Genomic DNA, 230,686 nt, shown 5'->3' on the forward strand with positions numbered 1-230,686 from the left:
AGACCAATTTCTAACAAGTATATCGTTTATATTTTTTAATGACACAATCACTTGTTCTAGTTTGTATTGCACTTTGGAATTTAATTTTTGATTTGTTTTTTTGATTTGCGGCTCAGTGTGTATTACCTTTGGAGTTGGTTTATCAAAATTTTCCAATCTTGCTTGTATTTTATTTAAACGATTGACAACACTCACAAAGTCAGGATGGCGTTCATCAAATTTGCCACTATAATTTTTCTCGATGTAGTCAAGTTTTTGTTTTGCCGAATCTACAGACTGTTGTGCACTCTTTTTGGCACCAGACCAATTTCGATCGAGTGTTTGCTCCGCACCATTTAACGTTTGTGTAACGCCTTTTAATTTATACACCACTCGAGAGTCAAGCTTCCCATAATTCTTTTTATCAGTTTGCGGTTGCGGCTTGGGCTTTACTTCATTTTGAGCTTCTTTACCAAAGGCATCTAATCTAGTCTGCATTTTTTTGATATTGTTTACAACAGCGACAAAATCAGGATGTTTTTCATCAAATTTACCGTGATAATCTTTATTAATATAGTCCAGGTTTCTTTTAGCTGAGTCTAAAAAACGTTGTGCTTCTTTTTTCGCATTAGGCCAGTTTCTAATAAGTGTCTCGTTGGCTCTTTTTAATGAATCTATAACTTGGTTTAATTTATACTGTACTCTAGAATCAAGTTTTCCATATTTTTTTTTGCCAGTGCTTTTAAAATAATAAAAAAACTTTTTAACAGAATCAAATTCTGTAGTTTGTTTATCGAGATTGCCATCGAAAGAAAACTCATAACTCCCTATAAAATCTGGTGTTATCGCATCTTTATCGACAATTTTTATTTTGAGATCTTTGACTTCGGAATCTAATTTCAAATCCACATTCTTGACAATGAAAACATTTTTGTACACTTGACTTTTAAATATCGATTTCCACATGTTAGATTTTTTGTAAAAAATTTCTATTTGTACATCTGGCGCTTTACCAAAAACATCCCATTTTTTACCACTTTCTTTCAGGTTTTTTACCACAATCTCTTCGATAACAAGCTTGGTTTCTGCACTCAAAAATATTGATATTTGCAAGATAAAAAATAAATACAAAAATTTCATACGTTCATTCCTTTTACAATTTTTTTTCAGATAATTTTAGTGTAACAGGCTCTAAAGATCCATTCATCTTCAATAGATATTTTTTTATTAAATTTGGTATCCTTCCAAACTTTGTAATTCAATCATATCATTATTTTACCTTTAAGGCAATTTTGCGACAGAACCTATTACCGTAAATATCTTTATAAAACAATACGAACTAGTAGAATTTCAGCTGTTTACCATAACTCTATAGCTCTAAGCCCTGTTGGATTTGCAAATTGACACAAAAAAAGCTCGTAAGATATATGTTTGTTAACATGTATCTTACGAGCTTATATTTTGATTTGCTATAGTAAGTTTATCCCGCTATCGATTCATGAGTAATTTGTTCACACATAGAGTTATATTCTTTTTCGTTTAACGAATCAACTAATATGTGATGTTCATCAAGAAATTTTATTTTGTCGGGTATCAACTCAAAAATCATTTTTCTTGGAATGGTATTTGGAGCTCCATTTTCGCTGATAATACCAAAAAGATCACAATTTGGAAACAGATAGCTTATTCCTGGTCCCCACACACAAAACGATTTATTGTAATGTTTCATTATCATTTTATCAGCGACAAAAACATTTTGATCTTTAAAGTAGATTACTTTTTTAATCATGTTTAATAGATCTAACCTGGTGTTTTGCACTTCTATAATCTTACTTGCTGTGTTTGGACCAAGATAAAAATCTCGAAAAAGACACGGGATTTTTACTGTTGTTTTATGACGATCTACTTGGTGTAGTAAGTTTCGAATGTACTTTTCTTCTAGTTTATCTATCCAGTATTGATTGTGTTTTTCGATAAATTCTTGCGATTCGTAACACTCACTCCCAGCGCAAATTACTGTTTCCATGGTCTTTGCTGCTTGTACTATAAGTGCAAAGGCAAGTTGATAGTCTTCGTTTGTGGAACAAACAAATGTAACAATTTGTAGTGTGTTGTTTTTGGCATTCCATACAATCTCCACTCCTCTTGTTGATTTTTGTTCTATGTAACAATACAATTGATCAACAGTACTGTTCTTTACACAAATTTTGTTTAAACTTTTGCATTTTACATTCTCTACCAAATCAAACATACATGGTTTTTTACCGTGTACCGCGAAGGTGTAACTCATAAATACCCCCTTAAAAGTGATATTTTAAATAGGTTCCTCAACTAAAACGAGTTTCCTACAGACTCTAATTATAGCACTTAGAGTACGTTTCACACCCAAAACAACAACTCTTTATTTTATAGGAGATAGAGAATGTTTAAGCTCTGTGTTTCTTATTATTCCTGACTTAAAAGAATGGTGTGGTTAGCGAATATCCACATGTATACGAGCTACAACATATTCAGAATTTCCGTAGCGCGCACGCAAGTAAAAGTCACCTTGTTCTTTTCCAGCAGTAAAAGTCATTGTTTTTTGATCCCACTTACCACCTAAAAATTCCCAAATTATTTTATCTACCCCTAAATCATAACCTTGATCGTTCGTTATACGACACTTTGCTTGAAAACTTTGCCCAGGGGATAGTGTTACTGCTCGCGGTGAAAGTTCTATCCATACTGGTGGTAGATATTCATCATTTCGCGGAACAATTGCAACAATTGCAGTTGACTCAATACCATCGTCTCCAGTCAAGGTAACATAGTGTTGCCCATGTCCGTGTCCGGCAGTATATAAACCTTTAGCAGTTAAACGTCCTCCTTGAAATGACCAACTTAGTCCTGTTGAGGTTTTGTTACCGTTTTTATCCAGTGCTGCAAATGTAAATTGAATTTGATCCATTGGATAAATACGTTTGCGTTTTGGAGATAGAACAATTTCAGCCAAAGGCCCAGGTTTATTTTGTTTAACTATGTTTTTTTTACCTATAATTTCAATTTTAGCTTCTGCTTTTATACCTTCAGGAGATGTAAGTACAATTTTGTATGTTCCTGAACGTTCGCCAGCAGTATATGCTCCATCAGGAGTAAACTTCCCTCCTGAAAATTGGATACCTGCTTGCGCAACAACTTCCTGGCCACTTTTGTTATAGGCTTTAATACTAAATTGTTGTTTTTCTCCCGATTTGAGAGATACAAATCGTGGAAAAATGGTTAGTGTATGAATCTTGGGGTCTTTAGGTGTTGTCTGATTGCTTGAATTATCTGCAGTATTGTTTGCATTTTGTTTTTTCATTACGTGGATTTTAGCAACGCCTTCGATTTTATTATCTGATATAACTTTGAATTCATAACGACCAGGAACATTACCAGCAACAAATTCTCCTGCACTATTTATCTTGCCTCCAGAATATGATATTGCTAGACTACAGTCAACTTGTTCGCCTAGTTTATCATAGGCTATAAATTGGAATTTTGTTTTTTCTCCAGGCAACAAAGAAATACGCGCTGGTGTAACTTTAATATATACAGGATCGTGTTCACTTGTTGCAACATCTCCAACAAAAACTTTGGCCTCCGCTGTTAGTCCACTTTCTGTACTAACAACAAACTTATAGCGACCATGCTTATCTCCAGCAATAAAATTACCTTTAGTATCGAGTTGTCCTCCACCAAAACTAATTTGTAAAGGTGCAGCAACTTTTTCGCCGTGACGATTATAAGCACCAAATTTAAATTGGCATTTTTGCCCTGGCTGTAAATGAATTTTTTCTGGTAAAATTTTTAAATACTTAGGTGTATGATCCTGTTTATATATTTCTTTAATAATAATTGTTGCTGTACCTTTTATACCGTTAGGGGCTTCTGCCTCCATTGTGTATTTTCCTGGACGTTCTCCAGCAATAAAACGCCCGTCATGATGTAGTTTACCTCCAGAAAATCGCCAAGTAAAGGCTGCGGGAACTTCTTTTCCTTTCTTTGTGAAAGCTTGAAACTTGAAGTAAATAGTTTCTCCTGGAAAAACTTCTGGTTGAGCAGGTGTAATAGTTACTTTGTCAATAGCGAGGTCTAATATTGGTATCGCACCATCATTTTGGGCGAATAATAGGCAAATCATAGACAACAAAATAAATATTCTTTGTAACATAACAGATCTCCGAAATAATCAACTTTACGAATACAGTTTTTTATATTATTACTTTACGCAAAGGAATTTTCTATGCAAAAAAATTTCCAACCATTAAAAATATCTATTCTTAAAATTTCAGATACACGTACAGAGGAAACTGACACTGCCGGGCAAATGTTAAAGGAAATGATTGTAAATGACGGTCATATTTTTGTAGAAAAGCGTATTGTTGCCGACTGCAAATACAAAATCCGCGCCGCTATCTCTACATGGGCTGCAGAAGAAAACGTTCAGGTGGCTTTAACTACAGGAGGAACAGGACTTACTGGACGAGACTGTACTCCTGAAGCAATAACTCTTCTTTTCGATAAAGAAATTATTGGCTTTGGTGAAATTTTTCGCGTAAAGTCGTTCGAGCATATTGGAATGTCAACTATACAATCGCGCGCAGTGGCAGGTATTATTAACGGCATGTATGTTTTTTGCTTGCCTGGTTCAAAAGGAGCTTGTAAAGATGGATGGAATTTAATTCGCCAACAGTTAGACCCTCGTCTTACCCATTGCAATTTAGTTGATTTGATTCCTAGATTAAAGGAAAAATAGAGCAAATGTGAACAAGAATAAAAAAAACTTGCACAGATCTATTTTGTCTATTATAATAGTAGAGTTACAAACATTTATTGACTGGCTACCTAGTCTTCGGACGATCTCTGCGTGGTTTCGGCCACATAGCCATTGGTATCCAATGGGGAAGGGAAAGGTTTCTCTAAGATATATACTCACTATACCCTATACTTTTTCTCTGCGCGCGCGCGGTAACCTCTGGGTGCCACACTGCGGTACTCCACCAAAACAGGTGGTGGAAAGCATATGTTGAGATGTAAGAATAACAAGGGTTCCAGGGGGACATTAGACACCTTTAGTACTTTAGGAGGTATTTTAGTGTAGTGGGGAAGTCTCAGAACTTTATTGCGCAGTCATAAATAAAGCTTCCAAATATTTAAATATTTGGAAGCTTTTGTTTTAGGGGTACAGAAAAATAAAATTTGTACTCTTATCAGGATTCCCTGTTTGAGCATGTTTATATTCACTTTATGATAAACCTAGCAATTCTCTAAAATTTGAATATAAATATGATTACTACACCTAAAAAATTTTAGGGAGCATTATATAGGGACATACCCTAACATTTCCCCCTATTCAACACTTATTAGAAGTAAAATAATTATCTTGCATGAGTATATTTTATGTTCTATAATTTAAAATTCTTTAGGAAATTAGGGAAATTACTTAAAATAGCCTTGTAAAACCTAAGCTACAAAGGCACATTTTAGTACTTTAGGAAAGTAGATTCTATGGCGGTTGAAATTCGTTGTCCAGAATGTAGTTCTGTTTTTTCTGTTGAAGATGCTTTTCCTGGTAGTAGAGCATCTTGTCCTAGTTGTCAAACAATACTAATTCTCGATGTAGAAAAGCAAAGACTTTCTCGAAAAAGTATTGTTCCTCCAGTTCCGGGACCAAAAATATCGAAACCTGAGAATGAAAATAGCCTAAAACAATTGGCGATTGGTCATTTATCTAACTGGCTAGATATTCCGGTAAGCAAAATTAGTGAAGCTTTGAGTAGCTTAGCTAAAGGGGAAGGATATAACGATTGGAAGATTCCGAAAGGAAACGAATATTGTTTCCGCGAAATATCCGCACCTATTCAAATATTAAAAGATATCCAAAGAAGAGTTCTCGATAGACTTTTATATCGCATACCTGTTTCAAATGCGGCTCATGGCTTTATCAATGGTCGATCCATTGTAACAAATGCCTCGCATCATTTGCAAACTGCAGAAAGTATCCTTAATGTAGATTTAAAAGATGCTTTTCCTTCGGTAAAAAAAGAACGAGTAAAACACTTGTTCGTGAGGTATATCAAGATACCACTTAAACATTTAGGGGAACAAGTCGATCACAGTGTTTTAAACAAAGTGGTTGAAATCCTAGTGGAGTTAACAACTCATAATGGTGGACTACCTCAAGGTGGACCTTGTTCAGGATATTTGCTAAACGTTGCATGTATAACTCTTGACAAGTCTATATATCGTTTATTGCAAACGAATAGCACGCAACATATACAATATCGTTACACAAGATACGCTGATGATATTACTATATCTGCAAATGCTCCTATTAGCGATGCATTAAAAAGTGAAATTCAAAAAGCAATATTAAACAGCGGTTATCAGATAAATCCGAAAAAAATCCATTATGCCGAGAGAAAAAGAGGACAAAAGCTGGAAGTTACTGGTCTAATCATAGAAAAAAACAAAGTACGCATACCAGCGAATCGTTTGGATAACTTCAGAGCGAATATTCACCAAGCAAGTCTTATGAATACTGCAGATCTAACACCTGAGAAGAAACTAGAAATACAAAGTATTATAGCATTTGCCAAGATGGTTTATGGTAAAGTACCTCATCGTTTATGGGGGCCTTACAATACTTATCTTGAAAAGCATAGTTTAACGCATCCTTTCGGAAGAAAAGGTTTACAGTGGGATCAATATCCCAACTAATAATATATTATTTTTATAGAGGTACTAATACTATGGCAATGACGCCAAAAGATAAAAATAATGTTGTCGAAAAATATCGCAAACATGAAACAGATAGCGGTTCAGCGGAAGTTCAAATAGCAATATTTACTAAACGCATAGAAGAATTGACACAACATCTAAAAAAACATCGCAAAGATTACGCTACACGAAGAGGACTACTCATGTTGGTAGGTCAAAGAACTTCTCTTCTACGTTATTTAAAAAAGAAAGACGTAGGTCGTTATCAAGCTATTATAAAAGATTTAGGTATACGTAAATAATTTAGGATACCTTATTCTATTTAAGAATCAGTTACAAACTTTAGTAGCCAATATAATTTTATAACTGATTCTAAAAGCAAAGCTCTTATGTTTTTTTTATAGTAAGAGTTTTGCTTTTCCTTTTTTACTATTTTATTATTTTTAGGAAGCGAACCTCAAGTGAGTTTTATCGTAGAAAAAGAAATTGCAGGAAAAACGTTAAAAATTGAGACCGGTAAGATGGCGCGCCTAGCTGCAGGAGCAGTAACCATTCAATATGGTGATACTATTGTCCTTGCAACAGTTGCGACAAAAGAATTAAGCGCAAGCCGAGGTTTTTTGCCGTTATTGGTTGAATATAAAGAAAAAAGCGCGTCTGTAGGAAAAATTCCTGGTGGTTTTTATAAAAGAGAAGGAAGACCTACCACAAAAGAAATTCTTACCATGAGGTTAGTGGATCGCTCAATACGTCCTTTGTTTCACAAGAGCTTCTGTTCTGAAATTCAAGTGATTATACTTGTTCTTTCTGCCGACCAAGAAAATGATCCGGATGTTCTAGCAATGATCGGAGCTTCTTCCGCAATTGCTGTTGCTGGATTGCCTTTTTGTGGTCCTGTTGGTTCTGTACGTGTCGGGCGAATAAATGGTGAGTTTGTTTTAAATCCTACTCTCGAACAATTAGAAACAAGTGATATTAATCTTGTTGTCTCAGGAACATATGACGCAATCAACATGGTCGAAGCTGGTGCAAATGAAGTTGACGAAAGTGTTATGACCCAAGCAATACTGTGGGCCCACGAGCAAATTCGAACTATCATTGAAATGCAAAAAGAGCTTATGCGTAAATGCAACGTTTCTTTTCCGGAAGAAATAGCAGAAGAAGTTTGCGTAGAGCAAGAAAATTTTTACAAAACTTTGCAAAACAAATACTCTTCTCAAATTGAAAAAAACGTACAAATTCATAAAAAACACGATCGTTCCTTGGCCCAAAAAGAGCACTTTTCACAAATAAAGCTAGATTTGATTGGCGAAGAGGTTAGTGAAGAAAACGAAGAAAAAGAAACTTTTTTGAAAAATGCTTTTCAAAAATTGACAAAAGAGATTGTACGTAAATTAATAACACGAGGAAAAAGAGTCGATGGACGCGGCCTCAAAGATATTCGTAACATTACAAGCGAAGTAGGGTTAATACCTCGGACACATGGCTCATCGCTTTTTACCAGAGGAGAAACGCAATCTTTGGTAAATGTGACACTGGGAACTTCGAGTGATAAGCAAGTAATTGATGGTCTTCATCCCGAGTATCACAAGCGCTTTATCCTCCATTACAACTTTCCACCGTTTTGTGTTGGCGAGGTTGGTTTTATGCGCGGCCCTGGACGACGAGAGATTGGGCACGGAGCATTAGCCGAAAGAGCACTTGAAGCAGTAATGCCAGACAATGAACGCTTTCCTTACACTGTTCGTCTAGTTTCCGATATACTTGAATCTAACGGATCTAGTTCAATGGCAAGTGTTTGTGGTGGTACCCTATCAATGATGGACGCAGGTGTTCCAATTAAAAAACCTGTTGGTGGAATTGCGATGGGACTTGTAAAAGAAGGTAACAATTTTTACATTCTCTCAGACATCCTTGGTCTCGAAGATCACTTAGGAGATATGGATTTTAAAGTCGCAGGTACACAACGTGGAATCACTGCTTTACAAATGGATATCAAAATCACAGGTATCAATCGTCAAATATTAGAGCAAGCTCTTAGTCAGGCACGCGAAGGTCGTATGCATATTTTACGCGAAATGATGAAAGCTATTAGTCGTCCGCGTAAGGAAATTTCTAAATACGCTCCTCGAGTTGTACGATTAAAAATAGACCCAGAAAAAATTGCTCTAGTTATAGGTCCTGGTGGTAAGAACATTCGTAGCATTCAAGACACAACAGGTGCAAAAGTAGATGTTGAAAACGATGGAGTTATTACCGTTTATTGTCCTAAAAAAGATGGGGCTTTAAAAGCAAAAGAAATGATTGAGACATTGACGGAAGATCTTAAAGTTGGTAAAATCTACGAAGGTAAGGTTACCTCTATAAAAGATTTTGGAGCATTTGTAGAAATAGCTCCTGGCCTCGAAGGGCTTGTCCATGTTTCTGAACTAGAAAATTCGTTTGTTCAAAATGTCAACGATAGCGTAAAAGTTGGTGATAAAATATCAGTAAAAGTTTTAGCTATTGATGATCAAAATCGCGTAAAGTTAAGTAAACGCGCTGTTGAAGGCCCAACATCTTCTGAAGAAAACAAAAGCGAAGAAGACAAAGGTGCGGAAACGATTGTTGTAGAGAATTCTAGTAATGAAGACAATAGTGAACCACCAAGAAGACAAAACAACCATCGAAATCATAAGAAACATTACAATAGACATAAAAGAAATCGTCATCACAAAAAATAATTTTGTATGATTTGATGTTTGGTACTTTTAGGATGTTGCTATGCCAACTGTAAAAGAATTAAGTTTAGAAAACTTGCAGTGGAGTTTACAGCTAGCGAAAAAAGTATTGTATTCGTATATTAAATACAAAAAAATCCTAAAAGTACCTTTCGAAGAAATTCCTCCTCGGTTTTTAGAACATCAAGCTTGTTTTGTTACTTACAAAAAACAACAACGGTTAAGAGGTTGTATTGGTAGCATTTTTCCAACATGCCCTTTACACGAAGAAATTACAAAACAAGCTATTCACGCCGCAGCAGAAGACCCCCGTTTTCCTCCTATTCAAGATTCTGAATTAACACAAATATCTACAGAATTAACTATTTTATCTATTCCTTTTTCTATCAAAACTCCAAAAGAATTTATTATTGGAGAACATGGTATTATCCTGAGAAAAAACGGTTACAGTGCCGTATTTCTTCCTCAGGTCGCTTTAGAACAGGATTGGGATACCGAAGAAACACTCATTAACCTTTCTTTAAAAGCAGGTTTATCTAAAAACGCCTGGAAAGAATCAGATACTCGTTTCGAAGTTTTCATAGCTCAAAAAATCTCAGAAGAAAAATAACTTTATGGACAGAGATCATCAAATTGAAAAATTTTTCTGGTACCTAAATAAACTAAAGTACTACAATCTTATTGATGTGGTATTAAAAAAAGCGATTATTGTGAGTATTTTGTCGTTGTTTATTATATTTTTTTATCCATATCTTTGCTTTGTGCTTTTCGTTATATTTTTTTTACCTAAGTATTGCGATTCTACTCAACATTTAGCAAAAAATTATGATTATCGTTACTATTGTAATGAAAGTATTTGTAGCGCGTATCATATAATCATCGAATCAAACACAAATCCCTTCTCTAATCAAATTATCTCACACGCACAATTAGAATTGGATAAAAATTTTCCTCAAGAAAAACTGAGATTTCGCAAGCTATTTTTGCAAAAGATATTAAGTCTTTGTTTTGTCGTACTTATTATTTCTATATTACTTACGCCACACACAAGGAGTAATACAACTCGAGAACAAAAGAAACTTCTTGCCATTTCAGCAAAGAACATGATGAAAATAGCAAAAAACATAGAACAAGCAAGTGATAAAGAGGCTTCTTTTTTAAAATCTTTGGCAAAATCGTGGCTAAATTCTAATACCAAAAAGCAGGACATTGCAAAAAGCACTAAAAACTTGAAAAAGAGAAAACAAAAGATAGACCAAACAATACGTTCTATGAAAAAGACAGTAATATCCATCGAAAAAGATTTATCAAATTGGCAACAGAAAGATAAACTGTTGTCTAAAACTTCTGATGAAACTTCGCCAGAGGTTTATGAAAAAATAAAGAATTTCTTGCAGGAAGGCAGTCCTCTAAAAGCACTACAAGCATACAAAAACTGGTTACGCATATTAGAAAAACAAAGTAGTGCTATTCAAAAAGCTACTCATTTAGCTGGCAAATTGAATGATAAGCTTCAAGGAAAAAGCGTAACAAGATCGTTTCTAAACGGCGATCCTTTTGAAATTGATGAACCACAAAAAAAATTGGTCCTCACAAAATCATCTAAAAATGCGTTTTCCACCATGCAGGGGTGGGAAAAAATTGAATACCCAAGTAAATATAATGCTGTAGTACATTCCTATTTGAACGAAAGACTTAAAAATGAAGAAAAATGAAGCTATCATTGTTCGTAATCGTGGAGGAAAGATTTTAGAAGTAAAAATTATTTGCCATGAGAATACTTCCAAAAATACAAAATTCTCTACAGACAATGTTGTGGACGGTGCTATGGAAACGAAACTAATTCCAAACAAATTAAGTGATTTTGTCTCTTGGGTAAATAAAAACGGACGGAAAAAAGAACTAGAAAAATTGATTCATTATATCGCAAAATAAGAAACGTAGTTTTACTTGGATAAAACAATTGCCAACAAATTACGACCAAATTGTACTTTCGCTTACAGTAATTTTTTAGGAAAAACAAAATGAAAAAAGCTATGTCTTTTATTATCTTATGTTCATTAAGCCTTTGTTTTAGCGATGATTGGCCTAAGTGGCGAGGAGAAGCTAGCACGGGAGTTTCTCAAGAGAAAAATATACTTACTTCGTGGCCTAAAGCAGGTTTAAAAACTTTGTGGAAAGCTTCACTTGGATCTGGGTATTCAGGTATATCAGTTGCAAATGGACGTGTATTCACTTTATACGGAGATAGCGACTATGAAAATGCTGTTGCTTTGGATGCTAAAACCGGAAAAGTACTATGGAAAAAACGCTTAGGTTATCTATTCAAAAATTATTTTGGGGACGGTCCGCGCTCCACACCAACAGTTGACGGTAATAAAGTATATGTGATTAGTTCTAATGGCGATTTACAATGTTTGTCGACAAAAAATGGTCGTAAATATTGGGGAATGAATGTATTAAAGAAATTTATTGCTAAAAATATCGATTGGGGAATGTCTGGTTCACCTTTTATTGTAAATGATCTTTTACTTTATAATCCAGGTGGTAAAAAGGGATCAATAATTGCCTTGGACAAGAATACGGGAAAGCTTAAGTGGACATCTGGCAATTTTCCTGCTGGTTATTCCACTCCCATCACAGCTACGATAGGAGGTATATTTCAAGTAATTATGTTCACAGGAGATCATATCGTAGGATTTCTTCCGCAAAACGGAAAAATAATATGGAAAAGTAAATGGGTAACAGATTACAATGTCAACGCTGCTACTCCTATTTTTCATAATAACCACGTTTTTATTTCATCAGGCTACCGTTCGGGCTCCGCTTTGATTAAACTAACTGTAAATGATGGTAAGATTAGTGCTCGAAAATTGTGGACAACAAAGAAAATGAAAAACCATTTTTCTTCATCTATTTTACATAATAACCACATATATGGTTTCCACCAAACTCGCCTAAAGTGTATGGATTTTCAAACAGGTTCAAATAAATGGACGCAAAGTGGTTTTCAAAAAGGCTCTCTTGTCGGCGTAAATAATCACATGATTATTCTTGGTGAAAAAGGTGGCTTAGCTATTGCTGAACTTATTCCTGGTAGTTATAAACAAAAAGGGTTTATGCCGCTATTTAAAGGAACAAAATGTTGGACAGTTCCTACAATTGCAAATGGGCAACTTTATGTTCGTAATGAGTCGCAAATGGTTTGCTTGGACGTGAGTAAGTAATGCGTATATTTTTATGTTTTCTTCTATTTTTAATTTGTATTCATTCAGAGGACTGGCCATGTTGGCGTGGAGCTAATGGCGATGGTATTGCTAAAGTTAGTGATCATCCCATTACTTGGCCAGTACAAGGTCCTAAAGAGAAGTGGCGTATTCCTTTGGGAACAGGCTATTCATGTTTATCTGTATATAAAAATGTCATCTATACATTATTTGGTGATGACGAATTTGAATATTGTATTGCACTTAATGCCAAAGATGGTAGTGAGATATGGCGAAAAAAGATTGGCTATCTTTTTCGCCAAGGAAGTGAAGGTGGTCCGCAGTCTACACCAACTGTTCACGAAGATAAAGTTTATGTTTTGAGTGGATATGGAGATTTGTGGTGCTTAAACATCAAGAACGGACGAAGTGTATGGAATTATAATATTATAAACAAATTTGGTAGTGAGGTACAACTTTGGGGAACTTGTTCATCACTTCTTATTTACAAAGATAAACTTTATTTTCACGTAGCAAATCATGCAATTGTTGCTATATCAAAAAATGATGGCAAAATTGTTTGGGAAAGCGGCCAAGAATCAAGCTCTTACTCAACACCAATTATTGTAAAAGACAAACAACCGCAAGTGATTTTCCTAACAGGCAGTTCTTGTATTGGTATATCACCAGATAATGGTCATACTTTATGGCGTTATCCCTTAGAACGCGAGATAGAAAGCAATGCTTCTGCTCCTATATATCATAAAAATTTTGTTTTTTTCTGCGCTGACTCTCACCGAGGAAGTACTCTACTTAAATTAGAACCACAACAAGGTTATCAAGTACAAAAAGTATGGAAGAGTAAAGTAAGAAATCGCTTTAGTAGTTCTATTTTATGGAAAGGACATCTTTATGGCTGTGGTGGTCAATTTTTAGTTTGTGTTGATTTTACTACGGGAAAAATCAAATGGAAAAAACGTGGTTTTCATAACGGAATGATCACTGGTTTATCAAATGGTGATGCTATTGTCCTAGGTGAAAAGGGCAATTTATCTTTAATTGAGCTAAATAGTAAAAAGTATATTAACAAAGGTACGTGCTTTCCTTTTCCAGGTAGTCGATGCCGCGCAACGCCCACTGTAGTCGACGATTCTATTTTTTTACGCAATCGTGAAGAAATTATTTGTTTAAATTTGCGAGACGATTCATGAAAAAAACACCGACACGTACATATGTTTTATTTGCGGTATTGCTATGTGTTATATCTTCCTATATCTATTTTTTTGTGTATGGAGAGTTTGCTAAAAACGATCTGTTTTATTCGCACATAAGAAGTCGCCCACATAAGTATATTTTAAGCGAAATAAGTTTTCAAGTACAGGATACTAAAGCCTTCTATAACAATGAGGAATTAAAAGCTTGTAATATCTCAATGCGCCAAGTGATAGCTAAAAATGACAAAACATCTCCCGAAACACTTGCGATGTTAGCCAAAGATGAAGATATTTTTGTTAAACGTAATGTTGCATCAAACCCTTCGTCAACAAGTAATATCTTGAGTATTTTAGCTGATGATAAAGATGTTTTCGTGCGCAGACTGGTTGTCAGACATCCTTCTGTTTTGTTAAATGATTTGTATAAGATAGCAAAATCTCGTCGCGATTCACGTATTTACTGGGAAATTGCTCGTAGTACTAAATTTGATGAAAACATATGGAAACTATGGCAACATGAGTTATCTGAACCGACAATGCATAGTATTGCCAACAATAAATCATGTCCACCTACTATATTGGATCAATTATCAGAAAAAGATAGTATTGTCGTGCGTTTGAGTGTTGTGCAAAATAGTAATACATCAAGAAAAACATTACAAAAAATGACTTCAGATACACATATGCAAATAGCAGATATTGCTAAAAGGCGATTAAAGGAGCAACAATGAACCACCACTTCCACACTACCAAAAGAGTTGAATTTTCCGACACAGATATGGTAGGAATTGTGCATTTTAGTAATTATTTTAGGTATATGGAGGTTGCAGAGCACGAATTTTTTCGCTCGCTGGATTTATCGGTAATGATGCCTGATGGAGAAAACATCATTTCTTGGCCAAGAGTTTCTTGTTCATTTGAATACAAAAAGCCGATCAAATTTGAAGATACTATCGATATATATATTGATATTCAACATATTGGAACTAAATCTTTAAAATATAAGGCTTCAATAGAGAAAAATGGACAGCAAATGGCTATAGGTTATTCAACTATTGTATGCTGTTCTTATAGCCAACAAACTGGACTCCAAAGTATTGAAATTCCACAACGTTTTCGAGAATGTTTTCCAAAGTGAGGTGAGACCTATGCTGGTTTATTTAGAAGATACCCAGAAGAAAAAGCATTTAATTGAAGAAGAGAATTTTAACATTGGTCGCGATGGTAGTCGTTGTCAGCTTAAACTTCCTGACAACCGTTTATATTCTGCTCTGCAAGCAACAATTGTTGTGCAAGAAGACATACCAATGCTCGAAAAATATATTTTAGTAGATCGTAGTAGTAATAAAAATACGTATGTCAATGGTAAACGAATAGATAAAAAGATACTTAAACACGGAGATCGTATTTCTTTTTCTGAACAACAAAAGTTTTTTGTCACTTTTAAACTAAATACTAGTGCACCGACCTTAGTGCCTAAGGATGAAGGATACGTCAAACCTAAATTAGAAGAAAAGCAACAAGATCTACTCGCAACAATTAAAGAGCAAAAAACAAGTCCAGTTGGAGATGTTGCAGAGATAGGGGACAAAGAAATAGAAGATCTTCGCAATTTTATGCAAAAAAGTATGTTAGAAAGAAACGATAAAGCACAGAGTTTAATAGAAACCAATGATGAAATTTCCATATCAAATATGGAAGCAAATGTTGTTTCAACTGAAATAAACAGTGAAATTGCTGCTCAAAAAGCGAATAAAGTTTCAAATCCTGGCGAAGAAACAGAAGTTGATTTGAAATCAGATAAGATAAGTAATCTTCGCGAAGCTTACGAACAAATGGTTGTAAAAAAACCTAATACAACTACAAATCCCAACGCTAACAGATGTAAAAAGTTAGATACAAAGACAAGCGCGAATACAAACGCTGAAAAAATAACGCATAAAATGGAACTAGTTTCTGTTTTGGATGGTTCGCGATTTCCTATAGAAGGCGGAATGATTATCTGCGGTAGCTCTCCAAAAGCCAACATTTGTTTTCCTAATGATCCATCTATAGTGGAAAAGAATTTTAAGCTTATTAAAGGCGAAGGTAGTTTGATTATTAACCCTCTTGATAATGAAAATGTTATTGTTAATGGATGTATCTTACGTGAATCACAGAAATTAAAATCGAAAGATATTATTCGAGTTGGGCGCCAAATATTATATTTTCTATGTGGAAATAAAAAGCATCGCCATACACTCTCACAATCAATTCTACAAACGAAGAACAAAGTTAAAAACTTCTATACTTTACAAAATGCAGCTAACGACATTCATTTTGGAAACTTAGATGTAAAAATAAGTACAAAGTTTTGCGATAAAGAAAACATCCTATATTGCGTAACTAAAAACAAAGAACATGTATTTGTCTTTATTGGTGACCTCATTTCCACAAATATTGGCTTTGCTCTTGTTGTGCAAGAATTAAGAGGAGCTTTTTCGGCATTAACAGAACTTACAGATGATTTGATGGTTATTGCACGTGGTTTTGACAGAATACTTAATAAGTACAAAGATTATAGTTGCGAAGGCAATGTACCACTTGTTTGTAAGGGACTTTTATTAAAATTAAGCGATGAAAAACTTTCTTGGTTAAACTGTGGAAGCTATTTATCTCCTATATATATAGATAATGGAGAAAATATAGCCAAAGAACTATCTTGCGATGATAGTCGAGTAAGTTTACTAGGACATCTATTTGACGAAGAAATAGTTTCCGAGTCCTGTTGTAATTTTGATAGAGAGTCCGCTCTTATTATACAACCCGATTGTATTCCAACAAAAGGTGCTCCTAAAATTATGATAAAGTTAAAAGATGTTAGTGATTTACTATCTAAAATGAAAAATCCTTCTGCCGAGAATGCCGCGAAACGTTTACTATCATCAAACGTAACAAGTTTAATTGTTATTCAACGTAAAATAAGTGAATTAAAATGTTTACAATGCAAAAATGTTTTTCCTTCTAACTATGTTTTTTGTCCTTATGATTCAACAAAGTTAGTGTAAATTATGATAGGAAAAGTAGATAAATACGAAATATTAGAAGAGTTATTTATTGGAAGTGATACTTTTGTACTGAAATGTCGCCGCCAAAAAGAATACGCAATGAAATTACTTATTTTGAACCAAACAAGTAAACAGATGGTTGACCGTTTCAAACGCGAAATGAAAATAACGGCAACAATAAATCATGCTAATATTATTCGTGGCGGTGACGATTGTGGTTTAGGGCAGTGGCGTCAAAAGCAATGTTTTTATTATCTTATGGAATATGTAAATGGCCCTTCATTAAGAGCTCTAATGGAAGAAGGATTTCAATTTAGCCAAATAGATGTTTTATTTATTGCTCTTGAAACACTAAAAGGACTTACATTTTTAAAAAACAAAAATATTGTTCATCGCGATATAAAACCTTCTAATATTCTTATTGATCACCGCTGCGAAGTAAAAATAGCTGATTTAGGTCTTGCAAAAATAGTAGAACATCTCGATAGTCATACGCAAATAACTATGGGACCAACAATATTAGGAACACCTTACTACTTAGCGCCCGAAAGAACTTTTCATAGCGATATCGACTACTCAGGAGATATATATAGTCTTGGGGCTACATTGTATGAAATGTTAACTGGGTTTCCTCCTTTTCGCGATTACTTAGATGATTCCCCTTCTCTGAGTGATTATATTGATATTCTAGATAAACATAGTTCACCAACACCAGTCAAGAAAATCAATTCCCAAATACCATCAAACATATCAAAAATAGTAGATAGTATGCTGCACAGAGATAAAAAACGTCGGCCGTCCCACGAAAAACTTACAAGCTCTATATCAAAAATAATACAATTACATCCGCGGTATCCAACTGATGAACTTCTCGAAACGGTACATCGTATTGTTGCAAAAAATAACAGCAAGCAAATAAATCAAGCAGTCAAAGCAAACTCTGAAAACGCAAACCCCAACAACACTGTACCTAATAAAGTAAACCTTGGAGATGCAAACTCTCCTAGCGCAGCAAATGTCAGCTCGGTCAATCGAGTTGCTCGCGAAAATGTATCGCAGTTATTACATTTTGAGTTCTTAAAAGATACATTTATTACTTTGCAAAGGTACCGTAATATACTTTATTCTTTGCGAGTGAAGGAAAAACTCCCGCGAGAAAAGATAATCTCTATACTTAAAGTATTTCGCGACTATACTGCTTCCCAAAGAGATATGGATATTTTTCGTTTTGTTGCAGCATTTAGTTCTCTTTTTGGGCAAGACAAAATTATCACAAGTGTATTAGGGCAAAAAATATCTATTGATTTAGATTTTATTGAAAAAATGACCAATGGCTTTATTCGTAATGTCAATTTAGGGGCAAATGAAGCCTCTATAAAAAAGTTAGTATATTCACATCAGAATAAACAATACACTTACATTCATGCTTTAAACGATATGCTCAAGCAAAATATAATAACCAAAGCAAATGTTCGAGGAGCGCTTATGCGTTTTGTAGTTGAAAATGAGTTATATAGATAGGAATTTGGTATGCCACATTTGAAAATACAATTGGATCAAAATGTTTTTCAATCTCGAGAGATTATAGAAGCAATGTCTATTGGTCGTGGAGAACACAACACCAATGATCTTGCTATAAATGATGCTCGTTGTTCTAGATCACACGCTCGTATTTATATGGAAGATGGAAATATAATATTAGAGGATGAAAATTCTTCTTACGGTACCTTTGTAAATGACGAGCGCATAGAAAAAAAAGTATTGAAACACAACGATATTATTACAATTGCATCACAAAAAATTTGGTATATCCAAAATGATTTTTCTCCTTGTTCTTTTGTTATTGACTATCGAAATTCACAATTTTTAAATACTAATTGGATGCAGGTGCTTAAAGCTGTGGATGTAGAATTTATCGTGCCAACAACAACAGAGAAAATAACGCAGGTATTCACTGTTTTATCAGAGAAGATTAATTTACTTATTAAAATGGGTCTTGTACCAAGTAATTTTGTTCTTTCTGTGCGCTCAGCAGTATCAAACGCTGTTAAACATGGAAATAAGAATCATTCAGAATTATGTGTTTTTATTCGCATAACTATCGTTAAGAATAATATTTTAGTAGAGATTCGCGACCAAGGTAATGGATTTGATTACATGAAGACACTAAAAACAGCGAAGAAATCTTTACAAGAGAATAGCTATAAAGGTATCGGGATTAATGTTATCCTAAAGGGTTCTGATATGGTAGAGTGGAATCTAGTTGGAAATCAAATGAAATTATGGAAAAACTTTTCTCCACAAACTGTTCAGCTTACACATCGCGATTTTGAAGAAAGTGTTGCCGTTATTAGAACTAAACAAAATATACATCTAATTTAGAGAGAAATAAATTGTTAGCGAATACGAACCACAAACAGCTAGCGCAAAAAATTTTCGAAGCAACTTCTTGCGCAATAATGGTAACAAATAGTAGTGGGAATATTGTTGCAATTAATCAAGCTTTTACAAATGTAACTGGTTATTCTCGCGATGAAATTATCGGTAAAAACCCACGTATATTTCAGTCAGGTAAACAAAGTCGAGAATTTTACAAAAATTTGTGGATAAATTTATTAGAAAAAGGTAGTTGGCAAGGGGAATTTTGGAACAGACGTAAAAACGGTGAAATTTATTTGCAATGGGCAAACATAAGTGCGATAGAAGACGAGAAAAACATACACTATGTTGCAATATTTTCTGATATAACCACTGTTAAAAGTGAAGAAAATAAACTTCGCAAAATGGCATATTATGATCCGTTAACAAAACTACCAAATCGTTTACTGCTTGAAGAACGTCTTAATCATGCTCTTGCAATTTCTGCACGGCATGAAAATTTAGTGGCTGTTTTATTTTTAGATCTAGATAATTTTAAACCAATTAATGATTGTCTTGGACATGATGTTGGCGACAAATTTTTGCAAGAAGTGGCAAAAAAAATCAAGCATTGTGTTCGAAAAAACGATACTGTTGCCCGTCTAGGAGGAGATGAGTTTGTCGTTATCCTAGAGGATGTAAAGGAAGTACACAATTGTGAAACAGTTGCCAATAAAATCATAATGGCTGTTTCTAACATTGCAATCGCAGATACTTCTCTGAGGGGAGGGGTAAGTATTGGCATTTCTATTGCACCTATTGATGGGTGTGATTGTGAAAACCTATTAACAAAAGCCGATTCTGCAATGTATAAAGCTAAACGCTCGGGGAAAAATAATTATATGATTTATCAAAGAGATAAAACTAAACGAATTCGCCATTTAGGCTTTCAAAAACCTGAAAGAAGAAATAATCTCTTGTAATCTTCTGATTTCAGCTTGCTTTTATCTCGTAAGAGAAGATCTTTTTATAAAGATTTTTCATCTTATTGAGAATGTTCCAAAAATTTAAACATATACCAAGCTATTGCACCTAATAGACACGATAAAACGACTACGCATCCAGCGGCATATTAAATGATGACTCCAATTGAATTTAAAATTTGAGGCTGCTCTTTAGCAGCCTCAATTGGTTCAAAAATGATGTAGAAACTCAATCTTGATAGCAAAATTTTCTTGAAACAATTGAGTTTCATTTTTTAAATAATACAATTCACTGATAATAGCAGCATAAAAGGAAGTTTATGCTTTTAAAATCAAATTAGAAGAGCTTTAATCTTTCAAGGAACGATCTTGTTGATGTTGGGTTTTGATCAACAAGTAAGGTAAATAAAAATTTAATTCGAGGCTACTTTTTTTAGTAGCCTCAGTTGTTTTAAAAATGATGTGCAGCTCAACTTTAATTTCAACATCAAAACTGAGTCTCATTCTCAATTAAATAATACAAGTTACAAAATAATACAATTCACTGATAATAGCAGCATAAAAGGAAGTTTATGCTTTTAAAAATCAAAGTAGAGGAGTAACCTTGATTTTTTAAGGAGCTATAAAATCTATGGTTGAAATTGAGTCTCAATATCAACCTAGAGAGGTGAAAAATCAAATATTGAAACGTAGTAATTTTGAGAATAGATTATAATGATTACTTTAAAATGTCAACCATAAAATAAAAAAAATGAAAAATATAATAACATCGTCTTATTTTGTGCGAGTTAATGTTTTAATTTAACTTTGATTTGCTCTAACATAATGGCTCTTTACAATTTCTCCATTATAAACTTCTGTTGCTCGGTGTTTAAATTTTAAACTTTGCGAAGTACTTTCAAATAAGCGAATGCCACTACCAAGTACTATAGGAATTTTAGAAATGATCATTTCATCAACAGCATCATCCCGAAGAAAATGTTGTATTACTTTTCCTCCATCAATGTATATATTTTGATATCCTTGTTCAGCAAGTTTTCTTATAATCGTTGTTGGTGAACCACTCATAATTTTAACCTTGTTGTTGTATTTTTTAGGAACTTGTATTAAACTATTGCTTAATACAAAAACAGGTTTTTCATACCCCCAACTATCAAAAGTGAGCACTTTTTCAAAAGTTTTGCGTCCCATAACATGGCAGTCAATATTGCTAACAAAATCAGCATATCCATAGTCGCTTTGATCTGGGTTTGGTATATCATAAAGCCACTTAATTCCGCCATCTTCGGTTGCGATAAATCCATCAATACTTGTAGCAATATAAACATAAGTTGTCATTAATTTTCCTTATGAAAAGAGAAAAGATGCGTTTGAAACTAAAACTAGTGCTCGCTCTATTCTGTTGCACCTTTGTTTTGCTTTCGCCATGGTTAGATATCTTTGTTTCTAATTTTTTTTTTACTAAAGGATCTTTTAGTCGAAGTGATTTTTATCTTTTTATTCGCAGCTCAGCAAATTTTGGATCAAATGTATTGCTGTACAGCTCTATTTTTTCTATTATTGCAAGTTTTTGGTATAAAAATTTAAGGAAGTACCACCTAGGGTTTTTTCTTATATTGCTCGTACCAATAATCAGCTATCAATTACTGCATAAGCCAATAAAAAATAACTGGGGGCGACCACGACCTATAAATATAAAAGAATTTGGAGGAGAGGTAAAATTCCAACCGTTTTATAAGCCTATGTTTATTACATCGAAAGATAAAACTTCGTACAATAGTTTTCCATCTAGCCACTGTGCTAAAAGTTTTGAAGTAGCAATTTTAATAGTAATTGGTTGTATATATAGAAATTACTATGTTTTGTATTGTGGCATTTTTTTTACTGTATTTTATGGCGGATTACAGGCTATTGCTTCTATTGCTACAGGAAGACATTTTTTATCCGATACAATATTTCCACTGGTACTCACACTTATTGTTGCTAGTTTTGTATATTATTTAGCTGTTTTTGCGATAAAAACCTTGGAACCCAATGTAAAAAATACTACCAAAACCGACTTTCCACTGACCTAGATCGCTCCTATAAAAAATCACAGTCATTTTACACGACGTGCTTAATACACAAAGAAGTTCGGAATTGGGATGCTACTAGCATCAAGATTACAGTAACTGATGTAGTTGTAAAAGTTGAGGCATTCCGACCTACACAAAATCAAAATCACCAAAAGTAAAACTAAACTTTATTTTATTTAGCATTTCTGTCTCTGCTAGTGTTTTTCCTTTTACTAAGAAATTTAAGCGGTCGTTAAATCGAATTTGGTAAAAACGATCTAATGCTGAAGAAAAAAGTTGATGATAGCAAACCATCAATCCCAACGATAACCTGGAGCTTGCATATGAATATGCTATTGTTATAAGCTCTGTTATGTTTTTGCTATCGTCGGTGATTATATCGAGAAGAGCAAAAAATGCTATTTTTTTCTTGTACATTTTTTTTAATACTACATAACCGTTATTTTGTGCTGGTGAGCGCAACTTAATATACATATTACTTTTATAATCTTGGTAACGCCATTTGTAATAGGATGCATTTTTTACCATGGCATTAGGTATTTGTAATAAATCTCGTTGCCAGTAATTTTCGCAAAATTTATCCACTATGATATATGGTTTTCTCAACCGTAAACAGTGTAAAGGATTTGCTACCAGTAAGCATATTTGCGGTGATTGTCCTTTTGTGTAGTTAAATTTTTGTAAAAATATGGGTGTGCTCATTGCATTGGTAAAGGTAAAGAAACAATCTATGCCCTTTGCTAAATTGTCGGCTTCTGTCATACGATATAACTTACCAAATATTCCTTGCCCTCTGATCTTGGGAGAAGTCAAAACTTTTTGTGGCATAGCTACTTGTTTGGCGTGATTTTGGATATTAAAAACAAAATTATTGGTAGAAGCTACCCCTTCAGTTTCTTCACCAACCTTACAAATAGCTATAGAGTAACTACTATTTGGATTTTTTTCATACCAATATTGCAAGTAGTCAATGTTCGCATTTTTATCATTATCTCTAGCTCGAAGAGATGAAATACTCATGAAATCATTACTATTGGCCAATTGTAATTGGAGGTTTTCAGATATTTCCATAGTGAATTACCTTGTAGATCGTAAAGATTTTCTCTTGTGTTAAAATTTGGTGTTCCAATTCACATTTTTTCAAAAATGCCATTTTTGTTGGTTGTTCTTTGTATAGTTCTAATAAGTCATCCCCTAAAATATAAGGATGTACCATTAGCTCGACCACTCCTTGGCATGAGGATAGCAAGTCACGGTATGTAGATGTTGTGATTACCCCTCCTTTTAAATCGTGGATAGAAATTAACTTGTCGTTGACTTTTCCGCTAAAAATACGCTTAAATTTTTTAGCAAATCGCTGATTTAAATATTGCTTTATCCATTTTAGTGGCCTTTTTGTCAATAACGATAAATCGTAAACTGGATCAACTACTCTTACTGTGATTTTCTTTTGCATTAATGTCGGTACAATACTTTTACACACAAAAGGTAGCATATGTATATGTTGATGGCTATCTACATGTGAAAGCGGTAAATCAAAACTACGAAACTTATTAATTTGAGCCTGTAGTTCTTGTTCTATATCTTGTTTATGGACCTTCCCTTGCAATATTAATTTTGTCAGTACACTTCTACTATAAAACTTCCCGTGAGAGTCGACTATACTGCTAGCACTTGATAGTGGTCTTCCTTCTGTAATATTAAAATGTAAACCCACTGCTAGTAGTGGATTTTGTTTGGCTAATTCTATAGCATGTGTAGCACCAGGCATATTTACCATCAAAGTTGTTGAAGTTAAATTACCAGCCTGAAACACATCAATAATAGCCTGATTGACGGATTCAGTTAGGCCAAAATCATCGGCATTTATAATAAGTTTCATATTTTTTATTAGGTATGTCATCAACTAAATTTTGTTTAATTGATGATAAGCCCTAGCGAACATCCTAATAGTTTTGATGCACGCTTATAACTCCAAACTTTTTTAGGAAAAAACTTTACGACATGTTCCATGTTGAATTAGTATACAAATCCTTTGATACAGAGTAAAGGTTGATCCAACAAATATCAGCTTCTTTTACCAGTTGTAACAATACTTACTCGTTTGATCAAAGTTCAAGTCGAAATTTAATACTGCTCAGATTTGTAAGCGGGATTGAGCTCGAAAAAATAAGCAATACCTTGATTGACGACACAATCACTCAAACGCACCAATCGAATAATCTCAAACCGACCTATTTATTGAAAAACTAGGGTGTGTCCAACTGGGACACAACAAATACAATACTGGCTTCTTAGAATAATTATTTTTTGTAAAATGAAAATCCACATGATAAAATATTCAAATTTTCAAGGAGAAGTTTTTGCCAAAAATAAAAGGAAAGTCGCTACAAAAAATAGAGAGTGGTATTACTTACGAAGGATGCTCTTTTTATCTTGAGAAAGCCAGTAAGTACAACATTAAAAACTCAGTCTTTGACAACTGCTCTTTTAGGAGTGATGTAATATTCATAGATATTGAAGGCTGCGAGTTTACGAATTGTGGATTTTCTGGTAAACTTGAACTTGATTTATCAGAAAAAAGGTTAATGGAAATGCCTAGTTACGTTTTCCAGCTAAAAAATCTCTCTACATTAAGTATATCTCATAACCAAATCAGTAAATTGCCTCCTGAACTCGCACAGCTACAAAACCTCTCTGATCTAAATATAGGCAGTAACCAAATCAGTAAATTACCTCCTGAATTCGCACAGCTACAAAATCTCTCTACATTAGGTATATCTCATAACTTCATAAGTCAATTACCTCCTGAATTCGCACAGCTACAAAATCTCTCTACATTAGATATATCTTGTAACTTCATAAGTGAGTTACCTTCAGAGTTAATACAGTTACAAAATTTTTCTACATTATATCTACATGACAACCAAATAAACGAATTGCCCCCTGAATTCGCACAATTACAAAACCTCTCCATATTCAATCTATCTGATAACTACATAAGTCAATTACCCCCTGAATTTGCACAACTACAAAATCTCTCTATACTACATCTATCTGATAACGAAATAGACACATTGCCTCCTGAGTTAGCGCAGCTACAAAATCTCTCTACACTATCTCTACACAATAACCAAATAAGCAAATTGCCTTCTGAATTAATACCACAAAATCTCTCTTATCTAAATTTATCTAATAACAAAATAAGCGAATTGCCTCCTGAATTCGCACAGCTAAAAGATCTCTCTACACTAAATCTATCTCATAACCAAATAAGTGAAAAGCAACAAAGTTTAATCAAGAAGTGGTTGCCTAACTGTAATTTATATTTTTAGAATGACTCAAGCACGCCAATCAAACAAATAATTTCAAACCAACCAATTTATCTACATAAAACTAAGGCATATCCAAATGAGGCACAACGAATACTAGCTTCTTAGAAGAATTATTTTTTGTAAAATGGATAACATAATAAATATTCAAATTTTTAGGGAGAAAATTCTGCCAAAAATAAAAGGAAAGTCACTACAAAAAATAGAGAGTGGTACTACTTATAAAGGATGCTCTTTTTATCTTGAGAAAGGTAGGTACAATATCAAAAACTCAGTCTTTGACAACTGCTCTTTTAGGAGTGATGTAATATTCACAGATCTTGAAGGCTGTGAATTTATCAATTGTGGATTTTCTGGTAAACTTGAACTTGATTTATCAAAAAAAAAGCTAGTGGAAATACCTAGTTACGTTTTCCAACTAAAAAATCTCTCTACATTAAACCTTTCTTATAACAAGATAAGTGAATTGCGCCCTGAATTCGTACAGTTACAAAACCTCTCTTATTTAGATCTATCTTATAACCAAATAAGCGGATTGCCTCCTGAATTCGCACAGCTACAAAATCTCTCTCATCTATATCTACATAGCAACCAAATAAGCGAATTGCCCTCGAAATTCACACAACTACAAAATCTCTCTCATCTAAGTCTATCTTATAACCAAATAAGTAAATTGCCTCCTCAATTCGCACAGTTACAAAATCTCTCTTATCTAGATCTATCTGATAACGAAATAACTAAATTACCTCCTCAATTCGCACAGTTACAAAATCTCTCTCATCTAAATCTATCTTACAACCAAATAAGCGAATTGCCCCCTAAATTCGCACAGTTACAAAACCTCTCCCATCTATATCTAAATAACAATCAAATAAGTAAATTGCCTCCTAAATTAATACCGCATAATCTCTCCGAATTATATCTAAATAACAACCAAATAAGCGAATTACCCCCTGAATTCACACAGCTACAAAATCTCTCTTATCTAGATCTATCTTATAACCAAATAAGCAAGTTGCCCTCTGAATTAACACAGTTACAAAATCTCTCTACACTAAATCTACATAGCAACCAAATAAGCGAATTCCCTCCTGAATTCACACAGCTACAAAATCTCTCTACGCTAAATCTATCTTATAACCAAATAAGCAAGTTGCCTCCTGAATTAGAGCAGCTACAAAATCTCTCTACACTACATCTATCTGATAATCAAATCAGCGAATTGCCTTCTCAATTGGCACAGTTACAAAATCTCTCTTATTTAAATCTATCTAATAACCAAATAAATGAATTGCCTCCGGAATTCGCACAGTTACAAAATCTCTCTACATTAAGTCTATCCGATAACCAAATAGGTGAAAAGCAACAAAATCTAGCCAAAGAGTGGCTACCTAACTGTAGTTTCTATTTTTACAATAATTCAAATACGCCAATCAATTAAATAATTTTCAAACCGGCTAATTTATCTACAAAAACTAGGCGTGTTCACTAGCACACAACGAATACTAGTTTCTTAGGAGAATGTTTTTTATAAAATGGAATTTTTAAGGAGAAGATTTTGCCAAAAATAAAAGGAAAGTCGCTACAAAAAATAGAGAGTGCTACTACTTACGAAGGATGCTCTTTTTATCTTAAAAAAGACAGCAAGTACAATATCAAAAACTCAATCTTTGACAACTGCTCTTTTAGGAGTGATGTAATATTCGCAGATCTTGAAGGCTGCGAATTTACCAATTGTGGATTTTCTGGTAAACTTGAACTTGATTTATCAAAACAAGAATTAGTGGAAACACCTAGTTACATTTTCCAGCTACAAAATCTCTCTAAACTAAACCTTTCTTATAACAAAATAAGCGAATTATTTCCTGAATTCACACAACTACAAAATCTCTCGGAACTAAATCTATCTTGTAACCAAATAAACGAATTCCCCTCTGCATTAACACAGCTACAAAATCTTTCTTCTCTAGATCTATCTTATAACCAAATAAGTGAATTACCCTCTAAATTCGCACAACTACAAAATCTCTCGGAACTAAATCTATCTTGTAACCAAATAAACGAATTTCCTCCTGAATTCTCACAGCTACAAAATCTCTCTACATTAAATCTATCTGATAACCAAATAAGCAAATTACCTCCTGAATGCGCACAGCTACAAAATCTCTCTCATATAAATCTATCTGATAACCAAATAAGCGAATTACCTCCTCAATTCTCACAGTCACAAAATCTCTCTCATATAAATCTATCTTATAATCAAATAAGTAAATTGCCTCCTCAATTCGCACAGCTACAAAATCTTTCTCATCTAAATCTACATAACAATCAAATAAACGAATTATCCTCGGAATTCGCACAGCTACAAAATCTTTCTCATATAAATCTATCTGATAACCAAATAGGCGAACTACCCCCTGAATTCACACAACTACAAAATCTCTCTACACTAAATCTACATGGTAACCAAATAAGTAAATTACTTCCTGAATTCGCACAGTTACAAAATCTCTCTACACTAAATCTCTCTTATAACCAAATAACTGAATTTCCTCCGGAATTCGCACAGCTACAAAATCTCTCTACACTATATCTAAATAACAACCAAATAACTGAATTGCCTCCGGAATTCGCACAGCTACAAAATCTCTCTACATTAAATCTCTCTCATAATCAAATAAATGAATTGCCTTCGGAATTCACACAGCTACAAAACCTCTCTACATTAAATCTCTCTTATAATCAAATAACTGAATTGCCTCCGAAATTCGCACAGCTACAAAACATCTCTACATTAAATCTCTCTTGTAATCAAATAAGCGAATTGCCTCCGGAATTCACACAGCTACAAAACCTCTCTACATTAAATCTCTCTTGTAATCAAATAAGCGAATTGCTTCCTGGATTAGCGCGGCTACAAAATCTCTCTTATCTAAATCTATCTAGTAACCAAATAAGCAAATTGCCTCCTGAACTCGCGCAGCTACATCTCTTTACACTAAACCTATCTGATAACAACATAGGTGAAAAGCAACAAAACTTAATCAGAAAGTGGCTGCCTAACTGTAATTTATATTTTGGACATAACCCATACTATTTATAAATTTAGAAAAAACTCACACGCAGATTCGAAGCTTTCACTTCCTTACTTTGAGAGACTTTCCGAAGACGCATGATATCAGTTACATTTTTAGAATGACTCAAACGCCAATCAATTAAATAATTTTCAAATCGACCTATTTATCTACAAAACGAGGGCGTGCCTAACTGGAAATACAACGAATACTGGTTTGAATGTATTTTTGTAAAATGGACATATACATGATAAAATACAAATTTTTAGGGAGAAAATTTTGCAAAAAATAAAAGGAAAGTCACTACAAAAAATAGAAGGTGCTACTACTTACGAAAGATGCTCTTTTTATCTTGAGAAAGGCAGCAAGTGCGGTGTCGGGGGCTCGGTCTTTGGCGGCTGCTCGTTTAGGAGTGATGTAATATTCGCTGATCTTGAAGGCTGCGAATTTATCAATTGTGGATTTTATGGTAAACTTGAACTTGATTTATCAGGAAAAAAGTTAGTAGAAACACCTAGTCACGTTTTCCAGCTACAAAATCTCTCTAAACTAAACCTTTCTTATAACAAAATAAGCGAATTATTCCCTGAATTCGCACAACTACAAAATCTCTCCGAACTATATCTATCTTTTAACAAAATAAACAAATTGCTTCCTGAGTTTGGACAGTTACAAAATCTCTCTCATCTAAATATAAGTAGTAACGACTTGTTTCAGTTGAAATAATAATCTTGCGATTGGTATAAAACCCTGATTTAGAACATGTTAAAAGTGACCTATGACAAAAGTTGTCGAACTTCCGTGGTAAAATGCTACAAAAGTATTTCCCCAAAGGGGAAAAATATGTCAGCTCAGGGCAACGCCCGACTACTGTTGACTTAAGGAATTTATAATAGCGCTGAAAGTATTGTATATACTAACTCAAGAGAAATCGCATAGTTGCAAAATCACTGTTGTATTTAGAATTAGGAGGGCGAAGCTCCTGCTGAGCCAAATTTTTATTTATAAAAATTTTTAGGAAACGAACAATCAACAGTAGATTCTCGCAATCAAATATTCGCTGTCGTAAGCTTTTTTCCTATAAAGCCTTTATTAGAATAAAGGCTTTGGCTCAGCAGGAGCTTCGCCCTCCTAGTCTTGTTTCTATCGATAGAATACCTTACTTCGTATTTATCACAAACGATAAAATTCTCTATTTTTAATTTGGCTTAGTCATTTGAAAAATAAGTATCTCAGCCCGGAAATGTTCTTTTTAAGTCAACAGTAGTCACGCGTTACCCTGAGCTAGTATATTATGCTCCTTCGGAGCAGAGAAATAACAAATTTATGACGTCATAAGTTGCAAAGAAGTATCCTATTTATTTCGTTAAATTTAGGAGGAGATTTCTATGCCTGTGGTAAATTTGCTAAACAACCTTTTAACAACAATAAATATAAATGATATAAAAGATTTACTGAACATATTTCCTCTCTCAGAACTAGATCTATCTTATAACGACATAAGCGAACTACCTCCTGAACTCGCACAACTACAAAATCTCTCAAAACTATATCTATCTCATAACGACATAGGCGAAAAGCAACAAAGTTTAGTCAGAGAGTGGCTGCCTAACTGTAATTTATTTTTAGAATGACTTAAACACGCTAATCAACAAAATAATTTCAAATTATGAAATTATTTTATTTGAATCTTTGTTGCGCTGCTTTTATATATTTTTTTGCTTTAAGAGCATCTTTGTAGCCTAAATGGATGCATTTTTTCCAGTCTTTGATTGCAGGTGAATATTTTTTCAATTTGTAATAGCAAACACCGCGATTGAAATAAAACTGTGGATTTTCAGGAGAAAGCGATAGAGCGATGTTGTAATCATCGATTCCTTTTTGATAACGTTCAATCGTTTCGTATAGTAAACCGCGATTAAGATAAAAAGTTGCATTTGTAGGATTTAGTTTAATTGCGCGTGTATAGTCTGCTTCTGCTTGTAAATTTAATTTCATTTCAGCATATAAATTACCTCTATTACCATAAAAAACATGTGAAGAAGGGTTTAGAGATATAGCTTTGTTAAAAAACTGTAAAGCTTTGTTGTAATTTTTTTGTTTTTTGTAGATAACAGCAATGTTACTGTGTGCATTGCTATTATTGGGCTTTATCTCAAGAACTTTATTATAAAAATAAAGGGCTTTTTTTTCGTTTTGTATATTCATGCACATATTTCCCAAACGCATATATATATCATCCTGAGGATTTAATTTGGCGATCATAGATAAATCCTCAAGCGCTAGTTGATATTTTTTCAAAAGTGCATAAACTCTTGCACGTGCCTCATAAGCAACTTCCCATTTACTGTTGTATTTAATTGCCGTGCTGTAGTCTTGTAGCGCTTTGTTGTATTGTTGTTGCTTTTCAAAAATAGTACCGCGAAGATAATAGCTATGTTCTTGTTGAGGCTCAATATCTAAAGCACTCTTTATATCACGCAGTGCATACTCTAATTTTTTAAGATCTATATACAAACGTGCGCGATTTCGATAAGCTGAATCAGATTTGTTATTTACTCGTATTGCTTTACTATAATAGTATAACGCTTGTTTGTATTTCTTCAAATCACGATACAGAGTACCAAGGTTTGTATACAATCCAGCGTCTTTTGGATTAAGTTCAAGAGCCTGCTTCATGTCTTTTTCTGCTGCGCGATATTTTTTTTGAGCATAGAGCATTGTTCCCCTAAACTTGTAAGCTTGGTTGTTATCAGGGTTAATTTTTAATGCCTTTGTAAAATCATTATTTGCAAGTTCGTAACGATTTGATTTTTTATATGCTAAACCTCGCTGAGAGTATAAATAATCTGTTCCTGGCTGTAGCTGTATGCATTTTGTGAAATCGTTTAGTGCTTTTTCTAAAAAATTACGTTTTGCATAAAGAGTGCCTCGTATAAAGCGCAATTCCATATTTTCAGGTCTCATTTTGATAAGTTCATCAAAAATTTGAATTCCTTTAGTAAATTTTCGATCGTTTTTGCTTTGTCCACATACAAGTCCATACATCCACTGTACATGAAAATCATCGTCACTAATTTTGTTTAAAATTTTTAATCGTTGTAGTTCTTGGAAGGTATTTTCTATACCTGCTAATAGAGTCTCATCTTTTCGTAAATCTTGCTGCGTCAAGTAGACTTGCTGTAGAGGCTTAAATATAGCTTTGGCAGCATTGATAGAATTATTTTTTTCTTCAACAAGCTGTGCTGTGAATGTTTTTGTTATATATACATAACCAATAATTGTTGCTAGAAATCCACAAAATAGTGCCAGTGCAAAAGAGCACTTTAATTTATTACGCGCGACATATTTTTTAAGATCAGTCCAATTATTTGGAGGAGATGCATTAATAGGACGTTGTTCGATAAAATTTCTCAAATCATTTGCAAAATCTTTTGCACTTTTGTAGCGACGGAAAGCGAGTTTTTCTATGCTTTTTAAGCATACAGATTCTAAATCTTTAGGAATGTCAGGGTTCAAAATACAAGGTCGTATAGGATCATCCAAAGAAATTTGCTCTATCACTTTGAAATAAGACTCACCTTGAAAAGGAGGACGCTTCGTAATCGCTTCATATAATGTTGCCCCTAGCGAATAAATATCCATTCTTTTACTAGGTTTTTTTCCTTCAACTTGCTCAGGAGACATATAGAATAAAGTCCCCATAACTTCTCCCGTTTGCGATAATCGATAATCTTTTTCAACAATTTTTGCTAGTCCGAAATCCATAATTTTTGGTTCATAATTAGCAGTAATCATGATATTCCCAGGCTTAATATCGCGATGAATAATCCCATTCTCATGAATATAATCGAGCGCTAATGCACATTTATATAAAATCATAGCTATCTGTATATAAGTTAAATTTTGTTGATAAATTACCTCCGAAAAATTTTCTCCGTCGATATATTCCATTGTAAAATAGCTAACAGGACGAATTTCAGCATCAAATAAATGAACGACATTAGGGTGTTCTAAACACGCAGTTGCTTCCGTTTCTTGTAAAAAACGATCATTTTCCATCGAATCAGAATCAACAGACAAAATAAGTTTTAATGCTACAATACGATTCAGTTTAGTATCGAGAGCTTTATAAACAACTCCCATACCTCCATATCCTAGCTTTGCTTGAATATTGTAATGGTGGAATAAAGAGCCAATTTCAAGATTATACCCAGAAACCAATGGTTGTATTTTTCGCGGAACAGTTGTCATGTTCTCAACAAATGCAATTTGAGAAGGAGTAAGATATTTTTTTTTCAATAAACACATTCGCAAACTGAGAGATTCTCCCTGCTCTTTCCAGTATTTTTGAAATCTTACACACTCTTCTAGACCATTATCATCAATAAATTCTAAAGCTAAAATTCTTTTCTTCAACTCATTTTCGTCCATGGTTTATCCTGTATTTACGAGAACAGTTAACTTATTTTATTCCATTCTAGTGTATTCAAAGAGTAACTACCTTCCGCGAATCACTGCTTGTCATTTATCTTATATACATAGACTTCGTGAATTTCGCGATTATATCCTTTATAAAACCCTTTTGGCATACCAAGAACAATACGTTTACCGCGATTAAAATGAATTAAAAATTCTTTTGTGATAAAATCAACTGCAATCCCTTCTGCTTCGCCAGGAAATTTGATATCGTCAAAGGTCTTCTCTAAAGTAACTAAAGCATTTGTCTTTTCACTAACATTTACACGATAAAGATGATCCCATTCACCATTATCAGCATCGCCATCATCCGCCGAAAGATAAAGATGTCCCTTATAATAAAAAATACCTTGTTGCCACTGAGGAACAGGAAAAATGTGTACTTTTCGCAAATAACTTCCAGATGTCAAATCATATTCATATAAATAGTTACCACTGTTTTCTCCGACCCAAGAGCACATCCATACAGTCTTGTGTGCACGATCAACGCAAATTCCACTTACTTCTTTTTGTCCAGAATTTAACTCAAAATTAAAAGCTCTCTTAAAAAGAAGCGTTTTGGCATCGTGAATTGCAATTTGAATATCTTTACCTACACCATCCATAAAATATTCAGCACTTACAAATATTTCATCGTTATAAACATCAATATCGCCAATGTGATTTGCAGCAACAGTGTAATTTTTAAACGGATCGATATTTTTCGATACTAATTTACCATTTCGACTGTACTTATAAATACTTTTGCTACCACTAACATAGTAATGATCTTTATCAACTGCTACTCCTTGGCGACCAGCAACTTCAAATGACCGTTTCAAAATATAAGTATATGATTGATTTTTTGATTCTTCGCTGCGAAGGTGAATAAATGTTGATAACAGAACAAGCAATATGATTATATATTTCATTTTGTTTCCTACTATAAACATAGAATAGTTTTTTTGAAGTTGATCTAGAGAGTGTCAAAAATACTTGGTTGTAATAAAGCGGAAGGACTAGGAATGCTTAGAATCTCCAATACTATCTCGCGTTGAACTAGCACTGGAGATTTCGTAACGTTTAGTGAAATGTCTAAAAGTAGCTATTTTATTGGTAGAATAGCTACAAAATTAAAATTTGAGGCAGATAATTTCGGTTTCATTACGCAAATAAATATAGCCATTGGCAATTGTTGGTACACTCCAACATCTTGCATCCTTAAATGGTGACATACGTGCTTTTTCGCTATAATTATCAGAATTTATTTCGGCTAGAGCTAGCACACTACCATCTTCACTTAAAACAAGAAGATGACTATCAACAGCGACTACAGAACCTTTTTTGAAGCCACGTTGACGCCATTTAACTTTTCCTGTGGTAAAATCTAAACATGTGAGTATAGCATTATGGAAACCATAAATGTGCCCTTTCCATAAGATGGAAGAGGAGAAGTGATTTTTCATCTTTTTGGTTTTCCATATTGTTTGAGTGGTAAATTTATTACCTTCTCTTTCAACAGAAAAAAGTGCTGATCCGCTATTATAACCGGAGGAGATAAATACTTTATTACTCTGAACAATCGGACTTGCTGCATGCACGTCGTAAGACGTTTTCCAAGCATAACGCCAAAGAACATCGCCATTGTCAGGATTAACACCAACAGCGCCGTTTGCTGTAAAAAAAATGGCTTGCACTGTATCATGAATTTGCACTAAATACGGTGTACTGTATGCCGCTTTGTCGCTCGCATTTTTCCATTGCATTTCTCCAGTATCTTTATCAAATGCAACAAATGAATTATTTGTACCACCAACATTATACAAAACAGTGTTTTTATATATTACAGGAGAAGCTGCAAATCCATGGTGTGGTATTGATGTTGTGAACTTTTTAAGTAGATTGACATGCCACAATATTTTTCCATCTTTAGCAGCGAAACACTTCATTTCTCCTCGACTTCCAATAGCATAGACTTTGTCTTCGTGCACTGTGGGAGTTGAACGCGGACCATTTCCCCAACCACTAGTAAACATGGTACCGACACGTTTTTTCCAAACTATTTTACCTGTGTCGCAATCGTAAGCGATACAATGAACATCGCTACCTATACCACAAAGTATATATGCACGGGATTTGGCAATAGATATACCTGAGTAGCCTGCACCACTTTTAGCACGCCAAACCACTGGTAAACCATCTTCTGTCCATTTAGTTGGTATATTTTCTTGCAATACAATACCATCGCCAAGAATACCTCGCCACTGTGGCCAATCATCAGCGATCAAAAAAGAAACGACAAAAACCACAAGTAATAACTTTTGCATATCAGTCTCCTAAATCAAGATTTCTCAGCAGGAATGCCTTGTGAACGATCTATTTTCCTTTGTATTTTGTTTTCAAACTTCTGCAATACATCTAAGTATTTGGCCATAACACTATCGCGGTTTTCTAGATGTTGTTTTATCTCACTTACCACTTCATTTTCTTTGCTTTTCTGTTCTTTAACAAGAACTTGTTTTTTCAAGTCGCCTTCTAATGTAAATTTTCGCGTATTTTTAAGGCTCGTATTTATAATGGAATTAGGCGCTGGCAAACTAGTTAATCTTTGTAAAAGAGTACTGATTTCTTTTAGTGTTTCACTGCGTACCTTTAGGTTTTCTTCATAAAGTTTTTCTAACTGCGAGATAAGATCTTCTTGTTCTTGTTTCATAGTATTTTCGCTGTTTAGTTTTTCCTTTAACTGCGCATTTTTTTCTTCGCGTTCTTGGATTTGTTCCATTAGCTGCTGTTGTTCTTCATTACGCTTTTGTAGTAGGGCTCTTATTTCTTGGTCTTTTTTTGTTACAAGCTCATCTTTTTCATCAAGTTGCTGTTGCCATGTACTTTGCGTTTTTTTACTTTGTTCTATGCAAGTATTTTGTGATTCTATTTTATTCTCTAGTCTTTCAATATCCAATTTTAAATCTTTTTGGATTTGTGTAACTTCTTTTACCTGTTGTTCATAATTTTTGTTACTTTCTTCTAGTTGTCCTATCTGACTTTCTAGAATATTCTTTGTTTGTTGCGTCGAAGAAGTTTTACTTTCAAGTTTTTTTTGAACACTGTCTAATTGCTGTTGAAGTTCATTTACAGATTCTTCCTGCTCCTTCATACTACCCATTAGGAGATCATACTGTTCTTCTTTCTCTACAATTTCTTGCTCTAGTTGTTTTCTTTTTTTTGCATTTTCGGATAGTTGTTGCTCTTTACCTGCTAAATTTTGATCAAATTCAGTTTGTAAAGAAGATTTTTCATTTTGCAGTGTATCAAATTGCTTCTCTAGTTTTATCAATCGTTCTTTGTATTCATTTTGCTTTTTTTGTGCAATAAAATAGTACAGTACTAAGCATAACACCGCTACACAGAATAAAGCGATCCACATTTCTCACTCCTAGTTTATTTAGGGATGTGGTGGAAAACAAGTTACTACATTTTACATAAAAACTGCATTCATCAGCTAGACGTTTTCAATACGTTCTCTAAAAGAAAAGAACACTAATAAATAAAATCCCATGCAAAATAGTAAATTATTTTTCACCATCTCTTAATCAGACAAAAGTATGTTCTCTAAAACTACATTGCAAAATGAAACATAGATATTGAACGTAAGTTATAAATATTGAGTAAATTACACGCCTTAGTTACCTTTGAATTTTTTCAATATAGTCTCAAAACTCTTTTTTCCATTATCAATACGTTCCATTTTAACAAGACCTACATTTGGTGCGTAATATTCATACATCACTATTTTTTTACTAAGGTCCACGCTCTGAATTTTAACTTTTAAGCATTGTATATTTTTGTATTCTTTTACTGGAACTTTATATCCAACAACTTGTACTTTAAAATTAGAAAATTTATTAATTTTTCTTTGCCAAACCGAATCTACTTTCACTTTTTGCGGAATGATTTCAAAATTAGCATTTTTAGTAGCTACCTTTTGCTTGATCACATTTTTTTCAATAAAAATAGTGATCCTTGCCGCAGACTTATCACTACTTTCTTGCTCTAAACGCGTATAAGTATTTTTACTTTTTTTCTCGATGGTTTGTATTGGCTGCTTAATGTTTTGATCACGAAGATTTCTATTTTCATATTTCCAAGCATAACCAACTTTCAAAGGAAAAAAGTTTTGCAACGACAACCACTGATTGATCACATATTTATCAGTACCACTAAGCTTAGAACTTACTGCGCCTCCTGATTTTTTATCTATCGCTTCTAGATACTTAGCAAAATATTTACTCGCTTGCGATTTGTTAGTCCTCAGCTTCATTTTTCCTAAATCATTATAATAGCTATAATTTTTTGGAAATAACCGAATAAACTTAAGTATAACTTTTTCTTTGTTTTTCGATGTTTTTATAAATAACTTGAAAGCTTCTTCGTATGCTTTCTTTTGCACTTCATCGAGATTTTCGGTCTTTAAGTTTCGTAGGTGACTTTTTAACGAAGACAAAAGTTTCGCAGACAATACTTTGTCTTTTTTGCTATAAGCAATTGCCATGTATATTTTTGCTTCCAAGGTACTCTTTACTTGAGAAAGAGCCAGCGTTTTCTTCAGGGTTTTTTCCCAACGTTTTTCTAATAAAAATATTTCTCTATCTCTGTTGAGATAGTATATTCTCGTTAAAATTGTAAGTATATTTGTTTGAGTATCTCGAGGTATTTTTTTAAATATAGAACTCTTTACAATATTCTTTAATATTTCAGAAGTCGCTTCGTATTTTTTAGCAACATATTTTTTCTGCGCTTGTTGAAATTTCCCTTGAAGATCCTGTCTTAAAATAGACTCAATTTCATAGCGATGGTTTGTTTTTGGATTTGCTGCTAAAAAAAGTTCATATGCTTTTATACTGTCCGATTTTGTTTTTTTCTTTATAGATAAAAATCTTTTTTCTTGAGATAAAAGCTCGCTGTATTTTTGTTTAGTTTCATAATCAACTTGGCTGTACTTATCTAACTCTTTTAATAAACTTTCAACTTTACGAATATTACTTTGCTGTAGAGCTTGCTCGATATTGGCAATAATAATATTACCTTTAGTGTCAATTTCTTTCTTACTCTCTGTTTCATTGTAAGCGCTTAAATTTTGAGAAATTTGCTGTATTTTGCCACTAAAATTTTGCAAAGAGAATTTACTATCAAGTATTGCTAAACAAGGAGAAATATCGATTTCAATGATACGCTTGGCATTTTCATATTGTTTGTTCTTTAAGTGTTCTTGCATATTTAAATAATATGTAATAAGTTCACCTAGCTTTTTGCCGCTATTTGTTTCTTGTGAATTTAGTAATGTCTTTGCTACTTTTGGTTGTAACTTGTTTAATGCACGAGCTACTTGGTAAAGATTAAATCTTTTACTATGAAGAGTATCTAGATTTTGCTGTAAATCAATAAGGAGTTCTGGCGTACTTGAAGGCATTTTTTGAATTTGCATGTACAAATCTTGAGATTTAACCAAATCTTCACTTTCAAGAGCACGTTGAAATTCTATTTGTAGAGAAAGACGCGTTATTTTATTGGGGAATATAAAAGTGTTTGCCCCAAAAAAAGTATTCTTAATTTCCTCCAAGTAAATTTTAGCTTGCCGTTCATTTGAATTCGCCACCGCTGCTTGGAATTGTTGTTCTATTTTACGGTTCTCTTTGTCAATGTGTAAAAATAGAAATGCGGTTCCCGCTATACACATTAGAAAAATTACAGTCGTCATAAATCGTACAATTTTACGAATTTTATTGCGTTTAAGTAATTTTTTCTCACGTATTTCTATATTATCAATAGCATCAATAAATTCTTGTGCATTAGCAAAACGCGCACGTGGATCTTTTTCTAAAGATTTGAGAACTAACTCTTCAACAGCAAGAGGCAGACGAGGAACAGATAACGATGGCTGTGGCGGCTTTTTTAATACATGTGCGACTAATACTTCTTTTGTACTACCATCAAAAGGAACTTTACCTGTTAGCATTTCAAATAAAACAACACCTACAGAATAAAAATCGGTGCGAAAATCAATTTTTTCTCCTCCAGCTTGTTCTGTAGACATATAATGCGGTGTTCCAATAATACTTTCTTGGGTAATTTTTTGTTGACTATTATCATCTAAGATTTTAGCGATTCCAAAATCGAGAACTAAAGCGTGATCTTTACCCCCACGATTTTCAATAATTATATTATCTGGCTTCAAATCGCGGTGCGCAATATTCTTTTGGTGGGGCCCTTTTAAAGCTGAAAGAACTTGTCTAACAATATTAAGCGATCGTTTTAAATCCAACTTACCATTTTTCGTTATTGTATTGGTAAGTGTTTTTCCACTTGAATGATCCATCGTATAGTAATAGTGACCTTCTTTGGTATGTCCAAAATCACGTATTTGAATCACATTTTCATGAGTAAACTCCATCGCCATTTCAATTTCGCGTACAAAACGATCTTTAAAGCTATTGTCATTTGAAAGTTTTGGATCGAGTAGCTTTAAAGCGAAAAAACGTTTACTTGACGATAATTCTAGATGCTCTACTTTGTAAACTATTCCCATCCCTCCAGAACCCAAAACATCAACGATTCTATAGCGATTATTTACAACGTCCCCTGGTGTAAATGCCTGACGAGCTTGCAAAGTACTTATACTTTTATCATCAACACTTTTGATATCTTCTGATTCCAAAATAGCATTTATTGCATCAACAAATTCATCCGCGGAAGCATAACGTTCATCTACTTTTTTAGCAAGGGCTTTTAGAATGAGTCCATCTAATTCTGTAGGGATTCCTTTACGAACATAACTCGGGGGTAGAGGGCTTTCTTGGACTATTTTGATAAGCACCTCTTGTTGTGTTCCAATAAAAGGTGCTCGTCCAGTCAACATATGATATAAAGAAGCTCCTAGTGAATATATATCTGTTGCAATAGTCAAATCTTGTGCTGTCGCTTGTTCAGGAGACATGTACAATAAGGTTCCAATAACTCCTTGCGTTAGCTTTTCGGTATATTCAGTGGTTAAGCTTTTCGCTATACCAAAATCCAAAACATAAGTAAAGGGTTCTTCTCCGCGCATTTCAAACATAATATTTTCAGGTTTTAAATCACGGTGAATAATATTTTTTTTGTGCGCCTCTCGCAAAGCTTCTAGAGTCTGTAATGCTATTTTAAGGGTCACCTCAATATCCAGTGCTCCCTGGGTTTCTATTGTTTCTTTGACAACATTTCCACTACAATAATCCATAGTAAAATATGGTTGATTGTCTGGCGTTACTCCAAAATCTCGAATAGGAATTACATGCGGATGAGAAAATTCCATCATCACGGCAACTTCACGTTTAAAACGCTTAGAAAATTCACCAACTTTGTTTCCATGTCCTGCGAGCACTTTAAGTGCAAAGTGTTTACCACCCGTAAGAAGTTGGTGCTCGACTTTGTAAACAAAAGCCATGCCACCGCGTCCGAGAAAATCGATAATCTTATAACGGTTATCAATGATATCACCGACATTAAATGGACTAGTTGCTGGAATACTAACACTACTTTCCATTGTTGCTGTAAGTGATATATCTCTAGTTGGTAAATTTTGTGAAGAACTCATTTCGATTGGAAAATCTAAATCTTTGGTTTGTTCAGTCTCATAGTCAACTTTAGGAACAAATTTTGATGCGATATCTCTTGTAGCTGCCATATGCGAAAAATTGTCTTCTTCACTGCTTGAACTAGATTTTGTCGCAGCCAAAAAAGTATCTTCACCTATTGATTCAACTTCGAATGTACCATCTGCATACATCGCTTCTTCGACATCAACGTCCATTTCTTCCACAGCTTCGGCAGCAAGAATAGCGCTATCTTCCATCACTGATTGTTCTTTAAATAGAGCTACTACATCAGGATCAGCGATTTTACTTTGTAGCGCTGAATCAAGTATACCATCTTCGGAGTTATCACTTTCGCTAGTTGTTTCTGTATTAAGAAGACCTTGTTCATTTACAGTTGGAATGTCAGGAACAGAATCTTCTTCTTCTATATCGGTAGAGCAGATAATTGTATCTGCAATTGGATCATCTTCTTCACCCTCATCGTATATTTCTTCGCGTTTTGTTTCGAACTCTTTTTTTTCCGCGTATTTATTTTTATTAGTCGGTTCTTCAATAATAGGAGGTCCTGCAAATATTTGGGGTGTTGCTTGAATATCGCTTGGCAATGCTAAATATTGTGAATTCATTAAATCCGAGTCTTCTATATCAGACTGTTCAACATCTTCAGCAGTTGTAATTAGTTCACTATCAACAGGTACAGCATCCATATCCAAATTACTAATAATAGAGTCGTCCTCTATACCAAATTCATTTGATGGAATAGCATCTATAGATTCTGCGTATAAAGGAGTTTCTTGGTTCTCATTTTTTTTATTTTGTTTTTTATTATTTTTTGAGGAAGGATTGCGCTCCATTGATTCCTCCTAACAATATCAAGTAAATTAGTGATCACAAATAACCGATAAATTGTTTCTACAATATCTCTTATTCTTCGGTTAAATCAATAAGAGGTGTTCCATCATAGTCACAAGTTTGTTGCTTACCATCTTTATAAATACGTCCACATACAGGACAATTGAGTATTTTTGTTGCTTGAGTTGTGTCTTTTAACAAAGGATCATTTAAGTACTTAGCGCTTTCAGCTTCTATTTTCGCTTTTTCCACTTCAGCCTTGGCTTTTTGCGCTTCCGAATCAGCGATTGCTTTGCGAGCTTCGGCGTCAGCAAAAGCTTTTTGTGCTTCTAATTCTGCTTGAGCTTTTGCTTTTTCTACTTCAGCTTTGATTCTTTCTAATTCGATTCTAGCTTGTTCTGTCTGATTACTTTGTTGCTGCTGCGCCATTTGTTTTTTGCGAATTTGAATTTGTTTATCGAGATATTGCTTTACCTGAGGAGATTTCCCTCCTGCTTCAAGATATACTTTGTAATATTTTATTGCTTTTGAAGCTACCTCTAATTGTTGCCAAGTATCTCCCATGCTTTTAAGAACATCAACATCTGTTGGATTTTTCGCAAGAACTTGTTTATATTCTTTTATAGTAAGAGAGTTGGGGCCCATTTTCTTTTCACGTAGTAAAGCATTCAAATAAATAATGCGCTCATTATCAGGAGAAACACTTTTTGCTTTATCTATGTTGTTTTGTGCATCTTCATGAAGCCCTAAGTTAATCTTAGCAATTGCTTTACCAAGAAAAATTTCAAATTTCTGTTCTTGTGAAGGTTCTAGTTGAAGAGCTTTGTTGTACTGACCTTGAGCTTTTAAGTTTTCATCTTGCTGTACAAAAGCTTTTCCCTTTAGTATATACCCTTGAGGCTTACTATTATCTAACGCAAGAGCTTTTTCAACACTTTCCATCGCTCCTTGCGTTTGGTTTGTGTAGATTTTGTATTCTGCTAATTTTAAATGAGCGTCTAAAAATTTAGGACTGTCGGCAACCGCTTCTTCTAATAAAAAGATAGGTTGTGCATAGTTACCATTATCCCACTGACTTATCGCTTCGTTGTAGTCTGCTTGTGCTTTTTTTGATACACTTGAACATCCTATACACAAAACGAATATTATCAAAATTGACAACTTGTACATTTTATTTCCTCTAATCTGTAGATAGTGATAATATGCCCTCTAATGTTTCCGCCATTTCGCTTTGTTTTGCCTTTTTCACCACATTTATCTTTATAATTGCATCGTTTAATGAAGCGTTGCTTTTTTCTGACGGCAATTTAAAAAACACGAAACCAAAAACTTTTTCGTCTTTTAATATATTAAAATCACGCAGTGATTTTGCATTGTAATCTTTCTCTAAATCGTAGTTGGCACTTGAAACAGATGAACCAATAATAAAAGCCGGAAAAATAAGTAGTGGTATACCCAACAAAGCACGTCCATAAGAATTTTGAGTATTCTCAATGACTGTTTTCGTTTCCACTAACTGAGCTTGTGAGCCATCTTCAAAAGATAGAGAAATGTTACCTTGGCGTACAGTGTATTCATAATCGGAATCATTGGCAAAACTAAGATATATTGGTAAATAACCATAATCTCGTAAATTGCGATTAAAATATTTTTCTGATTTTTTAGCCGAAGAATAATCTTCTGCTGCAATCGCCAACCCTTTTAAATCTTTCTTTTTTACGTGTTGATGAGCTGGTCGCGAAGTATCTTTTTCGTATGCGCGGTAAGACACACAACCTATTAAAACAAAACTTAGAGTTAAAACACACAAAGTTCTCAACATTTTATTATCCTTGAAAAATATATTGAAAAATCTATCTATAATCAATAAAAAATTAGTAGGTCTTTTCTTTCGCACTGGTATTATATCATTAGAATTATAACATATTTACAGCTAAATTTAAAATTTTGTTTATCAAAGGAGAAAGCATGACTTTAGGTACAGGTGATTGGATTGTCATCGCTGTATATGTAGGAATTGTTGCAGCGATCACAATTTGGCATACGGCCAAAACAACCACAACTAGTGAATTTTTATTGGCAGGAAGACGTTTAACTCTACCTATTTTTGTGGCAACACTTGTTTCTACCTGGTACGGTGGAATTTTTGGTATTAGTGAGTTCACTGAATATTATGGCTTAGGCGCTTGGCTAGTTCAAGGTATTTTTTGGTATATTATATATGCGGTATTTGCACTTTTTATTGCTGAAAAAATTCGCAGCATGCCATTTTATACCATTCCCGATATTTTAGAAAACAATTATGGAAAAAAAGCGGCTTTTGTTGGCGGCATTTTTACGTATATAATGGTAAATCCAGCACCTTATTTACTATCTTTAGGTATTCTCATCGCTTATTTTTCTCCTTTAACTCTTGTCGAATCTATTATTATATCGACTTGTTTATGCATAATCTATACCTATCTTGCCGGATTTCGCGGCGTAGTCTACACTGACTTATTTCAATTTATGTGGATGTTTCTTGCATTCATTGTGCTTTTTTACCTTGCCTACAATGAATGGGGAGGAATTGAATTCTTACAAAAGAACTTACCTGAAACACACTTGCAAATTACAGGAGGTATGAGCACAGGAGTTATTTTAGTTTGGGCTGGTCTTGCTTGTTGGGTGTTCGTCGATCCCAATTTTTATCAAAGATGTGCGGCCGCCAAAAATCCCAAAACAGCGAAGCATGGTATACTAACATGCATTGCATTTTGGTTAGTTTTTGATATTGTCGCGATTGGTTCTGCCATGTACGGTTTTGCAGCACTTAGCGCTGGCGAATTGTCTATTCCCCCTGGAAATAACAAATATATGTACCTTGCACTTGCTGACCATCTCATGTCTTCACCTCTAAAGGGACTTTTTGTTGCAGGTATAGTCTCAACAATTATGTCCACAGCAGATTCATTCCTGTTTGTCGCAGCGGTAAATATTTCTCGCGATTACTATTGGCGCTACTTGAATCGCGAAGCTAGTGATGAAAAAGTTGTTGTGGCGACACGTATTGCAATTTTAATTACCGCTGTGTTCTCTGCTGCACTCGCAATCGCACTTCCCAAAGTAACGCAACTATGGTATGCTTTAGGAAACATTGGACTAAGTGCTTTACTTATTTCTATGTTGCGCACGTTTTATGGAAAAAAACACGGAGGACACGCTGCTTTGGCTTCAATGTTTGCAGGAGCTGCAGTTGCTTGTTTATGGCTATTATTTGGGCTTATTCATATGAAAAATGGTTTTCCAGTGTACCCTCTTGGAGTAGAACCTTTATATCCAGGACTATTACTAAGTTATCTTGCATACGAAATATCAGGGAGATTAAGTCATGAGAGTAATAGCAAAAAGTAAGAAATCCTCTTTTAACAAACTAAGAAGAAAAAAGAAAAAGCCACAAAAGAAACAAAAATTAACGATATTAAAATTTAAAAGAATATGTAAAAAAACAATTAAAAGACTTCAGGCTAGAAAAAATCGTAGTAAAATGGCTCTAGTGGTTGTCGTATTAATATTTTTGGGGATATGGTGGTTTATACAAATAATCCCGAATACACACTCTAATCATAGAACCACCAACTCTAAAAATACTTCTCAAAGTACATATGGTACACCAGAGAAAAAGAGTGTGTCAAAAAAACACAACTCAATATTTTATAATAACTCCGCTCCCAAAGCCAAAAATTCTCGTACCCAAAATTATTCTTCTGCTTACGAAAATTAGAGCATGTCAATTATTTAAACATTAAATGGAGTGTGCAATGAGTAGCGAAAATTTACTGGAAACATTTTTTACTGATGAACAACAAGATTCTCTACATGGAAAAACATTTGCTCATTATCAAATAGAAGAAAAACTTGGTGAAGGAGGAATGGGAATTGTTTACCGCGCTTATGATACGCGCTTAAGAAATATCGTGGCTTTAAAAATAGTGCAAGGTAATAGTAGTTTACAAAGCACACAACGATTTCTTCGTGAAGCTTCGGCAACAGCTCAGTTAAATCATCCAGGTATTGTGCGTTTTTACGAGGTTGGCGACAAACCGCAACCGTATTTTACTATGGAGTACATAGAAGGTGTAACACTTGCGCAAGTCATTAAAGAAAAACGAATTACTGATGAACTTATTATTGATATTATGATACAAGCGTGTGATGCACTAAGCGCTGCTCATCAAAAGAAAATATTGCACCGCGATATAAAACCTTCCAACATTATGATTGACCGCCAAGGCATTGTCAAAATTATGGATTTTGGTTTGGCAAAGCAGCTTGCTGACGACAGAACTCAGTTATCATGTGAAGGTTCTCCACTAGGAACTTTACAGTATATGTCCCCAGAGCAAGCACGTGGCGAAACTAGTATTCGCAGCGATGTTTATTCTTTAGGTTCAACACTCTACGAAGCAATTACATATCGCCCTTTATTCCAAGGGGATCAAATCAGTTTAATGTATCAAATATTTCACGACGAACCGTTGCTTCCTCGAAAATTGGACCCTGGTATTTCTCCTTATTTAGAAGCAATATGTTTAAAATGCGTACATCGTAAACCTGAAAAAAGATACAAGAGTTTTAAACAATTGTCTAGCGATTTAAAAAACTTCCAAGCACATCGCCCTATTAGCGCAAAAAAATACAATCAGTGGAATACCATTACTAATTTTGTTCAGCGTCAAAAAGCTTTGTGTGTATTTCTTCTTATAGCCTTGCTAGCTACAGTTGGTGCATTTTTTTACATTTCAAAATCAAACAAAGAGATACAACAAAAAAGTGCAGAGAAAGATATTCATAGAACTCTAGAAAACTTATCTTTATTTAAGCAATATCTCACTTTGCGCGACTACAACAGTGCAATAAAACACTTTGACAATGCTAATAATACTTTAAAAAATAGTGAAGTGGAAAAAATACTAAAAAATGCAAGCTCTAACGCAATAGACAAGGATTTACAAATAGTTTTTCCTTTTCTACCTATAGTTTTACAAACCATAGAAAATTACGTTTTGCCACATCTACCAACTCCTAAAAAGCAAAAATTAATCCACCACAAAATACTAAAAACATTGCAATCATCACCATATTTTGTCGCTTATATCCTCAAAAACAAAACAGTAATTGAAAATAAAATATCCAAAGAAAAAATTACGGTGGATGAAATTTTTGACTATGTAAGTTTTTCGGATGATGGTAGTACCACTGCTCTATACAAACAGCGTAAATTACGCATCTTAGAAGTTAAAACAAAACAGTTTCTTGATATTTCGATTGAACATCTCCAAGAGATTGCTCGTATGAAAATATCTTTTAACAACCGTTTTATATATATTTCAGGAAAAACAGGCGTTTTATTTGATCGGCATAAACAAAAACTTCACTCTGTAAAAAACGGTGTTCCTTGTTTTCGCCGCGATAATAAAATGTTAGTGATAGGAGAGTCTACAAAGATTTTGAATAGAAAATCAGAGTTTTTGCGACTTCCTTCTTTGCAAAAGTTAAAGCTTGTAGATAATTCAGAAAAGATTTATGCAAAATCATTACACTTTGATTTTAAAGGCAAAGCATTAATAGCGATGCGCATAAATGATATTGAGATATACACTCTAGATTTCAAAAAAAACAACGAAGTAAATGTTCAAAAAAGATCCATTATTGCAAATGCTCATAGTGGAAAATGCTTAAAAACAGAAATAAGCCCCGATCGAAAAATACTTGCGACCTTAGGTTTAGATGATAAATTGAAAATATGGAATATTCCTCAACTTCGCAAAATAAGAGAATTATCAATACAGGATTTGCAAGAAAACCTAATTGCAAAAGATGTAAACCACATGTGTTTTTCGCCAGATGGCAATCGGATTGATCTTGTCACTAAACACAAAGAGGAGAGCTTTATTTATTCCTTGGACATTGTCAAATGCGACAAGATTCTAGATTTTCAGAAAAACGAAAGCCTTACAAAGAACAAGATTAAACTTTTGCAACAAACATTAGGCATTAGAAGTGAAAAGCAATTCCAAATAGCTATTTCTTCTGAAGGAAAACGAGTAGCATACTATTTACTTCCTGGTTTATTTATTTGGAATACCAAAAGTGAAAAACTAACTACCTTGAAAGAAAGTATTTTTTTGGGAGATTGTCAATTTCTTAAATTTAGTGATGACCAAAGATATTTATTTTATTCAGGGAAACTTGTTGGGAAGCTCAATTTTTACTGTTGGGACTTACAAACCCAAAAACAGCTTTTTGTAAAAAACTTCGAACAAGTTATGTTTTTTCCAAATAGTGATTTCTTTTTTATTAGAGATAACAAAAAAAGTAACGTGAGAAAACTTTATCGCTTCGAAAAAGGCAAACTCAATCTTGCCTCAATACCACACCAAACTACACATAGTGTTCATGTTTGTGCATTCAATAGTAAAACGAAACAGATTGTTTACGCAAACCACAACGAACAATTTCTTTGGTTTTTTTCCGTAATCGATGGAAAAACCCGCAATATAAAACTCCGCAAACACACCAATAAAATAACAGCTCTACATTTTATAAATGATAGAGAAATAATGGTTGGTAGCGAGAACGGTTATATTTCTATAGTAAATACTAGTGATGGAACTGTAAGACTAGGACCAAAAATCTATAAAACAATACAAAGTTTTTCCTTCGACGGTAGAGCATACTTTGCAAAAACGAAGCATCATCTATACCTTTTGCCGCCGTTTTCTGATTTTGAGGGAAAGTTACTTCATGTACTACCTTTATCTGTTATAGGAGATAACTACTATCACTCCTTACAGGTCAATCCAAAGCTTAAAAATGCTGCTTTGTTAAAGCGTACAGGAGAAGTACTTTTTTGGTCTTTGGGTAAATAACGAGTAGTTGCTGAGGATGTAAGTAAGCTACAATAAATATTGTAGCTCACTTAGAAATTTTTTGCATCACTTCAATGATTGAAACTTCAAAGTCACTTATTTATAGCGGAAATCAAGCTTACCGTCTTTTAAACCAACAGTAATTTTTTGATCTTTTTTCATCTCTTCAAATAGAATTTTTTCTGACAATACCTGAGCGATTTCTTTTTGAATAAGTTTTTCAATCGGACGTGCTCCATATGCCGGATCATACCCTTTTTTCGCCAAGTAGGTTCTTGCAGCATTTGTAATAGAAACGGAGAGTTCTTTTTCTGATAAACGTTCGTTTAATGCTGTAATAGACTTGTCGACAATCTTTTCTACTAATTCAATTGTCAAAGACTTAAAGCCGATTATATTTGTCAAACGATTGCGAAGTTCTGGAGAAAACAGTTTTTCAATTGCCCCTGTGCTTAAATCGGCTTTTTCAAATTCTTGATTGAAACCAATCATTCCTGCACTCATCTCCTTAGCGCCTGCGTTAGTAGTCATAATTAAGATAACATTGCGAAAATCTGATTTACGGCCATTATTATCTGTCAAAGTCGCGTGGTCCATTACCTGTAATAATATATTAAACAAATCAATATGAGCTTTTTCAATTTCATCTAACAAAAGAACACAATGAGGATGGCGATGTATTCCGTCAGTCAGTAATCCTCCCTGATCAAATCCAACGTAACCAGGAGGAGCACCGATAAGACGTGAAATAGTATGCTTTTCCATATATTCGCTCATATCAAAGCGAATCAGCTCTATGCCCATAATCTTCGCTAATTGTTTTGCGATTTCGGTTTTACCAACTCCAGTAGGTCCGGTAAATAAAAAACTCCCTATTGGCTTATTTGGTTCTGTTAGACCAGATCTTGATAATTTTATCGCTGTTGTTAATTCTTCTATAGCAGCGTTTTGACCAAAAACTACCTTCTTGAGTTCACCATCAAGATCTTTGAGTTTTTGTTGATCGTCTGCCTGTACAGTATTAGCTGGAATTTTGGCCATTTTAGCGACCATATTTTCGACATCTAACCTTGTAATGACATTGTCTTCAATATCCTGTAATTTCTTTTTAGCACCTACTTCGTCGATCACATCAATAGCTTTATCGGGAAGAAATCGGTCATTGATGTATTTCGCAGAAAGTTCTGCTGCAGTTCTCAATGCTTCGTCAGTGTATTGTACTTCATGATATTCTTCATAACTCGTTTTCAAACCTTGTAGTATAAGGTAACATTCCTCAATACTCGGTTCACCAACCTCGACTTTTTGAAAACGTCTTGTTAAAGCGCGATCTTTTTCAAAATAAGACTTATACTCTTGGTACGTTGTTGATCCTATGCAAGTTAGCTCAGCGTTAGCTAAGGACGGCTTTAGTATATTAGATGCGTCCATACTTCCGCCAGAGGTAGCACCAGCTCCTATGATCGTATGAATTTCATCTATGAATAATACTGCATGCTCTTGTTTTTTTATCACAGCGAGAATCGCTTTTAGTCTCTCTTCAAATTGTCCGCGAAACTTAGTTCCTGCTATAATTCCTCCCATATCAAGAGAATATATCTTTTTTTCGAGCAAGCTTTTAGGAACCTCTTTTTTTACAATTTTTACAGCAAGGCCTTCGACAATCGCAGTTTTTCCAACACCTGTATCACCTACAAGTATGGGATTGTTCTTACGGCGACGTGCAAGTATATGAACAATTCGTTCTACTTCGTGTTTACGGCCAATAAGAGGATCTATCCCGCCATCAACAGCCTTTTGGTTTAAATCCAAACAGTAACGATCAAAAACTTTTTTTTCGTCTATATCTTCTTCGCCTTGTCCTTCGTGCAAAGCCGGCTGCAAATCATCTTCTATTTCTACTTTAGAAATTCCGTGAGAAATATACTTTACAATGTCAATGCGTTTTATATTTTGCTTCCCTAGATAGTAAACAGCATGGGACTTTTTTTCTTGAAAGAATGCCACTAAAAGGTTGCCACTGTTGATCTCTACTTTACGTGAAGATTCAACGTGATATGCCGCTATTTGTAGTATTTTTTGTACTGCCGTTGTATAGTCTGGATCAGGCTCTTGTTTCTTAGAAATTTTTGGTATGGATGTTTCTAGAAAACCTTGAATATCTTTGCGTAATTTTTTAATATCGGCACCGCAGCTCTTGAGAAGCTTAGAACCATATGGCTCAAAAGTAATTGCATATAGTAAGTGCTCCAAAGTAATTACTTGATGGCGACGATCAAAGGCTTCTTTATATGCTCTTTGTAGTGTTTCTTCTAGTTCTTTGCTTATCATCATTTATCCTATTACCAGATACCTAGCTCCATTTTTATTTCATCGCTTGCCATTGTTTTTGGGTCCCACGCAGGCTCCCATACAATTTCAACTTTTGATTCGCTAATTCCTTCAGCCGCAGAAACAACATCTTCTACTTCTTTGACAATAACAGGACCAAATGGACACATTGGACTAGTTAACGTCATACAAACTTTCGCCTCGCTGTTATCTTCATTGCAATGAACACCGTAAACCAAACCTAGATCAACGATGCTTTTAAATATTTCTGGATCTTGAACTACGCGAATTGCATCAAAAATTTCTTGCTCTTTTTCGCTTCTTGTTTCCGACTTTTGAAAGTTTTTATGTTCAACCATCTTGTACCTTTCTATAGTTGTTAGTACACTCCAGCATCTATTTTGCGTATTACATGCTACAGAGCACTAATAATATCTGTCACCAATTTTTGGTCTTGCTGGAGGTATTGCTGAAATTCACTCCATTTGATTTTCCACTCATATTGATTCATTTGTGGAGGAAATAAATCAAAACTAGTGACCCATTTGTGTAGCGTTTTTGATTGAGTATTTACATAATCACTTAATACAAACAAATGCTTTTCCGTTTTTTCAAATACCGGAATAAAAAATCTATCTTGTAATTCTTTATTAATTTTGTCCTGCGTTTTTTGCCATTTGTTTTTCCACCGTTGGTAATTTTGACGAATATATTGCGGTTTTTTCTTAAGAAATTTTTCAAGACTTTTATTTTGTTTGTAAAGTGCTTTAGCTAATTTGTTTATGCGGTTTTTTTCTTCATTTGTTGCGCGTAAAATATTTTCTTTACGAGAGGTGGAATTTGAATTTGAATGTAAATATGAAATCCACCATTCCTGGGTCTTTTTAATTTGATAGAATCTACGAATACTTGGTGTTTGTTCTTTTGGAATAATAGATAGTTTTATATAGTATAAATGTTCACAAAGTTTTTTATTAATAGGACCTAGTATGACATTCATTTTTCCACTGTTTAATTGAACTTTATCTTCTTTGTAAACTTTGCTCTTGAACATATCATACAGTTGTACTTTGACTTTTGTTTTAAAAGCACCGGGAGAGCGATCCATTTTGAACAATGCTGCAATAATTAAACCATAAGAAGAATGACGGTTTAAAAAAACAACTTTACTTTTTTCCAAAGTAATTGGAAATGCTGCACGTTTGTTTTTGTTTGGATCTTCTATTTTAGCTATTTGGTGTGGTCTTAAAGTAATCCCTTTGATCTCGACATTCTTTTTCGGATTTTCTGTCGTTTTTTTTATCGCGTTAGGATTAGCATTCTGAGTGTTTTTAACAACCCTTTGCTCATTCGAACTATTTGCATTTGTACTAGTCTTAGATTTGGTGATTTTAGAGTCACTTTGCTCTTTTTCTACGTCATAGTAAAAGCTAGAAAAATTATAAAATGATATTGATAGTAAAACAACGGTAAAAATAATAAGTGCCATAGAGTATACTGGATTTCTTTGTCCTTGTGATTTCATTGGCTCGTTTGACAGTTTTATTTCCTGATTTGATACAGATTTGCGTAGTGATTGTTTTATCTTTAACACAACTGGCTCAACGATATCTGTAGGGGCAACCTTCATAAGAATAATTAAGCCATCAACAGATCTAACAATAAAATTGTGTTGCAAACTACGTTGTACGCGAAAAACTTTTTGGATTTGTTCTCTCGTTACCATATTATGTTCAATAAGCTCATTGCTAATTTTCAAATCCATGTTTTTCGACAACACAGGTATTTTTGCTTCTGCATCATCGGGTATTCCATCTAGTACTTCATTATGCTGTTCTGTTGTTAATTGTTTTTGTTCGCGCAATATATCAAGTATCTTGGCTCCATAAAGAGAAAACCCTGGATCTCCCTGAAGAATCGTAGCATCAACAACCATATCTTCAGTAATATACTCTTTCTTTAATGCTGCACGTACAGTTAAGGAATGTTTAGATATCTTTGCTTGGATGGTTTGAACTGCATCTTCTTCTAAGTGTCCTTCAGCTGCTATTGCTGTCAGATCTTCTTTTTTTTGTTGTGCTTTTAGTACTCTTTGCCGAATTCTTTCTGCCGTGGATGACCTTGTAACTGTCTTATCTAGTGATTGTAAATCAGGATTTTCTTTTACTAAAGAGCCTGAACGGCTAATTGTTTTATCTAATGATTGTAAATCAGGATTCTTTTTGACCAAAGAACCAGAACGAGTAATTGTTTTGTTTAAATCATTAGAATTTGTTGGTTGAGAACGAGTAGGATTATTTGTATTTGTTGGACGTGGACGCTTTTTTCCTAAATCGTTCAAGGACATTGTTTTTTCTAGATAGCTCATGTCCGACGCGGGAGAAGGAGCGTCTAAATTTATATTCATTAAAGGTGGTGCTTCTTCAACATTGTCTTTGTATATTTTTCTTGCAAATTCCTGTGCCTGCTGCGGAGAAACCTTGTAAATATTTTTTAAAACTTCAGTGAATACTCTGGATTCAGACACAAATTTGTTGTAGACAATAATTTTTAGTAGAGAGAAAGGAAATTGCTTTTTAGCTAATTGTTTTCTTATATCAATTGCCTTAGCCCAATCTTGAGAAGATGCATATCTTTGTAAGTTTTCAACAACTAAAACTTCTTTTTCTAGTCGAAAACCAAGCCAATTCATTGAAAAAGATGTTTCTAAAAAATCAGTAAGAATATCTTGGGCACAAATAAATTCTGTTTTTAAACTCTCATTCACTGTATGGCTAGTAATAAAGGTACCTCCTAACCACAGCTCAATTTTGTCATTTTCAATACGCGCTTGAGAAATAATAATAGCGTGTAGTAAATATGGTTCTATTTTATATTTTTTTATCAATATATGAATAAGAGGAAGTGAAATTTTTCCCTTGATTTTTTGCTGTAAATTCCGAGCTTTCTCTAATGTTGAAAAAGGCAGTGTTTTTCCTACTAATTTTGGAAGAGGAGTATTTAGAGGCATTAACTCATTGTTTTTTGCTGTTTGCAGTAACGATGTAAGGTTTATTTCCCATTTTGCTAAATCATTACGGCGAATTTTTATGTTTTGTAAATTACGTAAAGGAGTATTTTTAAGTACATTTGTATAGCTTTTAGGAAACACTACTCCATTAGCAAGTAAACTCTTATGCAATTCAGAATCTTGAGCTTCTTGATCAGTAAATATCTTTGCGCAGCCATCTCCTAGTTCAAGAGTGCAATAATCAATGATTTTAGAAATTTCAGGAGTTTCTAGAATATGTATGAGTATTTCAAGGTAGTTTTGTCGATTAAAAAACTGCCTTGGAAATTTGTGAATAATAATTTCATTGAGAGAAATATTAATACCTAAATCGCTCGAGACTTTTTTGATAGCAATACACTCTTGAAGTTCTGAGCTATCTATAAATCCCTCGCTAACTAACTTTTGTCTTATTTTTTGTTCTATCCCAACCATTCTTGCACCTCTAATCACACTTATGTTATAATTTTACTTAATCTTCCACAACAAACCTTCCTTAGGGTTGTTTTTTGTAGGTTACAATAGAAATTTAATGCACCCTAGTTAAGTGAGTCACAAAAAGTTTTTTGAAGTTCGTGGAAATGCCTTGTATTATTGTAGATTGTATTCTTTCCCATCCTAAATAATACTACATTTATAGACCCATCACAAAGGAAAAATTATGCGGTATAATGTTTTAATTTCAATCGTGATATTTGCGTTTTCTACGCAGTTTTTTTGTGAACCGCGTGTTGTTGTTCTTGGTTTTGATGGAGCTGATCCTCAGCTAATAGAGCAGTGGATTGATTACTTGCCAAATATTAAAAATTTACAAAAACGCGGAACAGTTATACCTATCGCAACTACCAACCCATCTCATTCTCCAGTTGCTTGGGCAACTTTTGCCACAGGAAATAATCCAGGAAAGCATCGTATATTCGGCTTTTTAAAAAGAAATATAGGACAATACAAACCTGAATATGCGGTCGCGAAAGCTAAAAATTTCGTTTTTCTGAAATCATGGCAAAAAATTATCATACTGATTCTTGTCGCTGTTATTTTTTTTGGCATTTGTTACATTTTTGTTCGTCGTTACAAATGGGGTTTACAACTGGCTTTAGTAGCAGGATTCGTGCCTAGTTTATTAGTTTTTTATGCACTAAATTCTCTTATTCCTCAACAAATTCCTTATGCTATTCCACTGAAAAAAGGAACATCTTTTTGGACGACGGCTGGCGAAAATAACATAAAGACTGATGTTATTATGGCGCCAATAGCCTTTCCAGCAGAAAAAGTTAGTTGTGGTCATTTATTATGCGGTTTCGGAGTTCCTGATCTTTTAGGAACAAACGGTACTTGGGGAGTTTATAGTAGTTTTAATCGCAAAACATATAGTACTGAAACAGGAGGTTGGCAATACCCACTTATTTTTGATGGCACTTCGTATACCGGAAATGTTGTTGGGCCCAAAAATCTTATTGCGCGTGAAGAGTATTTTAAACTGTTAAAAGAGCAAAGTAGAACAACAGATATTAACAGTATATCTCAAATTCGCAATCGTATTGCAAAGTTACAACAAAAACTACAATTAACTTTGCCTCTTTTTGCAAAAAAGCGCGGAAAAGAAATAGAAATATCTATCCAGAAAAACAAACAGCTGTTAAAACAAGGGCAGTGGAGTGATTGGTTTTTTCTACGATTCGATATGAGCCCTCTTCTCTCACTTCACGGTGCGGTAAGAGTCTATATCTCCTCAATAGAACCAGAGATTAACTTCTATATGACCCCTGTGCAGTTTTCACCTCAAGATTTACCAGCGAACGTACAACTGTCTTTTCCAAAAGACTTTGCTAGCAAAATAGTAAACAATGTAGGAATGTATTCTACATTAGGTTGGGCATCTGCTACAAACGCACTGAAAGACGAAGCTATTTCTGAAGAAGCTTTTGCAACGGACTTACAAAATATTTTACAAAGTCGTAAAAATATTTTTTTACATATGTTAGAACAAAAGCAAGATTTACTAGTCTCGGTGTTTTACTTTACTGATCGTGCGAGCCATATGTACTGGCGCTTTATTGACAAAAAACATCCACTTTACAAAGCAAATTCACAACACAAACTACTTGATATTTATAAAGAAATGGACAATATCATAGGTTTAGCGCACGCAAAATTAGAAAAGGACGATATATTACTTGTTGTTTCTGACCACGGATTTAAATCTTTTCGCTGGCAAGTAAATTTAAATACTTGGTTGCTAAAAAACGGTTATCTATATCTAAAAGATACCGATCAGAAGCGAAGTGATATGCAAGTTCGCGATTTATTCGAACGCTCACGGTTACTACAAGATATTGATTGGAAGCGTACAAAGGCTTACGCAATAGGTTTGGGGAAAATATTTATCAATTTACAAGACCGTGAACCTACCGGAATCGTAAAAAAGGAAGATTACCAATCACTACGACTTGAAATTGCAAAGAAGTTAAAGCAATTCACTTTTCAACAAGAAAAAGTGGTTAACAACGTTTTTATGCAAGAAAAAGTATTTGTAGGTCCATACTCGCATGAAGCAGCTGATATTGTAGTTGGGTTCTCTGACGGCTATAGAGTTTCCTGGCAAACATCTCTTGGAGGTGTACCTAAAAATATCATCGAAGCAAATAACTCAAAATGGAGTGGTGATCACTGTAGCGTTGATCCGCAACTTGTGCCTGGTGTTTTTATGTGCAATCATAAAATATCGCACCAAGATATTCATCTACAAGATCTAGCGCCATCTATTTTGAATATATTTTCTGTTAAACCGGAAAATGTGGACGGAAAAGTAATAAAAATATTAAATAAGTAGGAAGTGTCTATCTAAAATATTCGCAATACTATTTTTTATATTGTAGTCTTTGAAGGGCTGCTTTCGCACGAGAGTCGCCCTTTCGCAAGGCTTTTTGGTACCATAAAATGGCAAGAGTTCTATTGTCAGTGTTTGCGGCTTGAATCAAACCTTTTTCTGCCAACATTCCCAATACATACATTGAATCAAAGTAACCTAAATTGGCAGCCTTCATAAAAAGTCTTACACTTTTATTCATGTCTTTTTCTACGCCATTTGCGTTTGAATACATAATACCTAAACCATGTATTGCAGGTAAATAATTCTCTTCTGCACTTTTCGTATAATACTCTAATGCAAGCGAAAAATTTTGTTGTACACCATATCCATAATAATACAAGTCACCTAATCTTCCAATAGCTTGCATATTCTCTTTATAAGCTGCTTGCAGAAACCAGTTAAATGCTTCAATATAATCTTTAGGGAGTACTTTTCCTTCAAAATAAGCTTGTCCTAAAACATAGGCTGCGCGTTCATCTCCATTTTCTGCTGCATATGTTAAATATGCAAGTCCTTTTTTCGTATCCTGAGAAACATATGAACCATTTAAATAAAATTGCCCTAAATTATAGTTTGCAACTAAACTACCATGTTTTACAGCTTTTTCTAACCATGATATTGCCTGAGGTACATCTTTGACTCCACCAAGTCCTTGGAAATAAAAAAATCCAAGACCATTCATTGATTGCCCACTACCTAAAGAAGCGCCTTTTTTTAACCATATCTCTACTTGATACATACTAGGTTTCGCTATTTTTTTTTGGATGTGTAAAAGAGATAAACGCTGAAAAGCATCAGCATTTTTAAATGTTATGGCTTTTTTGTAAAAATTTACTGCTTGCAAATAATTTTTCATCTCCTCAAGCACATCTCCAGCTTCGAGAATACTTGGAACATGGTTAAGCTTCATTGCTTTTTTATAGTAATCTAGAGATTTGTCTAAATCTTTCTCAACACCAATACCATACCTGTATATGTGCCCTAAAGCATACCACGAGAAAACCGTTTTCTTTTTTCTTAATTGCGGTAAAACTTTTTGAACAAGTTCGTTTGCTAAAGATGCTTCTTCATTATTTGTACGACATTGATATACGATAAAAGCTTTCTGAATCAAAAATTCTGGTTTTTGTACAAGAGACAGGGCTTTATTATTATATTCATTAGCACTAACATATTTTTGTTGTTGATAAAGAATAAAAGAGTTTTGAAAATGTGTAATAGCCTTAGCTTCTTTTTGTTTATTGAGATTATTTGAATGTCTTTGTACTAAAAATATCGAAATCAAAATAACGATTATCAGAGCGCCGATCCACTTTTTTTTGTTTTTGTTACGAGTAGTTTTATTTGGCTTTATGTCGTCATCACTGTAGTCGGGCTTAGGCACAATAGGAGCATTTAATCTTTTCTTGATCGTTTTACTAATTTTGGCTTTGTTTGATGATGCCTCTTTGTATATTTCTTTCAGATATTTTTTGAAAAGAGAGACATTTTGTAAGCGGTTTTGGGGATTTTTTTCTAGGGCATTTTGTAGTAAACTACAAATTTTTTGGACGTTTTCAGGGCTATAAGCCTGAGCTAAATGTGGAAAATCTTTAGTTGCGTTTACCTCGGATAAAAAATTTCTATGAGGATAGATTGCATGACCAAAAAAAATGTAAAGTACTGCACCTAAAGAATAGACATCACTATTTGCAGCCATTTTTCCTTGTAAAGATTCGGGGCTTCGATAATCACTACGCGAAATGACCCCAGCATCTATCAACTTAATTCTTCGGTCACTCAATCTTACCACAAAACTGTTTGGAGATATTCCTTGGTGGACAATGCCAAATTCACTAACTGCTGCAATAGAAGAAACAATTTGCATGGCCATTTCAATTTGCTCACAAAAACTATAGCAACTAAGACCTCGTAGAAATTCTGTGAATGGAATACCTTCAACATACTCCATTACTATTACAGCATAATTATTTTTTACAAAAAAATCATAACTTTTAATAACATTAGGATGTTGCATGTGGGCCAGAATTTGGCACTCTTTTTTGTATTGCTCCAACCAATAAGCTGTATTTTTTTTAGGAAGTAACATTGTTTTCAACGCAACTTTTTGATTATTTACTTTGTCTACAGCAAGAAAAAACTTCCCACAAGAATCTTCTTTTATTATTTGGAGTACTTGGTATTTTTCCATTGGCTACTTTGTCGTTTGTAATTGTTGTTGTGTATATCTCTTTCCTACATTTTCCTCTGCGATTTTTTGCCCTAATTTTTGGCACGTATTCGCCCAGTTATTGTCAGGTTGAACAAATTGAATTTTATACTTTTTCTTTAATAACTCTTTTGCAACAGCGTTTTCTTTGTGTATTGTTTTAGACAACAATTTCATATGCTTTTTTATAATTTTCCCTACTTTTTTTCGCATTTTCGAAGGTATGCTTGCATATGCTTTTTCATGCAAAACAAAACCGCCAACAACATTATTAATCGGAAGATCAATGCAATAATTAACATGTTTGTGCCACTCTAAAGCAACAAGCAAATACGGTGAAGCATATACACTATTAATATCTTTCTTTTGCAAAGATTGCAAGACTTCTTTTACCTTTATTTCTTTTCCTTTTAACCCTAATCTCTCGAAACAAGTTTGAATCAAAGGATCTTCAGTGTACAACCAATTTTTCAACTGTTGGAAATTTTTCAATGATTGCACTTGTTTATTTGTAAATGCATAAGTGAAACCAGAACCTACCCACCCCAATACTTTGATTTGCTTTTTAGAAAAGGAGAACTCTAAATCTTTTTTCAACGTTGCTTGAACTTTTTGCCAGTGCTCGTTACCTTTATAGTAGTATGGCAGTTGTAAAATGCTAGTTTGTGGTACAATGTTTTCCATTCCTGATTGTAAAAAAAGAGCTCCGTCAAGTTTGAAATCGTTAATTTTCCTTACAACTTTTGCTTCGCTGCCTTTACGTGAATCGGCATAAATCTTTAGCCTCACACGTCCTTTTGTTTTCTTTTTGATCTCTTTATCCATATCTCGCAGTTTTTTTGTCCACAAAGATCCTTCTGGCGTTACTGTTGCTATTTTCAAAATAACCTCTTCGGCAAACAAACAGCTTGATATCAAAGTTATTATTGCAATTAAATGGAGTTTCATTTTGAGTCCTTTCGATGCGAGTATTTATTTTTGGTAAGGTAATGTCTTCCAAGGTGAATATGCCTATTTATTTTGGCATAAATTAGCTGCTATACCAAAAATAATTCTAATTATCTGCAACAAAAAGCTAATTTTTTTCTTATGTATGAAAACTTAAGATACTATAATAGGCTTTCAGTACAAACACTCCTTAACCTTCAAAATCTTTGTTTTCGTTAGGGTGCGTCGATATTTTCTTCCTTGTAATTTGGCTCTTTCGAAGATTAGCTTCGTTACTTTTCTTCAACTTTGCACTTTCAAAGTGCCGCGCTACTCCCTAAAATAATGCGCATTACATAAAAAAATGTCGACACGCCCTAAACAGAATTGTTGGATAAAATGCTAGAGAAAAAATTTGATGTTATCTTTTATGGAATGGTCATTGTTGATTATTTGTTTATTTTTGATAAATTCCCTCAGCGATTTGCTATTACCTCCGCCAAAAAAAAGTTTCAAAAATTAGGGGGATCAGCAACTAATTCTGCAACGTGTATTAGTCGGTGGAAAATAAACACTGGACTTGTAGGTTGTCACCATTTGGGAAATGATAACCCGGGAGATTTTTTTGTAAAAACTATAAGCCAATACAAGCTTAATATCAAAAAAATTGACAAATCCCGCCGCGGAGAAACCCACTGTGCATATATATTAGTAGATGAAAGTGGTGAACGAACAATTATTGCAGACCCGGCTCCGCAAGATTACATAAGTATACCTAAAGATTACTTGCAGCAAACTAAATTACTTTGTTTAGATGGTTATTTTGCAAAAAGTGCTAAAGTTATGCAGGAAGCAGCATTCAAAGCACATGATTTGCAAATACCAATTATTTTGTCTGACACAGAGCCAAATGAACCACACTTTTCACTGGCTTCGTTAGTACTAGTGTCAAGACAAACGACAAAAGAACAAATACCTAAATTGAAAAAGAAACTCCTCGCGGTATACAAAGAACACAGCGAAATTAGGATTATTGTAACTCTTGGAGCTTTAGGCTGTATATTTATACACCGCAACACTTGTTCTTACTTCCCTCTTCTTTATAAAGGAAACATTATTGATACAACTGGGGCAGGTGATAATTTTCGCGCAGCGATAGTATATGGATATCTACAAAAATGGGATGTAGAAAAAATGTTATCATTTGCTATGTTTGTAGGAACTCATGCATGCGAATTCTACGGTGGATGTGTTCCAGACTCTAGTAACAGCCATGATTGGCCAAAAATATTTATGGAAAGTTATAAAGAGACACCTAAAAAATAATTTCGTAATTGCTTAGAGGAAATGACTTGCAGTTTTTTAGCGAAATTATTATTATAATCTTAATGAGTTATGGAGTGTCGTGATTTAATTTTCAAAATTTAGGGCGTGTTGATATTTAGTTTTTTATGTAATACAAGATATTTTAGTTAGTTGCGAAGTATTTTAAAGCATATTGTTTTGCTTTGTAATTGAGTAACAAAGCTAGTGTCGAAAAGAAAATCAAAGCCACATGCCTAATGTTTAGACTGCCTTGTTTTTGCCCAGAACACTGGATTTGAGAAAAAAATGAGTGATGACACCCCTTAATCACAAGCGCAACGCAAAAACTCGATTCCAAACAAGTTAGGAAAAACATGTACCATTTTGCTTGCTCTTATTCGTCAGCGTTATTGTTTTTGTTTACAAAATAATGTTATGCGCATTTAAAATGCAGCCGATGAATAAAATTTCTACACAAAATTTGGTACATCATTTTTTTCAAACCCCTTAGTTACTTTGTATTAGAAATGGCGTGTATTATGAGATGTTTGTTATATTTGATAATGATATTCAGTTTAATTTCCTGTACTTGCAAAAAATATCAAAAGCCAAAAAACGTTCAAAAAACCGAAAAAAATTCTCAAGAAATAAAGACAAGTGCATCTAAAAAAATCAAAAATGAAACAAAAATTCCTCGCTCTAAAGTATTAAAAGACCATGTTCAAGTTACACCTTTAATAACGAGATGGCATCATCAAATTACTGGTGAAGAAATAGAAAGTCTTTACTTAATAGATGAAATTTTAGTTGCCTCAACTAAGTCAACCTATTTATACGCTTTCGACCGCAAAACGGGTGAACCACTTTGGGTATACAAAGTCGGACATAAATTAGATTATGCACCAACCAAGTACAAAGATAAACTTTTTGTACTTAGTATGGGAAACTTACATGTTATATCAACCATAACAGGTGGACAACTTTTAAAGAGAGAACTTTCTTTTGTTCCATGTTCATCAGTATGTGCAACAGATCGCTATGCTTTTATTGCTGGATGGGATCGTTTTGTATACGCTGTGAATCCAGAGACTGCAAGGCACGATTGGCGTTTTCGTCTAGACGACCATGTGTGGTCACTACCAGTAGAAGTAGACGGTTCTCTATATTTCGGAACAATGGATAACCGAGTACACTCTATTAGCAGTCAGACCGGAGATAGAATAAAAGAGTGGGGCGAAAATAGTATTTTTCATACCTTTGGTGGTAATAAGGCAAACTTAACAGCGACCAATGATCCTCCTGTATTATTTGTTGGCTCTAGAGATTACAATCTATATGCGATTAACCGCATTACAGGTAATGTAAATTGGAAATTTGAAAGCGGTGGTGAAATCAACGAACAACCACTAACAATAGGCAATACTGTTTATTGTATGTCTCAACGCGAAGCAGGCAAAACCTCCATTATGCATGCTTTAGATGTTGGATCAGGAAAACTCAAGTGGGAAGTTGCTGATGGAAAAAGTATTTATTTCCAGGGAAAATACCATATTTGGATTATGAAGTATGGCAAAAGCCTTCTTGGTGTAAATCCAAAAACGGGTATAACAACAGAAGAATTCAATTTAGACATGTTTAATCATTTTACCCAAAATACCAATGATGATCTAGGCTTTGTAGGTTACATGGCAACAGATGATGGCTATATTTTCTCTGTAGAAGAAAAATAAGATCGTACACCTGCTGTTACAAAGTTACTCCTTTTTAGACTGGGCAGTTTACAGTATCGAAAACTAGCGCAGTGTTGCGAAAATTATCTAGACAAAACGAACACTACACTGTGCTTGGGCAGTTTACGCCTTAAGCCTAAAGCTCCTAGATACGTTTTATAAGTGACTTGATTTAGTCACTTGATAGCGTTGTTATCGTAAATTTTATGATAACAACGCTATATTTTTGTGTGGATTTTATGAAAAATAATTTAGTTGTTATAAAAGGGGCGGGAGAAATGGCTTCAGCCATAGCTCATCGTCTTATGATGTGCCATTTTCCTGTTGTTATGACAGAAAGAGAAAAACCTTCTGTTATTCGCAGAACAGTTTCCTTTGCTCAAGCTATTTTTACTGATAGATATTGCTTACAAAATATTTGCGCGCAAAGAGCGATAAAAGAGGATATTGAAGGAATAAAAGATCTAGTTGCTAAAAACATAATACCTGTTGTTGTCGATGAAGCAGCGGATATAATTAAAGCAATAAAACCTGCTGTAGTTATAGATGCAATTATTGCCAAACGCAATGTTGGAACAAGTGTTAATGATGCCCCGCTAGTTATTGGCATTGGCCCAGGTTTCACCGCCCCAAAAGATGTTCATTTTGTTATTGAAAGCAATAGAGGACATAATCTTGCAAAAATAATTTCAAGAGGGCAAGCCCAAACAAATACAAGTACTCCTGGAAATATTGCAGGTGTAACAAGCGAAAGGTTGTTACGCGCTCCTGTTGATGGTATTTTTAAAGGATACTCATTTATAGGAGCACCGATAGAGAAAGGTAATCCCTTTGGGCAAATCGAAGATCAAATCATAACAGCAAAAATATCAGGTATTGTTCGCGGAATTATCGCCGACGGTCATTTTTGCAAAAAAAGAACCAAAGTAGGCGATATTGATCCACGCAACAAAATTGAATACTGTTTTTGTATGTCAGAAAAGGCGAGAAATATATCAGGCGCTGTTTTAGAAGTGATCGTTCGAAATGTAAAGGCTTACTAGCGAAAGCTAACATTATTTCTTGAAGTATCTTTGCATTTGTTGTTCGTTTATATTCAAGACAAAATAGTTAGAGATTAACGAGAACAACATCTTATACTGCAACAACATACAAGTATTGCAGTATAAGATACTTCCAAATAAAATTACTAGATCAACACGCTATAAACCCGAAACCAAAGAAGTCCATAATTTTTCTACATTATCAAGCTCTCCTTCGAATATTTCTAAGAAGATAGTTGCTTCGCGGCCGCGAACTCCACCGCTATGGACTTGCTTCAAAAACTTTTGAAACCCAGTGCGATACTTTTCTACTTTTGTGTGCGTTAAAAAATAGAAAAGAGCCCAGTTTTGAGAGTAAAAAGTCATTGCTTTTTGTGGGTCAGAGTTAATAAACTCGATTGCACGCCCTTGAATTAAATCAGGTATAGAAAAATAATCTTTTTTCAACACATTGCGTTTTATCCACGAAAGGCGTTGTTTTGAAACAAAGTCAAAACTTAGTTTTTTTGTTTGTCTATTCCAAGAGTATCCTTCGAATTGCGTCGCTGTCGCTTCTGACAGCCAAGATGGAGACGAAGAGCGCGGATAAGCGTTAAATTGAAAGAGATGCCCACCTTCGTGAATCATTGTATTTAAAAGCTGCTCGTTTTTATTGCGCTTCCATCCTACACCAACGTTCATACCTGAATGAGCAAATCCACCTGCGCGTAATGAACCTTGCTGCCCTGTATCAATGCAAAATTTGCGGTAATCTTCATAGCCTTTGAAGGCAAAGAGAGTCATGCGCCTGCGCGCGTCAATGTTATTAAAAAATTTCTTATATACCAAATATGCTTGTTCCATAATGGTTGCAAACTCATTGAGAAAGTCTTCAGAAATATTAGTGCGTATTTCGTAATGCTCTGTAGAAATTGTCCAAGCATCTTCCCAGTTACTACGAATTTTATTTATTTCTTCGCGTGAATGCCACTTATCTTTATATTTTACATAACCTTTGGATATTAATTTTTGTTCGTCAACAGTAATCCATTTACCTTTATACTTTACATAGCCTTGCTCTAAACGCTCTTTATCTGCCGGAGTTACCCATTCTTTACCATGACGAACAAGTCCTTTTGATAAATTTCCGCGTTCTTCAGGCGAAATTAGTTTCCCGCGATAAGCGACAAAGCCTCCTTTAGGTATAGGAACTTCAAATTTGCGAGAAATATACTTGTCAACGCGTTTTTGTCCTCTAGGATCTTGCGCTAAATAATTAATAAAAGAAGTGTTTCCTTCATCAATCAGTTCATTTTCAAAACAAAAAACCCCTATGTAATATAAGTCATCTCGTGCATAACGCAGTCGTGCAAAAAAGTCATATATTTTTTCAGGAGATAAGTAATACCAACGTTGACGAATTTCTCCATTGGGAATTGTTATTTGAAAGTGACGTTCTGTAGCAGTGGTAATAACACCTTGTACATCACCTATCTTTACGCGATTATTTCTTAATTTTTGTTCTTTGATTGCATAAATTAATTTCGCAAATAACTTTGCTAAAGGCTCTATTTCTTTCATGCGCCGTTCTATTTTTTGGCGGAATTCGCGAATAGTTGTACTCTTTAGCAACTTTTTGAATTGCTCTTGGGCTTTTTTGTAGCTATATGTACGCGCAAATTCATCTATAATAGAGTAACGTACTGGGAATTCTTCTTTTTCTTTCTGTTTCGCTAGCTCAATAGCTTTTAGGCGATCTATTTTTATTTGTTTTTGTTGTAAAAGATCTTGCTCTTTTTTGTTTTGTAAAATCTCTTGCTGCCGCAATATTCTAATTTTTTTCGTTGGAAGAAGTCTACCTTTGTACACAGAAAAACCTTCATCCGGCACAGGAATACCAATCATTTTGGCGTAAATCTCATTTATATGTTTTTGCTGATTAGGAAAACTTTTAAGCGCGGCAATACCATATTTTTCACACTCTTCAGGAAAAAGAAACTCTTGGGCCATTTCCATCAAAGTAACAGCATACTTTTCATCAAGTGTTAGTTGTTCAGCGATGTACAAAAACATTTTTGGAGATATTTTTTTCCAAGGATACGAAAATATTTTGTGATCGCGATTTTCTAAAATGAGTTGAGATGTTTTTTTATTTGCTTTGTTAACACTACAAATTCCACGACCAGGAATATAGAGTCTTACTGGATTATCATGCCCTGATATTGTTAATAATTGATTCATTTCATCAAAGAGACGGGCACGTATTTTAAAATAATCTATATGTGTTTTTAATGTTTGTAAGTTAGCCAAAACTTGTATTTTTTTTCGCGAATTCTTCAAAATAGAAATTGCTTGATTAAAGTGATATATTTTCGATTGCTCGCGTGCATCTTTCAGAGCATCTGCAATAACCGTTTTATCATCTACTTTTACTATTTTTTCTTGAGAATCCTTCGTTTCAGAAATTTTTATTTCTGGCTGATCACTTGTTTTTTTTGAAGACAACAACGAATGTGCAAAAAAGCTTAAAAAAACTACAGCAACCGCCATTGCTGCCCATTTAGGAAATATCTTTTCTTTATTTTCTGTAGGTTTTGTTACTTCTAAGGATTGACTTGCATCTTTAAAAAAGAAAGTAGTTGAACCAATGGTAATGCAATCTTGATGCTGCAAGTGATGGTTTGTAATCGCTTGGTTATTAACAGTAACTCCTAAAGCGGAATCACAATTTTTTATAAAGTAATCATCGCCTTCTTTGTAAATGTGAGCATCTTTGTTCGATACACTACTTACAACAAAATGGTTACTTTTATCTTTTCCTATAGACAAAAATCTATTTAGGTAGATTGGAGGTTTGTAGATATCATTTTCAAATGGAACAATCGCATAACCACTTTCTTCAATACCTTCCACAGCACAAAGGGTTTTATTTTGGAAAGTTAAACACTTACTACAAATTCTAATGCGATCATTGTGATTTAAACTACTTTTTTTTACACGTTGCCCATTTACATAAAGTCCATTACGACTTTCTTTATCAAAAATAGTAACCCCGTTATCATCAACAACTATTTCAGCATGAATACTTGAAATTTCTGAATCTTCCAAACAAATCTGACAACTCTGCTTTCGTCCAATAAGAACTTTTTGCCCTGAAATATTAAATTTTTCGCCTTCGTCACTTTCCAATTGAAATTCACTATTGCCAAGAGATTTATTTATTATGTTTAATTTTTCGTTTCCAACTAAAACATGATCACCATGAGTCAAAGGCCATTTAGAAATTTTTTTGCCATTTACTTTAGTACCATTACTGCTACCTAGATCTTCTATCCATAGACAACTATACTCATAAAAGATGCGACAATGTTTACGAGAGACTGTTCCATGATCAATGATGATATCATTATCTTCGCCTTTACCTATAAACAAAGTATCTTCAATTTTTTGTTCGGGTAATTGCGAGAATTTTACACTGTAGTTATTAGTGTTTTCACAAAGAAAAAACCCTTCCCACCCACCTACTTTTATATGATCAAAATGTTCTATAGGATTTTGCTTTATACGTTGCTTGTTCACAACGGTTCCATTGGTGCTGTTAAGGTCAACAATAAAATGCTTGTCTTGTTTTTTGATAAATTGTGCGTGCTGACTAGAAGAATTTTTATCAGAAAAAACAAAATGGTTACTACTTGCGCGCCCAATAGTAAAAGGAAATTCGCAGATTGCTACCAAAGCATCATCATTTACAGAAAACAAAAACGGCAATGGATTTTTTGGGTCCCAAACTAAAAACTTGTAACTACCAATAGAAATTTTCTCACCATGTGCTAGTATATGAGGGCTATCGATTTTCTTATTGTTTACATATGTGCCATTTGTGCTTCCTAAATCATTCAACACAAATGTTTTCTCATTTTGGGTAATTTTGGCGTGGCTTCCCGAAACCCCTTTCACATTTATTTGAATTTCGCAAGTTTCGCTTCTACCTACAGTTGTCACTTCTCCCATTCGAAATGTTGTATATTTTTTTTCACTCGACAGATGAATGAGAAGCAAATTTAAACTCATGATAATTCTCCAAAGTGTTAGGGCGCAGTGCCCTAATTAATCTTGAAATATGCTAAAAATTCTTTTTCTATTTCCACGTTTGGTTTTTGCAGAATATTTGATAAAGCGTACGGAGAACACGGACCAGATTTACCTTCTTCCTTAAAGTACCTTAAAAATATGTCATTTCCCTTGACGTGCTTTAAAAAATAAATAAATAAGTAGCTTTCGTAATAGTAGATTGAGTTTTGGCTACTTCTGAAGTCTGCTGATTGTGATTGGCAAAGAGCTGTAAGTGGAACAAAAAGGCGATTTTTATATGCTTGCCTCACAAAAAGAACAGCGTCTTTATCTAAATCTCCTACAATTAAAGCACCATTTTGCACTGTATATTTTTCAAAGTACATAGCCAATCCTTCGTTGAACCATACACTGAACTGAGGTTCGTGAAAATTGACTGCTATGTCTAAAATCATATGTGTTAATTCATGATACAGTGTTTCGCGAGTGTTATTATTCCAATACAAAACAATACGCTGCTGTAGAGGTGAATAAAAGGCTGCATTATGTGGAATGCTACGCATATATTGTTTTTTGTAGTATTCATCAAATTCTTTGCGATTTCCAAAAAAGAAAACTTCGATTTTGTTTTCCAGCTCTTTAAAAGCAATTTGCGACTTGTGTTCCTCGACAAAAGCACTATAAAAATTTTCGCAAGAGATAGCCACATCTTTAGGTGACTCTGGTATTTTTTTTGTTAATGTGTAAAAGTGAGTCGTTTCACATATCGATTTGTCATTGCCAAATTGAGAAGTTCTTACTTGTTTTGAGATCATCGGAAGAAAAATTTTCAATACAAATACCACTGTAAACAGCGGTAACAAGACAACTCCCCATTTTATTATTTTAGGCTTCCACCTTTTCATATTAATCATCTTTATATTTCTTACTCGCTTTTTTCAAAAAGTCTTTTTCTTTTTCACTTAGTGAGTGAATACCACCATCACTAATTTTGTCTAATAGTTCATCAACTTTACTACGCACATTCTTATATTTTTTCTGTTGCTGCTTCTTGTCTTGTCGCTCCATTTGCATTTCCAGGTTATCCATCCAACTCATTACCCGTTGTCCATAACGAAAAAATAGATATCCCGCTCCAATTCCTCCTAAATGTGCTGCGGCACTTACAGAAGAATTTGGATGCATTATTGCATTGTACAATTCAAAGCTAACAAGAAGCCAAATTAAAGTACGTAAACGTAGTGGAATAGCAAACATAAGATACACAATCGTATCAGGTAATAAACATGCTGAAATAGCGAGAATCCCCATAACGGCCCCAGAAGCACCTAGAGCTGGAATACCTGAACTTTTATAGATATATGCATCTATAGAGTGAACAATTGCGGCAATAACCATACAAGTAATATAACAAATATAAAACTTACGTGTTCCGTAATGTCTTTCTACAATATGTCCAAAAAAATACAAAGACAACATATTAAAAAAGATATGCCAATAACTACCAACGCTGTGCATAAAGCCATGAGTAAAAAATTGCCATATCCAAAAGTTTTCAATCGCATTTCGCGGTTTTAAAGCAAAATAATCTTCAACTTGCGATATATTCATTTTTGTCGCAAAGACCTGGATAATGAAAACAATAATTGTACATTTCATTATCAATTTTACTCCAGGAGTAACGTTACCTCCAAAGTATGGCCGAGATACTCTCATATTTTTGTCCAGAAAGAAGTCTTATGAAAAAACAAAATACACTATTTTATGTATTTATACTGTGCCACATTTTGTGCTTTTACACACATTATATACAATCTTATTGTATTTTTCTTGAAAATAACAAAATTAACATTAACCATTGTTTACGAGAAAACCTATGTCTTATACCTGGTATAGGAAAAAAAACGGCGCAAAAAATTTATAAATATCGTTTTGCAAATGGACCTTTTCATACGCGAAGTGATTTACAAAAAGTAATGTCAAAAAAGTCTTTGCGTGAAGCATTTTCTTATATTTGCTTTGATTAAGGCGTGTTTAGTCGATGTTCATAGGAAGATAAATCTACCTTTGGAAAGTATAACACTGAAGATGTTGAATGTGGTGTTGTAAATTTTCGTAGTATAAAAGTTCCCGACCACAAAATACAATACAATCGGAAACTTCTAAATATAGCTAAAAATCTTAAAATAAAGACAATTTTTAACTGGGAAGTTTAAACCAAAATTTCGATATTACTTTATTTAAGTTTATCGAGATGTACGTAGTATTCACATAAAACTATCACATGGATTTTGGCATATTTGCCCTGAGTTTTATGCTGAGCGTTCGGCATTCAACAGTCGTAAAAAAATAGCTTTTTCTTTTTCATACACTTCTAATATTTTATCTTGAAGTAAATTGCGGCACTCAGAATTGATCGGATGAGCTATATCAGCATGGAGCTTAGCCCCTTTTGACTTATCTTCATCATCTAATTCTTTACCACATTCATTACAAAAGCGTGATTTTATATGGTTTTTTGCACTGCAGTGAGTACATTTCCCCATTATTTTTCGACTGGGCATTGCTACAAAAGCGCCCTTTGCGCCTTCTATAATTTTTAAGTCGCGAATTACAAAACAATTGTCGATTGTAATACTACAAAAAGCTTGTAAACGATCGTTTTTTGATTCGACTACTTTTACTTTAACTTCTGTAATCTCCAACTTGTTTCTCCTATATCAATCAATGTTTGCTAAATATCACTAAGTATAGTGAAACAAAACAAGTAGACCTTAAACGTTTTACCAAAGATGTGTGTTTGTTCTTTTTAAGTTAATACATATTTTTGGATATTCTTTAATATTATAATATTTATTAAAAATTTTACAAGTATATCTCCGCCAAAATGACATTATTCTCCTGCACTAAAGAGCACCATATTGGCACTATTGAGAATGATTGTTTAGAGGTGCCCTCGCTAATTCCTTTAAAATATGGACTTCAATATGTTTTTGTGTTTTACGGCATACTATTTGCGGGAAAGAGAAATAAAATAAAAAATTTACACGATACTCCACAAATTTAAAAATAAAGGGATAAAATCATGGGTAAAATAATAGGTATTGATTTAGGAACTACTAACTCAGTTGTTGCAGTAATGGAAGGTGAACAGCCTGTAGTTATTGCCAATACCGATGGTAGTCGTATTACTCCTTCAGTTGTTGCGTTTACAAAAGACGGAGAACGATTAGTTGGTGTAACAGCAAAACGCCAAGCAGTTACGAACCCTAAAAATACTATTTTTTCTATCAAAAGATTTATGGGGAGAAGACACGGGGAAGTATCCTCTCAAGAAAAAATGGTCCCATATTCTATAGAAGGCGATGCAGACGACTTAGTAAAAGTGGGTATTGATGGGAAAACATATACGCCACCAGAAATTAGCGCTTTTGTCTTGCGAAATTTGAAAAAAGCCGCAGAAGACTATCTTGGAGAAGAAATAAAAGAAGCGGTAGTAACAGTACCAGCTTACTTCAATGATAGCCAGCGCCAAGCAACTAAAGATGCAGGACGCATTGCAGGCCTCGAAGTAAAAAGAATTATTAATGAACCAACAGCAGCATCTTTGGCATATGGTTTAGAAAAATCAAAAAATCAAAAAATAGTCGTTTTCGATTTAGGTGGTGGAACTTTCGACGTTTCTATCTTGGAAGTTGGAGAAGATGTTTTTGAAGTGAAATCAACTAATGGTGACACTCGTCTTGGGGGAGATGACTTCGATGAAGCTCTAATCCACTTTTTAGCCGAAGGCTTCAAAAAAGAACAAGGCATAGATTTGCGCAAAGATGAAATGGCTTTACAGCGTTTAAAAGAAGCAGCAGAAAAAGCAAAATGCGAACTATCTACTGTTATGCAAACAGATGTAAACTTGCCATTTATTACTGCTGACCAAAGTGGACCAAAACACTTAACCCAAAAAATAACTCGCGCTCAGTTTGAGCAATTGGTCAAAGACTTGGTTGAAAGAACCAAAAATCCTTGTGTCCAAGCATTGAGTGATGCGAAATTAAAAGCAAGCGACATCGATGAAGTCGTACTCGTCGGGGGATCTACACGTATTCCTTGCGTTCAAGAAATGGTAAAAGAAATATTCGGTAAAGAGCCACATAAAGGTGTAAACCCTGACGAAGTTGTAGCTCTAGGAGCCGCTATTCAAGGTGGTATTCTTGCTGGAGATAGTAGATTAAAAGACGTTCTTCTTCTTGACGTAACTCCTCTTTCTCTTGGAATTGAAACTTTAGGTGGAGTGATGACTCACCTAATTCAAAAAAATACAACCATTCCAACAGAGAAGAAAGAAGTCTTTTCAACAGCTGCAGATAACCAAACCGCTGTCGATATACAAGTATTACAAGGCGAGCGCAGCATGGCTAAAGACAACAGAACTCTTGGTAACTTCCGTTTAGATGGTATTGCTCCGGCATCTCGCGGCATTCCACAGATAGAAGTATCTTTTAATATAGATGCAAACGGTATTTTAAATGTATCCGCGAAAGATAAAAACACAGGTACAGAACAATCTATCCAAATTCAAAATTCTTCTGGTTTATCGGAAGATGAAATAGAAAAAATGCGCCAAGATGCAGAGAAACATGCAGAAGAAGACAAGAAAATCAAAGAGCGCATAGATGTAAAAAACCAAGCGGAAAATTTACTTTACACAATGGAAAAACCTATTTCTGAACACGGTGAAAAAGTATCTGAAGAGCAAAGAAAAAATATCGATGATGCTAAAGAAAAACTCAAGAAAGCCATCGAAGGTGGTGACATTGAAGAAATGAAAAAAGAAATGGAGAACTTCAGCGTCGCATGCCAAGAAATAGGCAAAATGATGTATGAAGGTCAAGGACAACCTGGTGCTGACGCAGCTGCAGGTGCAGGCGCAGGCGCAGGTGAGCAACCTGCTGCTGAAGAAGAAAAGTCATCAGATAAAAAAGATGATGTTATAGATGCTGAATTTGAAGTTAAAGAATAGTTAGCAGCTTTAAAGCCCGACATTAAAAAAATGTCGGGCTTTTTTTATGATATTTGCGATACTAAAACTCTGTTGTAGAAAAGAAAAACAATTATTTCTTCCTCTTCTGTCCTATTCAAAAAAATTGTATCAGCTTCGAATAAAAACATCAATAATGAAACTATCATCATTCAATCGTTTTTTACTATGAAGGTTTGGTTTATGAAAATTTTAGTTACAGGCAGTGCAGGTCATCTTGGTGAAGCCCTTATACGAGTTCTACAACCAACTGACCATGAGATTGTTGGTATAGATGTAAAAGCTTCTCCTTTCACAGATGAAGTCATTTCAATCACTAATCGCAAACAAGTCAAACGTTGTATGCAAGGAGTTGATGCAGTGTTACACACTGCAACACTTCACAAGCCTCATGTCGCAACACATACACGTCAAGCTTTTGTCGACACTAATATTAGTGGCACACTTAACCTTCTTGAAGAAGCTGCTCACAATAAAGTAAAAGCATTTATTTACACTAGCACAACAAGTGTTTTTGGTCGCGCTTTGCGTCCTTCCTCTGAAAAATCGGCAGTTTGGGTAACAGAAGACTTGGTTCCTATTCCACGAAATATTTATGGAGTAACGAAATTTTCTTCTGAGCAACTATGTCGTTTATTTCATTTTAAATTTGATTTACCATGTATTGTATTGCGAACTTCGCGATTTTTTCCAGAGGAAGATGATCGCAAGAATATCCGCGATTCATATGATGATAGCAATTCTAAAGTAAACGAATTTTTATATCGCCGCGCAGAAATCAGTGATATTGTTGATGCTCATTTATTGGCGTTAGATAAAGCAAATAATATAGGCTTTGGACTCTACATTATAAGTGCGACAACTCCATTTACAAAACAAGATGTAGTTGATTTGAGAAAAAACCCAGCAAAAGTTGTCAGTTTACGAGCACCAGGCTACGAAGATCAATATGCATTGCGTAATTGGCATATTTTTTCTGATATTGAGCGAATCTATGTGAATGAGAAAGCAAGGGAAGATTTAGGTTGGCGGCCGCGTTACGACTTTCATTATATCATTGATTTGCTAAAACAAGGGAAAGATTTTCGAAGTCCACTAGCAGTTTCAATAGGCCAAAAAGGTTACCATAAGCAGAAATTTAGAGAAGGTCCATTTCCCGTCGACGAGTAAAACAACAAAACTACTTAAGTTGCTCATTACCGTTTCAATTCAACAATAGTGCTGAATGCTTCAGCATCTGCTGTTGAATTAATAATATGCAATAGCGCTAAAAATATTGTATATGTTAACCGAAGAAGACATTGTAGAGGCAAGTTTAGTCCCAAAATGTTCTTTTTAAGTCAACGCAGAAGGTAAAGCCCTAAGTAAAAATGCACAAGAGATATATTTTAGTATAAGATTCTAAAAACTAGAAAAAGTATCAAGAATTTTTTCATCAAATTTAAAACGCATACTAATAAATACTCCTTCATTTAAAAAATTGCTATCTCCAAAAGAATTGTCGGTAACTCCTTTAATATTATACCCTAAAGATAGCCACAAATCATTTGCAACCCGGTAACCCATTTCTACTCCGTAGCCATAGTCGAGTTCTTCGCTTTCATACTCATTTACAGTTCCCATATGAAAACCAACATCCCACTTATTATTGATTTCGTACAACCATCGCAAAGCTAACAAATCAGTCATAGCCTCTACAGGGTCTTGTGAGAGATCTTCAACCTCTTCATATTTATACGCATAATGCAACATTAGATCCATAGATTTAGGTAATCTTATATGAAGATCTAGCGTCGAAACAAACGTAATTGCCTGAGATTCTACATCGTTATTACGCGCCCAATTTAACTGAGTTTTCCCTACTAAATTTACATTTTGTAAAAAGTGCGGGCGGTAAGAAACTCCAAATAAATTAGTATTTTCAAAAACAGAAAACTGTTCTTTAGGAGTAAATTGCGAGCTCCAAAATGTTACGATGCTTTCATCCCAATACGATGTTAAGGATGGAGTAAATAAAAGCTGGTAGTCACCTCCTTGGTAACGCATTTCGCTGCGAAAATCTCCTGTATGTTTCAGAGTCATTAATTTGAAATGAAAACCATTTGTTATGAAGTCTTCCGGATTTTCTTCGGTAAAAGTGTGTAAACGTTCAGCAAAAAAATGTCCAGAAAGCCATTCGTTAATAGCTAAGTCAGTTTTCAGTCCTAAAAGTGCCTGGTTTTGAACGTCATCTACCCAATGCTGAAAACCATATTTTGCATATACTTGTGTCGTTTCGTGAATTTGTAAATTAATTCCTGCAAATGTTCGCGAGGACTCCAAACGCCCTTCGTCTTCAAATTCTTGGTTGACCCATAAATTTAACCAGTCATTAGGAACAACTTCAGCTCCAAGAATCGTTTTTGAGGACAAGCGTTCATTAATATTCGTAGTCTTGTAACGAAAGTCCTGCTTTATATTTTTATCCATTTCCGAGATATTGCCAACAGTTTTTGGTTTGTCAGAAAATTTTTCATTCGTAAACACCTGATGTCTTTCTGCACTAATAACTAAACCATCGTCTACCTTAACTCTACTTCCAACACTTGCAACATGTGCGTACTGTTTTTTATTACCTTTTCGTTGCTCTACGAGTTGGTAGCCTATCATATTTTGAGTGTACTCATTTTGAATGAGTGTGTGTAAACCAAACTGGCGAAATTGCTCTTTATTCATCTTTTCTTGAGAGGCGTTCATCTGCACAGTGACATTTTCAGAAGCTTTTAATTGCGACTCAATAAATATCTTTTCGCTCCCCGTTGCAATATTTGGTAAAACCGCAGAATAGTAATCATCAGAAATACTATGATACCCTATTGTAGTGTCGCTAATCCCCCATTGGAATTTTGTGGCAAAAGAATACGCAAGGCCGCGAGTAGTTAAATCTTTTTGCGAATCGTACACTGTTGTATGAGCAATGTTTCCATCAATAGAAATACCTTCCATTGGTTTAATTTGTATAGAGGATCCGTAAATACGGTTACTGTGCTTACTCTTTGTTTCTTGAATATATGAGCTACCAAATAATACTTTTTCGGCCAATAATTTCACATTTGCTTGTGCACCCCATATTATTTCCTCAGAAGACGCTTCTTGCGATGTATACGTCGCAACAATGAACACAGGATTTCCCAACAAGTCGTTAGGAGAAATAGGAAAATCAAATAAAACTCGTCCACGCTCAAAGTTAACATCGTAATCCCGATATATTTGTTTTTCTTCTACGCTAATAACTTCTTTGGGATTAAACTGACTGCGCGTTTCAACCACAACACGAATACTATTGGTAACTACGTTTTTGCGAGAAAGTTGGTAAAAACCCGAGATTCCCTGGCCGCGAATTTCATCATGTACAAGAACTTGCGTAGCTTTACTTCCAAATGCTTTTACATCCAGATATTGGGTTTTAAATTGCGCAGCCACTCCTCTAAAAGCATGTTGGTACTGCACTAAGTGATTATTAAAATTTACATTATAGTCACCATACATGATATAGTTTTCGTCTTTTTCAAGTTTAACATATACCTTGCTGTTAGTATTAACTTCATAACCTGACAAATTAGGGTCGTAGTATACCGAGTAAAATTGATTTTCTTGTACATTTTTGAATAACTTTTGCTCTTGCTTTTTTCCACTGTCGTACAAAGCCGTGAGTAAATATTTTCCTAATATCTTTCCTTTTGCGAAAAAAGCAACGCGACCATCTACATAAAGTTTTTCCTGTTTACTAGCTGTTTCAATCCCCGCTGTTCCTTCGGCAATACCAATGATAACCCAATCGCGAAAATAAGGCACATAGTCAATATTTATTTTTTTTGTTATATTTTTATACTCTACTGTTAACGTTGCAGTTTTTACTTCTTGCTGTGCTTCGAGAATACACATCCCAACACCACCAACCATTGGTATTTGCGTTCCTTCTTTCTCTTCATCGTGATCTTGATTGATAATTTTACTTTCCGTAGTTGTTATTGTCAGAAAGCCACTTTCATTTACCAATTCACCATTTTGATCTAAAGCATGGATAAAAATAGTTGGTTCTGTCTTACCATCAGCAGAAACTTGATGAGGGTTTGCAGTAACAAACAATTCCTTAATATGAGGTTTTTGAATAGGCTGTTCATTGGTTTTTAGGTTATAAGGTATACCCATCATAGAAGTAATCATGAGGTTTTCACCAAATCCAAAGCGCTGTTCCAAAAACAACTTAAGCAATGACAATTCTTGTAACTGTTCTTTGTCTATATCGGCAATAATAGTAAGTTCTATTTCTTTGGCAGGAAATTCCTCCATAAATAGTTGCTTAAGATTCCATTTATCTAATATAGAAACAGCTCGCGTTTTTCTTTCAAACAAAAACGTGTAAGAAATAGTTTCTTGCCATAATTTACTTTTGTTTTCATACTGGATTTGTAATGTGCTCTGCAAAGGGCGGTATAAATGGCGATTGAAATCAAAGTTAAAATCTGTGCGCCATGGTGTAGCCCCTTTAATGTGAGCAAAACGCGTGCGACCATTTCGCCCCTTTTTGGTAAGCGCAAATTGTGGAGGAAGAGTATGCAAATCAAGTGCAAGCACATGTGTTCCATCATCTACATTATCAAAGGAATAACGGCCATGATTGTCAGTAATTGCGTAGCGACCATCTTCCATGTAAACCTTAACTCCTGGTATGGTCGGCTCTTGCCCTTCATCGTATGTATTATTATGGTTTATATCAACATAGGCATAACCAAAAACCCAAGCTTTACTGCCAAAGATACTTTGTTGTAAAATATTAACCGAGCTTTTTGTAATAAAAGAATCTACACGATGAATGCCTACTATATTTCCATTGGCGTAGCTTATATTCTCTTGTACACCAAAAGCGCGTGCTCTAACTTTGGCGTTAAAAGAAAATTCTGTTGTTTCTCCCGAAGCAAGAGAACCAACACTCACAACAATTTTCTGTTTTTCCCTACTGAGTTTAAAAGAACTACGTTTTAGCGAAGATGAGATATAACGCATTCGTGCAGGAAGTACATTCACCAGATCAATATCATCAATTACTGCATTAGAATGTATATTACTTACAGTTATTCTGTAAGTAATAATTTGCCCAACAACAGCTTCCACGCGACTCACATTTTGCGATATCCGCAAAAATTTATCAATATTAGAAGCTTCTTGGGAAAAAACCACCAGTATAAAAAAAAGTATAAGTACTATAAAACGCATTTTAAACCGCTTTACTTAATAAATTTAGAGTTTGTAATTTTAGGCTTACACATATTACATTATACTAAGACGTTCATCATGACAAATTATTCACATTTTTTATAAATTAAGGGAGGTGGTTAAAAATAATATACCAGATTTTACATAGACATTTTATTCATCAACTAGGCATTTTGAGCGCGCATAGCCGTAGTTCTGTAAGTGACGAATAACGATGTTGATGGATAAAAGAACATGTGAAATGGTAAACTATCTTCCGCCACTTCCCTAAGACTTTCGTACTTTGAATATTTAAAAATTAAAAGTATTAAGCTCTGTAAAACAATGCTTATCTACATTTATTAGGTCATTTTTTCCACATAGCAAGCATTTTTTCTGCCTTACGCAGATTTGCTAACTTCTGTCGTTTCTCATACACTTTCAAACATTTCTCAAGTAACTTTATTGCTTCATCTTTGTTACCTGACTTTCGTACAATAAAGCTTAAATTAAATTGGGCGTTGGCGATCTCTAACTCGTCACCTAATTCTTTTGCTATCTTCAAGCTTTGGCGATAATTTTCCAGAGCTGCAGTAAATTTTTTACATTTTACCATTAGGTTTCCAATGTGAGCAAAGCAGTCCATGGCCTTGCGTTTGTTCTCATTTTTTACATACATTTCCTTGGCAATGTTAAAAGATTTTTCACTTTCTTCTACTAAACCTTGCTCTCGATATAAATGCCCAATTTGCACATGTGTATGCGCCAAAGAAAAAATATCATTTATTTGTTCTTGGATTTTTGATGCTTCGATATAAAACTCTTTGGCAATACCCCAATCTTCTTTGCGACGATGAATATTTCCTATTAACCGAAAGCTCTGAGCAATTTGCCCCAGATTATTTGCTTCTTGATAGATTTGCAAACTAGCATTGAATTGACTTAATGCCTCGGAAAGTTTATTCTGTTCACTGTATACAACACCCAATAAGCGATAGTTTTCAGCCTCTTCCATCTGTAAATTCTTACTTTGAGATATATTCAAAGCTTTTTGTAAAAAGTCTTCTGCTTGTCGCCATTCTTTTTTTTGTTGTTGCAACGTCGCCATTTTACGATACGAAGATGAAAGCATTGGAGAATTATTAAGCTCTTTAAAAATGCCTAAACTTTTTTGAAGAAAATCTTCTGCTATTTGTAATTCTTGACGCTTTTGTTTTAAAACAGCTAGGTTCAAGTATACATTCGCTTCATTGACAATATTAATTCCTTTGCAATATTCTAGGCTTTTGTACAAGAGTTCTTCTGCTTTTTCCCAATCACCTTTTACCTGCAACATAATAGCAATATTAATTAGACATGAAGAAAGTGCTATTTTATCTCCAATTTCTTCATTAATATCTTGGGATTTTTGGTATAGTTCTAAAGCAAGATCTATTTTCCGCTCTTTCGCAGAAAGCACTGCGAGATTGTTATAAAGAGTTGCGAGTGCTGGACGATTGTTCATTTTTTGAAAAATGCCAATACATTCATCGTACAGTTTACGTGCTTCATCAAAAAAAGATGTCTTTTCTAAAACAATAGCTTTTTGACTAAGAACACTTGCTATAGAAGGTAGGCGATTAAATTTTCGTTCTATTTCTTCACTTAAAGCAAGCTTTTCTAAAGCTTTGTCATATTCTCCGCGTTTTTGCATAACGCTTGCTAAAAAGCGATAGCATAGAGATACACCAACAGTAATTTCGTGTTTTTCCGCAATTTCTAAAGCGGTAGAAAAATATTCTTCTGCCTTTTTCCATTCTCCACATTGATCGCAAAGTTGTCCAAGACTTGTGTTACTACTAACTATTCCTGTAGGGGAAGCTAATTCCTTGCGTATTTCTAATGAATTTTTAAGCCAACTACGTGCAACATCAAGTTGCCCTTCTTTGCGTTTAAGTATACCTAAACTATTGTATAAATCAGCACACCCTGCCTTGTATCCAGTAGCTTCAGCAATTGCAATTCCTTTAAGATAATACTCTTCGCTATGTTTCCATTTTCCTTGATGAAGTTCTAGATCGCCTAAACTTACATAGACGTTTGTAAGTTGTTTGTAACTCCAAATTTCTTTTGCCAAAAGTAAATTACGATTGTAATATTGGCGTGCCACATCCCACTCTCCTTGGGTTTTGTAAAAATTCCCCATACGCATACATAACTGCGCTACCCCTTCGAAATGAGCTGCTTTTTCTAAAAGATCAAGACCTTGCAAATAATAATCTTTACTCTCTTTTAAACTACCGTTATCTAAAGCTAGGTTACCCAAACCTTCAAAAATAAAAGCTTTTTCAATTGTGCATTCGTTTACTGTTTCTTCTAATACATCTTTGTAAATATTTTCTGCTTGCTCATGTTCTCCTTGGTAATGAAGTAAACCACCCAATTCGCAAGCAGCTTGGCATAATTTGTCGGTATCGTTTTGCTCTCGGTAACATTCGATTGCTTTTTGATAAAAATGCTGCGCTTTTGAATTTTGAGCTATGTGATGTAAGAGAGCAGCTAAACCATGATACACGCCGCTTGTTATATCCATGGAGCTACACCACTCTTGCAATTTGCTTTTAAGACCAATATCCGCACTTTTTTCTTCGATAATTGAAAGTGCTCCACCATCAACATGTTCCCACAATTTTTGCAAAAGATCAACGCCTGAAAACTGTAATACTGCGCTGCGCTCGTCATACAACTTAATTAAGCGCTCAACTTCTTTATGCGTTTTTTCATTTGGCAAAAAATTCCAATAAAAACCTTTGGCCTCAGCCGCTAAATCTTCAAGCATTATGTAGTTAGGGTTTGTATTTAGATCGTTACCACTATAGCCTATAAACAAAAAATGTCGTATTAATAGTAAACATCGCAAAAGACGAACTTTATTTTTTGATAGCCCCTGGCCTTCTTTGCTAAATGTTGTAATGATGCTTTGTGGGTTTTCCAAAGAACCATGAATTTTAAAAATTCGTACACCTGAGTACTCAGGAAAATCCATGAATCTTTCAAAGTCAGCCTCTGTCGCATATACAAAATAATCTTTATCCCTATCCATACCTTCTGCAAGCATCGCATCTTCCAAGCAAGTATCCAAATTAGCTGTAACATAAAAAGAAACATGACCTGATTTTGCCAATTTTGCGAGATATATATGATGATGATTAGGTTTACGATTTTTTAAAACATCAAAAGCTGACAAATATTTTTCACCTATCGATTCATAAAGAATTTGCGAAATAACTTCTGGTGCTATTTGAGCATCAATGATCTCTTTATCTATGTTTTTTAGCTCAGAACTATACGTGGCAAGAGCACGAACTATTTCGTCAATAAGCCGCCGCCAGTCCGGAATAGAAGAAGGAGCATCTATAGAAACCCCTGCACCAATAAAAAGAGCAAGTTTATGTTGTTCTAATAATCGACAGACATTTTTTAACATTATAGGGACCTTAAAAATAATTGAGCTAGTACTCTGTAAAGTTATTTTGATTTGCCTACTTTGTTTTTAAAGAGATCACAAAGGCGTATAGTTGTAGTTCATTAACTGAGGAGCAACAACATTCAAAACGAAAGACCAGGTTAAAGATTTATAATTAATTTTACGTAGTATTAAGGTCTTAGTTACAACTTTATTTTATTATAACTTCCGTTAGTATCTGTTGGCATTGAAAAAGCAAAATAAATTTGGATTTTCTCAGCAAAATACGCATAATAATGCTATTCTGTATATTACTAAATATTTTTCACAATTACTTAGGACACGACGACATTTATCTTCCTTACAACTTGGCTCTTTTAGAGATTAGATTACTTTTCAATTGCAGAGCAACGCTTTGTGCTTTCAAAGTGCTTACTACTCCTAAAACAATCCATATTAAAATATAAATGTCGATATACCCTATCAAAAAGTGTTGTTTGCAATCAAAATTTAAGGAGATAACAATGGCGAAGATCAATAACAATATGGAGCTAGCAGATTTTTTGGAAAAGCAATCTGTTATCTATGAAAGTTACTCTGCTCCTTTTGGCAAGGAATTGCTCGATTTGGCAACAGCATTCCGCGAAATTGATCCGCTAGAAATAAAAGAATTGAGAGATATCTCCAAAAATAAAGAAAGACTAGAGCAAGAAAAAATCAAATTAAAAGACAAACTTACACTTGAAAAAACAAAACTCGAAGAAAAATTACTCGTAGAAAAAGAAAAATTTTCACAAGAAAAAACAAAACTACAAGACAAACTTGTGCTCGAAAAAACAAAACTCGAAGAAAAATTGACCTCTGAACGCGAAAAAATGGCCAACAAAATTGAACTTGAAAAAACAAAAGTTCAAGAGAAATTGGACAGTGAAAAACGCAAAATACAACAAAAACTAGAACAGGATAAGATAAAAACTCGCGAACAGCTAGTTAGCGAGCAACAAAAAAATGAGCAACTTAAAGAGCAAATTGCCGAGTTAAAGTTAAAACACAAGGAAAGCGAAAGCAAGTACAAAGAGCAAATCACAGCCGAAAAAGAAAAGCAGAAAACCTCCACAGAAAAAGCCAAAGAACAATTGATTACCGAAAAAGACAAAAACAAACTTATTGTTGATAAATACAAAGAACTAATTGCTGAAGAAAAACAAAAAAACAAAGACATCGAAGAAAAATACAAAACAAAATTCAACGAAGAAAAAGACAAGGCAAAACAACTATTACAACAAGAAAAAGACAAAGTAAAAGAACAACTTCAGCGTGAAAAAGACAAAGTAAAAGAGCAACTTCAACGTGAAAAAGAAAAAGCCAAAGAAATACTAGACAAAGATCGAGAAAAAAGTAAAGAACAACTTCAACGTGAAAAAGATAAAATTCAAGAGCAACTCCAAAAAGATCGCGAAAAAAACAAACAAGATGTGATAAAACTACAGTATTTGCTAACAGAAGAAAAACAAAAGAGCAAAGATTTACAAGATGGTCACAAAGAGCAACTACAAGCCCTTAAAGAGAAGCATCAACAGCAAATCCAAGGGATAAAAACAACGGCGAAGAAAAAAGTACAAAAAAGTAAATTAAAAAACGAAGGAGAACTTCCAGGAGAATTCAGAGAAGAATTTGCACAAAAGTTGGAGAAATTTCAAGCCGAAGCCCAAGAAATCTCTAACAATTTTGACGAAGGTGGAGCAGAAACAATTCTGGAATTACAGACGTTAGTTGATAAGTACTGTAGCGGAGAAGAAATAAAAGAAGCGCAAGTTGCTTTTGAATTAGCTCACGTTGCCGAACACGGTCGTTTACAACTAATGAATGGCGGTTACTCGTGGCAAAAACATCATTTCACATATTACTCTGTAGAAGGTGAAATCATCGAAATTTTCACCCACAATAAATTTTCAGAAAATTCTCTACGTGCGATCGCTAATCTTTTAGATATAAGTATTACTAAACGCGGTAAACACCAAGTTCAACAACAAATTGTAAGCGAAATTTCCACACGCACTCACTAAGAAGTAGATTTTAAAAGTATACAAAAAAATTCTAGAAATCGAAAGAAACTAGTTAATGAACCCCGAAGCAAACTGGCTTGTCTATACAACAAATGATATTCAAGCACAAGAGCAATATTTTAAAATATATTATTTTGAATCTGGCTTCGGCAAAATTCAAGTGGGCCAAGAGTCTTACTCTATAGTATCACCGTGTTTATTATGTTTATCAGAAAAGAAGTATATAACGGACATTGGAGATACAGATGCGGTATTTCACACTATTTATTTTAATCCTCGTATTTTAAATACAACATTCCATTACGAAGTTTTGCGGCAAGATTTATCACAGTTACGTGGAACCCAACAATTAGATATTTATTGGCTACTGCCATTTATACAAAATAAAGGTTTTCTTTTGATAGGACCTTCGACAAGTAAACGTATTTTAGAAGTCATATTTTTTATAAATAAAGAGCTTAACGAACAAAAAGGACCGTTTTGGATTTGTCGTAGCCGTTCTTTTTTTTATGAACTACTCAATATTATTACTCATGTGCATTTTTCACCTAGTAAACTCGAATTACAAAAAAGTAGCATTGATGAAGAAGTTCAACAAATAGTTAACTATCTCAATGAAAATTATCATCAAAAAATTACAATTACTCAGCTAACAAAAATATTTTCTGTAAACAGAACTACGATGGCAGAAAAATTTCAAAAAGCGACTGGTATGTCTATAATAAACTACCTATCTAAAATTAGAATTCAGATGGCTTGCCTTTTGTTGCGCGATACAACTTTACGTATATACGAAATCATGCAACGTGTGGGATATGAAGACACTACTCATTTTGGACGCATGTTTCGTAAACAAATGGCCAAAACGCCTAGTGAATATCGCACAGAACTTAGATAATACTAATTTTGCGAAGGAATGGTAATTACATCGCCATTATTTGGAATAATAACATCTTTGTTAATTTCCTCTCCCAGAGTCGTAACTACCTGTCGAAGTTTATCTCTTGTTGTAAAACAGTGATCAAGCGAACCCATGTGAATAGCAATTATTTTGCTACTGCTATTATATTTTTTTGCCGCTAAGATAAAGTTAATCGCCTGTTCTTCGTCCATCATTAATGGATCTGGTGAAAGTTGCTCTACCACAGCTCCTCCAGTATGAACAATAATAATATCTGGAGCATATAGCCTTAAGATATTTTCAACACGCCCTTCTTCGTCCAAAATTGTATCCCCGGTCCAATAAATTGTCGGCTGTTTTTGTGCTCGAAAAACAAGACCATTTACTCCACCCATAAATCTGGTCAAGGTTCCTTTACCGTGTAAACCAAATTCTTGTATAATTTCAATTTTGTTATAAAAAATTGATTTTGAGGTTACAGAACCAATAGTTTTCACATTGCTAAATCCAAAAGCTTGCAATTGCTCAGTAAAAGTAACCATATCTGGGTTTTGTGGATGCATAGGAGATTTATTATCAGGGGTAATAATAGGCAAATGTCTATGAATATAACTTGCCGCAGCCATATCAAAATGATCAGCGTGCATGTGTCCAACAACAACAGCATCAACACCTTCTAATATATAATCGATACTTTTGGGTAAATCAACCGTTGGATTTTTTTCAATGCCAGCAAAAGAAGGTAATTCGCCTTTCTTAGAGAACATCGGATCTAATAAGAAAACTTGTTTGTTGTTTTTTGATCCATAAGTTAGTTTTGCAGTAGCATTGCGAAAAAATTCATATGTCACACAATCTTCAGATTTTTGCGCGCATAAAATTGTCAACGACATAACTACAAATAAAATTCGAAAAAATAAAAAACTCTTCATTAGCCATTCCTTTTGTATACATTTTAAGAATTACAATTAGGACCTACTAAAACGTCCTAAACAGTTTGACTATCATATAGGAATGCTTACTTTCTGAGAAGAGCGAATTTACAGTTTTTATCAGCCATTTAGCAAAATCTGCTTTTCGCTCAAGGAACCAAAAGTTAAAAATAAAATGACTATTGTCTTGTACCTAAAGGCCTGTCCATTTATGTAGACAGCCTAAAAGTGATGCTATAGATTTTTTTATGCCTGAATTTAATAAGTCAACAGTAATCGAGCTTTGCCCTCTTAATTCGAAATCCAATCGTAGTTTAACATCCATTTTCTCATGAAATGTTACAAGGTTGTTACACTTACTTATTTTACAAAATGTTATACTAAACCTACTACTTATTTTAAACGGTTTTTGCTATGTGGAGAGACTTCAACACTACGTCATTATTAATAATGGCAAAGAACCCACAAAAAAAGAACAAAGGACAATTTTAAGTGGGCGTGTCAAGTCACCGATTCTAAACGCAGTAACAACTTTTATTCACCTAAGACAAAAAGGAAACTATAATGAGAATAATATTTTTAGTTACGATTGCAATGTTGCTTTTTTCTTGTCAAGAAAAAACAAATCAATCCACAGAAGCACAACAAAAACATTCTACATCTACAAAGAAGCTGCCAAAACAGATGAAAGGTTACGAATTTTATAGTTGGAAACAAGGTACAGAGTGGTATTTTTGCTTGATTACAGGAACGAATAGATTAAAAACAGCGGAAGAAATTACACCTATAGAAGAAAAGATAGAAGATCGGTGGGTGAAAATTACAGTAAAAGGCGTAGACAAAGCGAAAAAAGTGCTACAACAACTTGAAAGCGGAACAAGTTTATTTGGAAGTAATTTGTATAGAGATCAACCTGTTTTAGACAAAAAAATTCAAGACGAATTAATCAAATTTACAAAAAACCTAAAAATAAATTTGACGTTTTAGCTAAAACCTAATTTTCAATTGTTTTTCCAACATATTGGCCATCGTACTCATATAGAGACTAACATGATTAGGATTATTGCGTTCTAGATAGTTTTTATCTGTTAGTCTACTTAGCACATTTTGGTCAGATAGGTTTTCAAGGTGGCTCATATCGTAATGGCTAAAACCTATTTGGTCCATTGTTACAAATAGATCATCAATTTTACGATCACTATCTCCACAATAATCTTTCGCATGTTCAGTCCACTCATCAAGCTTATGATCAACGGCCTTAACTATTTCGATGTCGCTCATTTCTGTAACTGTCTGTACTAAATGTCCACAATTACACCTCCCCATGTGTCCCCATTCGTACTTTACACCTTGGTCAAGATTTTGCGCTGCTTTGCGTAGTGCTTCAATAAGAGTTTTATTTGCTTTTGGCATCTGATTTCCTATCAAATAAAGTCCATGTTTTTGTTTGCCAATTAAAATGTTGTTGAGGGTTAAATTTGTTCTTATACGCCATCTTTGTACATTTTTCAATGTAATACCCGAGATAGTAGTAAAGGTTATCAAGTTTTTTGGCGTATTCGATCTCTTTTAGAATGCTAAATGTTCCCAAGTTTAGGTGTTGATAATCAGTGTCGTATACAAAATATATACTACTCAGAGTACTATGTCCTTTATCCAGAAACCCTGCGCCAATAAGTTTTCCATTCAAATAAAATTCGGACTGCAATCCTGGACAAGAGGGTAAATAAAAACTATGTAAGAAATTCTCTTTACTACCTTCAGTTTGAGAAAAGCGATTTTGAGAATGTTTTTTGTATAGTTCAAAGATTCGGTCATCGTAGCGTAAAGAAGAAAAGCAAACCTCAACATCAATATTCTTTTTTAAAACGCGTTTTTGGCTTTTACTTGGCTTAAAATCCTGAACAAGAACTCTTGTTGGTATACATGCTTGACAACCAGGGCATCTTGGTCGAAAAAAATACATTCCAAATTTTCGCCAACCATTTTCGAGTAAATGTGCAATTTCATATTCGTCTAACTCATGTGCAAAAAAATATTCAAAACGTTTTTGCATTTTAGGCAAATACGTACACGATTCCAGATCGTCATAACGTTTTTCTTGAAGAAGTATCACTTAAATCATCCTTATGTTCAGATTTTAGCTTAGCACAGCTTGGTTGTTTAACAAAAAAATTGGGAACCCACTGTAAAATTTCAATAAAATAGTAAAATAGTCAAAAAAAAAATGTTATTATAAGTTGTTGACTGGTTACCTAGAAAGGTACCTTGTAAACTCTGTCAATTCGTCCCGCACAATAGCTTATAGAGAGTTCTATGCAATCACATTGTATCCATAATAGATACCAAATTAAAGAAATAATTGGTAGAGGTCGCGTGAGCGTCGTGCATCGAGCCTTCGACAAACGTATCAAACGATATGTTGCTATCAAACAAATTTCGAGTAGCACTCCCAATTACGAAAAAACCGTAAAAAAGTTAAGAAGAGAATATCATTTACTAAGCGATATTCATCACTTCAACATAATAAAAGCGTATGATTTTTTTCAAGAAGAGGGCAGCAGTTTTTTTGTTATGGAGTATGCTCGTGGTGTTCCCTTGGATACATTTATTGTAAATCACCCATGGAGCTTAGATTTAGTAGAACAACTCGCTATCTCAATCCAAATATGCCAAGCTATAGAACAAGTACATAACAGAGGATTACTACATCGCGATATCAAACCTCAAAATATTTTCATCGACACTGAGGAAGGCACTGTTAAACTTTTAGACCTAGGTATTTCAAAGTCGCTTCATTCTAACCTCCATACTCTTACAAAGACACTAGCAATACAGGGCAAGGTAGGATATATGAGTCCCGAAAGAATAAACGGTACAGAGTGTAGCAACAGTGATGTGTTTTCTCTTGGGGTTGTACTATACCAACTATTTTCATGGTCGCGACGCTCTCCGTTTACTGGCAATAACGTATTTTCAACAATTGATAGAGTACAGAAATATTCGCCACCCCCAATTGTCAACTATCTATATAGCCCTGACCAAGAACACTACCAACAACTCTCACTTATCTTAAATAATACTTTACACAAAGATCCACAACAGAGAACTCAAAAAGTACAAAAACTTTGTAAAGAACTATCAAATCTTTATAAAACATTCCCTCACATAGGGAGCAAGTGGTTTGTTGATGTTACTTATATAAACAAGAAGAAAACGACACAAACTATAAATTTCTTGCGCAATTCTCGTTTTATTAAATATGCAATTGCGATTGTTTTTGCACTAATAATTGTTTTTGTCAGTATTGGTATTAAAAATGCTCAACAAAATTCAGCACTTCGCTCTTCTTCTGTTAAAATTGAAAACTCATTATCACAACAAGAATCTGCAGAGAATTTTTTTCAAAAAGCACTAGATTCTTATTATTTTAAAAATAATTATGTGCAATCGTGGGAAGAAAACAAACGTGCTTTAGCTCTTTATTCTAAAGAACCAAGATACCTTGTTCATAAAGCCAAAATGCTTTTTTTAGGTCACGGCGTAGAAAAAAATGTTTCCCAAGCACATCAAATTGCACAATCGCAGTTGTTTAAACTAAAAGCAAACAAAGATGGTTTTAGCCTATACATACTTGGATATGCATATAGCATCGGTTTAGGGATTCCTAAAAACTACCGCGAATCTGTTAATTGGTATACAAAAGGTGTACAAAAAAATCACCCGGTAGCAATGAATAACCTCGCTATATACTACGATAATCAAAAAAAACTTGTTGATGCTTTTTTATTACTACAAAAATCGGCCCAAATGGGTTTACCCACAGCTCAAGTAAATATTGCACTTCGCTATTTTAGAGGTTTTGGTGTTGTTCGCGATTATGGAAAAGCTGTGTCTCTCTTCCATCAAGCCGCGTCAAGTAATCACTCTCAGGCAATGGAACAGTTGGGCATATGTTACTATAATGGATATGGAGTTAATAAAAACTATATTCAAGCAGTAGAATGGTTTCGCAAAGCCGCACTTACAAATCGAGTGCTCGCGATTTATGGTTTAGGATATTGTTATGAGCACGGCCACGGAGTAAAGCGAAGTATCGTTGAAGCTATTATCTGGTATAAAAAAGCTGCTGTTTTTGATTACGAACCAGCAAAAAAACGTTTAGAAATTATTAATCGCTAACTGAATACACAACAATATTTTCTTTACTTCTTTTTCAAACGCAAATATGATAATGGTTAGCTTAAGCGAAAGTAAAATCGCAAGATGCATTATCAAGACACTTACATATTAAAATCTAGAAAGTTTAGCAATGGCTCACTATATTCACGATATTGTTGCAAAGTTTAGCAGTACAAATATCTTACTCATAGGCGATATCATACTTGATCACTACGCTTTTGGGGTCGTTGATCGTATATCCCCCGAATCTCCTATCCAAATTCTTGATGTTTCGCGAGATGAGTACCGATTAGGAGGCGCAAGCAATGTAGCAAATAATATCGCTGCTTTAGATGCTCAGGTAACAATAACAGGGGTTATCGGTAACGATGAGAATGGCAAGATGCTGCGTGACGCTCTAAAGGAACAAGGAATTGAGGACGCATTATTTATAGACAACAGTCGTCCTACTACTGTAAAAACGAGAATGATTGCCCAAGGTCAACACTTACTAAGAGTTGATCGTGAAAAAAAGGAATTTCTTTCTCAAGAGCTCAACAATAAAATTCAACACTATATTAGTGAAAACATTGATCGTTATGACGCAATTGTCATATCCGATTACGCCAAAGGTGTTCTTTCAAAAAAATTATGCCAGAAGGTTATACAAATTGCCCAAGAAAATGGCAAGCCCACACTTGTAGGACCAAAAGGAAATGATTGGTCACTTTACAAAAACTCAACTCTTATCTCGGCTAATCGTAAGGAAACAGAAGAAATAGTCGGTTTCAATTTGAATACTACTGAAGATATCAAAAAAGCTGGAAATCTTTTGTTGGAAACACTTGAAATAGAGGTTGCGGTTATCACGCTAGGACCGAAAGGTATATTTGTCGCAACTAAAGATAGTCAAATTCATATCAAGGCCGATGCAAAAGAAGTGTTTGATGTTACAGGTGCTGGAGATACAGTATTATCTTTACTCAGTTTATGTACAGCAATAAAGTGCTCTTGGAAGCATGCTATTTCACTTGCTAATACCGCTGCAGGTATTGTTGTTGGTAAAGTTGGTGCCTCTACCGTAACGCCAGAAGATTTATATGCCAAAGTTATCTACAACGAGAATACTCATCTCAAAAAACTAAAAAAACTCGCAGATGTTATTGTTGAGCTGGAGCTTTTTCGTAACCAAGGACGAACGATTGTGTTTACAAATGGTTGTTTTGATCTTTTACACCCTGGACACATACGCTATCTCGAATATTGTCGTAATCGTGGTGACATCTTGATTGTAGGCCTAAATAGCGATGCTTCTATTTCTCGTCTAAAAGGAGCCGAACGTCCCGTAGTAAAAGAAAACGATCGCGCGGAAATGTTGGCAGCTTTGACGGCAGTTGACTATGTTGTTATTTTCGAGGATGACACTCCTGTAAATATAATAAAAAGTATCCAGCCAGACGTTCTTGTAAAAGGCGCTGATTGGCAAGGTAAAGAAGTTGCAGGAGCTAAATTCATTGAATCATACGGTGGAAGTGTTGAATTTTATCCTTACCAAGAAGGCTATTCTACAACTAATATTATTACATCAATCACTAATAAATAATGCGAGAGCTCTTAGAAAAACGCCCTAGTATTATGAAAAGTACTGCTCGCATTTTGGTATTTATTTTTTTTACATCTTGCAGCCACCAAACAAAAGAAATACCTTTATCACAAGTTGCAAAAAAATTAAATATGAAGGTTTACTGGAATCCTGAACATGATAATGTATATCTTAAAAAACAAAAATCATACTACATCTTTGCGGATAAAAGTAGTAGAGTGTTCACTCATCGTGGACAGTATAAAATGTCTGCTCCAGCAGTAAAAAAGCGCGGTGAAATATTTATACCTCAAAAGTTTTTATTGAAATACCGACAGCATTGTTTGGAAGATAAACAACATTTTGTAACGATACAAAAAAAAACAGCAAAGATTCCACAGGTAGCTAAAAAAATTATAATCATTGATGCTGGGCATGGCGGAAAGCATCCAGGAGCTGTGAACCAAGACATACACGAAAAAGATCTTAATTTACTAATGGCTCGTTATATTTCTGAGCCACTCAAAAAAAAATACGGTGTGCGTTTCACAAGAACAGCAGACTCTTTTATTAGTCTTTCGCAACGAGTTACTTCTCAAAGTAACGCGGCATTATTTTTGTCTATCCATTTCAATGCTGCTACAAATAAAAAAGCTTCAGGATTTGAAGCGTGGATAAGTACACAAGGAAATAAACAACGCTTAAATAAAAGTAATAGATTGGCACAGAAAATCTTAAAAAACATAGCAAAAGACACAGCTTTAACAAACCGCGGTATACGCATTGGAGATTTTTACGTTTTAAAAAACAGTACTGTACCAGCTGTTTTATTGGAATGCGGTTTTATAAGTAACGAAAACGATTTACAGTGGTTTCTAACCCCAAAAAATATACAAAAATTTTCGCAATCTGTCGCGCGAGCAATTGATGAATATTTAGAAATTTATGAGTGAGCAAATTCTATGTCAGAAAAAATTTTTTTTTGTACACAGTGTGCCCAAGAACAAAAATGTACAGTTGACCCTTTCAATGGTAAAATTTCATGTACCGTGTGTAACGAACATGTTGGACATGATAATTCTCATGGTCCTGTTGCTAAATCAGGTAATGAAAACATTGCTTTTGGAGAACCTTCTCAAGCTCCGTTTAAAGAAAATCAAGAAAAAAAGCCACTTGTAATTGATGTAGGTCAAAAAAATTCGCACGAAGAAAATCCTATACAAAGTTACGATGACCAAGATTCACAAATTTTTGCGGATTCTGCTTTGCAAACCCCAAATTTTCACAGTAGTATCGACGTTGCTTATGATAAAAGTAAAGGAAGTCCTTTTTTATTCTTTCTTACTATTTTCTTTCTATCAACCCTTGTAAGTGTATTTGGTATTGTGTACTTTGTACAGAAAGCAACTCAGAAATCTCCGGCAAAAATTCCCAAAGCTGAACGAAAAAAAACTTCACCTCTAGAACAAATAAAATTTTTAGAGAATTTACGTGTAGAACGCACCCAAAAAGTAAAGAAATCCATTGTAATCATTGAAAGCACTACTTCAACCTACTTAAACTCATTCAAACAAGGTACAGGGTTTATTCTCGATGAAATAGGACATGTTGCTACTAATCACCACGTAATTAGTCAAAATTTAGGAAAAATAACAGGCATTCTACATAATGGACGACGCATAAATTTTTTATTGCACTCTTATGATGAAATATCGGATCTTGCCATTCTTAAAATAATGGATTTCGAAAAAATAAAAACAGAAGTACAAACAATAACATGGGGAGATTCAAAGGCGGTCAAAACTGGAAATCATATTTGGACTCTCGCCCATCCAAGAGGTTTATATTTTAGTTTAATTAATGGTTTTGTCTCTCATCATAGTCGCTACTTAGCTACCTACTTGCCAAAAAAAGACTACCCAAACGGTGGTTACTTTCATTCATGGATTCAAGTTGATGCTGTAATTACAGAAGGGGTTAGTGGAGGACCACTTTTTAATTTGGATGGTAAAGTTATTGGTGTAAATACGCGGAGAAGCGAATATTCTGGTTTAGGTTTTTGTATTCCAAGTGATTATGTTCAAGAAATCATAAGCGAGTTACTTAATTTTAAACAAGTTATCCGCAATACCCTAGGCATCGTGTGGCGTCCAAATTGGCATATTAAACAAAACCAAGGAGCTGTTGTTGGTCTTACAATTCCATATTCTACAGCAGAAAAGGCTGGCTTAAAACCTGGAGATGTTATATACGAAATTAATGGCAAACCAGTTACTTGTCGTCAACATCATGATTTGCCTTCGTTAAGAAAAAGAGAAAGTGAACTATCTTCAGATCAGCAAACAATAGTAAAATTTAAAAGAAAAGATATGATTTATGAAATTCGCCTTTTTCCTGAATTACGCAAACCATTCTACGATAAAATTATTTTTTTTCGCGAATTAAAGTTATGGGGAATTCCTATATCTCCATCATTGCAAGCATACCTTAAAACACCTCAAAAAGTAGGAATTTGGATTATTGACATACATCACTCAAGTCCATTTTTTAAAGCCGGATTAGCAAAAAATGATTTGTTGTTGGGAATTAATAATCCCTTCAAGTCAAGCTCTGATTTCTTGGAAATATATAATAAACTACCGCGTAAGCAACGAATTCACTTAATAGTACAAACAGGTCAACAGATACGAAAATTGCGTTTTTGGACAAAATAAACGAGTTGGACCTCTTCTACACACCTCTCATCCAAACTCGAACAAAAGAGTTTTAAATTCTTTTAAAGGTTATCTTTCGAATCCTTCGAGTATGAGTGTTATTCGCTACTTTAGATTTTTTAGATTAAACAGGAACGGTTACTTATAACAGATTTTGTAATTTTTTGTTAGAAGTTAAATTAACGCTTTGATATAATTTACAACTAAAGTATCATCAATTAAATTCTTAATTTACTGGCAAATTTAAAGGTGTAAATAAAAAACACTTTAAAATTTACAAAGTATATAAATAAATTGATGATATATCATGTTGTTAGGGATATGTTTTATCTTTATCACTTCGTAACAATTTCCAATAGTAACCTTTTCGCAAATTACCGCGCGTAAGTTTAATATTAGAAGTTGCCAATAGGCGATAAAGAAGTCCCAACATAACCAAATATAATGATCTATAAACCAAGTTGCATGAGTTTTTATTCCTGTATTTCAAGTTAAAATACAAGAACTTAATAGATCACTAAATCTTCAATAAAAATGTTTAGTGGAGTAACTTCACCGTTTTGTAACTGCTATACTTTTGGAACTGCCTGAATTTTATTCAGTAACAGTTTGAAATTTCTAAAAGTACATCTGTTACAATCTCTGCTACTAAGTATTGATATGGGTTAATGTTCTGAAACTTTGACACGAAACTTTTGAAGGGAGGAGAAAATGAGGGGTATTCATTTCTCCATATTTTACATACTCATACTTTTTTGCCCCTTTATTTCTTTATTTGCAGATACTACTGATGAGGAAATATTAAAATTAGGCGAGGAAGCAATTGCTCATTATGAACAAGGCGATTATGAGCGTGCTATCTTAAAATTTAACACTATACTTTTGGCTCGACCTAATGATAGTCAAGCACTAAAGCTGAGACAATTAGCTGGCGATGAACTAATGATGAAAATGCTAGCTGAAGGGGGAGAACTTTCAAGAGTTGCTCGCGCCCTACTTCTATATGCTGAAAAAGCTCCTATACGCCAAGAGAAAGATCTTGCAACAATTAAACGCTTAGTAGTTCAAGCAGCTACTGGAAGTTTATTTGCAAGAAACGAGGCAATTACTCTATTGCAAACGCAAGTTGGCGAGAGAGCTGTACCAGAGATGTTACCTTATCTTGCTAGCAAAACTCAAGAAAGAGAACGAATCAATATCATTCTTGCCGCTAGTAAAATGGGACGTGCTGCAGTTGTACCTCTAACAGAAGCATTGAATACCGAAGATATTTATCTCAAACAACAAATTGTTATCCTTCTGGGGCACATGGGTGATGGACGCTGTGTAGCTGATTTAAAAGCTCTTACAGAAAATCCACAAACTTTACCGGAAGTAAAACAATATGCAAGAGAATCATTGCGCAAACTAACCAATAAAACATCGATTGCATTACCTGCCGCAAAAGAACTTTTTTATCGCAAAGGTATAAGGTATTATCAAGAACATCCAAAGTACATGCCTATACATTTTGCAAACTGGTTGGATTGGCGTTGGGAAAAGAACCAACTTGTATATAAAGAAATCCCACATTTTGCGTATAACGAAATTATGGCAGAACATGCTGCTCACGAAGCTCTTGATATAGATCCAACATTCAAAAAAGGTTGGGGGCTTTTAGCACAAGTTTACTATGCTCAGCATACAGAAATTACCGCCATAGAAGAAGCAGCAAAAGACCGAGATCTTGAACTTCCAACAGATGAATTAAATCAATTTCTTGAAGAAAAAAAAGTATCTGACAAAGCAAAATCTCTTTCTCGTGCTTTTGGATATAAGTTACTTATTCAATCATTAAAAATGGCTTCCCGCAACGGACGACCTGAAGTTACAAGAGAAATTCTAAATGAAATAGGTAACCAAGGAAGTAAACAAAACGTTATCAATGGCTCTTTAATACAAGCTCTTAAATCCAAAGATAAACGAATTCGTTATGCTGCAGCCGAAGCTATTGTTAAAATCAATCCTCCTGGACGATTCCGAGATGCGGATACAGCAATAAAAGTGCTAGTAGAAGCTTTAAGTGAATCTGACGCGCGTGTTATTCTTGTCGTTGAAGATGATGACGAAACTCGTAATAGACTGATTAACATTATTCGCAATATGAACATGGTTGCTTTTGGTGCAAGTACTGGTAGCGAAGGGTTACAAAGAGCAAAAGCATTTCCTCCTGAAGATTTAGTCATTGTATCTTCTCAATTGGACGATATGGCAACTAGCTATTTTGTTAACTCAATGCGCGAAGATTATCGTACTAAAAAAATTCCGGTAATGATTATATGCCCAGAAGGACAAGAAGCTAAACACAAAGAACTGTATAAAGAAATTGATGTAGTAAAAGGTGTGGTAACAGAGCCATTTGCACCAGAAAAAACCAAATTAAGTATTCGCGAACACTTAGTTGATTCGAATACTGACTACAAAGGAAAATCGCGCGAAATAGCAAGAAGAGCAGCAGCAGCACTTGCTTTTATACCAGCGGGAAATAGAGTTTTCAATGTACGAATTGCCCAAGAAGCATTAGCTGATGCTATTCGTACGCGTCATGATTCTATTCGTGAACCGGCAATACACGCTCTCAAAAAATTTGGCGATGCAAATAGTACTGATGCCCTCCGAGAAACTCTTTACAACAACAGTTCAAGCATTCATATTCGTACTTTAACAGCTTCAGCCCTAGGTCACATATACAACCGTCAAAACATTAAAGTTCCATCAGAAGATGTCGACAAACTTATGCTTATTTTAGGCGAAAAGCTTCCTGCGCAAGATGACTTAAGTTTTGATGAAAAAGTAGATTCTTTTCACAATGCAATTTATACACTTCTTGGACAATCAGAAATGTCAGCAGGAGATAAACGCAAAATATTCTTTCAACATCGCATTCACAAAGAAATTGGTGTTGTACAAGAAAAAGGCGAAGACTCTACTGAAGACCAAGACCAAGAACAGTCAAGTGAAGACAGAGAACAAACTGACGAAGGACCAGATAGCATTTGGAAAGATGATTCGTTAAGCGACGACTATGACTCTGAAGATGATCGTGATTCTGAAGACGACTATGATTCTGAAGACGACTATGATTCTGAAGATGATTCTGAAGAAGATGATTCTGAAGAAGATGATTACGAAGAAGATGATTACGAAGAAGATGATTACGAAGAAGATGATTACGAAGAAGATGATTACGAAGAAGATGATTCTGACTTAGATTCTGATGATGATCGCGACTAGTAAATAATTTATAACCAAGGGTTTTACAAATCCTTGGTTATAAATCTATGTTCATTTTTTACAGCTAGGTTATTTAGACACTAATTTCTGTTACTTAATTAAAGAATACAGTTTAAGGTCTACCACTATTAATCGGTTGATATAAAAATTGGAATGTGGACGCGCCCTAAGATCTCAGCTTTCTAATAAAGCGAATGTTTTAAATATTTCTTTCAATGTTTAAAGAAGTTAATTGAGGGAAAATCATTCGTAAACACTTGAAATAAATACGAAAGGGTAAATGTGCGATTTGGCATTATCTCAGATATACATGCTAACTTAGAAGCTCTACAAACAGCGTTAGGTGTATTAGAAAAAGAAGGTGTAGAACAAATTATTTGTTTGGGAGATGTTGTGGGTTACGGTGCTAGCCCTAAAGAATGCTTAGATATTATGAGTAAAAACAACATTCCTACTATTCGAGGCAATCATGAACGTTATGTTATCGGAGAATTTAACGAAGCTGTCAAAGACGATACCATGAAAGTAATCGAATGGACAAGAAATACTGTGGGCCCTGAATTATTAAAATTTATAGAGACAATGCCAAATAAGATGCTCCATGAATCTGGATTTCTTATTACTCATGGATCTCCGCGAAACAAGGATGAATACCTCATTAAATTAAATTCATTTATTGCAAGTTTGAAATTTATGGAAGATAAGCATCCTGAGATAAAAATATGCTTTCATGGGCATACTCATGTCCCATCTATATGGGCCAGAGGTCACATCGTTCAAAATATAACAGAAGATAAAACAGTGCAATTAGATCCAGAAAAAACATATCTCATTAACCCAGGAAGTGTTGGACAACCAAGAGACAAGTGTCCGCTAGCCTCGTTTGGTCTATATGACGATGAAAAATATACTTTTCAATTTTTTAGAAAAGAATATGATGTTGAAGAAGCACAGAAAAAAATACATGAAAATTTAGGTTTTGCAGGTAGATTTGCAGACAGATTGAGTATTGGTGCTTAAAAAATATGGATATTGACGGATTTTGTTACAATTCAATAGATTTTCACAAAGACGATCTTTTATTGGTTAAGATTTGTTTAGAGCATAATTTCTTGCCAGCAAAAGAATTACAAAAAATGTTGGCTAATTCTGCTGGACAACAACTTATTTTTCAGCTTACAGGTTACTTAGATGAAGCAAAATTATCGCAACTTATTAAACTACATAATTCTAAAATTTTATGCGAATGTGGCGCACTATTAACTAAAGGTATTGCTAGATGTAGTGAGTGTAATGAACGAATTCCTGACCGCAATCAAAGATCTACTCGTAAACACAAACGATATGGGAAATATAAACCTATAGAAAAAGTAGGGCAAGGAAGTGTTGGAACAGTTTATAAAGCGATACAAACCGACCTAGACAGAATTGTTGCTCTAAAAGTACTTCAAGCTGATGTCGACGATACTGCTTTTTTACGATTTAAACAAGAATCGCAAGCTGTTGCTAGTTTAAACCATCCATCAATAGTATCTCTTCACGATGTTGGTCAAGCAAACAACGAATATTTTTTAGCGATGGAGTTTGTAGATGGAAAACCGTTAACTAACTATATTCGCAAAAGAAAATTGACAATTGAAGACACAGTAAAAATCATTATTCAAATTATTCGTGGCCTACAACACGCTCACGAAAAAAAAATTATTCATCGTGATATAAAGCCAGACAATATCATTATTACCAATGATAAAATACCAAAAATTACCGACTTTGGTTTAGCTCGTCGCCTAAATCAAAAAAGTCGCATAACTCAAAATGACATAATAATGGGAACTCCTATATACATGTCCCCTGAACAAGCAAGCGGCGAGCACAATTTAGAGTATTCAACGGATATATATTCCACTGGAGTTGTTTTTTATGAAATGTTGTCAGGACAACTCCCTTTTAATAACGATTCAACCACTCTTGTTCTTTTGCATAGGATAATAAAAGATCCTCCTCCAGCGCTACATCAAGTTGACCCATCTATACCCCCCGCATTAAATGATATATGTATGACAGCTCTTGAAAAAGATCCTAAAGACCGTTACAAAACCATGAAAGATTTTGCAGATAAAGTCGAGATGTTTTTTGAAGACAATTATGTAAAAAAAGAGCTTCCCATTGTTGAAGATATATCAACTGATGAATTAGAAATCGACCACAATGTAAAAAAGAGAACTCTGCGAACACTTATATCAAAAGAAGATCGTTTAGAGTGGTATGATATTGTTTTGTGGGTTTTATTAGGTTTTGGCCTCGTGTACTTCTGCCATAAAGTATTCTAAATTTCGAATCATTTAATACTGACCTCATTTAATGTTTATAATGCTATTAATTTTGCAATGCTGTACTCTGGTAATTAACAGACTCATTTTCTTCAACATCAAGTAACTTAAATCGCTGTTGCCAATTTTTATAGAGCGAAAAAACATAATCTTGATAAGCTTTCGCATCTGTAAAATTCTGTGGATGTATTGGATTAAAAATATGACAATGTGTATGTTTATTAATAGCTGTCATTAATTTAAATAAATGTTTTACTAAATTGTCTTCCCATCCCCATTCATAAGCATTCTCTGCCTCATATTGTAAATATACAGGAAGAATAGGTATCCCTGTTCGATGAGAAATGTCAAAAGCCCCTAATTTAAACGGAGTCAAATCTCTTCCGTAGCAACCTCCTTCTGGATATATTAAAATATTATGCCCCTTCTTTATCGCATCAAAACAAGCTTCTTTCGCAGCATTACGAGAGTCTTTACTATCGCGATGCACAAAAACAGTACCTGTAGCTTCAGCAATCCGACCGACTAAAAACCACTTACGCACACCTGCTTGTGCTAAAGGTTTTACGGAGAACAATGCATTTATCATAAGTAAGTCATATCCTGAAGGGTGATTCGATATTAAAATATATTGTTTAGGTAAAGGAGGTGCAAAATTTTCATGTATATGAGGCGACTTGCCAAGAAAACGAATAAAACTCCAACAAAACAGTCGAAATAATTTAGGCATGAATGGTTTCACTAAAAACTTTGGTAAGAGTGATACGACGAAAACAAAGATTGTAATTAATATGAAGTCAATTAAACGAAAAATAAAAAGAATCGTTTTAAACAAAACATAAAACATGTAAATCTCCTCAAGATATTTTTTCAAATGATATCAACACGCCCAAATTTATAACTTTCTCTAAGCACTTTTTTATAATTATTCTCTCGATTGTTTTAACCGCTCGAATATATCATTTATTGTTTTTAATAAAACCTTTTTATCTTTCTGCTCTTTTGCATCTTCCATGAAAATAAGCATTTCCATCGAAAAACGCGCATACAAATTTGTTAAATTTTTCATTTTTAAACTGTGATCTATTTTTAGTAATTTTTGGTTTTTTTCTTGTCTGTTAACAAATTCACTCTGCCAAATAATAATATTGTTTACTTCTTTCTGTAAATTTCCCTGTTTATTTATTATTTTCCTTATATTAGATATCTGCTGTAAAAGATCATCAAATATTTTATGCATTGACTGTTGTGGAATATCTCGTAAATTCCATTTTACAATATAATTTTCTATTACGTCAGAAAATGGTTCCGAAGGTAGAAATGTAGGTATTTTTTTTATGAGCTTATTAGCAACTCCTCTTGTATACCACTGGTATAAAAAAGACATATATAACGAGGTAAAATCATTATATGATTTACCATCAATTTGTCTTATATTTCCATAAAGTGCGCTTTTTGTGTCCAAAAGTAATTGATTACTGTACTCAATAAAGTATTCTTGCTCAACCTTTTGCATCTGCATGTATTTTTTTTGCAGTTCTAACATATCTAATAAGAAATTTTCTCTATGAGCGATTGTCACTTTACCAAATTTTGGCGCGGAGAACATTTCATTACACTTTTGAGAGAATAAGTTATATTCACTTATTAGCTTTTGTTGTTGTCCTTTTGGTGCCATAGCTATCATTTCATAAATTAAATTGTTTTCTATTTTTAAAAACAATTCTTCGAATTCTACTTCTCTATACGGAGGAACGTCTTTATTTTTTTCAATGGCATTTAGGTAATCTACAGTAACAAGATCCTTCATTATATTAATTAAAGCTATACTTTTTCGCATAATAGGAAACAAAGGAACGACATAACCTGTTTCATAAAATATTCGCTCTTGGTCTCGAGTAAATTCAAAACTTTTTTGCCACCTGTCCTTCCAAACATGCCAGTCTCCAGCATTTAAATTTTGTTTTTTAAAGTAATAATATTTTTTCTTTGAAGCGCTGTATAGTGCCTGTATATCAGAAAGTAGTTTTTGTGATTTTACGTATCTTTGCGAATAGATCTCCTCGTATTCAGCAGCATTGCCATAGTAAAAGTCATAAGACGCCTCTGTAAAATTTACTGCTTGCAACTCTTCAGGTGCATTTGCAGATGGAGAGTAAAAAGCTACGATTTTAAAATTTCCAGGAGGTAATTCACGATGTAGAAAAGGACCGTATTCCACCATCATCTTATCCATATCACATGGCTTTTGACTCACTACTACTTTTCTCAAAGAACTTGTATGTATAAGCTGTGTTTGTATGTAGGTTTTTTTAGGAAAATTACTTGCGAAGTTCACAGTGAAATTTACTTCCGAATTTTCATTAGAAATTTCATACTTAAGAATATTTATCGTATATTTTTTATTAGCGGCTTCAATTGTTTTTGGCACTTGGTTAACATTTTTTTGAGGCAATTTATTAGATGATTTTTCATTACCTTCAAAAAAACGAATTGCAACAGCAACAAGGACAATACATATTGGAAAAAGTAAATAGCGTTTCATTACATCCTCTTTTTATAAAAAACAATAGGAACGTGTCCTGCAAGTAAATTCTTTTGACTACTTATTTATCTTGAGTTTTTAGAAGAAAATATTAAGATAAGGAACAAAAAGTACATTGCAATCAAGTATAACGTTCTTTTAGGAATTTATACAAAGTATTTTTTATTAGGTTTTTTTACTCTCAGAAGGGAGATACGAGGTTAAAAAGATTTTTAAATACCGACACTTAAAAATATATACTATTTAGGTATCCTCGTCACAAAATAATGAAAATAATCGTATGTGTTAAACAGGTTCCTGATACTGCTACGAAAATAAAAGTGGGAACTGATGCAAAAACAATTGATTCTTCAGGGATAGAATATGTAATTTCTCCTTATGATGAATTAGCAGTAGAGCATGCTGTTCAAATCAAAGAAAACAATGACGACATTGAAATCGTTGCTGTTACTATGGGCACTACCGACAGTGACAAAATACTTCGTCATGCCTTAGCAATGGGTGCTGATAGAGGTATATTAATTGAGAGCGATGTTAATTGTGACTCATTTTGTACAGCACAAGCATTGGCAAATGCTATAAAAGAAGAAAACGCTGATTTGGTTCTCTGTGGTGTAAAAGCAGTAGACGATGACTGTTCGCAAGTTGGTGGTATTCTTGCAACGCTCTTAGATATGCCTTTTATCTGGAGCGCAGCGGAATTAGATTACGAAGAAAACAAAGTCACCGCGCAAAATGAATTAGCAGGTGAAACATACACAATAGAATGCGAATTACCTTGTTTAGTGTCAATACAAAAAGGTTCTATTGAGGCGCGAATCAACTCTCTTATTAGTATTCGCAAAGCACGTAAAAAAGAAGTTCAAAATGTAAGTCCTACTTTAAGTGATGCAGTTATACAAACTGAAAAACTTGAGCTTCCAGCTGCCAAAGTTGGTGGACGCATTGTAGGAGAAGGTCCAGAGGCCGTCACCGAACTGTTTAAACTATTACGTGAAGAATCAAAAGTATTATAATATTCGGAGAATACTATGTCTGGAATTTTAGCGATTACAGAAGTAAAAGAAAGCTCTTTTCGAAAAGCAAGTTTCGAAGTAGTTAGTGAAGCTGTACGTTGCGCACAGAAATTAGGCACAGAAGCTACGGCTGTTGTTATTGGTTCTAATGTAGAATCTATTGCCAATGACCTAGGAAAATATGGCGTAAAAAACATTGTTGTTGTTGATGATTCTAAACTAGAAAATGCATATACACAACCCCTAGCTGAAGCAATAGAACAGATTATCAAAGCAAAAGGTAGTGATTATATCTTTTTTCCAGCAACACTACAAGGAAAGGCCTTATCTGCCATTACAGCAGCACGTTTTCAAAGAGCTGCTGTCAGTGACTGTACAGAAACACTGTGTGATAATGGCGAATTATCTTTAAAAAGACCTGTGTATGCTGGAAAAGCAATTGAAACAGTAAAGCCTGTTCAAAAACCTGCTTTTGTTTCTTTGCGTCCAAATGTATTTCCAGCAGAAGAAACAACTGTTGAAGCACAAGTTGAAAAAATGGATGTAACTTTTTCCGAAAAAGCCTTTCAGATTAAAATTGTGAATGTGGAAAAAGCAGAAGAACAAAAACTAGATTTAACAGAAGCATCAGTTATTGTCTCTGGAGGGCGAGGAATGAAAGGGCCTGAGCACTTTCATCTTATCGAAGAACTTGCAAGCACACTAGGAGGTGTAAACGGTGCATCGCGCGCTGTTGTTGATGCTGGCTGGAGACCTCACAAAGAGCAAGTAGGGCAAACAGGAAAGACTGTATCACCACAGTTATATGTAGCATGTGGTATATCAGGAGCTATTCAACACCTAGCTGGTATGAGAACTTCCAAGGTAATTGTTGCTATAAACAAAGACAAAGAAGCTCCTATTTTCCAAGTAGCAGACTACGGAATTGTTGGAGATGTTTTTGAAGTCCTTCCTGTTATGATCGAAGAAGGTAAAAAACTCAATTAATGACCTATAAAATAGGCATTTCAAGATGTTCTACCGTTTTTTATCGCATGTTAAGTGAGTCGCAAAAATTTTGCGACTCACTACTTTAGAGCGCGTCCCATTCATATTTCTATAATTCAATACTTTTAAACATTAGCTTTGTTACTTTTCAAGTACACACAATACCATTCATTTTCGAAATGTTTGCTACTGTTTAACATAACTCGTATTTTACAAAAATATAAACAGGAATATGCCCTAAGTAAAAATTTTATAGATTGTTTGTAATGACAACAGATTTAAAACTCTTACAAAAACAACTAACAAGTATTTATCATACCTGGACAGTTACCCAAAATAACCATAACACAGTCATTGATTTTTTAGCAATGAAGTTACCACATATTTCTTATAAAAGTTGGTCTAAACGTATAGAAATAGGTGGCTTATATGTAAATGGTGTACGTATCAATAATGATATAAAAATTTCCTATCCTTCGCGCATAGAATATTTCGAACCCAAATTCGATGTTTATCACCTTGAAAATTTTTTCCCTACTTTCAAGAATGACTATATAGTATATGAAGACGAAGATCTTCTTGCTTTCTACAAGCCAGCAAAACTCCCTTCCGTACGCAGCCGAGATCAAAAATATTTTTCTGCTAAAACAATGCTAGAAAATTATGCGCAGCAATCTTTACATTTACCTTCAAGGTTAGACAATTCTGCTCAGGGAATTATGTTGGTAAGCAAATCTGCACGTATGAACCGTTCTTTACAACAAGCTTTTGAAAGTAGAAAGCCGCAGAAAACATATCAATTACTTGCAACGGGAGCAGTATCATGGCAAAATAAAACAATTGAAAATTATATAGGACGTAATCCTTTACATCCAGTACTACGTAAAGTCGTAGAAAGTGAAGGAAAAAAGGCCTGCACGAAATTTACAAAGTTACGCGATCATCCAATTGAAAAACAAATTTGTACAGCAATACAAGCGCACCCTATTACTGGAAGAACTCACCAACTACGCGTACATTGCGCACATCTAGGTATGCCTATAGTAGGCGATTATTTTTATGGAGGATTACCCTCAGGGGAGTTACATCTTGTTAGTTACCAAATCAAAATTTTTCATGAATTCCAAAAAAAATCACTAACAATTACTGCCCCCAATCATCTACTACCTGAATGGTGTGTTAACTTATAAGCCACCCGTGTCCCATATAACTAGGAGTTATTATGATTAAAGTTGGAGAAACATTACCCGAAGTTACTTTTCAGCAAGTCAATAACGGTAAGATAGAAGATTTAACAACACCACAAATATTTTCAGGAAAAAAAGCTATTATATTTGCTGTTCCTGGTGCTTTTACTCCTACATGTTCACAAAAGCATTTGCCTGGTTTTGTACATTTATACAACAAATTACAAGAAAAAGGTATCGACATTATTGCATGTACTGCAGTAAACGACGCTTATACTATGCAAGCATGGCAAAAAGCACTTGCTGCTGAAAATATTGTAATGCTTGCAGATGGTGGAGCAAATTTTGCAAAGGCATTAGGTGTTGACAAAGATACAGGTATCTTCGGAGGAACTCGTTCAAAAAGATACGCTTTGGTAGTAAACGACACCATTATTGAGCATATTTTTTTAGAACAACCAGGTGAATTCTCGGTGAGTAATGCTGAAGCTATATTAACAATTCTGTAGTCTTTATAGCAAAGAAAGTAACACCTATGCGAACTATCTTAGGTTATATTAGATAGGTTACACTACTTTAACTATCCACATCACGTTTGTTCTTAATTAGTTTTCCTTTTTTCTCTGTGTCCTCTGTATTTAATTTTCAAGGGATAAGACTAATAATTAGGGTATTGATATGAAAATAGTTACATTTATTATTCTATGCATGGCGGTTTCTTGTAGTGGTGTAGATCATCTTCCTTTAGGTGATATATACAAACAAGCAGCAAAAAATGAAGATCGTAATCCTGTAGTTTTATTGCATGGTATTACTGGTGCGCGACTAGTGCAACAAGGAACAGAAAAAATTGTGTGGGGTGCTTTTACAGAAGATGGTATTGACCCTAATTCTAAAGAAGGGTTACGAGCTCTTGCTTTTCCTGTTTGGCAAGTAAATACAAAATCAACACCGCACTCTATAGCTTACTTTAAAGATGATGTCTATGCGAGCGGTCCTTTGGATAAAATAAGTGTGAATTTATTTGGCATTAATCTTTCTGTTGATGTCTATTTATCGATTTTACAAACTTTGGGAGTTGGTGGGTATTTAGATCAAGTTTATCAAGATATAGAGTACGATGAAGATCATTATACGTGTTTTTCTTTTTTTTATGATTGGCGCAAAGATAACATAACCAACGCTATTTTACTTTCAGAATTTTTGGAGAAAACGGCAAAATACGTAACTCAAAAAGATAAAGAACGTGGTTTTAATCGCGGTGAAGTAAAATTTGATATTGTTGCACATTCAATGGGAGGACTTGTTGCTCGCTACTATTTACAGTACGGAGGAGTTGATATCACAGAACAACAGGACAAAAAAATCACTTGGGAGGGGGCAAAACGCGTCTCGCGTTTAATTCAAGTAGGTACGCCAAATACAGGCTCCATAAGTGCTGTAGATGCCTTGTATAATGGTCAAGAGTATTCTTTTGTTCTACCTAAATTCCAAGCTACACTTCTTACTACTTATCCGTCGTTATATCAACTGCTCCCACGACAACATCACAAAGTTTTTATTGACCGTACTGGAAAATCGATTGAATTTGATATGTACGATGCTAGCTTATGGGAAAAAAATAAATGGGGCATGTTTTCTGAAAATCAAAAACAATACTTGAAATTTTTATTTCCTGATGATAAAACGCGCGTACAACTTGCAAAGCACTATATGCAAAGTGCCTTTGACCGTGCTAAACAATTTCATAACGCTCTTGATGCTAAACCTGAAAACGATTGTCCTTCGCAAATTGTTTTATTTGCATCAAAATCAATGTTAACACAAGAAAAAGTATATGTGTATGAAGAAAACGGAAAACTAAAGTTAGACTTTAATTCTGATTTACAAGCGCCAGGAGATGGGGTTGTTACGATTTCAAACGCTCTTGCGGATAATAGACAAGGCACTAAGTGGAAACCTTGGGTTAGAAGCAATATTCAATTTTCAGCAACATATCTTCTAAAAGGAGATCATTTATCCATGACAACAACTCAATCATTTCGTAATAACATACTGCATTTACTTTTAGAAACACCACCATTAAAGTAGTTTGATAACTTTGTAAAAAGTAGTAACATTAAACCTAAGTTATTAGTATTGGGTGGATTAAAATGTAACCTTGTACATTTCAAATGTAATTTCATTACTTAAGAAGCTGCTGGATATTTTTTGTGAAATTAGAAATAGAGAATGGTTTAAGCATAAAGCATATGTTTTCATAAGAATTTTTTTGTATAAAATCATTTGCTTTTCCACTCATAATAAGTATAGGAAAAGAAGGGAATTTTTCTTTGATTTGACAGATAATCTCCTGCCCTGAGATGGAGCGCAAGTTAAAATCAAGCGCAAGCAAATCATACTTCCCTTCTTTAAAATGAGAAAGTCCTTTATGTTCATCAGAACAAGCTGTAACGAAGTATCCTTTTTTTTCTAGTACTCTTTTTAAGAGCTTAATTAAATTTAATTGGTCTTCAATAATTAGTATTTTTTTCATCAGTATGTTCCTTCCAAAACAATAGACTTGCATTTTACCACATTAAGTTTATCGTTTAAAGACATCGTCATCAATTATAAAATATACCTTATTGATATTGATTTCACCAACAATTGAAATAATGTTTTGAAATTGACTTGTTTATAACAGCACCGTACAATTAAAATGGGTGTAACCAGTGCGCATGTCCCACCCAGCAATATATTTAGCGCAGTACGATGTGGGGGACAGGCCCTAAATAAATCCTTAGGAAATTTTGCGATTTTTTTTTGCACAAAACTTGATTAACTAGGCAGTAAAGGAAATAAATTATGTCGATATTTAGGTATTTATTTGGACTTTTTCGTTGTCATGGTACTGCAAATCAAAAAGCTTTAAGTATAGCAATTGGAACAATTATAGGACTCGTTTACAGTGCAGGTGTAACATGGCTACTATTCTTACCATTGCTGTTAATCTTTCGTTTTTCAATACCTTTTGTGTTGTGTAGTACTCTAATTTTTTGGGGAATAAGTGAGATATGGTTACTTGAGCTTTCTCATCAAGTAGGTTTTTACTTTCTTGGCGGAAATAGTTCGTGGAGTTTTTTTTGGGAAGAACTCACACATACCCCTATTCTTTCATTTTTCGAACTCAACCGCTATAGTGCTTTTGGAGCTTGGATGATTGCAGGAGTGACTGCATTTTTTTTATACATTGTTACCTATTTAATAGCGGTAAAATTAACAGGTTCCTCTCTGGCTAACTCTTTGCATTACAGTAAAATGGCAACAAAAATTCGTAGTACATTGTGGAAAGATAATGAAGTAAAAGGAAATAAAATACTTCGTTCGCACTTGACCATATATCTTTTAATTTTATCTGTATTAATGCTCGCTTTTGTCTCTTTGTGTAGCGGTATTGTTACCAAATGGTACATTGAAAAATATGTAAATCCTGAGTTAGGACTACATATAGAAATAGAAAATGCTTCGTTGGATGTGTGGAACAGAAAAATTTTAATTAGTCAAATGGAAATAAAAAACCCTAAAAGTAACACTATACTATTAACTAGTGACTTTTTGAACATTGATTTTTCTTTGACGTCTATCTTTAACAAACAACTCAAAATAAACAATGCTAATTTGAGCGGAACAAAACTTTATTTAGTAAAAAAAGATGGTAAGCTAAATCTTTCGCAGCTAAACATGTTTTCTGACACCACTCCCGAAAAAAATGATTGGGTCAGAGCATTTCATAAACTACTGCGCGCAACGAACAATACAGAAGTCACTCAGAAACAAAAACGTATTAAAATGGTAGAGGATTACATTTTTCTTCATTCACCAAAGAAACCTCTAGCTGTACAAACGTTACTTAATGAAACAGACACAAACAAGTTGTCAAAACTTGATGATTTGCAAGAAAATGAAATGATTTTTCAATCAGCTTCAGCAAATTATATTAAGAAAAAGTCTGTTTACTTTATCGACCAAATTGAATGTTCAAAACTAAAGATTTATTTTCAAGATCAAGATAAAAGTGTCGAACAAATATTGGAGCTACAGTTTGCTGTTCGCAATTTAAGCTCATCAGCAATACCTCTTTCTCCTGTTGAAATTGAAATACTTGCTACAGACATACCAGCGGCAAACTATAGATTTTTGCACGAATCTAGTAGCGACATATGGTTTACTGCCGGTAGCATACTCGTTTCTTTTAAAGGAAAATATGACCAAGGTCTGCTAAGTGGCAATGGAGAAGTACTTTTTGAAAATGCCAAGTTACAATCTTCTGATGAAGCACAGGTTTTCTCAATGAATGCTAGAGAATTCTTATGGGGACTAAACAAAACTGATTGTTTTTCTACTCCTTTCACTTTAAACGGTAGTTTATCTGAATTGAACTTTGAAGTACCAAAAGAACCACTCATGACTGTTTCAAAAACAACAAATTCCAATGTAGAAAAAAACTAAATTTTATCTGTAAAGTAATAGATAATTTGCATTTAGTGAAATATATGTAATAATATATTGTATAAAATTTCGCTATACTCTTAAAAATAGAAAGGCGGGTTGTATGAGAACGATTACATCTCTATTAATTGTTTTACTTCTCAGCACCAGTGCCTATTGCTTGGATGTTGATGATGTGATTAGTTTAGCGAACGCAAACGTTGGCGATGATATTATTGTTAGCGTAATTGCTGTTTCTGACGAACCAATTGTCTTAAGCACAAATGACATTATCAAATTAAAAAAAGCAGGTGTTAGTGACAAAGTAATTAAGACTCTAGTCGATAGAGCAAAAAGAATTACAAAAAATAAGCAAAGACCTCAAAAGAAAACGGCTAAAAAAGTTGTAAAAAAACAACGTGAAGAAGTAGCTATCCAAGAAAGACGCGATGATAGAAGAGAACAAACACGCGAAAATGAGCGCGAAGATGAGCGCGAATTAAAGCCTTTTGATCAATTCTTTCTTTCTACATACTACAGCCATCAGTACGGATTCCCGGAAAAAGATTACAATAGTCCATCTGATATCTTGAACAGAGGTCTTTACTACAACAGCGGATACAAAAACTATCCAAACGCTCGTCGTGTACGAGTGTACGGTCAAGGATTTTCTGGCAATCGCTTTGGTTTTAACGCTTCGCCATATTCAATAATTGTTCCGCGACGAAATCGCCATTTCAAAAATTATCGTTACCGTGGTAGTCGAGGTTCAAACTATTATCGTCGGCATTTCAATAACAGAGGTTGTTATAAAAGATAACCTGTGTATGTAACGATAAAAAATATAGAAAATAAGACAATTGTGTGGTATAAGATTTGCTAATCTTTATCACACAATTTTTTTTTAGACACACTGTTTTAGGAATGAAACATGAATAGTAATGATCTACGATCTGGAATGACCATCCTGATGAATAACGTTGTACACGAAGTTGTAGAATCTCAACATCACAAACCAGGAAAAGGTCCTGCTTTTGTACGTACAAAGTTGAAAAATTTAAATACCGGTAGTATTTTTGACCATACTTTCCGCGCTAAAGAATCATTGACACAAGCAATTGTCGAAAAGAAACAAATGCAGTACCTTTATCGTGACAAAAATTTATTTTACTTTATGGACCCTGATTCTTATGAGCAAATGCCGATACCGGAAGAAAAAGTTAAAGGGTATTTGAAATTTTTAAAGGAAAACGATAGTATTTCTTTTAAAATTTATGAAGGTGAAGTATTGCAGACAGCAATGCCTGATTTTGTAAATTTAGTAATAACAGAGTCATTACCTGGTGCCAAAGGTGATACTGCACAAGGAGCTACAAAGCCAGCTGTTTTAGAAACAGGACTTGAAGTGCAAGTACCTCTTTTTATTAAAGAGGGCGAAACAATAAAAGTCGATACGCGAAATGGCAAGTACGTAGAACGTGTCAATAAAAAGTAAGGTAGTCCCTACAAGTAATAGTAGGTTCACACTTCACTGCCATTAAGTTAAGAGAAATTTCTTTGCGGTATAAGGGAGCCCATGCTATTTGTAAATCACTATATACAAGGTTTCAAAAAGTGTGTTGTTGTCGCGAAAGCAATAATTTTGACATAATTTATTCAAAATTTATATACCTGGGTCCCTGTTTTCGCAAAGGACAAGGGTAATATGCGACTGTAATCCTTACAGTATAGGAGATTATTCTTTGTTAATCCTTCTAGAGCCTTTATTTTTCGAACTTAATGGCAGTGACGCTCGCTTTTATTATTTACGAACAGCGTGCGATATTAAACATTTTACGATATTCAATGTAGGTAAACGGTAGCCTTAGGCGTAAATGAATAATCGAAATCATTTTTGATAGCATACAACTTCTAATAGAAAAGTTTTCTGACCTATTCGCAGCCACAATCATCGCCATATTATTAAACCACGGCTACCAAACACGTTTAACGATATTCTAAATTGTAATTTTCAACTTATAAGAGATACGGTGACTACATGCAAACAAATAAACCAAATTTCACTTTGATTCACGACATTGTTTCTTTGGCTGTTTCTAGACCAGTTGCCGTTACTATGGTTGTGATTGCAGTTGCTCTTTTTGGATTCGTTTCTTATCAAAGATTACCAGTCAATTTAATGCCAGAAATTTCATACCCAACATTGACTATTCGTACAGAGTATCCAGGTAGCGCACCCGAAGAAGTGGAAAAAAACGTTACAGAAAAAATAGAAGAGGCTCTTGCAGCAATTAGCAATTTAGTGGCATATAGTTCTACATCTCGCTCCGAAATTTCTGATGTAATTCTCGAATTTGCCTGGAACACTAATATGGCTGTGATTATCCAAGAAGTTAGAGAAAAATTAGATCGCGTTGGGCTTCCAGCAGAGGCCAAAAGACCCCTTATTTTGCGCTACGATCCTTCGCTAGATCCTATTATGCGAATCGGTATTTACGGTGATGCCTCGTTATTTGCCTTACGTGATATCAGTGAACTAGAGATAAAAAGAGCACTAGAAACAATACCAGGTGTTGCATCTGTCAAAGTTAAGGGAGGATTAGAAGAAGAAGTACGCATTGATTTAGAAGAAACCAAGTTATCAGCATTTGGTGTCCCTATTAGCCGCGTTGTACAACGTATTCGCGAAGAAAATCTAAATACACCATGTGGCTCCATTCGCGAAGGCGAAAGAACATACCTTGTGCGCACAAAAAATGAATTCAAAACATTAAAAGAAATGAGCAACCTCCCAATAGTCAACAAAGAAGGTGTTAACATTTCCCTAAAAGAACTTGGACGTGTTCACAGAACAAATCGCGAGCGAGAAATTATTACTCGTATCGGTAAAAATCCTTCGGTTGAAATTGAAATATTCAAAGAGGCTGATGCGAATATCGTCACTGTAGCACGTGCTATAAAATTCAAATTGTTTGGTGGCGAAAAACAAGGTATTCGTAAAAAGCAAAAACAAAAACAAACAACATTTTCACAAAGAAGAGGCAAGCCTACTCGCGGAGGCGGGCGCAGACAAAGAGGTAATAAAAACAGAGGTAAAGATAAGAACAAAAAAGACAAAGAAGGTAAAGACAAAGAAGGTAAAGATAAAGAAGGTAAAGACAAAGAAGGTAAAGACAAAGAAAACAAAGAAAGCAAAGACAAAAAACAAGGTAGAGGTTCTAGAGGTTTTGGGCGTACCCAATCGACAGTCACCTGGGTAGTTGCAGAACTTCCCAAAGGAGTTAAATTACAAATCTTATCAGATCAATCAGAGTTTATTCGTCATGCCATAGATGAAGTTATCAATACTTGTATTACAGGTGGAATTCTGGCAATTATCGTTCTGTTTTTGTTTTTAAGACGCCCTGGAAGTACCTTTATTATTGCTATCACTATTCCTATTTGCGTAATCGCGACCTTTGCACCACTACATTTATCAAAAACTTCTTTAAACATTATGTCCCTTGGCGGCTTAGCACTCGGAATAGGAATGCTTGTTGACAATGCGATTGTGGTGCTGGAATCCATTGTTCGCCACCGAAATGCAGGAAAAAGCCCCAAGGAAAGCGCGGTAATTGGTACATCGGAAGTGGGAGGAGCAATCACTGCATCAACGTTAACAACTATTGCAGTATTTTTTCCTATTTTATATATCGAAGGTATTGCTGGACAAATATTTCAAGACCAAGCATTAACAGTTGTTTTCTCTCTTATCGCTTCGCTAGTTATGGCTATCATTGTTATTCCTGTTTTAGCATCGCGTAATTTTAGTAGTAACCTGATAGAAAATAAATGGCAATGGAGCGACTACTTAAAATTCCCAACAATAAAATATCTACAAGAGACCTGGCGCCTAGCGCCATGGTACAAAAAAATATTTATGTTGTTGAAAAGTTGCGTTTTGTTACCAACTGAACTTGCCACTAAAATATGTATCCTTTTTACACATTTATGCTTACTAACTTTATACTGTGTTGCCATTTGTGTAGCTATGATTTTCAAAATTGTCATGTGGCCTTTAACTGCCATTTCTAGTATTTTTAGCGCAAGCACCGGCCTTTACGGACGCGTTTTACGCTTTGCTATTTTCCGGCCCCTGATTATTGCTTTCATATGTATTATTCTTATATGTGGAGCTGTTTTTTGCCTAAAAAATTATGTAGGAGCTGAACTTGTTCCAGAACTACACCAAGGCGAGTTTAGTGTTCATATCTCTTTACCTGTTGGATCACCTTTACGTAAGAGCAATGAGGTTCTACAAAAATACGAACAATTTCTACAAAAACAACCTCAAATCAAACAAGTTTTTAGTCGTATTGGCGCTGAAAAAACGGCAACAAGCACGGATGATGAGGGAGAACATACAGGTGTTGTAACGTGCTTATTAGATACAACACAAGTACCTCCTTTAGAAGAAGACAATTATTTAAATAGTTTGCGCCAAAAAATACCCCGCGACCCTGAAATTAAATCTATACGGTTTTCGCGACCAAGTTTATTTTCTTTTAAGACACCTATTGAAATTGAAATTTACGGATTCGATTTACAAAAGCTAAAGAAGATAGGTGAAGAAGCTGCTACAAACATGCAGTCAATAAAAGCATTGTACGACGTTAAAGTTTCCGTTGAACGAGGTAACCCAGAATTACATATTTTCTATAATCGCGATTATTTATTTAAAAATAACCTAACTCTTTCTGATGTCGCAAACCTAATACGTAATAAAATTCAAGGGGAAGATGTCGGTAAATTTAGAGTAAAAGAAAAAGAGATACCTATCATTGTCAGTCTACGTAGTAAAGATCGTAGTCATATGAGATCTTTAAATAATATGACGGTGAATAGCGATGAAAATCGTACATACTTGCGCGAAGTAAGTAATATAAAAGAAGGAACTGGTCCATCAGAAATACGCCACATACAACAACAACGCGTTATTTTACTCACCGCAAATATCTATGGCATGGATTTGCAGGGAGCGGCAACGCAAATTGATGAAATATTAGGTTCTATGCAGTGGCCTGATGGATATAAATTTCACATCGGCGGCCAAAGCAAGGAACAAGAAGTAGCGACACGCAGTATGCAGTTTGCTCTTTTGTTAGCGGCATTTCTTGTTTATGCAATTATGGCAAGCCAGTTTGAATCTTTATTTCAACCACTAATGATTATGTTTACTTTACCGCTGGCATTCATTGGAGTTATTTTTGCTCTGGTACTACTTGATATTCCGATATCGATAATTGTTCTTATTGGAGTTATCATCCTTTGTGGTATTGTTGTAAACAATGCTATTGTAATGATCGATTTCATTAATCAGTTACGCGACCAAGGGCTTGAAATTGCTGAAGCAGCGGTACAAGGGGCACAAACGCGTTTACGTCCTATTTTGATGACAACACTGACGACACTACTGGGGTTATTACCTATGACTGGAATATTTACGGCAAGCGGCGGACAAGGGGTTGAGATTCGCAGCCCACTCGCAATTACTGTGGTGAGCGGACTTATCTCCTCTACACTATTAACTCTTGTTATTATTCCAGTTGTGTATACTTGGGGAGAAAAATTACGGCAGAAAGTTAAAAAATGAAAGACGAGTGGTTTATTCGTAGTAAACTAGACGGTAATACTTTTGGACCATATACAGCGAATCTTTTAGAAACATACATCAAAGATGGCCGCGTAGGAGGAAACTATGTTTTATCATCTGATAAAACAAATTGGACCGATATCGAATCATGGTCCCCTCCTAAAATGATGGGAAAATACGAAATCCTAAGTGAGCTAGGTCGCGGAGGTATGGGAGCTGTTTATCTTGCTTATGATTCCAATTTACAAAGAAAATGTGCTATCAAAGTAATTCTCAGTAAAGATGACAAAGAAGCGATAAAACGTTTTCAATTAGAAGCAAAAGCTGTAGCACAAATTGATCATTTGAATATAATTAAAATTCATGACATACAAGAACAGCCACACCATTTTTTTGTAATGGATTATGTAGAAGGTATACCCCTAAATCAATATACTATAAATTTACCTATCAAGAAAAAAATAGAGCTATTTGCCAAAATATGTGACGCCATAGTCTATGCACATAAAAAAAACATTTTACACCGCGATTTAAAACCAGCTAACATCTTAGTACGTAAAGATGGCGAACCAGTTATTGTTGATTTTGGTCTAGCTAAAAACTCTAAGCAAGAGAACGACCTAACAAAAACAGGTGAAATTTTTGGTACATTAAAATACATGGCTCCTGAGATAACAAGAGGAAAGCGCGGAACTCATCAAGTAGATGTTTATGCTTTGGGTGTGATACTCTACGAAATGCTAACAGGGCGTGTTCCTTTTGATGGCGAAAATCACATGGAATTACTCTATCAGCTAACCTTAAAGGAACCAATACCACCTTCAACACTCAATACTTCAATTCCAAAAGAAGGGGACCTTGAAACCATTTGTTTGAAGGCATTAGAAAAATTACCTAAGCATAGAATTTCATCTGCAAAGTTTTTATACAAGGAAATCCAAAGTTATATCGCAGGAGACTCTATACGCTTAAAACCACCAAGTTCAACTCAAAAATTGATGAAATGGCTAAAAGACAATGCTATATGGCTCACTCCATTATCTTTTTGTCTTGCGGCCATCTTTTCTTATTCATGGAATAGTTATCAATTACAAATAAAAGTACAAGATAATTATTCGCTAACTAAGAATGAATTGTTGAAGAGCCAAGAAGACGTTTTTAATGGCTACAATGGTTTAAGAGAAGCAAATAAAAAATCAATAGACGATTACTTACGTTCAAAAAGTGACGAGCAATTTTTTCATTTAACTGTTACTCAAAAACTTAAAGATCTTTGGAATAAAATAGAAGCAGAAGAGCTTTTGTATAAAACTTATCAAGAACTACAAAAGGCAAAACAATCTCTTTCGAAAAATAGTAACGATGAGAAGACACTATTAGATAAAGCTGATAAATTACTTAATAACGAAAAAGAATGGCTTCGTAGTAAGAAATATGAGAAACACAAAAAAGAAAATATCCGTTATTACCGCCGTTTAGATAATCATTTACGCTTCTCAGTATTACCTAATTTTCCTGAAAAAAAATCCTACGAATTTGAAAATAAACCACTGAGTGTCTGCGTTTCTCCAATCAACAATTACATTCTACAAAAGAACCAACAAGGATCTTGGTTATTGTGGAAAAGAGATAAAGAAAAAGGATTTTTGAAAAAAACAGAGTCTACTCTAATAGGACTTCCCAAAAGTATAGAAAAAGCAAAATGTATTTTTTCTCCCGATGAAAAGCTAATTTTCATCGAAGAGCAAGGACATTTATTTTTTGTTGAAGTAGCAACAAAGCGCGTGCTTACGTCATTTCAAGGTTATTTAACATACATTTCTTTCGATGCGAATAATAATTATGTATGTTTTCTTTCATATAGAAATAGTAAACGTTTAATTTGTATATATAGTCGTAAACAAAATAAAATCATACAAAAAATACCTAGTAATTATTTATTCTTCACAGGTTTTTGTAAAAACACTCTTGTTGTTGTTCACAAAAAAACTATTTCAATTTACAATCTAAGAACAAGAAAACTAAGGCACATAAACCTCGATCTTGCAAGCATCCGTTCTAGAGTTACTCTTGACAAGAAAAACCAACAATTGTTTTTGTTATCGCGTTTAGCACTGTCTTCTTTTGATATTACAAAAGACACATTAAGGACTTTCCCTTATGAGTTTACTGGTTTAGAAACTCCATTTGATAAAAAAAGTTTTATGGTCATTGGTCAATCACAGTTAGCCTTATTACGAAATTCAGGAGAAGTTGTCATTTCGTATTACAACTTGTTTTCAGCAAATAAGAGCACTCAAATAACAAATCGTAGGTTACTACGACGCAATAATGACAGTGTTTACAAAATAGATTTTGCCCCTCACTATTTTTTAGGTATTTTCAAAGAAAACAGCATCGATTTAGTGAATACAATTAATGGTGAAAAAATTATAACTATCGATAAAGCACAAAACTTATCACAGACTAACAAACTCGCTATTTCTAATGGTCAATTAACATCTTTACCAAATGGTCTTTTAGTTTCTTTAATAACAAAAAAAGGCTATGAAGAATATTTTTTCTCTTTTGAAAAATATTCCGTCAATAAGGATACACAAAGAATAATTCAACATCTTATGGGAATTTATAAAACAGTCGCAGAAATTGCGAGAGGTACTCTTGTCGCAAAAGATATTGTTGTTTATACAAGCATGATTGCTTTTTTGGTATGGAAAAATAAAGAATTTAAAGGATATAGCAAAATCTTAAAATCACCGTATAGTTTTGATTTAAGTCATTCAGGTAATTATTTAGCTATTAACTATGGTTTAAATGAAATACAATTATACAAAACAGACGAATTCGATAAGCCTTTCAACTCTGATATTTTAGGTTTCGAAGGACGACGTTATCTAAAAAAAATGGGCAGTCGCAATGAAATTACCTGTTCTCTCTTTTCTAAAGATGACAAGAACATATTCTTAGCACAGCCAGACTTACAACTATTTAGCTATAACATCACCTCAAAAAAAATAACTAATGTCAGCTCTTTCACCACCAACAAAAGCCTAAAACTTTTCGACATGATTCAGTTAAAAGATAAACATATTATTTTAGGTTTTAGAGATTTAAATAGTAAAGATGGAGGCTTTGCTATTTATTCTCCTCGTGGGAAAGTAACTGAATATTTCAAAGAAGGTTATCGAGTATGTGCTCTTACTCATCGCGAAGCTAGATTTGCTGTAGCTTTAGAAAATGGCGACATCAACATATACGAAAATCCTAAAAATCCTGAAAAAAAAATACACATCAGAGTATCAGGAATACCCCAAAAACTTTCTTTTTCCCCCGACGGAAAGTACATTGCTGTTTTTACAGCAGGAGAAATATATGTTTGTGATATTTCTATTTACGATGAAAATAAGCCAAACGACATATTCCGTATATACAAAGGACATTTTAAAAATCGCATAGGTACTTTTAGTGATGATTGGAAAAAAGCATACTTCACAAATAGTTCTGGAGATGTTTTAGTTTTTGATCAAGCGTTTTTTACAAACAAAGATGCGTATTTACAACGGCTAGAAAAAATCAATATGTTTAACACAAATGAACTTAATGAATACCGCCAAGAAATCGAAAATTATTTAAACAAGTGATGACTCGAAGCTTTGCTTTTTTAACTATTTTCTTTCACAAATTTCGCTAGGAGAAAGTTAAGAAATGGAAGATATGTGGTTTGTTCGTGGTAAATTAGATGGTAATATTTTCGGGCCCTATACGACAAAAAAAATAGAAATGTATATCAAAAACGGTCGTATGGGAAAAGACTTTGCTTTGTCAAAAGATAAAACAAACTGGATCGACGCCGAATCATGGACTCCAAAGATGATAGGAAAGTACGAAGTTCTTCGTGAATTAGGCCGCGGAGGAATGGGCGCTGTATACCTTGTTTATGATTCTGATTTACAAAGAAAATGCGCTCTTAAACTAATCCTTAACAAGGACAATAAAGAAGCGATAAAACGTTTTCAAGTAGAAGCAAAAGCTGTTGCCCAAATTCAGCACCCTAATATAATTAGAATATATGATATATATGAAGAGCCGTATCATTTTTTTGTAATGGATTACGTAGAAGGTGTGTCTCTAAGCCAGTACATCACGGATTTGTCTATCGAGAAAAAAGTAGAGTTGTTTGCAAAAATATGTGCAGCGATGGTTTATGCACATGGAGAAAACATCTTACACCGCGATTTAAAACCAGAAAATATTCTGGTGCGCAAAAATGGTGAACCAGTTATCGTTGACTTTGGTCTAGCTAAAAACATAGAGCAAGAAAATGGATTGACAAAAACAGGCGAAATCTTTGGTACACTAACATACATGGCTCCTGAAATAGCAAAAGGTAAAGGTGGCAATCACCGAGCAGATATTTATGCTTTGGGAGTTATACTATACGAAATGTTAACAGGACGCGTACCTTTTGATGGTGAAAACCAAGTAGAACTACTTTATCAATTAACTTTGTCCGAACCTATACCACCTTCAAGGCTCAATGTTTCTATTCCCAAGGAAGGCGACCTTGAAACTATTTGCTTGAAAGCACTAGAAAAAACCCCTGAACGTAGAATTTCTTCTACTGAATTTCTGTACAAGGAAATTCAATCTTATCTTGACAAAGAGCCTATAAGACTAAAACCACCAGGTTTCATTCACAAACTTGTGAAAAATATATTTAAAAATGCCATAATAATTCTTTCTGGTATAACAATAATTTTTGGTTGTATAAGTTTAGCTATTTTTTATCAGAAAGAAAAAACAAGAAAAACAAAAGAACTATTAGAAGCCCTAGTAACGAGTTTTGATGGGCATATTCAAGTGATAAAAGCAAATAAAAAAACAATCGACGATTACTTGCTTTCCAAGAGCGATGAACAATTCTTTCATTTATCTGTTATTGAAAAATTTAAAGATCTACATAAGAAAATAAAGGCTGAGAGAATTTTATATATTACATATGACAATATACAAAAGACAAAACATGACTTAGAAAAGAATCACAGTGGTGATGCAACTGAAGTATTACAATTAGCAGACAACGCTCTTAGTAAAGAAGAAAAATGGCTTCCTAAGTATTACAAAAAACACAAAAAAGAAAACGCACGTTACTATCGCCGTTTAGATAACCATTTACGATTTTCAGTTTTGCCTAATTTTCCTGAAAAAAAATCTCATGTTTTTGAGACAGAACCCCTAAGTATTTGTGTTTCTCCTAAGAGTAATTACATTCTACAGAAAATACAAGAAGATTGGTTGCTGTGGAAAAAACACGAAAAAGAAGGGTTTTCCCAAAAATCAGTATCTACCTTGGTAGGGCTTCCCAAAAATTTAAAAAAATCAAAGTGTATTTTTTCCCCTGATGAAAATTTGATAATTATTGAGGACCAAGGATATTTACACTTTGTTGAGGTAGCCAAAAAACGTAAATTTATTTCGTTTGAAGGTTATCTCAACAATATTTCTTTTGATTCGCAAGGTCAGTATATTTGTTTTTCTTCAAGTAAAAACAATGAATTTGTCTGTATATATAGCCATAAAGATAAAAAAATCATACAAAAAATTCCTATTCGCGGTTTATTTTTTACTGACTTTTGTAAAGAAAACCTTGTTATTGTTTATAACAGCACAATTTCAACTTATAACATCAGAAAAAAAGAATTACAACACAAAGTGGTTAAACTTGTAAACGACCGTACAAAAATAACGATGAATAAAGCAGAACAACAATTGTTCTTACTCTCACGACTAACACTCTCTGTTTTTGATATTAGAAAAAACACCATCAAAACATTCCCCTACGAATTTTCAAATTTAACAGCTTCCTCTAACAAAAAAAACTTTATAGCAATAGGTCAATCACAATTAGCTTTGCTAAGAGATACAGGAGAAGTTATTATTTCGTACTACGACTTATTTTCTACCAAAGAATACGCCCAAATAACCAATCGTAAGTTATCACGAACTAACGACAATAATATTTACAAATTAGACTTTGCTCCTCACTATTTTTTAGGAATATTTAAGGAGAGTAGTGTCGACCTAGTCAGCTCTATCAATGGCCAAAAAATTATCACCATAGATAGAGCGCAGAATGTCACACAAACGAACGGCACTGTAAATTACAATAGTCAATTGGTACCTTTGACCAATGGTCTCTTGGTGTCTTTGCTAACAAAGAAAAACTATGAGGAATATTTTTTCCCTTTTGAAAAGTATTCAACAAATGACAATACCAAAAAAACTATTCAACGCCTTACAGTTGTGTATAAAACGAGCAGAGAAATCGGAAGAAGCTTACTTTTGGGAAAAGATTTTGTTATTTATACAAGCAAGGTTGGCTTTTTGGGGTGGAAAAATAACAAATTCTTTGAGCCTCGCAGCGTTTTTGGAGCCAAACGTTTCAAACTAAGCAATTCTGGAAATTATTTAGCCGCTATCCATCGTTCAGGTGGTATAAAGCTATATGAGACAGAAAAATTTACCGAGTTAAGTTTTGATATTTTAGGTCCGCAAAGTAGACAAATTATAAAAAAGTTTGGAAACGAAAAGACTCAATGTATTCTTTTTTCTAAAGATGACAAAAACATATTTTTGGCAAAATCTAGTTTAGAGCTATTTACTTATAATATTACTACCAAAAAAGTAAGCAAGATCAGTTCTTTGAGAACAGATAAAACCTTAGAACTTGTAGACATGATACAACTAGAAGATAATCATCTTGTTGTGGGTTTTAGAGAAACAAACAATAAAAACGGTGGTTTTGCTATTTATCCTCCAAATGGAAAGATTAACACATATTATAAAGAAAGTTACCAACCACAAGCTCTTGCTTATTATGGAACAAGGTTCGCTATAGCTTTAAAAAATGGCGACATCAATATATACGAAGATCCTAAAAAACCTAAAAAAATAATGAGCCTTCGAACACCAGGGATACCTCAAAAGCTTTATTTTTCTCCTAACGGAGAATATATCGCGGTTTTTACAGTAGGAGAAATATATATCTTTGATATTTCTATTTACAAAGAGAATAATAACGATAAATTTCGTATATACAAAGGGTTCTTTAAGAACAAAGTAAGTGTTTTTAGTAAAAATTGGGAAAAAGTATATTTTACTAATAATGCTGGGGATATTTTAATTTTTGATCAGAAATTTTTTATGGATAAAAACGCTTACTCAAAACGACTAAAAAAACTCAGTGCGTTTGGCATTACTAAACTTAATGACACTCGCCAAGAAATCGAGAATTATTTAAGTAAGTGATTAAGACGCGTTTTGTACTTCAATTTTATAAAAAATATAGTATATTATAGATTATGAAGTACCACTGTATTAGGTAGTCTACCAATTACATGGATACAATGGTATTTATAGATTTAATTTAAATAGAACCTAGGGAGGTAATATGTCTCGTTTTTTTATTTTACTTTGTGCAGTATTGTGCATTGCTTCAAGTTTTGTTGCTGCTGATTTGAAAGAACTAGCAAATGCAAATGAATTTGAAAAAGCTATTGCTGAAGCGCAAGTTCCGGTTATTGTACAGTTTTCTGCTTACTGGTGCAATCCTTGCCAAGCGTTAAAAAAGACAATGATTGACGTTAGTGCAAAATACAAAGATGACCAAGTACTTTTTTACTATGTAGATGCTTATGTCAATTCTGAGCTTAAAAAGTATATAAGTGGTGGTTACCCAACAACTAGAGCTTTTACTAAGGGAAAAATGGGCTCTTCTTTTGTTGGCAACAAAAATGCAAACTACATCCAGTCATTCGTAACTGATGTTATTTCACAACGCACAGCGCCAGAAAATAAGTTGATTGAATTGGCAAGCACCCAAGAATTTGAAGAAATGATTTCTTCTAGCAAAACTCCTGTGTTTGTACAATTTTCAGCATATTGGTGTAATCCTTGCCAAAGCTTAAAACAAAAAGTAAAAACTGTAGCACCACAATACAACGCAAACGAAATAAAATTTTGTTATGTTGATGCTTACAAAAACCCAGAGTTAAAGAGTTACTTAGAAGGTGGCTATCCTACAAGTAAAATTTTTACTCAAGGTAAAGCAAATGGAGAATTTATTGTTGGTGATAAATCAGAAGTAGGTCTTAAAAGATTTATTGATAACGCAATAAAGTTAGAAGTATCTGCAGTAAATACAGTAATAGAGTTTAAAACTACCGCTGAATTTGAATTAGCTGTAAAGAGCTCAACAGTACCTTTAATGATTCAGTTTTCAGCATACTGGTGTGGACCATGTAAAAATTTGCGCACCGTTTTAGACAAAGTAGCCCCTCAATATTCAGAAAATAAAATACAAATTTGCTATGTTGATGCATATGTAAATACAGAGTTAAAAAAATATTTAGAAGGTGGTTATCCTACAGTAAAAGTATTTTCAAATGGTAAAATGACAAAATCTTTTTTTGTAGGTAGCAAAAACGAAAATTTTGTAAAAAACTTTATTGATGGTATTATCAAAGATACTACAAAGTAATGATGAAAAGTCTCAGATATTGTATATTTGAGGCTTTTATCTATTATTCCTAAACCCCAGCAAGGATAGCCTAATGTCAAAAAAAAAATGCTTTATCTCTTCTTGTTTTTTCTACTTACGACTTTAGGTGGAATTAGTTACTACTTTTACACTCTTACCAATAATCAAGAGTTTCTACAATCGAAATTTCACCAAACTATTAAAAATTTTTTCCCAGGAACATCTCAATTCTTTGACACTCCTAAAAATATCACATTTGATCTTAGCCAAAAATTACTAGTTCTCAAAGATGTACATATTCGCGATTCTGACAATGAAACGTTACTTAACATTAGTATTTTAAAAATAAAATTCTCTAGTTTAATTAAACAAAGTATTGCAAATGTAACCATAATAAAACCACAGATATTCATAAAAAAATATAAGTCAAAATATAATTTTTCACATTTTTTTATAAATCCTCCTACTCCAAACCAAACACCGAAGAAAGACACCAAGTTGCCTCCTATTATTATAAAGGATGGAGAAATTTCTTATAGAAATCATCTGTTACTCCAAGAAAAAATTAACTTCTCTGGGATTGATTTTTCTGGATCCCTACAGAAAAACCAATATGATTTTTCACTCAATGGTACTTGTAATTTACTCGAAACACCTTTAATTTTTAATGGAAAATACACAGAGGATGATTTTTTTATAAAAAGTGATGACTTGAAGTTGGACTTTTCTTCTTTAGATAAAGTTCTAATAGCGTGGCCCAAAGAATTAGAAGCCAAGGGACAAGTAACAGCTAAAAATATTCTCTTCACTAAAAAAAATGGTCTAAAAACTGACGTTAATATCAATTGTAAGTCAGTTTACTTTCGAAAAGGTGTTTATAAATCTTACCCAATTACAAATCTTAAAGTGAGTTCACCTTTCTCCAAAGATGGCTTTACCGATATAAACTTTTATTGTGATTTTATGCAAGAGAGTGTAATTTCGAAAGGTGGAAAATGGGGAAAAGATCACGGGTACTTATCTCTAATGACTAAGAATATTGTCGTTAATAACAAATGGCTAGATAAACATAGAGCCTTACATCCTTTAGTTGAAAAAATTGCCAGTATTGGAAAAATTGATACTAGATTAAAGAGTAGCTTTATCTTAACCAAATTACCAGAAAGTCAATTAAACTGGAAATTGTTATGCGATATCAACCAAGGAACATTTATTTATGAGAATAAACAACCCCTTGCCGTTGAAAATATTGATTTGCAAGTTGAAGTAAACAAAGAGGCTATAAATCTGCTTAAAGGAAATTGGGATTTTTGCGATGGAGAATTCAATATAGATCCTAGAGGAAAATTTTTTTGGCATGAAGAACGATTTTCCAATGTAAACATTGAATTCAAAGATATAAATTTAACGCGCAAAGTTTGGGATGCAATGCCTTTGGGAGATCAAATTTGGAAATTTTCTCAAGCAGAGGGAAATATTAGTGGGCGTATAACATTTCCCAAAAAATGGAACGAAAGCATTTCTCAGAATTTAAATTTCCCTGTGCATTATATACCAAGAATTGATGTCTACGTTAAAGATGTTCGCGCTGTTCCTTGGGAAGCTCCTGTCCCTGTAGATAATATAAACGGACACATCTTTTTTGAAAATGGCATACTTTATTTAAATGATTTAACTTGTAAAAGTCAAGGACACAAAGGTGATGGAAAAATCACGGGAAAAATATGGCTTGCAGTAAAACCAGAACCGTGTTTTTCTCTTCAAATTAAATGCCGTCAATGTGAAGTGCATCCAGGCATTTATCGATCATTTTTAGGAAAACGCAGGGATTGGCACGAAGTTATTTGTGAAGTATGGGAACAGATTGATCCCAAGGGTGGTACAATTGACATTGACATTACTGTTGACAAGAAAATCGGATCTGGAACAGAAGATGCTGATGTGCATGTGCGTATCGAAAGTTTTGATGCAGCGATTGCTTACAAAAATTTTTATTATCCTGTAAAGGATGTTAATGGAGTCGTGATTATCGATATCGAGCAAGAAAACATAAAGGTCGATATTCAAAATTTTACAGCTCGCAACGTTGAAGGAACTTTTAAAATAGACGGAGTACTAGTTCCTCAAAAAGTCAATGGTAAAACGGAAATAGGTTTAGATTTAAAAGTCTTAGGCAACAATGCTCTTCTAAATGAAGACCTGCGAGATGCTCTCGATGAAAAAAGTAAGAAAATCTGGCGACAATTATCTCCCGAAGGGCACATAGATGCGATTGTAGAAGTTCATAAATCTCCGTACCAAGAAAAAGTAGACTGGGAAGCAAATATTGACCTTAATCAAGTAAGAATTCTTCACGAAAATTTTTGTTATCCAGTAGAAGAGATTATGGGCACAATTAAAATTATCCCAAATAAATTTTATTTGAAAAATGCTCGTGGATTAAGTGTTAATGATACACGTGTTACCGTTGATGGAATAGTCGAAAATGAGATGTATCAGTTTAAAATATCGATCGATGATTATCCCATAGAAAAAAAGGTTTTTGACTATATACCTCAAGGTAAAAATATTCGCGATTTATTTCAAGTGAAAGGAAAAATAGATTTAGATATAAGTTTAGAGGGACAAAAAGAAAAACTAGACTGGGAAGCAAAAGTTGTTCTTGATCATATGTCGGGGCATTATCAAAAGTTCCCCTATCATTTTGATGATGTTTACGGCTCTATTCTCATTAACTCTGGTGGTATCAAAATAGACAATTGTTATTTACGCCGTAAAGAAATGACAACAAGATTACAAGGATATGTTAAACAAAATGATTATCAACTATCAATGAGTGGTAACCATTTAATTGTAGATAAAGATTTATACCAATGTTATCCTGAAGAAGTGAAAAGCGCTTTGTCTGATTTTGCAATGAAGGGCATTGTAGATTTTCAACTGATCATCCGCCCTGGTGAAACTCCATTTCACTTAATTGTTTTTCCTAAAAATTTAGACTTTATCTATAGAGATTTTCCATATCATTTGAAAGATTTACATTCAAAATCCAATGCTCCCATTGAAGTCGACACTAACACTATAAAAATAAATAATTTGGTATCAAAAACACCACATGGAGACATTAATATTAATGGTGTTGTTGATATTTTAAAAGACAATAAAACAATAGTAGATATAAAATGCCATGCTGAGAATTTACAAATAGATAAATTACTATATCGTGCTTTAAAACCTTATATCAAAGAATTCTTAGATAGCTTCAAACCAAAGGGAGTTATAAAAAATATCGATTTTAACATTTTTTACAAAGAAGAAAATAAGCAACCGTACCTTCGTTACCAGGCAGATAATATTCTTCTTCAAAGTGTTATGGACTCTTCATCTTTCTTACGTAAATTATCTGGCGACTTTTCTTGCTCAGGTTTTACTTTTGAAGGTAAAAACACCATGGAAGGAAAATATAAGAATGGAGATTTGCAGTTAGACTCTATCCATTTAAAAGACTTAAATGGTGATATTAAGTTTTTTAATCAATATCTTTCATTAAAGCCAAAAGCAAAAATGTATGATGGGAATATACATGGCGAATTATTAATGGACACGAGCAGTTATGGAGGATACAAGGGATCTTTCGCAATTGATAAAGTTCGTTTAGCTCCATTAGTTAGCGACATAAAAAAAGAAAAAAAAGTAGATGTTTCTGGACTTTTATCTGGTTTCTTTAAATTTGAAGGAACTAATTACAATTCAGAAGAACTTACAGGCAGTGGCAAGATTGATGTTAAAAACGGTAATTTATGGGAATTCCCTATTTTTCTAGCGATATTCGATTTATTTGCTTTACCCTCAAAACCTAGTTTTAGAGAGGGAAGTATGAAATTTTCTTTCTCGCCCAAGGCAATACAAATTTTGTCTTTGCAACTTAGTTCTTCTTTACTATCTATCTCTGGAAATGGTAGTATAAAAAACGATCGTTGTAATATACGATTACGTACAAATTTAGCCCCCAAAATAATACCGAGAATTCCTATAGTCACAGATATGATCGATTATATTAAGGATGGCGTAATGGGCCTGTCGCTAACTGGTACAGTGCAAAATCCAAGTGTTTCTTTTCTACATTGGAAAGAGTTTCAAAAAATTATTAGTGGTTCAAAAGATAAGTGAGTAAACGAAAGATGACAAAAGTACTAATTACAGGTGCAGGTGGACAAATCGGAACGGAGTTGTACCATGCACTTTGTGATCAATATGGAAAAGACAAAGTTATTTCATCAGATATCAAACAATCAAGTACTGTTGACACTATTTTAGATGTCACAGACGAGAAGCGTATTATGCGTGTTATTGAAGATAATAGAATCGATACTATTTATCATATGGCAGCAGTATTGTCTGCAACAGGAGAAAAAAGACCAGAGCTAGCATGGCGAGTAAACATGAATGGCTTATGGAATGTGTTTGAAGCGTCGAGAAAATGTGGCATTAAAAAAGTGTTTTTTCCTAGTTCTATTGCTGTTTTTGGACCTGATGTCCCAAAAGAAAACTGTTCTCAAAATGTTTCATTGCATCCCACAACTTTATATGGCATTAATAAAGTGTCAGGTGAGCTCTTAAGCCAGTACTATTATGAAAAATATGATCTGGATGTTAGAAGCCTTCGCTATCCAGGACTTGTCAGTTATAAAGCAATGCCAGGCGGTGGTACAACGGATTACGCCGTAGAAATTTTTCACGAAGCGCTAAAATCAAAAACATACACTGCTTTTGTTCGTAAAGATACTCGTTTGCCAATGATGTATATGCCAGATGCAATTCGCGCAACTATTGACATCATGTCTGGAGAACGCAAGATGTTAAAAGTGCAAGGAGCGTATAATATTTCTGCCATGAGTTTTTCTGTCGAAGAATTAGCAAGTGAAATCCAAAAGCATGTCCCTGAATTTACATGTAATTACTCTCCTGACGAGCGCCAGGTATATGCTGATTCATGGCCAAATAGCATTGAGGATTTGTGCGCGCGCACTGACTGGAATTGGGAACCGCAGTTTGATCTATCTGCTATGGTCAAAGATATGATTACTCAAATATCCACCTCTTAAGGTGTTAGTATGCGAAAAATAAAGCAAATTACTTTTATTTACTTGTGGATTTTTTGTTTGCCTCTTTATTGTATTGAAGCAACAGTAACCCTTGACAATGGTGAAAAATTTCGAGGTACTCTTGATGCACGTCTTTTGCATTTTAAAGATATCTTCAGCGGTAAGAGAATCAAAATTCGTCTGAAACAAATATATAATGTAAAGCTTTTACACGAAAGTTTAGCTCAAAACTTAGAATGGAGTACTAAAAAAGAAATCATTGTCAAAAGATATATCCTAATGATTACCACCCGAGAAGGAAAGAGATTTTGGGGGCGCTTACGCTGGCGTTTAAGTTTAGAAAAGAAAAACAAAAAACGTTCCTTTGTTTTTCCCACAAAACAAATACGCAAACAAAAACGCCAAAACTATTATGCTACGAATTTAGTAATTGATGATAAAAATATGAATATTTCCAAAAAACAGTTTCCAAGCGTTGTTGGAAAGTTATCTCCAGAGTTACGTAAAGAGATGCTCAATATTTTTGCCATGCATTACCGATTAGGAGTTTTTTTTCGTGGAGGTCTTACTAAGTCGGGCTTTGCGTTCTATAACATTTTACCAGGAAAATATGATTTTATATTAGTGAGTCGCAAAGGTCTCATCTTTTCTATGACAAAACCTAAACGACAAAAAATATTAGATAGTGCTGTTGATGAATATCAATATGGAAGAAATTTAGCTAAGTGGGTAGAAGGGCACGGTAACTTTGAGGTTCGTTACCAAGTTATGTTTTACATTGGGCACTTATCTGATACAAGAGTTCTTATTATGAAAAAAGATAAAAAAGAGGTTAAATATCTTTTATGGATATGTAAATATAGTAAAAATAGGCAAAAATGGGGCATTCAAAATCAAGCAGAGCTCTACTCTCAACCTATGAACCAAGCTATTATACCTCGTTTGTTCTTTGACGCAAAAACCAGAGGCATTTTCGTCAAAGCAGGGAAAAAACAATGGGATTATTTTATCGAGTAGATTATATGAAATCGTTTTATATTTTGTTGTTGCTTTTTAGTTTCTTGAACGCTGACTTAGAAAAATATATTTTTGAAAAAAACAATAATTTCTCTTGGGAAGAACTAGAAAAAAAAGACAATGTTTATAAACTTGCTTTTACCTCACAGGTTTGGCAGAAAAAAAAATGGTACCACAATCTTCATGTTGTTTTACCACAAAACAATACTAAAAAAACAACTGCTTTACTCTGGATTGCAGGTAGTGGAGATGGTAAAACGGAAATCAATTATGCAAAAAAAATCGCAGAGAAAAGTGGCAGCGCTATATTTATTCTGATGGCCGTTCCCAATCAACCAATGTTTAATGGCTTATGGGAAGACAATCTACTGTCTTACTCCATAGAACAAACGATAAAAAAACAAAGCCTTGACTCTCTTATTTTATTGCCAATGGTAAAAAGCGCTATCCAAGCAATGAACGTAGCAGAAGAATTTTCTCAAAAGCTATCGATAAATATAGATAGTTTTATTGTAACAGGAGCTTCCAAAAGAGGCTGGACGACATGGCTAACAGCTTTAGATTCTCGTGTTAAAGCGATTGTACCTATCGTTTTTGACCTAATAAACCTCCCCTTACAAGTACCAAACTACAACAAAATGTGGGGTGAATATGGAGAGTTTGTTAAGGAATATAAAGAAAGAAACGTTTTTGATAATCTAAAAACAGATGCTGGAAAAATCATTACAAAAGCTGTAGATCCATATACCTATAAAAAGCGCATTACCATACCTAAATTTATTATTTTAGCAACAAATGACAGATTTACTCCACTAAATGCTCTCAATTTATATTATCAGGATCTTCCTGGAAAAACCTATGTGTGTTATGTACCTAACAATCGCCATCGCATAAAATCGACCTCTAAGATAGCTAATATTTTAACGACTGTGTTATTACATAATAATAACGGACAAAAATTACCTGAATTTTCTTGGAATTTTGAGAACAAGAAACAAAACGTTAAAATTCATCTGAAAACAAAAGGAAATCTAAAAAAAGTAAATATTTGGCACACCGATTCACTAACACTTGACTTTAGAGAAGCATCGTGGAAGAGTTTTGAACTTCCAAGTTTTATCAAGTCAGCTACTGTTGCTATTCGCGAAGGAGCACACCGCGCCATTTTTGTAGAAGCCATTTTTAAATATGCGCAGGGCGAAGTAAGCTTCACTTCAACAGTATTTATTTCTCCCTAAAAGATTTATTCTAGGATATAACAATGATCACAGTGCATCATTTAGAACATTCTCGTTCGCAAAAAATATTATGGTTACTAGAAGAGCTAGAACAACAATATGAAATTGTTCACTACAAAAGAGATAAGAAAACCAATTTAGCGCCACCCCAATTAAAAAAAATACATCCACTAGGGAAATCGCCAACAGTAGTAGATGGCGAAAATATTCTTGCTGAAACAGGAGCAATTACTGAATATTTAGTTTCTAAATATAATGAAAAAAATTTAGTGCCAAAAACGGGGACACCTGAATACCTGAAATATAATTATTGGATGCATACAGCTGAAGGAAGCATTATGCCACTACTTGTAATGAATTTTATCTTCAGTCGCATTAATACTCAGTCGCCTTTTTTTATTAGACCTATCGCTAAAGCAATTACTGGAAAAGTGACAAAGGCTTATTTGTCTCCTAGTTTAAATAGCATGCTTGAAATGATGGAGACAGAACTGACTGCTTCTACTTGGTTTACTGGAAAGGAATTTACAGCTGCCGATGTACAAATGAGTGGTCCCGTAGAGGCGGCTTTAGCACAAAATTTCTTAAGTAAAGAGAGATACCCAAAAATTTGTGAATACGCCGAACGTATTAAGCAACGACCTTCCTACAAAAAAGCGATAGAAAAAGGTGGTGGGTTTATTCCGGAGAAATAATTAGGTGCGTCGATATTAAATTTATAAACATTGTAAGGTAACACTTGTAAAATTTCTAGTGTTACGTGAGCAAAGTGATAAGAAGTCGGGATCAGGCTCGGAATCGAAAGTTCATACGTGTTCGCTAACTAAGCTCAATTATTTTGTTATTCTTTTAAATGTCGACGCGTTCTAAATTCTGTTCAGAGTTTTGGAAAAAGAAAAAGTTTGCGAACTATATGGCTCTCTGTTCGTGCCTATGCTCAATACCATCATTTAGCGATGCCAAACATTGCAAAACCACTGTAAGGCATAAAACGATAATCTAGGTCTAAGTGACAACGAGTTTCACTAGAAACTATCAAAGCCTCTTGTTACTAAATTCTTACGCAGGAGTTACAATGAGTAGAAAAGAATATTTTAAACGATTGATCAAAGATCCACAAGAAATTGAATTCCAACGTTCAAACATACAAGACAGCGACATTCCAACTCTTCTCGATATGTACTGGGAATTAGAAGACTGGCATAGCAAAGAAAATATTATTTTTTGTCTGGTTGATCGCGAAGAATTAAACGAAAATGGTAAAAAAGTTATGTTAGATTTTTTATCTACCCCTAATGATTATTTATGTGATTATGTCGCAAACAAATCTATAGCCATTGGCTTTATTGATAAAAAATACCAACAATTCAATCGTTACTATTCCAATCCTAAGTTCTTAGATGAAGATATTGATGAGTGTTTAGCGCGATTCGACCTGAAACTACAAAAGGCGCCCCAAAAAAAACACACACCACCTATATATCAAGGAAGTCCAGATATGCAACTTTCGCAAGCTGCTGTTAACGGTAACATGAAGGAATGTATTCATGCATTAGAAAAGGGAGCAAATATTAACAGTAGTTTACCTGATAACCATGGATTCAAAACCCCACCGCTCATTCTAGCGTTAATGGATGGTCACTTTGATATAGCAGAATATCTATTAGAAAACGGTTGTGATGTAAACAACACGAGAGGAGGACAAAGCGCTTTGTACTGGTCATGCATTATGCGAAATCTTAGATTAGTAAAAATAATATGTAGCAAAGGTGCTCTATTAGACCATACAGACCAATACGGTGCAACAGCTATTGGAGAAGCTGCCTCTGCCGGTGAACTCGAAATCGTAAAATACTTAGTTGAGCATGGTGCCAACATGCAAATTCCGATATCTGATGGCCGAAACGCTTTTCATTTTGCGGTATATAACAACCATGTCGATGTTGTCCATTATTTCATTGAATGTGGTTACCCATTTGATAAAGTCAATGAAATAGGAAAAACCCCGTTGATGACAGCTTGCGAATACAGTTCTCTGAAAATGGTAAAAACTCTTGTACAAGCCGGTGCAGATATCAATCAAGTAACAAAAGACTCATATACACCACTGATATATGCTGTATGCCAAGGAAATTTAAGTATTGTTAAATATTTAGTAGAGCAAGGAGCTAACCGTCGCTACTGCAACATTAATGGTCAAGAACCTCTCGATTTTGCGAAAGGCAAAAAGAGACAAAAAATAGTAGAATATTTACAGAATCTAGCAGTAAAAGCCTAGGACTATCATTATTTAAAATATTGTCTATTTTTGCGAGACCTTTGTTTTCTAACTTTAATAACAGCGAAATGCGAGCAAGCTTTACTTTGCCATTATCACTCGCTAATATTTCGCTATAAACACATGTGTAATTATGAAGTGGTTTCTTTTTCTATAATTTCCAGTGCTGGCATTGATTTTTTAGGATAACAGTATAACTCCATTTGCGAATTATCGCTTATTTTCCATAGAATCTCGGTGTTAGTATTTGCTATTTCTTCCTCATTTTTATTTAAACGATTAGCCCAATATCCAAGTAAACCAAATAAGAATATCGCACTAGTGATCCAGCAAAATCCACTTAATAAAAGGACACTCTCGTTGAGAGATATATACGAAAATATTTTGAAATCACTGACTAAGTTCATTTCTACAGATTTTCCAAGCATCTGCAAAAATGTTTTTGCCAACAAATAAAGGGTAACAACGTAAATCGTAAAGGTTTGCGCTTGTTGGAATGATAGCCACTTCCCGTTGGAGTCAAAGTGCTCGTTAATTCTTTTTTGAGATGTCAATTTTTTGGCGACAGGAGAAACATCTATTTTTTCTATTGCTTTTCTTTCTTTATTCTCACTGCGATAAAATGCCTCGACGTACTCACTAAAACCAGCCGCTTCATTTAAACTAGCTTTTTCTAACATCTCGCGAAACATTGGAATGGTAAAAAGAGCGATGTTTAAGCCAATTCCCAAAGAAAATATAGTAAAAGCATAGCTACTTGTTGATGGCGAGGTTGAAGGTAACCATAATTGATAAACTTCATATCCAACCATAATCGGCATTCCCGCAAGAAACACACGGTAACCATAACGATAAATTTTACCTAGTTTTGAAATTTGACTTCCTTCTTTGGTTCGATTGTGCTCTAGCTCTAACTCATTTGTCTTGACCATACCTGCATAGTTGCGAAATAAAATCAAACTAGAACCAGCAGCAGGAACAAAACCAAGTAATAGTCCTATCGTAAAATAACTCCATCCAAACCATCCGCCCAACCACAAACAGCCACTAAACCAAATCAACATTGCCACAAAAGTGTTACTTTGCGTAATAAACAAAGCAACAACAATAACAATACATGTTGTTTCAATAAATCTTTGCCAATGTCCGTGGATGAAAATTTGTATGAGAAAAGCTGCGAGAACAAAAAGAATCAAGGCCATAAGAAGTTTAGGACGGTATGTGGTATAGTCCTTAACCATTGAAAGTTGTGTAAAACGAAAATGCGCCAACTCATTTTCCTTAGGCATTGGATTGATGATATCAACCGGAACTAGTATCCACGTGTTTTTTATCGAATTGAAATAAAAAGATATGGTTAGTCCGATAGCCAAAGCAGCAGTAATAATAGATATTTCGATCATAGTTTTCCCTCATTTTGTCAGATCACTTAGTTTTTTAATGGTCCAATTTTTTATGGTTTAGTAAATCTTGGCTCGTATTTTATTTAACAATCATTTTAGAAAGCATACAAGCATATAAAAGAGATTTACTGACAATTTCTAGTTATGAGTTTTTTCTTTCGTTTAGTTTAGGGCCTAAATTAAACGGAATATAATTCCTTATTAAATGAATAAATATTCATTTAATAATTGACAATAATGAACTATCCTAGTTAAATAAATAAATGTTCATTCATTTGTTTGGCATTCCTCAAAAATGTATTGCTAATAAATGAAATAGGATAACGTTAAACAGTGTCTATTTTTGTATCAACTTAACTTATGTTCGAAACTTGAATTTAGGAGCTATCTTTGACTAAGTTAAATTTTGAATTATTACACCTTCTAATAATTCTACCTTTGTTTTGTAGTAACTGTGCGGTATCTCTATCCGTCGGAATTAGTGAAAAATTAGAAATTATTAGCAACCAAGAAATTGGAAAGAAAAAAACTTCAATTCAATTAAATACTGATCTAAAAAATTATTTTGAATCGGATTACTCTGATAAAATCATTATCAGAATTAGAGAAAAGCACAAGGTTAAGATCAAAAAAACCTACAACATTTATAAGGAACATAAAAAATATATAGAGTGCTTTGCAGAGAGCGAATTTTTGGGAATTCCATATATCATAAATAATTTCATAGATTTAAGTGTTGCTGTCAGAACAATCTCTGATGATAATCACTATATACAAGGTGGTATTTTCGGAGCGATATTCGCCTGTATAATGCCTTTTGTATCCTTAGAAGGAAGACCCGGAGAGTTCTTAAAAAAAGATTATGTTGGTAAAAAAAGTGAAATAGATCAAAAGATTATATACACAAATATTAGCGAATCTATTTTAGTTAATAATGAATCTGGCAAAGAAATTTCTTTCAAGGCAAACAATGGTTATCTTACTCTTAGTATTACTGAATTAATTAAGCAGGGTTTGTTAAGCAATCAAAGTGAAGTACTGACATTTTCTACTTTAGGTAAAACATCAAATCTCAAAGTTCCTCTCGCCTTGATAAATAGAAATCATGATATTCTAGAAAACTCTAAATCGCGAAAATCAAGAGACAAGAAAATTAATGACCTTTATCTATTTTTACAAATGAACAGTTATAAGCATCAAATCTTATTAAGAGAATTGATTTATTTATTAGAAAAAAAGAATACTGATTCTTCCTAGGAAGGAATTTTATACACTCATTTAAATAATGCGACAATACAATTTTTTTGTTTATCAGCGTAACAAAAGAACGACAAGTTTTAATGAGTAAAAGATTTATAGAATAGTCTATTATTTTAACCACATTCTCGATGTCGAACAAACAATATGCTAGGAAACACAATGAAGTGCTATAAAAAATCAATTTCAAATAGCCACAATATGCTCAAAAAAAAATTATTTTTTGTTATTCTTTTGCCGATTGTCACGTGCTTTGGATGCGCTTATACCGAAAATTTAAATATGGAAAAAACGATAGGCATTCGACAAGGGAGTCATTTATTAACTAGTATCAACTCAAGAATAATTAAGACAGAGATGTTTCTTACATCCAAAGAATTCTACTGCGGCTTTTCACCAAAGTATCTATTCGAACCTGCTAATGACACTACAATCATTCAGACAAATAAAACCTATCCTACCAATGAAAATTTAATATTATTACCTAAAAAAACTCGCGTTGAACTTATCTGGTTGAGATACATATACAGTTTTGTAAATAGCAATTATTACATTGGTGCCAGCGTAAAAGTAAACCAAAAAAAGTACGATATTATTATTAATAAGAGGAATTTAAAAGTACTTTTTGGCCTGTAATACTTTTTTTTTTATCAATTTCATTTTTGTAAATTCTCAATTTATTCCAAAAAAATATTAATTGATAACTTCAGAAATTGAAAATTCAGGAGTTTAACTTGATTAAGCCAAATTTTGTTTTATTACAATTTATTGTAGTTTTATCTTTGTTTTGCAGTGGTTGCGCTGTATCTTCTCTATCTATGTCTCTCTCTGTTGGTATCCACAAAAGACTAGAATTTGTTAGTGGTAAAAGAGTAGGTAAGAAAAAATCTGAGATTAAATTAACCACCTACTTGAAAGATCATTCTGAACCAGGTTACTCTAATAAAATAATTGTCAATATTAAGAAAAAGCACATAGCGTATATAAAAGAAACTTACAAAGTTTATAAAGAACACAAAATGTACGAACCACATCCCACAGTAAGTGCCGAATTCTTAGGAATTCCATATGTTATAAATAATTTTAGAGATTTAAGTATTGCTTTTGGAACAATCTTTGATGAAAATCATTATATACAAGGTGGTATTTTTGGGGCAATACTGGCTTGTGTATTTCCTTTTATATCTTTAGATGAGGTTCCTAAAAAGTTTTTGAAAAGAGATTACATTGGTAAAAGGAATGAAATAAGAACAGATATAGAATATACACCTATTGGTGGATCTCTTTTAGTTAGTAATGAATCTGGTAAAGAAGTTTATTTTAAAATAAATAATTATGGTTATCTTACTCTAGATGTTAGTCATTTAATTCAAGAAGATCTTCTCAACGATAAAAATAAAATTCTCAAATTTTCGATTTTAGGACAGACATCAGATCTTAAAATTGAACAATCCTTAATAAATAAAAATCGCCAAAATTTAGAGATGACTAAAAAATCAAGGGAAAAGAAAATACAGAATCTCTATTTACAGTTAAAAAAGAGTGATTTTGAACAGAAAACATTATTAAAAGAATTGATTCATTTATTAGAAAAAGAAAGCTAGCATAGCTAATTTATAGGAGATGTTAATTAAACATTATTAGTAGAAACAGAGCTTTTTGCGAATTGTAACAAATTTCGTTGTTTGATTAAAAGTCTTGAAATCACTCTATATTCGCCTCATTGCCAGGTATCTTTTGATAAAGTCTGACATACAAAGAATTTTCATAATGTCAATATTACTCTTCTCCTATCTTCGCTCAATTTACACTTCCACCTTAATCTTAAATCTATAAAAATTGCAATTGAAAAGGTTATTTTGTTTCCAAATCATTTAACAAAATATTCACCACGGAACATTTGCTTGTAATTATTAAATATGCTATATTGTTCGCTTATTTGTAAAAAAATAATATAAACAAATAATTCAAATAAATAATATAAACAAATAATATAAACAAATAATATAAACAAATAATATAAACAAATAATTCAAATAAGGAAATATAAATGAGTAATAAAATAAAGCTATTTACTATATTCATAGCCGTAATATTTTTTTGTGGATGCAGAATGATTAGTGGACTTGGCAAAACTACTTCATATGAAATAGTTGATAGACGAACATATAACAAAAAACACTACTTACATGAAAAAGAATATATTGACGGACGCCGAGAAATGGTAAAAACGCTGAAATCATTAGATTTAAAAACTTTAGAAGAAAAGCCTGCTATTGGATTAGCTTTTTCAGGAGGTGGGATTCGAAGTGCATCTTTTAATTTAGGTATTCTTCAAGTTTTAGAATTTAGTAAAAATTTATATGAAATAGATTATTTGAGCACTGTATCTGGAGGAAGTTATATTGGAGCGTGGTATGTGAGTAGACTTTCTCAACATAATTCGAAGAAACATGATCGAAATTTACCTGGTGGCGTTCTTTATAGTTCTAATGATCCTGCAGATCTTTTAACAAAACCCTCTTATCGAAATATTGCGAATCCATCAACTGCTCAGTCTTATCGAAAAGATCCAGATCCTATTATTGCTTTACGAAATAAGTCAGGATTTATTATCGATCGTTCAGGAAGTGGAACTCTAGATGTCGTGTTTTCATATGTAGGAGGGCTTTTTCCAAACTTTTTTTCGAAAGTACTTTTTAATGATTTATTCTGGTTAACTCACGATCCATTCTATTTTTATAAAGATCGAATTAAAGACACATATTTATCAAAAAGTATTGGTTCTAGTACAGCAGAAAAGGAAAATGGTATTCTTTTAGAGAGAATTAATCCACCAAACTGCGTAGCGCCATATTTAATTGTCAATGCTACTTTAGGAAATGCTGGCTGCAATAATAATGCTTTTCCTCACTATCAAAATAATAAATATTATTCTAAATCGCCTTTTGAGTTTACTCGCGATTACTGCGGAGCTCCAGGAGTTGGTTATGTTGCTACAAAAGGTTTTGATAAACCTGTTTTTAGCGTTGAATTTAGCAAAAGCTTTCCTAAAAAAGTTCATGTTGTTTCTAAAAAAGTTCATGTTGGCTCTAAGCTTTTTAGGTGTAAAAATATTGTTTTTCCTCTTTCTTATGCTGTTGCAATTTCAGGCGCAGCAGTTGACACTAGAGTTTTTGGAAGTTGGGCTTCCTCTCTTGACTTTTTGGCTACACCTCTTAATATAAACTTGCGCTATGAAAGTTATAATTTTGCACAGACTTATGGCGAATGGTATCACACGCTTTATGACGATTTACTACGCGGACAAACAATAGATCGCGTGGCGCCAACAATTAACTCCAATCACTTGTTATTATCAGATGGTGGGCACTACGATAATCTTGGAATTACAGCTTTGGTAAAACGGCGTGTTAGAAAAATTATCGTAATAGATGTTGAAGCTGATCCTGAGTTTAAATGTGCAAATATAGACCAGTCAATGGAAGCATTGGAAAAAGAAGGTATGGAGTGGATATTTGATGATCGCACACCTCGTTTCGGTTCGCAGAAGTATATACATAAAGGAAAAATAATTTCTAAAAGCAGCGACTACAAAGCGGATATTTACTACTGTAAACTCAACAATTCTTTATTGTGGGATAAGCAGTTACCTTCATTTGTAAAGAGTTATATGGAAAAGAAAGACGATAAAAATAGTTTTCCTTATGATCCTACCAGTAAACAGAAATATAACTGGGAAAGGTTAGACGCGTATCGACAATTCGGATTTTATATAGGATCTAAACTAGTTGATATTTGTAAAAAAGATGGGACATTTGAACTAGAGTAATAATTATTTCTTAAAAGAAAAAATTATTTTATCAGTAACATCAAGTTACCCAACATTTTGTCCACATAAATATACTGCTGTAATAGGAAATAATTCATCGAGCTCTTCGCGTAAAAGTTGCCAGTTCGATGTAATCCTTGGCGAAGAGTAAGAATATAATTCGTCTAAAGGTTTAGCAAAGTACACAAAATTGGCGTCGTTTCCTTTTACTATGCCAACTTGCGTACTAATAAGATCAGCGGATGCAATTGTTGAATAGTGAACAGCTTCTTCCAAAGTCATTTGTTGTTCTTCATGCCGCGGCATAATCGACCATAATAAACATTCCCTTAAACCGCTAGGCATTCCGTCTGATCCGGTAGCAAATTTTACGTTGTTATTAATAAGCTTGCGAAAAGGGTTTATGGTTTTTGCGCGTTTCCCTAAGGGCTGTTCGTAATCATAGGAATCTTGCGAGAAATTCGGTTGTGGACATACTGCAATATTTAAATTTTGTAAGCGATTAATATCTTGTAATTGTGGACATTGGAAGTGCTCAATACGTGGTTTTATGATATGATTTTTTCGCTTTTCATAGGTGTCGATAATTGTAGCAATTCCCTGTGTCCCTATACCATGACAAGCGGTTTGTAAGTTATGTTCTACGGCAAAATCAATGTCCGCCAGTAGTTCTTTTTCTGTTATGTAAAAGATACCACTACTTGTGGAGCTATTGTAATTTTTATAAAATTTGGCTGTTTGTGTGCCAATGGCACCATCCATAAACGATTTAACGCCTACAAAATGCGAAATCATATGTTTGTTGTTTTGTAAAGCGTAGCGTGGAGCATAAAGATAGTTCTTTATGGGAACTTTTTGCAAGGCGTTTACAAAATTAACATCATAAACGAAGAGATCATGGACGCATACAATTCCCTGCTGTAAAAGAGAAAAAGCGAAACTACTAAATGCATTTAATATGTATTCACAAGTAAACATTTCACTACGTAACAAATGAATTACACTATTTTTAATTTGCCAGTGGTTGATAAAGTCACACGATGGAATTTTTGTTAATTGTGGTAATTTAGACGCTGCTAAATTTATGTAAGCTTTGTGGTAAGAACGATGAAAAATAACCAGCGGTTTTGAAATTGTATTTAGTAGAGAAGACGAGAACAAATGTGTACTATCTGCATCGCGAAGAAAAAGAATTTCATTTGTACATAAATCAGTTTGTTCTTTTATGAAAATTTGTAATTGTTTCGCATTTTTTATATGTGCGACAGAAGGAATTTTTTGTAGCAAAGCATACCAGAAATGATTATGAGAATCTACGCCGCCAGCAACAATGCTTCCTTCAATAGTATGTGCTTTTTCTAAAAAAGCTCGCGGAAATCGCACGCGACACTCTTCGATATTTCCACAAAAACAAATTTTACCTTGGTTATCAATTACCAGGCTTTCTACTCGCGCCTTATTGTTTTTTTGACCTGTCCAAATTTGTTTTTGTGGGGATAAGTATATTTTTTCTATATTTTTTTGGCAACTACAATCACTTGTCTGGTTTTTTGGCATTGTATTTCTGCTAAATGAAATTCTATTTGTTGTACTTCCTTGAAATATTGTTGAATAGCTATCTCTGTTGATTTATTCCTCCAACAACAACTTGTCGCCGTACACGATATTGTGCAGAAGATAGTTTCCAAGATTCGATATAGCGAATTAACATATCTTTTTCTGTATTATGAAGCTGCTTTAACATCTTACGATTGCGAAAACCTTTCAGTAGTCTTTCCATTACTTCAAGAGAGGCATCATAAACATTTTTACTCTCCGATATACGATCTAAATGTTCAACTAACTTGGGTACAGATAAATTTTCTGGACGGCCAATACTCATACCTGAACGAAAACGTGTCATCGTTCTTTGTAAGAACAAATAACCAATGTATGCTTTAAAGATTTTTGTTTCTGGTGGAATCATAATTGTGTAGTAGAAACGTCCAATGCCTTTTTCTATTTTTATGTGGTGTTTTTCTAAAGGACTATCATCAATGCTAAATGAGTATTCATAATCAATACCATCAATTTTTGTTTTGTTCTTACGAATAGTAAATTTCAGAGGAGTTAACTGGACAAGATCTATCGGTAAGACATATGGATCTTTTCCAATAGGCATGACTACTCTAATAGAGACAGTTTGATATTTCTTAAAAAATACGCGCAAGTTTACTTCTTTACCAGGCATGAATTCATCGTCGCGCTCTATTTTTTGGAAATTTTCGAGATTAATTATTTCATGTATATCTACAAGACCATGTCTTGTATCAAGTTGAAATTCTATTTGACGGTTTTTAGCAAGCAAACATTCCCTAATTGTAAAAGTGTTTTCGTTTGAAGAGAGATTAATAATTTTATTTATAGGACGAAAACCAGGTTGCTCTATATAAAGATCATAATAGCCCGAGTTAACTTCTTGCCCATTGGTTATTATTATTTTTTGGTCAGTTTCTTTAGAGACTAAAATAACATTGTATTTAGATATGTTATGGGGGGGGTTTATGTTATGTGTGATATCTAAAATAATCCTACATTGTTTCTTAGATATTTTTTTATTTACGACATCATTTGTTCCCCGTGAGGTTACATTATTTTTTTCGAGTTCTTGTACGCGAGATTCTAAATTGAAGTACATTTTTCTTAAAATAGCATAATCTCTTTGTAAAGAATCTATTAATTTATTTCGTATTGCAATTTCATTTTCAAGTATAACAATTTTGTCTTTAAGAGTTATTTTTTGTATGTTGTCGTTTTGAGATAAAATAAATCCATTTGTTAAAATAAATAAAATAGATAAGCAAATCAGTTTCATGTTATTCCTAACTAGCGTTTGATTAAATACGTTTTTCATTTTAATGACAATATTGGTTCCTTATTTTATTGCCTTATATTTTGAACTATATTTTCTTATTGAAATATTTTCTTGGCAATTATAATCACTTGTCCTGCTATTTGGCATTGTGTCTCTACTAAATCAAATCCTGCTTGCTGTAACATTTCCACAAGAATCGTTTGCTGTGGATAAAACAAAGTGTCTTCTTCAAAGTCATTAAATCCTAATTTCTTTCCCCATTTTTCAAATTTACTACGCTCTTTTTTCTTAGTAATATCTTGACGAATAACTAAAAGAGCTTCTTGTTTCATATGTAATTGTAGTAGCTTTAGAAGCTTTTGTTGTTTTTGTGGATTGCAATAGTGTAGAACGTCACAACATAAGACTGCATCAAAGAAATTCTCTGTAAAATGGGTACTCAAATCGCAGTGAATATCTCCATGGATAAAATGTAGATAATCTTTCGTGTAGCTAATGCAGCTTCTTTGGGCAATATCTATTTTTTTTGCTGAATAGTCCATACCCCAAATTTTTCGTTTTTCTGCAGAATATAACATCAATTGACTTAAAAAACCAACGCCACAGCCAACATCGAGAATATTTCCTTCGCGCGGAATATATTTAAGAGTACTGATATACGTTTTATCGAATTTTATTTTAAAATATAAATACATATCGATTACATGGTTAATGTAGCGATAAGAGTCTTTGACTAAATTTATTTGCACCTTACTTGGAAATTCTTCGATTGCCAAACGTTCATATTCTTCTAGTAATAGTTTTTTTGTATAACGCGCTAAAGGTCTTGCACCTTCCTCATAATGTGGCGACTGCTCTGTTATAGGAGAAAGTGCACTTGCGAAAAGATTACAATCGCGAACCACAAATCTTATCCCGCGGTCCATTGTCCATCTCGTTCCATAAAAACAAACCGGAAGAACAGGTGCCTTTGTCGCTGTAGCTAGTCGAAATGCTCCCATGCGAAAGCGTCCCATTTTAAAACTTTTTGCTCTTGTTCCTTCAGGAAAAAACAAAATATTGTATCCCTCTTTGAGTAAATCACGACATTCGTTTTCCCATTCGTGTTCGTGAAATTTTTCGTGCGGTGAAGGAGCGCGTAAGAAACCAGCTTGCTTTAACATAAAATTAATTAACGGATATTTCCAAAACCACTTAACCATCGTGACTTTTGTAAAAGGCATACCATTAAACAAAGGAATGTCTACAGTATTGGTGTGATTTACAATTATGATGTGCCCGCGCATATTCTTAGGAAAGTTAAGAAACTCTATTTTGCTGCCAAGAGATAAGTACATAATATAGCGATTGATTCTTTCGATTAAAAGCAAGCAAAATCGCCTTGTATCTACTCGTAATAATTTTTGGACAATGACAAGCGAAGGAAAGACAAATAGAGTAAGAAGTAGTATTCCTCCGAAATATAAAATAAAACAAAATAGACTATTGATCGCAGTAATAAGCCGTAGGGAATGAGACTTTCTTTGCGGTGGAATAAAATATCGTAGTACAATAGGTGTTAAGAATGCGGTATTAAAGAGTACGGCGGTCATGGCTAGAAGAACACACATACCCAAACTACTTAATGCTGGGTGCTCAGCGATAATAAGAACACCAAAAGCAATTAACGTTGTTATTGCTGATAATAGAATTGCCGATCGCGTAGTAGGTAAAATATCGTTTTTAGTGCCAATTTCTTCAACATAAGATGTGACCAAAAAAGTAGAGTAGTCAACACCTAATCCCAATACAAACACAATGAGTAAAACACTAAAAAGATTCAGCGGAATAGCAAGGTAAGCCATCATTCCAAAAATCCACAGTAAGCTTAAAGCAAGAGGCAACAAGCCAATAATAACAAGCTCTATATGAACAAAATAAATAAAAAACAAGAGAGATATATATATTCCAACAACAATGATCGCTGTCCGTGCCCATTTGACCAATATGTCGCTCACTTCGCTTAAAATTTGGCGACGATCAATGATCAATATTTTTCTCGTATTTTGTTGAAGATCTTGTAAAGAAGACCCCGTGGACACTTGTACTATATTTTGTATATACCACTTGTCTTGATATTGTTGAACACCATTTGCTAAAAATTGAGCAAATACTCTATTATTAAGTAGCTGAATAATTCTTTCCGGTGACCGAGGTGAGTGTAATGAATTTAAAAAAGGCGCAAAAGCATTTTGGGAAAATCCATACTCCTCGCAAACTTCGGCAAATATCTTTACTACTTTTTGTTGTCTTTCTGGTGACCAGTAGCGCTTCCAGTCTTCATGATTTTTACGCATACGTGTTAGCGATGGCAAGAGATGAAACGTTTTGGTGAGTACAGTAATACCTTGTTTCTGCTTTATTTGACTGTGAAAATCCTCATTTTCTTGTAGCGCATCTTCTAAAGTTTCTGCACTAATTGCAATAGCGACCTTGCCTTTTTGATTCCCCCAAATGGAAAAAAAAGTATCTTCATTTTCCTTCGTGAGTGGTTTTGTGTAGTTAAATTGTTCCATATCCGCTGAAAACTGCAAATCAAATAAGTAATATATGGATACGAGTGTTAAAACTAACGAAGACATCACAAAAAGAATACTCGTAAAGATATTACCACGCCGTCTTAAAATTGTTGGTAAATCGATAATTGGTTTTGCTCTTTTAGATTTAGGAATTTTTCGACAAATACTTGGAAAAGCTATAGCAACAAATAAAAAACTACTAAAAATTCCTGTTGCTACAAACCAAGCTGTCTCTTGGTGTACAGGAAAATCGGAAAAGAATAGAAAAGATAGCGCCCCACAAGTCGAAAATGCCGCAAAGCTCATCGGTTTTAGTATTTTGAATCGGGAATTTTCTTGCGAATTTTCAAAATGAATAAGATAGTGGATTACATAATCAACACTTACGCCAATAAGAACAGCTCCAAGTCCCAATGTAATAAGTGAAAGTTGCGGTGCAAACAAGCCACTTATACCAATGCCAACAAAAACACCAAAAATCACTGGCACAAATAATAATGGAAACAACAAAAAACTTTTCAGTACCAGTAACATTAAAACCGCAAGAGATATCGTTGCGAGCGAAGATGTAAGTTGAGCATCACGCCAGATGGCAGAAGTATTGTCAAGCATCACACGCTTACCACCAATAACAATCAAAGAGGTTTTCGCAAACTTACTTGCTACCTGTTGTTGTAGCTTGTATATGTATTCCCATATTTTTTGCGCTTGCGTTGTAGAAAGGTGTTGTTTTTGCGAAGGAACGTTAAGTAGTAGTGCTTTTTCATCTTTTGAAACCACACAGCCGCGCATAATTTTACTGTTAAGATTTGTCAGCTGCAGTTTTTGCCAGAAAAGATGAGATATTTGCAGGGGATCTGAACGAAATTCGGGGGCTGCAGGTCCTATTTCTACGAGTTGCTCAAAAATTTCTTCCATTCTAGAAGAAATAGATTCTGTTGAGAGGTCGATCTTTTGTAAATCTTCAAAAGTCAGTAAATTTGGTAGTTGTTTTTGATAAAAATCTTTGACCTGAGATGCTGATAATAAACTAAATTGATGAGAAGCACCGCGAAAAAACGGATGTTTATTTAGTTCTTTCGCGGTATATTCTGAGGCAGAGAACAATTTGTTTACATCACTATTATTGCTTACAATCGAAAAAGAAAACTTTTCAAGAGATGCAAAAACCGAATTATACTCTTTTAAATTTTTTATTCCAGGTGTTTCAGGTAATAATGCGAAAACATCAGTATTTAATTTTAATGTGGTAAGCCCCACAACACTTAGTAAAAATAAGGCACATAATACAAACGCACCTCCTCTTATCAACATTTTTTTCATGTCTAGGACCTTAGTTACTTTGTAAATCTTTGTCTTGTTCTATGATTTCAACTACTTGCTTATCTTCCACAATGTGATGTCCGCTAATAACGATTTTTTCGCTGATTTCTAAGCCTGACACTATTTCCACTTGATCACCTTCGCGAATTCCAAGTTCTACGAATTTCTTTTGAGCTTTGTTTTCGCTGTTTACAACGTACACATAGGGACGATTATTGTCATATAATATTGGTGCGCGTGGAATAACAACAACCGAATCTTTTTGTTCTAGTATGATAGACGCTTGAACAAAAATACCAGGACGTAAAATAGAATTTTCGCCTTTAATAAGTACTTTAACAGCCACGGTTCCCGTTTGATTGTTTACTACAGGAGAAATAGACTGTACATGACCAACAGCATTCATATCTGGAAAGTTTTCGCTTTTGAGAATAACTTTTTGCTTTTGTTTTAGAAGTGGCAATTCTCGTTCAGGAATATTCAAAACGAGAATAAGTTTCTTCAAGTCCACAAGTTTAAAAATTTTCGCAGAAGTACCAATAAGTTGCCCTTCTGTTACCGCTTTTTCAACGAGTACACCTGAAAAGGGCGCAGTAACAGTTGCATAACTTAATTTAAGAAGTGCATCTCTTAGAGTTACCTTTTCCGACTTACGAATACTAACTTGAATATTTTGTAGCACGCTGTTTGCTTTTTTGAGGTCTAGTTCTGCCTCTTCTTTTGCGACTCTTGATCTTTTTATTTGAACGACAAGAGACCTTTCCGCTAATAAACTCTTTTGATAATTGTAACGGTTATTTTCTAAGTCCCCTTCAGAGATAATATTTTTTTGGTAACTCTCTTGACCGCGGTCTAAATCTTTTTTGGTTTTATCTTGGTCAAGTTTAATCTCTTTCATACGCTCTTCTAACTCAGAAATATTGAGTTGCGCCTGTTGTATTTTCTTGCGTAATGTTTGGATATTTAAATTTTCTTGTTTTTGTTGTTGTTTAAATTCAACGATATCCATTTTAGCTTGTGTTACAACAATTTCCCACTCGCGAGGGTCAAGTTTTACAATGGGCTTACCTTTTTGTATAAACTGTCCTTCCCTACTCATTACTTCCGTAACGTAACCTGAAACCTTTGGAAAAATTTCGACTACTTTATTTGATTCGATGGTGCCACTAGAAATTAAATACGAAGATATTGTTCCTATTTTTACTGCTTCAACATGAACGGGCTGTCCAATTTCGATTTTTTCTTCTTCTTTTTCTTGTTCTTCAACTTTTTCTTGACCTTGGTTTTGCTCGCAACCGAGAAGAATTAGTAAGAACAAAATAAATATAAGTTTGGCCATAAGTTATCCATCATTTTGTTTTTGTATTAATTTTTGACATCATTTTTTTGAATGAAGTTTGCATTTCTGGTGTGATATCCTTGGTAACAAAAACAAACTTCTCTTTATATATTGTAGCAAATTTTTGGTGTTTACTATTTATTTTCTCAAAAGCTTGTAAAAATTCCTGAGCGTCTTTTTCAGAATCCCAAGTTGTCAACCAGATGAGAGCAGTTTTGTTGTCAAACGAATTCTGCATCAAAAAATAGCGATCGCCTCCCCAGCCAGCCGCTATTTTTTTGTAGCTTTTGATAGCTAAATCTTTCAAAAAACAACGAATACCAAATTCCCCCATAACATTGGTTGCGCGAATTTTCCAATTTTTTGTTTCTAGAAGTTTGTGGTCAAAATCAAAATCAAGAGGATGATCCACTTTATATTTATGTGGATGAAGTATTTGCTCTGTTGATTTTGGAGGATCTTGATAAGCAGAATTAATATTCTTCCATGGAAAACTAGAATCGCGTAACTTCAAACAAAAGAAAAAACCATCAATATAAGGAAACATTAAACTTTCGCGCATGATAGTTGGGCACTTAGCGAGTTCATCACCACCAACAAAAGGCATTAAGAATTGCATAAACCCAAAGCTAGCCCGAAAAGCAGGCTCATCACTACTTTGTACTCTTTTTGGCCACTGATTATAATCTAACATAGCGAGAGTAGCATCCCCTTCAATGAGCGAAGTAAGCGCTAAACTTATATCATCATCATTTTTTGATGCTTGTTGTAGCTTCATAAGATCGTAGTACTGGTCCTGTACCGCGTGTGTCATTTCGTGTGCTAGTACCATACGATCATCAGCGTCATTTCTTGTCAGTGGAAACCACTGTTCCCACAGCGACGATTTTTTAGGTTCAGCAATCAAATACAATCTTTTAGTTTCTGGATTATAGAAACCACCTATTTGTTCTGTTAATAGGGAGATGTACAATGATTTTATATCAAGTGGTTCGGAGAGCATGTTAAAAGACAGTAGTGTTAACATATAGGTTTCTGCATCTTGTGCTGGTAATTCTTTTTCTAGCTCTTCCAGTAAGAACTCTTTGAGCTCTACGCGATTTTTAACACCTGCAGGTGTTTTCGACTTAAATTTAAAACCTCTTACTTTTGGTAATTCTAAAGCAACACCTTCTACTCTATATTGCCACGCATCTTGATGATTACCTTGTGCTTCAAGAACAATAGATAAACGGCGATAGATTTGCGCATCATTGCTATGCTTTAGACATTCCTTATAAGCCTCTTCAGCAGTGTTGTCGTCATGATGTTTTTCTGTAAAATTACCTAGCTGCCAGTAAATCTTATAACTAGGTTTTATCAAACAGGCTTTTTTGAGGTAAGTTGTTGCTTTTGAATTTTGATTTGTTTGCGCATAACACTCAAATAAATGGTAGTTGGCGGCAAAGTGATTGGAATTTTGTTCGATGATTTTTAAAAAGTATTGTGTAGCTTGTTTATACTGTTTGTTTGCTACGCACTTTTTGCCTTTGTCCAGCCAATCGTTTTGTGTGTCAGCGAACGCAAAACAAATCATGGCAACTAGCCAAAAACTTATTTTTACATTCATTGTTATCTACCCTAAGGTTTACTATGTGTTTGGGCTCTATTAAGTAACGATTCTTTTTGCTTTTTGTTCATAGGAGTGTACGGCTTTAGAGAATAGGAAAAGTCATGTTGATCTTTTATAGGAATGGGAACGAAAAATTCTACAAAAAAGTCGATAGGAAATTTTTGATAGAAAGGCGCATCGACATTTTCAAGACGAGTTGAAATATGATAACCTTTTTTGATTAAGGTTATTTCACGTGTACCATAAAAATCAAAAGAAACTTTTGCCGGAGTAGTGCCGTGTTTTTCTCCATCGATAAAAACTGTCGCATTTGGGGGATCGGATGTGATATTAAGGTAACGTTTTACGCAACAACTAGTGATAAAGATAGTTGCTAATAATAATAGAATAATATTTTTTGGCATGATGTGCCTCCGATGATTTGGAGGTAAGGGTTTGGAAAAAATAATATATTATATTTTCACCAAACCCCTAACTTATGGACATAAAAAAAGCTCCACATATTTGTGGAGCTAATTTTGTGAGAGCGGAAGGATTTGAACCTTCGACCGTCAGCTTAAAAGGCTGCTGCTCTACCAACTGAGCTACGCCCCCTAGTTGTGTGGTAAAGTATAATACTTATTTTTTAAATGTCAATATCTTTTTTTTAATTTTCTAAAATTTCTTTTTGTTTCTTATCGAAATACTCATTTACCTTGTCTTCAAATTTCTTTGTAAAGTCTTGTACTTCCTCTTTCAGAGCCTTGCAGTCATCCTCTGAAATTTCAGAGCTTTTTTCTAGTTGATCTGCTTGTTTATTCGAATCTCTACGTATATTTCTTATAGAAATTTTTGCTTTTTCTGCTAATTCTTTTACTTGATTGACAATTTGCTTGCGTCGTTCTTCTGACAATGCTGGTACTTGTAAACGCAATATTTTTCCATCGCTGTTAGGTGTCATGCCTAAATCACTTTTTAAAAGTGCTTTTTCAATATTCTTCATAACAGAAACGTCAAATGGTTTTACAACTAACATTCGTGGCTCTGGCACCGAAATACTAGAGATTTGTTTAAGTGGTGTAGGTGAACCATAATACTCCACTCTGATATTTTCAATAAGTCCAGGTGTTGCTCTACCGGTTCTAATCCCTTTTAGCTCATCAGAGAAAACACTGGTAGCTTTTTCCATTTTTTCTTCTGTTTCTAGTGTTATTTCTTCGTATGACATTTTTTATCCTATCAATATTGAGTATAATTATTTCTTCGTCGCGCTGTACTAAAAAATAGGTATTAGTGCTATAAAATCAATTACTTTATACTTTGAGAGCTTTTTATAACTGTTCCAACATTTTCACCAATAGAAGCGCGCAAAAAATTTCCCTTTTTTGTAAGATTAAAAATCAAAATAGGCAAATTATTGTCTAAACAAAAAGCGATTGCTGTGGAATCCATAACTCGATAACGATTCAAAAGAACATCTTCATAAGTTAAAAATTCAAATTTACTAGCATCTGGGTTTGTTACTGGGTCTTTATCGAAAACTCCATCTACTTTTGTAGCTTTAAAAAAAACTTCAGCTCCTATTTCCGCAGCTTTTAATGCTGCAGCAGTATCTGTCGTGAAATAAGGACTACCAGTACCTTCCGCAAAAATAAGTACTTTACCACTATTTAAATACTGCATACAATTTTGATAGTGGTATGTTTCACCTACTCCTTCAATCTCGCGTGCAGTCATTATTACGGCATCTACACCTAAATTACTAAGAATATCTTGTAAGGCGAGTGCATTGATCACAGTTGCCAGCATTCCCATGTAATCGCCAATAGGTCTTTTTATTCCGTGCTTTAATAACTCAGAGCCTCTCACGATGTTCCCTCCTCCAACAACAATACCAATTTCTTTGTTGGCAAGATGGGCTTCCTTTACTTCCTCAGCGATATTATTTATCCACTTCATTTCAAAAGGGTTGCTTTTTCCAAAACTCTCACCGCTGATTTTTAATAAAATTCGTTGGTATGGTTTAGTGGAGGAGGAACCTTCCATGTTATGCTCCTATTTGAAAACGTTGGAAGCGATTTAATGATATATTTTCTTTTAGAGTACTGATGCCTTCTTTGATCACATCTTCAATACTCATTTTATCATCTTTTACATACATTTGCTCCATTAGAGCGTTTTCTTTATAGAATCTATTCATTTTTCCAGTGATAATCTTGTCTTGCATTTCTTCAGGTTTACCTGCAAGATTATCTTTCATTTGCTCGCGCATAATTTCTTTTTCTTTTGCAACCAACTCCGGTGATACATCTTCGCGTTTAAGAGCAGTTGGACTTGCTGCACAAACGTGCATGCATAGATTTTTTCCTAATTCTTGGAATTGCTCGGTGTTCGCAACGAAATCGGTTTCACAAGCTAACTCAAGCAAAACTCCCACTGTTCCGTTTGAATGGATATAAGAAAAAACTCTACCTGCATTGGTGCTACGACCACTTTTTGAAGCCGCAGAAGATAAACCTTTTTTTCTTAGCCACTCAACTGCTTTATCTATGTCACCATTATTCTCATCTAGTGCTTTTTTGCAGTCTCTCATTCCACAATCAGTCATTTTTCTCAGTTGAGCAACCTGTGAAGCTGTTACACTCATAAAATTTTCCTTAAAATTTTTCGTGAAGATTATCTAGCGTGTCTCAATATGGGATTACTTAATTCTTGTTTTGTTATAGAATATAAGATCGACAGCGCTCTTGGGTTAAGACATGTCTTATTTATATAAGACGCTAATTAGCTATTTTCAAACACTTTTGTAGCTGCTCTTAAAATAGTTCGAATTTTATAAAAATCTGAACAGGAACATGCCCTAAACAATATATAATGTATTTTGAAAATTGAATTTGATTTACAAACCTACAATTATATGTTTAGTCTTAATTTTAATAAAAAAATGTTAAATCGCAACATTAATTGCAAATAATTGGTAGTTTTTGTCGAAGAAGATGTTCGGAATGAATCATTCGTTTGTTGTTTTGCGATGTAGTTTTAGAGAACAGAAAACTGTATATTACTATACAGTTTTCAGCAGCTGATTACTCTTTGGAATTGTTTTCTGCTTTTGGAGCTGGAGCAGTATTTGGAGCTGGAGCAGCATTTGCATTATTTGTTTTCTGTTCTGTTTTTTGTTCTGTTGCTGGGGCATTTGTTTTCGTTTGAGATTCTTCAGAATCTGGCTTACGACGTCTTCTTCCGCCGCGTTTTCTTCTTCTGGCTTTATCATCTCTTTTATCGTCGCCTTTTGATTCTCTTGACTGCTTACTGTGTATCTTTTTGTTTTCTTCCCATTTTGCTCTACCAGATTGGATTGCTTCTGTAAGCTTAGTCATAACGACTTCAATAGATCGCATCGCATCATCATTACCAGGTATCGGGATATCAATAATCGTTGGATCACTGTCTGTGTCCATAAGAGCTATAACTGGAATATTTAGTTTAGCAGCCTCTAGAACCGCTATTCTTTCCCTTTGAGGATCAACAACTACTAATGCGCCAGGATGACGAGTCATCTTGCGTATTCCCTCAAGGTTGCGATGAATTTTTTTCTTTTCACGACGTAAAGAAGATGCAAGTTTTTTACTTAGTTTGCCCATTGAGCCATCTTCTTCCATGCGCTCTAGTTCTTCTAAACGCGCAAGTCTTTTGCGGATGGTTGTGAAATTTGTTAAAGTTCCACCTAGCCATCTTTCAGAAACGTAATGCATTCCGCATTTTGCCGCTTCTTCCTTGATCACAGATTTCGCCTGCTTTTTGGTGCCTACAAACAGGATCTGATGACCTTCTGCAGTTAATTTATTTAAAAAATGATACGAGCGAACCAGGCCTCTTACAGTCTCTCTTAAATTAATAATATGGATTAAGTTGCGTTTTCCAAAGATGTAAGGTGCCATTTTAGGATTCCAACGACTTGCGCGGTGCCCAAAATGAACTCCTGCCTCAAGTAAGCTCTTAACTGAGATAAGTGCCAATACTAAAAACCTACCTTTCTATAGGGAAGGTATACATATAATAGGAATTGTGTAAATAACAAATATTACAAGAAAAGACCCCAAAGGCCATAAACTCCCATTATGAATCTATAAGTTGTTTAGTTTAACTTTCCGATAGAGATTGTCAAGAATCAATTTATAAATAGCAAGGAGTTAAGACCTATTCATGTTAGAAGCTGCGAGCTTAGTCGCAACTGTTGCCGTCACCATAGTCGTAATTATTAAAAATAAAAAAATTTTAAGGTGCGCCTTATTAATTTTTGTGCATTCTAAGAATATAGGCTAGGCATTTTTTTTAATATATTTTACATTGATTATTGCAAACAATGAAAAACTTTAAAGGTATTAGCTACTTCTAGGCTCGTAAATACAGACCTTTATCATAAAAGCGCGACTATATGTCACTTGTTGACAAAGCTTATTATGCAGAAGAACATGTTAGAAAAAAATACAATTTAATTTGTATTCTCTATTATAACTCGGTTGCGACCTTGAGAAAATGTTATAATTCAGATCCTATATTCGAACAACATCGTATTATATCCAAGTATTCGTAACGACATGCGTAAACATAAACAATGTTCGAAGCAGCTAAGTCTCACTTGTATAGGACCATCCTCTATTTTTTTTCAGGTATAGATACAGTTGCATAACCATAGTGAGCCTCTTCTTCCATATATTTATAGTTTTTAGAAAAATGTTTTACTTCGTTGTGTAGTTTTTCCTTAATTAAACGAATAATCCGTTTTGGCAAATCTATTTGTTTTAAAAAGGCATGAACATTACTAACCTCGCCTTTCTCCCAAATAAGTAAAATCCGATTATTTATGGATAGATCATTATGCGGAATTCCTGGCGTAATCACTGTGCTTTTTGGAAGATATAGCTGTAAAGTTCCTGCTATAGAACGATTTTCGGCAACAATTAAATAGTTATTATATTTTTGTTCGGCAAAAAAAGTAGCCATATCGCGAATGGGTAAGTTTAATCGCTTCGGTTTTTCTGTTATTGCTGCGCAATAAATTCGCAAAAACATCACCAAACAAATAATAAGTGCTGCGCTAATAGTTGTAGAAATGAAAACCTTTATTTTCTTAGATTTTACTTGTTCTTTGATAATAGCGAAAGCATATATTGGTACGGAAAAATACAAGGGTAGGTACCATCTCGTTTTTACTTTTTCTATTTTAAAAATCAATACGATTAGTACTAACACAACCATAGCGAAAATATACAAATACAAAAATTTATTCGCGAATATTTTTTTTATGTTTTTAAGTTCTTTGTAAAAGAATGCAACAAACATTACGAGAAAAAGACCGATAAAAGAAAAGAAAGTGATCGCCGTACGCGCAAGAGCATTGAAGCTAGAAAAATTTTCAACTATCGTGATTTTACGGTGAAAATTCATATCTTCAAGAGAACTGTATATCCAAAAAATATGTCCGCATACAATAATAGCACTTATAATAATGGCGAGAAGAGTTCTTTTGTTGAAAAAAACTTTCCGAAAGCGCAAATCACACATCCAAGCAGTGATGAGAATCGCGAGATAAAGTGCATAATTGTATTTCGATAGACCTCCAAGTCCTACAACAAAGCCAATAAGGGCGTAGGTAATTGTACGTGGATGTTCTATTAAAGATAAAAATAAATAAAGAGTAATACAACACATTGTAAATAATATGACAGAGTGACTTAAATCGCGTTGCGCTTCAAAAGCAATAACCGGAATAAAAAATAGCGAACAAGTACATGCTGTTGCTATTAGTTCATCGCGTACTACTATTTTGGCAGACAAAAACATAAAAAGATAACCAATAAACAGCAATGTATACTTGCATAGTGACAAGGCAAATATTTTATGTGGTATGAAAGAAAAAAATATAAGTTGAATCCATGTATATAGCGGTGGTTCTGAACCATATCCCCAGGCAAAACCTTGCTTGGCGTAGATTATCTGTTCTGATTCGTCAGGAAGTAACGAGTCTGACACAACTACGCGCAACACAATTTGTATAACAGAGTAAACAAATAAAAAAATAAAAAAGCTGCGTTTAGACATTCTCTGCACTTTCTGCTGTAGAATGAAAAGCACGAAGAGTTACTGATACTCTTTTTCCTTGGTACTTTTTGCCTTTAGTAACTTCATGCGTCCAATGCTCATTAGTATTGTATGGCAATATAAATATACCATTGTTGCAAGTAACAAAGTCGATATAGCTCTTTTTTTTCCACGGACGCATACGAAAAATACGTTCTTCTCCAAATGAGATTGTTATAATAGGCGTACCGTAAATCATATTGTGAGTACTATCGCGATGTTTTCCCATATAATGGCCTAGGGAGCCATCGTACCAATTAGTTAAGATACTATTCATTCGTTTATCAACTGTTTGTTGAGCCCATAAAACAATATCTTTTAATATTTCTGGTATAGGGAGAGCAGTATTTTCACTACCAGTGTATTTATAGTTTTTTCCATACGCTTGCTGCCACCTTGGAGTCTCCAAAACTTTACCATGCATTTTGATTTGATGGTATTTTTGCGGATGCATTTGCCACAACATTGCAAATTTCTTTTCATCAAAATGCAACTTTTTAGGCAAAACCCCCTCCCAAAGCAAGTGTTTTTCATCTAGCTTGTGATGCGTGAATAGCTTTTTTGCGTTTTGCATTTTTACTCCTTAAGGATAGAAAATATACCCAGCACTAGCACCAAAAACAACAATCCACACTGGATCTATTTTTTTTGGTAAAAATACAAGTACAGTACTAGTCGCAAAAATAGTTGTAAGTTGCCAACTAACAACTACCTCTAATCCCATTTCCCAGACAACAGCAAGCATAATACCGACAGCACTAATGTTAACAGCGTCGAGAAAATTAGTAGTGAACTGCGAATTGCGCAGTTTGGGAATAATAGGTGTTAAAAGTAAAACAAAGATAAAAGATGGTAGAAAAATTCCCAAAGTCGCTGCAATTGCTCCAGAAAAACTATGTAGTTGAAAACCAACAAAGGTTGCGGTAGATAAAACTGGTCCAGGAGTAAATTGTCCTATAGCGATAGCGTCTAATAACTCTTGACGTGTTAACCATTGTAATCTTTGGATTAATTCTGCGTCGAGGTAAGCTACGAGAACATAACCACTTCCAAACAATATAGTACCTACTTTTAAAAATACGCCAAAAACGGAGAAAAATGAAACATTTGTTAGTCCAAAAAACCCTAAGAAAGCCGTACTTACTCTTAGTTTATCTGTAAAAAGAATTGCTAATGTTGGGCAAATACTCATTGTTGGTGATGGTTTTTTATACAGAAGTAGCATTCCTACAAATCCACCAACTAAGATAGCAATCACTTCACTGACACCATACAAAGCAGCCGCGACAACAGCTATTCCAATCATTGCTGTTTGCCACCCTTTTAAAGCTTTTTTTCCTAAACGATATACTGCAGATAAAATAACAGCGATAACAGCAGGCTTAATACCATAAAAGAAAGGAGCTACCACTGGAGAATGTGAATATTTTACATAGATCCACGCAAACATGAGTGTGATTGTAACAGCAGGAACAATGAAGAAAAAACCTGCAAGAAAAAGACCGCGAACACCACCACGGTGGTACCCACAACATATAGCCATTTCTGTAGAATTAGGCCCAGGAATTAAACTAGTTACCCCTAATAAATCTAAGAAACTTTGCTCGCTCATCCATTCTCTTTTGCGAACAACTTCGTTTTCCATCATCGCAATATGAGCTGCCGGTCCTCCAAAGGCAAACATACCCAATTTAAGAAAAAGATGTATTATTTCGCGCATTTTATGCTCCTCTAAATTTTAACGTCATTCTCTGTGATTATAAAAAACAAATTAACAAATTCCTCGATTGTTTTCCACAATCGAAACTTCTGGACTATTAAAATTCTTTTGGTGAGTAGCTTACGTTACTTTAAACTATAAAAAGAGAACAAGAAATTACTTTTATGGGGATATACATGACAATCAAAGAAAACTTTGTCGGCTATGAAAAAATTTTTTCAAATTCAAACAAGTGGGTTATAACAGAAAAAGATTATCGCGACTGGAAAAAAATAGAATGGGTAGTTACTGAAAAAGTTCATGGAGCAAATTTTTGTATTCTTGTCGATGGAGAAAATATTCACAGTGCTAAAAGAAAAAGTATTTTGGAGCCAGGAGAAAGTTTTTTTCACTATCAAAAAATAATTGCGCAGTACAAAGAAAATATACTTGAGTTATTCCACGCGATTAAATTAGAAAAGCCGCTCATTGAAGGCATATATGTATATGGAGAACTGTTTGGAGGACAATACCCTCATTCTAATGTAAAGTCATTAGGGCTTTCTCCTATACAAACAGGTGTATACTACTCTCCCGATGTCGAATTCTTAATTTTTGACATTGCGTATGTTGCGGAAGGAAAGAGAAAGTATATCGATTATTGTTCTCTTGTTGAAAAATGTCGAAGTGTGGATATGCCATATTCACAATCCCTTTATAAGGGTGCATACGATAAAGCAATGGCTTTTGAACATAAATTTATAACAACAATACCTGAAATTCTAGGACTTCCTAAAATAGAAGACAATTATGCTGAAGGGATTGTTATCAAACCAGCAACACATATAACAGTCAAAACAAAAAAAGGCAACAAAATACGTCCCATTACAAAAAAGAAAATAGAGGAATTTTCTGAGATAAAATACAACGAGGCTAAAAAATGGTGCCCGCAAAAAAACAATTATTTCGATTTAGCTTGTTTGTATATAACAAAAAATAGGTTGAGAAATGTACTTTCGAAAATGGGCGACATTCATATTAGTTCTGAACAGAGAAAAAAAGTACTAGATAGTTTTGTTGTTGATGTTTTAGAAGAAATGCAAAATGACTATAGTGATGTTGATATCACTGAAACCGAAAACCTTATAGAAAAAGTATCAGCTCAAGTAAAAGATTTCTTAGATAAAGAATTGTAAACCTAAGTTAAGTGAGTCGTAAAAAGTTTTTGAGCACGTTTCAAGTCAGCGTAGAATTTGAGTATCAAAGAAGGAGAGCCTGAGAGGCACATAACTGTAGCTATGTAACCGAAGGCTCAACGCCGCTATGACACTCAAAGGCAAGCTGCGTGCTCTTAAAAACTTTTTGCGACTTGCTTAAGTGAACTTTGGAACATTAATTTATAGGGAGTGTCAACATTTCAAAACTTTGATTTTACTTTAACAAGAGAACGCAAGAATCTAGGTCGTATCCCTATTAGATTTTTACAAAATTCGAGTTATTTTAAGTAGCTAAATGTTCGTACTCTTAAAAAAGGTTTAAGAGTACGATGTTTTTATAACACTGATCGAAAATGTAAAAATTTATCGTTGTGCTGGTAATGCTTGGTACTGTTCGATGATATTATTATCTTTTGTATTTAGAACTAGTAACTCCCATCCTCCTTGACCTACTGTTAGTTCCTCTACTTTTGCAAGAATACCTTTGTTCTTACCTGATATAACAAAAATATAGTCGTCTTTATTGTAGAGGCCTCCGTTTGCTTGAATGCAAACTTTTCGAACGATGGGCCATATTGTAAACATGCCTAAAAAAAAGCCGAGTAAAGATAATAGTGCAACTCTTGTAATTGCAATTTGCTGTATCTCATTGGAAATATTTTCTATTGGGAATAACATATAAACCGAAACATTTAATATTGCAGCACTAATGAACCAAGTTAGTAAAATAGGTTTTGCAAAAATATAATTATAAAATTTAATATTGACGTGCGATTCTTTGGGGATACTTTGCTTCATTGTTACCTCCGATTTTGTAGTGTTGTTATGACTTTTTCTGAATAACTAAAGTTGCGATTGTTGCCTAATAGTACTTTTGATAACTAAGTATACAGCCAAAACGAATAAAATTGTATTATTATTGTGTAGAATAGTCCTTTTTTTAGGACAGATGTAATGAGGAGAGTTATTTCTAAATATACATAAAAATAAAAAAGATTAGTATTTATAAGGGATTCACGCTGGATGTTTTTGTTTGGCACGCTATTAGCATACAACTTTTGGTGTATAGTTGATGGTAAGGTCCGTACCCTTTTGAAAGGATTTTAACATGAAGAATCTTTTATGCATATTAATACTAACTTGTTGTGTTTTCGCTGATCACTCTACACCGTCCTGCTCAAGTTATGAGAAGTGTGACGAAAATACTGCGCTTAAAATACAACTAAAAAAAGCACTTGCACAAGTAAAAAAATTACAGAAGAAAAATGCAAAACTAGAAATGCAAAACAATCGATTGTGTAGCACTGTAGAAATACTACAACAAGACAATAAAATACTTGGACGCGAAAAAATAGCCCTAGTACGCCACAATCGTAAGTTGGAACATCAAGTGTCGCGTTTAACAAAAAAAATAGATAGATTTGGGTTACAAGCGGGAAAATATGATGCTCTTTACAAAGATCATCATAAATTAAAGGTCAGTTACGATGAAGCATGTGGAAAAGTTGTGTCTCTAGAAAAACAGTATGCTGTTTCCTGTAAAGAGCGCGATAACTTTCATGCAAAATGGACAGAGGCATGCAAAGAAAAAGATCTCTATAATGCAAAATGGACAGAGGCATGCAAAGAAAAAGATCTCTATAATGCAAAATGGACAGAGGCATGTGAGGAAAGAGATCTTTATGCGAAAAAACATAAAAACATGAATAGTGCATATCAAAGTATGTGCGTTAGTTACAAAGAACTGCAAACTAAAAATATTGGTTTGCAAGAAAAAGTGAGTGTTCTTCAAAAGAGTTGCGGCGAATATCAGGTTAAGTACAACAACATGTGTAAGCAGGTTAATAATTCGCAACAAGGGCCGCAATCATTACAAGCGAACTACTCTATAAAATTTGTAGGCAAAAAAATAAGACGTAAAAGTATAGAAAAGATAATGAATAAATTGGGATCAAAATCTTTGTTCTCAATCGTTGCAGTAAAACAGATGCCTAGAGGAATTACATTTGACATTTTTTGCACTAACAGTAGCGCTCAAGTTCTTGCGGGATCAGTTGTAAAAAGTTTTTCCAAAAAAGGGATTTACGCAGGGGTGACAAAAGCGTCGAGCAAAGAAATGACTCTTCGAATTTCTCCTTGGAGTGTATACTCTTCTTAAAGTGATAATCTTTACCTAAAGCCCAGTGTCTACTGGGCTTTTTTTTTTGGCTTTTTTTTCTATGAGCATGTTATTATAAAACAAGTAACAATTATTAATGCCTGTGAGAAAAAAGTAAAAAGGAACAAATATTGAAGTCTTCATCACAAATACAATTTTTAATTTTAGAATGTATTGTAAATGCCGGTGGCGAAACACATGCAAAACAATTAAAAGGCCTACCAAATAGAAAAAAAATTCTATTGCGAATGATAAAAAATGGCAAAATAGAAGAAAAAAGTGGCGTTTATAAAATTACTGATAAAGGCCTACAAGCGTATAAAAAATTTCTAACCCACGAAAATGAAACGCAAAAAGGTTCTGTAAAAAAACATAAAAACGAGCAGCTTGTCCATGATAAGTTTTTCTCAATGCTACAAGAAGAAGTTATTTTATCTGCGAGTGAAGTGAAAAAAACGTTTTTCAAAAGTCGCGATTATAAATATATTTATAAGTCTTTTAAAAGTGTAAATGTCGCTTCGCGATCCTTGAATAGCGATGAATGTTTGTGGTTTTACGATGGCGATGAAAAAAAAGCTTCGAGAATGATTCGTGGATGTGTTCGTGATCTTGCAATAAAAAAATGGCACAATTTTATAGAAGAAATTTGTGCTAAGTATAAGTTTAAATTCCCTGTTAAGAATATAACAAAGATTAAAGACGCAAAAACTTGGTTGAGCGAGTATGCTGTTACTTTACAAAAACTACAAAAAGAAATAATTGTACCACTTTCTCTTTTGGAGAGATATGCACAAGAAACGAATGTAAATACAGTGGTAACACCTGAGGGAACTACACTGTATATACGCCATTTTTTTAACGACATGGCAAAGATAGAAGATTATTATACTCTCAATACTACGCACATTGCCGCTTACTTTGACGTTACTTTACCAACTGTAAGGCAGTGGCTAAAAAGAGATAGTATTTTACCTCATCAGACATTTTCTTTTAGTAGTTATCTTTACTTGTGGAAAGATCTTAAACCCTTATTTCCTTCTCCTGAAATTCGTCCCCAACAAGTTATTGAACATTTTGTGCAACAAAAAGACGTATTTTTGGAAAAACAACAACAAAAACGTACAGAAAAAGTAAAACAAGAAAAACAAAGAATTTTACAGTTGCGTGATCGAGTCATTACAATGTTTCCTATACAAATACGCAGCGAGTTGCCTAAGATTTTCTTTCATGTAGGCCCAACCAATTCAGGAAAAACTCACAAAGCTTTAGAACGTTTGCAAAGCTCTGAAAAAGGAATTTACTTAGCGCCTCTTCGATTGTTAGCCTGGGAAGTATTTGAAAAAATAAATAAAAAGTCTTCCTGTACTTTATTAACGGGAGAAGAGGTTATTTACAAGGAAAATGCCAAGCATATTTCAGCAACAGTGGAGATGTTTCCCCAAGACACTGATTGGGATGTTATTGTCCTTGATGAAGCCCAAATGGCTACAGACCCAGAGAGGGGATGGGCTTGGACAAGAGTTCTTTCTCAAGCACGTGGTAAAGAACTTCATATTTGTTGTATCCCTGAAATACAAATGTTTCTAGAGAAATTTCTACGCGAAATTGGCTATCAAAATATCGAAAGAAATGCTTATCAGAGATTGGCACCTCTTAGAGTTGCTGGTAATACTTGGAGTTTATCATCACCTCCTAAACAAACAATCTTTGTGGTATTTCGACGCTTAGATGTTCTTGATTTAATGAATCGTTTTAAAAGAATGGGAGTCAATACTTCCATTATATATGGTTCTTTACCTCCAGAAGTTCGAAAAAATGAGGCAGAAAAGTTTCTCTACGGTGAAACGTCGGTTTGCGTTGCAACGGACGCTATTGGTATGGGGATGAACTTGCCTGCGCAAAACGTTTGCTTTGTAAAAATAGAAAAATTCGATGGCCATGAAGTACGTAAATTAAATCACTTTGAAATAAAACAAATTGCTGGTAGGGCTGGACGATTTGGTCATCATGAATACGGAGAAGTTGGAGCTACATCAACGGAAATAATACATCATGTCAAAAATGCTTTGCAAAAAGTCACTCCGTGGGACAAAAAACTACGCATTAGTCCTAATATTTTAGATTTAACAATATTAAGCGGTTCTTTACATCGTAGATTATTGCTGTGGCAAGATATGGAAGCTATTCCTGAAACATATCAGCAATTTGTAGAACCATGTGATATGCAGCAAAAACTTACCTTGGCAGAAAGCCTTTCGCGTGATCATGAAGAAGATTTAGGTTTAGATATCTGTTTTACTATGATTAATGCGCCAGTAACAAAAGGTACAGAAGAATATTGGTTTTCTGCAGTAGATAACATATGTTACTATAAGTCGTTGCCTATACCTCGTGAACCAATTGAAACATCACTGCTCTTTGATCGACTTTATGAATGGGAAATTTATGTACGCAAACTAGATATATATTTATGGTTGTGTAATCGACCAAACATCAAAGAGTACCTTCGTGCAAATGAGGAAGACATTTCTTATGTTACGCAATCTAAAAAAGAGGCTGTAGAGAAAATCAATGAATTATTGTACAAAATCAGTGAGAAATTATCGGGTAAGTAAAAAAGCTCTTGATATTAGTACGTAGTTGACATCAAAAGTCTTCATTATGACAAGTATCTCTATAGATCGCGCGATTTATAGAGATCTTTTTTGAGAAATTAAAACAGTACCGAGCTATAAAAGAGTCAATTTTTTAGGCGCTATTTTTCTAGGGCGTGTCTATTTATATCTCCATAATTCGGTGCTTTTAATCACTAACTTTGTTACTTTTTAAGCGCATAGTAAAACTATTCACTTTCAAAGTGCCTCGCTACTTAGTTAGTTAGAATCTGTCATCAATTAAGTGAGTCGCAAAAAGTTTTTGAGCACGTTTCAAGTCAGCGTAGAATTTGAGTGTCAGAGCAAGAACAGCCCAAGAACAGCCTGAGAGGCGCATAACTGTGGCTATGTAACCGAAGGCTCAACGCCGCTATGACACTCAAAGGCAAGCTGCGTGCTCTTAAAAACTTTTTGCGACTTGCTTAAAACACTATACTAAAAATTCGTGATCGTAGCTAATAGAGTTGAACAACTACGATTTTTTTCAAGAATCACTTGAATTACCCAAGTGTCTAAAAAGCAAAACCAATCGAAATAAAAATTTGTGAAGCATCTTCTTTATTACCAGATAACGGATTAACTTCGCGATCAGGATTGTAAGCATAATCTAGGCGAAGTGCCCCTAGATGTGGAATGTTGTACCATATTCCACATCCAATTCCGTACTTTACTTGCGAAATCCTATAATCGTTAAACGTTCTAACTTTTTCAATCACTTCTCCGCAATCAGCAAAAAGAGATACTCCTAATCCACTATATATAGGAATACGTAACTCGGCAGATGCAATAAAAATGCCTTCTCCACCAATAGGATTATCCTCCTCATCTAACGGTGGCATTTCGTTTTGTGCGAAACTACGCACGCTAGTCGGTCCACCACCAAAGAAACGCTTTTGTATAGGGATTGCATCAGTATCATTAAAAGGAATAATTACTCCTCCGCGTATTCCTATAGCAAGCACCCAGTCAAGTAAAACGTTAAAATACCAAGCGCTGTGAGCATAAGCTTTGAAATAATCAACATCAGAACCTATCGCTTTTAAACTTTCTTCAAACTCGATATAACTGTAAGTTCCGTATAGAGGAAACACAATATTGTCGCGTAAATCAAGCGTTAGCTTTTGGTGAAGAGTTGAAAAAACAACAAGACCTTCTTCTTCTTCAATATCAGTATCTTCTATATCTATAATCTCGCTAAAATCAATGCGATATCCTGCTTCTGCCGTCAGAACATATTTAACTAGACCAGACTCGCTAATATTTTGTATAAGATAATGCGAAAAAAAGAAATCAGCCCCACGATTAAATATAGTAAAACTAGGCGTTTCTTCTAGAAGGGCAAAGCCTTTCATCGTAAAGGCTAAATCCCGACGTCCAAAAACCCAAGGATCGGTAAAGGAAATCTCTAACTCTGACTTGTCTAGCTCACCACCGAAAATAGTGGACTCTATGTCTGTGACAAACTGCCAACCTGTACCCAGAAAGCTAATATTTTCGTAGCGCACTCCAGCTACTATACCATAGGTTGTGTTGTATCCGGCTAAAAACGAATATGTTTGTCGTTTGCGTTCTTTTACCTTTACACGAAGATCAATTTTATCATCACTTACAGGGATTTCCTCAATTTCCGTATAGAAAAATAAATTACAGCGCTGAATGTTCTGTTCAGTACTAATAATATTGCTCAAACAATATAAGTCACCTTCAGCAACATCAAGTTGTTGCATAATAATTTGAGGGTCACTTATCTCACTTCCCTCAATAGTAATTTTATTTATGTAATTACGTTCTTTTTCTTCTATAAAAAAATCTACAATAATATTCTCTTTGCGTTTATCTTCTTGCGGAATGATGACAATTCGCGATTTTATTTTGATTTGTGCGTAACTATTTTCGCGATAAAAATCCTGTAACCTCGTTGTCATATCATTGTTAATACCTGGCTTAAAGATTTCTCCGCGTTTGAAAGGAACTACTGCCGAAAGTTGTTTTTCTGAAAATCCTGCGTTGCCTTTAAATCGAAGATTATCAAGATATGCACGCGGACCTTCATCAATAGTAATATCTATATCCACTTGTTCAGAATCTGGTTTTTCTGGAGAAAAAAGAAAATCTATATTCACCTTTGTGTGTAAGAAACCTTTTGAATTATAAAACAATTCTATTTGCGACGCATCTGCTTTAAATCGACTTTTCTTAAAAACATATTTTCCCAAAGTAGGAGGAGGAGTAATGAATTTCCTTAAGCGCTCTTCACTAAAAAACAAGTCTTCTCCACCACTCTTAATCGCAATTCCCTTAACAAGAATAGCCTTATATTCATTGATAATAAATGATACTTTTATGTGCTCTAATGTTTCTGGGTTTTTTTCTATTTGATAATCTACAATGGCAAAGTGATAACCATTATTACGATAGTTTTCTAAAATTTTATACGCAGCATCATCTATATAAGATACATCTTGGCCATTTTCTAAATATTCTTGCCAATCTTCTGCAATTAAGCCTTGTAAAGTACTATCGCCGTAATCATTGTTTCCAGAAAAATGATATGTTGGTTCTGCTGTTATGCACAGCAAAAGAAAAAATAATATACACAAAAAACGCATGAAAATGGCTCCTATTTGAATTGAATACGATACAAAAAGTTAAGCGCTGATGTATTCGTGGTATCGGTTTGTTCTGTTTTTCCTTGTATACCAATTCCTCTCCAAGACTCTGGAGCAACAGTAACTGTCGCTGTATCTCCTGTGACTTGAGCTGAGACAAAACCTCCAATACCTATAGTACTTAAAATTTGCTGCAATAAAACAGATGTTCCTAAATCTTCCAGTTGTTGTCCACCACCAGATTGCTGCAACTCACTACGCGTAGCACCTGTAAGTAAAAGGGTAAGAACATCTTCTTTGGGAAGTGCTGGTGAAGAGGAAAACTCAATAGACATATCACCTGGAGACCCAGTAATATTTACCGATACTAAGTAACTACGGATTTGCGTTTCAGCGATAATATTGATTTGCGGTACAAGAGGACGATTTGCACTAAAACTCACAAAGCACTGGCGAATATCCATATTCCCTTGCGGCAAGAACAGTTTTCCTGATGTTGTACGAATACCACCAGAAAATTTTGGTGAAGCTGCGCGACCCTTAACATATAAATCTCCGCGCATTTTAATACGCGCTAAACTACTATAAACGCTAACTTGCGAAACCTTAATGTGCAAATTCAAAGCTAGGTCTAAAAACGGAGAATCTATACCTAAAGAACCTCCTGCGCTAGCACGTTCAGGAGCAGGTTGTACCACAGCATCAATTGTCATATCCGCCGTAACTTTAAATTCCGTAATATCTACAACTCCTCCTAATTCACCTATAAATTTAGGAGAACCTGAAGCTGTTTTAACAACATCGCCGCGCAAATGAATATCTAAATCTGCGCGCCCGTACAACATATCGTTGCGTATGAGTAAAATTCTTTTTCCGACAACACTAAAATCAACCTCAGTAGGAAAATACTGTTCATTAAAAAGTACTGTTGTTGTACTTTCAATAGACCCTCCACCAACCAAACAACGAAACTGCAAACTGCATTTTTGATTGGCAATTGTTCCATCAACCACAATATCGTTAATACGTGTATTTGCTTGCGGGATACGTATTAATTCTTGTTTGAAGTTAAAAAGTGCTTTTACAACAGGGCGTTTGGGATCTCCAGATATTTTAATTAAACACCCTAAACCGTGGGGAGCCTTTTTCTTATTTCCCCACAAAGATATCTCACCTAAATTAATTTGCCAAAAGGTAAGATCGGGTTTATTGCTAAAGGGAACTTTAATATCTATTCCCAAATCAAGAGGTGAATCCAGTGATGGAATTTTTCCACGACACTCCACTTCAATTTTACTTTTACCATTAAAAATAGGTGGCTTTTGACCGATAAACGAAGCCATATCGTTAATCGCTTCGCCAATATTACTTACAAGCTTTACTTGAAAAGGGCTATTGGCCAAATAGCCAGTACTACCTGATAGTTCTAATACCGGTTTTTGAGCGTAGCTTAAGTTAGCTTCTGTAAGACTAAACAACTCTTCCTCAATCAAACATTTCGAATTAAAAATAACAGAAGAAAGTAAATGTTCATTATAACGACCTTCAAGTAAAGAAAAGTCAAGCGCACAACGCAAATTTTGCAAACCACCATTCGCATTTACTTGGAGTGACGAACGTCCACTAATATTTTCATGAGGAACAAATTTACTGCATATTCTTTGCAAATCTATTTCACTAGAGAGTTTACCATTTTGCAATTGCTTTTGTTCGAGGTCCCATTTTCCAGAAATATTACATAAATCTTGTTCGTCAAAAGAAACTTTAAATTCCTGCAAATCAACAACGCGATTTTGTAAATGTATATTGTTGGCAAGAGATATATTATTGTATGGATATTTCATGACCTTGCCACTACTGAGTAGTACTTTGGTAATTGCCTGAATATTACTTTGTAAGATATCTTTTTTCAAAGTGAAACTCAGTGTATTGTTTACCGCCAAGTTTCCTGAAATCAAACGTTGGCTATCTACTAAATCTACGTATTGTTCCAAACGATCAACATTTAAATCGGTAGTTACTTTTCCTATATAAGGCTGCCGTAGGGTAACAGAACCATTTGTTTTTAATAGTTCTTTACTATCAAGATGCAAGTAACTACTTATATCAACAGCACGGTCATTTGTATTCATTGAATTTACAAACTCAATTTTATCAAAAGTAAATTGCTCACCTACATAACCTTTATCAAGTACTACTTTACACTTCACATCCAGCGCTGGTATAGTTTCTAAATTTTCTGGAATAGGAGTTTTAATAGAGAGATCAGCACTAATATTCGCATTCATATTCGAAAATTTTGGAGCAAATTGTGTAAGGTATTTTTGAACATTGTGTAAACGAATTTTACTGTCTACACTAATATTTTTATCATCTCCCTTAGCAATAAAACTTAGCAATTTCCTCTTATCGATATTTGCCTGTGCTTGGCTGTTATATTTTCCTTTTTCGAATTCACTATTTATGTGAATATGAACATTTTGGTGTACTAGTTTATCTATTTGAATTTTCGACGTTTCTGCGCGAAATGAAAAATTCATATTGAGATTTTTTTGTGCATGTTGCCATATCTCTTTTTTAGGTCGAGCAATTAAACTCTCAAGAGTTTCTTGATTTTGCGTTTGCGGCTTTGTCGATAAAATACTTAATGATTTCCACTGTAGATACAATGAAAAATCGCTATTAATATCTGCTGTTTGTAACTTGGGGACTATTTTTTGAATAACAGAACTCTTTGCAAAGAATTTACCTTTAGCATTTAGTAGCAATTTTTCAGAAAGATGTGCATGAAAGGGAGTAAGTGACAAGCGTATTTTGTCATCCACATTTATTCCAAAAGAACGTACAAACAAACTTTGCAAATTACCCTTGCTTAAACTTTGGAGAACAATCTTTTTAAAATCTAATTGTTCGACTTTTCCATCTTGCAGTTCTAAATGCGATTTTACATATAGAGATTCTTGCTCATTTATAGCTAAGAATTTTCCCCAGATTTTATTGCGCAAAACAATTCTTTTTACTCGACCAGGAAAAGATAGCGGTATTATTTTTGCTGCTTGTGCAAGTGGTTCAGGTATGTTAACGTTGCAGTGGATAACAGATTTTTTATCTCGTTGTAATTGCATATTGCCATATATACTGACCCAATTCTGTTTATCGACGTTCACTTTAAATTTTGATATTTTAACTTGTTGCTTAGTTAGTTGTATAGCTAAAGGAATCGCAATATTATCGTAATTCAATTTACCATCAACAGATACTTTTTGCAGTTGGAGATTTTGGCGTAATGTAATATCAAGGTTATCTCCTTGAGGAATTTTCCCAAAAACTTCGAACTTGCCGTCGATATTAGCATTAAACCTTTTTTGTAACTGTGGTACAAATTGTTGCAGCTTTTTTGCAATATTTGTTAAACGATAGCGTCCTGACAAATGAAAATTATCTAATTGTTTCCAACCTGACTTTCCCGACAAATCAAATATCTTTTTATTGTTCCACGTAGACACAAATTTTTTAATATGAATACTGCTTTTCTCTACGCTAAACTTTATCAAAAATTTGATATTCCCTAATTTGTGGAAATCTACAATCAGATTATTCAACTGGCACTCAATTACACCATCAAACTTATCTAGAGAGTCAACACTACCAGGAAAAACGCCCTCACCCTTTATCGTAACAGAAATATCACCATCATAAGCGTTCTGTTTTGCTTCCGGTAAGACTAAGTTGGCATACTGGCCAACAGACACGACTGAAAACTCAGCGTCAATAAAACTTTTTTTGCTTTGCTGCAAATCTAGGTAACTTTTAATAGTGCTTTTTATATCTCCAAGCCTAAATTTAGCAGTACTTACATCAATAACATTTTTCTGAGTATCGTAGGACGCCTTCCAAGAGCCTTCAATATTTTGTTGTGGAAAAAACTTTGTTTTGATATCTCCTTCATGTATACGACCGTTTACACTGACGAGTTCATTTTTCATTTTCAAAACATTAGCCAGTGCTATTTTCCCCTCACTTTTAAGTTCCTGTAATTCAATAAATGATCCAGCAATATTTTCTAGAATAGCGAAATCTTCAATATAAAAAAGTGTTTTAAGCCCTTCTTTCTCAGGAATTTGTTCTTTCCACTTTCGACGCTTTTTATTGAATATATCTATTTGAGTTATCCCACTAAGGTCATTTACATTCCAATCGGGAAGATCGAACTGTGCTTTAAATCCCAACTTACCGCCCGCAGTATTTTTTATATTCTTGCCTTGTAGTAGTGAAACAAGATCTATTGTTTTATTAAAATCAACTTCACCATTACCAATTTTAATATTTTTTCCACTAGCAATTGCAATAGTACCATCAATAACTCCTCCTGGAGTTGGTAAAGAAAAAGATACTGGTAATTGTTGCAAGTGGTTTAGATCAACACTAAATATATTTGAAATATCTAAATTTTGATTATATCGATCAATATACGCACGCAAACTTTTTATCGTAAAAACTTTATTCTCAATATCAGAGTTTATTTCGATCTCAGAAATTTGTTCTGCAACATCTTTATTTTGGGCATAGATTTTTTTTATTTTAATATGACTATTATTATTTCTGTTTGTGAAATCTAAGCCACTTACTTGCAACTTTTGTCCATCGACATTGTACTCTAAATAAACATTATTAATATTAACATCAGGTACTTGTTTCAAAATAAAATCAAGATCGATATCTACAGGTTTCTTAGTTTCTTTCGGTTTTGACGCTGTAGGTGGAGGATTTCCGATAACAACAGCGCGAAGATTTTTTAAAACGATATTCTGTACTATTTTTTCACCGCTAATAAGAGCAAAAAGATTGTAAGAAACCGCCACTTTATCAAATTGCAACTCCGAAACAATATCATTACCATTAACAAGCTCCATATTGTGCAATTCTATACCAGAAAAATAAGATCCTGAAAATTTTTCTATCTTTACTTCAATACCTGTGTTGTCCTTAATAGCTGTTGCAATTTGTTGGCAAACCATCGTAGAAAAAAGACGTTCACGAAAGATATATGCAACAATCAACAATAGAAAAAAACAACCACAACATAGAGCAAAGATTTTTAACTTGCTTTTGCGTTTTTTTTTGGAAGTCATAATTTACTACTTTAGTAAATGAAATGCGGTAAAGAGTTTCACCACATATTTTTAGTAGAAAGATTGGTTCAATAAAAAAAGCGAAACCACATACAGAGGTTCCGCTTTAATTATAACAGATCTTTTGTTATTTGCAAAATCGTCCAAATTGAGATATACAAAATTTGCGAACTATGCATTTGGGCTTAGTAAAGAATTCCCTAACGTAAATTCTCAAATATTAATCTTTCTTTTCAATAATTTGCAAACCACGCTGTGTAGAATTAGCGTGTATTTCAGGAAAGTACATCATTTCTGCTCTCGCAGGCATTGCTGTATAATTTCCTGGAGTTTCGGCACGCAAACGATACACTATTTTCTGTTGTCCAGAATAACTACCGAAAAACACCACCAAACGATCATCACGATACTCTTTGTTGGACCAGTAGTAGTAATATCCTTGGCGCTTCTCTTTATCTTTTTCAAACTCACAACCCGCAGGAATATAGTCTTGTAACATCATATATTCGTAATTGCGACTTGCCGAAACGTCTAGCTCTACCTCAAAAACTTCTCCTTGCTTGATTGTTCCTTCCAGAGGAGATCTTTCATGGGTAATCGAGCCATCAGCATTTGTTTTCGGAGTTAGTCTGAAATATTTACGTTTAATGCCAATACCTTCAGACACCGCAGGAATATCTTGTTCTGTAGAATAGTACTCAATATAAGCCGAGTAATACACTTTTCCGCGGCCATTCTTTTTAATAGTGATAGTATTGTCACCTAGTTGTGGCTTCACAGAGAATTCTTTTAAAGCAGCGTTATCTGTAGAATGAAACTCGATAGGCTTTTTGACACCATTAATAATAACTTCGCCTGTGTAATTAGGGTTAAGCTCATCAGAGTGCATAAGATAATCGCAAAAAGCAAACACAACAGCTGCGGTATCTTTTGTCGATTGATAACGCTTACCTTGCTTTTTGATCTCCAACCACTTTAAGATTTGCGGAATAAGCGAGTGATTTGGGTCCATCGCAACAATCGCCTTTAAACAGTATGCCGTTGTTTCTATTGGATTGTCTGTCCAACCATAGCGCACAGTTTTTCCTGTAAAGTGACAATGTCCACCTTGCACTTTGGCATTTTTCTCCAACATTTTTAGTAGATCATTTGCGATATCCATTTTCGCAGATTTTTTCGCCATAATAAGAAGCAAAGCGCGACAGTAGTCGTTCATCTCATCTACTTTTGAATACAACTCATCGATCCACTTTTGTTGTGGTTTCTTCGCTTCAGAATATGCAAATACCATGTAACATTTGTGCTCAAAGTTCTTTTCACTATTTATCAAATTTCCGAGAGCTTTTTGGCCGCGAGACATGACATCACTCTTGATAGAAAAATCAGCTTTTTGTGCCTGAGCAAAACCATACATAACATAGGCTGTCATTAGCGGATTTGTGGCATCACTTTCCCACCAACCCCAACCACCATCACTATGTTGGAACTTGTAAAGACGCTCAGTTCCTTTGGCAACATACTTCGGTAAGTTTTCTTCGAGTTCTGCGTGGCGCATATTTAAATTTTGCAGTGTCTGCGCAACAATCACTGATGGCAAGAAGCGACTCATCGTTTGTTCAACGCATCCGTAAGGATATCCCGCTAAATACTCCAATGATTCGAGCATCGAACCAGCAAGAGTAGGCTTTACACTCACAACAAGGCGCGCACGATCTTCGCTACTTGAACTTGGCAAATTGAACTTCATAGTCACTTGATCACTCGTTGCACCTGAATGAGACTGGCGTAGAGCAATACCATATGGAACTATCGGTATGTTAAGGCGCATTGCGTCTGACTCTTCATTGGTCAGCGCTTCGAGTTCTAAAGTCGCTTCTTCTATGGTGTTCACCGCCACGCGCCAATCGACACGTACATCCTTACCTGGAGCGACAACCACTTGTTGCTCTTCACTACCCAGAAGCTTTACACCTTTTGCTTTTAGACGGCAAACGACATTCTTCGCTTCGCTTAGGTAGTTGTGAATAACACCAGAAACAACTATTTCGTCACGTTCGGTAAACGTTCGTGGACATTGTAAGCGCGCCATGAGATTTTTGCGAGTAATTACTTTGTCTACAGTTTGCCCTACTTTTCCAGAGATAGTCACTCCGCGAATAGTAGCACGCCAAGTTGTTAAGTTGTCTGGCATGGTGAATGATACTTTTGCCATACCAAGTTCATCAGTAACAACATTTGGCTCCCAAACTGCGCTATCTGCGAACTCTGTGCGCACACGTGGTTTTTGTAATTGTTTTTTGCCAGCCTGCCCTCCGCCAGCTAGACTCTGATCAGCAAATTCGCCAGCAGCGTCATCAGACTCTGCTAATTCATTTTTAGCTGAAGGTGCCCGTTGACGACTAGCCATTTTCCCTTTTCGTTCTTCTTTAGATTTTTTATTAGCGCGTCCGCCATATCCAAGAGAATAAAAATAGTAAGAGGAGTTAGTTCTAACAGCACCGCGGTGTGTCATAAAAAACGCCTTGCGAATATCAGGAGTACCATCTGCGCGTAAGCTATAGATTGCCTCATCGACAAGACCAAAAGAAAACTGCGTCACAACTGGTTTATTTTCAGCATCAGTTATCTTAATCGTGTACGTTGCTTTTTCGCCTGGCTGATATGTATCCTTGTGAGCAACCGCGATATTCAAAAACGATTTTGTTGGTGGCACAACAATGCGTTTTTGCTTTTGCACTAAAGAATTGTTTTCCATCATTGTCGCCTTGATATCCACATACGGTTGGAATTTTTCATTGGCAACGCGATTATACGTATAAACACTTCCTTTTAGTTTTACCAGATCATAACTTTGAATGCGATGTGTTTCTGTGGTCATCAGCATCCATGAATCTTTGTAACCAGTGGTCACAACACCGCGCACTTCTTCACCAGGAGCGTAAGTGCTTTTCTCTAGTTCAATATTGAGTCCTGTATAGGAGTAAGGAGAACGCCAACTATTGTCTGCCACCCATACACTTCGCGTAGCATGAACCAAGTTACCATCTTTGTCACGCGCTTCTACATAAAAATTAAGATAACCATTTTTATCCGTTTTCCAATCAAAAGAAGCGGCTCCATTACCATTGGTACGCAAAGTCTTTGTCACGAGTTCTTTTTTGTCATCTTGTTTTGTTACTTTTAAAGTAACATCAACGTCAGCAATTGGCTTTGATCCGTAATCTTGGGCTAAAATTTCAAGATGAACGTTTTCCCCAGGGCGATATGACCAGCGATCGGTATTTACCGCAAGTGTAAAAGACGAACGCGTAGCGAGAAACGTACCAGAACCACTAATCTTGCGGCGACTCTTATCAATAACCGCAACTTCAACAGTGTACTTCAAGTCTCGATTTTTATTTTTACGTGTATCAATGTCTAAAATGATTTTACCACTATCATCGAGTTTGCCCTTACCTTGCTTAATAAGACGACCTCGTCCTTGGTAAGGAGACCATCTACCTTCGTGACTATCGTTAAACCAACTCCATCTATTGTATCTATAAAACGGATTACTCCAGTAATCACTTTCGTAGATTTTGTACTCAACTTCAGCTTCTTTGACTGGTTCGCCAAAGTAATAAACGGCATTAGCTGTAACTTGCATCTTACTACCTTGTAATACATTTGCCTTACTAGCTTTTACAAAAACTTCGTACTCTGGCTTTTTGTATTCCTGGACATCAAAATTTGCAGAATGGTAATAACCACTACCATTAAATTGCAAATAGTAATAACCGAGTTTCGCTGTCTCAGGTATAGTATATTCACCACTTATCGATCCAAACTCATCCATCGTCAAATCTTTTTCGTGTACTTTTTGCCAACGTTGGTCATAGACAGTTAAACGAATATTCCCTTTCGTTACTCCTATACTATCATCGTGCTTGCGTTCGCGAAAAAACCCCTTATAGTGTACTTTTTGTCCAGGGCGATAAATTGGTCTGTCGGTATAGGCGTAATTTATTCTTTGATAGTATCCTGCATACCAATAATAATAAGAGCCAGAAACAGCTTGCCCCTTTGGAGTATCGACAATTACATGAATATTATCTGAATCGTTCTTGCGCATCAACATTTTCGCCGCAAACAAACCATTTGCATTTGCAGCACCACGGTAGGCAACCTTACCGGCCTTAAGCACAATCACTTTACCGTTTTTCAGTATATTATTATCAATATCTTTTGCCCAACAAAGCAACATGCGATCATCTGATTTTGTCATTAAAGATACGCGTGATGTCGAAAATAATGTATTCATGGTGATATATTTAGAATTGACAGATAGTATATAATAAGACGGATCATTCAACTTTGGCATCTGAATTTGCTGATAAAACCAACGATTCTGTGATTTGTTCTTCACATCCTCCGTCCACTTTTTTACTTCTTCAGCATGTTCTGGAATTGATGGTGCTTGTGGATTGAGACCTTCATCTATCATTTTTACCAAATCAATTTTATAAATCGTCAACTCCACTTTATCAATGTTTGTTCCTGAAAGCTGAAAACGGATCTTCGAGGAATCAGGATTGTGATAATTTCCCGAGGCATACAAATGCATGTACATATTCTGTAGACTTTGTAATCGATAAACAGCATTCCACTTACGATAAGACTCTGGCCAATGCGTCAAAATCCACTCGTAAGCCTTTACCGAATCTTTCTTATCTACATTTTCAAGATACTGAGCGTACTTGTAAGCGCCATCAATAGAAATATTTGCATTTTTGTAATTCTTGTGCAACTCTTCGCGCAAATTCGACGCTTTTGATCTATCTTTACGTCCGAGCGCTTCTACAAGGTCATTGTACATCTCGCGCGCTTTTTTTTCCTTATCTTTTTCTTCTTTCGAGATAGCCGAATTATTAACTGATTTAAATTTTCGAAAATCAATTATCGGCAACGAAGCAAAACTATCTTCAATGTTCCACTTACTAGGAATATTGATCTCGCGATTTTCGTTATCAACAACTTCATTCTCATCGTTATTTTCATTCTCATCGCTGTTGTTTATATCTTCGTTTTCGTTTATATCTTCGTTTTCGTTTGCATCTTCTCCACCCAAATTGATATTTGCCACAAGTGGATTGTTTATATTTCGTACGTTTTTTTGTTGAACATTTTTCACCTTGCTATTTGCTTGTTTGTTGTCTATATTTGAATCACAACTTGCAAATAACAATAAAAAAACGCTCATACTCCACGCAAGTATTTTCATTTTTGTAGTCCTTGTTTTAAATCCTAGGGCGTGTACAAAATGCCAACAACTAAATATTTTTGGCAGGTCACTTAGAAGCATGCCCTAGCGCTCTTTGTTTGTTGAATAATTTTTTTAGCTGTTCATTTAGATTAAAATAAACCAAAAAAGTTCCTACTTTTTTTACATATTTATTTATAGGAAACATATATGTCTAAAAAAAACTACACTCCTCTACTATTTTCAATTATCTCAGGTGCTGTTGCTTTTACAATAGCAAGTCTTCTCGTTTTTGCAACAGTAGCATTTGCTGAACGCCAACTATACCAAACACTCGGAATGCTTGGTGCATATGTTTTCTGGGTAATACTTTTTATTGGCAGTGGTGCAATTTTATTACATCGTTTAGTCAGAAGAGTGATGTCATTACAACGTTTTGCTACGGTATATGCCATTTCATTTTCACTATATTCAACAGCATGGATAACAAGTTATTTCTTTATGCGCAGTAACACAGGAGAATGGGTAGGTTCTGCAACGGGAAGTTTAAGTCTATCAATCACTCTTGCCATTGCTTTTCACATGCCCCAAAAAATAGTTTCCTGGAGCTTATTTTTCTTTATAACTCACTCATTAGGTTACTTTAGTGGTAGTTATATTTTTGAAATACTACATAATAGTAAAGGCATGATTCTTTGGGGAATCACCTACGGATTGGGAACAGGGGCAGGATTAGGTTTTATACTATACGATGTAAAAGAAAAACTCGTTAATGTAAAAAGTCAGTAGCTTGCGCTGCCCTCCTACTAGAGGGCTTACGTAATTTTCATTCAATCTGAAAACGACACATCAACTTAAAATTTTCAATAAACAAAACACTGCTTTTTTGATAAACTATACGCACCACGCTGCCCAAAACGAACGTCTATTTGCCCACCATTTGTTTCACCACTAAAATCAAATTTATAAATACCTTTTTCTAGATGTAAAGGTATATTACTCCAAACACCTGATCTTGTACTGACAAGCTTATTGTCGTTTATTGAAAATACAAATGCTCCTCCAGATAAAAGCTGAAGTTGGTATATTCCAGAAGAATTTATCTCTATATATGTTTGCAATGAAAAGCTAGTATTTTTCACTATTTTGTAAGCCGTGCGCCCTCGTTTAGTGATAGCTTTGACAATATGCGTTTTTGCGGGAGTTACAATGCGAATTCCCTTTGTCTTTTTCGTAGTTGGTAACTTTGACAAGCAAGCTATTTTTACCGGAGGTAATATTTTTAATGCCAAAGGTTTACTAAATACATAGTCTTTTCCTCGTATGCTCGCCGCTTGAAGATTTATATTTCCAGTTCCTAGCATCTGTGTATTTAAAAAAAATTTTTCGCCTTTTTTTGCTGCAGCTATTTGCCTATTATTGTGAAAGAGAACAACGTCATTTCCGTGGTTCGACCCGACCTTAAGATCAATATTTTCCCCCCAATGAAATTCTTTACGACGTAATTTTTTAAACTTAGTCCAATGCTTATTGTTATAAACATAAAAAGGAATAATAAAGCTTCCCTGCTCCTCTATATCACTGCTAGTAATAGCAACTACACGCATTTCATGAAAGCCATCGTTAAGAGTTTCACTATTAAATTGGAGCTGTGGTTCTATGGTTCGGGCGAGTAAACGACCATCTACAAATATACTGTAGTGAGCAATATTATTGCTTTTTTCGATATTTAACATAACAGTACCAGAAATTTTTTGGTATTTCTTTATACCAGTAACGCGTATTTGCGGAAACTTTGCCCAAGGTTGGCATAACGGATCTCCGAGAATAAGAAGCTGGTAAGGCCCCTGAACTGATTGATAAAAAGCTTCTGCTAGCGAACAACCACTCGCATAATAAACATGTAGCCATGGTGTCGGAAATTTTGCCTGAATCGCATACGGTTCCATAACTGTTCCGCTACTACCTGTAGCTCCATGTCGTAAAAATTCAGATATTGGCGTCTGCCCAGAAAATTCTTCTAGACGTCCTCCAAAACTTGTTAAATGTTCACAAATAGCGCCAGGAATAATTGTATTATTTGCTTGTTTCCAATTAAAATTAGCTGTACCAACTACCGATCCCAAGATGTCATTTTTATTTTGAGGAATAATACCCGAAATCACCTCTCCTATTTTTCCTATTTTTCCGAGTGCTTTGCAAACCTCAGGAAAAACCTTGTGGCGTGTTGTCGAACGAACATTGTTATTTCTATGAAAATAGAATGTTCCTTTTGGTTGTTTTCCATCAGTCTTACGACTTTCTTGTAAAAGATGAACTATCTCTTCAACAGAATTACCGCGACCAGTAGTAACTCCCAACATTGTAGATAGAATATAGCGAGGGCCTTTACGCGGATCTTTAAACATGCTGCCATTTCTATTCCACGCGTAATAGCTGCGAAAACCATGTGTAGGGAATGAAGTTGCCCGAAAATACCAATTGCTATAAAGAGCATGGTAGGGGGCTTTACTCATAACAAGTTGATAAAGATAAGTAAGACCAGTAATAGAGCCCAGATGACCAAATGTTTTTGGTATTTGCGGAAAATCTTTATCAAAGCGAACACGCCACGGAAAATCACTTGAATATACAATGTAATCAATATGAGCTGCAACACCTCTTTTTTGCAAAGTTTGTATAACTGGTAATAAAATTTGTTGCCGAAAATTCTCCACAGAAATTTCTTCTATATTTTTTTGGTAGTCGATATAGATAACATTTTGCTTAGGTATTTGTCTCTCAAAAATAAATGTATTGGCGATAGTAAGTGATGACCAACTATTTTGATTGACAACAATAGCGACATTTTGCGCGCCACCACCGCAGTATGCTAGGCAACAAAGACTTGACAACATCAACAAAACTTTACACATAAATTACTCCCATACCTATTTAGAATCAATTTTTACTATAATCAATGAGAACTTTTATTCAAAATATATTACAAATAAGCGTAGTAACTAAAATTGAATCTCGAAGAAGCTAAGTGACAAAAAAAGTTCAAAAAAATTTAAATTTTTTTGAACTTTTTTGTGTTTCATTACATTTATTATACAGAGACTTAATATTTTCCAGTGTAAGTACTAATAAGCTCAAGAAATTTTGGATTTTTCTGCAAAGACAACCAGGGGTCTTTATCAGTTTGTAAAACGCGATCAGAGTTAGTAAAACCATTATTAAATGCTAATTCTAGATTATATAATGCTTTTTCACTATCTTTATTAGCATAAAAACGCGACAAACAAAAATACCCCCACTCAGGATAAATTTTTTGAATCTTTGTGATCCATTTTAATACTGTGTCTGGGTTTTGAGGATAGTAAAGAAACGCTATATTTTCATAATCGAGTTCAAGTGGTTTTACATCTAATATTTTGTTTATAAATATTTCTTTTTGATAGGTGCTTTTTTCTGCATTTTTCAGACAAAATGAAATGTAGTTAGCACGTTCCTGTTCCCATAGAAATAAAATTTCTCGATAATAATAGCCGATATTTTGCTTTATCATAAAATCGTCTTGTTGAAAATACTGTTCAACAAAAACAACAAGGGCACTTGCTATTTTATACAAGAGATTTTCTATTTGAGAAACTTGCTGTTTATCATTGTTAGCAATTTGTTTTAAAATCATTTGGTGCAAGGTATAGTAATTGATAACTTCTTGCGTTTTAGTGCTGTCAACAAGAGCCACTTCAACAGAACGATCATTATTTTCAATAACCCACGAAGAGGCTTTGTTTCTTTTAATATTTTTCCAAAGATTTTGTTTTTGAATAATTTCGAGCTGTTGTTGTTTATTGTTATAAGCTAAATAGCCATGTTGTTGCGATTTTATATTTAATAGAGTACTTCCACTCAAATCATTTAATTTATTTAAACTTTTGACAATAGAAGAGATATCATCTATATCATTACTAATATTTTTTGATAGCTTTTCAACTTCCGAATGGATTTTTTTTTGGAAGTTTTCGGAAAAAAAAGTATCAATATACAAGTTCAAACTTTTGCGGTTTTTTATATTGTTTAGATGCGAAAAATTAAAATAAGCAGTACTGGTTTTCGTTTTCGTTTTCGTTTTCTTTTGGGTTTGTGTAGGACGTTTTTGATTTTTTTCTTTTTTTGCTTTAGCCCAAACAATTTTATTATTTGATCGCGCACGTTTTTTTTGTTTGGATGTATTGTTATTACTTGAATTAGGTATATAGTAACGCACTATAGCAAGAAATACACATCCTACAAAAAGCAATACTAGTAACTTTTTAGACATTTTAACCTCTATACATTGCAGAAAAGATAATATCAGAAAATAACGCTCTTAATTATATAAAAAACTAAATTCAAATGAAACTTGATAATAGGAAATAGTTATGTTACTCAAAAAGAAACCAAAAGGACTTACTCTAATAGAAGTAATGGTCTCGGTCGCTCTACTATCTATAGTTGCAACAAGTGCTGTTGCCATGTTTTTCAGCGGTCAAACTATGAATAAAATGAATAACGATAAACAAGTTGTTTACAAAGCTCTTCAAGAAGCCATCGACCAAGTAAAACAAAATATTGATGTTACAGCTGAAGATACAGGTTCACCATTTATACAAAGAAATGCTTTTGATGTTATCGGACTTAATGTGAGTTTAAAAGGTGCTTCTGATGCAGATCTTCATTTTGATGAAGATGGTGAAGACGTTGGTTCTGGCGAAGGTACTCAGTTAGGTCGCGTTGTCGTTGAATCAGTGAGTTTACAAAATCAAGTTGTCGGTTTACAAGCTTCAAAGTTGTTTCGAATTACTGCGGAAGTGAAAGCAAACTTTCGAAACGGTGGTGCATATCTCGACGAACGCTTAGTTTTATTCATCAAGAAATAAGGATTAAAAATGATAAAACAAATTAAAAATCAACAGGCTGGTATAACATTACTTGAAATAATCATAGCATCATCGTTATTTACATTCATGATGGGAATTACTCTCTCTCTGACATTTAATATACAAGATTTAACAAAAGCAGAGATCGATAGATCGCATTTGCAATCACAATTACAAGATGTTGTTGATAAAATAGTAAGTGATATTCGCGAAAGTAAGTGGCGTTGGACGTATGTAACTAATGCTTCTAATGGCGATCAAGCCGCAAACACTTTTTTTGTGTACCCAACAGGCAGAGATAGAAATGGAATATTCCATTTCCAAGAAGATGGGGCAGATGCTGGATTAACAAGATGGCAAGGAATGAGTTTGCTTGTTGCTATTCCTAGTGACAATGCAAATATTAATAATAGTGGTGAAACGCGTTTTGACTTATGGAAATTCACTCATTTTAGCCCAAGTATCATTCCTCTTGTCAAAGATGGTCCAGGAGGCACGGAAGATCTTGAAGACAAAGATGACGTAGTACTTCTTGAACCAGGTAAACACGCAGATATAACTATTGATGAAGACGAAGACGAAATATTTATTCGTGGTAATAACGGGGTGACACTTATCACTTTTAATAAAAGTGGTACTGTACAAGCAAATCAAACATCTCAATTACTAATGAAAAATGTCACTCGCTTCTTCATCAACGCAGAAACTGATGATGACGGGCAATTAGTTCTTCCCGAGGACGATAACAATGTTGCCAAATATCGCTTTCCTTTTAGTCTTGATATAGAAGCTTTCTATGTGTCGACAAACGTTAGAGTATCTCTTAGTACAGCAGTATTAGCTGAAAATAAGAATAATTTATAAGGAGTTCATCCATGTTCATAAAACTTAAAAACAAAAAAGGATCGGCACTAATACTTGTTATGACCTTAGTAATTCTAACAACATCTTTGTTGTACGGGTTATTGACTCTAAGTGTTTTTAACGCTCGAAAAAGTGACCAATCTATAAACAAACAAGCACTGCTTTTCCATGCACAGTCAGGCCTTGATTTTTTAAAAGCAATTGTAGAAGAACAAGTTGATCAACAAAACGACCTTGAATTTTTAGAAAACTGGGCTGATGCAACTGAAGATGATGATGAACCATATCTAACTTTTCGTCCTTTAGGAAACAATCAATTCCAATTTGTTGCACTTAATTCAAATGGAACAATAAACACTACTGGTAATATTCAACGCTTTTTGGTGATTGGTGAAGGTGCGGATAGTGCGCAAATTTATCTATCAATAAAAGAAACAGAAAATGATGATTGGTATAGACTAGAAGCGAGAGCTTGGAAAAATAATCGCGAAACAGTTATCATGAGTATGACATCGTTAAAAGGCAAAGAAATTTCGGCAACAGAATTCGCACGTTTTGTTGGCCAAGGTAGTTTGAGTCCCAATTCACCATCAGCTTACTATGACGGAGACCTTCATGTCGGAGGTGTATTGTCTCATATGACAACGAATAATAGTTTCTCCGGCTCTAATTTTAATCGTTATAACGGCGTTGTCACTGTACAAAACTGGGTGCCTCCTCTTCAAAACAATAGAATTAAAAGAAATTTAGCAGGACAAATAGTTGGAGATACTCGCGGAATTTCTCCTTTTAACCCTGCTTTTTCCGGTGGCCCTCTTTTTTTAGGACACGATAATCAACCAAGCGTACCTAACACAATTCTAGACGGAGAAGATCCTGCACAGATACCCGAAAATCCCGTACAGCAATTAACAGATTCGATAAATAGTTTGGGAAGCTCATTGCCATCTGATGATCGCAATATAAAATTTGATTACTTAGCTGATGATTCCGATTCTTTACAAACAAAGTCAGAAAAGAGTGACTTGTGGCGACTTTTCTCAGAAGGGCAAAGCGGAACCGATGTGAAGATGTTTGATCGCAACGGTGATGAGTTTACTTTTAGTGATCTTACTCCAAGTAGCAAAGATCAAGTTCAACCAAAAGATTCAACAGAGGAAGTTCAACAAGGAACGGAACTTTTATCTAACGATGACTTAATTACCTCTACCATAAAGCTTGATGTAATTGATCAAGATTTAAAAGCAGATATAGCTGTGACTTACCGCACACGCGCCGGATCAAGCTCAAGATTTTCACATGTAACAGTAAAAACTACTCAGTCAGTAAAAAATGACACAACTTTCTTCACTCGTGGAAACAGCAATATTCGCGGTTTTTACGATAGACGATTGTCTGTTGTGGCCACCAATGTTTCAAATGTATTAGGTCCTGTTATTGCTGTTAATTCAGATGGAGACAAACGCTTTGGTGTCACAGAAGTTGATAGTAGTGGTAGTCCCGCAGGAGGAGTTGATAGTCCACTTAACTTTCATGATCCTATTGACAGTTCAGTAAGAGAAAGACACTGGGGCGGAAGAATAGAAGGAAACCAACGATTTGGGTATATCGATAAATTTGAGGCTGGACAAGAGGGTGATTTCACTTACTGGGAGCCATCCCAAATTGAAGGTGAGAGTGTAGTACCTGCTTTAGCACTAGTTGCGCAGGAACAAATTCTTCTTAGACAACCAGAGTTTTTTACTCAAGATGTAGATGACTTTGAAAAATACGCACAAAATCCAGAGTATCACGTCGCATTCATTGTTGCAAATGGCGAAGTTCATTCGCACAATGCATCAGATATTAATGATCACCCAATTACCCCTAGTGCAAATAACCGTACAGGGATAAATAGATGGAATTTCGGGGTTCAAGGTACTTCTCTAACAAGAAGAAATCTTGCAATGAGTGGTACTTTAGTTACAAGAGGTGGTTGTAGTTTGGGAAATACAACGAAAGCTCGTATTATCGCATACGACAAAAGCTTTCAAACCAATGTACCACCTAATGTACCGCTACTAGAAACACCTGGAAAAAACGTTGTTTTTGGGGCTTGGGCTGTGCTGATGAACTTTAGACAAAATGAAGATGATAGTAAAGATTTAGGTGTTAACATCGATGGCGTCAGTGAGAATGAATAAAATAAATATCTAAAATTGTAATCACAAATTTGCGATTAAGAGTTAAAAATTTAACTCTTAATCGCAATCTAAACAACAAAAATAAAATGAATACAGTAACAAAGGAAAATTATGAAAAATCTGCTCTTTGCATTTTTATGTTTGGTATTAGTGGTAACTGTAAAAGTTAATTTTTTTAGTTCTGCAACACCAAAACAACAAGCCAAAAACACTCAACAGAAAGTAAATCCAAACGAAGATGTAGTTGTATACAGTGATGGTTTAGAGCATACAGTTATTCGTAATAAAAAAACAGGAGAAGTAACAGAAACATTTAGTAAACCGCTAGGTAAAAAGTACCGCACACGAAATATACAATTTTCGAAAAATAAAGTAACAACTCCGAAATTTGATTCGATGCGTGGGTACGATGAATACCAAGATCATCTTAAAGAGAAATAAACTGTTAATTATTTTTGACAGGCTAAATTAAAACGAGGATTCATCGCCTCGTTATTTTTTTTTCGGCAATTATGATAAATATTCGTTATAGTATATGTACGCAGAAAGGGATCGCATATGGATATCGACAATTTAACTCTTGCAGAAATTGAAGAATTAAAAAAGAAATTGCAGCAGTGCGAATCACAGAAATTTGCCGAATACAAGGGACAGCAAGTATTGGGATTTAAGCTATCTCTTGTTAGAAGTCGTAGTTCTAAAAACAATAAGGTATATCCAGCTTGGAAAGCATATCGTTGCCACAAGGGAAAGCGTCATGTTGTTCATATTGGTAAAGATCCGCGTAATGCGCAAGAAAAGATTGCCAAATATGTTGATCGCCATGATGAACTTGAACAGTAGTGCAAATATTTCAAAGTGCTGTAACTCAATACTTGTAAAATTTTAAAATACCAGGAAGTTACATGGAAAAATTTCAATATAATCTTCTCTCTGTAGAAGAGAAAAATATTTTGTGTTTGTTAGCCATTTTACTAACCGAGTGCGAGCAGACAACTTTATATCAGTTAATTGGTGAATCACAGTTAATGAACTATAAGAACGAGCAAATGTCTTATCGCGATATTTCCAGTGCTCTTGGTTCTTTAAAACGTCGCGGCTTTATTTCACACAACAATGCATGCGAGAACAAACTGTGCGACAGAGTGATGTTCTATGCTAGTAAACGTCCAGAATTTACAAATATGATTCGCATTATAAAACAGGTCAATGCGAACTATAATATTCATTACTGGCCGCAACTTACCGCTTTATCTAATATACGTATTGCTATTTTTACCAATGATGAAAATCTATTGTTAGACTCAGCCAAAGAAATAAAAGATATTGCTCTTTATCAAAAGTCATTTATACAGATATATCGTTTGTGTGGTGAACTCGATTGGTGCTCTAAATTGCATCCTGTAGTTCGTACTTTTGTGCTCAGACAATTTATATCGTATAATCTACACCACTTAATTGCTATTGATGAAGAGATACTAAAAGCATTCTCTCACAAAGTAAATGATGATGAAGCTCAAAAATATTTATACAACGAACTGGTTGCCGTATATATTTTTCAAGGTAAATTTGCAGCCGTAAGCGATCTTTTGCCCAAGTTAAAAGAATTAGAACTACATACAAGCGTTGCTTCTCACTACTATATAAATAGTAGCCTTAGTACTGCCAAAGCTAATTTCACAAAAGCCTTAAAAGAAATTCGTAAAAATAAAATGCACCTTCCTGATTACTATGGAATTTTTCTAATTCTCTATCTTTTAGAAGATCTTTCACCGCGAAATAGTAAAACACTACAAAAAATACTCGATACACTCGCGAAAAAAGAACGTTCATTGTACGAAAGATCATATAAACTATTTGCTATTTTTTCTTCATGGCTACAAAAAGAGCAAGAAAACATAAAACTAGAGCCCTTGAACAATTTAAAAACACTGGATGATTTTTTCGCTTGCCTTCTAAGTTCATGGATGAACCAAGAAATCAATGAAAAAGCATTAGAAGATTTCATTGTACATTTACAAGAAAATGGCTATCTATGGCTAGCACAACAACTTGCGCAAATTTATCAAGGAACACGGCAATTCTCAATCCAAAGTTTCAAACAATACGATATTAGTCGACGTTTTTGCCAAGACGCACCATGGAAGAATATATTAGATCAATTAGAAGAACTATTAGAGAAGAGTAGCAACGTCGAAAAACGTTTGGCTTGGTTCATAAAACCAGGTGCAAATTTTTGTACTGTTGTTGTTCGTGAGCAGAAACGTCGTAGTGACGGAACGTGGAGCGAAGGACGAGAATTACAAATTACTCCTGAACTTGAAGAGGAATATTTTTCTTTTCATGACAAGCGAATTATTCTCGCCTACTTAGAAAATAAACATCACTATGAGTATGGTAGCTGGAAAAAAGTACTGCTTGAAATGGCAGACCATCCTTATGTATTTCACGAAGAATTTATGTATAAGATTTCTATAGAAAAATCAGCGCCTCAGTTACAACTCACAAAGAAAAAAAGCGCTATCCATATGGCATTTTTGGGCGAAAACTCTAATGATAATATCACTTATAGCAAAGAAAGTGACAACAAAATTTCTTTAGTAAAATTCGAGAAAGTACATCGCGAAATAAGTGATATTATTGGTGGACAAGGATCATCTTTTCCAATAGAAGCGGAAGGTAATTTTAAAACGGTTATTGAAAATATTTGTCGTCGAATGACCGTTCATACCTATTCAAGTGATCATGTTTTTGCAGAAATCAAAGAAAACGATAGTAACATTTATGTACGTCTAGTACCATGGGAACATGGTTTTCGCATTACTATTGTTGTAAAACCTTTAGGAAAAAAAGGACCTGTTATTGAGCCTGGTGAAGGTGGTGAGGTCATTGTTAGTAGTATTGATGGTAAAGAATATCAAACGAAACGAAATTTAAAACGCGAGAAAAAACGCTTTAATGAAATATTAGACAAATGTCCTATCCTAGAAGATGAGATTCATTATAACTGTGAGTGGGTAATTAACGATGTTGAAAAATGCTTAAGCATTTTATTGCAACTGCGCAAAATCAACTATATAGTGATTGAGTGGCCACAAGGTAAGAAAATAAAAGTACACGAGCAAATATCTTGGGATAATCTACAAGTAAATATCCGCAAAAAAAAGGACTGGTTTGAAATTTCTGGCCAAGTAGAACTTGATGATGCGAAGGTTATTGAAATGCAAAACTTACTCATTCACATCGAAAACTCACAAGAAAACTTCATTGCATTAAGTGACAACGAATTTGTGATGCTTACCTCTGAAATGCGCAAAAAATTACAAGAGCTTTATAGTGTTAGTGAAAATACAGGCGAAGCTCTTCGCGTTCACCCTCTTGCAGCGAATTTACTACACGCATCACTAGCGGAAATAAAAGATCTGGTTGCAACTAATGATTGGATTTCACAGATAAAAAAAATCAAGAAAATTACCACAAAAGACCACAAGGTCCCTGCAAAACTCAATGCCACACTCCGAAATTACCAAGAAGAAGGTTTTTCTTGGTTGGCAAGACTTTGCGAATGGGGTGTTGGCGGGTGTCTTGCTGATGACATGGGCTTGGGTAAAACCGTCCAAGCTTTGGCAATTATGTTACAGGAGTCCCAAAAAGGTCCGTCCCTTGTTATAGCTCCGACTTCTGTTGCTATGAATTGGGAAGAAGAGGCGCATAAGTTTACCCCTGATTTAAAAGTTAATTTGTTCACATCTACTTCTAAAAATGAAGAACTTCGCACACTAGGAGCAAAAGATCTCGTAGTAACAAGTTACGGTATGTTGCAAAACCGCGCTGATGTTTTTTCCGCTATTTCATGGCAAACAATTGTACTCGATGAAGCACAAGCGATTAAAAATAGCTATACCAAGCGTTCACAAGCCGCCATGGAACTGCAGGCTCATTTCAAATTCATCACCACTGGCACACCTATTGAAAACCACCTAGGTGAATTATGGAATCTCTTTCATTTCATTAATCCAGGCTTTTTAGGAAGTAAAGAACTATTTCGCAAAAAATATATTGTTCCGATAGAAAAAGATAACAGTCCAGAAAAACGCAATGCCCTAAGAAATTTGATCAAGCCTTTTATCTTAAGACGCCTCAAAAAAGATGTCCTTAAAGAATTGCCACCACGTATTGAAAATACACTTTATGTAGAAATGAGTGACGAGGAAAAAAGTTTCTATGAAGCTCTACGCCAAAGGGCCGTAGAAAAAATAGATATTCTCAACGATAACAGAGAAAAACAACATTTTAAAATACTTGCTGAGATTATGAAATTGCGCCGCGTCTGTTGTCATCCGCGTTTGGTAGACAAAAATACGGAACTCTCTAGCTCAAAGATAGAGGTCTTTAGCAATTTACTTACCGAAGTTTTGGCGAATAATCATCGTGTTTTAGTTTTTAGTCAATTTGTACAATATTTGCATATCATTCGCGATTTTCTCGATACAAATAAAATTTCTTATCAATACTTAGATGGTTCAACACCTCAAAAAGAGCGCCAAAAAAATGTTAAAAATTTTCAAAAAGGAATTGGCGATGTATTTCTCATCAGCTTAAAGGCTGGAGGAATGGGGCTAAACCTTACTGGAGCTGATTATGTAATTCATATGGACCCATGGTGGAACCCTGCAGTAGAAGATCAAGCCGCAGATCGCGCACACCGATTAGGGCAAACCAAGCCAGTGAATATATATAGATTAGTAACGAAAGATACTATCGAGCAAAAAATATTACAGCTACACGGACAAAAAAGAGAACTTGCAGAAAGCGTATTAGAAGGTCGTGAAAATCCAGGAAAAATAAATATGGATGAAATTCTACATCTACTGCGCGGCGCGTAAATATTTTAAGGATATACAAATGGATAAAATTCCTGGCCCGAAAGGGCGCTTTCTTAGTGGCAGTGTATTTGATATCCGCAAAGACCTATTCGGTTTTTTTGAAAAATCAGTTGCAGAATACGGCGATATTTTTAAGTTCAATGCTTTTCACATTAAATGTTATGTTTTAAATCATCCTGACTATGTAGAAGAGCTACTAGTAAAAAATCATACAAAAGTTCGCAAACCTTGGGATTTAAGACAATTAAGTGTTGTTCTCGGAAAAGGCTTACTAACAAACGAAGGTAAACCATGGTTAAAGCAAAGGCGCGCAGCACAACCGTCTTTTCAACGTCAGCGAATAGCTGATTACGCCGAATCCATGGTAAAACATATCAAAAATACTGTCGACACGTGGCAAGATGGCCAAGAATTAGATATTCATAAGGAAATGATGGACGTTGCACTTTATATTGCAGGGGAAACACTATTTGGAACGACAATTGATAATATAGAACGCGTAGGTGAACTGCTTGATTTAGCAATGAATCAATTTGCAAAGATGATCGGTGGTGCACCTCTTCCTCTTTGGTTCCCAACACCAAAAAACATCAAAATGCGCTGGCTGACATATAAATTTGATTTCGCAATCATGGAAATTATTCGCGAACGTAAGAAAAATCCACAGTCCAATGACTTGTTATCACATTTAATTAATATCAAATACGAAGACGGATCACCCATTAGCGATCAACAAGTACGTGATGAAATAATAACTCTTATCGCCGCAGGACATGAAACAACAGCAATTACTTTGTCATGGACACTATATTTAATTACCCAACATCCAAAAGTAAAAACGCAACTTTTTGAAGAAATCGACATGGTATTACAAGGAAAATTACCATGTGCTGATGATATGCAGAAACTCCCTTACACAGTTGCTGTTATTAAAGAGGCGATGCGTTTCTATCCACCAGCGTGGGGACTAGGGCGTGAAGTTATCGAAGATATAGAAATTGCGGGAAAAAAAATAGAAAAAAATGCACAAGTATTTATGCTGATGTATATAATGCACCGTGATCCACGTTTTTTTGAAAACCCCAATGATTTTATTCCTGAAAGATGGACACCGCAATTTGAGAAGCAGTTGCATCGCTATGCTTATTTCCCTTTTGGTGGTGGCCCGCGTTTGTGCATAGGTAATCATTTTGCAATGATGGAAGCCACTTTACTCCTCGCCTATATGTTACAACAATGCGATTTTGAGCTAGTAAAAAAACATAATGTCGTAATGCATCCATCAGTAACATTGCGTCCCAAAAATGGCATTCGCGTAGTTATCAAAAAAAGATAAATAAATAGGACTGTCATCGTTCAAAGCATTGTCTATTTTTTTTGAGGCTTCTTGCATTATTTGACTTCATTCATTTAAATGATAACACGTCCTAAATAAATATTCTGTAACAGCGTATAATCAATTAAGTGAATGAAATCAAATAACATTTTCTCATAGTGGTCTTTAAAAAATATATATCATTCACTTGATTTCTGTCTTTGAAAAATGAGCTTTTGGCTTTTATTTGCCACTGCGTGAGCAGTTAAAAACGCTAGCTTTGCTATCTTTACTATTTTTGATAAACTAAGTAAATCCCAAGTATCAGAAGGACGATGATAGCCTTTGTGTTTTCCTCCAAAAAAATAAATCACAGGAATTCGCGCGCGATAAAATCCTGTATGATCAGATTTTCCTAAACGAAAGTTTACAGGATGCCCTAGTTTTAAACCGACATGCTTATTCTGTTGTTGATGAATATAATGCAACATTCTACTTGATTCAGAAGCAACCGCAAAAACATGATTAGGGTCATTGCGACCTATCATATCAAAATTAATCATCAAAACCGTATCTTTCAAAGAGATCAAAGGTTTGTCTATATAACTAAAAGAACCCACTTTCCCCATTTCTTCGGCATCAAAAGCAATAAAGATAATAGTTCGTTTAGAGACCAGCGTCGTTTTCGAAAAAGATTGAGCTATACTAAGTAAAGCACTTACTCCGGAAGCATTGTCATTAGCGCCATAGTATATTTCATTTCCCAACTGTCCCAAATGATCATAGTGTGCGCCGATAACGATCGCTTCTTTCTTTAATTCTTGGCCGCCACCTGGGATAACACCAATAACATTGCGTCCTATCCATCGACCTGTTGGAATTATAGTAGATGTCGCGCTAATTGTTTGTTCTGTAAAATCAATAGATTGTGGCAAGCACTCTTTATCTATTTTTTTAGCTAGTAAATGTAAGTTATCTAGTGAAATAGCTGTGATTTTTTGTAAAGCTTTTCTTGTTATTTGTAGAACTGGTATTTCCGCTTTTATAAGAAATTTATTTTCCGGTGCTTTTAATATTTCTTCTGTTTCTAAGTCACGACGCCATCCTGCGGGATTTTCAACAATAAATACAGCACTTGCACCATGTTTCTCTGCATTCTTTACTTTATATTCCAATGTCCCAAACTCTTTTGCTGCCGAAATACGTGAAAACCAATGATTTGAAGCATAATGCCAAGGAACTCCAGAAAAAATAATAACAATCTTATCCTCTACGTCAACATTTTCGTATTCGTCAAATTGTAAAATAGAAGATGAAATACCGTAGCCCACAAGCGTAAATGAAGTAGAAAAACTATTATCTTGTATACTTAGAGGAGTATAATCCACACCACACTCAAACTTGATAATCTTTTTCTCTTTATTTATCACCTTCATTTTTCCAGATAAACTACTCTCGTCAAATATATGGAATGTCTGAAAATAACTTCCAACTTCCCCCCCAGGAAGTAAACCAATCTCTTTAAATTGTCGTGCTATATATTCTGCCGCTTTTCGTCCACCCTCTGTTCCCGCTTCCCGTCCAGCGTATTCTTTAGAACTTAGTACACGAATATGTTTTTCAATTTGCTTAACATTGATATAATTGATACTTTGTGGAACAGCAAACTGATCATCTGTTTTTCCTTTGCATGCGAAAAGAAAAACCACCAAAAATAAAGAAATCGTTTTTTTGCTCACCATAAATCTCCCTAAAGATTTATCAAACCACTTAACTTCACAGAAACCAAATATTACGATTTTCAATAAGCATGCTAATAGGGCGTGTCATCATTCAATACAGATAAAAATATAACGAATTCATTTAATGATACGCCAGTAGTATTGAGCCCGAGCCCGTTTGCGAGCCCGAAAACTTTTTGAGAGCGACAGAAAGTGATTTATTGGTTCAATACTAGTTTTTTGCGATGGAAAAAGAAACTTTGCTTCTTTGATAAATTGTTAGTGAAAGTTTCGGAAACGGGCTCGCAAACGGGCTCGGGCTCGAAAAAACACACAATATTTTGAATGATGACGCCCTAGTATAAAAAATATTAATTACCTCAGAATATTATGGTTTGTTGGCAAGATTTGAAAGTAAAGATTATTGATTCGAAACGGAAAATCTATCTATAAAGTAAAACTATCAGTACAAAGTTTGTATTAAGAGTTTACTTTTTTTCATTTAAGTGTTCAAAGATGACTTTCGAAACTTTTTGCGCAAGATTTACTTTTTCTTTCCTCGTTTTTTTCTTTAACATCTCTACAAGATTTTCATCTCCAACAGTAGTATTTATCATCTCTAGATAAATAGATAGAGAATCCAATATAACTTCTCCCATAATATCTTGAACATTGGCATTATCATCATATATTTCGTGATTATTTTTTACTGCTAAAATGCGTAAGTTTCGCAACTCTTCTGATTCAATATAATTAATTTTAGCATCGTATAAGTGTAGTAAGAGTCTCGCCGCGAGATTAATATAATAAGACATAGTTAAACCGTTATTCTTAATAACATTGTTTACTTCACTGTAGCTACCTAATTCGAAAGATATTTTTTTGGAATTAGGTTTTGATCTTTCTTTCGTGTCCAAATTCATTACAATTCTCCAAATAATTTATTATGAGAAAATGTTTATACATTTTTTTATGTCTTGCGACATATCAAGAGCAGAAGAATAACGCTTTTTAGGGTTTTTATTTAGTGCTTTAGTACATATATCGTCCACTTCTGGTGGTACTTCTTCTTGCTCATCAGATGGAACAGTGTGTTCATCATAGACAATACTGTGAAAAATACCTGTTAGTGATTTTTCTTTGATGTATTTCTCGTATGTAACCATTTCATACAGTACTGTGCCTAAAGAATAAACATCTGTAGATTTTGAAACACTTTTTCCCATAGCCTGCTCTGGTGACATGTATGTAGGCGTCCCAAGAAGCGCTCCGCGTTCTGTAATTTTTAGAGAAGAATCTATTTTTTTTAGTAAGCCAAAGTCAACAATCCATGGTTCAATGTCGTAATCTAGAATAATATTTGCAGGCTTTATATCGCGATGTATAATCCCTTGATTATGCATAATATTAAGGTTTTTTGCAAGTTGGTAAACAATTTGTAAGCTTTTTTTAATATCCAAACTACGCTGGCTAATAACTTTATCCAATCCTGTTCCATCTATAAACTCCATGGTGTAAAACAGAAATTGATCTCGTTGTTTGAAATTATAAATTTCAGGTATTTGCAGTTTATAATTCTCTTTTTTTAATCTTGAAAGACTTTGAGTTTCTTGATAAAAGCGTTGAATTACATTTTTGTTAGGTACATTTTTTGAATATATTATTTTCAATGCTTCTAAGCGTTTCAAAGTTAAATTATAAACTTTTACAACATAGCTTGTCCCACCCTGGCCAATAATACCCTCAAACTTGTATTCACCTTTTAGTATTTCTTGTAGTTGAGATAGCAAGAGATTTTCACTCAACAAGGTTTTTTTCATTACCACATCCTTTAAACACGCAAAATTAAACAATATGTTGTTATCTTCACTTAAAAGCATAACTTATAATAGTGATTGACAGGAGTATTTGCAATTAATTTGCGCAAAGTGAATTTTTATTTTAATGAAACAAGATATCCCGCAAAAATAGAAGAAAAACGCCTGTTTAGTTCTTAAGCGAACAGTACAAACTTCACTCCACTAGCGTAACTAACAATAACGTTAACCTTACAGCGTTTTTCATTTCAACTAGTGTAAGTTGTAAATTATTTGTAATGGAAATCAATTCTATACGTTCGAACTTTTTCTTCGAGAGAAATTACACGCGTTTCGTTAAAGTTGCCTATTTGTAAATTAACAAGTAGTGTTTTACTCGTCGCTTGGCCAATATTAACTCCTGAAACCTTGAAACGAAGAGTGTGCTTGTCCAAATCAATGGCAATAGGAGCTTTTTTGCTTTCCATAATAATACCAGTTACTCGCTGTTTCTTTTGCGCCAAAGTGCCAAGAGCAATCATTTGTATCTTTTCAAACTCTTGCAGTTAGCTGCAATTACGAATTCAACTCTTTGTGTAGATTTTGGAGTAATTCGAGTGTTGTTTGGTTTATATCAACATTGGTTTCTACTACTCCATAACGCACAGATTCACAAGTTTCTAAAAAATTTCGCAATTTATCGGATGTTTCATTACTGATGCGATCTTTAAGAGTTTGTAGTAACTCATCTGAGACCAGGGCTTCTTCGTTTAAATTAAAATGATCGGCGACATAACCTTTAATCGCGTCTAGTTTCATCTCATAATTTTTTTCTGCACTTGCATTATTAGAAACCAGAAGCCGTTGCTCTGTGCGACTAAGTGCTTTACGCTTTCGTTGAAAAACTAGATCGCTTCCCCATTTTTTTTGATAAAAAACAAACATGAGCAAGAATGCGTAGGTTATAGGCATAGCGAAAACAATAATATTGTGCCAAAGCTGTATACCTGTGGCTTGTTCTTGCAGCGCATCTAACCCTTCATAGTTGGCGAAAAGTCCTTCTTCGGTCTCGGTAGCTATATTCTTTTTATCCGTCTTCTTCGTTGCTTGAATAATTTCTTCTTTTGAAATCGTTTGTACTTCTTTGATTTCTATTGGAATTTCTTGCGAGAAAATCGTAGTGTAATCGCGTTTTCTAGTATCAAAATATGAAAAAGATATCTTAGGAAATTTATCTGTTGGCTGATGGGCACGTATTGAATACTGAAATTTACGACTATTCGTTGTCGTTTCCATATTGATATTATCATCGTACACTTTAAATGTACTACTTATTTGAGTTTGTTCAGATAGCTTAGGTGCTAATATGCTGTCTAGCTTTCCTGATCCGCTAATTGTCACCACTAAGTCCAAAAGATCACCTACATAAGCTGTTTTTTTGAGAATTTTTGCTTGGATATTAAAATGTCCTACAGTACCTTTAAAATCCTGTGGGCGATTCTCTGTAGGCATGTCGGTTATTTCAATAGTCAGTGATTTTCCAGCAACCTGTACACGTTTTCGAGGTGTAAAGTTTTTGGCGGTAGATACCAGTACAATTGTCCCACTTAAAGAAATCGGTTCAAAAACATAAACGCCAGTATTTTTTGCTTCAAATGCTCGCGAAATTGTATACTTCACATAATCGTTTGTTTTGCCGTTTACTTCTTCTCTTACAAACTCTTTAGACAATTTAAATTTCGCTTTTGTTGATTCAAACGAAAAAAAAGAGCCTTCGAGAGCAATACCGTTTATATTAAACCCTACACCATCGGACTCAGTTAAATGTGAGTTAAGTACTTCTTTCCAGTCTTGCGCCTTTAAATCTTTATACTCTTTTCCTATCCATGGAATTTTAAGCTGTGGCGGACTTTGTGCAAATATAGGGTCGCGGTTTAACCAATTAGTTCTAGAACCTCTTATGTAGATTTCGGCTGTTACTAAGAAAGTTTCTCCCATAAAGTATTGCGACCGTTGTGATGCAGTTTTAACAAAAACATTTTCTCCTGTTTCTGGACCAGAGACACTAAGAGCAACACGATTACTGAAAACGGTAGTACCGTTAACTGTAACAGGAATTCCTTCAATACTATAGTTCCCTGGTGCTTTTGGCGTTAATCCATATACAAAAACATGTCCCCTAAAAACTACACGCTTTATTTCGTTATTGATCATAGTAACCTGTTCAGAGTTACGGCTTTGATCTGTTATTTTTTGTACAACAAAATCCTTATCAAGACTTTGTAAGTTAATTTTAGAATCTCGCTCTCCACCAGATACAAAAACATAAAGTTCTGTTCTTTCTTTGAAAAATATATCTTCTTTACTTAATTGAATTTTCGCAGAGACTTGCGCCAAAATAAATGTACTTGAGAAAAGAAGTAATAGTGCGATATTTTTACCAATCATTGTCTACTCCTACAGAATCACCACTATACATACGTTTTTTTTCTTTGTTATCTTTCATACGTTTTTTAATTTTCTGCAACATTTTTGCTGCTTCATTTTTTGACATTTGCTTTTTCTGCTGTTGTTTTTGCTGCTTTTTATTTTGCTGCTTTTTATTTTGGTCTTTTTTCTGCTGCTTTTTGTTTTGCTGCTGCTTTTTGTTTTGGTCTTTTTTCTGCTGCTTTTTTTGTTGCTGCTGCTTTTTCTTTTGTGCTCCAAGTTTTTCTGCTATTTTTTGTAGTGTTTGTAATGCTTTTTCTGCTTGTTCTTTCCCGTTTTGTTGTTGCTTTTTTTCCGTGGATTGTTTCGCTTCACCTTGTTCTTGCAAAGCTTGTTTCGTTAACTTTTTTATCGCTTCCACATCTAACTTTGGTATTTTAGGTTGTTGCTTTTGTTGTTGAGGCTGTTTATTTTGCTGTTGTTTTTGTTTTTCTATCTGAGTTATTAACTCTGCAAATTTTTTCTCAAAGAGATTTGTAGAAAGTATCGCCCATGCCTGGTGTTCGTCTATAGTTCTCCACATAGAATCACCACTAACATCGATAGATAAATCACTTAACGCTAAAGATTGTAACAGTATATCTTCTGATATTACTAAATCTGCTGATGCCATTAATTCCCAGAAAGGGTCTAATGAAGTTAGAAAATCTTGCTGATCTTTGAGAACACTCGAATCGTTTTTTTGCACTTTACTATGTATGTTATCTAAAGCGCTTTTTAACATTTGCATCTGCATAGTAAAGGCTTGTTTGTGATTCTTATCTTGGACAGCCTTCATTTGTTCTTTTAACTTAGCAGACAATTTATCAAAAACTTCGAGCTGTTGTTTTTGCTGCTCGGCTAATTCCTGTAAACTTTTGTTTTCTCTAATAAAAGTTTTACTAACATGATTTATTACTATTTGATTCTTTCGTAGTTGTGCCAAGAGAACTTGCACAGTTTCTTGCTTTTCTTTTTCTTTTTGTTGTTTTTTGTACTGCTGATCTATGAAGTTTTTGAGAGCCAATTTTACAAAACGTAAATTGTGTAAAGTTGTTGGGTCATTTTTTTTATATTCAAGTGCTTTACGAAAATGCCGTAAACTTTGCTGCAAAAGAGTAATGATCTCTTTTGTTTTTTCAGATTTTTTTGTTATAAGTTCTTCTGCTTCTCGATAATAAGAACAACCTTCGTTAAAAGTGATTCGAAATAATTGTTTTTTCTGAACATCATTTTCAACATTATAAACTGCTTGCCCATAGTATTTCCGAGCTTCTTCCCATTTGTTTTCCTTATACGCAGTATTCGCTATATTATACAGTAGAATACTATTTTCAGGTGAAACTACTTCTGCTTCTTGAAATTTTTCCTTGGCTTTTTCATATGCACCACTTTGATACAATTTTGCTGCTTCTTCGTTAAGCGTATGCGCTTCACTATTCTCGTTCGAACAACTACAAAATAAAACACACATAACGAGTGCCGTAACAATAATTTTTGTTCGCGTACTACCTTCCATAACTAAACTCTCCAATACCAACAGTAAAAAACCGATCAATACAAATATCTGATATTGTTCTTTCTTACGTGGCTTTTTCGCAGATTGATGACGTTTTGCTTCCATTTGAGCAATGTAATCCTGGTAAACGTTAGCCATATTAATATTACGCGTTTTTACAGGAAAATACACGCCCCCTTTAGTCGCTAAAGAAATTTCTCGAAGAAGTCTGTCATTTAAACGCGACCAAACAATTTCTCCTTGACTATTTCTCAAATATTCTTTGCGACCATCAGCTGTCGTAACCGGTATTCTTGCTCCTTCTTTATCGTCACCAAAACCTACAGTAAAAATGGTTATATTTTTTTTCTGTGCAAGTTTTGCTGCTTCTAAAGGAGCTGTTTCATGATCTTCACCATCTGTTATCAACAAAATAGCCTTTGTTCTATTTGGTTCGTTATTCTCCTCTGTAAACCAACTACTTTCAGGAGATTCTTCTCCTAGTAAATTCACTCCTTGGCGAATAGCATCCCCTATCGCTGTTCCTCCTAAAGCAACAACTCCCGGATGGCATTCATCAAGAGCCCATTTGAAAAAATTATAGTCCAAAGTTAAAGGACAACGTATCTCCACACGTCCAGCAAAAGCAACAAGAGCTACACGATCCCCCTTCAAAGCATCGACAAGATCTTCAATATCTTTTTTGGCGCGTTCAATTCTTGTTGGCTGCACATCTTCAGCTAACATGCTTTTTGACAAATCAAGCAAAACAACAACGTCGCGACCATAATTTTGGACTTCTTGAAAATACACTCCCCATTTCGGACGAGCAGTTGCTAAAACAATAAACAAAATACCACAAGAAAAAAGAAGCATTTTCCATACACGTGTATTCCACTTTCTTGAAGAAGCTATTTTTTTTAACATTTCATCTTTTGCAAATTTCTGTACAGCTTTATCTCTCGAACGATAACTTAAATATAATAAAAAAAACACCAGTGGAACTATACACAAGAATGCTAAAAACATTTTGTTAGTAAAATCCATAATGTAAACCTTTCTACGGTACTTTTCTTAGAATTGTATTTACAAGGAGCTTTTCAAGCAAAATAATCAGAATCCCTGCTATTAAGAACCATAAATAAAGTTCTTCGTACTGCAAGTAAGTCACTTTGATCTCTTGTTTTTCCAAGGTATCTATCTCTTTGTATATATTGCGTAATTGATCTCGTCTACGAGCGTTAAAGTACTTCCCACCTGTAACTTTTGCAATTTCTTGTAAAGTTTGTTCATCTATAGGTATATGCATTAAACGGACAATGTTTTCTCCAAAAGCATTTTTTACAGGAAAAGGCACTTTGCCATTTGTTCCTACACCAATAGTGTATATCTTGATCCCTTCATCACGAGCAACTTGTGCACTTTCTAGTGGATCACTAACTCCTGCAGTATTTTCACCATCGGTTAGTAATACTAAAACTTTACTTTTTAAAGAGCTATTTTTTAGACGTTCAACAGCTATTGCAATAGCATCACCAATCGCCGTACTAAATTCATCTTGGTTAACAATTTGATTATTTTTATCGTAAATAGGTTTAGGTATTTCTACTTGCTTTTCTAAAACACCAACAAGAGCGTTGTGATCCAATGTCAACGGGCACTTAGATTCAGGATATCCACCAAACGCTACAATTCCAATAAGATCATTCTTTCTACCATCCATATCATTATTATTACCCATCACAAAATCGCGAAAAACTTCCTTGATCACGTCTAAACGATTTTGCTGTTTGCTTTGTGTAGAAAAATCCAAAGCACGCATACTACCTGAGACATCCACTGTCATCAGAATAGCAATCCCCTCACTAGTTACTTTTGTATTGTCGTTTCCTATTTGTGGACGTGCAAGTGCTACAACTATAAGAAAAAAACCGCAAGCTTTAAGCAGTGGTAGAAAAAAATATGCACGAACACGCCAACTAGGACGAATATTTTTTAAATTGCGAATGCTTGAAAATTTTATCGCTGTTGATTTTCGCGGGAAACTCCACTTCATAATCAAAATAGGTAGCAAAATGAGTAGTAAAAAAAACCAAGGACTATTCCACACCATATTTGGCAAAAACAAATGAGTAACATATAAGAAAATGCCCATTAAACATATAAGTAAGATAAAATTACCCATTATCTTTGTGCGACGAAACATAACTTTCCTTCCAGGCTAATTTTTTATCTTTAGGACTATCAAAAAGCCAATAAATGCGTTTGTCAAATCACTTATTTCAAAATTATTTTTTTTTATTGAATTTCGATCTAGTATTTCTCTTGATATTGTATAAAATATTTCATAAAATATTCAAAAACAATCATAATTAAAATCTTTACACAAAAAACAACAAAAAAAATAAATTATTTGAGTTAAGTAGTTTATATAAAAAATATATTATAATTTGCTTTATTACAAAAATAATTTAAATGATTATTTTTTTGAAAGTCGTATACATTCAAACAAAAAATACCTCCTAGTTGCATTTTTTGTAGGATGTTTTAGCTCTTTCATCAAACCATTTTTTGAGTGAGAGTATGGCCAGTTTAAAAATCGAAATTACAAGAAACCTGACAGAAGTAGTCGAAGTTACAGGTCCTCTAACTATGGGACGAGGAAAAGAGAATGACATAATACTCTTAGATGGAATAGTCTCTAGACACCATGCGAGAGTATACTTTGACGGAGCAGATGTATTAATAGAAGACCTTAACTCAGCAAATGGCATATTTGTAAACGGGGATCGAGTTTTTTTAAGAGCGCTTCAAGACAAAGATGTTATGAAAATTGGGAAGACGAAAATATATTTCTCTACAGAAATATGGGACAGTCCTCCAAAAGTAATAGATCTTATGACCAATGATGTATCAATTTTTGATATGAATGAATTGGTAAATGCGCCTGATATTCAATTTAAGTTTCCTTCTCATGATGAAGCGATAAATCAAATATACGAAATTGCTAGGCAAAAATTCGAATTAGTAAACGAGCTTAGCGATCTAGAAAAAATAAATTTAGACGCTGCCTTGAACGAAGGAATAGGAAACGCCCAAAGACACGGGCACAAATATGAAGCAAGTCTACCCATCGAATTTCGTTATATCCGAAAAGACGATCGACTTATTATGCGTGTAACAGACCAAGGTGAAGGTTTTGATTACCGCGCAGAACTACGTCGGAAAAAAGAGGGAAATGCTGTTGATGAGGCCAGAAAACGATATCAACAGGGTGGATATGGTGGTTTAGGAATTATGCTCATGCTAAAATGCGTTCATAAAGTAGAGTATAACAGAAAAGGTAATCAGGTTACTTTAACAAAATTTTTAGGCGAAGCAGCTGAAAGATTTCAAAGAGAGCAACAAGAAGAAATCAATGAAGATAAGAAACAAGAAGCTGCAGAAGCAAATTCCGATCAAATGGAACTTCAAGGATTTGAAATTTCTGGCGATGACGATGATACCACACAAGGAAAAGAAGGTGGATTTGTTATTCAACCAGATTAATACAATTCAATAATGCCAAAAACCATTCTTCTATGCAGAAGAATGGTTTTTTTTATATCCTAAGAGATTAGAAAAAATCATATCCCTTTTATTGTAACTTAAACACACCTCTTTATAAATTCCTCTCAATACTGCTAGGAAATAGTAAATTTTCAGAAAAATAGTAACTTTTACTGCTCGCTGGATCTTTCACTGAGTCTGCGCTATTATTCATCCTTGATCCTCAACAATACCAAAACAGAAAGACTCCACTAGCTCGCATTGTTTGCTATGCTTTGTAAAAGACTACTTTGGTTACGGATACGATCAAGGCCACCTCACGAATTTACTACTTGATGACACTTCCTAATAACCAATTTTTTCCAAAAATTACTTCTTAAGAAAAAAGTACTCTTTACACGTCCCACACTTAAATTTCCCACCCTTGAGATTTATTCGAACCTTATATTTTGTAGAACAATGAGGGCATGAAAATCGAATTAAAGCCTTATTTTCTTTTAAACCAAAAAATCTCTGAACTTCATCATCTGTTTCTAGTTTTACTTTAGCCAATCTTCCAGCCTGTTTGTCTTTAACTAAGTTATTTCGTAAATTTTCGTATTGAAATGTAGTAGCATACCGCTTTTGTAAAAGAATGACTGCGAAATTGTTTCCTGTGTTTTGTTGTTCTTCCACAATTTCTTTCATGTCATCCATATCAATATAGTCAAAATTCATCGCATGACGTACTAAAAAAGCCGATTCTTTTATCGAAAGTGCACTTGCATTATTAATTGCTTCAGCCATTTTAGGAGAAAGAGTAGTTTGTCCTAGAGATCTTTTTTGTTGTGCCTCTTCTTTTTCTTTGGCTTGCTTTTCTTCCATCGCCATTTTTAAAGCGCCAGGATCCAACTCTATAGTTCCCATGGAAGAACTACTATCTTCTTCATGTGTTGAAAATCCAAGATCTAATAAATCACCTGGATTAGATGGTATTTCGAAATTATTAGGCATTGTCAATCCAGCAACGCTAAAATCTTGTTGTTCATTATTTGCAACTGTATTAGTGTTTGAAATATCGATGCCGCTGTTATTTCCTGGTATTGTCATTCCACCACCTGAAATATCAATGCCGCCACTGTTATTTCCTGGTATTGTCATTCCACTACCTGAAATATCAATGCCGCCGCTATCTGCTGGTATCGTCATTCCGTCACCTGAGATATCAACACCACCGCTACTTCCTGGTATCGTCATTCCACCACCTGAGATATCAACACCACCGCTACTTCCTGGTATCGTCATTCCACCACCTGAGATATCAACACCACCGCTACTTCCTGGTATTGTCATTCCACCACTTGAGATATCAACACCACCGCTACTTCCTGGTATTGTCATTCCACCACTTGAGATATCAACGCCACCGTTACTCCCTGGTATCGTCATTCCACCACCTGAAATATCGATGCCACCACTATCTCCTGGTATCGTCATTCCACTACCTGAGATATCAACGCCACCGTTACTCCCTGATATCGTCATTCCACCACCTGAAATATCGATGCCACCACTATCTCCTGGTATCGTCATTCCATCACCTGAGATATCGATGCCACCACTATCTCCTGGTATCGTCATTCCACCACCTGAAATATCGATGCCACCACTATCTCCTGGTATCGTCATTCCACCACCTGAAATATCGATGCCACCACTATCTCCTGGTATCGTCATTCCACCACCTGAGATATCAATGCCACCACTATCTCCTGGTATCGTCATTCCACCACCTGAAATATCAACACTACCACTATTTCCTGGTATCGTCATTCCACCACCTGAAATATCAACACTACCACTATTTCCTGGTATCGTCATTCCACCACCTGAAATATCAACACTACCACTATTTCCTGGTATCGTCATTCCACCACCTGAAATATCGATGCCACCACTATCTCCTGGTATCGTCATTCCACCACCTGAGATATCAATTCCACCACTATTTCCTGGTATCGTCATTCCACCACCTGAAATATCAACACCACCGCTACTTCCTGGTATCGTCATTCCACCACTTGAGATATTAACGCCACCATTATTCATCACATTGTTCTCTTTTGGTTTACCAAAGTTAGCTCCAAAATTAAGCGCTGCTTCATCCGCTAATGCTCCTACAGAATCAGGCTTTTTCTCAGGTGTTTTTGGCTTACCAAAGTTAGCTCCAAAATTAAGCGCTGCTTCATCCGCTAATGCTCCTACAGAACCAGGCTTTTTTTCAGGTGTTTTTGGCTTACCAAAGTTAGCTCCAAAATTAAGCGCTGCTTCATCCGCTAATGCTCCTACAGAACCAGGCTTTTTCTCAGGTGTTTTTGGCTTACCAAAATTAAGCACCGCTTCATCCGCTAATGCTCCTACAGAACCAGGCTTTTTCTCAGGTGTTTTTGGCTTACCAAAATTAAGCACCGCTTCATCCGCTAACGCCCCTACAGAATCAGATTTTTTTGGTTTACCAAAATTGAGTGCCGCTTCTTCTGCTAACGAACTAACAGAAGTTTTATTTGATCGTGTAGGAGAATCATCTGTTTCATAACCATCATCATAATCTTTAGGAATAGGAGGCATAGGAGTTTCAAAATTCGTCCCGATAAACATAGCACCATCATTAAACATTTCTTCAATATCTACTTTTAGTACTTTTTTACTTGGCTGAGACGGCTCTTCTTTACTCAAATCTTTAGGTACTTCTTGGGTATGCTTACTTTTTGCAGCCTGCGCTTTTGCAGCTAATTTTTTTGATTGGTCACCATCAAGATTAATAGTTCCTCCTTGATGTGCTATTATTTTACCTTCTGTCTCTGCTGTTAAACCCGTCGTTTGAACCGGGGATCTGGAATTGACCATCTTTTCAGTAACAATAAAATACTTTTGGCACTTTCCGCATTTGAATTTTGATACTTTTTTAGGTAGTTGTTTAATTTTGAACTTAGAGCTACAGTGAGTACATGCTATTAACAAACCTCCTGTACTTCGAGATGTCACACTCCCTCCTCTGCGAAGCCCTAAAAAGCTTTCAACAGCCGGACGATTTTTTATCTCTAATCCCGCTGCTTCATTTGATTCAACGCCTTGGACTAAAAAGCTGCGTTGTTCAGTTGTAATACAGCCTTTTTTTTCCAGAATAACCAGAATTCCTTGAGAAGTACCAGTATTTTCAATTTCCTTATAAAAAGCATCTAAGCAAACTTTTAAATCTCTAAGGGAAATGAATTCACTCTCTACTCCACTTTTAGCAGCAGCTATTTGTTCTACTAAATTTGCCAACGGTAATTCCTCTCTTTAAAAGCTCAAAAATTCTTCAATACAGCATAGTGTAAAAACTAAAACTATTTATTGAAAAATCGTATAACCATCCTCATAATCTTGTGGAATAGGTAACATAGGTGTATCAAATTTAGTGCCAATAAACATTGCATCTTTACTAAACATAGCTTCAATATCTACAGCAAGTATTTTTCGATTAGGTGATGAAGAAACTTGTGGCTTTGCCTCTTTAGCAGGTCTCTCTTGCTGAGCCACTGGTTTATGTCTTGAAGTTTCTGGTTTCGAAGGAGCACTAACAATAAAATATTTTTGACATTTTCCGCACTTAAATTTTGTTACTTGCTTAGGAAGTTTCTTTAACTTAAATTTCGCAGGACAATGATTACAAGAAATAATGAATAAACCATCGTCACTAACACTAACTTCACTTTTGCGTTTTCGTAATCCCAGATAAACTTCTACAGCTCGTCGATTCTTAATATCTACATTGTCGTTTGAATTTACTCTTTGAAGCAAAGATGAATGCTGTTTTGAAGTAACGCACCCTTCTCTTTCGAGAATAAACAATATACCCTCTGTTGACCCCACCATTTCCATTTCTCGATAAAAAGTAGTTAATGCTTCCTTTAATTCACTTCGTGTGATAAAATCGTAGTGTAATGCCATTTTTGCAGCACTAAATTGTTTTACTAAATCTATCATACCCACTCCTTTTTTAGAACTTCTAGTTCTTCTCAGTAACCAGGTCTCTTCAGTGAGTTCAGTTACAAAACGTGTATTGCTACACAACTCTAAAAACTTAGAATTTCTTCTACACGACATACAACTTCGTCACATATATCAATTCTAATTTCTAGAGGGCGATAATAAAATGGTATGATATAAGCAATACCTTGAGGAAAAGAACTTTCTGGTGTATATACTTCTGCTAACTGTTTCCCTTTTTCCACTAAACGATACACCCAGCGTATTTGATTTTCTTTTCGCGTTTCTACAAATGTTGGTTTCCCCAGAATTAACTCGACCTCTTTTTGCGTCATACCATTAATAACTTGACCAGTTTTTATAGCTAAGCGTTTCTTGGTATCTAAATCAGGATTTTCTTGAAGATAATTTTTCTGACTGCTTTGACAACATAGTATGCTACTCAATATAAAAACGCATGCCAAATATTGACGCAGATATCTTTGTACGTTTTTCTCTCGCATAAATGAGAAGATCATCAACAAAGTACTCCCTAATAAAGAAAACAAGAAAAATTTATTTATATTTATCGCTTTTATTATATCATATATTTTTATACGGTAAAATCTGTTTTCATAAAATTCATGGAGCAAAATAGTGCTTTCTAGTAAAAACACATCCAAAAAAGGTCTACATTACTACTTACAAGGCGAAGCTAAGCCAAAAGTTATTTTCATTCACGGACTATTTGGCAGTGGTCGTAATTGGCATGGTTATTTGCGTTATGTATACGATCAATTTTCTATACCTTGTTGTGCACCAGACTTAAGGGGACAAGGTGATAGTGTTCACTTTACAAGTGCAGGCAATATTGAAAGTCTTGTAGAAGATGTTTACCATTTCATAAGCGAACTCGACTTACCATCAAAACCAATTGTTATTGGGCATTCTCTTGGGGCAAAAATTGCGATTATGTTATCAGCTATGTACCCACAACTCCTCGAAAAAATAATGGTAATTGATACCGCTTTGCACCCCATAAATAGAGAAGTATTTATTCTTCTCGACTGGTTAAAAGGTTTGCCTACGCCAATAATCGAAAGGCGCGAAGCCAGACTGTATTTTGATGAGCAAACAGAAGATCAGCGTCTGAGAAACTTTCTACTCACCAATCTAGTAAAAAAAGATAACGGATATGGATGGCGCTTAGATTTAAAAGGATTACATGGAGTCGTGGAGAGTTTAACAACTGTAGATTTAGAACCATATTGGTCAAAAGTTCAGGTTCCTATTTGTTTAGTCCGAGGCAGTGATAGCACACATCTAGTTGCACAAGAAGCAGAAAGAATGTGCTCTTTACGCGATGTAGATTATGTCGAAATAGAAAAAGCAGAACACTGGGTACACGCAGACAACCCTGATTCTTTCAAGAAGTGTTTAGACAAATTTTTGGTAGTCCCAAAGTAATAAGCTATCCTGAATACTTTTGTTAACAGGATAGAGGTATTATAGTGTATGATATAATCTCGCAAATTGTTTCGCTTACTAATTTCAGCAAACAAATGAAAAAGAGAAAGCCATACACTTTCACCAATAGCACGTATGCAGCGATTGAAACGACTTTTACTTAGCATTTTTTGTAGCCATGTTCAGCTAAAAAATTTCGTCCTTTTTCAAAGTTGCCAGAAAAGTAGAGCATAGAAACTAATGCTGTTGTCATAATTTCTGAATTAGTCATTTTAACTTGAGGATCTTCTACAATCTTGAGTGCTTGTGTTATCTCATCACATATATAGAAAATAATTATAATTTCTTTTTCCATGACTTTCTCCTTCTTGTTTTTCCTACTTTAAGAGAAGAGTCGTTATAACAGTATAAAAAACGATGTGTGTAATTCGATTTTTGAGGTTCGTGGTCGTCGATCGATATTGCATGTGCGAAAATTAGACTATTAACTTTGAAAGCATACAAATTATTCTATAGAGTAGTTTTTTGATTTTCTCTTTTTCTTTTGAGTCTATTATTTGGGCTATCTTAGCAACATCGAATACTGCACTACATTCATTTGCTGATGCTCTTGCTATAGAGAAAAACCTTGCTTTCTCTTTTTTGCTAAATTTGGCATTGCCTTCTGCTATATTAAGAGGGACTGAAAGCGATGCTCTTTTTAGCTGATCCTTTAAATAGCTGTAACCTGATGGCATTTTCTCCATCACATTAAATGTTTCTTTTGTATATTCTAGTGATACTTGATATACATCTAATTTTTCATGATTAAAATTCATTGCATTACCCTTACTTCGTGCCATGTGCCACGACTGCGTCTCACGAGATTCGAACCGCGCACATCGAATTTGTAAGAGTAATTATACCAGACTATACGACAACGTTTATAGGTCGTAACTTGGGTTAGTGTATCCAGAAAGGTATAGACCTTTTATAAAGTAAAAGTTTAACAGATGTATATTTGTCAAAACTTTTGCAAACTACGACTAGTGTATTTTGACCAAAATTTCATGTTCATGTTTATAACTCGAAACAAATGTGTTGATTCTTCTTTTCGCGGACACCCATAAAGGGTGTCCTCTACAGTTTAAAACTTGTAACTATAGTTTAAGATAACTTTTTTAATCATTTGCCAAACGAACATCCATCCACACAGCTAAGGTTAAAACGGTACCTCTAGCAATAAATTTTATCTCAGGCGAAATAGCCAATAAAGTCATGCCATTGAGTAAACTCACCATAATAAGCGCTCCAAACAACACTCCCATAACATTACCTCTTCCTCCCTTAAGACTCGTACCACCAATAACACATGCAGCGATTGCGTCTAACTCCATCAAATTACCAATAGTTGTCGTTGATGATCCAGCGTAAGCAGTTTGCATAAAACCCGTCAAAGCAACTATCGCACCCATAGTAGCAAATGACATAATTACTAATTTTTCTACAGGTATTCCCGAAATAAAAGCCGCTTTTTCATTGCTACCTACTGCGTATAAGTATCGGCCAAATTTAGTGTGTTGCGTCAAAATATACACCAAGGTAGCCAATGTCGCAAGAATCACTATAGGCAAAGGTACACCTCTATATTCATTGCTAACCAAGACAAACAGCAATATTGCTTGGGCAGTTACAAAAACTTTCATGAATGAAACTTCAACGTTTTCTACCGTAAAACCATATTGTTTACGTTGGTTCCTACTCACTATTTTTCGATATGCCACACCCCCAATAACTAACAAACATAAAGTATAACTTACATATGCCGGTAAGTAATATGTCGTTAATAAAGAATAAAGATTAACGTTGCCTCCCTTGACTACAGGAATCGTCGAGTTCTGAATAACTAACCAAAAACTACCTTTAAAAATAAGTAAACCACCAAGAGTAATAATAAATGCTGGTATTTTTTGTTTTACAACAAGCATTCCCATAAGCCACCAAGTAATAATAGCAAGAATTAGAGAAACAAACATTGCCAAAGGAGCCGCCCAACTATATTGAAAAACAAGTACACTTGCGATTCCTCCAAAAAGACCAACACCACTACCAACAGACAAATCAATATGCCCAGGTAAAATAACTAAAAACATGCCTAAGGCTAAAATAGCAATAATCGAAAACTCAATCATAAGCATCGATAGATTTCTAGAACTGACAAAAGTAGGAGATAAAATAGTAAAAATTGCCCAAATAATAAGTAATGATATAACCATGGAAAAATCTCTTGTAGAAAGCTTATTATTCATCAATTCTCCTCCATTGCAGCTGACATGAGCTGTTCTTGTTCTAAATTTTCATTTACAAATGTACCACCTACGCGACCTTCGCAAAGCATGATAATGCGATCGCTCATTCCTAATAATTCTGGTAACTCGCTAGAAACCATGACAACAGCATAACCTTTTTCTGTAAGCTGATTTATCAATTCATATACTTCCAATTTTGCACCAACATCAATTCCTCGCGTTGGTTCATCTAAAAAAATTATTTTGGGGTCAGTCATCAGCGCTTTACCAAGTACTACTTTTTGCTGATTTCCTCCAGAAAGATTTTCAACAATTGATTCTAAATTGGGGGCTTTGACTTTCAAGGACCGAAAAAACTTATCATTTTCTACAAATTCTCGTTGTGAATCTAATAAAAATAGACCACTAAACATATCTAATGATGAAAGAGAAAGATTAAAACCAATATCTTTTTCAATAATAAGTCCATATATCTTTCTATCTTCAGAAACAAGAACAAGCCCTTTTTTAATAGACTGCGCAGGCGTATGTTTTTCAAGTGGTTCGCCTTGTACTTCAACTGTTCCGCTACTTCGTTTTCCCCAAGCACCGAAGATATGTAGTAGAAGTTCACTACGTCCCGAACCCATTAAACCACCTATTCCAAGAACTTCTCCTGCTTTTACTTCAAAACAAATATTTTTTAGTACTTCTTTTTTGCGATTGGTCACATTTAAGTTGCTGACTTTGAGCAACGTTTTCCCCAAACTAGTTTTATTACGAGGAAACAAATTGTCTATCTCTCTTCCAACCATACAGTGAATAACCTCGCCGCGACTAGTTTTATCGGCATCAAGAGTTGCAATAGATCGACCATCTCGTAAAACAGTAATACGATCCGAAACAGCAAATACCTCATCTAATTTGTGCGAAATGTAAACGCAAGAAATTCCCTCATTGCGCAATTTTTTTAGAATTACCAATAGAACCTTTACTTCTTTTTCTGTTAATGCTGAGGTAGGTTCATCGAGTATTAAAATACGTGATTTTTTTCCCAGTGCTTTGACAATTTCAACCAATTGTTGTTGCCCCACTCCAAGTTCTCCCAAACATGCAGTAGGATCAATATCTATCTGAAATTGATTTAATAGTTGCTGCGATTCACTATAAATTTTGTGCCAGTCAATTATCCCGTTACGCGTTGGCTCACGCCCAAGGAATATATTTTCAGCAACAGTCATTTCTTCAATGAGCGCCAATTCTTGATAAATCACAGTGATACCTGCTTTTTCGGCATCTTTTAGAGAAAATAATTCTAAAGACTCATCACCAAGGTATAGCTTCCCTTCATAGCTATTATTTGGGTGAATACCAGAAAGTATTTTGATTAAAGTTGATTTTCCTGCACCATTTTCTCCGCAAATAGAATGGATTTCTCCGGCGCGCAATTCAAAATCTACTCCCGCAAGAGCAACAACTCCTGGAAATTTTTTAATAATATTCTTTGCGCTAAAATTTAATGTCCCCATAGTATCCTACTCGTTGAAAATATCTTTGCGATCATGAAAACCATCTTTAATAATAGTCTGTTCCATGTTCTTTTTAGTTACAGCTTGCACATCAATAGCAATAGTTGGCACATTGATTTTACCATTATCTGTACTCTCTTGTGCAACAATCACTTTGCGCTTTGCCATATCAATAGCCAAACGCGCAGCCCTCTGCGCTAATTTTTTAAGAGGTTTATAAATAGTCATTGATTGCGTACCTTGAACAATTCGTTGGCAAGCAACAAGTTCTGCATCTTGACCAATCACCATAATTTTTCCAGCAAGCCCCTCTTCGGTAAGTGCTTGAATAGCACCTCCTGCAGTACCATCATTAGCTGCTAAAACCGCTGTAAAATTTTCTCCATGAAGAGATATAGCAGCGTTAGTTATTTTCTTGCCATTTTCTGGCTTCCAATCTTCAGCCCAATCTTCATGAATAACTTCAATCATCCCTTTTTTTATGTAAGGCTCTAAAATATTATCTTGCCCTTTTTTAAACAGAAAAGCATTGTTGTCTGTTTTTGAGCCATATATGCGAATAATTTTACCGTGATTACTCAATGAATCCAACAAAAACGTTGCCTGCATTTCTCCTACCTTGACATTGTCAAAACTAATATAAACGTCGACATCACAATCTTGAATTATGCGATCATATGCAATAACAGGTATGCCTGCTTCGTGAGCTTTTTCTACTGCCTTAGCCATCGCCTTCCCATTATGTGGAACGATCACTAGAACGTCAACTCTACGGCTTATAAGAGCCTCTATGTTTTGCATCTGTGTTGTATCATCACTATTTGCTGCTTGCACAAGAACATCTGCGCCAAGTTCTTTGGCATAAGAAACAAAGATATCGCGATCCTTTTGCCAGCGCGCTTCTTTTAAAGTATCGAGAGACAATCCAATAACAATTTGATTATCTCTATTACTAGGAGGCGTAACTTGGTTTTGAGAGATAATCAAACCAATCAATATACTTAATACAAAAGAAATTACCATTAACAGTGAACGTATGCTCATTTTTTTCTCCTTTTGTTAAGTGAGTAACACTCACCTACATTATTTTTGGCGTAAATCATAGCATAATAGGCGTGGTTTACTTTGGTCAAGTCCGCGATCATTTTGGCAAACATACAACAAACCTTGGCTCAAAGAAGGCATACTCCATGTTTCGCGCGCAGGAAAAAGATGAGTTCTATCGAGTTCTACATACTTATTAGGGTTTAAATCAAGCCAAACCAAATGCCCATATTGCCCTAGCAATAAGCAACGCCCATCTACAACAATCATAGATCCTAATGCAGGAGGAAAATGAAAAGTGCGCTTTCCACGTTTAGTAGCTATTTCTACTGGCCACTTAGGTTCATGACGCCACTTTTCTTTTCCAGACTTTAACTCGATGCATACTAGCGGAGCATTTGCAGGTCCATGCCCATCAACACCGTATAAGTAACCATTTTTATGAACTGCGGTCATAAAGTGCGTTTGTAGTGCGCGATTTTTCCAAAGGATATTGTGTTTATTTTGTGCGGTTATTTCAAGGAGAATACCTCCAGCGCCATAACACTCAGATAGGTATACTCGATTATCTATAATCAGTGGCGAAGAAGCATTCACAGAAGTATAACGTCTCGCGCGCCATGGAAATCTAAGAACAACCTTGCCATCTATTGGACGAATCATAAGAAGTCCTCCGTGAGAAGGTCTACTTTCTCCACCCGTAAACACAAACACATATTTTTCACTTCGAATATTAGCTGAAATAGGAGAAGCATAACTAGCCCCCCACTGTTTTTCACATCCCCAAACGAGCTTACCAGTTCTTTTATCAAAAGCAACTACACTTGGACCACCTTCAGCTCCAAGATTAATAATGAGTAAATCTTTTTCTAACAGCGGGGTTGCACCAACACCAAAAAAAGAAGAGCGTAGTGTAAAGTCTTTATCAAGATCTCTTTGCCAAATCATTTGTCCAGAACGAAGGTGCAAACAATGCAGTTTACCTTTTACACCAAGAGTATAAATGTATTCACCATCAACAATCGGTTGACAACGAGGGCCATTACCAAAACCATAGCGATCGCGGTAGTCTACAGGGTAAGCATATTTCCAAAAACGCTTGCCATTTTCAGAATGTAAGCACTCAACAATCTCTTGATCACGAACACGGTGGAATAGAATAACGCGCCTGTCAACTACCGCAACAGAAGCATATCCCTGTCCTTTACGAACTTCCCATATTGGTTTTAAGCTCTTAGGAAAAGACTTTAGTAAATGTGTTTCTGTTGAAATAGCATTTTGTGTAGGGCCTAAGAATTTTTTCCAATCATGAGTTCTTGCTTCAGGATTTAAGGGCTTTGGGGGATTATAAATAGTTAACTCTGTTTGTTTAATAGCCTTCCTATCAGCCGCTTTTTTTATTTCGTACACTTTGGGAATTTTGGGGTCGATTACTTCTTGAGCGTACAAAGATATGCAAAACAACATTAATATTATATACAGTAATTTCATAAAAATTTTCCATTACTCTTGATAAATTCCTAGGACTGTAATTCGTTAGCAAATTTCTTTTTCATTGCTGCAATATAAGTATTTTTAGAAAACCGACTCACTAGATAAGCCATCTTGCTTATTCGCCCAATCAAGAGAGTTTTTTTACGTTTTACCGACGCGACATAGATTTTGTTAGCAACATAGTCAGGAGACATTCTTTTTCCGGCGTGCAAGCGATTTTGTTGTGCAGGTTTGCCGTCTCCAGATAACGCGTTACTATCTATTTTTGTCGCAATAAAAGCTGGACATACCATAAGAACATCAACACCATCATCCTCAACTTCAGCACGTAAACTTTCAAAACACCCATGTAATGCATGCTTACTTGCAGAGTACATAGTACGCGAATGAAGAGGTGCAAAGCCCGCTACACTAGACAGAGCAATAACTAAACCTTTATTTTCAATAATAGAGTCAATACATGCTGAGGTCCAATACATTGCTCCAAAAAGATTAATGTTTATAACGCGGCGCATTACTTCCCCACTTGTATCACTAAACTTACTGAGATGGCTGATGCCTGCATTATTAATGATAACATCTATGCGCTGGTGTTTATCTATGACTTCTTTCGCTATTTTACGAACTTGTTCTTCATCTGTGACATCATTTGTATAACCTGATATATTTATTTTACTTTGCTGTAGTTCATTACAAAGCTCTTCTATGCCACTGCTATCAATATCTGTCGCAATAACTACTGCACCCTCTCTTCCAAAAGAGGTGCAAAGAGCCTTTCCTAAACCACCACATGCACCAGTGATCACTACGACTTTGTCTTTAAAATTTCTTTTCGCCATTTGTTTACTTTCTTAATTTTTTTTGATCAACATAATACAAAAAAGCCTCTTCAGAAGTTTTTTGTGGTTTGTAACCAAATACCTGTTTGAGGTTTTGGTTATCTAATACTGGACGATATTGTAATAACACCATCTGTTCTGGGCCATAAGGACTAACGCGCAGTGATCTACCTATTTTAAGAGCCAAATATAGCAGGCGCGGAGAAACAGACTTAACTTTCTTATTCAATATTTTTGCTATTTCATGTACAGTAAGTGCACCATCACCTGCAACATTAAATGCCCCAGTTTCAGTAGAAAAAATAGCATGAACAATACAACCGCAAACGTCTTGATCCCAAATAAACACAAAACGACTATCAGAACCTTTAATTCCAAGTACTGATTTTCTTTCAAAGAGAGCGACAAGAGCATTGCTTACATTTTGTCCAACGATCGTCCCAATGCGAAAAATCACTTGCTGAAGTTGTGGATATTCTTCGCGGTATTTAGCAAGCATTTCTTCGACAAGTCTTTTATGATGTGCATAAGGAAGATTTTCATTACCACGAACAACGTCACTTTCCTTGATCCATTCTGGATTGTCAACATAATAACCGTACGCTGCACCACTAGAAGACACAATTATTTTTTCTACATTATTCTTTACACAAGCCTTAAGGACATTTTCAGTGCCAAGCACATCTATCGAAAACTCTAATTCAGGGTTGCTTTTTTTACTGGGCATTACTGCCGCAAGATGCACAACAATATCAATATCGTTTTCTGCAAAAACTTCACTCATTTGTGGCGAGCGAACATCTAGTACATGATAAGATACACCAGGGACTTTATCTTTGGGCGCCTTAATATCAAGAGAAAAAACTCGTACTTTTTCTTTATATTTTTCTGCCAAAGTTCGTACAGTAATACTTCCCATATACCCACTTCCACCTGTAACCGCCACGTTCTTCATTGCTTTTCCTTTCGTGCCCAAAAATATGCTAAGCTTAGACCAGCTATAATATGCCATATTCCCCACCAACAAGCAATAATAGCCATCCCACCGAGTTTTTGAAAAAATGTAAAAATAATAGTGAGGCCAAGAGCTGAATTTTGAATACCCACTTCAATAGTAATAGCCTTGCGATCCTTATTTGGTACACCGAGTAATGTAGCGCCACAATAGCCGGTTGTTAAAGCTACAGCGTTATGGAGAAGAACAAGTACGAATACCCAACTAATATATTCTATAAAAGCACTCCAATTTGCAACCATTGCTAAAAGCACAAAAGTGATAAATATAACAATGGAAAAAATTTTCATTGGTTGCTTCAGTCGAGCAGAAACACGAGGATATTTTCCAGAGATAAATAATCCTAAAACAAGAGGTATACCCAAAATACATAAGATAGTAATGGCCATGTCAAGCGGAGAAATAGATATCTCTTGAAGAATTTTAGCAACCTCTGGATGGTAACTTCCCCAAAAAGCAAAGTTAAACGGCGTCATAAATATTGCAAAAAGCGTCGAGATAGCAGACATGCAAACAGATAAAGCGGTATTACCTTTCGCAAAATGCGTTAAAAAATTAGAGATATTTCCTCCAGGGCACGCAGCGACAAGCAACATCCCCATTGCCATGCTAGGAATAGGGTCGAGAGCTAATATCAGTAGAAATGTAAACGCAGGAAGTAATAGAAATTGCGCTACAAGGCCGACTCCTACTGAACGAGGAAATTTACGAATGTTATCGAAATCCGTAACCTTCATATCGAGCGCAACCCCAAACATCACAATTCCCAGAATAATATTCATCGCGAGAACAGCATTTGGGCTAAAATTCAAAACAACATGATCGATAGGCTGCATGACAACTCCTAATTTACGGTTTCATCGTTTGTAGTGATACAACCAGGATCTCCCAAACGATTTGCCAAAACTACTAATTCTTCTGACACCGAATTGTCCGTTTGTATTTCATCAAGATGAAGTGCGTATTCTTTACCAGACAAAACCGCAGGCATCAAATACGTTTTACCTTGCAAAATTAAATTAGTCAAATTTCGTGCAAGACGCTGCGCTAATGTAATATCCATATTATTAGGGGATGCACCGCGAATATCTCGCGAAAATTCTTCGCATATAACGCGTTGTTTTGTTTGCAAACCTTCCTCTAAGAGTTCTTGGTAAAAGAACTCTGCCGCACTCCCCGAAATATTATTACTTTTTCGCTGGTCTCTCTTGTATCCTTCTGCAACAACTATAACCGTGTAATCTCGATCCTTTAAAGCATCGGTAATTTTTTTAATATCATATTTAAAACCAGGAAGAACTGCCAAATGCGCTCCCGCTCCTAAACACGAATGCAAAGCATGGTGCCCCCCTCTTGCCCCCATCATTTCTATTATATAACAACGCTTATGTGTTCTTGCATCTGCCATATAACAACGAACTTTTTCTGCTCCCATTTCAACACCTGCGTGCTGGCCAATACACTCTGTGCCGTAGATATCACTATCAATCGTAGCCGGAAGAAAAAACATTTGCAAATCACGGGGAAGCAATTTAGAAAGAGCTTTCAAACCTTCGAGAGTTCCATTTCCGCCTATTCCAACAATGACACGCGTTTTATGCTGCAAAATATTTTTTGCCGCTTTTTGTTGATTTTCCAATAAACGAAAACCTTCATAGCGTTCACATCGAAAACGTGCTCCGCGCTCTTCTCTTAGAACCGGTGCATGAATAACTCCAGGAATATGTTCTAATTGTTTATATAATTTCTCATTGTAAATTAAACACCGAAGATTACTTGCACCACCACCTTCTACTAGAGATTTAAATCCTGTAGCGGCAACAAATGCACTACGTTGGTAGTGTTCTAAAAATTGCACAACAAAAGAAGTAACAGAATTATACCCTGGAGAGCATCCGCCATCTTGTATCATAAGAACATCGATTTCTTGGTACAACGCATCTTCTCCGCGAATATAAGAAGTAACAAGAGAGCCTAACTCCTTATATATTTTTACAAGCGACTGTGCAGAAATATTTTCTTCTATAAGAAGGTCTGCTGGTAAAAAGTATAAAGTAGTACTTTTTAGCGCGCGCGCTGTCGCTAAATGTGGTTGTTGTCCAAGCATTGACACTTCACCAAATATATCACCGGCATTTAATATATTAATACAACGTCCGCTTTTTTCGATTGCACATCGCCCTGTTGCAACAATATATATCGTCGCGTCAAGACCTCCTTGCGAAAAAACAACCTCTCCCTCTTCATACTCATATTTTTTAATAAAAGATATAATCGTAGACAAATCATCTTCACAAATGTCTTTAAAAATACGCGACTGTCTTAAGAAAATCTTTAATTGTGGATCATCTTGAGAAAACTCCAATTCTTGAGCCATTTTTTTTCCTAAAATATAGGGGCATGTCGACACGCCCGAGTAATCAGTTACTCCATATCAAAACCTATCATAACTTTTCTTGTGCAGAATATATACTAAAAACTACGCTCTTACGAAAGGTAAATCAAACTTTTATACGATTAGTTATCTTCTCTTTGTGGTAGTTCCCTACAAGTAATTGTAGGGTCAAAAAAATAAAACTCGTTCACGCTCATACCTAAGGTAATTAGTTGACTTGTGAAACTTTATCTCTAAAATAAAGAATAGAGCCTTCCTCTTTTAAAATTGGCTTTGGGTATTTTTAAGTGACCTAACAAGATAATAGGAGATGCAAAAGTGGTACGGGAAGCCCAAAAAGAACAAACTCTTTCTAGAAAAGAATTGCAAACACTGCAAATACAAAAATTTAATGCTATGTTACGCAGTATTCTTCCTCAGAACCTATTTTATAATAAGAAAATAGGTACGTATCGCGAGATTAAATCTTTAAATGAATTACAAAATCTTCCACTTACAACGAAAGCAGAACTCCTTCAAAGCCAAAAGTTATTTCCAATATACGGAGATTTTTTAACATACCCATTGGAAAACTACGTGCGCTTTCACCAAACAAGTGGAAGTTCAGGTAAGCCATTAAAAATACTTGATACGCAAAAGGATTGGCAATGGCTCTTAAAATGTTGGAGCATTATCTATGAAATGACGGGTATCCAAAAAAACGATGTGTTGTTTTTTGCATTTTCTTTTGGTCCCTTTATTGGCTTTTGGGCCGGATTTGAAGGAGGACAAAAACTGGGAAATCGTTGTATTGCAGGTGGAGGAATGAGCAGTGTTGCTCGCTTACACTCTATCATAGATAATGAAGTAACTTATCTTTGCTGTACTCCAACATATGCAATGCGCCTTTTACAAGTAGCTCAAGAAAATAACATTGATATCGCTAGCTCTAAAGTTCGCGCACTGGTTGTTGCTGGAGAACCAGGCGGAGCAACTGGAGAACTGCGTCGAACACTAAGCGAAGGATGGAATGCACGCGTCTTCGATCACACGGGGATGACAGAAATTGGTTCATTAGGGATTGAATGTTGTGAAAATCCCGGATACACACACTTAATAGAAAGTGAATGTATACCTGAAATCATAGACCCCGAAACATTAAAAGTTTTACCATTCGGCCAAGAAGGTGAATTGGTTCTCACGAATTTAGGACGTTGGGGTTGTCCTCTAATTCGCTATAGAACAGGTGATTTAGCAGTGTTAACAAATGAGAAATGCTGTTGTGGTCGAACATATTCTCGTATGATAGGTGGAATTAAAGGACGCAAAGATGATATGATATTTATACGTGGTAATAACGTTTACCCAACGGCAATTGAAAACATCATTCGTTCTTTCCCTCAAATAGAAGAATTTCAAGTAGAAATAGTAAACGTTAAAGAAATGACGGAAATCTCTATTCGTATAGAGTGCCAAAAAAATATTAGCATTTCGCAGCAACTATCGCAAGCCATTCAAGATCAGCTTCACTTTCGCGTTCGTATTTCAGTCGTTTCTAACGGAAGTTTACCTCGTTTCGAAATGAAAGCTAAAAGATTTGTTTTTAAAAATAGGAAAACACTATGAAAAAATCTCTATGTATACTTAGTGCCACTGTATTTTTTTCGTTCTGCTTTGCACAAGTGCAAAGAGTCCGCGAACAAGGAAATTTACGTTTAGAAAATATCCCTGAAATACCACAAAAATTGATTGAAAGTCGCCTGCGTTATGAAAACACGCGCTCAGCTAATTTTCGCGGTTGGTTACCAGATAAGAAAGGGATGATTATTTCCACGCGCTTTGCTGAAACAACGCAACTCCACGTAGTCAGGAAACCAGGAGGAGCTAGAAAACAAATCACATTTTTCGCTGAGCCTGTACGCAGTGTAGCTGTCAACTCTAACGGTGGAATACTTTTTACCAAAGACATTGGTGGATCAGAGCTCTATCAAATTTTTCATTATGACCTCGCCAATTCACAATATCATATGTTAACAGATGGTCAATCGAGAAATAGTTCAATGCTGTGGTCAAACAAAGGAGATGCTTTTGCTTTTTATTCCACAAAACGCAATGGACGTGACTCTGATATATATGTTTGTAACCCAAGTTCTCAAAGACAATACATGACGATGGAAAGCACAGGTTTACGTTTTCCATTAAGCTGGTCTCCAGATGACAGCAAAATTCTTGTTATGGAGTATATCTCGATCAATGAATCAAAGCTTTATCTCCACGAGCTTATGACCGGTGAATCAGAGCAAATCAATCCTTCGTCGGAAAAAATTAGTTATGGAGATGCTGTCTGGGCTCAAAATGGCAAAGGGATTTATCTCACTTCGGATTTTGCCGGCGAATTTCGCCAACTTTACTACTACGATTTGGAAATGAAAACATTCACAAACATAACAAAACATATTCCTTGGGATGTCAATCAAATCGCCATGAGTAGCAAAAAATGGCTGGCGTTTACAACTAATGAAAACGGTATGACAAGCATTTACCTACACAATACTCAAACCAAAGAAGAAAACAAAATAGAAGTTCCTATCGGAACAATTGGTTCTCTTGGCTTTGATCAAAGTAGCGAAAATCTTGCACTAACAATTAATACACCACAGACACCTGGCGATATATTTTCTTATAATATACAAAGTCAACAATTGGAGAGGTGGACACACAGTGAAGTAGGAGGTCTCAACACCGAAAACTTTATAACACCAAAGCTAATACATTATCCTACTTTTGATAAAATAAACAATGAAGTGCGCAAAATACCAGCCTTTTATTACCGCCCAAAAGGTAACGGACCTTTTCCTGTTGTTGTACTAATTCATGGAGGTCCTGAAGGACAATACCGCCCACGCTTTAACTCTGGTATTCAGTATTATCTCAATGAAATGAAAGTAGCGGTGATTGCACCTAATGTCCGTGGGTCTGCCGGTTATGGAAAAAGCTATCTAAAATTAGATAATGGCTACAAGCGAGAAGATTCAGTAAAAGACATTGGTAAATTGTTAGACTGGATCGCCCTACAGCCAGAACTAAATAATAAAAAAATTCTTGTCGCCGGCGGCTCCTACGGAGGTTATATGGTATTGGCATCGATGGTTCATTTCAATGATCGTCTGAGCGCGGGAATTGATGTTGTTGGGATCAGTAATTTCGTCACTTTCCTCACTAATACCAAAGAGTATCGTCGTGATTTACGCCGTGCAGAATACGGTGACGAACGAGACCCTGCAATGAAAGAATTTTTACTAAAGATCTCCCCAACAACACAAGTACACAAAATAAACAAACCAATGTTAATTGCTCAAGGGTTAAATGATCCACGCGTTCCAGTAAGTGAAAGCGAGCAAATGGTGGAAATGATCCGCAAAAGTGGTGGAGAGGTTTGGTACTTCTTAGCAAAAGATGAAGGACATGGTTTTCGCAAAAAGAAAAATGCCAACTATTACCAATACACTGCGATACTTTTTATGCAAAAATTTTTACTGAAATAGCAAAAATCAAATTTTTTAATAAAAATTATTTTTTCGGGGAACTTAACTTGTTAAATGTCATCTAAACTAGTACTCCGTAGTATTGATCTGCGACCGGCGGTAATATGATATTTTTTGGTATTCAATCCTCATATTGGCTAACCGTCAACTATTCTCTCAAGGAGTTACCGACAATTAATCGATGTGAGGAGGCCGCATATCAGAGAATATCTACATTATTTTTAAAATTAACATTGATGTTTCAAGTACTAGCTCAGTATATAGACGTACCATTTCGACTGCGTCACTTAAAACGACTAAAATCTGCGAAAGGTTGTACTACCATGGCGAACAAACTTCTTTTATTGATGATGGTTTTTCTTTCGATACCATTATTTTGTCAAGAATCACAAGAAACAGAACGAGTTATATATGTTCCGTATCAACAGCTAGAACAGCTGTTTAAAAATAACCCTGATCAAGGGATTTACTTATCCTACGCTGAGTATCAAAAGTTAAAAACTCTTGCTAAAAAAGGAGAAGGTCAACCTGAAGAATTACCAGCTTTGGTACTTATTTCAAAGGCGCATTATCTATGTAAAGTACAACAACAATTTTTACACGTTACCGCAAAATACACAGTAGACACCTTGAGACCTGGCTGGCATAAGTTTCCTTTAAATTTCGAAGGCATCGGTATCGAAAAAGCGCTCCTCAACGGCAAACCAGCGTTTTTATCTCTTGAAGGGAATTCTTACGGACTTATTTTTGAACGCGAACAAGCTGGGCAAGATACGTTAGAAATTTCATTTGTTGTGCCTATTCATTTTGGTAAAACGATGAACGCGCTCGTTGAGTTCAATGTTCCTCGTTCTCCTATCGCAGAACTTGAGTTAAGTTTACCATCTTCCGAAGAAACACCTAACATGAAGGTGGAAATTACACCATCTTTGACAAACACCACTGTCAAAACAGAGAAAGAAACAAACATAAAAGCTCTTCTTGGAAACAACAATAAAATTCGTATTGCTTGGCAATCTGAAGTTGAACGCAAAGTAGAGATTAAGCAAATAGTTCATGCAGAGAATATTACAAGCTTAAAAATCGGTGAAAACTTTTTAAACATTACCACACAAATTCGCTACGATGTTATCCAAGGACAAATCAATCAAGTTAAGGTAAAAGTCCCACAAGGATTTACTGTTTATTCCGTAAAATCGACTATTGGGCAAGGTATCAATGATTGGAATACCCAAGAAAGCACTAATACTCTACAAGTGAATTTTCTCGAAAATGTAGAAGATAGAGGTGAGGGAAAAGTAGATCTTCTCCTTGAAATTAAATTGGAAAAAATAGTAAAGGATCTAACAGGTCAATTTTCTTTACCTAGATTAGAGGCAACAGGAGTAGAAAGAGAAAAAGGCTACTACACAATAAGTGTTAACGATCTTCACGACCTCAAAATTATATCACGAAAAGACATCAGTCAACTTGAGCTTAGTGATCTTCCTGCTCATATTGCACAGCAGGGCATAAACTTTCCTTTCAAGTATTTAAAAACACCTTATGAGATTACTGTAGAACTTACCAAAATAGATCCTGTCTACGAAGTCATTACGAACACCAGAGCCTACCTTGAAGAAACTACCTATGACTTGAATACGCATTTTGAATACAACGTCAAAAAATCGCGTATTTTCCAAACTCAGATTTCTATACCAAAAGGTTTTGTGCTACGTGAACTTTCAGCTCATGAACAAAATAGTAGCGAAGATCAAATAAAAGAACGATTTGTCAAAGAAGACGAAAATGTCGTTGCTATTACTTTCAAAAAAGCAATTACAGCCGGAAGTAAGTTAATTATCAAAGCGCATTTACAGAAAAAATTTGTAGAAAAAGATACCCGCGAAATTGAATTGCCTGTTTTTCAAGTAATAGGAGCGAAAAGAGAACAAGGTAACATTGGCTTAGGCGTAAAACCCAGTTTTAGTATCACAACAATCGCTGGTAGCCAAAAAAACGTCCTTCCTCTCGACAAAGAATTACTATTTGAAAAAGGAAGTAAACCGAGTAAGGAATCTGTCGATATTGGGCTTCGTTACCATAGTCACCCTATAGCAGCAAAATTCAAAATAGAAAAACGCGACCCATATGTTACAGCAGAAGTTTACGATTACATTAGTATCAATGATAATATGCTAAAACACGAATTTCACATATTTTATAGTGTTGAATTCACAGGTGTAAAGGAGTTTTCATTTACCTTGCCAAGTGCTATTGCCGTAAAAGTTCCGAAAAGTCGCGTTACTGATATGACAAAGTCTATCAAAGAGATTGATATCATTGAGCAAAAAGAGAGCAATACACATTTGTATAAAGTAGCGACTCAAAAAGATCTAAAAGGCTTATACAAACTAATTGTATCATACGAAGAAAATCTACAACAAATAGAAGAAGGAAAAGTTTTAAAATTAGATGTTTTCGAGTTAAAAACTCAGAACACTAAACGCGAAAATGGTTTTCTTGTCATTAAGAAAAATAATAATTTCTCTCTAAATTTTTCAGATGTAACTTTACTCGAAACAACTGATATTAACGACCAAAACTTCTCTCCTCGTGGTAACAAAACTGATGTTCTAGCTATATTTAAATATTTCTCCCATGGCTACAAACTATCTATTTTATTACAAAAACTTCAATTTGAACCAGTACTCAATACTGTAATCAATCGTTTGCACATAGTATCAACAGTGAATAAGGATTTCACAACTCAAAACGAAGCGGTCATATCTCTTATTAATAATCGCAAACAGTTTTTAGATTTTACTATTCCAAAGGGCGGTAAAGTAACATCTGTTGCTCGCCTAAGAATACCTTTGCGCTACAAGCGCAAGATAAAAGATCTTGAAAGTGGTGGTTTTTTTGTGCCAATTACTCCATCGCGTAACGAAGATGGTAGTGGCTATCGAGTGAATATTAGTTCTAACGTAAAAAAAGATGCTTCTTTCATACTCACCATAAAATACAACTACCCTTTACAAAGTGGTGAAATGGACATGCACGGTAAGTTTAGTCTTGATCCAATACAATTTGGAAACATACCTGTTTCTTACTTCACATGGGATTTGGGTTTACCTCGTGAATACGATTATATGAATATAAAGTCTAACTTAGTACGCAAAAAAATCGACGAATCTCGCTTAGGAATTTGGCACGCACTTCTAGATTTAAACAATGTTAACAACGCTGTGATTAAGCAAGATGCCGAAACGGGTGTTATTCCTTCGTATGATATCCAAGGAAAAAGCTATTCTTTTTCACGCCTAAGTGGCGATGGTTACATCAAAGTTGAGTATTTACACCAAAACTGGGTATACACTCTTCATCTTCTCATTTTTTTAGCGACGTGGTTTATCATTGCTATTATTCCCAAACTTAAAATCATAAGCCGCATTAACTTATCCTTGTTAGTTTCCGCAGGCGCTTTACTTATGAGTACGTTAGATTTACAAGGGTACGGATACACTTATATTGCGATTTTATACGGAGCAGGCACAAGCCTTGTTAGTGCATTTATTTTTGGAATTGCGCGCACAAAAAACACAGACAAAAAAGAACACACGTTATATCGCGATACCTCAAAAAGCTCGGAAAAAAACGCTGAATCAAACGATAGTAAGCAGGCTTCTAATGAGGAGATAAAAAATGACAAATAAATGGATACACTTTGCTGTACTATTTTTACTTGTCGGTTTACTTAGCGCACAAGAAACAATAAAACGCGAAAAGTATATATATGTTCCTTACCAAGACTGGAATCAAGTATGGCAAGGACAAAAAAAAGTAAAACTCACACAACAACAATACCAAGAACTGATAAAAAAACAGCCTTACCAGGCTGTACCACCTCAGGATATAGTAATGAAAAACGCTTCCTATCGTGGACGAGTACATGAGAATACTTTAATCTTTGATGTGCGAATTGAAATTGAATCTCTTGTTTCTCATCGTACATTTTGCGATTTTACTTTTGGGGAATATGGCTTAACACAAGCAAAATTAAACGATAAAGAAGCTCCTCTATTCTTACAAAGAATAGTAGATAATCCTTTCTCCAACAATGAAAATAACGATTTCAATAGAAACTTTGTTCAACAAGCCCAACAAATAGATCAAGCACCGGAAAATGAGCGTTTACAATATCGCTTACTTATACCAAACAAAGGTAGTCACGTTTTTACAATGAAATGCCATTTAAACATGGAAAGTAAACGCGACGTGTTATCGGCGAATATCGTATTAGGCGATTTTCCGCAACAAACATTTTACTTGGACACCTCTAACGAAAATACTTATGAAACAAATCCTGCACATCACATGGATGAAGACAAAGATCTTTTAACTATACATTTACAAAAAAAACAGGATATTTACCTTACAGTAAAACCAAAAGAAAAGCGCGATGAAAAAGAAGCTCTGCTTCTCGTGGATATCACTTCTTCACATCTGATAAAGTTAGACGCTATCAAATCTCGCTTTGTTATTAATCTCAATGTAAGACACCGTAAACTTAAAACATTCCAGTTCCTTATTCCTGAGCGTCTGTATCTACTTAATATATCTGAGAATCGCTGGGATATGAAGGAAACAAACAAAGGAAAAATTCTTACTATACAACTAGAAAAAGAGCTCTTAGGAAATCACAATATTTCAATAAATGCCGAAACCCAGTTGCTAGAACATGGTAAATTTATTCTTCCAAAAATTGTGGCCACAAGTAATTATCTTTTTCGGCAAACCGGTCTTGTTTATATCGAAAATAATCGCGATGTAAAATTAGAGCTGGTAGAAACAAAAGAAACCAGGCAACTAGATCAACACACAACAGCAAACAACTATAGGAATTTTAAAACCAGAAGTAAAAAACAAAAACGCGGAGATATACACGCTTTTGGGCAAAAACCTTTTATTACTATGAAAGCGTGGAATGAAAACTATGAGGTCAAACTCGATAAATCGCCTATCAAACAAGCCATCGAAAGTGATGTAGCTATTGGAATTAGTTTTTATCCTGATGGACTAGAATTAGTTGCTCATGTCAACTTCACCGTTATTGAAGGTGAAGCAAAGCAGCTCTCGATCAAGCTACCAAAAGGGTGGGTACTTACAAATATGAACACGTTTTTGTCTATGCATAGAAATCGATTTAGATCTATCAACTCTGACAATTACTATGTAAAAGAAAATGTACTCTACATTCCGCTTAAAAACAAACTAAAACAAGGGCACGTTTTTAAAGCTTCTGTCACTTTACAGAATTTAAAGCGTATGGAAAAAGGTACACGCTATATCGACTTGCCCTTAGTTGTGCCACAAAACGTTAAATATCTACCTTCTTTCTTAGGGATCATTGCTCACCAGGACTACAAAATAACAGCACGCGATTTCAAAGACTTGTCTTCTGTAGATTTAAAGATTATACGCAGTATCAATATTGACAGTAAAGATTTAAAACAAGGTTATAAAATCCACAATACAGATGCAAAAGGGACCATAGAAATAGAACAGAAAAAACCGCAAACATCTGTTTTGGCAACGCATTACATTTCGATACAACCTGAAAAAATTACTTACGCGACAACACTTGTCTATAGTGTTAAAAGTGCATCAGTAAATTCTTTTCGTTTTGCAATGCCCAAAGAATTTACAGGAATATTAAACATCAGTGATGGTCGAAGAGTTTCTCTTATCAAAGAAAAGAAAGATTATATTGAGAAAGATCTTCGTGTGTGGCAAGTTGATGCGCAAAAGAGAATAATTGGCAACTACTCTCTCTATTTGACATATGAAATTCCTCTTACCCAACAAACCGAAAAATATAAGTTTTTACCTATTTTATTTTACGACGTAGATTACATAAAAGGTTTTGTTGGTATTCAGAAAAATTCACGTTTGGAAGTAGAAAAGTCTACTAAAAATTTAGAAGAAGCACCGGCAAACGAAATGCCGCTTTTCGCGCATCCTAAGTTTATTAGTACCACTGATTTTTCTTATGTCGCAAAGTACACAAAAGAAGACTATGAGTTATCTTTGGATATAGGAGTTCACGATAAAGCAACAACAGCTCCAGCAGTTCTTGAAAACGTAGTTATTCGCTCTATTTTTCCTGGAAACGGAATGGAACGCGTGGAGTGTATATATAAACTAAAACACCTAGGAGAACAGTTTTTTAATGTTGAGCTGCCTTCAAAGGCAAATTTTTGGGCGGTGGTTGTTAACAATAAAGGCGAACGCCCTTTGCGTAACAACAACACCATTGCCATACCTATACCTCCCAACAGCGGCCATCCTATTAATATACGTGTGATGTACGAAAGACCAGCTCCTAAACTAGAAACAAATAAAACAATCAAACTAACACGTCCGCAAACAAATGCAAAGATCCCTGTATTGTCATTGGTTTGGCAAGTTTATTTACCCAAAGAGTATCAAATTCTTAGCGGGGTGAAGCAAAAGTTAGATGTTCCGTGGTACGAGCATGGCAGTCGTATACTAAAACGCTTGTACCAACATTCTAAATCAATAACAGTCTCTTATCCAGAAACGAGTTCAAATTCAAGCGAATCTCGATATTATGACCCTGCACCACAACAACAAAAAAGCGCAAGATATCCCAAATTAAGAAGTAAAGGTAAGAAAAAATATTCTTCTAACAAACCGAGAAAAACACAAAATTATAGAAGACAGGAAACTTCTAAGCGAAACGAAACTTTGCGTAAATACGCTGAAAAACAAAGAGTTATTCAAGACTTAGAGAAGAGTGTGGAAGAAGAACAACGGCTTGACTTCGATAATAACGAATCTCCTAGCGATGCCCCTGATAACGAAATAGCGGAAGAATGGGGTAATGGCGATGATAGCTTCGGCGACGATGCCGGATCAGGAGAAGAATTCGACGAAGGTAATTTCGGTGGAGATAGTTGGGGTCAGTCAGTCCAAGAAGATAAAAAAGCAGAAAAAGAAAGAAGTGAACTCTTTGGCGAACGTTATAAAAACAAAGATTCAAAGAACGATTCCAACATTTGGCAAAACCAACCTCAAGAAAAAAAACCTATTGGCAATATTATGGGTAAAAAAGGTTTAAAAAACATAGCAAGCGTAGAAACACTAAAAGCAAAAGGGCTACGTTCTATGGATATAGAGCTAAATACCTACGAAACTACTCTAGGAGTTAAAGCGACAGCACCTACAACGAGAAGTTTAGATATAGAATATAGTAAAACAACTACTTTTCGTAGTTTGATTATAGGGTTAATGGTAGCGTCAATGGCATTTTTTCTACTGATCTTTTCACAACACAAACTACCACGGTTACCTATTGTTTTTACACTTTTACTATGCGCAACTTTTGCACCAATGTGGTTTGGTAATTGGTTAATGCCTTATTGCAATGCATTTGTTCTTGGGCTTTTTATGTCTTTAATACTATACATGTTAGGTGGAATAATGCGTTTTACACTTAAAATAACAAAAGGTATTGGAGCATGGTTTGGTTTACAAGCAGCACTTGTTTTGATTTGTTTGTTTGTCGGAAGCAACGTAAGTTACGCTCAACAAGATGTTCGCCACATTTATATTCCTTATTCTCCAGAAGAAATATCAAAAGTACAAGACTCCAAAGACATATTTCTTTCTTACAATGAATACACAAAGTTGTGGAACGCTGCGCATCCAAAACACGAACAGCTATTACAACAAAAATTACCGAACTTCGCTTTGTACAATGCAAGATATGATGGAAAAATAGTAAATGATCAAGTTGTATTTTCTGCAAAGATAAATGTCGAGGTCTTTAAAGCACCTGCAAATATTGAAGTGGGTTTAGCAAATACCTCTGTTACCTCAGCAAGTTTACAAAGTCAGACGCAAAAAACAACTTTAGCTATAGATGCTTACGATGAAGGATATCGTTTAGTGATACCGTCTGCTGGCATTTATACTGTCGATTTGGAATTTATACCTCATTTTGAAATTGGACAAAAAAGAGGTAAAATGTCGATAGATATTGCCAACATTCCCACCACTCAAATTGATTTCCACTTAGAAAAGGATATGGATGTTGATTTACAAAATTTTAAAGGTGGTTGGTATGAAAAAACAGAAGAACAACAAAAAATTATAACTCTGTTTCCTAAAAACCAAAAAAATATTCAACTGCTGTGGTATGAATCTTCAGAGCGTTATCGAGCAAAAGGTTTAAATATATCGGCGACAAGTGTTCACCAGCTTAAAATACACGACAATATTTTACAACTGCAAAGTAATATCGCGTACAAAGTAGCGTCTGGCGAATGCGAAGAACTGGCAATGAAACTTCCTCAAAATTATAAGATCATTGATTTTGGGTGCACAAACCTAGAAAGCTGGGTTCTTACAAAAGAGTTGGATCATAATCTCATTAAAGTGAGGCTTGCTAATAAACAATATCGCAATTTGAATGTGTTCATCATTGCAGAAAAAAGGCTTGATTCAATGGAAGGAAAACATTTCTATCCTGAAATACAACCACTAGGAGTAAATCGTGAGAATGGTCATGCGACCATTACTTATCAAGATCCTTACAAAGTTTTGGTTACCAATCAATCCCAAGTACGCAAAGTGAATAGTAAATTCGTCGCCGGAAAGTTTTCCGAGGTATTTCGCTATAATCAACATCCTTTTTCATTAGAATTTTCAGTGATGAAAGAACACTTTAACAATACAACAAAATCAACTACTGTGGTTGCTATTGAAAAAGATAAAGTAAATGTTGAACTAAATACAGAACTCGAAGTAAAAGGAAAACAAACTTTTCGCTACCACGTTTTGTTGGGCAAAAATTGGCAAGTTAATAAAGTACAACAAAGTAAGAGATATAAAGGTGGTATTACTAATTGGCGTTTAGCTGATTTTGATGAAAAGCACAACATTCTAGAAATCACATTTTATCGCAGTATAAAAAAAGACGGTAAAATGAACATGTATATATCCTTGGAATCTGAGTATGAAACGCCTTTTTCTTTGCCCGTTTTTCGAGGTCAAAATATTGCATACGAATCGGGAACCATTGTCGTCGCTTCTTCAGAAGATTTAGAGCTACACACTTCTGACATAAAAGGAATTCAACA

General features: G+C 34.6%; 150 protein-coding genes and 1 tRNA gene (2 of these 151 cut by a window edge). 80 read left to right on the top strand and 71 right to left on the bottom strand.

The genetic code is table 11. The features are described from left to right. The 3 genes from UABHE_RS28795 to UABHE_RS28805 all read right to left on the bottom strand — a co-directional run. Positions 1-1,119, bottom strand: the 5' end (the start) of a protein-coding gene (locus tag UABHE_RS28795) for a hypothetical protein (RefSeq protein WP_372366792.1). It extends 1,437 nt beyond the left edge of the window; the window shows 1,119 of its 2,556 coding nt (coding positions 1-1,119); its start codon is at positions 1,117-1,119; the stop codon falls past the left edge of the window. A gap of 340 nt (positions 1,120-1,459) precedes the next feature. After that, a complete protein-coding gene (locus tag UABHE_RS28800; RefSeq protein WP_372366793.1) occupies positions 1,460-2,269 on the bottom strand; it encodes a hypothetical protein in 810 nt (269 codons plus the stop codon). A gap of 183 nt (positions 2,270-2,452) precedes the next feature. Further along, on the bottom strand, positions 2,453-4,171 hold the full coding sequence (locus UABHE_RS28805) for a hypothetical protein (RefSeq protein WP_372366794.1): 1,719 nt from the start codon (positions 4,169-4,171) through the stop codon (positions 2,453-2,455). A 72-nt stretch (positions 4,172-4,243) separates the two neighbouring features. Between UABHE_RS28805 and UABHE_RS28810 the strand changes: the two genes are divergently transcribed. From UABHE_RS28810 to UABHE_RS28880, 15 genes are all read left to right on the top strand, one after another. After that, positions 4,244-4,756 (top strand): molybdenum cofactor synthesis domain-containing protein, encoded by a 513-nt coding sequence (locus UABHE_RS28810; RefSeq protein ID WP_372366796.1) that lies wholly within the window; start codon positions 4,244-4,246, stop codon positions 4,754-4,756. 752 nt (positions 4,757-5,508) lie between these two features. After that, the gene (locus UABHE_RS28815) at positions 5,509-6,720 is read left to right on the top strand and encodes a reverse transcriptase domain-containing protein (protein WP_372366798.1); all 1,212 of its coding nucleotides are present in this window, start codon (positions 5,509-5,511) and stop codon (positions 6,718-6,720) included. Between the two features lie 32 nt (positions 6,721-6,752). Then, complete coding sequence (rpsO, locus tag UABHE_RS28820) at positions 6,753-7,022, top strand: 30S ribosomal protein S15 (protein WP_372366799.1); 270 nt, start codon at positions 6,753-6,755, stop codon at positions 7,020-7,022. Between the two features lie 159 nt (positions 7,023-7,181). Further along, entirely contained in the window at positions 7,182-9,443 is a 2,262-nt protein-coding gene (gene pnp / locus UABHE_RS28825; protein ID WP_372366800.1) for a polyribonucleotide nucleotidyltransferase, read from the top strand. 40 nt (positions 9,444-9,483) lie between these two features. Continuing rightward, a complete protein-coding gene (amrA, locus tag UABHE_RS28830) occupies positions 9,484-10,050 on the top strand; it encodes an AmmeMemoRadiSam system protein A (protein ID WP_372366801.1) in 567 nt (188 codons plus the stop codon). A gap of 4 nt (positions 10,051-10,054) precedes the next feature. Next, positions 10,055-11,155, top strand: a complete 1,101-nt coding sequence (locus tag UABHE_RS28835) for a hypothetical protein (RefSeq protein WP_372366802.1) — start codon at positions 10,055-10,057, stop codon at positions 11,153-11,155. After that, on the top strand, positions 11,142-11,375 hold the full coding sequence (locus tag UABHE_RS28840) for a hypothetical protein (protein ID WP_372366803.1): 234 nt from the start codon (positions 11,142-11,144) through the stop codon (positions 11,373-11,375). The genes UABHE_RS28835 and UABHE_RS28840 overlap by 14 nt, the downstream gene beginning before the upstream one ends. 89 nt (positions 11,376-11,464) lie before the next feature. Further along, complete coding sequence (locus tag UABHE_RS28845) at positions 11,465-12,667, top strand: PQQ-binding-like beta-propeller repeat protein (protein ID WP_372366804.1); 1,203 nt, start codon at positions 11,465-11,467, stop codon at positions 12,665-12,667. Then, entirely contained in the window at positions 12,667-13,857 is a 1,191-nt protein-coding gene (locus UABHE_RS28850; protein ID WP_372366805.1) for a PQQ-binding-like beta-propeller repeat protein, read from the top strand. The genes UABHE_RS28845 and UABHE_RS28850 overlap by 1 nt, the downstream gene beginning before the upstream one ends. Further along, complete coding sequence (locus tag UABHE_RS28855) at positions 13,854-14,591, top strand: hypothetical protein (protein ID WP_372366806.1); 738 nt, start codon at positions 13,854-13,856, stop codon at positions 14,589-14,591. Before UABHE_RS28850 ends, UABHE_RS28855 begins: the two co-directional genes overlap by 4 nt. Next, positions 14,588-14,998: an acyl-CoA thioesterase gene (locus UABHE_RS28860; protein WP_372366807.1), complete on the top strand. Its 411-nt coding sequence runs from the start codon at positions 14,588-14,590 to the stop codon at positions 14,996-14,998. Before UABHE_RS28855 ends, UABHE_RS28860 begins: the two co-directional genes overlap by 4 nt. Positions 14,999-15,008: 10 nt before the next feature. Continuing rightward, positions 15,009-16,907, top strand: a complete 1,899-nt coding sequence (locus UABHE_RS28865; protein ID WP_372366808.1) for an FHA domain-containing protein — start codon at positions 15,009-15,011, stop codon at positions 16,905-16,907. A 3-nt stretch (positions 16,908-16,910) separates the two neighbouring features. After that, the gene (locus UABHE_RS28870) at positions 16,911-18,428 is read left to right on the top strand and encodes a serine/threonine protein kinase (RefSeq protein ID WP_372366809.1); all 1,518 of its coding nucleotides are present in this window, start codon (positions 16,911-16,913) and stop codon (positions 18,426-18,428) included. Positions 18,429-18,437: 9 nt separating this feature from the next. Then, positions 18,438-19,289, top strand: a complete 852-nt coding sequence (locus UABHE_RS28875) for an FHA domain-containing protein (protein WP_372366810.1) — start codon at positions 18,438-18,440, stop codon at positions 19,287-19,289. Between the two features lie 11 nt (positions 19,290-19,300). Continuing rightward, complete coding sequence (locus tag UABHE_RS28880; protein ID WP_372366811.1) at positions 19,301-20,248, top strand: diguanylate cyclase domain-containing protein; 948 nt, start codon at positions 19,301-19,303, stop codon at positions 20,246-20,248. Between the two features lie 801 nt (positions 20,249-21,049). Here UABHE_RS28880 and UABHE_RS28885 read toward each other — a convergent pair. Continuing rightward, positions 21,050-21,586 (bottom strand): dihydrofolate reductase family protein, encoded by a 537-nt coding sequence (locus UABHE_RS28885; protein ID WP_372366812.1) that lies wholly within the window; start codon positions 21,584-21,586, stop codon positions 21,050-21,052. Between the two features lie 26 nt (positions 21,587-21,612). Between UABHE_RS28885 and UABHE_RS28890 the strand changes: the two genes are divergently transcribed. Continuing rightward, a complete protein-coding gene (locus UABHE_RS28890) occupies positions 21,613-22,323 on the top strand; it encodes a phosphatase PAP2 family protein (RefSeq protein ID WP_372366813.1) in 711 nt (236 codons plus the stop codon). 129 nt (positions 22,324-22,452) lie between these two features. Here UABHE_RS28890 and UABHE_RS28895 read toward each other — a convergent pair whose 3' ends face one another. Together UABHE_RS28895 and UABHE_RS28900 are read right to left on the bottom strand one after the other, a co-directional pair. Then, positions 22,453-23,394 carry a hypothetical protein gene (locus UABHE_RS28895; RefSeq protein ID WP_372366814.1) on the bottom strand — a complete coding sequence of 314 codons (942 nt, stop codon included), beginning with the start codon at positions 23,392-23,394 and terminating at the stop codon, positions 22,453-22,455. Then, the gene (locus UABHE_RS28900) at positions 23,381-24,205 is read right to left on the bottom strand and encodes a carbohydrate deacetylase (RefSeq protein ID WP_372366815.1); all 825 of its coding nucleotides are present in this window, start codon (positions 24,203-24,205) and stop codon (positions 23,381-23,383) included. The genes UABHE_RS28895 and UABHE_RS28900 overlap by 14 nt, the downstream gene beginning before the upstream one ends. Positions 24,206-24,686: 481 nt before the next feature. On the opposite strand from UABHE_RS28900, the gene UABHE_RS28905 reads away from it, so the two are divergent. The 5 genes from UABHE_RS28905 (at position 24,687) to UABHE_RS28925 (ending at position 30,363) form a co-directional block, all read left to right on the top strand. Next, complete coding sequence (locus UABHE_RS28905; RefSeq protein WP_372366816.1) at positions 24,687-25,658, top strand: leucine-rich repeat domain-containing protein; 972 nt, start codon at positions 24,687-24,689, stop codon at positions 25,656-25,658. Between the two features lie 124 nt (positions 25,659-25,782). Continuing rightward, a complete protein-coding gene (locus tag UABHE_RS28910) occupies positions 25,783-27,096 on the top strand; it encodes a leucine-rich repeat domain-containing protein (RefSeq protein ID WP_372366817.1) in 1,314 nt (437 codons plus the stop codon). 117 nt (positions 27,097-27,213) lie between these two features. Continuing rightward, positions 27,214-28,758: a leucine-rich repeat domain-containing protein gene (locus UABHE_RS28915; RefSeq protein WP_372366819.1), complete on the top strand. Its 1,545-nt coding sequence runs from the start codon at positions 27,214-27,216 to the stop codon at positions 28,756-28,758. Between the two features lie 250 nt (positions 28,759-29,008). Next, entirely contained in the window at positions 29,009-29,455 is a 447-nt protein-coding gene (locus UABHE_RS28920) for a leucine-rich repeat domain-containing protein (protein WP_372366821.1), read from the top strand. 662 nt (positions 29,456-30,117) lie between these two features. Then, positions 30,118-30,363: a leucine-rich repeat domain-containing protein gene (locus UABHE_RS28925; RefSeq protein WP_372366822.1), complete on the top strand. Its 246-nt coding sequence runs from the start codon at positions 30,118-30,120 to the stop codon at positions 30,361-30,363. Positions 30,364-30,409: 46 nt separating this feature from the next. Here the strand turns inward: UABHE_RS28925 and UABHE_RS28930 are convergent, their stop codons facing one another. From UABHE_RS28930 to UABHE_RS28960, 7 genes are all read right to left on the bottom strand, one after another. Continuing rightward, a complete protein-coding gene (locus tag UABHE_RS28930; RefSeq protein ID WP_372366823.1) occupies positions 30,410-33,163 on the bottom strand; it encodes a tetratricopeptide repeat protein in 2,754 nt (917 codons plus the stop codon). Positions 33,164-33,243: 80 nt separating this feature from the next. Beyond that, positions 33,244-34,119 carry a hypothetical protein gene (locus tag UABHE_RS28935; RefSeq protein ID WP_372366824.1) on the bottom strand — a complete coding sequence of 292 codons (876 nt, stop codon included), beginning with the start codon at positions 34,117-34,119 and terminating at the stop codon, positions 33,244-33,246. 201 nt (positions 34,120-34,320) lie between these two features. Then, positions 34,321-35,514, bottom strand: coding sequence for a PQQ-binding-like beta-propeller repeat protein (locus tag UABHE_RS28940; RefSeq protein ID WP_372366825.1), 1,194 nt, complete (start codon positions 35,512-35,514; stop codon positions 34,321-34,323). 14 nt (positions 35,515-35,528) lie between these two features. After that, positions 35,529-36,611, bottom strand: coding sequence for a hypothetical protein (locus tag UABHE_RS28945; protein WP_372366827.1), 1,083 nt, complete (start codon positions 36,609-36,611; stop codon positions 35,529-35,531). A gap of 255 nt (positions 36,612-36,866) precedes the next feature. After that, positions 36,867-41,669, bottom strand: a complete 4,803-nt coding sequence (locus UABHE_RS28950; RefSeq protein ID WP_372366828.1) for a protein kinase — start codon at positions 41,667-41,669, stop codon at positions 36,867-36,869. A gap of 70 nt (positions 41,670-41,739) precedes the next feature. After that, positions 41,740-42,837 (bottom strand): hypothetical protein, encoded by a 1,098-nt coding sequence (locus tag UABHE_RS28955; RefSeq protein ID WP_372366829.1) that lies wholly within the window; start codon positions 42,835-42,837, stop codon positions 41,740-41,742. Positions 42,838-42,847: 10 nt separating this feature from the next. Continuing rightward, complete coding sequence (locus UABHE_RS28960; RefSeq protein WP_372366830.1) at positions 42,848-43,489, bottom strand: hypothetical protein; 642 nt, start codon at positions 43,487-43,489, stop codon at positions 42,848-42,850. 146 nt (positions 43,490-43,635) lie between these two features. On the opposite strand from UABHE_RS28960, the gene UABHE_RS28965 reads away from it, so the two are divergent. The 3 genes from UABHE_RS28965 to UABHE_RS28975 are packed head-to-tail and all read left to right on the top strand — an operon-like array spanning position 43,636 to position 48,578. Next, positions 43,636-45,060 carry a sodium:solute symporter gene (locus UABHE_RS28965; protein WP_372366831.1) on the top strand — a complete coding sequence of 475 codons (1,425 nt, stop codon included), beginning with the start codon at positions 43,636-43,638 and terminating at the stop codon, positions 45,058-45,060. After that, complete coding sequence (locus UABHE_RS28970) at positions 45,038-45,430, top strand: hypothetical protein (protein ID WP_372366832.1); 393 nt, start codon at positions 45,038-45,040, stop codon at positions 45,428-45,430. The genes UABHE_RS28965 and UABHE_RS28970 overlap by 23 nt, the downstream gene beginning before the upstream one ends. Before the next feature lie 37 nt (positions 45,431-45,467). Next, positions 45,468-48,578 (top strand): protein kinase, encoded by a 3,111-nt coding sequence (locus UABHE_RS28975; protein WP_372366833.1) that lies wholly within the window; start codon positions 45,468-45,470, stop codon positions 48,576-48,578. A 96-nt stretch (positions 48,579-48,674) separates the two neighbouring features. Here UABHE_RS28975 and clpA read toward each other — a convergent pair whose 3' ends face one another. From clpA to UABHE_RS28990, 3 genes are read right to left on the bottom strand one after another with little or no spacing between them, the layout of a single operon-like run. Continuing rightward, positions 48,675-50,912: an ATP-dependent Clp protease ATP-binding subunit ClpA gene (clpA, locus tag UABHE_RS28980; protein ID WP_372366835.1), complete on the bottom strand. Its 2,238-nt coding sequence runs from the start codon at positions 50,910-50,912 to the stop codon at positions 48,675-48,677. An 8-nt stretch (positions 50,913-50,920) separates the two neighbouring features. Next, a complete protein-coding gene (locus UABHE_RS28985) occupies positions 50,921-51,268 on the bottom strand; it encodes a metal-sulfur cluster assembly factor (RefSeq protein ID WP_372366836.1) in 348 nt (115 codons plus the stop codon). Between the two features lie 56 nt (positions 51,269-51,324). Then, a complete protein-coding gene (locus tag UABHE_RS28990; protein WP_372366838.1) occupies positions 51,325-54,393 on the bottom strand; it encodes a hypothetical protein in 3,069 nt (1,022 codons plus the stop codon). A 226-nt stretch (positions 54,394-54,619) separates the two neighbouring features. Here UABHE_RS28990 and UABHE_RS28995 point away from each other — a divergent pair, with 226 nt between their 5' ends. Further along, positions 54,620-56,791 (top strand): alkaline phosphatase family protein, encoded by a 2,172-nt coding sequence (locus tag UABHE_RS28995; protein WP_372366839.1) that lies wholly within the window; start codon positions 54,620-54,622, stop codon positions 56,789-56,791. Between the two features lie 28 nt (positions 56,792-56,819). Here UABHE_RS28995 and UABHE_RS29000 read toward each other — a convergent pair whose 3' ends face one another. Together UABHE_RS29000 and dctP are read right to left on the bottom strand one after the other, a co-directional pair. After that, positions 56,820-59,021: a protein kinase gene (locus UABHE_RS29000; RefSeq protein WP_372366840.1), complete on the bottom strand. Its 2,202-nt coding sequence runs from the start codon at positions 59,019-59,021 to the stop codon at positions 56,820-56,822. A 3-nt stretch (positions 59,022-59,024) separates the two neighbouring features. Continuing rightward, a complete protein-coding gene (gene dctP, locus UABHE_RS29005) occupies positions 59,025-59,987 on the bottom strand; it encodes a TRAP transporter substrate-binding protein DctP (protein ID WP_372366841.1) in 963 nt (320 codons plus the stop codon). A 378-nt stretch (positions 59,988-60,365) separates the two neighbouring features. On the opposite strand from dctP, the gene UABHE_RS29010 reads away from it, so the two are divergent. The 3 genes from UABHE_RS29010 to yqeB all read left to right on the top strand — a co-directional run bounded on the left by UABHE_RS29010 (position 60,366) and on the right by yqeB (position 64,044). Further along, positions 60,366-61,292: a carbohydrate kinase family protein gene (locus UABHE_RS29010; RefSeq protein WP_372366842.1), complete on the top strand. Its 927-nt coding sequence runs from the start codon at positions 60,366-60,368 to the stop codon at positions 61,290-61,292. Positions 61,293-61,810: 518 nt separating this feature from the next. Continuing rightward, positions 61,811-63,001, top strand: coding sequence for a PQQ-binding-like beta-propeller repeat protein (locus tag UABHE_RS29015; protein WP_372366845.1), 1,191 nt, complete (start codon positions 61,811-61,813; stop codon positions 62,999-63,001). A gap of 239 nt (positions 63,002-63,240) precedes the next feature. Beyond that, positions 63,241-64,044, top strand: a complete 804-nt coding sequence (gene yqeB, locus UABHE_RS29020) for a selenium-dependent molybdenum cofactor biosynthesis protein YqeB (RefSeq protein ID WP_372366847.1) — start codon at positions 63,241-63,243, stop codon at positions 64,042-64,044. Between the two features lie 159 nt (positions 64,045-64,203). Here the strand turns inward: yqeB and UABHE_RS29025 are convergent, their stop codons facing one another. The 3 genes from UABHE_RS29025 to UABHE_RS29035 are packed head-to-tail and all read right to left on the bottom strand — an operon-like array spanning position 64,204 to position 69,810. Beyond that, positions 64,204-68,094: an FHA domain-containing protein gene (locus tag UABHE_RS29025; protein ID WP_372366848.1), complete on the bottom strand. Its 3,891-nt coding sequence runs from the start codon at positions 68,092-68,094 to the stop codon at positions 64,204-64,206. Between the two features lie 32 nt (positions 68,095-68,126). Continuing rightward, entirely contained in the window at positions 68,127-68,999 is an 873-nt protein-coding gene (locus UABHE_RS29030) for a DUF1570 domain-containing protein (RefSeq protein ID WP_372366849.1), read from the bottom strand. 1 nt (position 69,000) lies between these two features. Further along, positions 69,001-69,810 carry a rhomboid family intramembrane serine protease gene (locus UABHE_RS29035; protein WP_372366851.1) on the bottom strand — a complete coding sequence of 270 codons (810 nt, stop codon included), beginning with the start codon at positions 69,808-69,810 and terminating at the stop codon, positions 69,001-69,003. A 23-nt stretch (positions 69,811-69,833) separates the two neighbouring features. Between UABHE_RS29035 and UABHE_RS29040 the strand changes: the two genes are divergently transcribed. After that, positions 69,834-70,121, top strand: coding sequence for a ComEA family DNA-binding protein (locus UABHE_RS29040; protein WP_372366852.1), 288 nt, complete (start codon positions 69,834-69,836; stop codon positions 70,119-70,121). A 285-nt stretch (positions 70,122-70,406) separates the two neighbouring features. On the opposite strand, the gene UABHE_RS29045 is transcribed toward UABHE_RS29040, so the two are convergent. After that, complete coding sequence (locus UABHE_RS29045; protein WP_372366853.1) at positions 70,407-70,799, bottom strand: SpoVG family protein; 393 nt, start codon at positions 70,797-70,799, stop codon at positions 70,407-70,409. A 380-nt stretch (positions 70,800-71,179) separates the two neighbouring features. Between UABHE_RS29045 and dnaK the strand changes: the two genes are divergently transcribed. Beyond that, entirely contained in the window at positions 71,180-73,111 is a 1,932-nt protein-coding gene (gene dnaK / locus UABHE_RS29050) for a molecular chaperone DnaK (protein ID WP_372366854.1), read from the top strand. A 201-nt stretch (positions 73,112-73,312) separates the two neighbouring features. After that, positions 73,313-74,299, top strand: a complete 987-nt coding sequence (locus UABHE_RS29055) for an NAD-dependent epimerase/dehydratase family protein (RefSeq protein ID WP_372366855.1) — start codon at positions 73,313-73,315, stop codon at positions 74,297-74,299. A 231-nt stretch (positions 74,300-74,530) separates the two neighbouring features. Here the strand turns inward: UABHE_RS29055 and UABHE_RS29060 are convergent, their stop codons facing one another. Together UABHE_RS29060 and UABHE_RS29065 are read right to left on the bottom strand one after the other, a co-directional pair. Then, entirely contained in the window at positions 74,531-78,385 is a 3,855-nt protein-coding gene (locus UABHE_RS29060; protein WP_372366856.1) for a hypothetical protein, read from the bottom strand. 346 nt (positions 78,386-78,731) lie between these two features. Further along, on the bottom strand, positions 78,732-81,830 hold the full coding sequence (locus tag UABHE_RS29065) for a tetratricopeptide repeat protein (RefSeq protein WP_372366857.1): 3,099 nt from the start codon (positions 81,828-81,830) through the stop codon (positions 78,732-78,734). Positions 81,831-82,333: 503 nt separating this feature from the next. Here UABHE_RS29065 and UABHE_RS29070 point away from each other — a divergent pair. Both UABHE_RS29070 and UABHE_RS29075 read left to right on the top strand, forming a co-directional pair. Then, positions 82,334-83,875 carry a hypothetical protein gene (locus tag UABHE_RS29070; RefSeq protein ID WP_372366859.1) on the top strand — a complete coding sequence of 514 codons (1,542 nt, stop codon included), beginning with the start codon at positions 82,334-82,336 and terminating at the stop codon, positions 83,873-83,875. 55 nt (positions 83,876-83,930) lie between these two features. Then, positions 83,931-84,773, top strand: coding sequence for a helix-turn-helix domain-containing protein (locus UABHE_RS29075; RefSeq protein ID WP_372366861.1), 843 nt, complete (start codon positions 83,931-83,933; stop codon positions 84,771-84,773). 2 nt (positions 84,774-84,775) lie between these two features. Here UABHE_RS29075 and UABHE_RS29080 read toward each other — a convergent pair whose 3' ends face one another. After that, entirely contained in the window at positions 84,776-85,708 is a 933-nt protein-coding gene (locus UABHE_RS29080) for an MBL fold metallo-hydrolase (RefSeq protein ID WP_372366862.1), read from the bottom strand. A gap of 564 nt (positions 85,709-86,272) precedes the next feature. On the opposite strand from UABHE_RS29080, the gene UABHE_RS29085 reads away from it, so the two are divergent. Next, positions 86,273-86,695: a hypothetical protein gene (locus tag UABHE_RS29085; protein ID WP_372366864.1), complete on the top strand. Its 423-nt coding sequence runs from the start codon at positions 86,273-86,275 to the stop codon at positions 86,693-86,695. Here UABHE_RS29085 and UABHE_RS29090 read toward each other — a convergent pair whose 3' ends face one another. Next, complete coding sequence (locus tag UABHE_RS29090) at positions 86,696-87,121, bottom strand: hypothetical protein (protein ID WP_372366866.1); 426 nt, start codon at positions 87,119-87,121, stop codon at positions 86,696-86,698. After that, positions 87,105-87,824 carry an arginyltransferase gene (locus tag UABHE_RS29095; RefSeq protein ID WP_372366867.1) on the bottom strand — a complete coding sequence of 240 codons (720 nt, stop codon included), beginning with the start codon at positions 87,822-87,824 and terminating at the stop codon, positions 87,105-87,107. The genes UABHE_RS29090 and UABHE_RS29095 overlap by 17 nt, the downstream gene beginning before the upstream one ends. A 200-nt stretch (positions 87,825-88,024) precedes the next feature. On the opposite strand from UABHE_RS29095, the gene UABHE_RS29100 reads away from it, so the two are divergent. From UABHE_RS29100 to UABHE_RS29130, 7 genes are all read left to right on the top strand, one after another. Then, positions 88,025-89,890 carry a protein kinase gene (locus tag UABHE_RS29100; protein ID WP_372366868.1) on the top strand — a complete coding sequence of 622 codons (1,866 nt, stop codon included), beginning with the start codon at positions 88,025-88,027 and terminating at the stop codon, positions 89,888-89,890. A 130-nt stretch (positions 89,891-90,020) separates the two neighbouring features. Then, positions 90,021-91,472: a D-glycero-beta-D-manno-heptose-7-phosphate kinase gene (gene rfaE1 / locus UABHE_RS29105; RefSeq protein ID WP_372366869.1), complete on the top strand. Its 1,452-nt coding sequence runs from the start codon at positions 90,021-90,023 to the stop codon at positions 91,470-91,472. 32 nt (positions 91,473-91,504) lie between these two features. After that, positions 91,505-92,404, top strand: a complete 900-nt coding sequence (locus UABHE_RS29110; protein ID WP_372366870.1) for an N-acetylmuramoyl-L-alanine amidase — start codon at positions 91,505-91,507, stop codon at positions 92,402-92,404. A 9-nt stretch (positions 92,405-92,413) separates the two neighbouring features. After that, entirely contained in the window at positions 92,414-94,165 is a 1,752-nt protein-coding gene (locus UABHE_RS29115; protein ID WP_372366872.1) for a trypsin-like peptidase domain-containing protein, read from the top strand. Positions 94,166-94,876: 711 nt separating this feature from the next. Beyond that, a complete protein-coding gene (locus tag UABHE_RS29120) occupies positions 94,877-97,438 on the top strand; it encodes a HEAT repeat domain-containing protein (RefSeq protein WP_372366873.1) in 2,562 nt (853 codons plus the stop codon). 282 nt (positions 97,439-97,720) lie between these two features. Further along, the gene (locus UABHE_RS29125; RefSeq protein WP_372366874.1) at positions 97,721-98,458 is read left to right on the top strand and encodes a metallophosphoesterase; all 738 of its coding nucleotides are present in this window, start codon (positions 97,721-97,723) and stop codon (positions 98,456-98,458) included. Positions 98,459-98,463: 5 nt separating this feature from the next. After that, positions 98,464-99,768 (top strand): serine/threonine protein kinase, encoded by a 1,305-nt coding sequence (locus tag UABHE_RS29130; protein ID WP_372366875.1) that lies wholly within the window; start codon positions 98,464-98,466, stop codon positions 99,766-99,768. 46 nt (positions 99,769-99,814) lie between these two features. Here the strand turns inward: UABHE_RS29130 and UABHE_RS29135 are convergent, their stop codons facing one another. Together UABHE_RS29135 and UABHE_RS29140 are read right to left on the bottom strand one after the other, a co-directional pair. Beyond that, the gene (locus tag UABHE_RS29135; protein ID WP_372366876.1) at positions 99,815-100,498 is read right to left on the bottom strand and encodes a lysophospholipid acyltransferase family protein; all 684 of its coding nucleotides are present in this window, start codon (positions 100,496-100,498) and stop codon (positions 99,815-99,817) included. Positions 100,499-100,693: 195 nt separating this feature from the next. Next, the gene (locus UABHE_RS29140; RefSeq protein ID WP_372366877.1) at positions 100,694-102,313 is read right to left on the bottom strand and encodes a hypothetical protein; all 1,620 of its coding nucleotides are present in this window, start codon (positions 102,311-102,313) and stop codon (positions 100,694-100,696) included. Positions 102,314-102,579: 266 nt separating this feature from the next. Between UABHE_RS29140 and UABHE_RS29145 the strand changes: the two genes are divergently transcribed. From UABHE_RS29145 to UABHE_RS29165, 5 genes are all read left to right on the top strand, one after another. Further along, positions 102,580-103,329, top strand: coding sequence for an electron transfer flavoprotein beta subunit/FixA family protein (locus UABHE_RS29145; protein ID WP_372366878.1), 750 nt, complete (start codon positions 102,580-102,582; stop codon positions 103,327-103,329). Between the two features lie 15 nt (positions 103,330-103,344). Further along, positions 103,345-104,316: an electron transfer flavoprotein subunit alpha/FixB family protein gene (locus UABHE_RS29150; RefSeq protein WP_372366879.1), complete on the top strand. Its 972-nt coding sequence runs from the start codon at positions 103,345-103,347 to the stop codon at positions 104,314-104,316. A gap of 266 nt (positions 104,317-104,582) precedes the next feature. Continuing rightward, a complete protein-coding gene (locus tag UABHE_RS29155) occupies positions 104,583-105,506 on the top strand; it encodes an RluA family pseudouridine synthase (RefSeq protein WP_372366880.1) in 924 nt (307 codons plus the stop codon). 32 nt (positions 105,507-105,538) lie between these two features. After that, on the top strand, positions 105,539-106,012 hold the full coding sequence (locus UABHE_RS29160) for a peroxiredoxin (protein ID WP_372366881.1): 474 nt from the start codon (positions 105,539-105,541) through the stop codon (positions 106,010-106,012). 169 nt (positions 106,013-106,181) lie between these two features. Further along, entirely contained in the window at positions 106,182-107,594 is a 1,413-nt protein-coding gene (locus UABHE_RS29165; protein WP_372366882.1) for an esterase/lipase family protein, read from the top strand. A gap of 94 nt (positions 107,595-107,688) precedes the next feature. On the opposite strand, the gene UABHE_RS29170 is transcribed toward UABHE_RS29165, so the two are convergent. Then, the gene (locus UABHE_RS29170) at positions 107,689-108,039 is read right to left on the bottom strand and encodes a response regulator (protein ID WP_372366883.1); all 351 of its coding nucleotides are present in this window, start codon (positions 108,037-108,039) and stop codon (positions 107,689-107,691) included. 311 nt (positions 108,040-108,350) lie between these two features. Between UABHE_RS29170 and UABHE_RS29175 the strand changes: the two genes are divergently transcribed. From UABHE_RS29175 to UABHE_RS29235, 13 genes are all read left to right on the top strand, one after another. Next, positions 108,351-109,994, top strand: coding sequence for a hypothetical protein (locus UABHE_RS29175; protein WP_372366884.1), 1,644 nt, complete (start codon positions 108,351-108,353; stop codon positions 109,992-109,994). A 103-nt stretch (positions 109,995-110,097) separates the two neighbouring features. Continuing rightward, positions 110,098-110,793 (top strand): hypothetical protein, encoded by a 696-nt coding sequence (locus UABHE_RS29180; RefSeq protein ID WP_372366885.1) that lies wholly within the window; start codon positions 110,098-110,100, stop codon positions 110,791-110,793. A gap of 111 nt (positions 110,794-110,904) precedes the next feature. Continuing rightward, entirely contained in the window at positions 110,905-111,468 is a 564-nt protein-coding gene (gene efp, locus UABHE_RS29185; protein ID WP_372366886.1) for an elongation factor P, read from the top strand. Between the two features lie 543 nt (positions 111,469-112,011). Further along, the gene (locus tag UABHE_RS29190; RefSeq protein WP_372366887.1) at positions 112,012-115,605 is read left to right on the top strand and encodes an efflux RND transporter permease subunit; all 3,594 of its coding nucleotides are present in this window, start codon (positions 112,012-112,014) and stop codon (positions 115,603-115,605) included. Beyond that, on the top strand, positions 115,602-119,246 hold the full coding sequence (locus UABHE_RS29195; protein ID WP_372366888.1) for a protein kinase: 3,645 nt from the start codon (positions 115,602-115,604) through the stop codon (positions 119,244-119,246). Before UABHE_RS29190 ends, UABHE_RS29195 begins: the two co-directional genes overlap by 4 nt. Before the next feature lie 64 nt (positions 119,247-119,310). Further along, positions 119,311-122,913, top strand: coding sequence for a serine/threonine protein kinase (locus UABHE_RS29200; protein ID WP_372366889.1), 3,603 nt, complete (start codon positions 119,311-119,313; stop codon positions 122,911-122,913). Positions 122,914-123,055: 142 nt separating this feature from the next. Beyond that, a complete protein-coding gene (locus tag UABHE_RS29205) occupies positions 123,056-124,144 on the top strand; it encodes a thioredoxin family protein (RefSeq protein WP_372366890.1) in 1,089 nt (362 codons plus the stop codon). 87 nt (positions 124,145-124,231) lie between these two features. Beyond that, positions 124,232-128,314, top strand: a complete 4,083-nt coding sequence (locus UABHE_RS29210) for a hypothetical protein (protein WP_372366892.1) — start codon at positions 124,232-124,234, stop codon at positions 128,312-128,314. An 11-nt stretch (positions 128,315-128,325) separates the two neighbouring features. Then, the gene (locus UABHE_RS29215) at positions 128,326-129,249 is read left to right on the top strand and encodes an NAD-dependent epimerase/dehydratase family protein (protein WP_372366893.1); all 924 of its coding nucleotides are present in this window, start codon (positions 128,326-128,328) and stop codon (positions 129,247-129,249) included. 9 nt (positions 129,250-129,258) lie between these two features. Beyond that, a complete protein-coding gene (locus tag UABHE_RS29220; protein WP_372366894.1) occupies positions 129,259-130,266 on the top strand; it encodes a hypothetical protein in 1,008 nt (335 codons plus the stop codon). Next, a complete protein-coding gene (locus tag UABHE_RS29225; protein WP_372366895.1) occupies positions 130,245-131,504 on the top strand; it encodes a PhoPQ-activated protein PqaA family protein in 1,260 nt (419 codons plus the stop codon). The genes UABHE_RS29220 and UABHE_RS29225 overlap by 22 nt, the downstream gene beginning before the upstream one ends. 23 nt (positions 131,505-131,527) lie before the next feature. Continuing rightward, positions 131,528-132,199, top strand: a complete 672-nt coding sequence (locus UABHE_RS29230; protein ID WP_372366896.1) for a glutathione S-transferase — start codon at positions 131,528-131,530, stop codon at positions 132,197-132,199. A gap of 380 nt (positions 132,200-132,579) precedes the next feature. Then, positions 132,580-133,782, top strand: coding sequence for an ankyrin repeat domain-containing protein (locus tag UABHE_RS29235; RefSeq protein ID WP_372366897.1), 1,203 nt, complete (start codon positions 132,580-132,582; stop codon positions 133,780-133,782). A gap of 131 nt (positions 133,783-133,913) precedes the next feature. On the opposite strand, the gene UABHE_RS29240 is transcribed toward UABHE_RS29235, so the two are convergent. Beyond that, positions 133,914-135,185, bottom strand: a complete 1,272-nt coding sequence (locus UABHE_RS29240) for a hypothetical protein (RefSeq protein WP_372366898.1) — start codon at positions 135,183-135,185, stop codon at positions 133,914-133,916. Between the two features lie 390 nt (positions 135,186-135,575). Here UABHE_RS29240 and UABHE_RS29245 point away from each other — a divergent pair, with 390 nt between their 5' ends. The 4 genes from UABHE_RS29245 to UABHE_RS29260 all read left to right on the top strand — a co-directional run bounded on the left by UABHE_RS29245 (position 135,576) and on the right by UABHE_RS29260 (position 140,274). Then, positions 135,576-136,442 carry a hypothetical protein gene (locus UABHE_RS29245; RefSeq protein ID WP_372366899.1) on the top strand — a complete coding sequence of 289 codons (867 nt, stop codon included), beginning with the start codon at positions 135,576-135,578 and terminating at the stop codon, positions 136,440-136,442. Between the two features lie 162 nt (positions 136,443-136,604). Then, positions 136,605-137,078: a hypothetical protein gene (locus UABHE_RS29250; protein WP_372366900.1), complete on the top strand. Its 474-nt coding sequence runs from the start codon at positions 136,605-136,607 to the stop codon at positions 137,076-137,078. Positions 137,079-137,176: 98 nt separating this feature from the next. Beyond that, positions 137,177-138,046 carry a hypothetical protein gene (locus tag UABHE_RS29255; protein WP_372366901.1) on the top strand — a complete coding sequence of 290 codons (870 nt, stop codon included), beginning with the start codon at positions 137,177-137,179 and terminating at the stop codon, positions 138,044-138,046. 446 nt (positions 138,047-138,492) lie between these two features. Then, positions 138,493-140,274 carry a hypothetical protein gene (locus tag UABHE_RS29260; protein ID WP_372366902.1) on the top strand — a complete coding sequence of 594 codons (1,782 nt, stop codon included), beginning with the start codon at positions 138,493-138,495 and terminating at the stop codon, positions 140,272-140,274. Positions 140,275-140,319: 45 nt separating this feature from the next. Here the strand turns inward: UABHE_RS29260 and UABHE_RS29265 are convergent, their stop codons facing one another. The 14 genes from UABHE_RS29265 to chrA all read right to left on the bottom strand — a co-directional run bounded on the left by UABHE_RS29265 (position 140,320) and on the right by chrA (position 157,803). Beyond that, positions 140,320-141,831 (bottom strand): amidohydrolase family protein, encoded by a 1,512-nt coding sequence (locus UABHE_RS29265; RefSeq protein WP_372366903.1) that lies wholly within the window; start codon positions 141,829-141,831, stop codon positions 140,320-140,322. A 58-nt stretch (positions 141,832-141,889) separates the two neighbouring features. Continuing rightward, entirely contained in the window at positions 141,890-143,128 is a 1,239-nt protein-coding gene (locus tag UABHE_RS29270) for a hypothetical protein (protein WP_372366904.1), read from the bottom strand. Between the two features lie 95 nt (positions 143,129-143,223). Then, positions 143,224-147,009: a 1-acyl-sn-glycerol-3-phosphate acyltransferase gene (locus UABHE_RS29275; protein ID WP_372366905.1), complete on the bottom strand. Its 3,786-nt coding sequence runs from the start codon at positions 147,007-147,009 to the stop codon at positions 143,224-143,226. Positions 147,010-147,019: 10 nt separating this feature from the next. Next, a complete protein-coding gene (locus UABHE_RS29280) occupies positions 147,020-148,348 on the bottom strand; it encodes an efflux RND transporter periplasmic adaptor subunit (RefSeq protein WP_372366906.1) in 1,329 nt (442 codons plus the stop codon). Positions 148,349-148,358: 10 nt separating this feature from the next. After that, positions 148,359-149,957: a tetratricopeptide repeat protein gene (locus tag UABHE_RS29285; RefSeq protein ID WP_372366907.1), complete on the bottom strand. Its 1,599-nt coding sequence runs from the start codon at positions 149,955-149,957 to the stop codon at positions 148,359-148,361. An 11-nt stretch (positions 149,958-149,968) separates the two neighbouring features. Continuing rightward, positions 149,969-150,364 carry a PEGA domain-containing protein gene (locus UABHE_RS29290; RefSeq protein WP_372366908.1) on the bottom strand — a complete coding sequence of 132 codons (396 nt, stop codon included), beginning with the start codon at positions 150,362-150,364 and terminating at the stop codon, positions 149,969-149,971. A gap of 117 nt (positions 150,365-150,481) precedes the next feature. Further along, a tRNA-Lys gene (locus tag UABHE_RS29295) sits at positions 150,482-150,554 on the bottom strand. Between the two features lie 52 nt (positions 150,555-150,606). Beyond that, positions 150,607-151,167, bottom strand: coding sequence for a ribosome recycling factor (gene frr / locus UABHE_RS29300; RefSeq protein ID WP_372366909.1), 561 nt, complete (start codon positions 151,165-151,167; stop codon positions 150,607-150,609). An 80-nt stretch (positions 151,168-151,247) separates the two neighbouring features. Next, entirely contained in the window at positions 151,248-151,985 is a 738-nt protein-coding gene (gene pyrH, locus UABHE_RS29305; RefSeq protein WP_372366910.1) for a UMP kinase, read from the bottom strand. A gap of 1 nt (position 151,986) precedes the next feature. After that, the gene (gene tsf, locus UABHE_RS29310; RefSeq protein ID WP_372366912.1) at positions 151,987-152,586 is read right to left on the bottom strand and encodes a translation elongation factor Ts; all 600 of its coding nucleotides are present in this window, start codon (positions 152,584-152,586) and stop codon (positions 151,987-151,989) included. 439 nt (positions 152,587-153,025) lie between these two features. Further along, positions 153,026-153,958 carry a 30S ribosomal protein S2 gene (gene rpsB / locus UABHE_RS29315; RefSeq protein ID WP_372366913.1) on the bottom strand — a complete coding sequence of 311 codons (933 nt, stop codon included), beginning with the start codon at positions 153,956-153,958 and terminating at the stop codon, positions 153,026-153,028. A 640-nt stretch (positions 153,959-154,598) separates the two neighbouring features. Then, a complete protein-coding gene (locus tag UABHE_RS29320) occupies positions 154,599-156,044 on the bottom strand; it encodes an ArnT family glycosyltransferase (RefSeq protein WP_372366914.1) in 1,446 nt (481 codons plus the stop codon). Next, the gene (locus UABHE_RS29325) at positions 156,037-156,657 is read right to left on the bottom strand and encodes an alpha-ketoglutarate-dependent dioxygenase AlkB (RefSeq protein WP_372366915.1); all 621 of its coding nucleotides are present in this window, start codon (positions 156,655-156,657) and stop codon (positions 156,037-156,039) included. Before UABHE_RS29325 ends, UABHE_RS29320 begins: the two co-directional genes overlap by 8 nt. Positions 156,658-156,666: 9 nt before the next feature. Continuing rightward, positions 156,667-157,803, bottom strand: coding sequence for a chromate efflux transporter (gene chrA / locus UABHE_RS29330; protein WP_372366916.1), 1,137 nt, complete (start codon positions 157,801-157,803; stop codon positions 156,667-156,669). A 176-nt stretch (positions 157,804-157,979) separates the two neighbouring features. Between chrA and UABHE_RS29335 the strand changes: the two genes are divergently transcribed. Next, positions 157,980-158,978, top strand: coding sequence for an RNA ligase family protein (locus UABHE_RS29335; protein WP_372366917.1), 999 nt, complete (start codon positions 157,980-157,982; stop codon positions 158,976-158,978). A 384-nt stretch (positions 158,979-159,362) separates the two neighbouring features. On the opposite strand, the gene UABHE_RS29340 is transcribed toward UABHE_RS29335, so the two are convergent. Continuing rightward, complete coding sequence (locus UABHE_RS29340; protein WP_372366918.1) at positions 159,363-159,797, bottom strand: hypothetical protein; 435 nt, start codon at positions 159,795-159,797, stop codon at positions 159,363-159,365. Positions 159,798-160,107: 310 nt separating this feature from the next. On the opposite strand from UABHE_RS29340, the gene UABHE_RS29345 reads away from it, so the two are divergent. Both UABHE_RS29345 and UABHE_RS29350 read left to right on the top strand, forming a co-directional pair. Beyond that, entirely contained in the window at positions 160,108-161,157 is a 1,050-nt protein-coding gene (locus UABHE_RS29345) for a hypothetical protein (RefSeq protein ID WP_372366919.1), read from the top strand. A 131-nt stretch (positions 161,158-161,288) separates the two neighbouring features. After that, positions 161,289-163,772 carry a helicase-related protein gene (locus UABHE_RS29350; RefSeq protein WP_372366921.1) on the top strand — a complete coding sequence of 828 codons (2,484 nt, stop codon included), beginning with the start codon at positions 161,289-161,291 and terminating at the stop codon, positions 163,770-163,772. Positions 163,773-164,323: 551 nt separating this feature from the next. Here the strand turns inward: UABHE_RS29350 and UABHE_RS29355 are convergent. From UABHE_RS29355 to UABHE_RS29365, 3 genes are all read right to left on the bottom strand, one after another. Then, entirely contained in the window at positions 164,324-166,420 is a 2,097-nt protein-coding gene (locus UABHE_RS29355) for an outer membrane protein assembly factor (RefSeq protein WP_372366922.1), read from the bottom strand. An 11-nt stretch (positions 166,421-166,431) separates the two neighbouring features. Further along, entirely contained in the window at positions 166,432-171,552 is a 5,121-nt protein-coding gene (locus UABHE_RS29360; protein WP_372366923.1) for a translocation/assembly module TamB domain-containing protein, read from the bottom strand. 220 nt (positions 171,553-171,772) lie between these two features. Further along, positions 171,773-176,812, bottom strand: coding sequence for an alpha-2-macroglobulin (locus UABHE_RS29365; protein ID WP_372366925.1), 5,040 nt, complete (start codon positions 176,810-176,812; stop codon positions 171,773-171,775). Positions 176,813-177,001: 189 nt separating this feature from the next. Here UABHE_RS29365 and UABHE_RS29370 point away from each other — a divergent pair, with 189 nt between their 5' ends. Further along, positions 177,002-177,580, top strand: coding sequence for a hypothetical protein (locus tag UABHE_RS29370; RefSeq protein WP_372366926.1), 579 nt, complete (start codon positions 177,002-177,004; stop codon positions 177,578-177,580). A 74-nt stretch (positions 177,581-177,654) separates the two neighbouring features. Here the strand turns inward: UABHE_RS29370 and UABHE_RS29375 are convergent, their stop codons facing one another. Both UABHE_RS29375 and UABHE_RS29380 read right to left on the bottom strand, forming a co-directional pair. After that, positions 177,655-179,706 carry a TIGR03790 family protein gene (locus tag UABHE_RS29375; protein ID WP_372366927.1) on the bottom strand — a complete coding sequence of 684 codons (2,052 nt, stop codon included), beginning with the start codon at positions 179,704-179,706 and terminating at the stop codon, positions 177,655-177,657. A 188-nt stretch (positions 179,707-179,894) separates the two neighbouring features. Beyond that, positions 179,895-181,100, bottom strand: coding sequence for a hypothetical protein (locus UABHE_RS29380; protein ID WP_372366928.1), 1,206 nt, complete (start codon positions 181,098-181,100; stop codon positions 179,895-179,897). A 100-nt stretch (positions 181,101-181,200) separates the two neighbouring features. Here UABHE_RS29380 and UABHE_RS29385 point away from each other — a divergent pair, with 100 nt between their 5' ends. The 7 genes from UABHE_RS29385 to UABHE_RS29415 all read left to right on the top strand — a co-directional run bounded on the left by UABHE_RS29385 (position 181,201) and on the right by UABHE_RS29415 (position 190,967). Further along, positions 181,201-181,698, top strand: a complete 498-nt coding sequence (locus UABHE_RS29385) for a type II secretion system protein (RefSeq protein WP_372366929.1) — start codon at positions 181,201-181,203, stop codon at positions 181,696-181,698. A 9-nt stretch (positions 181,699-181,707) separates the two neighbouring features. Next, positions 181,708-182,562: a PilW family protein gene (locus tag UABHE_RS29390; RefSeq protein ID WP_372366930.1), complete on the top strand. Its 855-nt coding sequence runs from the start codon at positions 181,708-181,710 to the stop codon at positions 182,560-182,562. 11 nt (positions 182,563-182,573) lie between these two features. Further along, on the top strand, positions 182,574-184,745 hold the full coding sequence (locus UABHE_RS29395) for a hypothetical protein (protein WP_372366931.1): 2,172 nt from the start codon (positions 182,574-182,576) through the stop codon (positions 184,743-184,745). A 111-nt stretch (positions 184,746-184,856) separates the two neighbouring features. After that, positions 184,857-185,186: a hypothetical protein gene (locus tag UABHE_RS29400; protein WP_372366932.1), complete on the top strand. Its 330-nt coding sequence runs from the start codon at positions 184,857-184,859 to the stop codon at positions 185,184-185,186. Positions 185,187-185,303: 117 nt separating this feature from the next. After that, entirely contained in the window at positions 185,304-185,588 is a 285-nt protein-coding gene (locus UABHE_RS29405; RefSeq protein ID WP_372366933.1) for a hypothetical protein, read from the top strand. A gap of 62 nt (positions 185,589-185,650) precedes the next feature. Next, entirely contained in the window at positions 185,651-189,631 is a 3,981-nt protein-coding gene (locus UABHE_RS29410) for a DEAD/DEAH box helicase (RefSeq protein ID WP_372366934.1), read from the top strand. Positions 189,632-189,650: 19 nt separating this feature from the next. After that, on the top strand, positions 189,651-190,967 hold the full coding sequence (locus tag UABHE_RS29415; protein WP_372366935.1) for a cytochrome P450: 1,317 nt from the start codon (positions 189,651-189,653) through the stop codon (positions 190,965-190,967). 179 nt (positions 190,968-191,146) lie between these two features. On the opposite strand, the gene UABHE_RS29420 is transcribed toward UABHE_RS29415, so the two are convergent. The 7 genes from UABHE_RS29420 to UABHE_RS29450 all read right to left on the bottom strand — a co-directional run bounded on the left by UABHE_RS29420 (position 191,147) and on the right by UABHE_RS29450 (position 200,633). After that, entirely contained in the window at positions 191,147-192,688 is a 1,542-nt protein-coding gene (locus tag UABHE_RS29420; RefSeq protein WP_372366936.1) for a M28 family peptidase, read from the bottom strand. A 467-nt stretch (positions 192,689-193,155) separates the two neighbouring features. Further along, complete coding sequence (locus UABHE_RS29425) at positions 193,156-193,590, bottom strand: hypothetical protein (RefSeq protein ID WP_372366937.1); 435 nt, start codon at positions 193,588-193,590, stop codon at positions 193,156-193,158. A gap of 21 nt (positions 193,591-193,611) precedes the next feature. Next, positions 193,612-194,487, bottom strand: a complete 876-nt coding sequence (locus UABHE_RS29430) for a serine/threonine-protein kinase (RefSeq protein WP_372366938.1) — start codon at positions 194,485-194,487, stop codon at positions 193,612-193,614. A gap of 266 nt (positions 194,488-194,753) precedes the next feature. After that, positions 194,754-195,005, bottom strand: coding sequence for a hypothetical protein (locus tag UABHE_RS29435; protein WP_372366939.1), 252 nt, complete (start codon positions 195,003-195,005; stop codon positions 194,754-194,756). A 34-nt stretch (positions 195,006-195,039) separates the two neighbouring features. Continuing rightward, positions 195,040-196,911 (bottom strand): BatD family protein, encoded by a 1,872-nt coding sequence (locus tag UABHE_RS29440; RefSeq protein ID WP_372366940.1) that lies wholly within the window; start codon positions 196,909-196,911, stop codon positions 195,040-195,042. Then, positions 196,901-199,474: a VWA domain-containing protein gene (locus UABHE_RS29445; protein WP_372366941.1), complete on the bottom strand. Its 2,574-nt coding sequence runs from the start codon at positions 199,472-199,474 to the stop codon at positions 196,901-196,903. Before UABHE_RS29445 ends, UABHE_RS29440 begins: the two co-directional genes overlap by 11 nt. 13 nt (positions 199,475-199,487) lie before the next feature. After that, positions 199,488-200,633, bottom strand: coding sequence for a VWA domain-containing protein (locus tag UABHE_RS29450; RefSeq protein ID WP_372366943.1), 1,146 nt, complete (start codon positions 200,631-200,633; stop codon positions 199,488-199,490). A 377-nt stretch (positions 200,634-201,010) separates the two neighbouring features. Between UABHE_RS29450 and UABHE_RS29455 the strand changes: the two genes are divergently transcribed. Further along, positions 201,011-201,976 (top strand): ATP-binding protein, encoded by a 966-nt coding sequence (locus UABHE_RS29455; protein WP_372366945.1) that lies wholly within the window; start codon positions 201,011-201,013, stop codon positions 201,974-201,976. A gap of 369 nt (positions 201,977-202,345) precedes the next feature. On the opposite strand, the gene UABHE_RS29460 is transcribed toward UABHE_RS29455, so the two are convergent. The 3 genes from UABHE_RS29460 to bamE all read right to left on the bottom strand — a co-directional run bounded on the left by UABHE_RS29460 (position 202,346) and on the right by bamE (position 206,505). Next, positions 202,346-205,282, bottom strand: coding sequence for an MJ0042-type zinc finger domain-containing protein (locus tag UABHE_RS29460; protein ID WP_372366946.1), 2,937 nt, complete (start codon positions 205,280-205,282; stop codon positions 202,346-202,348). 66 nt (positions 205,283-205,348) lie between these two features. Continuing rightward, positions 205,349-205,984, bottom strand: a complete 636-nt coding sequence (locus UABHE_RS29465; protein ID WP_372366948.1) for a hypothetical protein — start codon at positions 205,982-205,984, stop codon at positions 205,349-205,351. Between the two features lie 89 nt (positions 205,985-206,073). Next, positions 206,074-206,505 (bottom strand): outer membrane protein assembly factor BamE, encoded by a 432-nt coding sequence (gene bamE / locus UABHE_RS29470; RefSeq protein ID WP_372371693.1) that lies wholly within the window; start codon positions 206,503-206,505, stop codon positions 206,074-206,076. A 118-nt stretch (positions 206,506-206,623) separates the two neighbouring features. Here bamE and UABHE_RS29475 point away from each other — a divergent pair, with 118 nt between their 5' ends. Beyond that, complete coding sequence (locus UABHE_RS29475; protein WP_372366949.1) at positions 206,624-207,433, top strand: alpha/beta fold hydrolase; 810 nt, start codon at positions 206,624-206,626, stop codon at positions 207,431-207,433. 160 nt (positions 207,434-207,593) lie between these two features. On the opposite strand, the gene UABHE_RS29480 is transcribed toward UABHE_RS29475, so the two are convergent. The 10 genes from UABHE_RS29480 to UABHE_RS29525 form a co-directional block, all read right to left on the bottom strand. Next, the gene (locus UABHE_RS29480; protein WP_372366951.1) at positions 207,594-207,788 is read right to left on the bottom strand and encodes a hypothetical protein; all 195 of its coding nucleotides are present in this window, start codon (positions 207,786-207,788) and stop codon (positions 207,594-207,596) included. A gap of 121 nt (positions 207,789-207,909) precedes the next feature. After that, entirely contained in the window at positions 207,910-208,251 is a 342-nt protein-coding gene (locus UABHE_RS29485; RefSeq protein WP_372366952.1) for a four helix bundle protein, read from the bottom strand. Between the two features lie 342 nt (positions 208,252-208,593). Beyond that, positions 208,594-209,721 (bottom strand): sugar ABC transporter permease, encoded by a 1,128-nt coding sequence (locus UABHE_RS29490; protein WP_372366953.1) that lies wholly within the window; start codon positions 209,719-209,721, stop codon positions 208,594-208,596. Then, positions 209,721-211,229 (bottom strand): sugar ABC transporter ATP-binding protein, encoded by a 1,509-nt coding sequence (locus tag UABHE_RS29495; protein WP_372366954.1) that lies wholly within the window; start codon positions 211,227-211,229, stop codon positions 209,721-209,723. The genes UABHE_RS29490 and UABHE_RS29495 overlap by 1 nt, the downstream gene beginning before the upstream one ends. A gap of 6 nt (positions 211,230-211,235) precedes the next feature. Continuing rightward, positions 211,236-212,273 (bottom strand): sugar ABC transporter substrate-binding protein, encoded by a 1,038-nt coding sequence (locus tag UABHE_RS29500; RefSeq protein ID WP_372366955.1) that lies wholly within the window; start codon positions 212,271-212,273, stop codon positions 211,236-211,238. Between the two features lie 39 nt (positions 212,274-212,312). Next, positions 212,313-213,764: a PQQ-binding-like beta-propeller repeat protein gene (locus UABHE_RS29505; RefSeq protein WP_372366956.1), complete on the bottom strand. Its 1,452-nt coding sequence runs from the start codon at positions 213,762-213,764 to the stop codon at positions 212,313-212,315. 29 nt (positions 213,765-213,793) lie between these two features. Beyond that, complete coding sequence (locus tag UABHE_RS29510) at positions 213,794-214,606, bottom strand: SDR family oxidoreductase (RefSeq protein ID WP_372366957.1); 813 nt, start codon at positions 214,604-214,606, stop codon at positions 213,794-213,796. Between the two features lie 4 nt (positions 214,607-214,610). Further along, positions 214,611-215,561: an NAD-dependent epimerase/dehydratase family protein gene (locus tag UABHE_RS29515; protein ID WP_372366959.1), complete on the bottom strand. Its 951-nt coding sequence runs from the start codon at positions 215,559-215,561 to the stop codon at positions 214,611-214,613. Beyond that, positions 215,558-216,457 carry a bile acid:sodium symporter family protein gene (locus tag UABHE_RS29520; RefSeq protein WP_372366960.1) on the bottom strand — a complete coding sequence of 300 codons (900 nt, stop codon included), beginning with the start codon at positions 216,455-216,457 and terminating at the stop codon, positions 215,558-215,560. The genes UABHE_RS29515 and UABHE_RS29520 overlap by 4 nt, the downstream gene beginning before the upstream one ends. 8 nt (positions 216,458-216,465) lie before the next feature. Next, positions 216,466-217,998, bottom strand: a complete 1,533-nt coding sequence (locus UABHE_RS29525) for a 6-phosphofructokinase (RefSeq protein WP_372366961.1) — start codon at positions 217,996-217,998, stop codon at positions 216,466-216,468. A gap of 336 nt (positions 217,999-218,334) precedes the next feature. Between UABHE_RS29525 and UABHE_RS29530 the strand changes: the two genes are divergently transcribed. The 4 genes from UABHE_RS29530 to UABHE_RS29545 all read left to right on the top strand — a co-directional run. Then, the gene (locus UABHE_RS29530) at positions 218,335-219,621 is read left to right on the top strand and encodes a phenylacetate--CoA ligase family protein (protein ID WP_372366962.1); all 1,287 of its coding nucleotides are present in this window, start codon (positions 218,335-218,337) and stop codon (positions 219,619-219,621) included. Further along, positions 219,618-221,540: an alpha/beta fold hydrolase gene (locus tag UABHE_RS29535; RefSeq protein ID WP_372366963.1), complete on the top strand. Its 1,923-nt coding sequence runs from the start codon at positions 219,618-219,620 to the stop codon at positions 221,538-221,540. Before UABHE_RS29530 ends, UABHE_RS29535 begins: the two co-directional genes overlap by 4 nt. 323 nt (positions 221,541-221,863) lie before the next feature. Further along, entirely contained in the window at positions 221,864-225,235 is a 3,372-nt protein-coding gene (locus UABHE_RS29540) for a hypothetical protein (protein WP_372366964.1), read from the top strand. After that, positions 225,225-230,686, top strand: the 5' portion of a protein-coding gene (locus tag UABHE_RS29545) for a hypothetical protein (protein ID WP_372366965.1). The gene runs 1,774 nt beyond the window's last position; only the first 5,462 of its 7,236 coding nucleotides appear in the window; it begins with the start codon at positions 225,225-225,227; the stop codon falls past the right edge of the window. Before UABHE_RS29540 ends, UABHE_RS29545 begins: the two co-directional genes overlap by 11 nt.

The sequence above is a fragment of the Candidatus Uabimicrobium helgolandensis genome (assembly GCF_041508025.1).
GTDB classification, from domain to species: Bacteria; Planctomycetota; Uabimicrobiia; order Uabimicrobiales; family Uabimicrobiaceae; genus Uabimicrobium; species Uabimicrobium helgolandensis.

Coding starts and splice junctions, on each gene's coding strand:
- UABHE_RS28800 (WP_372366793.1), bottom strand. CDS start 2,269: ATGAGTTACACCTTCGCGGTACACGGTAAAAAACCATGTATGTTTGAT.
- UABHE_RS28805 (WP_372366794.1), bottom strand. CDS start 4,171: ATGTTACAAAGAATATTTATTTTGTTGTCTATGATTTGCCTATTATTC.
- UABHE_RS28810 (WP_372366796.1), top strand. CDS start 4,244: ATGCAAAAAAATTTCCAACCATTAAAAATATCTATTCTTAAAATTTCA.
- UABHE_RS28815 (WP_372366798.1), top strand. CDS start 5,509: ATGGCGGTTGAAATTCGTTGTCCAGAATGTAGTTCTGTTTTTTCTGTT.
- rpsO (WP_372366799.1), top strand. CDS start 6,753: ATGGCAATGACGCCAAAAGATAAAAATAATGTTGTCGAAAAATATCGC.
- amrA (WP_372366801.1), top strand. CDS start 9,484: ATGCCAACTGTAAAAGAATTAAGTTTAGAAAACTTGCAGTGGAGTTTA.
- UABHE_RS28835 (WP_372366802.1), top strand. CDS start 10,055: ATGGACAGAGATCATCAAATTGAAAAATTTTTCTGGTACCTAAATAAA.
- UABHE_RS28840 (WP_372366803.1), top strand. CDS start 11,142: ATGAAGAAAAATGAAGCTATCATTGTTCGTAATCGTGGAGGAAAGATT.
- UABHE_RS28845 (WP_372366804.1), top strand. CDS start 11,465: ATGAAAAAAGCTATGTCTTTTATTATCTTATGTTCATTAAGCCTTTGT.
- UABHE_RS28850 (WP_372366805.1), top strand. CDS start 12,667: ATGCGTATATTTTTATGTTTTCTTCTATTTTTAATTTGTATTCATTCA.
- UABHE_RS28855 (WP_372366806.1), top strand. CDS start 13,854: ATGAAAAAAACACCGACACGTACATATGTTTTATTTGCGGTATTGCTA.
- UABHE_RS28860 (WP_372366807.1), top strand. CDS start 14,588: ATGAACCACCACTTCCACACTACCAAAAGAGTTGAATTTTCCGACACA.
- UABHE_RS28865 (WP_372366808.1), top strand. CDS start 15,009: ATGCTGGTTTATTTAGAAGATACCCAGAAGAAAAAGCATTTAATTGAA.
- UABHE_RS28870 (WP_372366809.1), top strand. CDS start 16,911: ATGATAGGAAAAGTAGATAAATACGAAATATTAGAAGAGTTATTTATT.
- UABHE_RS28875 (WP_372366810.1), top strand. CDS start 18,438: ATGCCACATTTGAAAATACAATTGGATCAAAATGTTTTTCAATCTCGA.
- UABHE_RS28885 (WP_372366812.1), bottom strand. CDS start 21,586: ATGACAACTTATGTTTATATTGCTACAAGTATTGATGGATTTATCGCA.
- UABHE_RS28890 (WP_372366813.1), top strand. CDS start 21,613: ATGCGTTTGAAACTAAAACTAGTGCTCGCTCTATTCTGTTGCACCTTT.
- UABHE_RS28895 (WP_372366814.1), bottom strand. CDS start 23,394: ATGGAAATATCTGAAAACCTCCAATTACAATTGGCCAATAGTAATGAT.
- UABHE_RS28900 (WP_372366815.1), bottom strand. CDS start 24,205: ATGAAACTTATTATAAATGCCGATGATTTTGGCCTAACTGAATCCGTC.
- UABHE_RS28910 (WP_372366817.1), top strand. CDS start 25,783: ATGGATAACATAATAAATATTCAAATTTTTAGGGAGAAAATTCTGCCA.
- UABHE_RS28925 (WP_372366822.1), top strand. CDS start 30,118: ATGCCTGTGGTAAATTTGCTAAACAACCTTTTAACAACAATAAATATA.
- UABHE_RS28930 (WP_372366823.1), bottom strand. CDS start 33,163: ATGGACGAAAATGAGTTGAAGAAAAGAATTTTAGCTTTAGAATTTATT.
- UABHE_RS28935 (WP_372366824.1), bottom strand. CDS start 34,119: ATGAAATATATAATCATATTGCTTGTTCTGTTATCAACATTTATTCAC.
- UABHE_RS28940 (WP_372366825.1), bottom strand. CDS start 35,514: ATGCAAAAGTTATTACTTGTGGTTTTTGTCGTTTCTTTTTTGATCGCT.
- UABHE_RS28945 (WP_372366827.1), bottom strand. CDS start 36,611: ATGTGGATCGCTTTATTCTGTGTAGCGGTGTTATGCTTAGTACTGTAC.
- UABHE_RS28950 (WP_372366828.1), bottom strand. CDS start 41,669: ATGGAGCGCAATCCTTCCTCAAAAAATAATAAAAAACAAAATAAAAAA.
- UABHE_RS28955 (WP_372366829.1), bottom strand. CDS start 42,837: ATGTACAAGTTGTCAATTTTGATAATATTCGTTTTGTGTATAGGATGT.
- UABHE_RS28960 (WP_372366830.1), bottom strand. CDS start 43,489: ATGTTGAGAACTTTGTGTGTTTTAACTCTAAGTTTTGTTTTAATAGGT.
- UABHE_RS28965 (WP_372366831.1), top strand. CDS start 43,636: ATGACTTTAGGTACAGGTGATTGGATTGTCATCGCTGTATATGTAGGA.
- UABHE_RS28970 (WP_372366832.1), top strand. CDS start 45,038: ATGAGAGTAATAGCAAAAAGTAAGAAATCCTCTTTTAACAAACTAAGA.
- UABHE_RS28975 (WP_372366833.1), top strand. CDS start 45,468: ATGAGTAGCGAAAATTTACTGGAAACATTTTTTACTGATGAACAACAA.
- clpA (WP_372366835.1), bottom strand. CDS start 50,912: ATGATGATAAGCAAAGAACTAGAAGAAACACTACAAAGAGCATATAAA.
- UABHE_RS28985 (WP_372366836.1), bottom strand. CDS start 51,268: ATGGTTGAACATAAAAACTTTCAAAAGTCGGAAACAAGAAGCGAAAAA.
- UABHE_RS28990 (WP_372366838.1), bottom strand. CDS start 54,393: ATGGTTGGGATAGAACAAAAAATAAGACAAAAGTTAGTTAGCGAGGGA.
- UABHE_RS28995 (WP_372366839.1), top strand. CDS start 54,620: ATGCGGTATAATGTTTTAATTTCAATCGTGATATTTGCGTTTTCTACG.
- UABHE_RS29000 (WP_372366840.1), bottom strand. CDS start 59,021: ATGGAAAAATACCAAGTACTCCAAATAATAAAAGAAGATTCTTGTGGG.
- dctP (WP_372366841.1), bottom strand. CDS start 59,987: ATGAAACTCCATTTAATTGCAATAATAACTTTGATATCAAGCTGTTTG.
- UABHE_RS29010 (WP_372366842.1), top strand. CDS start 60,366: ATGCTAGAGAAAAAATTTGATGTTATCTTTTATGGAATGGTCATTGTT.
- UABHE_RS29015 (WP_372366845.1), top strand. CDS start 61,811: ATGAGATGTTTGTTATATTTGATAATGATATTCAGTTTAATTTCCTGT.
- yqeB (WP_372366847.1), top strand. CDS start 63,241: ATGAAAAATAATTTAGTTGTTATAAAAGGGGCGGGAGAAATGGCTTCA.
- UABHE_RS29025 (WP_372366848.1), bottom strand. CDS start 68,094: ATGAGTTTAAATTTGCTTCTCATTCATCTGTCGAGTGAAAAAAAATAT.
- UABHE_RS29030 (WP_372366849.1), bottom strand. CDS start 68,999: ATGAAAAGGTGGAAGCCTAAAATAATAAAATGGGGAGTTGTCTTGTTA.
- UABHE_RS29035 (WP_372366851.1), bottom strand. CDS start 69,810: ATGAGAGTATCTCGGCCATACTTTGGAGGTAACGTTACTCCTGGAGTA.
- UABHE_RS29040 (WP_372366852.1), top strand. CDS start 69,834: ATGAAAAAACAAAATACACTATTTTATGTATTTATACTGTGCCACATT.
- dnaK (WP_372366854.1), top strand. CDS start 71,180: ATGGGTAAAATAATAGGTATTGATTTAGGAACTACTAACTCAGTTGTT.
- UABHE_RS29055 (WP_372366855.1), top strand. CDS start 73,313: ATGAAAATTTTAGTTACAGGCAGTGCAGGTCATCTTGGTGAAGCCCTT.
- UABHE_RS29060 (WP_372366856.1), bottom strand. CDS start 78,385: ATGCGTTTTATAGTACTTATACTTTTTTTTATACTGGTGGTTTTTTCC.
- UABHE_RS29065 (WP_372366857.1), bottom strand. CDS start 81,830: ATGTTAAAAAATGTCTGTCGATTATTAGAACAACATAAACTTGCTCTT.
- UABHE_RS29070 (WP_372366859.1), top strand. CDS start 82,334: ATGGCGAAGATCAATAACAATATGGAGCTAGCAGATTTTTTGGAAAAG.
- UABHE_RS29075 (WP_372366861.1), top strand. CDS start 83,931: ATGAACCCCGAAGCAAACTGGCTTGTCTATACAACAAATGATATTCAA.
- UABHE_RS29080 (WP_372366862.1), bottom strand. CDS start 85,708: ATGAAGAGTTTTTTATTTTTTCGAATTTTATTTGTAGTTATGTCGTTG.
- UABHE_RS29085 (WP_372366864.1), top strand. CDS start 86,273: ATGAGAATAATATTTTTAGTTACGATTGCAATGTTGCTTTTTTCTTGT.
- UABHE_RS29090 (WP_372366866.1), bottom strand. CDS start 87,121: ATGCCAAAAGCAAATAAAACTCTTATTGAAGCACTACGCAAAGCAGCG.
- UABHE_RS29100 (WP_372366868.1), top strand. CDS start 88,025: ATGCAATCACATTGTATCCATAATAGATACCAAATTAAAGAAATAATT.
- rfaE1 (WP_372366869.1), top strand. CDS start 90,021: ATGGCTCACTATATTCACGATATTGTTGCAAAGTTTAGCAGTACAAAT.
- UABHE_RS29110 (WP_372366870.1), top strand. CDS start 91,505: ATGAAAAGTACTGCTCGCATTTTGGTATTTATTTTTTTTACATCTTGC.
- UABHE_RS29115 (WP_372366872.1), top strand. CDS start 92,414: ATGTCAGAAAAAATTTTTTTTTGTACACAGTGTGCCCAAGAACAAAAA.
- UABHE_RS29120 (WP_372366873.1), top strand. CDS start 94,877: ATGAGGGGTATTCATTTCTCCATATTTTACATACTCATACTTTTTTGC.
- UABHE_RS29130 (WP_372366875.1), top strand. CDS start 98,464: ATGGATATTGACGGATTTTGTTACAATTCAATAGATTTTCACAAAGAC.
- UABHE_RS29135 (WP_372366876.1), bottom strand. CDS start 100,498: ATGCCTAAATTATTTCGACTGTTTTGTTGGAGTTTTATTCGTTTTCTT.
- UABHE_RS29140 (WP_372366877.1), bottom strand. CDS start 102,313: ATGAAACGCTATTTACTTTTTCCAATATGTATTGTCCTTGTTGCTGTT.
- UABHE_RS29145 (WP_372366878.1), top strand. CDS start 102,580: ATGAAAATAATCGTATGTGTTAAACAGGTTCCTGATACTGCTACGAAA.
- UABHE_RS29150 (WP_372366879.1), top strand. CDS start 103,345: ATGTCTGGAATTTTAGCGATTACAGAAGTAAAAGAAAGCTCTTTTCGA.
- UABHE_RS29155 (WP_372366880.1), top strand. CDS start 104,583: ATGACAACAGATTTAAAACTCTTACAAAAACAACTAACAAGTATTTAT.
- UABHE_RS29160 (WP_372366881.1), top strand. CDS start 105,539: ATGATTAAAGTTGGAGAAACATTACCCGAAGTTACTTTTCAGCAAGTC.
- UABHE_RS29165 (WP_372366882.1), top strand. CDS start 106,182: ATGAAAATAGTTACATTTATTATTCTATGCATGGCGGTTTCTTGTAGT.
- UABHE_RS29170 (WP_372366883.1), bottom strand. CDS start 108,039: ATGAAAAAAATACTAATTATTGAAGACCAATTAAATTTAATTAAGCTC.
- UABHE_RS29175 (WP_372366884.1), top strand. CDS start 108,351: ATGTCGATATTTAGGTATTTATTTGGACTTTTTCGTTGTCATGGTACT.
- UABHE_RS29180 (WP_372366885.1), top strand. CDS start 110,098: ATGAGAACGATTACATCTCTATTAATTGTTTTACTTCTCAGCACCAGT.
- efp (WP_372366886.1), top strand. CDS start 110,905: ATGAATAGTAATGATCTACGATCTGGAATGACCATCCTGATGAATAAC.
- UABHE_RS29190 (WP_372366887.1), top strand. CDS start 112,012: ATGCAAACAAATAAACCAAATTTCACTTTGATTCACGACATTGTTTCT.
- UABHE_RS29195 (WP_372366888.1), top strand. CDS start 115,602: ATGAAAGACGAGTGGTTTATTCGTAGTAAACTAGACGGTAATACTTTT.
- UABHE_RS29200 (WP_372366889.1), top strand. CDS start 119,311: ATGGAAGATATGTGGTTTGTTCGTGGTAAATTAGATGGTAATATTTTC.
- UABHE_RS29205 (WP_372366890.1), top strand. CDS start 123,056: ATGTCTCGTTTTTTTATTTTACTTTGTGCAGTATTGTGCATTGCTTCA.
- UABHE_RS29210 (WP_372366892.1), top strand. CDS start 124,232: ATGCTTTATCTCTTCTTGTTTTTTCTACTTACGACTTTAGGTGGAATT.
- UABHE_RS29215 (WP_372366893.1), top strand. CDS start 128,326: ATGACAAAAGTACTAATTACAGGTGCAGGTGGACAAATCGGAACGGAG.
- UABHE_RS29220 (WP_372366894.1), top strand. CDS start 129,259: ATGCGAAAAATAAAGCAAATTACTTTTATTTACTTGTGGATTTTTTGT.
- UABHE_RS29225 (WP_372366895.1), top strand. CDS start 130,245: ATGGGATTATTTTATCGAGTAGATTATATGAAATCGTTTTATATTTTG.
- UABHE_RS29230 (WP_372366896.1), top strand. CDS start 131,528: ATGATCACAGTGCATCATTTAGAACATTCTCGTTCGCAAAAAATATTA.
- UABHE_RS29235 (WP_372366897.1), top strand. CDS start 132,580: ATGAGTAGAAAAGAATATTTTAAACGATTGATCAAAGATCCACAAGAA.
- UABHE_RS29240 (WP_372366898.1), bottom strand. CDS start 135,185: ATGATCGAAATATCTATTATTACTGCTGCTTTGGCTATCGGACTAACC.
- UABHE_RS29250 (WP_372366900.1), top strand. CDS start 136,605: ATGAAGTGCTATAAAAAATCAATTTCAAATAGCCACAATATGCTCAAA.
- UABHE_RS29260 (WP_372366902.1), top strand. CDS start 138,493: ATGAGTAATAAAATAAAGCTATTTACTATATTCATAGCCGTAATATTT.
- UABHE_RS29265 (WP_372366903.1), bottom strand. CDS start 141,831: ATGCCAAAAAACCAGACAAGTGATTGTAGTTGCCAAAAAAATATAGAA.
- UABHE_RS29270 (WP_372366904.1), bottom strand. CDS start 143,128: ATGAAACTGATTTGCTTATCTATTTTATTTATTTTAACAAATGGATTT.
- UABHE_RS29275 (WP_372366905.1), bottom strand. CDS start 147,009: ATGAAAAAAATGTTGATAAGAGGAGGTGCGTTTGTATTATGTGCCTTA.
- UABHE_RS29280 (WP_372366906.1), bottom strand. CDS start 148,348: ATGGCCAAACTTATATTTATTTTGTTCTTACTAATTCTTCTCGGTTGC.
- UABHE_RS29285 (WP_372366907.1), bottom strand. CDS start 149,957: ATGAATGTAAAAATAAGTTTTTGGCTAGTTGCCATGATTTGTTTTGCG.
- UABHE_RS29290 (WP_372366908.1), bottom strand. CDS start 150,364: ATGCCAAAAAATATTATTCTATTATTATTAGCAACTATCTTTATCACT.
- frr (WP_372366909.1), bottom strand. CDS start 151,167: ATGTCATACGAAGAAATAACACTAGAAACAGAAGAAAAAATGGAAAAA.
- pyrH (WP_372366910.1), bottom strand. CDS start 151,985: ATGGAAGGTTCCTCCTCCACTAAACCATACCAACGAATTTTATTAAAA.
- tsf (WP_372366912.1), bottom strand. CDS start 152,586: ATGAGTGTAACAGCTTCACAGGTTGCTCAACTGAGAAAAATGACTGAT.
- UABHE_RS29320 (WP_372366914.1), bottom strand. CDS start 156,044: ATGTCTAAACGCAGCTTTTTTATTTTTTTATTTGTTTACTCTGTTATA.
- UABHE_RS29325 (WP_372366915.1), bottom strand. CDS start 156,657: ATGCAAAACGCAAAAAAGCTATTCACGCATCACAAGCTAGATGAAAAA.
- chrA (WP_372366916.1), bottom strand. CDS start 157,803: ATGCGCGAAATAATACATCTTTTTCTTAAATTGGGTATGTTTGCCTTT.
- UABHE_RS29335 (WP_372366917.1), top strand. CDS start 157,980: ATGACAATCAAAGAAAACTTTGTCGGCTATGAAAAAATTTTTTCAAAT.
- UABHE_RS29340 (WP_372366918.1), bottom strand. CDS start 159,797: ATGAAGCAAAGTATCCCCAAAGAATCGCACGTCAATATTAAATTTTAT.
- UABHE_RS29345 (WP_372366919.1), top strand. CDS start 160,108: ATGAAGAATCTTTTATGCATATTAATACTAACTTGTTGTGTTTTCGCT.
- UABHE_RS29355 (WP_372366922.1), bottom strand. CDS start 166,420: ATGCGTTTTTTGTGTATATTATTTTTTCTTTTGCTGTGCATAACAGCA.
- UABHE_RS29360 (WP_372366923.1), bottom strand. CDS start 171,552: ATGACTTCCAAAAAAAAACGCAAAAGCAAGTTAAAAATCTTTGCTCTA.
- UABHE_RS29365 (WP_372366925.1), bottom strand. CDS start 176,812: ATGAAAATACTTGCGTGGAGTATGAGCGTTTTTTTATTGTTATTTGCA.
- UABHE_RS29370 (WP_372366926.1), top strand. CDS start 177,002: ATGTCTAAAAAAAACTACACTCCTCTACTATTTTCAATTATCTCAGGT.
- UABHE_RS29375 (WP_372366927.1), bottom strand. CDS start 179,706: ATGTGTAAAGTTTTGTTGATGTTGTCAAGTCTTTGTTGCCTAGCATAC.
- UABHE_RS29380 (WP_372366928.1), bottom strand. CDS start 181,100: ATGTCTAAAAAGTTACTAGTATTGCTTTTTGTAGGATGTGTATTTCTT.
- UABHE_RS29385 (WP_372366929.1), top strand. CDS start 181,201: ATGTTACTCAAAAAGAAACCAAAAGGACTTACTCTAATAGAAGTAATG.
- UABHE_RS29390 (WP_372366930.1), top strand. CDS start 181,708: ATGATAAAACAAATTAAAAATCAACAGGCTGGTATAACATTACTTGAA.
- UABHE_RS29395 (WP_372366931.1), top strand. CDS start 182,574: ATGTTCATAAAACTTAAAAACAAAAAAGGATCGGCACTAATACTTGTT.
- UABHE_RS29400 (WP_372366932.1), top strand. CDS start 184,857: ATGAAAAATCTGCTCTTTGCATTTTTATGTTTGGTATTAGTGGTAACT.
- UABHE_RS29405 (WP_372366933.1), top strand. CDS start 185,304: ATGGATATCGACAATTTAACTCTTGCAGAAATTGAAGAATTAAAAAAG.
- UABHE_RS29410 (WP_372366934.1), top strand. CDS start 185,651: ATGGAAAAATTTCAATATAATCTTCTCTCTGTAGAAGAGAAAAATATT.
- UABHE_RS29415 (WP_372366935.1), top strand. CDS start 189,651: ATGGATAAAATTCCTGGCCCGAAAGGGCGCTTTCTTAGTGGCAGTGTA.
- UABHE_RS29420 (WP_372366936.1), bottom strand. CDS start 192,688: ATGGTGAGCAAAAAAACGATTTCTTTATTTTTGGTGGTTTTTCTTTTC.
- UABHE_RS29425 (WP_372366937.1), bottom strand. CDS start 193,590: ATGAATTTGGACACGAAAGAAAGATCAAAACCTAATTCCAAAAAAATA.
- UABHE_RS29430 (WP_372366938.1), bottom strand. CDS start 194,487: ATGAAAAAAACCTTGTTGAGTGAAAATCTCTTGCTATCTCAACTACAA.
- UABHE_RS29435 (WP_372366939.1), bottom strand. CDS start 195,005: ATGATTGCTCTTGGCACTTTGGCGCAAAAGAAACAGCGAGTAACTGGT.
- UABHE_RS29440 (WP_372366940.1), bottom strand. CDS start 196,911: ATGATTGGTAAAAATATCGCACTATTACTTCTTTTCTCAAGTACATTT.
- UABHE_RS29445 (WP_372366941.1), bottom strand. CDS start 199,474: ATGGATTTTACTAACAAAATGTTTTTAGCATTCTTGTGTATAGTTCCA.
- UABHE_RS29450 (WP_372366943.1), bottom strand. CDS start 200,633: ATGTTTCGTCGCACAAAGATAATGGGTAATTTTATCTTACTTATATGT.
- UABHE_RS29455 (WP_372366945.1), top strand. CDS start 201,011: ATGGCCAGTTTAAAAATCGAAATTACAAGAAACCTGACAGAAGTAGTC.
- UABHE_RS29465 (WP_372366948.1), bottom strand. CDS start 205,984: ATGATAGATTTAGTAAAACAATTTAGTGCTGCAAAAATGGCATTACAC.
- bamE (WP_372371693.1), bottom strand. CDS start 206,505: ATGATCTTCTCATTTATGCGAGAGAAAAACGTACAAAGATATCTGCGT.
- UABHE_RS29480 (WP_372366951.1), bottom strand. CDS start 207,788: ATGGAAAAAGAAATTATAATTATTTTCTATATATGTGATGAGATAACA.
- UABHE_RS29485 (WP_372366952.1), bottom strand. CDS start 208,251: ATGAATTTTAATCATGAAAAATTAGATGTATATCAAGTATCACTAGAA.
- UABHE_RS29490 (WP_372366953.1), bottom strand. CDS start 209,721: ATGAATAATAAGCTTTCTACAAGAGATTTTTCCATGGTTATATCATTA.
- UABHE_RS29495 (WP_372366954.1), bottom strand. CDS start 211,229: ATGGGGACATTAAATTTTAGCGCAAAGAATATTATTAAAAAATTTCCA.
- UABHE_RS29500 (WP_372366955.1), bottom strand. CDS start 212,273: ATGAGCATACGTTCACTGTTAATGGTAATTTCTTTTGTATTAAGTATA.
- UABHE_RS29505 (WP_372366956.1), bottom strand. CDS start 213,764: ATGAAATTACTGTATATAATATTAATGTTGTTTTGCATATCTTTGTAC.
- UABHE_RS29510 (WP_372366957.1), bottom strand. CDS start 214,606: ATGGCGAAAAGAAATTTTAAAGACAAAGTCGTAGTGATCACTGGTGCA.
- UABHE_RS29515 (WP_372366959.1), bottom strand. CDS start 215,561: ATGAAGAACGTGGCGGTTACAGGTGGAAGTGGGTATATGGGAAGTATT.
- UABHE_RS29520 (WP_372366960.1), bottom strand. CDS start 216,457: ATGCAGCCTATCGATCATGTTGTTTTGAATTTTAGCCCAAATGCTGTT.
- UABHE_RS29525 (WP_372366961.1), bottom strand. CDS start 217,998: ATGGCTCAAGAATTGGAGTTTTCTCAAGATGATCCACAATTAAAGATT.
- UABHE_RS29535 (WP_372366963.1), top strand. CDS start 219,618: ATGAAAAAATCTCTATGTATACTTAGTGCCACTGTATTTTTTTCGTTC.
- UABHE_RS29540 (WP_372366964.1), top strand. CDS start 221,864: ATGGCGAACAAACTTCTTTTATTGATGATGGTTTTTCTTTCGATACCA.